The sequence below is a fragment of the Kroppenstedtia sanguinis genome, assembly GCF_050433445.1.
GTDB classification, from domain to species: Bacteria; Bacillota; Bacilli; order Thermoactinomycetales; family DSM-45169; genus Kroppenstedtia; species Kroppenstedtia sanguinis.
Genome location: NZ_JBNPXF010000003.1, coordinates 1 through 191847, shown reverse-complemented (window position 1 = coordinate 191847; position 191847 = coordinate 1). Strand labels below are relative to the sequence as shown.

The window sequence follows — 191847 nt, the reverse complement described above, 5'->3', positions numbered from 1 at the left end:
TCACGCAACCAAAGACTTTTGAGGAAGCCTACCAAGCCGTCGAGGAATACATCACCTTCTACAACCAAGAGCGTTTCCAGAAAAAATTGGGCGACTTTTCCCCTGTTGAGCATCGGGAAAAAGTCGCCGCATAACCGTTCTTTTTTCATTGTCTACTTGACGGGGTCAAGACCACTTTGGCATGCTTTATGAATCCGGAAGAATCTGTTCCAATCCCCTGACCATTCCCTCCAACCGCTGTAAAACTCGGTCGTAACTGGCGGGATCTATCTGTTCTGATAGCACCTCCAAGAGAGGGTCGTAATAGGATTGTACGTCTTCACCCATCTTCTGTTTCAATCGATCCACGGCTTCCCGCCACTCTTGCCCATAATACTCGATCCAGCGCAACTTCTCTTCCTCTAGATAGGCATCCACCGCTTTTTCCAACTCCGGTTTCATCCGTTCCCGCATCCGCGCTCTTCCGTTATTTTCAAGGAAATCCCGACTGTTTTTAAAAACGGTTGCTGCTTTTTTGAAGGAATCCACATCCAGCTCTGGAAAAGGCTCTCTCCACCTGGGGGAATCGACGGAGGGAAAGGTATTCGGTCCTGGCGGCAGACTTTCGTTCAGCTTCCGATAAGCGTCACCCATGGATCCCGCATGTTCTTCCAGCCTTCGCCCTATCCAACGATCCACCCGGAGTGAAGTGGCCCGCAATTCCTGCAACAATTCGTAGCGCAGGAATTCTATAATCTCCCGCATGCAACTGCGAATTCTTTCTTTGATCCGGCTCCCCTCACTCAACACGGAAGGGTGAAAAATCTCGACAAAGACATCCTGGTAGCGGAGAAAAAGACGCTGTCTCACATAGTACAGAAGCTCTTCAATCTCCCGCCCCAGCACATGTGCATCGGTACGGGGATCCAACTCAGACAGGATCTGAAGCACCTGTTGTCGCTCTTTGACATAGGCAACCCTTCGTTCTCTTTTCTCCTCATTCCCCTGCCGGGCATCCTCCGACAATCTTTTCAGGATCGCCTGGGCCCGTTTTAGATCCGATGTCATCCCGTGGAGAGAAACCGACATCAGATCCACATTCAGAAACTGTGCAAAGGCCTGTTCAAAGGCATCCATCCCAGAACCTGCTGGCGATGGTCCCCGCTCTCCCCCTTGTGTGGCCAATAGACTGGAAACCGCAAATAGGCGGGGATGACGAATCCCATATCCCAGCAATTGCTCCCGGAGATAAGCGATCACATCCTCCATCTCTTCCCTGGAGGCAGCCAGATCAGCAGCATTCATGACAAAGAACATTTTATCCATGGCAAAGGCATCTTTCACCCGTCCCAGTTGGATGAGGAACTCACGGTCCGCCCGGGAAAAAGCATGATTGTAATAAGTGACGAACAAAACCGCATCCGCCTCCTTGATATAGCGGAAGGCAGTCTCTGTATGACGGGCATGGATGGAGTCCGCCCCCGGCGTATCCACCAGGGTGATTCCCTGGCGGGTGAGAGGGCAGTCAAAATATAGTTCTGCCAACTCGACAAAACAGGAGCGGGATTCCATCGCCACGTACTGGCCAAAATCCTCCAGAGACATGCGACGGGTGTTCCCCAGATCCCCGGACACCTCCTCGTATCCCTGAGCCACGGCCCGCAGAAATGGCAGAACTGTCTTCTGCCCAGGATCCTCCGGTTCCGGCAGAGACCTCCACTCCCGGGTCGCCTTCACTGCCTCTGCCAAGGAGGAGACTTCCTTGCCGAACCGACTCCAAGCCTGTTTCAGTTCCTCCAACAAATCCGTCTCTCTCTTGAATCGGATCACGACTTCTCCATGGGCATGATCTGAATCCGGAGCCGTGATTCGATTGATGGCAGCCGTGGTTGGATGAGGAGAAACCGGGAGGACGTTCTCCCCCATCAAGGCATTGGCAAAGGAGGATTTTCCCGCACTGAAAGCTCCAAACAAGGCCACCGTGAAGCGCCGGTTCTCCACCCGCTTCCGCTTCTCCTCCAGTTCCCGTCGGATCGGAGCCAACGCCCGCACAGCGGATATCTCCGTCTCCGCTTCACAGATGTGGCGAAGCGCCTCTTCTGTATGATCTCGGGCAGAGAGAGTCGAACCCGAGTTTAGCGTCTCCAGTTCCACCGAAGCAGGGTTGTCAAAGTCGAGATTTTGGAGCAGGGGATCTGAGGAGAGGATCGGTTCCTCCTCGCGCAAGAGGGCATCTATCGCCACTTTGTCCACTTCTGGTTCCTGCTCACCTGCCAGGACTTGCTGCAACTGTCGGGAATGGAGTTGCTCTTCCTGCAAGATTTGACCGATCTCCACAGCGGACTCCCACAACCTCCGCAATCGGGTCTCTTCTGCCTCTACCTCGGCTAATTCCTCCTGAATCCGTTCCAATAGCAGCGTAGACATCGAATCAAAATATTCTTTTGCTTGCTGTCGTGCCTCCCGTTTGATCCGCTCGGCCAAGTCCCCAGTGTACTTGAGCAGATAATCCCCGGTGAGTCCAGCCCCTTCCCGGACCGTCTCCCTCAACCCATTCAGCTCCAAGGGGCTCTCCAACGCGTAGACAGCTTCCCCTCTTTCCTCCGTGTACACCCCCTTCGCCTTTAAATAACGGATCAAATACTGTTTGATATGAACGTCCAACTGGGTATCCACCGTCTGTTTCAGTTTGTCATAAAAGGTGCGAAAACGACGTTCTTTCTCCTTCGCCGTCTTTCCTCCCGAGAAAATCCAGCCCACCCGGAACCGGGTCAGTACAGTTTCCAAATAAAGTTGTGCCAGCTCCCGGTTTTCATAAGGCATCAGATACGCATTAGCAAGAATTTCTTCCAAACCTTTGAGAAACTCCGTCTCCATCCCGTCCCGCTCTCGAAGCAGCCGTTGCCTCTCTTCCCGATTCAGCTCCAGTTTACCCTCTAGCTCTTCCAAGGACGGGATTTCGCCTCCCCAGCGATCTATCTGCTCCTGAATGGTGGCTTGATTCCGCTCCTTCAGGTCCGACAGATGTTCCCTCATCAAGTGAGCTGCCTCTCGGTGGATGCTCTCCTCTGCCAGCCTCTCCCGCTCCCCGATCAGCTCCTGAAGTTTCTTCTTTAGAACAGGCAACTGGTTCAAGGGATGACTCGGTTGCTTTAGGGAAGTGTATAGGATTCCCTCCGGTTTCAAACCCCAGTTTGCAAAGGTCTCCTCCACCCGTTTCCGGTAGTAGTCAAAGGAGAGTTCCTCTTCCTGGTGCTTATCCACCTGATTGATCACCAGCCAGATCCGTTTCCCCCGTTCATTCAGTTCCTTGATGAATCGGAGGTTGACTTCTGATTGCACATGGTTGTAATCCATCACATAAAAGATTACATCCGCCAAGTGAAGGGCTGACTCCGTAACCGCCTGATGGGCATCGTCGGTGGAATCCACCCCCGGTGTGTCCAAGAGAGCAACTCCTTCAGGCAGCGGAGAATCCATCCGATAAATATCGAGTGCGATCACCTCGTCGCCTCGTTTGCACAACCGTTGCAAATCCTCATCGGTATCCTCGCCCTGGAGCAGACGCCGCTCTCCTGAGTGGAGGGTCAGAACCACACGGTTCTCCCCCGCCTGGACTTTCACCACGTTGGCACTAGTGGGAATCGGACTGGTGGGCAACAGATTTTTCCCGTACAATCCGTTGAGCAACGTCGATTTTCCAGCCGAAAAATGACCGCAAAAAGCAATCACAAACTCCCGATCCCGGCTTTTTCGGAGCAAATCCCGAATTTGCTCGGGGTACAGGGAGTCTTCTTTTTCTTTCATCAGGTGATACATCTCTGCCAGTTGATCCGTCATCCCGGATGTAGCGATAGTTTCAGACACCTTTTCCCGTTTCCCCTCTTTGTTCATGATGATGAATCAAGAATACTCTCATGTTAAACCAGAGGGAGCAGGAAAGTAAATCGGCTCCTTCTGCAAAAAAGCCCCGCACCTGTCGGTACGGGGATAAGTAAAGACCAGACCAAAGACTGAAAGGAAATCCGTTTCCTATATCATTATTCGTAGTATAGAAGAATTTTGAGTCCGTTTCGGAAAAAATCAGGGATTTTCTTCAGCGAATCGCAATTTTTTTATCCGAATCCTCCCGGTGTTCTTTGTAATAACGGATCAGGTTGGGCAAGTAAGAAGAGAGGTCGGGACAATGGATCCCTCCCTCAGCCAACACGGAAACCGCCTGGCTGCAATCATACTCAGACTGTTCAGACATATAGGAGATGGATTCCTTCTCCACATTAAAAAATTTTCGGACTAATGGAATAGACATCAACCCATCTGCCATCTTTCCGGGAATGGTGTAAGAGGGGGTCTTTCCACGCAGTTCTTCACAGATCATGCGGTACACCTCTCGGGCAGTATAGGGAGAAGGATCCGTCAGGTGGAAAGTCCGATGGGTAGCTTTTTCCGCATGAGCCAGGTAAACCGTCGCTTTCAAGATATAGTCCACGGGAACGATGTTGAATGGATTGTCCCCTTTTCCCACATAGGGAACGGGCAGATTCCTCATCCCATCCAGAAAACGCATCACAAAATACGGTCCGTCAAACTTGACCGTCTCCCCCGTTTGGGAATCACCTACCACTACCCCAGGGCGGATGATCGTATAGGGAACCTCCTGCAGAGCGGCCACCCGCTTTTCCGCTTCAAATTTCGTCGCCTCGTAGTGATTTTTAAAGCCCTGTCCACAGTCCAACTCATCCTCTTTGACGATTCCAGTTCGATCGCCGGAAACATACGCCGTGCTGAAATAGATATACCGTTTCAAGTGGTTCAGAGTGCCAACAAACCGGTTAACCTGCTCCGTCCCCGTCACATTGACTGTATAGGCCAAATCTTTGGGAACCGCCAGGTCATAAATCGCTGCCAAATGAAAGAAGTGAGTGATGCTCTCCCTCAGTATAGGCAATTCTTCCACCGACAACCCCAGATCTTCCTGGGTGATGTCCCCCACCAGGAGACGAACCCGCTCCTCCCTTTTCGTCAACTCCCGCGCCTTCTCCAACTGACTCGGATGAACGAGAAAGACAAAGGAAGCAGCAGGATCCCTCTCAGCCAGGGCACGGAACAGACGCCCGGCAATAAACCCTGGGTAGCCTGTCATCATATATTGACTGCTCATGAACCATTCCTCCTTTGCACGAGTTAAAAGATAGGCTCCCTTCTGGAAATCTTAATACTGTAAGCGCTTTAATGCAATATATTTTGATATTTCGGTATATTATGCAACCCTTTTTCCAACATTTGTAGATCATAATCGAATGTACGTTCGTGTATGATGATGCCAAGAGGTGATGGAAGAGTGAACCCTTTGCAACGTGGCAACAAACTATGGGAAGGACACCGGATGATCCTTCCTGAGCATGAACACCACTTGTGGCAAGAACGGCGCCGACAGGAAGAATATCGCCCTCCTGAGCTAGATCCCGATGCTTTGGAAGCGATCGGGCGCACTATTGAGCGTTCCTTCCTGGACCGGGAGCCGGTCCGGATCACCTATGCCAGCAAATACGGACCCCGGAGAACCGGCGGAACCGTGCTTAAAATCAATCCTATCGAAAGGTGGATTCTCCTCGGCAATGACGAAGAGCGCCAACTCATCCCCTTCCCCCTCATTCTGGATGCGGAAGAGGTTTGACCTTCATATGAAAAAGAAGCTGGAGGAGAACCGGCGTCGGCGGAGAAATAACAGGTGTTCACGACCTGACACTTTCAAACCTGTTAAAAAGCTCCAACATTCGGTGGCAGACTTTTCAGCGTGGAAAGGAGAACAAAAATGAAGGGACGGGGATGGTGGGACGGTACCATACCTAACCGACATGGAGTTGAAATAATGCTACTGAAAAACTACCTGAACACCCACTTTCCTTCACTACCTTTGCGACCACCTCTTTTCTATAACTGGAAGATCGGCATCCGATTTGAGTTGGGAGACCTCGAAGAAGAACTGAAGAATATATGAAACGTCAGGGCTGTTGATTAGCCATATTTTGGGTAGGGAGATCGTGTTCACCCACGCGACCGTTGCCATCCGGCAAGGAAGTGAAAACTGGCCGCTCCAAATCTTCCGATCGGGCAGGGGCAAAGCCTTACGGAAGTAACACAGGGAAGATGTTGCCCCTAAACGCCCTCCCTTCAGATTCTCCGCTGGGTAGGATGGCAAAGGTCGCTTTGGCAGCACACGACTCCCTTCCGCTACCCATTTTCTGGTTAATCAACAGCCCTGATGAAACGTGTATATCATCGGGCGATCACTCTCTTCAGGGAATTGCACCCAGAAGCGGACGATTTGATACTGGTCGCCAACGTCCGCCATGCCAATGAAAAAAATCTCTTGAACCGGAGAAAATTGAAAATATTTAATCACAGGGCTGTTGATGAACCATAAAGTGGATGATGGGAACGAAACGGCCCTTTCGCTCTCCCCATTGCCTCCATCATAAAATATCGCTTTGAGGGGACGGGGATGGTGGGACGGCTCCGATCTCTTGCAAAGAGCGCAAAGGCTCTTCACCATCCACCATCCCGACCTTATTTTCTGCCTAAAATATGGCTAATCAACACGCCTGATTTAATCACTATGTCAACCGAAAAGAGGTTCTGTATCGGTTAAAGCATCAGATCATTCTGCCGAAGTTTATGATATGGGGATCAAACCCTTGATCCATCACGATATTTTCTTTGTGAATACCTCCAAGAACACCATTTTCCACATCTATGACGACCGAGGCTGTGATATAATCGCCACTTCCACAGAATCCATTCGCCATTCGTTTGATCGCTACCATGGTTGGATCTTGGGCTATGATCTGGCGACAATTGAGAAGGTTTTCAAATAGATGCGATGGTGCGGAAGTCGGTCCCAAGAGCGAGCCCTGGAGAAAAATATGATTCAAAATCTATTGCGGGTAATCTAGATCACACTCCCGTTGAAAGGTTTTCAGAAAATAAATCATGAATTCATGCCTCTCTTCTGCCATGACCCTGGCTGTGGCTGTATTCATCCGCTCCTTCAACAAAAGGAGCTTTTCATAAAAGTGATTGATGGTGGTTGTTTGGCTTTGCTTGTACTCTTCAAAAGATCGATGCAGTTTGGGCAATATCCCGGGATTGTAAAGCTCCTGTTGTTTATACCCGCCGTAGGCAAAAGCACGTGCAATCCCCACGGCGCCGATGGCGTCCAAGCGGTCGGCATCTTACACAATCATTCCTTCTTTTGTATTCATGACGGTGGGAGTGCCAGCTCCCTTATAGGATAAATCCCGAATGATTTCACAGACGTGATCGATAACAGTTAAATCCACCTGAAGTCGCTCCAACCAACTCCGTGCCTTTTCCGAACCTGTTTGCTCGTTTCCACCGTAATACTTCCAATCGGCGATATCATGCAATAATGCGGCGAGCTGAATCACATCCATATCGCCCCCTTCCTTCCTGCCGATCCGGATGGAATTCATCCAAACACGCTCCACGTGAAACCAATCGTGGCTGCCATCCTGACCCATCAGTTCTCTTTTGACATAATGGATGGTCTTTTCAATCTCTTGATCCATGGATCCGACCTCACTCTCTTGATAGTTGCGCATCATTCCCCGTTCTGTTACTTTTAAAGCATCGATACATACCAACCCTGTCTTTTTTATATCAATACTATTCTCGAATTGATATGAATGGAAGCGGAGGTGAAACAGATGGAGCTCAGGCAGATTCAATACTTCATCGAGGTGGCCAAACGGGAACACGTCACCGAAGCGGCCAATGCCCTGCATGTGGCCCAATCGGCAGTGAGCCGGCAAATCGCCAATCTGGAAGCGGAATTGGGAGTTCAACTATTGCTTCGGGAAGGGAGAAACGTGCGGCTGACCCCGATCGGACGGATTTTCCAGGAGAATGCAGAAAAGGCCCTCTTGGCTATCGAAAAGGCTCAGGTGGAAATCAAGGAGTTTCTCGATCCAGAACGAGGAACGATCCGACTTGGTTTCCCCAGTAGCATGGCCTCCCATATCCTGCCTCGAGTCATCTCCGCCTTCCGGGCCAAATACCCTCATATCGGATTTCATCTGCGGCAGGGCTCCTCCCGCCAATTGATCCATGACCTCCTCCGTGGCGAAGTAGAGTTAGCCATGGTGGCGCCGGTCCCCACCGATGAGAAAGAGTTTGCAGGCGAGGTCTTTTTCTCAGAAAAACTGGTCGCCCTGCTCCCCATCGGCCACGAACTGTCCGATCAACCTCTCCTGCGTCTGGATCAACTGCGAAATCAGTCCTTCGTCCTGTTTCCCTCAGGATTTGTGTTGAACCGGCTGGTGGTGAATGCTTGTCAACAGATGGGCTTTACCCCCGATATCTCCTTTGAAGGGGAAGATATCGATGCCATCAAGGGACTGGTCGCCGCTGGACTCGGGGTCACCCTGTTGCCTGAGATCACCCTGCAGGAAAGCATCCCCCGTACCACCGTGAAGATCCCCATCAGCGAGCCGGAATTGACACGCACCGTGGGGATCATCATTCCCAAAAACCGTGAGCTTCCCCCTTCGGAAAAGTTATTTTACCAATTTTTACAAGATTTTTTCGCCAATCTGGACCGCTTTCGGAGCTAGTACCCCCTCAGCGATCATTGTGTGGGAACTCTCAGAAGGAAACAGGATGTGAGGCGGCTCCGATTTCTTGCAAAGAGCGCAAAGGCTCTCCGCCGCCTCATGATCCTGTTCCCCACCTCCTTGAAAAGCAAGATCAAGGTTGCTTAAAGCGGCACTAGGAATCTAGTGAAAATGCATGCCCAGAGCCGCCACCCGTTCTCGCCATAAGTGAAGGCAGGGTTTCTATGATAGGTTTCCTCCGTCCATGAAAAAGATGAGGTGCCCATCCTCTTCCTATGATTTAATAGAGCAGGAGAGATGATTCTCCCATGAACTAATCATTTTTCGGATCGGAGGGTAAAAAATGGCCTTTGTATTGCCTCAAGATTGGCAGCAAGTGTTGGCGGAAGAGTTGAAACAGCCCTATCTACTGGAATTGAAGTCGTTTTTGGAGAATGAGCGAAAACAACATTCGATCTATCCACCAGAGGAGGATCTGTTCTCCGCCTTGGCGTGGACACCCTATGATCAGGTGAAGGTACTGTTACTTGGACAGGACCCCTATCACAACGACGGCCAAGCCCACGGACTCTCCTTTTCCGTACGCCCTGGGGTATCACTGCCCCCTTCGCTAAAAAATATGTTCAAAGAGTTGCAAGAAGATCTAGGTCACCCTGCCCCCAACCATGGGCATCTGGTCCCCTGGGCTCGCCAGGGAGTCTTAATGCTGAACACCGTCTTGACCGTGCGGGCACATGAACCCAATTCCCATAAAAACAAAGGATGGGAAACCTTTACCGATGCTGTGATCCGCAAGGTGAATGAGAAATCCGAGCGAGTCGTCTTCGTGTTATGGGGAAATCACGCTAAAAAGAAGAAAAAATGGATCGATACCAGCCGACATGCCATCATCGAATCGGCCCATCCTTCCCCTTTGTCTGCCAAACGGGGATTCTTCGGCAGTCGCCCCTTCTCCGCCATCAACCGGTCCTTGGAGGAGGCGGGACTGGAAGCGATTGACTGGCGCATCCCGGATATTTAAACCAAGTGGGAAGCCCTGCCGATACTCGATTTGACAGATCTATCACTCCGATGTCATAATGATACAAATTGAACTGGATGATCTGTAAAACGCGATGACGGAGGCCAGTACGACCGGCTGATCGCCCAGAGAGCAGAACCCACTGGCTGAGAGGTTCTGTCGGAAAGCCGGTCTGAACCCACCTCTCGATGCGGGCGGCGACAAGCCGAAACGGTCCCCCTGACCGTTATTTCCGGGCAACGACTGTTTTGTTGCAGTCGCATGAGGTGGGCACAACTGTCAACCAAGGTGGTACCGCGGAAGAACACACTCCCTTTCGTCCTTGAACGGAAGGGAGTGTGTTCTTTTTATCAGGCGTGTTGATTATCCATATTTTGGGTAGGAAATCAGGTCGGGAGGGTGGGGCGGCTGCGATCTCTTGCAAAGAGCGCAAAGGCTCTTTACCGTCCCACCCCATCCCCGTCCCCTCAAGCAATAATTTACGATAGGGGCAATTGGAAGAGCGAAAGGATCAATTTTGTTTCCTCCACCCACTTTATGGTTAATCAACAGTCCTGTCTTTTTATAACAGGAGGCAAGAACGAACATGAACCATCCGACTGTCCTTGTCAAAATCGGTACTTCGTCCCTGACAGATGACTCTGGAAAACTGAATCCAGCGGCTTTACAGGCTCATGTGGAGGCTCTCACCCGGCTCAAACAGTCCGGCTTCCGGGTCGTCCTCGTCTCATCGGGAGCCATCGCTGCCGGCTTTCATGAGCTCGGTTTGGCTCACCGTCCCCACTCCTTGGCGGGGAAACAGGCAGCCGCTGCCACCGGGCAGGGACACTTGGTACAGCGTTACCGCGAAGCATTTTCCGCCCACGGGGAAATCTGCTCTCAGGTTCTCCTGACGCGAAACGACTTTGATCATCGCATCCGCTTTCTGAATGCACTCAACACCCTTCAATTCCTCTTGGAGCGGGGTATGATTCCTGTGATCAACGAAAACGATTCGGTTGCCGTGGACGAAATCCGCTGGGGAGACAATGATATCCTGGCTACGTTGGTGGCCGGTCTGTTGCAGGCCGACTGGCTGCTGTTCGTCACCAACACCGACGGACTCTACACCGCCAATCCTCTGGATCATCCAGAAGCAGAAAAAATCCGCCGACTCCATCCCCTGGACCGATCCCTACCCGCTCAGGTAGATCGCAGCAAATCCTCCCTGGGCAGCGGTGGTATGAGTTCCAAACTGATCGCCGCCCGCAAGGCGGCCCGCGCCGGCATCCAAGTCTATATTGGCACGGCAAGTGAAAACCCTGACTGGATGCTGGATGTCGTGAATGAACGGGGGAGCGGAACCTATATGGAGCCACAGCCCCGCCGAGCCAGTCGTAAGGAACAATGGATCGTCGCCCATTCCCGCCCTCGGGGATCTTTGCACGTGGATGAAGGCGCCGCCCAGGCCTTGATGGAAAAAAGGAAAAGTTTGTTGCCCTGCGGAATCCTAGCCGTAAACGGAAGCTTTGAATCAGGAGAGATCGTGGAGGTGATCGGTCCTCAAGGACATCCGCTGGGCCGGGGGATCACCCGTTTCTCCGCTCCATGTCTCCAGCGAGTCAAGGGATGGAGAACCTGGGAAATCTCCCGGCTGGTCCCGAACCACCCGGAAGAAGTGATTCACCGAAACGATTGGGTGCCCGCTTCATCAACCATCTCTTCCCAGGAGGTCTCCCCATGATGAACTCCATTCAAAAACAAGCGGCAACAGCCCGTTCCGCTTCGAAAAATCTGGCTATCGCATCCGCAGAACAGAAAAACGAATCCCTTTATGCCATCGCTCGCGCATTGCGCCATCGGAAGGCGCTGATCCTGGAACAAAACCAGGAAGATCTAAACGCAGGAGCGAAGGCCGGCCTCTCCAACGCCCTGATGGACCGGCTAAGATTGACAGAACCACGGCTGGAAGCGATGGCTGCAGGTTTAGAAATGTTGACCCGCCTGCCGGAACCCATTGGCGAAATCCTGGAAGTCACTGATGGGGAGAAGAATCTGCGCATCGAGAAAATCCGGGTCCCCTTGGGAGTGGTAGGGATGATCTATGAAGCCCGCCCCAATGTCACCGTGGATGCCTCAGGACTCACTCTGAAATCAGGAAATGCTGTCATCCTGCGTGGAAGTTCCTCCGCTCTCCGTTCCAACGCCGTCTTGGTGGACGTCATCCGCGAAGCCTTGGCGGACACCTCCCTGCCCCCAGAGGCGGTGCAATTGGTGACGGATCCCCGTCGGGAAACCGTCCGGGATCTGATCACCTGCAAAGAGGGGATCGATGTAGTCATCCCCCGCGGCGGTCCCAGTCTGATCCAGCGGGTAGTCCGGGAGGCCACGGTTCCGGTATTGGAGACAGGAGCGGGTAACTGTCATATCTATGTGGATCGGACAGCTGATCCCGAGATGGCTCGCAACATTGTGACCAACGCCAAAACCGACCGTCCCGGTGTCTGCAATACCACTGAGACCCTCCTCGTCCATCGCGAGTGGGCGGAGAAGCATTTAGCGAAACTGTGTGAAGGGCTGACTCTGCAACAAGTGGAAATCCGGGGATGCTCCCGGACTCAAGGAATTTTCCCGCAGGCGATTCCGGCCACATCGACGGATTGGGAGACAGAGTATTTAGGGCCGGTGTTGGCGGTAAAGGTGGTCGACTCCCTTGAAGAAGCCATGGAACACATCGATCGCTACGGCACCGGCCACTCTGAAGCCATCATCGCCGAAGACGATGTTTCCGCTCGCCGTTTTCTGCAGGGCATCGACGCCGCAGCGGTCTATCACAACGCCTCCACCCGCTTTACCGATGGATCCCAGTTCGGCATGGGGGCAGAGATCGGGATCAGCACCCAAAAGCTCCATGCCAGGGGTCCCATGGGCTTGCGGGAACTGACTTCCTACAAATACCGGATTCACGGTACCGGGCAAGTGCGTTAAACAATATTTAGGCAGGGGCGATAACGCCCCTGCCTAAATCATCATCCCAAGCTCAGGGCTGTTGATTAACCAATAAATGGGGGAAGAAAACTAAATCGACCTTTCGCTCTTCCCATTGTCCCATCGTGAAATATTGCTTGAGGGGACCTTATTTCCTGCCACCTAAAATATGGTTAATCAACACACCTGTCTCAAGCTCCATTTAACGTTCTGAGACAATGTGAACGTCCACCGTTTGTAAGTCTTTCATAATAACATTGATTAGAGAACCTTTCCATATTTCCTCCCAGCGCGTCTGGGCTGACTGACCCATAATGATTTGTGTGATCTGATTCTGACGGCACACATGAACTATCTCTGGAGCGATATGTCGAGAGCCGGCTTCCTTCAGCAAAAATTCCGCGTTAAACTGAGATGCGAGCATCTTCCATTCTACTATTTTCTTCTCGACCCTTTTTGCTTTGACGGTTCGCGAGAGAATATGGAGAATATAAAGCTTCGCCCCCAACCGATTGGCGATCCGCCAACCCCGCCGAATCAGCTTCTCGGCATTTGGTCGATACTGAATGCAGACTAGGATCCGCTCTTGAACTCCGGCAGGTTCTTCAATGCCCTCATCGGTTCGCTCCTTCGTCAGCTGTTCATCGATATCATCCGCCACTTCCCGCAGGGCCAGCTCCCGAAGTGCCACCAGATTCCCTTTTTTAAAAAAATGGTGGAGAGCCTGTTCAATTTTATCTCGCGTATAGATGTCGCCTTCCTGTAAGCGTTCCCGCAGAGTTTCGGGACTCACATCAATCAGCTTGATCTCGTCTGCTTTACTCAACACCGAATCAGGCACCCGTTCGTTGACTGCGACACCAGTGATTTTTTGTATGATGTCCCGGACGCTCTCCAGGTGCTGAATGTTCATAGCCGTCCAGACGTGGATGCCCGCCTTTATAATCTCATTTACATCTTGGTATCTTTTTCGGTTACGCGAACCGGGCACATTGGTATGTGCCAATTCATCGATCACCACCACTTCCGGGTTGCGAGCGATGATCCCCTCTACATCCAATTCCTCTAACTCATTTCCCTTGTATGGGATCTTTTTTTTCGGGAGCACTTCCAGATCGCCCAGTTGGTCTGCTGTTTTCTTTCGCCCGTGATATTCAATCAGACCGACAACGATATCCACTCCTTTTCGATGAAGCTCATTGGCTTCTTGGAGCATAGTGAATGTTTTTCCCACTCCCGGCGCAGCACCTACATACACTTTGAGACGTCCCTGCTTCATTTTTTCGATCTGGGCCAGAATCTCCTCTGGGCTGAGGCGACGATATTTTTGTCCGTTGGTCACCACCATGCAGGACCACTCCCTCTATTTCATCCTTCCGTTCACAGCCAAATTCAGCTTTAGCACGTTGACCCGAGGTTCGCCAAAAATGCCCCACTCCTTCCCCTCGGTGTTCAAATCGATTAGAGACGCTAACTCCTGTTTGGAAAGACCTGACGCCTTTGCAACCCTGGGGATCTGGAAACGGGCTGCTTCCGGGCTGATATGGGGATCCAAACCGGAGGCAGAGTTGGTTATCAGGTCGAGGGGAATATCCTCCTTCCTCGTTCCCGGATCCTCTTTCAATAGTTGATCCACAGTCTTCTGTGTCCGATCAATCATCGTCTTGTTTGAGGGGGCATAGTTATTGGAGCCAGAGTTGACCGCATCATATTCGATGGAAGAGATGCGGCCATGGAAGTACTCATCTCCTGTGAAATTTTGTCCAACCAACTTTGAACCGACGACCTTTCCGTTCTCATTCTTGATGATACTTCCCTCCGCCTGCTCAGGAAAAAGGAGTTGGGAAATTCCTGTCATCAACAGTGGATAACCTAATCCACACAGCAATATCAACAAGAGGGACAAGCGAACATATTTCATTTTCCTATCACCTTGATTCCTCAGCCGCTACGGGCTGATATTTGGGGTCAGACGTGTTGATCAGCCATACTTTAGGTAGGAATTCAGGTCGGGATGGTGGGACGGTGAAGAACCTTTGCGTTCTTTGCAAGAGATCGTAGCCGTCCCACCCTCCCCGTCCCCTCAAGCCATATTTCACGATGGGCAATGGGAGGAGCAAAAGATCGATTTAGTTGGTTAATCAACGGCCCTGATTTGGGCTATATCTTTGTTGCACTGGGAAACCCGGGTCCTCTCACAGGAAGACTTCCAGGATCATATCGATGATTTTGATTCCCACAAAGGGCACAATCACTCCCCCGAAACCGTAAATCAAGAGGTTGCGACGCAACAGTTGAACAGCAGGTAACGGTTTGTAGGCAACCCCTTTCATCGCCAAGGGGATCAATAACGGAATGATCACCGCATTGAAGATCAGGGCCGACAGGATGGCACTGGTCGGTGAATGCAAACCCATAAAATTGAGGGTTTCCATTTGCGGAATCGCCAGGGTGAAAATTGCCGGAATGATGGCGAAGTATTTGGCGATATCGTTGGCCATACTGAAAGTCGTTAGCGCCCCCCGCGTCATCAAGAGTTGCTTGCCGATTCCGACCACGTCGATAATCTTGGAGGGATCCGAATCAAGATCCACCATGTTAGCTGCTTCTTTAGCGGCAACAGTACCGCTGTTCATGGCCAAACCGACATCAGCTTGAGCGAGAGCTGGAGCGTCGTTAGTTCCATCTCCGGTCATGGCCACCAGCTTCCCCTGCTCCTGCTCCTCTCGAATCACACGGATCTTGTCCTCGGGAGTGCTCTCAGCGATAAAATCATCCACCCCCGCCTCCTTGGCGATCGTCGATGCGGTCAGCGGGTTATCCCCAGTGCACATGATCGTTCGAATCCCCATGTGACGCAATTGATTGAAGCGTTCCTTCATGCCAGGTTTCACCGTATCTTTCAGATAGATGAGACCGAGGATCTCCTTCCCGATGGCGACAGCCAGGGGAGTGCCTCCCATGCGGGCGATACGATCCGCTTGTTCATCCAGATCCGCGGGGGGCTGACCCCCTTTTTCTTTGACATACCGTTTCACAGCATCGACAGATCCTTTACGGTAGGATTCTCCTTTGATATTCATTCCGCTCATTCGTGTATCCGCGGTAAATGGAATAAATTCCGCCTCCCCATACCGAGAGGAATCGATCTGCAGTCCCTGCTCCGAAGCCAATTCTAAAACGGAACGTCCTTCTGGTGTTTCGTCCTGAATGGAAGCCATCACCGCAGCTTCCCGGACATCCTCTTCTTTACGAGAGCCTACCGGAATAAATTCTGCTGCCATCCGATTGCCGAAAGTAATCGTACCTGTTTTGTCCAGGATCATCGTGTGGATGTCACCAGCTGCCTCGACCGCCTTTCCTGACATCGCCAACACATTGAAGCGGGTCACCCGGTCCATTCCGGCGATCCCGATCGCGGAGAGCAACGCCCCGATCGTGGTCGGGATTAGACAGACTAACAGAGCAATCAAGGTGGCGATTTCCAATTGAACACCAACATAATTTGCAATGGGTACCAGGGTGACCACTACGATCAGAAAGATCGCCGTCAACGTTACCAACAGGGTGTTGAGTGCGATTTCATTGGGAGTTTTCTGCCTCCCGGCACCTTCTACCAAAGAGATCATCTGATCCAGGAACGACTCCCCAGGGTTTGCACTGATCCGGACCTTTACGGAGTCGCTAACCACTTTGGTCCCGCCGGTAACAGAGCTGAAATCGCCACCGGCCTCTTTGATCACCGGAGCCGATTCCCCAGTGATCGCTGATTCATCGATGGAGGCAAGTCCTTCAATGATCTCTCCATCACTTGGAACCAGATCACCGGCCTCGACGAGTACAATATCCCCCTTTTTCAGATCGGTGGAAGAAACAATGTGGATGTTCCCCTTATCATCCAATTTACGAGCCTTCGTATCCGTTTTGGTTTTTTTCAGACTCTCCGCCTGCGCTTTGCCACGTCCTTCCGCCAATGCTTCGGCAAAGTTGGCAAAAAGGATGGTGAAGAGAAGGATCGCGAATACAGCGAAATTGAAGCCGGTGTGTCCCTCCATACCAAATAATTCTGGCATGAACACCGTCAGCAAGGTTAGGATGGTCCCGATCTCCACTATAAACATCACCGGGTTATTCATCATCGTGATCGGATTTAATTTGATGAAACTACCGATCAGCGCTTGGCGCAGGATTTTCCCATTCAGCAACGAGGACTTGTTTTTGGGAGAGGACTCAACGCCTTGCGTCCTTATGGAATGATCTCGATCCATGGTCTCAACCCCCCCTTTTATCGAAGTGATAAAAATTCTGCAACCGGTCCCAGTACCAACACCGGCAAAAAGGTAAGCGCCCCTATAATCAGGATCGTACCTGCCAGTACCGTTCCGAAGGTCGCATTATCGGTGGGAAAAGTTCCGATAGACGCAGGCACCTTCTGTTTGGCTGCTAGTGAACCCGCTACCGCCAACAGAGCGACAATAGAGAGGTAGCGACCGAAGAGCATCACCACTCCGGTCATGATATTCCAATAGGGAGTTTGATCATTCAGCCCCTCAAAACCGGAACCGTTATTGACGGCGGAAGTGGTCAATTCGTATAAAACCTGAGAGATCCCGTGGAAGCCCCCATTGCTGATCGCCTCCGTCCCCCAAGGAGTGAGAAAAGAGACTGCTGTCGGCACCAAAATCAGGAGTGGGTGGGCCAATAGCACCAACACAATCCATTTCATCTCTCTCGGCTCGATTTTACGTCCGAGAAACTCCGGTGACCGACCCACCATCAGACCTCCCAGGAATACGGCCAAGATGGCATACAGCAAAATGTTGAGAAATCCGGCACCCACACCGCCAAACACCGTATTCAACATCATATTGGACAAGGTGACCAGGCCACCGAGGGGGGTTAGAGTGTCATGCATCGTATTGACAGAACCTGTTTCCGCTGCGGTGGTCACGGAAGCAAAGAAGGCTGAGAGCACCGGACCGAAGCGAACCTCCTTCCCTTCCATGCTACCCATGGGGTCGGAGAGTCCCAATCGGGTGAGTGCAGGGTTCCCCGCCGTCTCCACTGCGACAAGAACGCCAGTCAAAACGAGAAACAGCACCATCACGGTGGTAAAGAGAACCCAGCCCTGTTTCATATTCCCCACCATCTTGCCAAAAGTGAAAGGGAGTGCAGCCGGTAACGCCAACATACATAAGATTTCGATCAGGTTGGTGATTCCGTTCGGGTTTTCAAAGGGGTGGGAGGAGTTGACGCCAAAGAATCCGCCCCCATTGTTCCCAATATGTTTGATGGACTCCAGCGCTGCCACAGGACCCAGGGCGATGGTCTGCTTCGCACCTTCCAGGGTGGTAACAGACACGTTGGAATTCAGGGTATTGGGCACTCCCAAAACAACCAACAGGAGAGTAACTACAATGGCCAAGGGCAGCAGGATCCGAGTATGAGCCCGAACAAAGTCAACAAAGAAGTTTCCAATCGTCTTCCCCTTGCTCGCCAGTCCACGGATAAAAGCGATCACAGCAGCGAGAGCCGTCGCCGGGGCGGTGAACATCATCATCATAATGACCGCCATTTGCGAGAAATAACTGAGATCCGACTCCCCGCTGTAATGTTGCAGGTTGGTATTGGTCATGAAACTGGCGGCTGTGTTAAAACTTAGCGTAGGTTCCATTCCTTCAATTTCATTGGGATTGAAGGGTAACATCCCCTGCAAACGCAATAGCAAATAGGCGACACCCATCAGCACAGCATTAGTTAGTAAGAGATTGAGGGCGTACTTTTTCCACCCAGTCGCATCCGTCTCCTTCAGGCCCGCCAATCGGTATATCCAGCGCTCCACCGGGTTGAAAAACCGGTTCAACCGGGAGTCTTCGGCGGAGAATGCCCCAACCATGTAGACCCCCAAGGGTTTTACAAATAACATCAGAACGATTAGGGTAATTAGGATTTGCAACACTCCACTGCCCATGATTTTTATGTCCTCCTTCAAATTGACGATCAGAATTTCTCGGGATGAATCACTACGTATATCAGATAGATAAAAACAGCCCCTGCCACCATGAGCATGAATGTCACGATCGATCCTCCCCTTGTTCCATACGGTCACACCAGTGAGCAAAGCCGACTAACAGGACGAAAATTGCTACAGTTAAAAGGATCATCACCATATCCAGCATTGATTCTTCCTCCTTTCCATCTATATATTTCCACAAAAAAACCAGCACATCCCCTGTTACCAGTTTTCCCCACGTGAAGACCATTCACAGGAAGAAAACAAGCAGTGTTTGGGGGTGCTGGTCTAACGATTGCCTCGGCTAACCGCTGCAATGGTTCTACCCTCACAGATCTTTTCAATTTTTATGGAGTCGTATAAGTGACCCGAATTCTTTCCGACAAGGGGTCGATGTCAAAGCGGAGGAATTGAATAGGCATACCGACCACTGCACGGATGTCTGACTCCAGCCCATATCGAAAATGTTGGTACAGCTTTTGGCGGATCTCTTGAATTAACTTGCCTTTCTGATCAAAGAAAAACATATTTTTCTCTTCTTTGGTTAACACACCTTGCAAATCTATTTGAATCCTTCCTGCGGATAAATGACAGCGGATTTCCTGTGGCCCTCTCCCCACCATTTCCCTGTGGTACTTTGTGAAAAGAGCACACAATTGAGCTTCTGTCAGTCCTTTGGATGATTTTTGAATCACCTTCGTCGCCACCTTCGGGATCCTTGCTTGTAGGTCAACCATTATCTCAAATCAAAAGCCGCCGAAGTGGATTACTTCGACGGCTTTAAAGCCATACAAAATAAACCACCACCCCTCTTCTCAACGCTTACGAGGTTAGCTGACGGATTCGGGTGCTGGAAGAGTTCACCCTACCTGGAACGAATGATCCAGGATTCACCCCACAAGATCGGGTCCCCCGCTTTGGCCTCTGAGCCAAATTAAGCGATTGAATGGTGTCGCTTGAAGTTTAAGATTAATTTACTCCTCCTCTAAAATTTCGTCAAGTAATTTCTTCAAAATTATTTTTCTGTAATCTCACTCCCTTGCCGACAACAGGCAACCTCCTGGATGCCACTCGAAAAGAAGAGCCTGAGCGCTCCTCTTTTTGAACTTCCTTACTCCCCTATTTTTCCTCTTTCGGAGAGAGGACGACCTTGTATTTCCCGTCCTTTGTCACCGTTCCATAAAACAGAGTTTCCGTGGTATAGGGAGCGGCAAAGTTTCCCTTTTTATCCAGAGCGATTACACCCCCGGTGCCGCCCAAGGACATCAATTTTTCTTTCACCACTTTTCCTGCGGCTTGATGTACGGGAAGTTTCCCGTATTGAACCCCTGCAGAAATATCAGCGGCCGCCGTTCCCCGGATGAACACTTCTCCCGTTCCGGTGGCAGAAACGGCCACACTCTGATTATTGGCATAAGTCCCGGCCCCGATAATCGGGGAATCTCCCACCCGGCCGACGGCTTTGTTGGTCAACCCCCCGGTGGATGTGGCCGCAGCCAGATTTCCCTTCCGATCGAGGGCGACCGCCCCAACCGTGCCGTGTCCGGTGGCCCCCGCCTTTTTCTTTTTGGCAGCCAGCAAGGACTGCCATCGTTTCTCAGTGAAATAGTAATCCTGCGTCACCATTTGGAATCCATGTTCCACACCGAATTGATCCGCTGCATCTCCCGCCAACATCACGTGGGGAGATTTCTCCATGATGATCCGGGCCAGAGTGACCGGATTTTTCGCATGCCGGGAGCCGGCAACAGCACCGGCATTCAGATCTTTACCGTCCATGATCGAAGCATCCAGCTCATGAGCGGCATCCGTGTTAAAAACCGCTCCTTTGCCCGCATTGAACAAGGGGGAATCTTCCAGTATATGAACCCCGGCCTCCACTGCGCGAACACCGGAACCACCGGAATCGATCACTCTTTTTCCCGCTTTCAGAGCAGACAGCATCGTTTTCCGGTACTCTTCTTCCTGATCCGGAGGAACCGTACCACCACCGGCACCTCCATGAATCACAAAGACCACCTGGGACTTCCCTTTTCCATTGGAAGCGGCGGCGTCTTCCCATCCGCTCCCTGCCCCTGCCAGAACAAGAGAGAGAACCAGCCCCCCGACAATCATCCCGGCTCCTCGCCGCCCTTTCCAAATTTGATGCAATACAATCCCTCCCCGTTCTCGATACTCTATGTATTCGGCGAGGAATACAGGTCCACCTCCAACAACCCCCAATCTATGCACTTAATCTGGAGGCGAATTTCCCCCTGCCACGAAGGATTGAACATCTATCAATCTCATTATGACATTAATGCATTCTAAAAATAGCATTGCTTCGATCAATCGAAAACTGTAAAATGAATCTTAATCATAAAATCGCTTAGGGCTCGATAGTGAGTTAACACTCGGAAAAAAGGAGGGTGAGTCAGATGTCGGAAATCAATCTCATTTCAGATGACAAAGAAAATTTAAACCCATATGACATCGTGCAAACCCAAATTGATCACGCCGGAAAATTGTTGGGTGTATCTGAAGATATTTTAAATATCCTAAAAAAACCTAAGCGTGTTCTCTATGTTTCCTTTCCAGTCAAAATGGATGACGGTTCCACCCGCGTCTTTGAAGGCTACCGCGCCCAACATAACGATGCCATCGGTCCCACCAAAGGGGGAATTCGCTTCCATCCGGAGGTCTCGATGGATGAAGTGAAAGCTTTGTCCATGTGGATGAGTTTTAAGTGTTGCGTCGTCAATGTCCCCTATGGTGGCGGAAAAGGCGGAGTCGTCTGTGATCCTCGCGAGTTCAGTGAAGGCGAGATTCAGCGTATCAGCCGTGGATTCATGGAGGCAATCGCCGATATTGTAGGCCCTGAAAAAGATATTCCCGCTCCCGATGTTTATACCAATCCCCAAATCATGGGCTGGATGATGGATACCTTCAGTCGGATGAAAGGACAATTCAGCCCGGGAGTCATTACCGGAAAACCCCTGATTTTAGGGGGATCCAAGGGACGGACTGAAGCTACGGCCAGAGGCTGTGTCTTTGCTATCGAAGAGGCGATGAAGAGGCTGAATAAACCCATGAACGGGGCCACCGTCGCCATCCAGGGCTTCGGAAATGCAGGTCGGATCCTGGCTGATTTGTTGGCAGCGCAAGGGTGCAAAATTGTAGCCGTCAGTGATTCCACCTGTGCCATTTACCAACCTGAAGGGTTAAACCTCCAGCAAGTGGAGCACTTCAAAGATAAGGAAACTACCTCGATCCAGGACGACCCTGACTCCCTCGTCCTGAATCATCCGGAAGACTTGCTGGGACTGGACGTGGATATTTTGGTGCCGGCAGCACTGGAAAATGTGATCCACCGAAAAAATGCAGACTACATCAAAGCCAGCATTGTAGCAGAAGCAGCAAATGGCCCAACCACGCCTCAAGCCGACGAAATTCTGTTCAAAAAAGGAATTCTCGTCCTGCCTGATATTTTGGCCAACGCTGGTGGGGTGATTGTCTCCTACTTTGAATGGGTACAAAACCTGATGAATTACTACTGGTCGGAAGAAGAAGTGAACAGCAAACTTCAGGAACAGATGGTTCGATCCTACCATGAGGTGCACACTCTGGCCAAACAGCGGCAAATCGACCTTCGTACCGCAGCTTATATGATTTCCATCCAACGAATCACTGTAGCCATGGAAGCCAGGGGTTGGGTCTGATCCCTTTACTCTTCCTGCCTCTGAACCATTGGAAATGAGGTTTGGAGGGAATCGAATCCATATCATCAGAAAAACCGGGCAGGAGCACCTGCCCGGTTTTTCTTGTCCTTGCAACCTCCCCTCACCTTTCCAACAACCCATATTTCACCTTGAAGCGTTGTAGGATTCGGATCCAGGCCGTTGCGAACAACGCAAGAAATAAGAGATTGGACAGCGCATGAGCGAGATCAAAATAGAGACTGGCTGCATAGACCGAAGCAAAAGTGGACAGGCTCCAATTCTCCATCCCCGTCATCACCCACAGGTTCATGATCCAACCAAACAGAAAACCCCAGATGAAGCCGAAGAGAAGGCGGAGGGATTTCCAACGCATCACGGGAGTGCGGCGCAACACTCCCGCTGTCAAACCTACCAATCCCCAACTCAACATCTGCCACGGGGTCCAAGGGCCTTGTCCTAGAAAAATGTTGGAGACCAAGGCTGCTCCCGCACCGACGACAAATCCGCTCTCCGCGCCAAAAACCACAGCCGTGACAATAATCACAAAGGTGGTGGGCTGAACACTGGGCAACCCAGCAAAGGGCACCCGGCTGACGGCAGCGATCGCCGTCAGCAAAGCCAAAAGCACCAACTCCCGGCTATCCAAGGACCGCCACTCAAATCGGAGCATAAAGGGAATCATCACCAGTGCAGCAAACAACAGGCTGACCGGAAGGGGATGCTTTCGGATCGGTTCCATCCATGCCAGAAAACCGATCAACACCATCAGGACCATGCCGAAGGCCCAGGTTGATCTTGCCATAGACGAATCGCCTCCTCCACCGTCACCGCCTCCGGCAACCCGGTATCCCGAGTCATGCGGTAAACAGCTGTTGTATAAAAATCGTTTTGCCGGAAAAAGGATCCGACATCTCCAGAAGCGAGGAGCTCCCCGCCAAACAGCAACGAACAGCGGGTGGCTGTCACAGCGGCAAACTCTACATCATGGGTGGTTAAAACTACGGTTTTCCCTTGTTCTGCCCAGGATTTCATCATCCGAGAAAAAAGGCTTTTACAGGCGGGATCCACTCCTTTGGTCGGTTCATCCAGCAACAGGATGTCCAGATCGCGCAGGAGGAGACAGGCCAAGGCCACCTTCTGCATTTCCCCGCCGCTGAGATCGTGAGGATGCCGAGCAAGAAGAGCGGTTAAGGAAAAACGGGAGATCGCCTCCTCCCGCCGCTTCCGCCCTTCTTCTCCTCCGTGCCGGGAAGCAGCCAACAGTTCGGCTTCCACGGTTTCATGAAGAAAATAAGCCTCGGGATTTTGTGGGAGGTACCCGATGGGACGGCTATACCCTCGTAAGGAGCGCCGGTTCCTTTTCTTTCCCTGATATCGGATCGATCCAGTATTCGGATGTAACAGTCCAGCCATCACCTGTAACAACGTGGACTTACCTGAACCATTTCCGCCGAAGATCGCCACACACTCTCCGGAAAAAACATCGAAGGTGGTCTGTTTCAGCACCGCTTCCTCGGGCGTATACCCAAAATCCACCTGTCGCAGGGATAATCGAGGGGGGCTGATAGGCTCCCCATAGAGTCCATCGGGATGGGCGGAAGACAAGGGATGTATCTCTCCCCTCTTCCGTAGCCACTCCCTCCCTTCCCTCACCGTTAATGGCAGGGAATCCCCTTTAGCCCTCTCCGCCTGCAAAACCAGAGCCGGCACCGCAGGGATCAACTCCTGATAACCTGGCCCCGCCGCCTTCATCCAGCGGATCCCTTCCCGGGGAGATCCGTTGAAACAAAGCCTCCCCTGATTCATCACCAGTACCCGATCCGCCAGAGGATACGCCTCTTCCAAGCGATGTTCGGTGAAAATCACCGTCATGCCGGTCTCTTCGTTCAACCGTTTCACGGTGTGCAGAAAGCGAACGGCAGCGACTGGGTCCAAGTGACCTGTCGGTTCATCCAACAATAACAGCCGGGGGCGCAAGGCCAGAACCGAGGCCAAATTTAGCAACTGTTTTTGCCCACCGGATAAGGATTCCGTGCGCCGAGACAAGATTTTTTCCAAACCTAGATAAGCGCTGGTCTCTGCTACCCGTCGGCGCATCAGATCAGAGGAAAACCCCAGATTTTCCATACCGAAAACCAACTCTTGCAAGGCGTTTTCCATTACGATCTGATGTTCAGGATGTTGAAACACCATCCCGATCTCGCCGGCTGCCCGATGTGCCGGAAGATCCTGCAACGGGATCCCCCCGTATCGAATCTCGCCCGTCATTTGACCGGCGGGACGCAACTCCCTCTTGATCATTCGAAGCCAGGTGGTCTTTCCACCCCCTGACGGACCGCAGAGGAGGACAAACTCACCAGGTGGGATGGAAAGAGAGATATCTTGCAAGGCAGGAGAAGACGTCTCCGGATAGTTGAAACCGACCTGGACACAGTGCAGATCATTCACGAATGATTCCCCCTAGTTCCACCAAGACAGGAAAACCAAAAAAAGCGAGGTATCCTCCCAGAAGTGCCCATCCCCCATCCGTCAATTCCAGGGATTCCAGCACAGGATAGATGGTCAAAATCCCCAACCCCTGACTCCAACCATACAGACAAGCCCCCCCTGCGATGACCAGAAAGAGAAGAGCCACCCCGTCTTTGGAACGCCACCGGTAAGGGGAGTAGGAGGAGCGTCTCCCAATCCCGTAGCCGCGGGCCTTCATCGAGTCCGCCGTCTGCAATCCCTCTTCCAAAGACCAAGTGAGTAACACTTCCAACCGCTTCATCGATCGGCGCAATCGTTCCCGCAGAGATAGTTTCGGAATTTCATCCTCCCGGGACCGATGGACCCTCCCGATCTCATCCAGCCTCTCCCGCAACAAGGGAACAAACCGGAGTGCCAACACCGTCAGCAACGCCCACTGGGGTAACAGACGAGAAAAAAGATAGAGAAATTTATCCGAGGGGATCACCTGCTGATAAGAAGAAAAGACTGCTATGACGCAAAGAATGATCCCCGCCATCATCCCCCCATATAAGACTGCTTCCCATGTAATCCGATGAGAGCTCCCCTCCCATAGGATATGGGACCCTCGTTGGGAGATCAGGGGATTGACCACCAGAACCAGCCCGGCGGTCATCCCCATCACACCTTTCCACCGAAGCAATTCCTTCCCCCCGTCATACAGCAAATTCACAGCAAACAGGAGAATCCAGGCAGACAGGATAAATAAAGGGTGAAACATCAGCAACAATAGAAGCAGTACCCCGGCATAGTAAAGGAAGGTCACCACGGGGTGCAGATCGCGAAATCCCCGATTCATCTAAAAAGACGCTCCAATATCCCGTCCCAGATCCCGGGTATACCGCCACTCAATCCGATCGCCATGGCGAAGATCGTACACCCCCGCACTGTAGTTAGGAAACACCCCATTCACCTGGTACATCCATCCGCTCTCCGGGCCACCGTCAAACTCATAGAGATTGTTAATTCCCTCCACATACAGCGTCTTTCCCGAACCCCGGGCCTCCATCTGAATCCCCTGTTGGCGGGTCACCCGGAGCAAAACATCGTAAACCGTATCCCCTTTTCGAATTTCCACGCGGGTGGCCGGCAAAATCCGAGCTCCACGATCCCCAGTGATAGAGATGGTTGACGTCGACTGGGGGGCTCTCCCCTTTGCACCCTTAGCGCTACCAGAAGAGCCGGAGGAGGTTTTCTGTGTATCCCTGCCATCGTTGCTGGTAGAAGGATCCGCTTCCACCTTCCCGGAATCAGACTTGCTCTCTCCGCTAGAGATCGCTTCTTTTTTCTGTTTTTCTTTCTCGGCGGAGGCCTTCGATTCCGACCCTTCCGAAGATGATTCCTGCGACTCTTTCCTATCCGAATTCCCTTGTGCCAAATCAGCTTGGCTTTCCCTGGAGGAGTCATCCGCCAAATGAGCCTCCGAGGTTCGGGCAGTGCTATAAGCTTCCCAGCCTCCGGCACCACCTAGCAGAAGGCCGATGGCGATGAGCAGAAGGGAAAGTTTTTTCCTCACTGCCATTTCCTCCTTCGTTCATACAGGTAGAATCCAGCACCGACGAAGGCACACAGCACCCCGAGGAGGATCATGACATAGCCGCGATGAGAGGAGGAAACAGTTTCGGAAGCACCCGGATCTTCTGGCGCGGGGGCTGCAAGGGCCTGCAGAGTGGTGGACTCATCCTCTGGGCCTGCTTTTGCCGGATTCTCCTGCCTGGAGGAGGTTGGAGTGACGCCTGAGCGCTCCATAGAGGGGCCGGAGTCCAAGGCAGGACGCAGATCTATTTCCTCCGCTGGCCCTCCACCGATGGCGAGAAGCGGGCTAGTCGGAAGGGTCCGGGAGGGTTCCACCACCCCACTTCCAGTGCGCGACGGTGAGGGTTTTTCTTTTTTCTCCCCCTCGGGAGCCGGCTTCACATCCGGATTTTTTCCCTCTCCCGGCGAAGCGTTGATATCCCCCAGGTCATAAATCCGAGGTTTCCCTTCCAGAAAATTGCGATAAGAAGTCAGGGCGAGTAACGCTTGTTCACTGGCCATATCATTGGATTTTTCCTCCCCGACATGGGCAAATCCTCCATCCTTCTGTTGATAGGACAGCAGATTTTCCACCACATTTCCACCGGATTTGGTAAAAGCGTTGCTGTGGGGATCCATCCCATTGGAAGTGAGGGCGATGATCACCTGTGAAGCACTTTCGCTGTTTTCCACTCCCCAGGAACGAAATCCCCCGCTCTCTGTCTGCTGAGCAGACAACCACCCAAATCCTCTTTGCTTAGCCTGATCTACCGCTCCTCCATCATAGGGAGCCAACGCTGCCAGCGCCATGGCGGTGAGATCCACATCTCCTGAGGACCCGACCACCAAAGCCCAACTGCCGTCCCGGTTCTGGTTTTCTAACAGCCAGTTCAGTAGTCCTTCCCGGTTCCACTCTGCCCCATCGGGTACGAAATAACGTGCAGAGTCCAAGGCGATCAGAGCGAAGATCACACCGTTGCTTCCTTGAGTCAACATGCCCTTATGGTTACAGATTTTTTCGATCAAATTATACTTATCTATACTTCGGGGGTCCCCGCCGCCAGCACGAATCCCCAGCACCAACCGTTCCACATCGGTTACTTTGCGGAATTCTCCTTCATTCTCCACGATATGACGAATCGTATTTTCCAGGTAGTTCACCGGGACCTTTTCTACTGCCTGAAACAAGCCAAGAGCCTGCCAGTCGGAACCGGAGCCCTCAGCTGAAATCCAGCCGGCTACATCCGCCACCGCTTGGGTCAGATCTCGTTTTTTTACTGAAGCGGTCTTTGCGGAAGTGGTCGCCTGCACTTCTTTGCCGGAGTGCTCCTGGGTTCCCAGAGTGCGGCGGCTCTCTCCGAATGCCTTTTCCCTGGGGAGATTACTGGCTCCATCGGATCGGGGTTTGGATTTCACCGGTGCGTCGGGTTCAGTCCCCGACGGCGGAGCCTTCGGTGCCTCCCGGAGTCGGTTGTTCCCCTCCCCATCTGTACGGGAAAGAGGGAGCCCTACATCCTCGCCCCCGTCGGTGGTATAGACCCACTCCACTACATCCCCGTTCTTCACCGGATGACTGCCAGCACTGTGGGCAGGGAACTCTCCGTTCACCCGAAACATCCAGCCACTGAGTGGCCCGCGATCAAATTCGGCCAGATCGCCGATGGCACGAACATAGAGGCTACTTCCAGAACCCGTGTAGGTCATCTGTTCCGGACCCAGGGTTTTCAGTAAGACGCTGAAAGCCGTCTCATCCGCTTCGATCTCCACTGGCGTTGCAGGGTACATTTCCCGGTGGTCGTCTCCGGTAACCGACAGCTGAACCATGTCTGCCGCTTGTTCCCCAGTTTCCCCTGGGACTACAGGAAGAGTCTCGCCAAGAACCGCAACAGGAAAAGCCGTCAGGAAGAGAATCAAGGCGAAGACAGTAGATAACCACTTTTGGAAGAGGTACATCTCTTTCATCCTTCCTTTGATAATCAGGCACAAAAAAACACCCCGTTCCCTGCGGAGTGTCGTTGATGTGGAATCCCGCCACTAGCATGCCTGTACAGAGGCATATGTCGGCTCCAGTCAACACCTCCTATCCGCGTAGGAATCCTGTGTCGTCGGAACAGGCAGGTCTCCTGGCTCATGTTCATCACCTCCCGCGCCTTCCCGTCTTTCGACAGTGGCATATGGCAGGAGGCTCCCATTCACAGTGGCGGGACCGCGCCGGATTTGCACCGGTCTTCCCTTTTCAGCCGATCGGATCCTGACCGATCGACACCTGTACCTAACAAATATGCGATTGGTTTAAATTCACATCATTGTAGTACCCTTCTTAATTATATCATGATTCGCATAAACCCCAACCTAAAAAAGAGCCGATGATCGGCTCTTTTATCCATCTGATCCCTTTTTCTCAGGATCCACTTCCGTAGCGAATCTCCCGTAGTACTCTTCCAAGGTCCAATCCTTGCTCTGCAGTTCAGTGGCCAGCTTCTTCCCCACATAGCGCAAGTGCCAAGGTTCATAGGTAAATCCAGTGATCTCTTCCTTTCCCTTGGGATACCGGATAATAAAACCGTATTGATGGGCGTGTTTTGCCACCCAGCGCCCTTCCTTGGTTTGCGCAAAGGATTCTTCTAACTTAAAGTCCACATCACTGCATGTGATATCCATAGCCAACCCGGTCTGATGTTCACTGGTACCGGGACGGGCACTCACCTGTTTGGCTGCGCCTCCCTTCCGGTTTCCTTTAAAAGCAAACAGCTCTTTCTGTCGCTCGTAGGATCGGTACCCCGATTGGGCATATAACTTCAATCCCTGCTTCTCTGCTTCGGCAAAGAGTTGTTCCAATGCTTTCCCCGCTTCCCGGCGTAACTGTTTTTTAGGCAGATCTTCATGAAAGGGAAAGGGAACATCAGGAACCACCAAATCCGGTGGAGTGTAGCCATCGGGTAAAGGGTGAGTCTGGTTGACTAAGACGGTGGGACTGGTGGGGTGGGTATCCACCTTGATTTTCTCCGTTTCTTTGGGAGGAGACTTTTTCTCGGTTGCCGCCTTTTGACCTGATTCGATCGGTTCTTTCTCCTCCTTTTTCCCCTCTGCATGAGACGAATCTGCCCCTTGGTACATACCGGACAACCATAATGAGATCCCGGTGATGAGGGTGAAGATCAGCACAAGCCCAATGGGCAGCTGTTTTTTTCGCCGCTCTTGCCTCTGCCTTTCCTTACGGGATCGAAAAGATGACCCATGATAATCCAAAGCTCTGTTCCTCCGTGTATTCCCGGTCTGGGAATCTATCAGTTATGCCAACTATATTAAAAATCAAAGATCCTGTAAAGATTGGTAGAAAGGAAGACCGGAAGCCCACTCCCAATTCAACAGAGCACCATTTCATCATGGGGTTTATGAAAAAAGCAGGAAACTCCCTCCTTTCTCAGGGGATCCGAAAAATATCACCTATCTGATCTCATCTCTTAATCGCACCCGCCTCCGTCACCACCTCCACCACCTCCGTCACTGCAACCGTCGCTGCCAGATTGGCTATCACCTGACCAAAAACTAGGGCCCGACCCTGAATCGGTAAAACCGCTGCTTTGACTTCTTGAACTCTTTCCCCGGAAGATCCCCGGTAAGTTGACGATCAAAATTAAAAGGATAACGATTCCCACAATGATCCATTCCACGATGTTCACCCTCTCCAAAATGATTTTTCAATTTTATATTCGCTTAAAGCCACCCGATCCCTGCCCCTCTCCCTCTAAATTAACATTGTCAGAATGATGTGTTTAGCTATCATTACACTACCAGTGTAGCAAAAGTGCGCAGAGTGAGAGCATCACACATCCTGCGCATTCCCCATGGTCTGCTCCGAATCCGACCCTCTCCATTTCCTTGGGGGAGGATAGGGTCGCGTGGGTGACCACGATCACCCCGCCCGCAACACGGCTAGTCTACACTCCCTTGAATAAAGGCATGAAAAAAGCCGGTTGATCCTTCTCGGATCCAACCGGCTTTTATCCTCTGACACGAATTCACTTCACTCCCGCTGGAACTGACAAGCCCAGCTGTTCAGCGACTCTCTCTCCCCATTCCGGATCTGCCTTGTAGAAATGGCCGATTTGGCGAAGTTTGATCTCATCTCTTTGAACTGGTCTCATATGATCTGCGAAATTTTTCACCAAGCGTTCCCGCTCGTCTTTGCTCATTAAACGATAGAGATCCCCGGCTTGGGTGTAATGATCGTCGCTGTTATAAGCGACACTGTCCGCTTCGCCATTTAACTCAAAGGGAGTCATATTCTGATTGCGATCCTCGATAGGACCATTTAAGCTGTTGGGTTCATAATTGGGTTTACCGCCATCGTTTCCGTTCACCGTCATATAGCCGTCACGCTGCATGTTATGAATACCGGCTTTCGGGCGGTTGACAGGAATCTGTTGATGATTTACACCTAGACGGTAACGATGGGTATCTCCATAGCTGAAGATCCGACCTTGCAGCATCTTGTCCGGGGAGACTTCGATTCCGGGAACGAGATTGCCTGGTGTAAAAGCGGATTGTTCCACTTCGGCAAAGTGGTTTTCCGGATTGCGATTGAGGACCATTTTCCCCACTTCAATCCGCGGATAATCTTTTTTCGATACGGTCTTGGTCACATCAAACAGATCCCACTTGTAAGTTTTATAGTCTTCGTAAGGGATGATCTGAACATACAGCGTCCAGGAGGGATAATTTCCTTCTTCGATCGCATGGAAAAGGTCTGCCCGGTGATAATCCGGTTGTTCACCTGCCAGTTTTGCGGCCAAATCCACGTCGAGCCCTTTTACCCCTTGGTCACTGATGAAGTGATACTTCACCCAGAATGGCTCACCTTGATCATTAACCCATTTAAAAGTATGGCTGCCATATCCGTTCATATGACGGTATGTGGCGGGAATGCCGCGGTCTCCGTGCAGGTAAGTGATCTGGTGCAGTGATTCCGGTGACAAGGACCAGAAATCCCAAACCATATTCGGATCTTTCAAACCGGTCTGGGGATGACGTTTTTGGGTATGAATGAAATCGGGAAACTTGATCGCATCACGGATAAAAAAGATCGGGGTATTGTTACCCACCAGATCGTAGTTCCCTTCATCGGTGTAAAACTTCAAGGCAAAACCCCGTGGGTCACGTACCGTATCCGCTGAACCCAATTCGCCGGCAACCGTTGAAAAGCGGGCGAACATCTCCGTACGTTTCCCTTTTTCACTCAAAAAATCGGCTTTTGTATATTTAGAGATTTCATCATTAGTCACTTCAAAATATCCATAAGCCCCGGCACCCTTGGCGTGAACCACACGCTCCGGAATACGCTCTCTGTCGAAGTGGGCCAACTTTTCGAGCAAATGGAAATCTTGAATCAATACAGGACCTCGTTGCCCAGCAGTGATTGAATTTTGATTGTCCCCTACAGGAATACCGGCACCGGTAGTCAGGGTTTTTCGGTTATCCAATGATAATCCCCTCTCTTCCTTATTTTCTACATTTATTATAATACAGCCAATATGAAAATCAATACTAAATTATAATCGTTATAAACAACGTTTTTGTACACTTGCAACCCAGGTTGAGCTACTTCAACATCGGACGCAAATCAGAATCCATAAAAAAACTCGAGAGTGTGATTCCATCAAAAAGGGAAGAAGTGGAGTTCACTCCACCTCCTCCCCCATATAACCCTATTCATCCGCGGGGTGGATATGTGGCCCTTAGCAGGACATCACGATGTCGTCGTTGAAGGGAAGTAAGCATCCTGAGCGCTGTCCACTCCGCAGTCCATGCTCCCCAGCATTCCTCCACCTATCAGGAGAAAATGACCCGCTGCATCTCCTGTAATAAAGAAGGAATCGTGCAAAAAGGATCCTTGGAAGATGTGGAATGAGGCGGACAGCCCAAGCCATCGCAATCACAGAGGGCATAATCAACACCTGTGTCAGGATGATCAGCTCGCATTCATCCACTTTTAACATCCTTCACTCCCCAACATCGGAATAGGAGGGCAGTCCACCTGCTCCATCGCATGACTTTACCGCCCGCACCACCGCCTCTGCCAGCATCTCCGCAGACAGAGCGCCCACCAAGTCCACCCCTGTTTCCACCTGCCCGGTGGCCAAGGCGAAAACAGTGTCCCCGTCGTTCATCGTGTGTACGGGATAAATGGTTCGTGCCAAGCCATCATGGGCCATCTGAGCCACCTTGTTTGCCTGAGACTTGGTCAGCTTGGCATTGCTGGCCACTACCGCGATCGTAGTGTTGGTGCTTAACTCCCCGGCCTTCCCTCCTCCCATACACCCGATATAATCCAGGAACCCTCCCTGACCATCCCGGGTACCTGCCAGCGTCTCACCAGTGCGGGGGTCCCTCACCTCACCCACCGCATTGACGGCGACGAGCGCCCCCACCGCCAATCCGTTGTCCATGCGCCGGAATGCGGAACCCAGACCACTTTTCATAGCCCTTTCCATCCCGCAAAATTTCCCCACAGAAGCCCCACACCCAGCACCCACGTTTCCTTCCTTCACCGGACCGGGACCGGCCCGTCTGGCTGCTTCCGCTCCCATTGCACAGTCAGGTCTCACTTCAGCCGAGCCCAGGGCCAGATCGAAAAGAACAGCAGCGGGAACGATGGGAACCACCGCCACCCCCACATCCAGACCTTCCCCCATCTCCTCCAGAACCTGCATCACTCCAGTGGCAGACTCCAATCCGTAGGCGCTCCCTCCCGCCAAACAGACGGCATGTACCTGTTCCACCAGATTGAGCGGATGCAACAGGTCCGTCTCCCGGGTGCCAGGGGCAGATCCCCGGACATCCACACCTGCCACGGCACCTGAGGGAATCCGGATCACTGTACATCCGGTGAGTGCCTCAGGATCCTCCGCCTGACCCACCTGAATTCCCGGTACATCAGTAATCGATCCTTCCATTTTGCAACCTCCCTCTCTCCTCCGAAATGGATAGGAGAAATTGAATACACTAGACAGCTTCCATCTGCGGCTTAACCCCTTCTCTCCCAAAATCTGGTCATCACAACTTTGGTTGGGGCTTAGGAGTGTTGATTAGCCATATTTTAGGCAGGAACTAAGGTCGGGTTGGTGGGACTTTGATTCGCCTTTGCGCTCTTTGCAAGAGATCGTAGCCCTCCCACCATCCCTGTTCCCTCAAGCAATATTTTACGATAGGCACTTTATGGTTAATCAACAGCCCTAGTTGGGGCTATTGTTTGTTCAGCTTAAGTACATCTTGTCCTTTTCCACCGCCTCATACAGTGATTCGCATCATATCTTTTGGTTTTGGATCGCTTTTCAAGTATTCCATCGGAGAATTTTTTCTTAAAATGACTTCTTGTTATTCTCACCCTTCTTTCATCCATTCTCAAAATCCCCTTTATGCTATTCTGCTAATCTACAGGTGAATTAGCGGCAAATCACGAAACCATCCATACATATTCAACTGTCAGGAGGTTCCCATGAAAACTCGTTACCAGATGACCTTTATCGGTCTGGTCGCTCTGCTCTGTTTCTCCGTCGTCTTCCATGTCTCGGCTTCGACACTTGTCCATGAACAAAAATGGGAATCAAGTAAACCTCTCCCCTTAGGCTTTCCCCACCTAAATGAGACACGAAAGACCACTGTCTTGGCTCCCGGTATGACTCATACCCATATCCTTCGGGGAGAATCCTCTGAAAAAGATTATTTCACTGTAGACGTGGTTTTCCGATCTACGAAAGCGGAAGCTGAGAAAACCGCGCGCAGGTTGGAACTCGATGGCTATGAGCCCTCTGTGCAAAGGATTGATGAACGAGCACCGGATGACTTGAAGAAAGGTCCCCTGGGCTACCTCGTCCAGGTTGGACATTTTTCCGGTGCACAGGAGGCCGAATCCTTTAAATCCAAACTGGCGGCGAAGGGTTACTCCGGGCTGCGGGTAGTTTATACAGGGGATAACGGGAGTCCCACCACCGGTCCCTGGAACATTCATATGCTGAAGATCGATCCCAAACATTTTAAAGGAAGTATTCTTCCGGAACTAGGGACGGGAATCGTTCCTGGGAAGAAGCGTTTGACGGACATGTCGCTACGCACCCATGCCCTCGCAGGGATTAACGGCGGCTATTTTGTCACAGGAGAAAATGACGGCACCACCGGTGATCTGTCGGGAATCTCCGCAATCAAGGGACGCTTAATCAGCGAAGCGATTGACAAGCGAACCGCCTTGATCCTTCCCGCCTCCGGAAAAAAAGCCAAGGTGGCGGAGTTGAATACTAAGCTAACCCTCATTTCATCCGACGGTTCACAACGTGAGCTGGACGGCATCAACCGTAAGCCCGGTTTGATCCGGGGATGCGGCGGCGTTGGTGGGGATCAGCCGACGGAATTGCCCAAACACGATTTCACCTGTACCGATGAGAGCGAATTGATCCAATTCACCCCCGATTTCGGTAAGGTCACCGAACCAGGAACCGGATGGGAGGTCGTATTGGATAAAAAGGGACGGGTGGTGCATTCCTACAATTCACGGGGAAATTCTATTCCGGAAAAGGGATCTGTACTGTCCGCGACTGGGAACGCTGCGAACTGGTTGCGAACCCATGCCAAACCCAAAAGCCGATTGAAAGTGGAAACCAAGATATTTTCTGATAGGAAATACCTCTCTTTGCAACCGCAGACAGGGATTATTAACGGCGGTCCCCGGCTGCTTCAGAGGGGGAAAACCCACATTACTGCTTTCGCTGAAGGGTTTCATTGGGAGGAAAAACCCGAATTCTATTACCGATTCGGGATTCAACGCAATCCCCGGACGCTGGCGGGTACGACACCGGATGGAAAAATCCTGTTGGTTACCGTGGATGGAAGACAGCCGGGCTTCAGTGTTGGCCTTAGCTTTAAGGAAAGTGCCCGGCTCATGAAAGCCCTAGGAGCCTCTGATGCGGTCAACCTGGACGGTGGCGGTTCCACCACGATGACGATTCATCAGCAAATGGTGAACCACCCCTCCGACGCCACCGGGGAACGCCCCATTGGAGATGGGATTCTGATCTTTCCCAGACAATGAATAGACTTTTTTCATAGGACCCATCGGTAAACTCAAAGAAAAAGCCTGCATTAATGGCAGGCTCGGCCACCCACCGAAAAGTTCGGTGGGTGTATTATTTATAAGGGTGATTTTTTAGCTACAATGGGTGTTCTGGACTGTGCAGAAATATATCATCTTACTCAGAACTGCAGGCTCCCTCTTCGTTATTCTCTTCTTTGTTTCCGGCTCCGAAAAAAATTTTTTTACGCCTTCTTTGCCTCTGAATAATAAGCATGGGTCAAACCATACGTGTTGGACACCAGAGTAATCCGGTTGTTGGCAAATGTGTACCATGGATAGTTTTTACTTAGTTCTTGAACCTCTGTCTTCCCTACTTGTTTACCCTCTGTATAAATGACGATAGGAATCGAAACCGATTGTTCGGAATGAACCTTTAATATTTTCAATAGACTGCTGAGATCCTCATCCCTTGGTTTTTCCGAATCATTTCCATACTCATATACGATAATATCCACCTCTCCTTTTTCGAGAAGATCAGGAAGACGATGAGAAGATGGGGAGTCATAGATCACATTTTTCTGATTCAAGGGTGAGGACGAAATAATCTCTTTCAACTTTCCCCGATCTAAGACAAGAATTTTGGAACTGCGCAACCAGGACTCCCGATTCACAATATTCTCCAAATCCCTGATCCGGATCCTCATTTTTTCCGTTTCACGGTTCAATTCCTCTTCTACATGTTGATCCAACTGTTTTTTAACGGTATTGTTGATCTCTTCCGTTCGCTTTTTTATATCTCTGATTGATTTTACGTCAAAAAAAATCAGAGTAGCACCAATGACTGTGACCACAATTGGGAGCACCCATTGCAATAGATTATTAAACCGATCCCATTCTCCCTCGACAAACTCCCGATAGGACTTGGTTTCTTCTTTGAGGTAGTCATAACTGTCGTTTTTAGCACTCAACTGATTCATCTCTTTTTCCAGCTGTTCCACTTTCTCCGACAGGTCTGGATCCGCTTTTTCTGCCGCCGATACGTCAGTATGAAGGGTTAAAAAGGAAGTGAGGAAAAAGACGACGATCATTCCCCAAAAAGATGCTCTTTTACTCATTCTCTCTGTTTCCTCCTTAGGTAAATACATAGATCATTTTGCGTTATTACCACGGTCAGATCATTCTACGGAGAGCTGCCAGCCCACAATTCTCAGGTGAGATCCAACATCAAGCTGTGATGAAATTACAGGGGAAAGCAACCATGAAAGGGTGTTAACTTGTTCCCAAGGTCGGTCTTCCTGGCTCACTTAATCATGTCCATCACCGACGAAATCACCTGACCCACTGCTGAGGTAGCACCAAAGGCGGCTTGCCATTTTTGCAAGCGATCTAGCAGAAGATTGGAGAGCGATTTCCCCTCCTGACCTCCCTTGCGGATCATTTCTAAGATTTCATAGGTTGATTCCTTTTCTTCTTCTGGAATCCGATCTGTATCTGCCAATAACTGTCGGAGTTCCTGAATCAGACGGCCCAGTTCGTCTCCCTGTCCATTAGAAACGTAGATGGTAGACCCATGATTGGCAAAGTTGACTTGACTTCCAGAAGCATTATGAAAGACCACGTGTTCGGAGTGCTTCTCTTCTGTCATCAAATATCTCCCTTCGGTTTCTGTTCAATATTGTCAATCTGGATCCTCGATTGATTATCTGCGTAATTGATGATGCCATGATTGATGACAGTAGTTTTGGAAATTCCTTTGGCTGATTTGGCCATTCTTTTGTTCATCCTGCCAACCATGGCCTCAATCTGCTCTGCAGGAATCTCCGCTCTGCTCGGCGGCAATCGGTGCAGTCGCTGTTTCAACTTGCCAGAGGGTTTGTGGCTCATCCGCCCAAACACCTCCATATCCCCGAAGACCAAAAAAGATTCCTTCGCCCGGGATACTGCCACATTTAGCAAATAGCGGGTGTTATCGTAAAACAACGACTGATTGCGGTGATTTGGTCCTCCATAGGTGGCGGAGAAAAGGATAATATCCTTTTCCGCACCCTGCAACGAATGCACCGTATCCACAGTCAGGCCCTCGATCTGATACTCATTTTTCAAATATCTGCTGATCAAGTTGGCCTGTTTGCGGAAAGGGGTGACGACAGCGATGATATCCTCCAATCGTCGGGTTCCTCCCGTCCATTCATCCTTCATCTGATGAATCCACCAGGCGATGGTTGCCGCCTCTTGTTGGTTTTCCCAACTCCCTCCCACACGTTCAGCTGTACCTACCACATGCAGGTACCCCATCCGGGGAAGGTCCCTATATATTTCCTCACCGGGAGCGGGATTCTTGGTTCGCGGCACCAGGCGCCCCTGATAGCACAAATCGTTGCAGTATTGAATGATATCCTCCCGGCAACGGTAATGATCGGTCAGCCACATTCCCCCTAAATCGTCGGGTTTTCCAAACCGGCTCACCCGCTGGGCGATCTTCATCACACTGCCGTCCGAGACAGCCAGTCCGCTTTGGCTAAAATGGTCAAAGCTTGTCCCTTCAGATAAAAAACCGAACAGGTTCACGTTGGCTTCATCAACAGTAGAATTGACCCGCGGGATTGGCTGTAGCTGTTCCGTATCCCCCACCACCAGTGCTCGATCGGCCAAAGCAAAAACGGGTCCAGCCTGCTCAGGCGTGACTTGCCCTGCCTCATCGATAATAAGGAGATCGATGAAACCGTATAGATAATTCTCCGGGTCCCGAAAACTTCGAAAAAAATTTGGAGCAGAAGCCAAGGTGGACACGAGACACGGTGTCAATTTGGCATATCGACGCCACCCTGTTCCATCCTGTTCCTCAGAAGGGCTTTCTGTTCTCTCCTGGAGCCAACGAGATTCCCAATAATGGGTGGCCAATAGGAAAGCCTTGTATCTCAAATGGGTGTCCAGATAAGTGAACCAGTCCTCCTCCGGGGAACTTTTAGACCGATGCTTCTCCTTCCACTCGACCCATTTCTCTTCCAGCTTTTCCATCCGGTCCCGAAACTCTATTAATTTGTGAAGTCGTTGGTTGTGCTCGGTGTACTTCTTTTGTGCCTCGATCTCTCTTCGAGACAACTCCTCTCTTACAGCTATATCTTTATATGAAGAGAAGGACATCTCTACTCTCTTTTCTCGCATAAACGATTCATTAGCCACCGACTGCAGAAATCCGAGAAAGGGATGCAGAAAGGAACGGTTTTTCACATCCTTCAACCAATCGGAATAAAGGGATTCCAGGCGCTGATGCTCTTCACGGGACTGCCCTTCTGCCACGGTTGCCTTGGCAATGGCTTGCTCCAACCCCTCCCAGGATTGAAATTCCGTTTCCAAGCGCTTTTGCAATCGTTTCCGTTCATGAAATTGGATAATCCTGTCCTCCATCGTTTCGCAAACATCGGAGAGTTCGCGATGCAACCGTTGCTTCGCCTGGTTCAAATCCGTTACGGAGTCCCCAAAATATTGCCTACATCGATAAAGGAAATGATCCACCTGACTTTGCAGGTTTTCCTTTTCCAAATCAGCGACAAACCCGATCATTTCCTCCCGCCGACCCCCTCGTGTTCTTTGCCGGAGAACAGAAGGATATTTTTGCTGTTGTTTCTCGAACATGGTCTTGGAGGCACAAAACAAACCATAACTGTTCACCCCAGGAATCCAACGGGAAGCCAGTGGATACAGCTCTTTTGCCTTCGGATCCGTTGCCCCCGCTTTTTGAAAGCTATCCAGGATGTTTAATATCGCACGATTATTGCTGGAAGCAGCCAATATCACCGGAGGTTCCTTCCCATCCAAGGCCCGTCCAATCCACAGAGAGGAGACCACGCTTTGGATCAGGGTCGTCTTTCCCGTACCTGGCGGTCCGTTGACTCCCAATACCTCCCCTGCTTCCAAAGCAAAAAAATGGTGAAGGGTTTCCCGCTGGGAAGAAGTGAGGGGATATTGGTCCGTCATCTGCCCGTAATGTCGGGTTCCATAGTCACCGTGCTCTTCCAGCGTGTTCTGACTTCGTTTTTCCCTGGCTCCTGTGTAGGTTTGTAGTAGCCCAGGGTGCTGCTGTTTTCCCTTCAAAAGGTCATGGTAGCAGTTAGCGATGTGGTAATAGGCGGCACTGGCCGTCTTTCCAAACCAAACCACTGCATGAGGAGACCGATGGTACCCCTCTAGTTCAAATCGTGCCGGTGCTTTCCCGGTCACTTTTTTGAACAGATGCTCCGCATCTCGCCAAACCATTTCCCACGTTCCCTGTTCCGGATGGGGATGCTTGTTCCGATATTCTTCCCATGCCGCTAATTGACCCACCACAACTGGAGTGTAAGTCTGATCGAAAGGCTCTAGATACTTTCTCGGTACAAACGAAGGGTTGTCCTTATTTGGGTGCAAAGACCCGTCTTCCTCTAACCGAGCTGGGATCACTAAAGGAAACAAGCGGCGATCCCGATCCCCTTTCTTTCCTTTTTTCTCACGAAACAAAGGAAAAGGGCAAATCAACACATCTAGTGATCCCTTATGGTTCCAATCTGCTTTTTTCTCCACGGCCTCAAATGAAGAAGAAGACAACTGACCCCCCGCAATCTCCTCATATGGAAGATCCACGTAATTGGTGATCTGAGATTCCTGAAAATCCAACCGATCCCCGTCTTCCACGCTTCTTTGCCAGTAACGGAGCACTCTCTTCGTGTTGTCCAATTTCATCCCCTTCGCCAAAATATTTATTATAACCACGAATATTATTATACTATTTCATCCAAAAGATTTCCATATCTTCGAGAACCTAAATCCGGATTTTATCGTTCAGTTCACTTCCTTGAGCGGCAAATAATTTTGTCTTTGGTGCCTCCAATGCCATCGCTACTCAACCTACCTTAACAATTTAACACAGGGGGCTCGGTCTGATGCTCTCCGTATTCCCTTTCATTATGTTATCTTTAAAATACAAAAAACAGGGAGAGGTGATCCTGGATTGGCTGTGGATGCCAGCACCCAAGTGAAGATGCCCCAGAAAAGACAGTTGTGGAGCTTAAGTGGCTCCCATATGTTGAACGACATTATGACGGCAGGCATCGTACCTGCGCTGATGCCTCTGTATAAAGAGGCATTTGATCTGACCTATACCCAATCGGGGATGATCGTCCTGATCTCTTATCTCGTTTCTTCCGTGATGCAACCCTTATTCGGCCTGTGGACGGATCGGACGCCTAAACCCTGGTTGCTCCCGTTGGGAGTCTTCCTGACGGGGCTCGGTTTAGCCCTGTCCGGCTATGTCCCCTCTTATGAATGGCTACTGGTGGTGATCGCTTTGTCGGGACTCGGCTCCGGGCTGTTTCATCCCGAAGCCTCCCGAGGAGCTCATCTGGCCGCCGGTGGCGCTAAGGGAACTGCACAGGCCATTTTCCAGGTGGGAGGGAATGCCGGGCAGGCCCTGGGTCCCCTCATGCTCCCCCTGTTCGTCCTATCCACCGGATTGTCTGGATTGATCTGGTTTCTTCTGTTCGGCGTTGTAGGGGCCTGGCTGATGTGGCGAATCCTCCCCTGGTATCGGGAGCGCCTCAATGAAGAGCGACACACCCAGACAGCCGTCCAAGGTAAAAGCTATCTCCTGGGCCTGATCTTTTTGGTGCTGGTGGTTCTCCTTCGTTCCTGGACGCAGATCGGGATTGCGGGGTTCCTGCCCTTTTACTATCTGCAACACCAAATTCCCCTGGAGATCGGAGAGATTTACACTTTTCTCTTCCTGGCCGCAGGAGCTGTCGGTACATTTATCGGGGGAAGGTTGTCGGATCGGATCAGTCATAAATGGCTGTTGTTCGGTTCCATGTTCCTCACCGTCCCCTTTGCCTTATTAACCCCTCTAGTGAAGGGGCCTGCCGGAGCGGTAATGCTGATCATCTTCGGATTTTTTGTTCTCTCCTCCTTTGCGGTTACAGTCGTCTACGGTCAACGGCTGCTACCGGGAAAAGTGGGGCTGGTGTCCGGATTGATGATCGGGTTTGGAGTAGGAGCCGGGGGCATCGGGGCTACCTTTCTCGGGTGGGTCGCCGACCGCTACGGTGTTCCCTTCGTATTGGAATGGATCTTCCTCCTTCCCTTGCTAGGTAGCCTGCTCACTCTGTTCATCCCGGACACTCGTAAATTAGAGACGACTTGATCGAATATCCCAAGCTCATCACAAAAACGCCATCGGTCTGAATCCGCGGCGTTTTTGCGTTTCAAACGTTATAATCTAAAAACGGAGGGTGAACCTTTTTTCTATCAGCATCCTATTCGTACAGGATAAACCCATCGGTGATGCCCAGCTCCTGAATCTCTTTCAACCTATCCTCTGCATTGGAGCGTTGGCTGAAGGCCCCTGCCTGTACCCGGTAAAGCTTCTCTTGATCCAACTGGGTTTCAAGGGTCGTCGCCGGGATCCCTTTCTCTTCCAGGTATCTGATCCCGTCAGATCTGTGGAACTGCTTTCGCGTGGGAACGCCGGGAGAAAGCCCTGGCTTGTACCCGTGACCTTTGACGTTCGTACTCGCAATTGACGCATCCATCCCAGGGATGAGAGTCGCTCACTCACGCTTCCGCAATGATCTGATTTCTTGAGATCCGCTCTCCCCTGTCAAATGAGAGTTGAAGGGCTATTTGTTCCGCCCACTCTTTGAGTTCTTGTTCCAAGTCAACTATAATGCGTTTCTTCGCCACGACCGTTCACTCCACCCTTATCCACTTTCTGATGCGCAGTTCGAGCTCTCCCCTGATTACACTGGCCTCAGTGGTCATCACACCGTGAATTGTGGTGAAGATTGACGACTTTGAGGGAGAAATTGGCCTAAAAACAAAAAAATAGACGGGGTACTAAAATTATTTCAAGAAACTAGTTTACAACTTACCTCTAGTAAACTATACTGGAAAAAGGAACCTTATTTGGGTGTAATTTAATATTGACAACCGAATGGTTATTGTCGAGTTGGTGAAACGGTTGGGTTTATTCGGCGCGATGAGAATGTATGTTCCCTTGTCTTTGGAGCTAGGAGGTGAGGCGAGTTAGGTAGTTCCTTGGTTTTATTTATCGAAAGATGGTGAATCTAAAAGGTTTGATGACACTTTTACAGAATCCATCTCATTCAACTGGGAGATGGGCCACCCTCCCAAAGAGGATGCCTATGAATAAGAAAAATTGGCGACGATCTACGTCTGTTAGCTACGATCCCAATGACTCTCTATGCACCGGCGGTGAAAACGACTCCAGATATCACCCCGGGTGTCGGAGGTGGATTTCCCTGGAGAAATGACAACCCAGAAGAAGAAAGAAACACCGGTTCAACCGCCGAAAGAGAAGAATTATCCGGAAGGGAAGCCAGAGCAACCGTCCAATGATCAAATGTGAGGTCTGGATCATTAGAGTCTCACAGAAAAATACCCTGAATTACGAGAAAACTATGTAATTAATTTCATGAAAGAAGGGAATTCGTATGTCAAGACTATTTTCAAGAGTAGTAATTTTTGTTCTCTCCCTTGCTGTTGTCTTTGTTTCTACTGTTACCAATACAACGTATGCCGCAGAAGATCTTTCTAAAGCAGACATGAGCAAAGTGTTAGAACAACTAGAGAGTTTCGCTGCACAGAAAGCTGATATAGATCCTGAGGTGGAAAAAGAACTATTAAAAAAGGCTTCCAAAGACCTAAAATCATATTCGGCTCATCTTCCTAAACGTAATATTGATCTAAAAAAATCCTCAGTTTTACATTTAAAAAATAACGGTACGAGTATGTATACCGTTGCCTTCCCTTATAAAGATATCGGGCAGACAGTTAAAACTAGTGGAATCCAATTCTATTACAATAAAGATAAGCAAAAAGTGAAAACAGTAGAAATGGTTTTATCTGATGTAAACGATGAAATAGGAAATGCAAAGATATGGAGAAATGGAGAATTGGTCATAGATAAAAACGTAGATAAAACATCTGCTCCTGAAATTAACATAGAAGGACAATGCTCAGAAGACGAGGTATCCACTCAAGGATTCTTTGGTTGTATGAATAACTGCTTAGCTAGTTTAGGGCTTCCTAGTTGGGCTATAGGTGTTTTTGCAACTGTTTGTGGTGCTGCGTGTGCAACCCCGCCTACCTGTGCGATCTGTGTTGAGGCAGCCTTATTGGCATATGCAGTCGAACTAAACTATTGCATAGGTAAATGTTCATAAGTTGATGTGTTGTATCGAAAATACACTGTATATAAAACAAAAGACCTAGAAAATAATCAGGTCTTTTGTTTTATCCTCTCCTTCCCAAATGACTTGGCAGGACGATATTGTTTACACTACTAATATGAGGTACGATGAAATGAAAAGGCATTTTAAATTTGCAAGCACTTAAAAGAAGCTGAAAAAACTGACAACAACTAAAAGCGTCTTGTTTTTTTAATTTACATCGTAAAAATATTAAAAAAAGGAGAGGGTTGGATCTCAATGAAACGATATGCAACCGCAATTTTTGTATTTCTTTCCTCGTTAGTTATTGTGCCGATCTTCTTTGTTGAATATGCTCTAATTAAATGGGTGCTTGCATTTATATTGATGCTCTTAGCCGCTTATTTTACAAAATATCTCAAATAGGGTTCCTCATCAATCCGGAACTACGTAAAGTCGCACCAGCGGTTAGGTTGTACCGTCCATCGACGGTGTAATAATCAAGGCAGAAAAAGCCTTCGTTATTGCACAATTGGCGAAACCACTTGGCAACAGTGGAACGCCTGTAGCTGTCAACAAGGTTACACAAGCGTCTAGCTTCGCTTAAAATCATTCCTTCTAAAAAGGACCATACCCAGATGGATCCGACACAAAAGGTTAGACTCCGACAGCCTGTCGAGAAAGTCTCGACAGCCTGTCTTTTGGGAACAATCCCCTGATGAAAGACATCAAAACATGTTACGTTCAAATAAACATCAACAGAATGAATTTGAATTCGTGTCCATCGAAGATTTAGTACCCGAAGATCACTTAGACAAGTACATTGAATTCCTTATTCGTACAGGATAAACCCATCGGTGATGCCCAGCTCCTGAATCTCTTTCAACCTATCCTCTGCATTGGAGCGTTGGCTGAAGGCCCCTACCTGTACCCGGTAAAGCTTCTCTTGATCCAACTGGGTTTCAAGGATCGTCGCCGAGATTCCCTTCTCTTCCAGATGTTTTTTTCGCGCTTGGGCATTCTCCAACTCTTGAAAAGAACCAGCGATCACTTTGTACAGGGGTAACAATCGAACCGGGTTGCTGGGTGGACTCTCATGATGCGAAGAGTTGACTGCGGTCAGCAAATAGATCCAGACCTGTCCTGGAGTCGCCGTGGGATCTATTACCGTGGAGGAATTTCCCTGTTTCCTAAGCAAAAACCGGATGTTCCGAGGATCCTCTCGATCCTCCTTGTCCCCGTCACCCAAACGATAGAGCACCAGATAGACGGTGTCCGCGGAATCATCTCTCCATTGGATCTGCACCCCATCGGAGACGCGTTGGACCGACTGAATGCGGGGGGCTGGCGGGGCAGGTGAGTCCAAGCGGGGAAGGGTTGGAATCAGGGCCGGATAGCGAAAGAAATCCGTTGCCAGTCGATCCCGAATCCCCAGAGGATTTCGCGATAAGTCGGAAATCGCGAAGAAGACACTCCCCTTCACCTCCGAATAGGGCTGGTTTCTGTTCAATTGATCTGTCATCTCCTCCGGGTTGTCCCAAGCCTCATGATCTTGTCCGATTTTGTAGACGGCATGACCGATATAAAGGTGAAGGGGATGCCCCTGAACTTCCCCGCTCCACCAATCCACCAGCTTTTCATAGGCCGCCGGAGGATACCCGATATGCCAGTATACTTGAGGAACCACATAATCCAGCCAACCTTGCCGAATCCAGGTGCGGGTATCTACATAAAGATCATCGAAGCTCTGCAATCCGGAGGTATCCGATCCCGTCGGATCTGTGGAACGATTGCGCCAGATGCCAAAGGGGCTGATTCCAAATTTCAATTTCGGTTTCAATTGCCGGATTCTCTTCGAGAGACCACTGATGAACCGATTCACATTTTCCCTTCGCCAATCTCCCTTGTCGGCAAACTGGTCCTGTCTATAGCGTCGGCAAGTCTCGTCGTCGGGAAAAGGTTCACCCTCCACCGGGTAAGGATAAAAATAATCATCCATGTGAACTGCATCGATTTCATACCGGTTGACCACTTCAAGTATGCTCTCCGTCACATGCTCCCTCACCTCAGGGATACCCGGATCGTAATACAACTGTCCACCATAAGTGACCACCCAGTCTGGATGACGGCGTGCCGGATGATCAGGAACCAGGGACTCCAGCCGAGCCTCCGAGCTGACGCGAAAAGGATTAAACCAGGCGTGAAATTCCAGATTGCGCCGATGAGCCTCTTCCAGCATAAAAGCGAGTGGATCATATCCAGGGTCTTTTCCTTGAGTGCCGGTCAAATACCGGGACCAGGGATTGATCTTACTGGGGTAAAAAGTATCCGCCATGGGTCGGACTTGGAGAATAACCGCATTCAGATTCATCCCCTGGATGAAGTCCAAAAGGTGCCTCCATTCTTCCTGTTGCTGAGTGATTGAAAGAGTGGGGGAAGAGGGCCAGTCGCGGTTTCCGACAGTGGCCACCCAGACGGCACGGAATTGTCGCTTATAGACCGGGGCGTGTGTCAACATGCACCCTCTCCTTACTTATAAATGATAAAACGTCGGGGATCCCCAGGGCCTTCATTTGATTCAAGCGGGCTTACACATGGGAACGCCGGGAGAAACCCCAACTTGCACCCTGACCCTTGACGTTCGTACTCGCAATTGACGCGTCCATCCCAGGCCCGGATCGATCACCAGTTTTTTCGCCGTTTGGCATCATCCCTTCTATCAATCTATGAAAGTAGAGGTGATTCGGTTGGACTTTGTAGCCCAATTCAGAGGATGGATCTACCATCTATTCCGCCAAAAAAGAGGCTACGGAAAATTTCCGTAGCCTCTCAACAGATCATCATTTGCCCTTAAAAGACGGTTCCCGCTTGGTAAAGAAAGCGGTCACTCCTTCGATGGCATCCTCGGTCCCGATGACAGACAGCATATTCTCCCGTTCGATGGATAATCCTTGGGACAAGTCTGCTTCCGATCCTCTGACCACAGCGTCCAGGATGCCCTTCATTGCGATCGGCGGACCGGCGGCCAGCTCTTTGGCCCATTGGAAGGCCTCTTCCCGCACCTGTTCTTGTGGTGCCGTCCGGTTGATACATCCATACTCGAGAGCGATCTGGGCGGAGATCCGACGGCCACTCAGCATCAGTTCCAGAGCTCGCCGGCGGCCGATCAACCGGGGAAGTCGCTGGGTTCCACCATACCCGGGGATGATGCCCAACCTCACCTCCGGCAGCCCTAATTCCGCCGTGTCAGCGGCGATCGTCAGATGGCAAGCCATCTGCAATTCATTTCCCCCACCGAGAGCTTTCCCGTTGAGACAGGCGAGTACGGGTTTGGGGAAGGCTTCGATCCGGTTGAACAGATCATGCATCCGTTTCAAAATCTTTTCCGCAGTTTCCCGATCTCCACCCATTTCCCCGAACTCAGCGACATCCGCACCGGCGGAGAACATCCGATCCCCTGCTCCGGTGATGAGAAGACAACCCACCGCTTCATCCGATTCCACCTGATCCAGAATCCCTTCCAATTCAAACAGCGTCCCTTGGCTTAACGTATTCATCGGGGGACGATCAATCGTGATCACCGCCACCCGCTCCCGAATCTCCCATTTGCAGTTCGGAGTTTCCATCATGATTCCTCCCGTTCCACGATCACCGCCAGAGCCATGCCGAATCCGATACATAGGGTAACCAGCCCGTAACGACCTTCCCGTCGCTCCAGCTCGTTGACCAAGGAAGCTGTCAGCCGGGCGCCGCTAGCACCGAGAGGATGGCCGAGGGCGATAGCTCCGCCATTGGGATTCACCTTCTCCGGATCGGGACCGATCTCCCGTTGCCAAGCCGATACCACCGAGGCAAAAGCCTCATTCACTTCAAACACATCGATCTCATCCAGAGACAACCCGGCTCGTTGCAACACCTGATGAGTGACCGGAATGATCCCCGTCAACATGATTTCCGGATCCACCCCCGCCGTCGCCGTCGCCACGACTCTCGCCCGGGGAGCCAATCCGAGAGAAGCCGCCTTTTTCCGGGAAGTAAGGAGAACAGCGGCTGCCCCGTCGCTAATTTGACTGGAGTTGCCCGCTGTCACTTTGCCATCTGGCCGGAAGGAGGGCTTCAACTCTGCCAACAAGTCCAAATTGGTATTGGGTCTCGGAGTCTCATCTGCCTCGAGGCGGATCGTTTCTCCCTCCAGGTTTTTCCCTTCGATCGGGACGATCTCCCGGTCAAAGCGCCCTTCTCTTTGAGCCTGCACTGCCCGCTCATGGCTTTGCAGAGAGAAGCGATCCAGTTCCTCTCTGGAAAGATCCCATCGATCTGCGATCAATTCTGCAGAAAGACCCTGAGGAATGATCCTATGTTGATTCAATAACAGGTCGCTGAATTGGCCTCCATCACTTCCCATGGGAACCCGGTTCATACTTTCCACGCCGGCTGCAATGACACAATCGGACATCCCCGCCATGATCGCGTGGGCCCCCTGAGCCAGGGTCTCCAGGCTGGATGCACACATCCGGTTGACGCTGACACCGCACACTTCCACGGGAAAGCCAGCGATCAACCCAGCCATACGGCCAATGTTGAGACCTTGTTCCCCGATCTGGGTGACACAGCCCATCTTGATATCTTCCACTTCGGAAGGATCCAGATCGTTTCGGCTGACCAACTCCTTGAGGAGAGAGGCAGCCATTTCATCCGGCCGTGTACCAGCAAGAGAACCCTTCTTCCGTCCGAAAGGGGTTCGGATCGCATCGATAATGACCGCATCCTGATCCCGCACATTTTTCATCCTTTCCACCTCACTCATAGCCCCGATGTCAAAAGGTGAACAAGTCGATTCCCCCCGCTACCGGCAAGCCGACTCCAGTGATATAGGAGGCCTGATCCGAAACGAGAAATGCGATAGCATGGGCGATATCCTCTGGTTCTCCAGGTCGTTTAAAGGCTGTCCGGGCAATCATTCGTTCACTCATCTTTGGATTGCTCATGCGGAAGGCTTCCGTATTGATAATTCCAGGAACAATGGCATTGACAGTGATATCATGCCTGGCCCCTTCCAAGGCTAATGACTTGGTCAATCCCAGTACACCGGCCTTGGTCGTGGAATAACTCGCCTGTCCAAATCCCCCTAAGGTACCCACGACAGAGGCCATATTGATGATTCGGCCCCATTTTTGCTCTTTCATATAGGGCCAAACTGCCTTCGAACAATTGTAAGCCCCTGTCAGGTTGACACGGAGATCACGCTCCCAGAAATCATCATTCTGATCTTCCAGGCGAGCCGTGTGATCCAATGTGCCGGCGTTGTTGATCAAAATATCAATCCGACCGAATTGGTCCTTTACTTGGGTCATGACTGATTGGACCTCTTCTCGATCCGTCACATCCATTCGAAACGCGGCGGACTCTCGACCCATCTCTCGGATTTTCTCCGCCGTGGATTGAGTGTACACCGCTTGTGACTGGGCCATCACTTGGGCGATGGGCCCCCACTTTTCTGAGGTTTGCTCCAGATTTTCATCCTCTTCGATTAAAATATCGGTGACCACCACATCCGCACCGGCTGCAGCCAGCGTCAAGGCGTCGGTCCTGCCCAATCCCCTGGATGCCCCGGTTACCAATGCCACCTTTCCTTCCAGCGGCAGACTCATATTTTCTCCTCCCCCGTTCGTTGTACAGCCGGTGAACACTCGTCACCCGGTACTTTCCAGTCCCTAGAAGTGTTGCGAAAAAACCGTTCACAGGAAGGGTTGGATTTCACATGGAACATCTTTGGCTCGTCAAAACTTTGACGCCGAAATGTGAACCCCCATCCCGACCGTCATCAAACGCAAAGTAGCACAATGCTGCTAAATGCCCCTTCAGGCAACCTTGATCTTTTTTTTAGTGGGGTGGGACAGGATGGTGAGGCGGCTCCGATCTCTTGCAAAGAGCGCAAAGGCTCCACCCTTCTATGATTTTCCACATCCCGAGAAGGCACTAGATCCATTTCCTTATTGACCAAAGACTGCATGTATTCAGATTTCAACATCCCTAGGAAAGGAGGGACCCGGCGGAACACCGGGCCATCCCATTCAGATATGTTCCTTGACGTCGTATTGACGCAGAATATTTTCCATTTTCATGGCCAACCCGATATTTCCTTTCACTTTCAGCCTTCCAGACATAAAGGCTGCGGTCCCGTTTAATTTCCCCAGCAGCATCTCCTTGAAATCAGACAACGCCATTTGTAGCGTGCAATCCGCCTCAGAGGGGGCTCCTTCCTTTACCTTTGCTTGGTTGTCAGCAAGATGAAGTTGATAACTGCCCCCATCTTCTCCAGAGATGTCAAATTGATAAACGTTATTCATTCCTTCGATTGGCTTCGGATTTTCATTCAGGGCCGTTTCGATTTTTTCCCAAGCTTCCTCCAGAGTGTAATCATCTATACTTTTAGCCATTTGGCATTCTCCTCTCTCTTGGATAGAAATAAACTGACTCAAAAACGAGGGGGGTGGAAGATCTCTTTCGCTACACCACCTCCTTAAAAACATTGGGGTCAGAGTGCCAGGATCGTCCATCCCCTCGTCATACCCGCACTCCGTGGGGTTCATAGAGATGGCGTGCCGTAATCAGATGCTGAACTTGATTGGTCCCCTCAAAGATGTCAAAGATCTTGGCATCCCGATAGAACTTCTCCACGATTTGTCCATCCAAACCGGCAGGACCCAACAGTTCCAAACATCCGGCACATACTTCCAGGGCAATTTTGCCGGAGTGGGCTTTACACATGGCTGCTTCCTTGGCATTGGACTGACCGATATCGGCTTTCCATGCCGCCTCCCAGGTGAGCAGACGGGCGGCCTCGATCTCCAGTTGCCCACGGGCCAACTTCTCGGAAGCCAAATGATACAGACGTCCATGCTTCGGATACTCTTTCCGTACCAGATCCCATGTATATTCAAAGGCGGCCCGGGCGATTCCGATGGCCATCGCGGCCACGATGGGCCGGGTATTGTCAAAGGTTTTCATCGCCACCCGAAACCCCGACGGTCCGGAACCTCGATTTTCATAGTAGGATTCGCCTCCAAGAAGATTCTCCTCCGGTACGAAACAATCCTCCAACAACAACTCCGCCGTCTCCGAGGCACGGATGCCCATTTTTTCAGCTAGACGGGTACAACGAAAACCAGGTGTGCCCTTTTCAACGACGAAGGCACGATGGCCGGCGCGTCCCAAGCTTCGGTCGATCGTGGCAAATACAACCACCCAGGAAGCCCGACTCCCATTGGTGATAAAGATTTTTTGTCCGTTGAGAATATACCCGCCGTTTGTTTTTTGGGCAGTGGTTCGGATTCCAGAGACATCGGATCCCGCCTCCGGCTCAGTCAATGCATAGGCACCCCACCGAGGCGGCTCATCCTTCGAAAAGATGGATAAAAAACGTTCCTTCTGCTCCGGTGTACCGCTGGACTGCACCGGCGGCCCTCCCAATCCCGGACCGGGAAGGGTCAATGCGATAGCTGGATCTCCCCACCCGAGCTCCTCTGTCGCGATCACCGCCAACCGGTTGGCCTGACGCTCCGACTTTTCCTTTTTGCCATTGCCATTCTTCTGCGAACTCTTTTGCTCTTCACCGAAGGAGGATGTATTCAACTGGATTCCCAGCTGATTGATCTTTTGCAGCCAATCATCCGGCACTCTTCCCATCTGGTCCGCTTCCAAGGAGATCGGACGCATTTCATTTTCGGCGAACCAGTGCACCACATCCTTCACTTGCTGTTGATGCGACGATAATTTGAAAGAAATCATCAGGCGTCCCTCCTTTAAACCCCGGTGGGTACGTGATCCTCTAGCAACTGCTCACCACAGCGGGCCATCAATTCACCCTCCCGGCCATATAGACTGACTTGCGCCTGGGCATCACGCATCCATTTTTCGACGGGAAACTCCTGCACGTATCCATGTCCCCCCAACAACTGCACTGCTGAATCGGTTACGAAGCGGAGAGATTGATGAACCCGGGACAAAACCCCGCCTGCAGCTCGCCTTCCCTCTGGTTTCCCGTCATCGATCTGCTCCGCCGTCTGCCACAGAAGATTTCGGGAAGTCTGTGTCTCGATCGCCATATCCGCAAGAGTGAAGGAGACTCCCTGAAATTTGGCAATCTCTTGGCCGAAAGCTTTCCGTTGTGCCGTGTATTCAGCGGTATAGGAGACAGCCGCCTCCATCAGACCCACCTCCTTGGCCGCTTCCAGCACGTCAATCCGTGCCTGAGCTTGTGACAAGAGCTCTCGGGCTTCACTTCCCTTGGCAATCACTTGCTCCGGAGAGATCCTCTCCTCTGCAAACCGCACACGTGCACAACCTGCCGCCAGCAATCCCAAACGATAGTCCCCTTCCACCACATGCCAGCGACTGTCCGCCTGGCGATCCAACCACAACAACAGGGTCTCTCCTCCAGCATCATTCACTGCCACAAGCAAATTTTCAGCAAATGCAGCCAATCGGATGGGCTGGGAAGTTCCCTTTAAAACAACTCCCTGCCCGTTGGATTCCGCCTGGACTCCTGACATCCCCTCTCCATCTGCAGCTTGGAGGAAGGCAACCGTATGCCCCTCCCCCTCCACAGCCGCCGCTTTATAGGATTGCAAAGCCGGGTGATTCGGAATCAGACGGATCAGAGAAGCACCGTCCCCGGTACCAGGCAATCCTTGTATCACCCCCAGATCCCCCTGACCGAGTGCTCCCCAGATTTGAGTCTGCGAGAGCAAGGACATCTCCAAACCGCCCCAACTTTCCGGCAGTTCCAGGGTAGTAAAGCCCAACTCTCTCAGGGTCTTCACCAAGTCGGAGTGGACCCTCCGATTTTGTTCACACTCCCTGGCTATGGGGCGGATCCGCTCTCGAGCTAATTCCCTGGCCAGATCTGCAAAGGCCGACTCCTCCTTTGTAGGCTGAAATGAAATCAAATCAACCGCCCTCCCAACCGAAATGGATCCAGTCTGCAAGTTCAGACATCGACAAAAGTGATCCTGCACTTATAAACACACCCAGCGTCAAAAGAGTGACTGGCGAAATACTAGTACGTACTCGTATCATAACTGGTTCCCAGTCAAAAATCAAGAAATAATTCAAATAATTATATATCTTTTGTTAGGTCTGTGGTTAACCAGGAAATGGGTGGAGGAAACAAAATTGACCCTTTTGCTCTTCCCATTGCCCCCATCGTAAAATATGGCTTGAGGGGATGGTAAATGTTTCTCCAACAATTCAGAAATCCGGCTGTTATGGGGTCCTCCACTTACCAGCACAACTGCTCCTTCTTTCCCTGGAGAAGATCCTCTTGGCCGACATAGATAAATGCCGTGCTCCATTGAAGAGAGACAACGGCATTTCATTTCCCGGATCCGAGACATACACCTATTTGTGAACCCCTGAGCTTACAGACAGTCGGGATGGGGGTTCACGGCGTCAAAGTTCTGGCGATCAAAAATCCCCTCTATATGAAACCCCACACTCCCTGTATAGCGAGGGGCGCAAAGCAACCCTGGGCATGACTGGTGTCCTGTAAGTATGGCGACTTTTACACCACGCTTCTAGATTTCCGGATAAAGCAGTACCTTTCCATACCGTCCTTCGCGGTTGATCATTTTTTCAAAAACCTCCGGACCTTCTCTTAGACTCATTCGGTGGGAGATGAGCGGTTTCACATCAATCTGGCCGGTTTTCATGAACTGAAGAGTTGAAGTCCATTCTTTGCCTGGGAAGGGCGCAGAAATCGCATTCCAGGAGCCCAACACGGTCAGTTCATTTCTGACGATCTTTTCAAAGTAAAATCGTTCCACCTGGACATGCTCATAGGGGATGCCCATGAAGACCACTTGCCCGCCTTTTTTGACCAGGGCAAAAACTTGGGCAGAGGTGATCGGTGACCCCGCCGATTCGATGGCTACATCCACCCCTTTTCCATGGGTCAGATCCATGAGTTGCTCATAGGCCGAAGACTCCAGTGAATGGATTCCCACATCTGCCCCCACTTGGGTGGCGATATCCAACTTTTTCGGATCGATGTCTATCGCAACCACTTGGCTGGCACCCCACACTTTCGCCCATTGCACCGCCAACAATCCAATATTGCCGCAACCCATCACCGCCACCTCGGCTCCTGGCTGCATTGCGGTCCGATAAAATCCATGGGCCACTACCGCTGCCGGCTCGATACAAGCTGCTGTCTCCATGTCTATGGAAACGGGTAGAGGGATCACGTTTTCTCCAGGCAACCTCACAAACTCAGCAAAAGCACCTGGGTGTCTCGCCCCGATCACGGTCAATTCTGCACATTGAGAGAACTGCCCTTTTTTACAGCTCTCACACTTGCCACAATAAAATGTGGGGCAGGCCGCCACTTTATCACCGACTTGAACATGAGTTACCGCCGGACCGGTTTCGACTACTTCACCGGAAAACTCATGGCCCCAGATCATTCCTTTCACATAAGGACCCAGCTTCGCATATCGGGACAAGTCAGACCCACAAATCCCTGCCACTTTCACTTGAATCAGGACGTCATCCACCTGTTCGATTACGGGCAGAACGGCTTTTTCGTAACGTAAATCCTGTTTCCCATAAAATTTAAGTGCGTTCATCATGACTCTGCAGGCACCTCTTTCGGTCAAACCATTCCATCCCCATTGGATTCGGCTGGGTGTTCCGGTTGTGCACTCTTCTGCTTGTGTTTGGCAAAAAGCTTGTATATCGCCACTCCCACCACCAAACTATTTAACCAGACCTGGTTTTCAAAATAGAAGTCACCCAGCATTCTTCCGTAAGGACCCAGAGTGAAGTCGAGAAAATGTTCTACCATTCCCCCACCTCCCATCCGTCCACGTGTGTCTGATCCAACCATTGTCAAGGGTCAGGACGGGATTGTACATTGTGGCGTAGCCGAAATCTCACGCTGTGACACTCCACCCTCCTCTTCCATCTGTTAATCTACTGGAGTTAACAAGACCTTGATCGCTTCACCGTCTTTAATCGCCTGGTAGGCTTCAGCCCATTGGGTGATGTCAAATCGATGGGTCACAAGCGCCTTGGCATGGACGCGATGTTCATTCATCAAGGCGAGTGAAGGTTCCCAATCCCTTGGTTTTTGACTTCTGGATCCTTTCACTGTGATTTCTTTCTGAATCACCTTTTCCAAATCAAATGGGATTTCAGCGGTGGCGTAGATTCCAACCTGGATAAATTGTCCCTGTTTTCTCAGCAAGTCGAGCCCCATCTTCGCAGCGGGAACAGCGCCTGTGCATTCAAACACCACATCAGCGCCGTATCCTGCTGTCAACCCCTCAACAAGCTGTTTTAAATCTTCCTGTTGGGTATTGACGGCATGATCGATTTCCAATTCTTTGGCTTTATCCAACCGGACTTGATCATGGTTCAACCCGGTGATGATCACTTTCGCACCTGTATCTTTCGCCACTTGTGCTGTCAGCAATCCAATCGGTCCCGGGCCGAGAACCACCACCACATCCCCTTCATGGATGGAGGCCTGCCGCACCGCATGATGGCAACAAGCTAGAGGTTCCGTCAAGGCAGCCGCTTCATATCCCACATGATCAGGTAAGCGATGGACACTCTCTTTACGGGCGAGCAAATATAGGGTGAAGCCTCCATCTTGCTGTGTTCCCAATCCCTTTCGGGAACTGCATAAGTTATAATCCCCTGTCTGGCAGTATCTGCACTCACCACAAATATCAAAAGTCGTCTCGGAAGTGACGCGGTCCCCCGGTTTGAACTCGGTCACGTCTTCCCCGACTTCCACCACTTCACCTGAAAATTCGTGCCCCAGTGTCACCGGCGTTTTTACCTTGTAGTGGCCTTCATAGGTGTGAATATCAGAACCGCAGATCCCGGCATATTTCACAAGGATTTTTACCTGATCTCTGCCCACTTGCGGTTCCTCTACTTCCACAATCTCCAGGTTGCCAAATCCCGGCTCTTTTTTTACCAAAGCTTTCATGGCCATAATACCTCCTGGACTCTCCAAAAAGATTCCCTGGATTCAGGGTTTTCGATTAGTTAATCAAGGCAAACAGCTTGTATAGAACGTAGTTGATCAAGTTTCCACCCTGGTCAATGCTGGAGATGGTGTTTGCTCCTTCCGGCATATTAAACTTGGCATCTACAGCCATCTGCGTGTGAAATGCTGCAATATCCGTTGCCATGTACAGGGATAATGCGATCAGGACGGTACCGACAAGTACGGAGTGAACGATATTTCCCCGCGCAGCCCCAACAATAAAAGCCACTATAAATGGAATGGTGGCCAAGTCGCCGAATGGCAGTACGTTATTACCCGGCAGAAAAACCGCTATAGCCACCGTGATCGGTACCAGGATCAGCGCCGTTGAAATGACCGCCGGATGTCCAATCGCAACAGCCGCATCCAATCCAATATAGATGTTTTGCGCCCCAAATTTTTTCTGAAGCAGATTACGGGCTGACTCTGAAATAGGCATCAGGCCTTCCATCAAGAGTTTCACCATTCGAGGCATTAGCACCATCACCGCAGCCATCGCCATTCCGATCTCAATCGTTTCGCCCACGGAATAACCCGCCAACAAGCCCAGTGCCACACCGAGGGCCAACCCCATAAAAATCGGTTCACCGAAGATGCCAAATCTCTTTTGAATCGTTTCCGGATCTGCATTCCAGTTTTTTACGACCGGTATTTTTTGAACTAGCCTTACCAGCGGAATGCCGAGAGGAGCATAAGAAACCGTGCTTCCTGTCGCAACCGAGATTCCCGGAAGATCAAAATATTTTTCAAGCATGGGAGCCGTCCAATCCGCAATCTTCAAACAAATGATTTCGAATAGGAGTGCCGCGATCAACCCCTGAATGATACTTCCAGATAAAGCGTATACAATCGCACCCATAAAGGAAAAATGCCAAAAATTCCAGATGTCTACGTTCATGGTTTTGGTCGTTCTCGTGACAAGCATGATCACGTTTAGTGCCAAACCGAGGGGAAGTACAAATGCTGCAATGGGCGAAGCCCACGAAATAGAAGCGGCGGCGGGCCAACCTACATCAATTACACTCAATTCAACCCCGAATCGCTTCACCATCCCGTGAGCAGCCGGACCCAAGTTGTTTACGAGCAGATCGACAATCAAAAAGATCCCTACAAAAGCAACACCAATGGTCAACCCGGCACGAAAGGCCTTGCTGGGTTTTTGCCCAAACAACAGACCGAGTAAGAAAATGACCACCGGCAAGATCACAGTTGCTCCCAGATCGAGAAAAGCTTGCAGAGCATCGATCATCGTTTGCATAGGGGTTCCTCCTCAGCTGTTGAAACTTCCCGATCCCATACTTTCAGCAGATACGGAACCGGGAAGAACAGAAGTTATTTTTTCAGTTCTTCAAGGATTTGTTTCTTTACATCATCCAATCCGATTCCGGTCAGAAAAGCTCTACCATTGATGACGGGAAAAGGATATTCTTTTTGAACGATCGTAGTACTGATTAATAAATCGGCTGTATCCAGATATGAACCCACTTCTGTAATTTTGATTTGCACGAGATCGCACTGGATACCGTTCGCTCTGCAGATCTCTTCAATTGCGTTATTAACAACGGTGGAAGTGGCAATACCAGCTCCACATGCGACCAACACCTGTTTTTTCTTCATGTCAGTTCACCTCCTTTACAATCACAGCCAGTTGATCAACCAGTATCCTTTTGATATGGGATCGATCCTCCGACTCTGCAAGTGACCATAGGATTTCTGGATTCTGAAAAATCCCCATTAACTTCTGAAGCAGGGACAGCTGACTGTCCTGTTCAGCCATTGCAAGCATAAACACTAACTTGACTGGAGTTTGGGCCGTGGCTTCACCCATAATTCCAAAATCAACCGGTTCTTTTAATATTCCTAAACTGAGGGTCTGGTGTTTGACGTGTTCCGGATCCGTATGAGGGATCGCCACGGACACTCCGTGGGTGGGTAAACCCGTCGCAAACTTTCCTTCCCTGTCGACGACTGCCGTTACGAAACTCTCTTTCACCAGTCCTTTGGCCAGCAGGTTGGCAGCCATCAATTCCAGTACCTCATCTGGGCTTTGGGCCTGCAAGTCTTTCAAAATCAATGATTCATCGAAGTATAAATCCCTCACTTGCTTCCTCACCTCTATGTCTGTCTCTTCGTTGAAATCTTGGTTTCAACTTGATTCGGCATAATTTTTAATGATTTCATGGATGTCTGTTGCGGATCGCGCTTGGATCATAGCATTGCGATCTTCTGGATTTGCAGCCAATTCCATCAATTGCATCAAGGCCCGCAAATGCTGATTTTTAGCCATCGCCGCAATGATAATCACCAGATGAATGGAGTAATCCTTCGCGAATTCCACTCCTCGTTTCAGTCGGAGCAGACTCATCGAAACTTCTTTCACGCCTTCATCCGGTGAGGCGTGGGGGATCGCCATGTGAGGGCTGATCACAATGTAAGGATCCGTCTGGCAATGACGAATCATAGCTTCCACATAATTTTTGGTGATGCTTCCCTGCTGCAAGAGAGGTTCCGATGCGGTCTTAATTCCATCCTCCCACGAATGGACAGAATGCTTGAGGGTAATCGTATCCGGCGTAATCAATTCATATAAATTGGGATTCGACAAACCTACTTGTTGGCCATGGTTCCCTGATGCTTCATCCCGGCTGAGATATTCTCGTAACTCTTTGGCAAGAGAGGGCCGATCCTTCACTGTTACATGTTTTTCTACGATTTCGAGAATTTCTTCCAAATGTAAATGATGGGGCGTATATCCATAGAGCTGCAACATCACTTGTTTACGCAAGCGAATTCTTTCTTCTTTTTCCATCATCGCATGGGCGATGAACAGCTCTTTCTTTGTCTCCAGAAAAACTGGTGAGAAAACCACATCATAGTCCAATCCATAATGTTGAAATTCCCGCACGGATAATGAATCCAGAAACACAAACTCCGGGAACAAATCCTTTAACGTGCTCAGCATGAGTCTGGAGACGGAGACGCCCTTTGGGCATACCACCAGCGCTTTCACCTTTTTACGGAAACTGTCTCCCTGCTTGGTGAGCCAGCCACCGATCAACATCGTCAGGTAGATGGTTTCGCTTTCAGGAATTTCGCTGCCGATCAAATCGGCGAGAGGCTGGGTCGACTTTTGCACCAAATGATGCAGCTCTTTAAAATCCTTGTTAACGATTTCATGGAGGTCATTTACTTCCGTCAATTGATACTTGATCCGATAGTAAGCCGGCTTCATGTGAAGCAAAAGCTTATGGATCAAGCGCTCCTTATCTTGCAGAAAAATAAATGTGGTTCGTTCAAATAGGAGAAGCATCTCCTCCAACGCCTGAGCTAATTTTGGAATGTTCTCTTCTGTCGGATCCTCAGACGACCAAATGACGTTAGCTGTGAGAAGGTGCAACGTGATAAAAAACCTTTCTTCTTCTGGCACATCCTCGAAATGATAAAGAATCTCCTCCGTGGCCCAGTATTCTTTTGTATCGGAAATTTCATCGTAGTGTATATGAAAGGGGCTGATTCTCTTCCCCTGTTTCACCCTTCGCAAGATCAGTGCGAGAATATAGGGAATCGATATAATCTTTTCATCGGTAAACTTTAAATTCAATTTACCTTCGACCTTCTCTACACGGGTCTGAAGTTCATTCACTTCCTCTGCGGATAACTCAGCGAGCTGCTTTACTCTGCTTGGACCATGGTCCATTTCCAGGACCCTGTACATGGTCAAAATCATTAATTTTCGCAGATTAAATTCTTTTCCTTCCAGCAGATATCCGAACTTTCGCGAATAGCGGAGATTCAGCCCATAACGGGACGCAAAAATTTTTGCTTTTTTCAGATCGTCGAGTACTGTATTTTTGCTCACTTTCAATTCACTTGTAAAATGAGTCAGGGATAACTCTTCGATTCGGCTTAATAACATAAACAGAATCATATTCACTCTTTTGCTTTTCGATTGTTCCTTTATATCTTCATGACTCGGATCTTTGTCCAGTTCAAGTTTGGACAAGAGTTCTGGCTCCACCAAGAATCCACCCTGTTTCGTCCTCTCAATTTTCGGAAGGGACTGATCGTAGAGCCACTCATTGATTTTTTCAAAACTGTAACCCAGTTGCCTTCGACTCAATCGAAGCTTGGTTTCTAGTTCTTTGCTTCGGATATTCGGATTTGCCATTACTTCTCGCAGGAGATACTGACTTCGGCTATCCAGCTGCATCATATACCTCCTTTCGTACTATCATTGTATCACCCCATTTTTGGTGATGATTTCGTTTTCATCCCTTTTTTTGAACCGACGTTGTACAATGCTGTGATGAAGTCCATGCAATCGGCTCTGCCTGTACAGTAGCAGGGTAATCGCCCACACTCAAAAAAAGCACTTTGCAGATGCAAAGTGCTTTGGATCGTAACCCCTTTCTCCGGGAAATGAAATATCAAACCGCAGCGCCCTTTTTCTCTTGCAACCACCGATAGGCTTTTTCGGCGGTGAAAGATTCCATCCCCTCTCGAAACAGCAGATCTGCCATCGTAAAATGGTCAGATAGAGGCGAATCGATCAGATAAGGGATGGCTATGCAATACATGAAAGCTCTTTTGGCCGCCTCCACCCCGTATTGGGAATCTTCGATCACTAAACAGTGTTCCGGAGGGATCCCCAGCTGTTTGGCCGCTTCAAGAAATACATCGGGATGCGGTTTTCCTCTCTGGAGGGTCTCAGAGGATAACACCACGTCAAAAGAATCTTGCAAACCGGTAACGGATAAGATGCTGTCGAGAATCTCCGGTGAGGATCCAGAAGCGAGGGCCACAGGGTAATCCTCTTTCCGCAGGTACTGCAAAAATCGTTTCATTTCGGGGTAGACTGTGGTCTGTTGTTCCGCAATCTCGATGTAGTATCGGTTCTTCTTGTTTAATAACACCTCAACGGAATCCCTGATCTGATACGCCTCTATGAAATCTTCCAGCATGGTTCTTGAACTGCGCCCGATGTATTTTTTCTTCATTTCCAGGTTAAAATCATGGATTCCGTACTCTTCTAGCAACTTCTTTTCAGCCACAAAATAATTGGGTTCACTATCGATCAAGGTACCATCCAGATCAAAAATGACCGCTTGAATGTCAGGATCAGCTACGGGATCAATCCCTCTCCGGATCCGGATCCTGTTTTCCTCTGGATCTGCCACTTCCAGTTCCGAGGGATTCTGATCTGATGATTGGATGGTAAGCCCGCAGGTTTCCAAACGGTACTTTTCTTGATGGACGTCCGGAACTTCCAGAGTGACCCATGGCTGGGTGGAACCCTTCTTGTGCGCAGCATCTCCTTGCGTCAGTTCCAGTTGAAAGGATCCTTTTTCCAAGCGAACCGATCGACGATCGATGGAGGTGTATTTTCTACGAAAATGAAAATAGACTCTGTAGAAATGTTCCATCTGGTATAGATCTGCCACTTCCAAACTGCTAAATGCTACTGTCAATCTGAATCCCCCTTCACATTTGGAAAAACCGATTTATAGAAATTTCACCCTCTCACATATTTTTTCCAATTCAACCCGCCCATGATTTTAGTGTATTTAGATTTGGCTGTCAACTCATCGTAATGAAAAAACCCGGGCAAAATCCCCTTCACCCGAGCCTCCCGTATTTTCGCTGTTCAATGGCGTCAATTTCGTTATATCAACTTCTTTTGGGAGCCAGTTCCATAGCTCGGCGAATCGCCTCCAACATGCTTTTTTCATCCGCCTGGCCGGTTCCAGCCGTCCCACCATCCCGACTTTATTTCCTGCCTAAAATGCGGCTAATCAACACGCCTGGTTCAGGCTATAAACGAAGTAGTGCCCCCTCAGAGAACATTGTGTGGAAAATCACAGAAAGGTAAGGATGGTGGGGATTTGATTCGCCTTTGTACCCATAGGGCACAAGTCTCGCCAAGGTCACTCCGTTCCCGGTCTCGCTATGCGCTCTTTGTAAGAGATCGGAGTCGCCCCACCATCCTGCCTCCGCCTTGCTGAAAAACAAGATCAAAGTCGCCTGAAGAGGCAGTAGTTCACCCATCGGTGACATCGCGTAACCCGGGCAGGATGATCTCTGCCCGGGTTCCTATATTTACTGTTTAACGACGGCAATCCAATTGTCGATGCCCTTCTTTTTTAGATCTGCCGATACTTTGTCCGCTTCACTTTTTTGGGAATAGCTTCCTGCAACCACGCGGTACTTCCCCTTCTCATACTCCCAGAGCCAAGTGTCGATGCCCTTTTTTTGCAGGGAGCTTTGCTGATTCTCTGCAGTAGCCCTGTCAGAGTAGGAACCGGCGATAATCCGATAAAGTGTTCCCGTCGACGGAGGAGGTGCTTTTTTCTTCAAGCCAAAAGTTTTGGCGAGTCCCTGCGCATGAGCACGACCCAGCTTTTTCAAAAAAGAGGTATCTTTCAACTTGGCGGCATCACTTGCGGTATCGATAAATCCGTTCTCCGTCAGCACAGCTGGCATCTTGGATTCCCGGAGAACATGAAGGTTTGCCCACTTTTGGCCCCGGTCTTTCCAATTCGAGGCAGACAGCACAGCAGCATGGATATTTTTTTGTGCCGTCATGGTGGTGGAGGAGCCATTCTGGACATACCGATAGGACTCAAATCCCGTGCCCCCTCCGGCATTGATATGAATGGAGAGAAAAAAGGTGGCATTCCAGTTATTCGCTGCATTGGTCCGTTGGTTCAGTGAAACTGTGGCATCCTTCTCACGGCTCATTTTAACAGTGACACCCTCGTATTCTTCCACAAGGATTCGGCGAGTTTCCAAGGCGATCTTCAAAGTGACATCCTTCTCTTGCAAACCGTTTCCTCCCGCACCCGCATCGTTTCCACCATGTCCGGGATCAATAAAAATCTTGGTTGCCAAAAGATCACGCTCCTTTATATTAATCTATTTTTCTTTTTCCTCACTCGAAACGGCACATGGCACAAAACTTCCAAAAGGACAACTTGTGGTAGTAGGATAATACCAAATAATCAAAATATTCAACCCTGTAAAAATAGGGAATTCATTCTCCCTCAGAAGCGGTTTGTACTGAGAACGAGATCCCGCAAGGTAAGTAAAATCACGAAGAAACCCCTGTCAAAAGATGGACTGGGGTTTCTTTCAATCGGGCTGTTGATAAGCCATATTTTGTGTGGTAACCAGGGCCGGTTAAGTGGAACGGCGGAGATCCTTTGCACTCTTTGTAGGAAATCAAACTGTCCTGCTCCTCCGATCGCCTCCAGAAACCGACTTTGATCCTCAGGGTCAGATCTGGATGGCTCCTCTTCACTTGATCCTCTTTCATGAGGACCAAGCGTCTTTGTTGTCATTTCCACTTTTGTGGGGAGACCTTTTTCCTCGATATAATAATCTAACAAGTAACGTAGCTATCCCGCTGAAGATCCGTCCCTTTTTCCCTGGTTTCATCACACCCTCACAAGCATCTATCCTTTCCTTTTCTTCATTCAAAAACATATCATTACTTCTAAAAAGAATCCATTCCATGATAGAAATTATCAACTTCCCTCGCGATTCTTCTCTTTTCCTGATTTTAACATCTAGAAAAATCAACCTCCTTCGTGTGCAAAAAACCGATCACAAAGGAGGTTTTTTACTAGGTCAGACATCTGCCAAAATGGGCCGATCCAGCTGATACAGGTGACGATAACGCGGGACGGTCTCCAGCAGATGTTCATGGGAACCACGCATTTCAACTTGACCCTCCTCAATAAAGACCACTTCATCCATCTGTTCTACTCCTACTAGATGGTGTGTAATCCAAATAAGTGTTTTTCCTTGAAGGGTTTGAAAAACAGTTCGTAACAAATCTCTCTCCGTAGCCGGGTCCAGCCCCACCGTCGGTTCATCCAAGATAATCACCGGCGTATCCTGCAACAAGATGCGGGCCCATGCGATCCGCTGCCGTTCCCCGCCGGAGAAACGGTCCCCTGTTTCCAGCATCGGGGTACGATAACCCAAAGGCAAGGATTCGATCAATGGATCCAGTTTCACCTGCTTTGCTACGTTCCTGATTTCTTCATCGGTCGCTTCAGGTTTCCCCAAGCGGATGTTATTGGCCACTGTCGTATCAAACAGATACGGACGTTGATTCAACACCGCAATCAATTTTGGCATATCGTTGCCAAATTGATCCACACGGATCCCGTTGATCGTTACTTGACCCTGTTCCGGAACGATAGCACCCTGAATCAGCTTCAATAATGTAGATTTGCCGGCACCGCTACGCCCGATCACCGCCAACTTTTTTCCCCGGGAAATATCCAGGGACAGATCACTGATGCTTCTTTCAACGGAGGATTCATAGCGGTAACTTACATTTTCCAGACGAATATCGGCTTGACTCCGGGCCTTTTCCAGTACCGAATCCGAAACCTTGCGCTCCGTTGACCCCATCTTGGGATCCGTCCCCCCCATTCGGTGGATCCGCTCCAAAGACTCCTCATACTGAGGAATTCTTTCAACCGCTTCCGAGATGGGAAGAAACACATCCATTAATGGGAGAATAACTAGAACATAGGCTGCAATGAATGGGCCATCCAGCATCCCATCGGCAAATTGCCCGCCGGACCAGTAGGCAGTCAAAACAATGAGACCTCCGACAACAAGATGAGCCAAAAAGGTGCGCAAACTTACCCAGCGATGCAAACGGTTTTCCACAGCCGTTACTTTGGCCTCATCTGTTTCATAGGAATAAACAAATTCTTTGGAACGCCCACTGATGACCCAATCGCTCAAGCCAAGCACCGCATCCGTCAGTTTTTGATACAGCCTGTTTCGGCCACGCTTCATCTCTTTCCGTTTTCTGTATGTCACCCATAGCGACACCGCAGGAAGCACCAGGATAAGAATCAACAGGTAAAGTGCCATCCACAGTGCAAAAGAAAGATCCAGTCTCCCCAAGACTGCAACCCATACTACATAGACCACCGCCGCCGTCACCACAGGAAAAATGGTTCGCACATAAACATCCTGCAAATGCTCAACATCGTCAGCAAGGGTGCCGAGAACCTCACCGGTACGATAACGGGAGCGGATCAACAATGCCTGAGGTTCCAATATGCGATAGAGGCGAGTACGCATTCGGGATAGGATCCGCAAGACCAGATCATGTCCCACCAGCCGTTCCACATAGTGAACGGCAGCTCGTCCAATTCCGAAGGCCCGCACGAGGACAACCGGTACATACACCATCAAAATATTTTCCGGACGCAGCGAGGCTTTGGATATGAGGATACCCGATGTAAACGTGAGTGCACAGGCACACCCGGCAGTTAATAAACTTAAAAAAATCACCAGTACAAATCGCCAACGATGGGTCCAGAGATCATGGCCAATCCATTCTTTTCCCATCATCCGATCCCTTCCCTTTGTGCAGTTAACAGCCGATAGTACACGCCCTTACGGACAACAAGTTCCTGATGGGTTCCGATTTCGGCCACCTTTCCCTTGTCCAGGACAATAATCCGATCCATATGCGGCATCCAGTGCAGGCGGTGGGTGGCAAACAAGACGAGTCTGTTTTCAAACAGGCGGAGCATGGTTTCTTTCAACTCATACTCGGTTTCAATATCCAGATGAGCAGTCGGTTCATCCAGCAACAGAACTGGACGTGCACTTAGAAATGCGCGGGCCAGTGCTACGCGTTGTTCCTGGCCGCCGCTCAACTGACGGCCGCCATTACCGATCCGTTCATCCAACCCCTTTGGTAGACGCTCAACCCATCTGGATAAACCAGTAGCCGAAATGGCTCGTTCCACATCTTCGACAGTGGCATCCGGTTTGTAAAAACGAATGTTTTCCAACAGCGAGACATTAAATAGATACGGATGCTGCGGTATATAGGTTGTTTCTTTCCTCCATACGTCACCGGCGAGTGACGGCAATGCCATCCCGTCCAGCATGATTTCCCCGGAAGAAGGATTCCGAAATCCCGCCAACACGTCAATCAAGGTGGATTTGCCCGCACCACTTTCTCCAATGATTCCGATTTTACCTTGTCCCCGGATTTCTACAGATACATCCTCCAGGGAAGGGGGACCCTCTTTCTCATAATGGACGCCGATCGATACTAGTTTCAGTATGCTTTGATCCGTCCAGGCAAAGGAATCGGTCCATTCAGACAGCTCTGCTTCCCCTTCCTGCCGGTGAATGATGGACTGAATCGATGTCCCTGCTTCTTTGCCGTTTAACGTCGCATGAAAATCGGCTCCCAGCATCTGTACGGGCAAAAAATACTCCGGTGCCAGGATCAGAAGGGTCAGCGCCGGCAGAAGCAATAGATCCCCGTCGATAAGGAGCAACCCCAGATGGACAGCCACTGAAGCTACCGATAACATCGAGAAAAATTCAAGGGCAAAGGAAGACAAAAAAGCAACACGTAGCGTTCGCAGCGTCGCTGCGCGGTATTCATTACTTACTTCGGCGATCGTTTGACTGTGCTGGCGGCTACGACCGAGAAATTTCAGTGTCTCTAAGCCACGAAGAGAATCGACAAAATGGTTTGACAGTACCCGAAAGGACTGCAACTGTTTTTCTGTCTGTTTGCGTGCCGCCATGCCAATCAGAATGAGAAAACTGATCAGAATCGGCATCGTCACCATCAGAATCAATCCCGATACGGTATCCAACGTAAAGACATAAATCAGAATCAGCACCGGGAGGATAGCTATACCGATCATGCGCGGCAAAAACAACTCCAGATAAGTGCGGAACTGGGTGATTCCTTCCAACGCAAGCGTAACCAGATTTCCTGTCCCTTCCGCCTTCGCAAATCGCGGTCCAGATTGGAACAGCTGATCCATGAGCTGCTTTCTCATCTCCGTTCCCGTACGCTCGGCGTAACGATAAGCCAGCCTTTGCTGGAAAAACCCCGCTCCGTAACGAAAAAGGAAAGCCAGCAGGAACCCCCCCATCTTCACCAATTGTTCCTGCAATGGCTCTCCGGAAAACAAGGCTGTGATCATTTCCGCCAGCCACGTTGCTGCGAGGATGATCGATACTCCTTGAACCAGCGTAAGAAGTGTCAACTTCAGGAGCAAAGACTTTATCCCTGGAAACCCCAACAACTCGCGGTCCATCAGTATTCGAGAGGCTCCTTCTCCGTGAGACGTTTTCTGAAGATATAATAGTTCCAGATTTGATAGCCAAGTACAAAGGGCAACAGAGTAAAGGCAACGATCGTCATGACCTTCAGAGAGTAGGCTCCTGAAGAAGCCTGGTAAATGGTCATGTTATAACTAGGATCCAGGGAGCTGATCATTACATTCGGGAACAGAGATACAAACACAGATGCAACTGCCAATGTAATCAAGACACCCATCATTGTAAATGCCCAGCCATCTTTTTTCTTGTTCATAAATGCGCCGGCACATACATATACAGCAATGCCAAGCACCAGAATGACTGTCAGAATTCCGCCATGTGCTTTAAATGCGTCGGTCATGAAGAAGGTCATGGCTCCAAACAGAAGTAGCAATATTGAGAGGGGAAGGAGTAAGCGTTTTGCTAGGTTACGTGCACGATCCCGAAGATCACCCGCTGTTTTGAGCGTTGTGAACATGAGCCCGTGTATCAGACACAACATAGTTACCACAGCTCCGCCCACGACAGTATACAGGTTTACCATGTCAAACAGGCCGGCATTCAGCTCCATGTTTTTGTCAACGGGTAACCCTTTTACCAATCCGGAAAAGACCACACCGAACAAGAACGGCACCAACAGACTGCTAATAAAAATGACGTGATCCCAATTCTTTCTCCATTTTCTACTGTTTACTTTGCTTCTATACTCAAAGGAGACCCCGCGTCCGATCAGAAGAAGCAATACAACGACCAGTGGTACATAGTATCCACTGAACAATGTTGCATACCAGTGAGGAAAGGCGGCAAACATGGCTCCGCCGGCTGTCAACAGCCAGACTTCGTTCGCATCCCAGAAAGGACCGATCGTGTTAATCAATACACGACGTTCACCCTCATTTTTTGCGAGAAATTTCGTAGACATCCCTACACCGAAATCAAATCCCTCCAGGAAGAAGAACCCGACAAACAACACACCGACCAGAATAAACCACAACTCATTAAGAGACAACATGCTGTTCCCTCCGATCAAATGGATCATTTAGTGTAGCCTCCTGCAACACTTCTTGGGGACCCTTTTTGATAACACGGATGAACAGGTAAATCATGATAATCATCAACACCGTGTAAATAGCCAGATACGCAATGAGCGAGAACAGAATCTCCGGCCCGGTTACACTGGGCGATACCGCATCTGCTGTCGTCATCAACCCCTGAACCGTCCACGGTTGACGTCCGACTTCAGTCATAATCCATCCTGAAACATTAGCGATCTGAGGCAGGAAAGTACTCCAGAACATCCCATGCAGGAACCACGGTTTTGCTTGCTCCAATTTATTGCGAGCGGCCAGATAGGTTCCATAAGCAGCCAGTAGAATCATCAGGACTCCGGAAAAAACCATGAGTCGGAAGCTCCAGAATGTCGTCCGTACCGGAGGAACGTAATTCCCCGGGCCGTAAGCTTCTTCATATTGGGCTTGAATTTCCTTAATACCGGGTAGTGAACCAGAAAACTCGCCATAGGACATGTAGCTGAGTGCAAGCGGGATTTTAATTTCTGCAGAATTCTCCTGTTTTTCTGGATCTATGACAGCAAATAGGGTCCAAGGTGCCGGATCTCCACTGGTTTCCCACAGGGCTTCCGTTGCTGCCATTTTCATCGGTTGCGTTTTGACAAGGTATTGAGCTTGCCAGTGACCGACTACCGCCACCATAACCGAGCTAATCAAACCAATGATCACTGCAACCTTGAATGATTTTTTGAAGAAATCAACCTCTTGCTTCCTCAGTAATTTCCAGGCACTGATACCCGTGATCAGGAATCCGGCGGTTGCCAAAGCAGCAAAAATGGCGTGTGGGAATTCCACCAGAACCTGACCGTTGGTGATTAAGGCCAGAAAGTCATTCATTTCGGCACGCCCGTTATTGATGGCATAGCCGACGGGATGTTGCATGAAAGAGTTTGCCGCCAGAATCCAGAATGCGGAAAGGGCTGTTCCGATAGATACCAACCAAATAGCGGCCAAATGAACTTTCTTGGATAATTTGTTCCAACCAAAAATCCAAATACCAATAAACGTTGATTCCATAAAGAACGCCAGCAGTGCTTCGATTGCGAGGGGGGCTCCAAATACGTCCCCGACAAATCTGGAGTAATCAGACCAGTTCATTCCGAATTGGAATTCTTGAATGATCCCGGTCACCACACCAATGGCAAAGTTGATCAGAAACAATTTTCCCCAAAACTTTGCCATCCTTTTGTACTCTTCTTTTCCTTTGACAACATAAATGGTCTCCATCACCGCGATAATAAATGCCAGCCCAATCGACAAGGGAACAAAGAAGAAATGGTACACCGTCGTTGCTGCGAACTGGAGTCGAGCCAAAAGAAGCTCTTCCATACTGCTTCTCCACCTTTCCCCTCCAAAGTTTTAACAGCGTTGAACCAAGCAAAAAAACTTGTCGATCTATTATTATTATTCCACAGGGACCCACTGAAGAGTGTTCAATATATGGCATATTGATTGTGAAAAAACGAACAAAAAAAGAACATCTCCAATTCTTTGGGGTGAATCGGTATGTTCAAACTCTTTTCCCTTTAGCCTGTCGGTGATTAAAAAAGAAACGGAATCCAATTAAAATAATAGAATGTATTCAATCTCATAAATTGGGTTTTGCACCTTTTGCATCCATTGAATCGATGACTTCATATTCCTATAATTTTTCGTGTACCAACTGTCCTCTGCTGAGAGTCTCAGGAGTACAAGGGCTCGTCCTTCCTATGACAGCTGGATTCCTTCTGCAAGTCTTCCTCCAGACTAAGCCACAGAGAGCTTTCTAAGAAAATCCCAAGCTTTCTTCTCCATAATAATATCTGTTCATTGTCACATCATGAACACCGAGGAGGTTGTGCACCATGGGATTTTACGACCGATCGGATCGCACCCGCAAACGTGACTTCCATTTACTTACCGGGCTGGTTTCAGGCTTGGTGGGCGGGATTTTGGCATTGACACTGTTTACCCAAACCCCTCTCTTTTCCCCGAATCCATCCGTTGGATCCCGTGCTGTCGAGGAGAAAGCGGGGCCAGTACAAAAGGTGAGTGTCGATGTAGACAGCAACATCACCGAAGGCGTGAAAAAAGTTCAGCCCGCTGTGGTCGGGATTGTCAACCGCAAAAAAAATGAGGATCCTTTTGGTTTGCAATCTGAAGAACAAGGGACCGGCTCCGGGATCATCTTTGAAAAAAAGGAGGGAAAGGCACGAGTAGTTACTAACCATCACGTGGTTGCTGGATCAGATGAGGTGATCGTGGTGGTACATGACGGAAAAACCGAAAAAAAGGTAAAGGGTCAGGTACTAGGCAGTGATGAAATCACCGACTTGGCCGTCTTGGAAATCCCCGATAAACAGGTGACATCCGTTGCTCAGTTTGGAAACTCGGATACTCTTAAAGCGGGAGAACCCGCTGTCGCCATTGGGAACCCCCTGGGAATCGAGTTCTCCCAGTCCGTCACTGCCGGGGTGATCAGCTCACCCCACCGCAAGATCAATATCTCCGGACACTTGTCCATGGAGGTGATCCAAACCGATGCTGCAATCAATCCAGGAAACAGTGGTGGAGCGCTGATCAACACCGCCGGTCAAGTGATCGGGATCAACAGTATGAAGGTTTCAAAAGAAGGAGTGGAAGGTTTGGGATTTGCCATTCCGGCGAACGAGGCGCAACCGATTCTCGATCAGCTCATCCAATATGGGAAAGTGAAACGCCCCTTCATGGGGATCGCCCTGAAAGATTTGGATACGATTGCTGCCACAGACAGGCAAATCACTCTCCAGCTACCCGATTCCGTCACGGATGGGGTGGTCATCCTGGATGTCAGCCCCAGTAGTGCCGCCTCCAAAGCCGGTCTCCATCGCTTAGATGTGATTGTCGCTCTAGACGACAAAAAGATAAAAAACGGCTCCCAATTGCAATCCTATCTGCAAAAAGAAAAAAAGATCGGCGACCGCATGAAGGTGACTTATTACCGGAACGGTAAAAAACAGAATACTACAGTGACCCTGCAGGAAGGATAAAACGACTCCCCGCTGACAACAGCGGGGAGTTATGTGTCTGGCACATCAGTCGAAAAAATACTCAAGTTCCTGCTACAGCCACCAATTTAACTGTGAACGTGGTTCCTTCGGAATTACTTTTGGCCGAGATGCTGCCTCTATGCTTCTCCACAATCCATCGGGCAATGCTCAACCCCAGACCTGTTCCACCATCCCTGCGGCCTCTCGCCTGGTCTCCCCGATAAAACCGGTCAAAGATCCTTGGCAAGTCTTTCTCGGAAATACCTACTCCCGTATCCCTTACTTCAATGAACAGCTGAGACCCCTTTTTGCCACAGCTTAAATAAACAGCCCCGCCAGAAGGGGTAAACTTCACCGCATTATCCAACAAGATGACAAGCAACTGATGGATTCGTTCCCGGTCTCCGTTGCAAAAAAGACGGGATTGGATATGGATTTCAAAGGTGATGCCCTCTAATTCCGCCAATTCACTAAAATGATCCCCGACTTCACTCAATAATTCACTCACATCAAAAGCTTGTCGATCCAATTCCAATTGGTTGGAATCACTGCGTGCCAATGTTAAAAGATCATTCACCAATCGGCGAACCCGTCGGGTTTCACGGTAGATGGTAGAAATGTCATCGCTTTTTTCTTGCACGGTTTGATGGGGATGTTGCAAGAGTAATTCCGTTCTCGTTTGTATAACGGTCAGGGGGGTGCGCAACTCGTGTGAAGCATCGGCCACAAATTGTTGTTGGACTTCCCAGGCCTGCCGAATAGGTATGAGCGCCCGTTTACCAAGAAAATAACCCGCCAGCAGTGCAACCACCCCTGACAGCGCACAACCGATGATAATATTATTGCGCATATCCCGAAGGGTCATCATCTCCGCATCGATATTACGAATCGATTGAACCACCCAAGGCCCCTCGGAAGTCTGTACTGAAACCGCTAGATACCGGAAAGTAAACCCCTCTGCTTCAAGGGTATGTACTTCTCCGTCTGTCTTTTCAGGATGAAGATTTTCGATGATCGACGAGAAAGGAGCTTCGGTGTAAACCACACGGTTGTTTTCATCCCATATGATTTTACCGATGAGCGGGTCCAACGACGAAGGGGCGGAAATTCCAGTCCCCCGTAGCCGTTCCTCTTCCGCTTGGACACTGAGCAACAGGGAGTGGTCGATCTTGGCAAAGGATTGTTTCTCCATGTACCAGTATAAAAAAGCCCCCAGACAGCTGACGATCAGCATAAACACAGCCGCATATTGCAGCGTGAGGAGGATTTGTGTTTTACGGAACATTTATCTCCGATCCTCCAACATATAGCCCACACCGCGGATCGTATGAATCACTCCGTCCAAACCCTGCGCGGATAATTTTTTGCGAAGATAATGAATATACAGCTCCACGATCGAAAGGGAGGTCAGAGAATCAAATCCCCAAACCCGATCATATAGCTGCTCTTTCGTTAAGATCTGCTTCGCATTCTGCATGAGAAATTCCAGCAGGAGGAACTCTTTTTCCGTCAGTTGTAGCGGAAAACCATTCACTTCCCCTTCTTGTTCTTTCAGGTGTAATTGAATCGCCCCGTATCGCAAGATTCCATCTGTTTTTAACGCCCCCCTGCGACGCAGTAGAGCACGGACTCTAGCTAGCAATTCTTGTACATCGAAAGGCTTGACCAAATAATCGTCCGCCCCCCGATCCAATCCCCTCACTTTATCCTCTACACTGTCCTTGGCAGTCAACAGCAGCACCAGCACCTCGATCTCTTTTCTTCGAAGTGTGGTCAGGATGTCCAGGCCATGGATCTCCGGCAGCATGATATCGAGAACGATCAGATCATAAATATTCTGCTCAGCGAGAAACAAACCTTGATCACCTGCCGCCGCTGTCTCCACTTCAAATTCCTTCTCCAAAATCCGCTGCAGAGATTCCAATAACGGGAGATCATCTTCAATCAACAGGATCTTCATGGGCATCGGGCCGGAAATCCCTCATCGGAAAGGATGGCCCTCCCTCCTTTCCATTCATTAAACTATAGCCATTATACTCCTCCTTGCTTGGGATTTTCTTTGAAAAGCATTCCATCTCCCAGACAAAAATCGGAGCATCCCGCTCCAGGGTGCTCCTGCTATGTTTCAAACCTTATCTGGTTTTCTTGTAAACCTCTTTTCCCTTCCATAAGCAAGTGGACTGATGGGGCCCGTAACTGCGTTGGACGGCTCTCCCCTTTTTGGCGACAGCAACAGAACGCTTCTCTGGAGGACGATGGGTCAGCTCATGATGCAAGCCGGTCTGCCTAAGAACTTTTCGTAACCTGTGGATCCCTGTCATGATGATCCCCTTTCCTCTTATTCTACTCCCTGTTTATTATTCATGATGAAAGATCGTGCGATGAATCCGTCCCGACGAACAAGCCCTCTTCTAAAAACCACACCTGCTGAGGGAGTCGATCTGAAACATGACCTTCCATCCGCCCTTTCTGGCCCAGGCTGGACGAAACACCCGTCTCTGTGATATCTTGAGCATACGAACTGGAACAGCGGCGGAGCCATCCCTGCCACCTAAACTACATGATCCGCGATCATCACACGCGAGAAGTAATCCGCGACCTGAGAAGGGTGCGGGTTACTTCTTTTTGAATGATCTAGACCTCATGATTTTTTTGGAGAAAAGGAGGACGTCGGATGCATCAAACTGCAACGATGAGAGAGAAAATCTCTCAGTTTTTCGTGATCTTATGGCCTATTTTGGTTACACAAATCAGCTTATATTCCATGAACCTGTTTAACACGATGATGTCAGGTCAAGCCGGAACGAATGATCTGGCCGGCGTGGCCATCGGATCCAGTCTCTGGATGCCTATCTTCACCGGCATCAATGGGATTCTGATGTCTGTCACACCGATTGTTTCTCAGCTAATCGGCGGCGGCAAACATCACAAAATATCCGGTACCGTCACACAGGCCCTGTATTTATCGGTCCTGCTCGCCATCACCGTTGTACTTGCCGGGATCTTATTTCTGGAACCCCTGCTTTCATTGATGAATCTAAATCCCGCAGTACAACACATCGCCAAGCATTATTTGATCGGACTGTCCATCGGCATCATCCCCCTGTTCGCAGCCAATGTGCTTCGCTATTTTTTTGATTCCCAAGGACATACCCGGATCATGATGATGATTATGTTGTTCGCGGTTCCCTTCAACATTGGGCTGAGCTATCTGCTGATTTTCGGGAAGTTCGGTTTTCCCCAACTGGGGGGCATCGGTTCCGGATATGCTAGTGGGATCACTTACTGGCTGATCTTTACCATCGCCGTCGTAATCACCTTCAAGGTGGATGTGATGCGCAAATATGCCCTGTTCGTCCGTTGGTTTGCTCCCTCTGTGAAAGCCTGGAAGGATCAACTGGCCATCGGTATCCCCATGGGGCTCTCCGTCTTTTTTGAGTCAAGTATCTTTGCCGTGGTCACGCTAATGATGGGAATGATGTTCAATACCGTAATCGTTGCTGCCCACCAAGCCGCCATCAATTTTACATCTCTCCTGTTTATGATTCCCTTAAGTATTTCGATGGCTTTAACGATTGTGGTCGGTTTTGAAGTCGGGGCCAAAAGGTTTGCAGATGCAAAACAATACAGTCACTTTGGTGTGCTCTCGGCCATGGGTTTAATCGCTTGCGCCTCGGTTTTCCTTTATTTTTTCCGCGGATGGATCGCCGGCTTTTATACGGATCATCCGGAAGTGATCACTTGGGTGAAACAGTTCTTGATCTTCGCGATTTTTTACCAGCTTTCAGATGCTGCTCAAGCCTCACTTCAGGGGGTACTCCGCGGTTATAAAGATGTTACGGTTCCATTTATCACAGCGTTTATCTCCTATTGGGGAATCGGGATGCCAGTCGGTTACGGGCTGGCTGCCTTCACCCACTTGGGTCCCTTCGGCTTTTGGCTGGGCATCACCATCGGTCTGACCTGTGCTTTTCTCGGCTTCTGGATACGCCTGCTAATCATACAAAAAAGATTCGCACCCCATCTTCCCGAACAAAAAGACCCCTCCGTCGCCTAAAAGCGTTGTGAAAATCGTCATACCCACAGGACACAAGCGTGCCTAGAGTCGCTTCTCCCCCCATACTATACAGGAAGGGTTGGGGTTCACATGGAGTGATTTAAGATTGGTAGAACAACGAAAACGAAATATGAAACCCCATCCCGACCTTAGTTCCTGCCTAAAGTATGATCAACACGTCCAGACAATAGATAGTTCCCAGGGATGATACCGATGTGCTTGGCATAGATCCAAGGGAACTCACACTCGGTAGAATAGGTATAAAAGGAAATCGAGGGGAAACCGAGAAAAAAGAAGTGCATAGGGGAAATCAGGTTGGAGGTGTGCGTGGATGACATCTTTTCAGGAAATGCTCGTTCCCGACAAGTTGACGCCATGGATACTTCCCGCGGCGAATCGCAACGCAGGTGTAAAGGCATCTGAGATAGATGCTTCTGTTCAAGGGAAACCCCTCTCTATCACAACTGACGATGGTGCCATCCTGTCCGCCGTGTTGGAGGGAGGAGACGGGCCACTCGTCGTACTTTCCCATTGCTGGACTGGCAGCCGTTTCATTTGGGCCGCAGTGACAGAACGTCTCGTCGAAAGTGGATACCGCGTCCTGTCCTATGACCAGCGAGGTCACGGCGCTTCGACAGTCGGTGCCGAAGGGATGAGCATTCACCGGATCGGTGCGGATCTGGCTTTCGTTCTCCAGACACTCGATGCAAAGGGAGCCCTCGTAGCAGGCCATTCCCTAGGAGGCATGGCCATCCAGGCCATGGCGATCCATCATCCCGATTGTATTCACCAACATGTACGCGAGGTCTTCCTGGTAGCAACAGCTGCATACGGGGTAGGAATGAACCGACTCCGTAAACTGGTTACACCGGTGATTGGTAGCCCTTTGTTGGAGCGGGTGATGAGAGGACGACTCGGCCTGCTCTTCGTCCGCGGATCTCTGGGCTCCCAGGCACGACAGGCAGATATTGTAAACACACGGGACCACTTTATTTCCTGCCAGCCCCATGTTAGGAGCGGGATCCTGGATGCGATGCAACGGATGGACTTACGCCATCTGAAGACCATCGACGTTCCGGTCACGGTGGTCCATGGGACACGGGATCTGTTAACACCTCCCAGCCGAGGGCGTGAGCTGGCGAAACGCCTGAAAGCTGATTTGGTTTGGATCGAAGGAGCTGGCCATATGCTTCCCCTCGAAGCGCCTGATCGGATCGCCCAACAGATTGGGCGATCCAGCTGAAGGAGTGAAACCTCCACTCGCCCGCCCCTCACTTAAAAACCAGGACCCGCAACGGGTCCTGGTTTTTGATTGGATCATTTGGGTAAAGATTAAATCGTCCCATAGGCACATCTGTAGTCAGCTGCTTTTTCGCCTTTGTAGAAACCTGCATATATACGCCTGATGCAAGCAATGGAATAGCGGTCTTTTGGATCACTTCGGCTGCGTCGCAAGGTTCGTTGTAAAACTTACTACATCAATATTCATAATCTTACTACTAATCTATTCTCAAAGTGATATAATTGGAGTCGAACGAATAAAAAAATTGCGTGTTCACACCATTCACTTTTCAGCGAAAGGTTGGTTAAAAAAGGTGATCAAAAATATGACAGGGCTGATATTGACCTCTGTATTTCTGTTATTTTCGGTTGGGCTTCTCTTTTTTGTCAGTCCCAAAGAAACACAAGGTTCAAGCCCCGAAAATACCTATACTGCTTCCACATCTACATTCGAAAATCCAATCAATATAGCTGGCGCAGACCCCTATGCCATGGTTCATAGTGATGGTTACTATTATTTCACCCGAACTTTAGGTAATCGTCTCGATCTCTGGAAATCTAGAACACTGACAGGGATAGACCTGGGCGAGCGAAAAACAGTTTGGACCCCACCTGCAAACTTAAAAGATATCTGGGCGCCAGAAATCCATTTTGTTAACGGAAAGTGGTATATCTACTACACCGCAAACACAGGATGTGGAGATGACTGCCGTGGCATATACGTTCTTGAGAATTCGTCCGCCGATCCTTTAAAAGGAGAGTGGGTAGAGAAAGGAAAAATAAACACCCAATATTCTGGACTGGACGGAACCGTCTTTGAACATCAGGGCCAGTTGTATTTTTCGTATGCCGCATATGGAGACTGGTCCGGTGAGCACGGCAGTGCAGTTGCGATTGCGAAAATGTCTAATCCATGGACCCTAACAGGAGAAAATGTGATCTTAACCTATCCGGAATACGATTGGGAAAAGAAAGGAATGCATGTCAACGAAGGGTCTATTATTTTGAAGCGAAACGGGAAATTATATCTCGTTTATTCAGCAAGTGCCTGTTGGGAAGACGAATATGCAATGGGGATGCTAACGGCTGCAGATGACAGTAATTTGTTAGACCCGGATTCTTGGTCAAAATCAAAGGATCCCGTATTTAGTAAATCAGAGAAGAACGGGGTCTATGGCCCTGGGCACAATTCATTTGTCAAATCGAAAGACGGAACAGAAGATTGGATCGTATACCATGGAAACAGCGCCCCCGACCAAGGGTGTGGAGCCCGTCCAACCAGAGTACAAAAATTCACATGGAACGAGGACGATCATCCGAATTTTGGAGATCCAGAAATCGGCCCATTAAAGGTTCCATCGAGTGAATACACCATTGAAGCCGAACACGGGATCATGAAGCAAGTGAAATTAAATGAGAAAAAAGACGCCTCGAACGGAAAAACCGTAACCCTGAATCAGGAAGATAGCCAACTGCTCATCCAGGATGTCAATGTTCCAGCGGCCGGGACCTATACCATGACGGTCAAATATTCAAATGAAGACCCATCGGATGCGACAAACTCCGTATCCGTTAACGGAAATCCCGCCACTAGTCTGAAATATCCTTATACAGGCAAAGATTTTGGTACAGTGGAAATGAAAGTAGATCTTCGTAAAGGCTACGACAACACCATTGAATTTAAAAAAGAAAAAGGTTCTGTTGAAGTTGACTCCATTGAAATTAACGGCGAAGTCACCGTCTCGATTGAATCCGGCAAAGAATACAAATTGATAAATCCAAACGGCGGTAAAGCATTAGACGTAGAGGCGGAATCCAGCAACGTCAGAACATGGGACGATTCAAAGGGTGGGACTTCTCAGCGCTGGGAAATTGTCGACATCGGGGACGCTACGTATAAAATCATCCACTCCGAAAGTGATAAAGTATTATCTTTAAATGAGGAATCGGGCCATGTAAACATTCAGGATTGGACTCAGTCAACTTCACAGAAATGGAAAATAAGAAATACAGGCGATGGTTATTACAAACTGGTCAATGTGCTCAATGGAAAAGCGTTAGATGTCAGTGGAGCCAGTATAGACAGCGGAGCAAATGTGGGTGTTTGGGATGATATTCCTGGGGGGATTGCACAGATTTGGTTGCTCTATAAACTAGATCCTAAATGATGATAAGAGAAAGGCGACTTCGCAGCCATTGATCCAAGCAGAGATCAACTCTAGTGAGGTTTTCCTCTCCGCCGCCAGACTTGCTGCCAGCTTCTCCTGAACACCCTTGTCTGAAGCTAGCAGCTACCATACCTACCCCCCTCGGGATTTTCACAATCGCCCATGCCGGCGCACATCAAAAACCAGGACCCGCAACGGATCCTGGTTTTTGATTGGATCATTTGGATAACAAGTGAATCGTCGCATGAGCATCTGCAGTCAGCTGTCTTTTTGCCTGGGCTGAAATCTGGAGTTTCGGTATGCTGTATTTAATATCCCTTAGGAGTTTCTTCATCTGTTGGATGGCTCGACTGGAGTGTTCTTTCTTATATTGATTCTGTGCCTGATGCAAACGATAGAGTAGCTGCGCCTTTTTCTGCTTCCCTATCTCTCCTGATTTCCCATACCCTTGAATCGATTTTTCCATCGCTTCGAAGTGGGTCTGGGCGTCCGATCTACCGAGCAGTTCCATTTCAGCCAAGGATGTGGTAGCCTCCCCACCATTGGAGGTCACTTCCAGACGGTAGAAGGAGTATTTCCCTGGATGCTGGATGGTAAAGGCGCGGGTATACTGGCGCCATCTGAATTTTTCATCGCTTCTCCGATCCAAGGTGGTCCACTTCTTCCCATCCTTGGATCCTTTCAAAACCCAACTTTTTGGATCGGCTTCGCTGGTAGTCCCTGAAGTCAAGGTGTACATCTGAGCCTTCGGTTTCCCGTCCTTAAACTGGTATTGGATCCAGGGAGTTTTGCTTTCTATGGACCAGCGAGTGTCCGAGGTATTGTCAAACAATTGATCTGCACGACCCCCTTCACTATCTGTGGCCACACCCTTTCCTTTGGCGCTCAATCCATCCGTCAAATCCTTCATGGGTTGCGGTGCCAGCTTCGACCCATCTGTAGCCACTGGAGTGATTGATTCAGGCAGATCCTTTTCTTGACTTCCCCATTTAGAGGGTTTGGAACCCATCTCAAAATCCAAGACAGCTCCTTTGGCAAGGATCTCATGAGGTACTTGAGTCCGGGTGTACTTTTTGCTATTGATTTTCAAGCTTTGCACATAGCGATTGGATGAGCTGTTCTTAGGAGCGTTGACCACGATTTTCTTTCCATTTTCCAAATGGACAGTCGCTTTCTTGAAGAGAGGCGAACCGATCACATACTCGGGACTGCCCATCTGCAAAGGATAAAAGCCCAATGCACTGAAGATATACCAGGCAGACATTTCTCCGTTGTCTTCGTCTCCAGGATATCCCTGGCCGATCTCGCTACCGATGTAGAGCCGCTCCAACACTTCCCGCACTTTCTCCTGGGCTTTCCAAGGTTGCCCTGCATAATTGTACATGTAGGCAATGTGGTGGGCGGGTTGGTTACTGTGGCCGTACATGCCCATCCGCACATCTCTCGCTTCTCTCATTTCGTGAATCACGCCGCCATAGGCTCCTTTGTAAGCAGGCAATGCGGTTTCCGGAGTGCTGAAGAACTTATCCAGCTTTTTGGCCAGTTTTTCTCGGCCCCCATACAGATTCGCCAACCCTTGTCCATCTTGTGGAGCGTGGAAAGCCATATTCCAGGCGTTCGTCTCGGTATAATCCCCTCCCCACTCTGCAGGGTCGAATTGTTCCGGAGTCGTTCTCCAGGATCCGTCTGACTTCCTCCCCATAAAAAATTGCACATCTGGATGGAACAGGTGGATGTAATTCTGCGCCCGATTCAGATAGTACTGATAGTCCTCCTTATAGTGGGAGTGATAGGGATCCTTTTTGTCTCCCTTTTGATCCAAAGCGTGGGCCAGGTTCGCAATTCCAAAATCGTTGATGTATCCATCTAGCGACCAGGATAATCCTTCACCTGTCGAAGTGTTGGTATACCCGTCAAAGATCGAGGTGTTTAGCCCCTTCCTGCCTGTACCTGCATTGGGACTGACCACCGCAGCATTTTTGATCGCGGACTGGTAAAAGCTTTGGACATCAAAATTGGTGACCCCTTTTAGATAAGCATCTGCAAAAGCTATATCGGAGCTGGTCCCGACCATCAGATTGGCATAGCCGGGAGAGGACCACCTGGAGACCCAGCCCCCATCTCGGTAATGCTGGACAAACCCATCGATCATCTCCCCGGCCTTCTTCGGAGTCAGCAAGGAATAGGCTGGCCAGGCGGCCCGGTAGGTGTCCCAGAAACCATTGTTGACATAGGATTTTCCGGTCACTACCTTGGCACCGGTTTGAGTGGGGGTGTCATCTCTCTCTGCAGGAGAAAAGGGACTGGCATACTTGTATTTCGGTTGCTCCTTCGTACCTACATTTTCAAAACCGGAGTTTGGATAGAGGAACAATCGATACATATTGGAATACAGAGTGACGAGCTGGTCTTCAGTCGCCCCTTCCACTTCGATCTTCTTCAGTTTTTCATCCCACTGCTTCTGTGCTCTTTTCTTTATAGATGAAAAGGTGTCCTTCGGCCCAATCTCCTGCTCCAGGTTTTTCTTGGCTTGATCCACACTGATCAAAGAGGTTGCAATCTTCATGTTCACCACTTTGCTGCCCTCTTTGCCGGTGTTGAATCGGAAGTAACCGGCCACGCCATCCCGCTCTTCTCCTGTCAGCTTTCCTCCCGATGCCACCGGTTGATCAAATGTCGCATAAACAAACATCCGCGTCGCACCTGTGGACAAACCACTTTTGACATCTGAGTAACCTGAAAGTTCCCCCTTCTTCGGATCCAGAGTGAGACCGCCATCATTATTCACATTATCAAAAATTAGATGGGAGTTGCCTCCCTTAAACTTGAATCGAATCATCGCCGCATGATCTGTCGGGGCCATCTCCGTTTGAATCCCATTATCAAACTGTACACGGTAATAGTGAGCCTGCGCGACTTCATTAGAGTGTCGGAAGGGTAAGGCGCGATCCTTCCGATTGGCACTGGGCACCTTTCCTTTGTCATCTGAGGGCATCACTTGAAATGTTTGACGATCCCCCATCCAGGGACTCGTTTCATGGCTGAGGGAGAAAGCCTCGATTTGCGGAAGGTTATCCTCGTTGTTTCTTTCATGATAATGATAGAGCCAGCTGGTTGAACCGGAGTCAGTCACCGGCGTCCAGAAATTAAAACCATGGGGAACCGCCACAGCGGGAAAATTGTTTCCCCTGGAAAAGGTTCCATTGGACTGCGTGCCTCGTAAGGTGTTTACATATTCAGAAGGCTTAGAATAGGTCTTGGGGGTGGGGCTTCCTTCAATTTGGATATCGTCGATGCTTCCCTTGAAAACTCCCGGTCCCTTGGGATTATCATAGGCGACCAGGATCCGTTTAATCGTTTTGCCAGCTGCGACAGCACCAATCTGGGACTTTTTATAGTTCCACTGATTGGGATACAAGGTTTTCGATTTTCCCTGTTCCCTCGGATGTAATTGGATGCCGTGTTGATCTACTGCACCTAGATCGTGGAGATAGGTTCCGTCTGAAAAGGCAAGGTCGATCGTCATATAGGTACTGGCATCGTCCATTTGATCTCGGGTCGTAAATTCGGGGAAAATATAGTAGGAGAGTTCTGTCTTCGAAGTTACAGGAATCTTTACATCAAAAACCTTGTTGTAAGAATAAGCTCGTCCTTTGGCCTTGTGGGAACCGCCATAGGTAAGCGCTTTCGATCCGGTCCAACCCACTTTTGTCTTAGCCATATATGCACTAGAAGGACCGTTGCCAATCTCAGATTTCATATCCGTAGGAGGGGGTGGCGGAACATCGATTCCATTGGAAAGTTGGATTTCCGCCAGTTGGATCATGGGTTCACCGCCGTTTTTGGTGATGTCCAACCGGTAATACAAATACTTCTCTTGGTTCTCCAACTCATAGATTTTGGTCTGAAACCGGTCTTTGAACACTTCATCAGTTCTCTTATCTAGTGGGGTCCAGTTTTTTCCGTCCTGGGAGCCTGAAAAAGTCCAATCCCTTGGATCCCTGCCTTCAAAGTCATTGGCCGAGGTCAATGCAAACTTGACGACCGACTCCGCTTCGGACAGTTTCATCTGGATCGAGGCCGTTTTTTCCTTAATCAGCCATTTGGTGTTCAAATCCCGGTCGATCAATTTGTCTTTGGTTTCATTCGGTGGATTTTCACCGGACACGGTGATCTCTTTCAATTGATCCGTGATATCCCCCTGAATGCCGTCAAATGGGATATTGCCGTCCACACCGGAAGCCATTTTCTTACCTGATGCATCGGTTTCCACGGTGTTTTTCCAAGTCGGTGGTGGATCCCCTTTTTCAAATGAACTGAAAAAGTCAGACGGCTCCGCGTGCACTGCTTGCGGTGGGATCGCACCACTCCCCGCCAGCAAAGCGATACAGACCCCGATTGTAATCGGTTTCATCATTCGCCACTTTTTCATCGCCAGCATCACCCCTCTATGATTTATTTGATAGAAAAGCATTATATCATAATTTTCTAAATAAGGGGAAAGAAATTGGATGGCAAGATGGTGTTTCGTCAGCCAAACTCATCCTGTAAAGAAGTGAAAACGAACCGTCGGGCAGAGACAAAGCTGGAGGGGGGGAGCAACACAAGGGAATGAATTGTCCCCAGACAGGTGTGATCCATCCTTAGCTAGGACCGGGCCGGTCGGGGTAGGGATTCAGATTGTGTTCCCTTGTTCTTGTGAGTCAAAGACATTCCATGGCAACCCCACCCTCCCCCCGATGTTTCCACCATTCATTGGCTTCCCTGGGGTTAGAGACCGAACAGTCTCTTACAATATAGAGAAAGAATCGTTTACTGGATCTTAGTGAAATCGAGCCGGACTACTGGGGTCTCGTTTTCAATATCGTGGCGATATTGCCGTAACATCTGTGCTTCCTCGTCTTGCAAATGGTCCAAGTCCATAAACTGGTGGAATAGACCATACAGCAACACATGACGCAGGCGAAGGAAATCAGGGATCTGTTGAGCCCACCAAGGGTCCAGATCATTTTCCCGCCTGTAGCCGATCATAAAATGGGTGAAAAAGTGACGCACAAACTCCGCTTGGTCCTCATAAGGAACCGTTGGGTACCATTGCACATTGTAAAGGATGATCGCGATGTCGTTCATAAACCAGTTGTACCCGATATCATCGAAATCAAAAGCGGTGATCCGCCCTTCGTGCCAATGGAAGTTCCCTTGATGCAAATCCGTGTGCACTAGGCCATAGCAATCCTTGCTTTTCGGCAGTCGATGGATGCGTTCCATCAATTGATCCGCCTTTTTAAACACTTGCATTTGATCTGAGGGCACATATTTCCGCAGGTTTAATTGATCCTCTTCATACCATTCTTGGCGTTTATACGCCGGATGGCTCAATCGGTACCCCTGAGTCAGAGCATGCATCCTTCCGACATACTCGCCCCAGGTTTGAAAGAGAGTCTCGTTCCAATCCGCTGCCTCGACGATTCTACCTGGAGCTTTCTCATAGACCACTGCTAAAAAATCGCCAGAATCCGCTGGAATCGTTTCAATCCAATTCCCCTGGGCGGAAGGAACCGCCCGTGAAACTGGTAGCCCATGGTCGGCCAAGTAATTCAACCATTCCAATTCTCCCATGATATAGTCCGGGTGACGGCGAATCGTGTGGGTGATCCTTAAAATGTAGGAGCGGTGATCTTTTTCAAACTCGTAAACGTAATTTTCCGCGTCTTTCAAGAAATATATTTGATCTTGAGATACCCCGTACCTCGCAGCCGTGTCAGTCAAGATTCTTTCATTGAATTGATCTCGAATTTCCTGTTTCAATGAGATGTACTCCCTTCATCGTTGCTAAATCTACCCATGTACCATTTCACCTTCATTTCGCCACATGTCATCTTCAATATCGATCAGGCGTGTTGATTAGCCATATTTTGGGTGGGGAGATCGTGTTCACCCACGCGAGCGTTGCCATCCGGCAAGGAAGTGAAAACTGGCCGCTCCAAATCTTCCGATCGGGCAGGGGCAAAGCCTTACGGAAGCAACACAGGGAAGAGGTTGCCCCTAAACGCCCTCACTCCAGATTCTCCACTGGGTAGGATGGCTTCCTTCAGCTCCTTTGGATTGTAGTGCCCATGGTACAAAGGTCGCTTTGGCAGCACACGACTCCCTTCCGCTGCCCATTTTCTGGTTAATCAACAGCCCTGAATATCGATATATAGTTTGTCTAAGAAGCCTTGAAATGTTCGACTGATGTAGAGTGATTCGTTAATATCGTTTCCCCCGAATATATCTGAGAGGTCCACATCACGAGGTTTAAAAAAGACACCCGAAGGCTCCTGACGCCCTTGAGGATAGAAGAAGCAATACTTGCTTAAAATCGAATCAATAGCGAAGGGAATTATTATACCATGTGCTTTGTATTCCTCTCTACTTTCGAAAATCAAGTTCATTTCGTCTACAAGACTTTCGGGATCACAAAACCCCTCAACATCGTGCGATTCACCATTCACATCAATCCCAACGAAGGCACATTTAGGACCTTCATATCTCCTAATCCACTTTACATAATCCTCCGGTAGCTTCAACCCCAATTGATCCTCAACTTAAATAATCTCCCATTCAGAAAGAGGTTCATCTAGTTTCACCCATTCCATGATAAAACCTCCCTACTTTTTGACGCTGAACTACCTGATGACCGTCTGCAAGGTTTCCCAACGATACTAGACCAGCCTCAACTTGAGAACTGTTTCATAATCAACCTTTTTTTCCTGCAATCCTGTGGATCACTCCAATATGGTTGTAATCTACAAGTAAGGTTTCTATGGCAAAACGGGCTTTTCTTCTGACATATTCATTTTCATCATTGATATATTTTATCAAAAGGGCCTTTGCTTCCTCGTTTGCATCTTTAACTTCTCCCAGTCCATAAGCCAGTTGCCATCTGGCTTCATGATTTTCGTAATCAAGTCCATGTTGCCAGTCTAATCAACAGATCAGGGTGATCAATGACCAGTTCTCAGGGCTGTTGATTAACCAGAAAATAGGCGGTGGAAGGAATCGTGTGCTGCCAAAGCGACCTTTGTACCATGGGCACTACAATCCAAAGGAGCTGAAGGAAGCCATCCTACCAGCGGAGAAGTCTTACGGGAGGGCGTTTAGGGGCAACATCTTCCTTGCTTTCGTATGGTTTCGCCACTGCCCGATGGTCAGATTTGGAGCGGCCAGTTTTCACTTTCTTGCCGGATGGAAACGGTCGCGTGGGTGAACAGTCTCCCCCCCACCTAAAATATGAGCTAATCAACACACCTGATTTCATTTATTGAGAATAAAATGATACTCTTTCCATATAAAAAATCCAAACAGCGAAGAAAAAACAAAATAAGTATTATTAATATTGGGGTGGAAAGCGAAAAAAGTTATCTTTTGGATTCTGAGCATCCTTGTAACCTTTTGGATTTTGCCATATGCCTATTTTGAATTCATTATGGACGGTAGGGATCTCTTCCCACCCGGTTTTACCGTTGGTTTTTCTTCATGATCAATCTTCGCCAATCAAAGCCCGATCTGATCCGCCAACTGCTTTAGGTTAAACGTTTCTTATCTTCATCTTCTTTTCACCTCTTCATTCAATAGAATGACCACCTAACTGCTGTTTGCTCAAACTGAAGCAAATTTAATTACCAAAAGGATCGACGACGCTTCCTATTAGGCAACCCGGTCAGAGTTCTCCCCAACCGGACTTCTGATTTATAAGTAGTCTTGGCCTAGTCTATCCTACCACGACATGGTAATCTATTCATAGGCAAGAGAGAACGGATAAGCCTCACTGCCCGGGCCGAGTCATCGGTGGAAGGGGGTGAGGCGCATGGAATGGCTTCAAGCTCTCGCGGCACTTCTCGTCGTACTTGTGGCCGTTGCTCGCTTCTTCCTGGACTGGCATGATCGCCGCCGGAAGAAGTAGTGTTGACCCCTTGGTATTGGGTAAGTGAAAACCGGTTGTGAAGGTGGTGCTTCACAACCGGTCACAAGCCCACGGTGGGGCATCCCTGATTCCTTCTCTCTTGCCACTATTATATACATTTTTCTCGAAGATATGCAACGGGCACAAAAAAGCCGGGCAGGGATCACTCCCCACCCAGCTTTCTGACTATAAGGTACAGTAAGAGACGAACTGCATCTTGTCGTCGATCCCCAGTAGTGCAAAAACCCCCGGAGATCGACGACATTTGTTATATGGCGATTTTGGTTGATCTATCAAGGATTTCGGCAGTTATCAATGAAAAACCATAGGAAATTGGCTAATGAATTGGGTCTTGAAAAGCCCATAGGAATGCGGGTAAAATGGGTTTATAACGTACCTATAAGGAATTGAAACCTGAGTTTCCATTTCTGGGATTTCGGAATTGAAGAAGTTTATAACGTACCTATAAGGAATTGAAACAGGGCCAGCCGGGATGGGCTCCCGGCTCACAAACAAAGTTTATAACGTACCTATAAGGAATTGAAACTAGATCCCGGTTTCGGAGATGATTGTTGTTTTCCGACGGTTTATAACGTACCTATAAGGAATTGAAACTGGCCATTTTGCAACCAATTGGGGAAACAACAGCAGTGTTTATAACGTACCTATAAGGAATTGAAACCCTGTCCTCTTCTTGTCTCCGGCCAGACGTTTTGCGTTTATAACGTACCTATAAGGAATTGAAACAGATATGGATCTTAGACCCGGATGAGCAGTTGCAGGCGTTTATAACGTACCTATAAGGAATTGAAACAATTCCGCTTCGCTTTCCTCGTACTGTTTTTTCAACCGTTTATAACGTACCTATAAGGAATTGAAACTATCTCGGATCATCTCTTCTGGCATATCCTCAGTCGGAGTTTATAACGTACCTATAAGGAATTGAAACGGTTTTCCATGCTGAAGGCTTGGCGGATCGCCTCTGGTTTGTAACGTATCTATAAGGAAAACCAAACAAAAAAGCCGGGCAGGGATTTTCCCCACCCGGCTTTTTTCATTTCATCTCAATTGTCATGCCTGCTTTTACGTGCTGTTTTACTGCATTCACCGCGTTACCCGGTTCCACAAAGGCACCCACTTGCTTCCCGGCCACCTTCACCCGGATCAACTTGTCCGGTGCTGGTACAGGCTTCTTCTCCCCCTTCGCGGTGGCCATCAGGCGTTTCCAAGTTTCCGGCCCTCGGTAGCCATCCGCGTCGCTACCGGACCACCCCTGCGCCTGTGGAAGTCCTGGACATTCTTTTTATCGGCCTCGGAAAATGTCGGCCTCGGGCCGAACTTGTAATGCTATACTGTATCCATGGGTTACCAACCGCTTACACAATGCCGTTACAGCCAGGTGAGACTTCCCGATCTTGAAGGCAAGGAAGCACTTCCCTTCCCACTTCTCCGTCTCCTTGAACTCCTCTCCTGCATTTGCATTTACTTTTTTCATATCGGCCACCAACTGATTGATTGACATGCCAAGCTGGCCAAATAGGCATTAGGATCTGTATAGGTAGTTCCACCTTTGTTCTTGGAGACCCAATTGTGTGTTATCAAAGTTTTACCCATACCCTATTTCCGTCACCACAAATACCGGGCGAACAGCTTGACCTTATCCTTGCATTTGATCGACCTTAAAGACTCCGGGTCCCCCCTCACTCCCACCATTTCCGATCCAAGGTCCGGTACTGGATCGCTTCGGCGACGTGACTGGTGTCGATTCTTTCTTTTTCTTCCAGATCGGCAATGGTGCGGGCCAGTTTGAGGATACGGTCGTGGGCCCGGGCGGAGAGGCCCAGGCTGTCGAAGGATTGTTGGAGCAGATCTCGGGAGTCCGCATCCAAACTGCAGTGACTGCGGATAAAGGAGGGGGGCATGCCGGAATTGTGAAGAATTCCAGTTCCTTGGTATCGTTCCGCCTGGATCCCATGGGCACGAGCCACCCGTTCCCGAATAGTTACAGAGGATTCTCCTTTTTGAGTGGAAGAGAGCGTCTGATAATCCACCCGAGGCACTTCTACATGAATGTCGATCCGGTCCAGGAGCGGACCGGAGAGTTTGGAGCGATAACGGCGGACCTGCTGAGGGGTGCAGGTGCAAGCCCGATCCTCCTCATATCCAAAATAGCCACAGGGACAAGGATTCATGGAGCCCACCAGCATAAATTCCGCCGGAAAGGTGAGCACCGCCCGAGCTCGAGCCACAGTCACTTCCCGATCTTCCAAGGGTTGACGCAACACTTCCAAGGCGCTTTTAGAAAACTCGGGCATCTCATCCAAGAAGAGAACCCCCCGATGAGAAAGACTGACCTCCCCCGGCTTCGGCGTCGAACCTCCGCCGATCAGCCCTGCCTGGGAGATGGTGTGGTGAGGGGAGCGGAAGGGACGGCGTGTCACCAATCTTCCTCGTCGAGCCAGATGCCCGGCGATACTCATCACCTTGGTCACTTCCAGGGACTCCTCCGTCGTCATCTGTGGCAAAACCGATGGGAGACGGCGGGCAAGCATCGTTTTACCAGAGCCGGGAGGACCGATAAAGAGAAGATTGTGCATCCCGGCTGCAGCCACTTCCATCGCCCGCTTGACATGGGCTTGTCCCCGTACATCAGCAAAATCATCCAAAACAGTCTCCTCTTCGGTGCCGGTAGGGTACTCCGCTTCACTGGGTTCTGGTCGCCATTCTCCTCGTAGAAAAGCCACCGCCTCCTGCAAAGAAGAGACCGGAATCACCTCCATCCCCTCTACCAACCTAGCTTCTGTCGCATTGGAAGCCGGCAAGATCACCCGGTTAAACCCTCCAGCCACTCCAGCCATCACCATGGATAACACTCCGGGTAGGGGGCGTAGCAACCCGTCCAGAGCCAATTCGCCGATCAGCAGGGTCTTGTCCATCCCCTCCTGGGCCACTTGACCACTGGCCATCAGTACTCCCACAGCGATTGCCAGATCAAAGCTACTCCCCTCCTTCTTCAGATCAGCCGGAGCTAGATTGGTCGTGATCCGTTGCAGAGGAAACTGGCACTCACTGTTCTTGACCGCAGCACGTACCCGTTCCCGAGATTCCCGGACCGCTGAGTCCGGCAAGCCTACCAGATCAAATACGGGTAACCCGTTGCTGATATCCACCTCCACTTCTACAATATATCCGTCAATCCCCAACACCGAACTGCTGTATAGTTTGGCGTACATATTTCCTCCCACGTTTGTTCTTATTATTCAAGGCTAGGGCTGTCGCTTAGCCATGTTTTGGGTAGGGAGAACGTGTTCATCCACGCGACCGTTGCCATCCGGCAAGGAAGTGAAAACTGGCTGCTCCAAATCTGACCATCGGGCAGGGGCAAACCTTACGGAAGCAACACAGGGAAGATTGTTGTCCCTAAACGCCCTCTCGTAAGATTTCTCCGCTGGGCAGGATGGCAACCTTGCTATCGAGATTGTAGTGCCTGTGGTGCTTCCTTAGTCTAGAGCTTCAGCTCTTTTAAATTGTAGTGCCTGTGGTGCCACCTCTATTCCAGGACTCTTCAGCCCATCGAGATTGTAGTAAGGTCGCTTTGGCAGTACACGACTCCCTTCCACCACTCATTTTCTAGCTAATCATCGCGCCTGATTCAAGGCCGTTGATTAGCCTTATTTTGTGTGGTAACCAGGGTCGGGATGGTGGGGCGGCGGAGATCCTTTGCGCTCTTTGCAAAAGATCGTAGTCGTCCTGTCATCCCCGTCCCACATGAAATTTTCTCGTTTGGGGACAAGTGGGGCGGCGAAAGGTCTATCCACTTTCGCAACACATTTTCCGCAATCAACACACTTGATTTCCTATGATATCCTCCTCGCGACGTCGATCCCTCCCTGCTTTAGCAGGGAAACAGACCTACGATGAAGTTGACAAGAAAGCCCTTCCCGTCGGGTTCTTACCTTTCCTCCTTTTTCTCTATAAAACCTTTCGATATAATGGTGATGACTAGGCCAAAGGAGAGAGTTGGGATGTTCTCGAAATTCAAAGAGCTGTTCGACTTCACTCCGGAGCCGAACCACTCCGATGCAAAAGAAGATTTATATAAAGAACTGGAACAATTGAAAAAGGAGAATGAAAAACTGAGACAAAACAGCTATACTCGCAGTGGAAAGACCGAGAGTCCAACCTCTCACCGATACCATCTGGAGTTTTTCCTGTATGATCACAAAAACGACACAGAGACTCGCTACACCGAAGCAGATATCCACCGCTATCCCATGATGGGTTTTACCATCCACTACTTGGACGAAAATGGACGAAACAACCGACCGGAATGGATCCCTTATCTTTGCGACGGTTTGGTGGAAGCCTTTGAAGCGATGAAAGTGATTTCCCACACGGTGGATGAGCCCGACCTGTACAGCTTTTTTGTCGATCTGAAACGGTATCCCCAGGTGGAAGTGAAAAAAAGTATTTATCTGATATTTCATCAGCTGTGTCAATGGCAGAACGCCGGGAAAGACCAGATCTCGCTGCGAGTACACATCGGAGGAGATGAGTTGTACCAAGATCTTTTGAACGGCCACATGGAAAAGGTTTGACACGCTACAATCCGGTGGAAAATCACCGGATTTTTCGTCAGGAAAAAGTTCAAAAAGCCGCTTCCAAATGATCGATGCGTAAAGGATCGTCAGCAGGGGACAGGAGTACCGAGATCACATCGATCCGAAAGGAGGGCATCTGGGGTTGTCGCGCTTGTAGATAGGCCAGCGCCAACTTACGAACCTGTTGCTGTTTTTTGCGGTCGATGGACTGAAATCCGTAGCCAAATTGCCGTCCCCGAGTGGTCCGAACCTCTACAATCACTAACTCCCCCTCCTGTTCAGCGATCAGATCCAGTTCCCCAATCCGATTGCGCCAATTGGTTTCCAGGATGGTGTACCCTTGATTTTCAAGATAGCTGGCAGCTAAAGCTTCACCGATTTGTCCGGTTTCCCTGCGCCGGTCTTTGCTCACAGGATCTCCCCTCCCTTTGATAGATCTAGTTTCGACCTCATCGCACAAAATCCCTTCTATTTCCACAAATGGGCACAAAAAATCCCCGCCCTTCTCTTAGGCGAGGTTCCTTGTTGAATCATCCCGCTCCCGGACCGGGGCAAAACTTTTTCGGTGGATGGGACAGGCGCCCCAACGTTCCAGCGCAGCCAGATGATCCGGTGTTCCATAACCCATGTTTTTCCCAAATCCGTATTGGGGATATTTTTCTCCTGCCTCTGTCATCCATCGGTCCCGGACCGTTTTGGCAATCACCGAAGCCGCCGCGATGGAATGGCTAAGTGCATCCCCTTTGATGATGGAATGCTGAGGGAGCAGAAGTTCCGGAACCTCCACTGCATCCAGCAAGAGGCAATCCGCTACTGGGGACAGCTCCGCTACAGCCCGGCGCATCGCTTCATAGGTAGCCTGCAAGATATTGTATTCATCGATATATTGATGGTCTACCACCCCGATGCCCAAGGCTACAGCATCCCGTTCAATTCTTACTCGAAGAGACTCCCTCTCTTCAGCAGATAATTTTTTGGAATCGTTCAGCCCCGTTGCATCAAACTCCAAAGGTAGAATCACTGCCGCTGCCACTACCGGCCCCGCCAGCGGACCCCGGCCCGCCTCATCCACTCCGGCGATCGCCTGATAACCTTGACGACGACAGGCGCGTTCCAATTGCCACATTCGATCCACGCGTTCGACTTCCCTCTGGCGGGCTTCTCGTTTTTTTATGTATGAGGTGGCCAACTTGCGGACACCAACCCGGGAGTCTGTCTGAAGCGCTTCCAGGAAAGCATCGGACACCTCTTCATCCTGTTCCAAACGGATCTTGATCTCAGAGATTGTCCCCTTCACGCTCATCAGTTTCATCCCCCCAATCCATCGGGAATTCCAGGGAGATCCGGCCCAGCCGACCGGAACGGTAATCACGCAACACCACTTCCGCAGCCTTTTCCAAATCAATTTCCCCACCTTTTCGCATACATCCCCGTCGTTTCCCCACCTCTTCCAACAAAAGAGGTGCTTCCCGCTTTTCCTGGGGATTCAACTGATATCGATCCCGGAGGAGATCTGGATAACGCTCCGCTATGTAATTTAACAAATAGAGGCCGATTTCCTCCACAGAAAGAACCTCTTCTTTGATCGCCCCGCTTGCCGCCAGTCGCAAGCCTACTTGAGGGTCATCAAATTTGGGCCAGAGGATTCCCGGAGTATCTAGAAGTTCCATCCCGTTTCCCAACTTGATCCACTGTTGGGTACGGGTCACTCCCGGCCGGTCCCCGGTTTTTGCCGGACTCCGTCCAGAGAGACGATTGATCAGAGCCGATTTGCCTACATTGGGCACGCCAACTACCATGGCCCGGATTCGGTGATGCCGGATTCCTTTGCGGGATTGGGAAGCCAGCTTCTCCTTCACCAACTCCCGACTGATCGATCCGATCTGTTTGATCCCTGCTCCCGACAAGATATCCACCGGATGTGCCTGCACCTGGTCTGAACGGAAAAACCCGGCCCAAAGCCGGGTCGCCTCCCGGTCCGCCAGATCACTCTTGGTGAGTAGGATGAGACGAGGCTTTTTCCGGATCAGATCCCCGATCATCGGATTGCGGCTGGACAAAGGCAAGCGAGCATCCAATAATTCGAAGACCAGATCCACCTGATTCAGTTTTTCTTCCACTTCCCGACGGGCTTTAGCCATATGGCCCGGAAACCATTGAATTGTCATCTTGGAATCACCTTTTTACCAAATAAGAGAAAAATCGCTCATGGGCCAAAAAACGAGGTCTGCCCGTCCCACAATGGAATCGATGGGTACCGGCCCTAGCTCCGGGCTACGGCTGTCACTACTGTTCATCCGGTTGTCTCCCATTACGAATATATGTCCTTTGGGTACGGTTACGGGTCCAAAATCCGCCGTTCGGTTCCCCTCGTCTATGTACGACTCCTCAATACTCTTTCCGTTCACCCGAACCATATTATTTTGGGCGGAGACAGTCTGACCCGGAAGCGCAATCACCCTTTTGATGTAATCTTTGTTTTCCGTAGCATGGAAAACCACCACTTCACCCGGTTTGGGCTCCCGAAAGTGATAGATCACTTTGTTGACAATCAACAGATCACCGTCATGCAGGGTGGACAACATGGAGGGTCCGGAAACACTAAAAGGGGAAAAGACCAGATAGCGGATCACCAGGGCGAGGATGACTGCAATCGCCAATGCCTGCACCCATTCCCAGGTTTCATCGTTATCCCGCTTACTGTGACCATGTCTGGTGGAACGGGGGATGAACTCGCTCATGAGGCTCCTCCTGACTCGCAATCACACACATCAACAAGAATACGGAGATTTCAGATATGGAATGTGATAAAAGGGCTTGAGATCCCCAAGCCCTTCCAAATGATTAATGAATTTCCTTGATTCGGGCCGCTTTGCCGCGCAGTTTGCGCAGATAAAACAGCTTGGCGCGACGTACTTTACCGCGACGGGTCACCTCAATCTTCGCAATCCGCGGTGAGTGTAACGGGAAGGTGCGTTCAACGCCGATATTGTAAGAGATCTTCCGGACGGTGAACGTCTCGGAGATTCCTCCCCCACGCCGCTGGATCACTACGCCTTCAAAGACCTGAATCCGTTCCCGTTGACCTTCAACAACCTTCACGTGGACCCGAACCGTGTCACCAGCACGGAAGCGGGGGATATCTTTGCGCACTTGTTGTTCTCCGATTTCGCGTACGAGTTGATTCATGGGTTTCCCTCCTTCCCGTCAGCATTTTTTGTATATCATCCGGTACTTTTCTCGAGCACAAAAACCATTTTAGCATATGGTCCAACTGAAAACAATGAACACCCCGGGAAGTCAGCCTTTACCGGCTTCTTCCTGCAATTTCTTGAGGAATCGGCGATCTTCTTCGGATAATTCCGCTGTCTCCAGCAGTTCCGGACGCCGTTCCCAGGTGCGGATCAAGGACTGGCGCCGGCGCCACCGGGCAATCTCGAGGTGGTGCCCCGACAGTAGCACATCCGGGACCTTCCACCCTTGAAAATCAGCGGGGCGGGTATACTGGGGATACTCCAACAATCCCATGGAAAAAGAGTCGGTTTCCGCTGAGGATTCGTTACCCAAAACACCGGAGACCAAACGGATCACACTATCCATCAGTACCATCGCCGGCAACTCACCGCCGGTCAACACATAATCCCCGATAGAGATCTCCTCATCCACCAGATGTTGACGGACCCGTTCATCAAACCCTTCATAATGGCCGCACAGGAGGATCAGATGATCGTGACTGGCCAACTCCTCTGCCTTCGACTGGGTGAAGGGAATGCCTTGAGGGCTCATCATCAGCACCCGGGGCCGGGTCGGTTCATCCCGGATCAGTTCATCCACCGCACGGAATAAGGGCTCCGGTTTCAACACCATTCCGCCGCCGCCCCCATAGGGAGTATTGTCAACGGTTCGGTGTTTGTTAGTGCTGTAATCCCGGAAGTTCGTAACCGAAACCGAGACCCGCCCTTGCTCAATCCCGCGACCGATCACACTGGAAGAAAAGAAGCCCTCGAACATCTCTGGAAACAATGTCAAGACGTCGAAACGCAAAGCCGTGTCACCTCAATCACTCCAACCCTTCCATCCAACGGATGATCACCTGCCGGGCCGACGGATCCACTTTCCGGACTACATCTTCGATAAAAGGGATGAGGACTTCCCCGCCGCCGTCTTTCTGGATCACCCAAACATCGTTGGCCCCAGGCTGTAGAATCTCAGTGACGACCCCCACAGATTCGCCCTCTGTGGTCACCACTCGGGACCCGATGATTTCATGCAGGTAAAAAGCGTCCTCTTCCGGTTCCACCGCTTCCTCTCGGCTGACCCTTAGTAGTCCGCCCTTGAAAGGTTCCGCCTGATTGATGTTTGTCCACTCCTCGAACTGCACCAACCAGAAGTCCTTGTGCGGACGAGCGCGGACCACAGTGACCGGCTGCCCCTCCTCCAGACTCGGATGAATCAGGAAAAGTGGAGTGCCGGGGGCGAAGCGAAGCTCTGGGTAATCTGTCCGCGAATGAACCCGAACCTCCCCCCGGATGCCGTGGGTACCGGTGATCCGCCCCACTGTCAATTGATCCGGTTCCTGCATGAAGCGCCCTCCTTTCAAACTCTCCACAGGCGGGTCAGCGGATCTCTACCATAACCCGTTTCTGTTCCCGCACAGCGGCGGCGCCAACCACCGTGCGGATCGCCTTGGCGATTCGACCTTGTTTTCCGATCACCTTGCCCATATCTTCCGGGGCGACGGAAAGTTGTAGGACGAGGCGGTCTGGATCTTCTGCCTCCCGGACACGAACGGCATCTGGATGATCCACCAACGCCCGGGCGATCACCTCTACCAGTTCCTTCAATCTGACTCCCCCTCAGGCCGGATGGTTTCAGCTTGAGATTACTTTTGGTTTTTGGCTTCGTGCAACTTTTTCAGAATGCCTTCTTTCCGGAACAGGTTTTTCACCGTATCGGAAGGTTGGGCACCCGTGTTCAGCCATTTCATCGCCTTGTCCTCGTCAATCTTGACTTGAACCGGTTGGGTCAGCGGGTTGTAGTACCCGATTTCTTCGATGAAACGACCGTCGCGGGGAGCACGAGAGTCGGCCACCACCAGACGATAGAACGGGGATTTCTTGGCGCCCATTCGTTTCAAACGGATCTTTACTGCCATTGGATTTTCACCTCCTCTTCAGGGCATAAAGGGAAACTTAAGTTTCCCGCCTTTCTTTTTCTTTTTCTTTCCTTTGGACATGGAGGAAAAGTTCTTCATCATCTTCTTCATATCCATAAATTGCTTGATCAGGCGGTTGACATCCTGCACTGTAGTCCCACTGCCAAGGGCAATTCGCCTGCGCCGTCCTGCGTTGATGACCTCGGGATTCTGTTTTTCTTGTCGGGTCATGGACCGGATGATCGCCTCCACTTTGGTGAGTTGTTTTTCATCCACTTGGAGATTTTTCATGTTTTTCATCTGTCCCATCCCCGGCATCATCCCAAGCAATTCATCCAAGGGACCCATGCTACGCACCTGCTCCATCTGTTCGAGAAAGTCATCAAAGGTGAACTGCTGGGTGCGAAGTTTCCGCTCCAGGTCCTTCGCCTTCTCCTGATCGACGGAGGATTGGGCTTTTTCGATAAGAGTGAGGACATCCCCCATTCCCAGGATTCGGGAAGCCATCCGTTCCGGGTGGAAGGGTTCCAAAGCATCCACCTTTTCCCCCATCCCGACGAATTTCACCGGACAGTCCGTCACCGATTTGACAGACAAGGCGGCTCCTCCCCGGGTGTCTCCATCCAGCTTGGTCAGAACTACCCCGGTCAATCCCAGCTCCCGGTTGAAACTGTCCGCGACGTTGACGGCATCCTGACCGGTCATCGCATCCACCACCAGCAGAATTTCGTCTGGTTGCACCTTCTCCTTGATCGCTTTCAGTTCATCCATCATCGTCTCATCAATATGAAGGCGACCCGCGGTGTCGATCAGAACAGTATCATGTCCTGCTTCTTTGGCTTGGGCCACCCCATCGACAGCGATCCGGACCGGGTTTTCCTTGTCCCCCATGGTGAAGACCGGTAACTGTACCTGGTCTCCGAGGACCTCCAACTGCCGGATGGCCGCCGGTCGGTAGACGTCCCCTGCCACGAGGAGCGGATTCCGGTTCTGCTTTTTGAGATAGCGTCCCAATTTCCCGGTTGTGGTGGTCTTCCCCGCTCCCTGAAGCCCAACCATCAGAATCACTGACGGTTTGGAAGTGAGGTTCAGTTTTTCCTGGGTCCCGCCCATGAGGCTGGAAAGCTCCTCGTTGACAACCTTGATCACCTGCTGGCCGGGCGTCAGGCTTTTCAGCACTTCCTGTCCGACAGCGCGTTCCCGCACTTTAGACACAAAGTCTTTCACCACTTTATAGTTGACGTCGGCTTCGAGGAGGGCCAGGCGGACTTCCCGCATCGCGGCTTTCACATCCGCTTCGCTCACCTTTCCCTTGCCGCGCAGCTTGGCGAGGGCCGATTGCAGCCGTTCGGACAACCCTTCAAATGCCATGCGATAAAGCCTCCCCATTATGTGATCCCGGTCATCACCGGTCAATCTATGCCCAAAAGTTCCTCCAGCAGTTCTCCCACATCCTTCTGCTCCGGATGGTCAGCCAGCTTTTCCATAATGCTGTCGGCCAGCTTTCGTCTGCGGATGTGTTTGGTGAGGAGTCCCAACTCTTCCTCCAGGGTTTCCATTGCACTCCGGGAGCGCTTGACGGTCTCGTGAACCCCTTGACGGGAAATCCCGAGATGATCCGCGATCTCCCCAAAGGACCAGTCTTCATGGAAATACAACTCCATCACCTGCCGCTGTTTCTCCGTCAATAAAGGAGCATAGAAATCGTAAAGCAGGTTGACCCGGGTTGTCTCTTCCAACATGAGCCCACCTCGCATCCCGTCAAGCCAAACATCTTTACACCTTGGTTATCATATCAGTCGCGAAAACCCGTGTCAAGGTTTTCTTATTGGCAGTCTGCTTGGAGGGATCAGTCATCCGTTATGATTTGGGTTTAACCCCTTTATTTGGTTGGATGGTCCTTCGTCCACGCGAGATATTACCTAATGCCTCTTCAGAAGGCGTAGATCCAAAATAGGTGAATCCACACGCCTGATCTCAAATAAAGGAGTGACATGTCGTGAAGCGTACCCCCTGGTTTGCACTCGTTTCCATCCTGGTCATCGCATCCTTTTTGACTCTCCATTCCGCTGCGGCGCACGGGACAAAACCTTATCACTTTGGTTTCAAAAAGAGTAAAGACGGCCAGCTCGCTTCCATTGCACAGGAAGGGTTCATGGAAATCCTGCGAAAACAGGACGCGATCTTTCTCGGGGATCCAGCTCAAAAAGAGTTGTATCTCACCTTTGATAACGGATATGAAAACGGGTATACCACCCAGGTACTGGATGTTTTAAAAAAGAAAAAGGTGCCAGCTGCTTTTTTTGTGACAGGCCATTATGTTAAGGATCAGCCTGAATTGATCCAGCGAATGGTGAAAGAAGGACATGTGATCGGGAATCACTCCTGGAGTCATCCCGACATGTCTCAAATCCCTGTCCATAAGATGAAGGAGGAACTGTCCAAAGTCCAGAAGGAAGTCGCGCGTCAGACGGATCAAAAAGAAATGCATTTTGAACGTCCGCCCCGGGGAATTTTTAGCGAGCAGACCTTGGCCACCAGCAAAGAGCTGGGATATACCACTGTTTTTTGGTCGGTGGCTTATTCGGATTGGAATCCGAAGCAGCAAAAAGGTGGAAACTATGCTTACCAAAAGGTGATGTCTCAGCTTCATCCCGGTGCAGTGATTCTCCTTCACTCTGTCTCCAGAGATAATGCGGAAGCCTTAGAGAAAATCATTGAGGATGCAAGAAAACAGGGATACAAATTCAAGAGTTTGGAGCAGTTGAAGGTGAAACATTACCATTGACGTGAGCTGCAAAAATCTTCGCGGCACCGTCCCTTAGGTGAACGGTGCCGTTTAGTGTTCTCAGGAATACTAGGGGAAGGTATAATACTCAATCAATCCCACCACAGCCAAACCCGGCCGGTGGTCGCTACAAACTCGGTTAGAATCTCTACACTTCCTACCCCCTGGTCCACGATATCGGGGCACAGCTCATATATTTTTTCGCAATAGGCCGCCAGTTCCTGGGGCCAACTATCCAGCCTCCACTCCACAATATCGGAGGTGGCCTGGATAAGGGTAAAGGAAGCTTCCTCGTAAAAAGATTGTAGTCGCCGGATCAAATCTTCTGTGTTCATACCATAGTTGATTGCATCTGTCCGTGCCTGACGCAGGATGTCCCAGGGCTCCTCCCCTTCTGCCAGCACCAACTCCACTTCCCCCGGACTCTCCTCCCCCAGCCAGTATTCCGTTCCCAAAAAAGTAATCGTCCCCTGGGGCAACTGGGGACGCAGGAAAGCCCAAATTTCCTCCGCCCACTCCTTTGTGCCCACAACTGAAAATCCATGTGAATCTTTCACCCGACCGAAGTCATAGGTAAAAAAGGGCCTGATTTCCCCTCTGCCTTCCAGCAACTTCACCGTCTCAAGTAGCGCTGGACTGTGAACCACCGTTTCGGCCTCCTGTTTCTCCCCGCGATTTCCAATATTCACGATATAGGCACTCTCCTAACTTTCAAAAAGACAAGACTTCTATACCATTCACGTTATCATACCCTAGTGATTCAAAACAGAACAAATGTATCGTCCCAGGAAAGAGGCTTTCATCGAGGAAGACCGCGGGCGACCCGATGGTAAGCTCTTCCCTTTATGAGGAATGCGCCCTCTTTCTCTTCAACCACCACAGGAGCCCGATCCCCAGAACTAAGGTAATGGTACCGATCCAGCCGGTTCGGTGCATGAGGCCCATCCACTGCTTCCAATGATCTCCCAACAGAATACCCACTGTAATGTAGATCAGAACCCAAATCAATCCTCCGGTGAAGGCATACAAGCTAAAAACAGGGAATGGCCAGCGGCTGATCCCAGCGGAGTAGGCGGTCAGGTGGCGGACACCGGGGATGAAGTAGCCGAAACTGACGGCCCATTTTCCAAACCGTTGAAACCACTCTTCCACCTGTTTCAGATGTTTGGGAGTCAAATGAACGTAGGGGCCGTACCGCTCCAGAAAAGGTCGGCCCAACCGGCGGCCGATGGTGAAACTGAGACTCATCCCGGCGGCACTTCCCGTAAAAGCGACCACCACCGTGTGGAATAAATGAAAATGGTTTTTTGAGATCAGGAAGCCCGCAAAGGTCATCAGGAGTTCATCAGGAATCGGCAAGCCTACGATCCCCAGAACCAGTGCGGCAAACAATCCGATATAACCAAAATGAACCACCCAGTTGAGCAAAACTTCTGTCACGACCGGCACCTCCCTTCTGACGATCCTCTGTCATCCTGCCCCTATCCCTCCAATTTCTTTCCTCTTACCTTCAAGAGCAAACCCCGACCGATTCAGATTCGGCCGGGGTTGCTTCAGTTGGGATCGGTTGCGGTTTCCTGTTCGATGTCTTTCACAAACAGAGCATGGACAAACTGCTCCCCATTAAAAGGTTGCAGGTCATCCATTTGTTCTCCGAGCCCCACCCATTTGACAGGGACACTCAATTCCTGACGAATCGCCAAAGCGATCCCTCCTTTAGCGGTCCCGTCCATCTTGGTGAGAACGATGCCGGTGATCCGGGTGGCTTCATGAAAGATTTTTGCCTGTTGCATCGCATTTTGCCCCGTGGTGGAGTCCAGTACCAACAAGGTCTCATGAGGAGCTGCGGGCACTTCCCGGCCGATGACCCGGTGCACTTTTTTCAACTCCTCCATCAAGTTAACCTTGTTCTGTAACCGCCCGGCAGTGTCGCACAGCAAAATATCCGCCCCCCGGGCTTTGGCTGCCTGGATGCCGTCATAGACTACCGCCGCCGGGTCGGAGCCGGCTTGGTGGCGGATCACATCGACACCCACCCGCTCCCCCCAGATCTCCAGTTGCTCGATCGCCCCCGCCCGGAAGGTATCCCCTGCGGCCAGCACCACCTTTTTCCCCTGCTCCTTGTAATGATGGGCCAGCTTGCCGATGGTGGTTGTCTTGCCCACACCGTTGACACCGACAAAAAGGATGACTGTCAGATCGTCTGCCTGCAAATTCATGCCTTCATCCCCGTCTCCTCGCAAAATCCCGACGAGGATTTCCGACAACAGCGGCTTCAATTCTCCAGGATCTTTCAACTTCCGTTGCTTGACCTCAGTCCGGAGCTGGTCCACGATTTCCAAGGAGGTGTTGACGCCGACATCGGCGCCGATCAAGATCTCCTCCAATTCTTCGTAAAGCTCTTCATCAATCCGGTTGCGGCTGAACACCGAATCCATCGCTCCCACTAGGGAAGCGCTGGTCTTGCTCAATCCGTTTTTAAATTTTTGTGTCACCGAATCGGTGGTTTGGGAAACGCTCTTCTTCAACCGTTTAAAAAAACTCATGATCTTCTACCTCCTTATCCCTGAGCGGCCGCCGCCTCTTCTTTCCCTTCAAAATCCTCCAAGCGAACAGAGACGATCTTGGACACCCCTGCTTCCTCCATCGTCACCCCATACATCACGTCCGCCCCTTCCATCGTCCGTTTGCGGTGGGTAATGATGATAAACTGGGTCTTCTGGGAGAATTCCCGGAGATAGCGGGTGAAGCGGCTCAGATTGGCCTCATCCAGGGCGGCATCCACTTCATCCAGTACACAGAAGGGAACCGGCTTGTACCGCAACACAGCGAACAAGAGGGCGATCGCAGCCAGTGCTCGTTCGCCACCTGAGAGAAGCCCCAGGTTCTGCGGCTTCTTCCCCGGTGGCTGAGCGATGATTTCAATCCCCGTCTCCAGCAGATTGTCCGGTTCGGTCAACTGCAGATCTGCCCTTCCCCCACCGAACATTTTAGCAAACACATCGACAAATTCCTCACGGATCACCGTAAAGCTCTCTTGGAAACGATTGGACATCTCCAATTCGATGTTGCGGATCACATCCTGAAGGGAGCCTTTGGCCTCCAGCAAATCATCCCGTTGCGAACTGAGAAATTGCAGCCGCGTGGACAACCGATTGTGCTCTTCGATCGCCCCCAGGTTGACTTCGCCAAGGGAGGCAATTTTCCCGCGGAGGGAACGAACCGCCCGCTCCGCACGCTGTGGCTCATCCGGCTTCTCGTAGCGCTCCCTAGCCAGCTCAAAGCTGATTTCATACTCCTCGGCCAGCTTCTCCAGAAGGTGGTTCAATTCCACGTCCATCCGGTTGGCTTTCACTTCCTGCTGATGTAATCCGTCCTCTTGCTTTTTCAGGTCCTGGCGAAGTACGCGAAGCTCCTGTTCTTGTTCCCCGCGGTTGCTGTGATAACGGTCCCGTTCTTTTTTGCTCGCCGTCAGCGCCTCTTGGGCTGTCACTTTTCGCTCCCGCAACTCTTCCACACGCTCCGCCAAGAGCTTGCTCTCCTCCTGATGGTCCGATTCACCCGTCTCCAGCCCGGACAATTGTTCTCTCAGCTCCGTAAGCTGATGGGTCAGTCTCTCTTCTTCCTCTTCCAGCCGACGGCAGTCCGACTCCAGATATTCCCGTTCTTGGTTCAGCCGAGCCGCTTTAATTTTCCAATCCGTCACCTCACGGCTCGCCTCGTCCTTTTCCGACGCCTCCCGTTCCATCTGTTCCAGAGCTTGATGGATGCATCGCCTCAGCTCCGTCTCCTGCTCATCCATCGCGGCAATGCCTTCGGCTAGTTGAGACAGGCGCTCTTGGATTTGGCGATCTTCCTCTTCATTCCGAGCTTGCTCGAAGGAGGTCTTCTCCCGTTGGGATTCCAACGTACGCACTTCCACCGCCACTTCCCGTCGGGTCGCCTTCAGTTCCTGTTCCCGCTGGCGTAACTTTTCTCCTTCGGTTTGAACCGCATCCATCTGAGCTTCCAAGTCACTCATCTGGCGGCGGATCTTTTGGTGCGTCTCCTCGGCTTGTTTCAGCTCCACCTGAGTCCTTGCGATTTCTCCGTCTAATTCTTCCACTTGCCGAGAGCGACTCAAGAGGTTGGCCTTATTTTTTTGTCGGCTTCCCCCAGACATGGATCCGCCGGGGTTGACCACGTCTCCCTCCAACGTAACCACCCGGAATCGATAAGACATCCGGCGAGCAATCATATTGGCATCTTCCAGCGTCCGGGCCACGATCACTTGGCCCAACAGATTGCGGATGAGTATGCGGTAATCCGGGTCCGTCTCCACCAGTTCAGCGGCGATCCCGACCACACCTGGTAAACCTGTCAAGGTCTCCCGCTCCCGCGTCGGTAATAGGCGCTCCCGCATCACATCCAGTGGCAAAAAAGTAGCCCGTCCACCTCGCCGTTCCTTCAGGAAACGAATCCCGCCACGGCCGGTTTGTTCATCTTCTACGACCAAATGTTGCATGGCTCCGCCAAGGGCGGTCTCGATGGCCGCCTCATAATCCTTCGGCACACGAATCAGCTGGGCGACTGCCCCACGGACTCCTGCCAGCTCTCCCGCACCTCGATCCCGTGCTTTCAGGATCTCTTTCACTCCTTGGAAAAAGCCGGTGTGCTCTGCCTCCATCTCCTTGACCATCTCTCGTCGGGAGTGAAGGTTGTCCCGCTTCTGTTCCACTTCTCGCAGACGACGGGCAGCGGCGTCGATTTCCCCTGTCAGACTTCTCTTCTCTTCCGCCTGTTGCCGGTACTGTTCCCCACAGCGGTCTAGAGCTTCCCCGACCTCTTTCAATTCCTTGTCCAACGCATCGATCCGGGTTTGCAGATCCGCTTCTGTGCGCTTTTCCAACTCTTCCTGGACCGCCAGCTGCTCCTTCCGCTCTGCGGTCTTTCGTCCCTCTTCCTCCAGATGGTGCTGGTCCCTTTGCAGACGGGTCCGGTCATTGAGGAGTTCTTGCAGACTTTCCTTTAATCGATCCAGATCCGATTCCAGGCCGTCTCCTTCCCCGGAGAGACGGGATTCCGCCTCCTTCAGTCCAGATTCCGTTTCAGCCAATTGCTTCTGTTTCTCCTGTAACCGCTCTTTTTGTCGTTGCAAATCCGTCAGGAGCCGTTCCTGTTCCTCCTCTAACTCCCGGATCCGTACCCGACTCTGTTCTATCGATTCCGCCCGGTTGCGAGAACGCTCCTGCAACACCTCCCGCTGTCCCTCGGTCTTCTCCAACTCCTCACTGACAGACAGTAGATCCCCCTGGAGACTCTCCAGTTGTTCTTCCTTTTGTCCAATTTTCCACCGTAATTCTTCCAATACAGCTTCCCGCTTAGACACATCGGCAGCGAGTCGGGCCTGCTCCTCCCTCCGTTCCTGAAGGGAGTGGTTGGCTTCCTGCCAATTTTGGTGCAACATTTCAATTTTATGTACATACAATCCAATCTCCGTCCGAGTCAGTTCGGACTTCCACTCTTTATACTGTTTAGCTTTCTCCGCCTGCTCCTCCAAGGGAGCTACTTGCTCTTCCAGCTCACCCACCAGATCCTGAATGCGAGATAGATTCTGATCAGTGGACTCCAGTTTTTTTTCGGCTTCCCGCTTGCGGGACTTATATTTGACGATGCCTGCCGCTTCCTCAAAGATCGCCCGCCGGTCTTCCGACTTGTGAGAGAGGATCTCGTCGATCCGTCCTTGTCCGATCATGGAATAAGCTTCTTTCCCAATTCCGGTATCCATAAACAGTTCGGTAATATCTTTCAGACGGCAGGACTGTTTGTTGATATAGTATTCACTCTCCCCGGACCGATACACGCGCCGGGTCACCGTCACCTCGGAATAATCCAAGTGGAGTTTGTGGTCGGTATTGTCAAAGGTGATGGAAACTTCACAGTAGCCGACAGGTTTGCGGGAATCGCTGCCGGAGAAAATCACGTCTTGCATCGATGCTCCCCGGAGCGATTTGGCACTCTGCTCTCCCAACACCCACCGCATCCCGTCTGTCACATTGCTCTTCCCGCTCCCATTGGGACCCACCACGGCCGTCACACCAGGAGTGAATTCCAATTCGATCCGATTAGCAAAGGATTTAAATCCGATCATATCCAACCGTTTCAGGTGCAATGTACTCCCCTCCTCTCCTCTGTACAAACTCTTATTTTACTATAAAGGGGAGGCACTAGGGAAAGAATCCAATGCCGAGTCCCTGTTTCTCCAAAGATCAGCTGATCCTTTTTCCCAGGGGCACTTCCCGGTCAGCCTGGATCAGAACCACTTCCCCCTCCTCTGCCTCCACTCCCAACACGAGGACTTCAGACATGAAATCCGCCACCTGCCGTGGTGGAAAGTTAGTGACAGCCAATACTCGCATCCCCACCAGATCCTCCAAGGTATAGAGCTTGGTGATCTGGGCACTGCTCTTCTTCACCCCCAGTTCCTCCCCGAAATCGATCCACAGTTTATACGCTGGTTTGCGCGCTTTTGGAAATGCTTCCGCCCGCAGAATCTTGCCCGTGCGGATCTCCACCTTCAAAAAATCATCAAATGGAATCTGGCCCATCTCCATTCCTCCTGTTTCAAAAATAATGATGGGGCCTCAGGGCTGTTGATGAACCATAAAGAGGATGACGGGAACGAAACGACCCTTTCGCTCTTCCCATCCCCCATCGTAAAATATGGCTTGAGGGGACGGGGAGGGTGGGACGGCTACGATCTCTTGCAAAGAACACAAAGGCTCTTCACCGTTCCACCCTCCCGACCTGATTTCCTGCCTAAAATATGGATAATCAACACGCCTGATGGGGCCTATCTCTCCCGATCCGTGTGATCGTGGAAAGAAGGTTTCTCAAATCCAATCGGTCCCACAAATCGAATCACTCCTTTTATACCAAGGGGAGATTCGATAGAAGGCGGAGGGAATCCTGTCGATCTGGGCTTTCAAATATGAAAACCACCGGTTCTCGTCCTGGGAAACCGGTGGCTCGTCTATCTACTGTTTTTGTTGTTGAAACCGCTGAAGTCCCTCGGCAGCTGCCTGCTGTTCCGCTTCTTTTTTGGAACGTCCCGCTCCGGTTCCCAGCTTTTCTCCGGACAACCACACTTCAGCCACAAACTGACGGTCATGGGCCGGTCCCTGGACATCGACAATCTGATACATCAAAGAACCAAGATGCTCCTGTTGCACCGCTTCCTGTAGCCGGCTCTTGGCATCAGAGCCCTGAGCGAGCCATTGATCGTCAATACGGGGGAGAATCATTCGGTTCATAAAAGCAATCACCCCGTCCAAACCCTTTTCCAAATACAGTGCACCGATAAAAGCTTCAAAAACATCTGCCAGCAGGGCAGGACGATTGCGACCCCCGGTAAGCTCTTCTCCCTTACCCAACCGGATATGCTTACCGAAGTTCAGATCCTGGGCGAAAGAAGCCAAAGACGGCTCACAGACGATCCGAGCCCTCATCCGGGTCAAATCCCCTTCTTTCAGATGGGGGAACCGGTGGTAGAGGTGCTCTGAAACCGTCAGCTCCAGGACAGCGTCACCGAGGAACTCCAACCGTTCGTTATCCAGTTGATGGCGTTCCCCTTTCCGCTCATGGGCAAAAGAGGTGTGGGTGAATGCTTGTAAAAACAAATCTTTATTCTGGAGAGACAGGCCGATGGTCTGTCCAAGTTCGGCCAGATTCAACTCCGATCACCACCTGCTTATTCGGCCCCGTCATATTTCTTCAGAGCGAGGGTCGCATTGTGGCCACCAAAGCCAAGTGAGTTGGACAAGGCTACCCGAACCGATGCCTGTCGGGATTCATTGGGAACATAGTCCAAATCACACTCGGGGTCGGGGTATTCATAGTTAATCGTCGGGGGCAGGATTTGCTCCTTCAAAGTGAGAGCGGAGGCAATCGCTTCGACACCACCGGCCGCCCCCAACAGATGGCCGGTCATCGACTTAGTGGAACTAACCGCCATTTTATAGGCATGGTCACCAAAAACGGTCTTGATGGCCATGGTTTCAGTCTTGTCGTTTGCATCGGTGGAAGTCCCATGAGCATTAATATAACCGATCTCTTCCGGTTCCAATCCTGCATCCTTCAGTGCCCACTTCATCGCCCGGGCGGCGCCTTCTCCGTCCGGTGCCGGGGCTGTCAGATGATAGGCGTCGCCGCTCATCCCATAACCGGCCACTTCCGCGAAGATCTCCGCACCTCGGGAAAGGGCGTGATCCAGACTCTCCAGGACGACAATCCCGGCTCCTTCCCCCATGACAAAACCGTCGCGTTCCTTATCAAAAGGACGGCTCGCTTTTTCCGGTTCATCATTTCGGGTAGTCATCGCTTTGTTTGCACAAAAACCGGCAAAGGCCATCGGACTTATAGTCGCTTCTGCACCTCCGGCAATCATCACATCGGCATCTCCCCGCTGGATGATCTTGGCCGCGTCCCCAATGGAGTGGGTACCCGTAGCGCAGGCTGAAACTGCAGAACTATTAGGCCCCTTTGCCCCGACGGAGATAGAGACCTGACCTGCCGCCATGTTGGCGATCATCATAGGGATAAAAAAGGGACTGACCCGGCGTGGACCTTTTTCCATGAGCTTGCTGTGCTCCACTTCCCAAGTCTTCAGCCCGCCGATCCCCGAACCAATATAGGTTCCCACCCGATCCGGATCCTCTTTGGACATCTCGAGACCGGCGTGTTGCAACGCATTTAGTGAAGCTCCCACTGCCAGTTGGACGAAGCGATCCATCCGCCGGACTTCCTTGCGGCTCATATATTTCAGAGGATCAAAGTCTTTAACCTCTCCCGCAATTTGAGTGGGATAATCGCTTGCATCAAACTGAGTTACCGGCCCAATACCCGATTTCCCGTTGATCAGGTTATTCCAAAACGTCGGGATGTCGTTGCCGATCGGTGAGAGGACCCCCAAACCGGTGATCACTACTCGCTTCGACAATCTCGTCACCGCCTTTGAATTTTACGTGCCATGGGAAGATGATAAAGGGGAGAAAGTCCCGTCAACCAACGGGACTTCCGACTCCTTTAGGCACGGGATTCGATATAAGTAACGATATCTTTCACCGTGTTGATCTTTTCTGCTTCCTCATCGGAAATCTCCATAGAAAACTCATCTTCAAGTTCAAGAATCATGTCCATCACATCGAGGGAGTCAGCTCCCAGGTCATCCTTGATCGATGCTTCCAAGGTAACTTCGGAAGCATCCACCCCCAGACGATCCACGATGATGCGTTTGACTTGATCTAGCGTATCTGCCATTACCTTCACCTCCCCTCTCGTATTATACGAAATGACCTGCAAAAAAACTAGCAAAGGTTCACAGCCTCAAGAAGTGACCATGCCTCCGTTGACATGGAGGGTTTGACCTGTGATGTAACCTGCCAAATCAGAAGCGAGGAACTGGACCGCCCCCGCCACATCCTCCGGCTTGCCAAATCGGGCAAGAGGGATTTGACTGATCATTTCCCTACGGATCTCTTCATTCAGTTGGTCCGTCATATCCGTTTCAATAAATCCGGGGGCTACTGCATTGACGGTAATCCCACGACTGGCGAGCTCCTTGGCCGCGGATTTGGTGAGACCGATCACTCCGGCTTTGGCTGCCACATAGTTGGCCTGCCCCGGATTGCCCGAGACTCCGACAACGGAGCTGATATTGATGATCCGACCAGCCCGTTGCTTCAACATCGGTCGAGTGACTGCCTTGATACAGAGGAAGACTCCTTTCAGGTTGGTATCCACCACCCGGTCCCAATCCTCCTCTTTCATGCGCAGCATCAGATTATCCCGAGTAATACCGGCATTGTTTACCAGGATATCGATCCGACCCCAGGTTTTGAGAGCCTCTTTCACAGCGGAGTTGACCTGTCCGGCATCTGAAACATCCGCCTGGATGGTTACGACTTGCCTACCAGTTTCCCGGACCTTTTCCGCAGTTTCCTCCGCCGCATCTCGGTTCCCTGCATAAATGATCGCCACATCTGCCCCGGCTTTGGCCAGTGAGATACTGATCGACCGACCGATTCCCCGGGAACCCCCGGTCACCATTGCGACCTTGCCGCTTAACATGATGAACCCCCTTTTACTTCATTTTATCCAAAGTTTTCCTCATCGATTCTCCATCTTGAATGGAGAAAGCCGTAACCCCTCGCTGGATCTTTCGCACCAATCCGGTCAATACATTCCCTGGACCGATCTCTACAAAGGTATCCACGCCTTCCTCGATCAAGCGGCGGATGCTGTCCTCCCACAGAACGGGAGCGGCCACTTGTTGGACCAGCGCTTTGCGGATGTCGGCGACTTCCTGTTGCGGGCGAGCGGAAACGTTGGCCACCATCGGAATCCGGGCTTCCCGGATATCCAACTGGTCCAACACCTCACTCATCCGGTCCGCCGCTGGCTGCATCAGACTGGAGTGGAAGGGTCCGCTGACGGACAGAGGGAGCACGCGACGGGCTCCAGCTTCTTTCGCTCTCGCGCCAGCCGCTTCCACCGCTTCTTTACTGCCTGAGATCACCAGTTGTCCCGGACAGTTGTAATTTGCCGGCTCCACCTCTCCCTGCTCCCCACTCACTTCTCGACAAATCCGGTCCACACTCTCCCGGTCCAGACCGATCACCGCTGACATCGTCCCCTTGCCAGCAGGAACCGCCTCTTCCATCAACAGACCCCGCTTTCTCACGGTACGGACTGCATCTTGAAAGGATATAGCCTCGGCTGCCACCAGCGCAGAATACTCTCCCAGACTGTGACCGGCCACAAAATCCGCTGTCAAGCCTGCCCTCTCCACCATGCGATACAAAGCCACACTCGTGGTGAGAATGGCGGGTTGGGCATGGGCTGTCAGCCGAAGGTCTTCTTCCGGCCCCTCAAAACAGAGGCGGGAAAGGGAGTAACCCAGGGCATCATCAGCCTCTTCAAACACGCCCCGGACCTGTGAATCTACATCATAGTCCACTTTTCCCATCCCGACAGCCTGAGAGCCTTGTCCCGGAAACAAAAATGCTGTTTTGCCCAAGAATACCGTCCTCCTTCAGGTGTGGATCAGTTCGTCTCCATGGTCCACTTCATCACCGACGCTCCCCAGGTCATTCCCCCGCCGAAACCGACCAACACCAAGGTGTCGTCCTGTTTGATACGTCCATTTCGGACCGCCTCATCCAAAGCGACGGGAATGGAGGCGGAAGACATATTGCCATAGCGATCCAGGTTGATCACCACTTTCTCCCGGGATAACCCCAGACGTTGGACGGCGTTGTCGATAATGCGCGTGTTGGCCTGATGGGGAATCAATAAATCAATATCTTCCTTGGTCATTCCTGCTTTGCGCAGGGCTTCCTCCGCAGAGCTTCCTAGGACTCGAACGGCGAATTTAAAGACCTCCCGGCCCTTCATAGAAATAAAGTGGAGACGATCTTCCACCGATTTTTCAGTTGCCGGAATCCGGGAACCACCAGCCGGTTGCTTCAACAGATGCCCGCCGGAACCGTCTCCCCCCAATTCAAAAGAGAGAAATCCTTTCCCCTCAGCCACCGGCCCCAACACTGCAGCTCCCGCTCCATCCCCGAACAGGATACAAGTGTTTCGGTCCGCAAAATCAGTGATCTTGGAAAGGCAATCCACCCCAATCACCAAAGCATGCCGGTACATCCCGTTGGCAATAAATTGCGTAGCAACAGAGAGTCCATACAGAAATCCGGTGCAGGCAGCAGACAAGTCAAAAGTGGCCGCCTTGTCCGCTCCCAACCGATCCTGAACTAGACAAGCCGTAGCAGGGAAAGACATATCCGGGGTCACCGTGGCCACGATGATCAGATCCAGGTCCTTCGCCTCGATCCCTGCAGACTCCAATGCCCGCCGACCCGCTTCTACCGCCAAGTCCGAAGAAGCCTGGTCGTCAGCAGCAATCCTCCGCTCCCGGATCCCCGTTCGGCTGACGATCCACTCGTCATTGGTATCCACCATTTTCTCCAAGTCAGCATTCGTCAGCACTTTTTCGGGGAGATAAGCTCCTGTGCCAATGATCCCCACCGATCCCATGATACTCATCTCCTATCCAAGTCGTTGTAGTTCCTCGGATATCCCTTGGACCACATCCCGTTGAACAAAGCGGCGGGCCTGGCGAACCGCATTGTACACCGCAAGGGCATCAGAAGAACCGTGGGCCTTCACCACTGGCCCTCTCAAACCAAGGAGCGGCGCTCCCCCATGCTCTTTATAATCCATATCCTTGGCAAATCGTTTCAGGCTCGGTTTGAGGATCGCGGCGGCCAGTTTGGTGGCGGGACTTCGGGTCAGCTCCTCCTTCAGACGTCCAAAAATCGCTTTCGCCACGCCCTCCGAGTTTTTGAGAAGAACGTTGCCAGTGAATCCGTCACACACCAGCACATCGCAGTCACCTTCCATCACATTCCGCGCTTCCACATTGCCGACGAAATGGATCGGCAATTCCCGGATTCGCGCATAGGATTCAGTGATCAACGAGGTCCCTTTTCCTTCTTCGGTGCCAATATTGAGGAGGCCCACCCGTGGGTTTTCGAAGCCGAGCACTTTTTCAGCATAGATGCTACCCATCAAGGCATACTGTTCCAAGTGCTCAGGGCGTGCCTCCGGGTTCGCTCCCACATCTAATACCAGCATTCCCTTCCCATCGAGAGTGGGAAACATCGGAGCCAGAGCTGGACGCGCAATTCCATCGAGACGGCCGGTTACCATCGTGCCAGCGGCCATCAACGCCCCTGTATTCCCAGCACTGATGAATGCATCCGCTTCACCTTCCCGCACCATCCGACAACCGACCACAATCGTGGAACCTTTTTTTCGACGAATCGCCCGTACCGGCTCTTCCTCCGCTAGAATCCACTCTTCCACCGCTCTCAGAGTGAGATTGGCAGGACGTTTTCCTTTCAGCAAGGACTCAGATTTTTCCGCCGGTCCCAGAAGGATCAGTTCTGTATCCGACCACTCCTCAGCTGCATGTAGAGCTCCCTCTACCAAGGCAACTGGCGCATGATCTCCACCCATGATGTCCAATGCAATCCGCATTATTGATCCTCCTTTGAGCGGTAGACATCGAATACACCTTGAAAAACGTTCTCTTCCCCGACAAGTGTGCGAACATCCACCTGTGTGCGATGAGATGTCGCATCGACCACCTTTGCATATGCCACACATATTTCCCCTAGCCGAACCGGCCGCACAAAGCGGATCCCGGCAGTGGCGGTCAACACCAGTTCCGCGTCGACCACAGCCACCGCCAAGGAATTAGCCTGAGCAAACAGGTGGTGGCCCCTGGCGATCTGATGACGAGCAAAGACATGCTCCTCCCGGATTTCCAACTCTGAAATCCCGCTGTGATCCAATTTCAATTCCGTCACATGCCCGATCACTTCTTCTAGTCCGAGGGAGCGAACCTGATCAAAGTTTCTCTCTGCCATGTATTTAATTCGTTCTCGTAACTCGGGGATTCCCAACTCCATACGATCCAGTCGGATGGTTTGGATACTGACCTTGTACCGACGGGCCATTTCTTCGTCAGTCAAAAACGGCTCAGACTCCAGAGCCCCTTTCAACTTTTTCTGTCGCTCTCCTTTTGACAGGCGCACAGTGGAGGGGTCACCACCTTTTATCACCACGTGCTAGTACCAAGTACTAAATCAGTATAGCGGAACCCTCTCTCAATGGCAACCTCCGAAAATAAAAAGGACCCGCATAATGGGTCCCTTTGACAACCGTGATGAAGGTTAATCATTCACCACTTCATTCCCTTTGTAGTAACCGCACTCTTTGCAAACACGATGGGACAGTTTCATTTCACCGCACTGCGGGCATTTCACCATCCCCGGGACCGACAGTTTGATGTGGGTCCGACGTTTGAGCTTGCGGGTTTTGGAAGTTCTTCTTTTAGGTACTGCCATTCATTTCACCCCCTCTTAAAAATCGTCATGGGGATTATGGATCCCTGTTCAACAGTTCACCCAGTTTGGCTAACCGAGGATTCACCTGCCGGTTGTCGCACTGGCAGGAGGCTTGGTTCCAATCGGTTCCGCATGTGGGACACAACCCCTTACAGTCCTCCCGACATACCGGAGCGAAGGGGATGCTCAGCAACAAAGCCTCCCGGATAAAAGGAGTCAAATCGGTCGGCCGGTCGAGAGAGACGAGGAGGACCTCCTCCTCCCCGTTTGGTTCCACCCGGTTTTCATCATCTGTGAACACCCGATGCCAATGGGAGGATAAGGTCTGGTCAAATCCGGAAAGACACCGGGAACAACGTAAGGTCGCCTTTGCAGACTGATCCCCTTGCATATGAAACAGGCCTTGATCCTTCCAAGCCGTAATCCCCACCTTTACTGGCTCCAGTCGGATCAGATCGGAATTTTCCTTCTCGACCCCTCTCAGCCGGACTTCCTCTTCCCAGTGAAGAGGACCTGTGCTTTGATTCAACTCCCGGAATGTGAACAGCATTTACACGACTCCCTTTCAAACAGGGTAATTATATGTCACAAAACCGATTCAGTCAATGTCCGTCCTTCAGGAAGCATTTTTCCACTCTTGTTTTTTCAGAAACCCAAGCGCTTCACTTAAACTCTTCACCGGGATCACCTTCATGTTGGCACCGATCTTTTTTGCCGTCCGGATTGCTTTTTTTTCATTAGAATCTCCGGGGCGAATATCTGCAGGCACGAAAAAGATATCTGCCCCCTCCTCCTCCGCCGCCACGATCTTGTGCTGAATCCCTCCGATCTGGCCCACCTCTCCTTTCGCTGAGATGGTTCCGGTGCCAGCGACACGGTAGCCCTGGGTTAAGTCGCCGTTTTCCAACTGATTGATCACCTCCAGAGAGAACATCAAGCCGGCAGAAGGACCGCCGATCTCCTCTGCTTGAATCTTCACTTCAGGTTGGGTTTGAATCTTTCTTTCCGTCATCGGCTCGATTCCAATCCCAGGTCTACCTTCCCCACCCACTTTTCCCAGCGATCCTAACTTCACTTCGGGTGTGAGAGTTTTCCCCTTTCGAGTGAGTTCCAGTCGAACAGTCTCACCCACTTTTTTTTCACTCAGTTGTCCGATCAGATCTTCCGGACTTCTCACCGGCTTTCCATTCACCTGGTGAATCACATCCCCTTGCTTCAACACCTGTGCACCAGACATTTTTTCCAAAACCCGCAGAACCCGGACACCTAGCAACTGCTCCTTATAGGGATGCCCTGCTTCGCGAAAAGCGGCTAAAACGGCATTTTGTTGGGATTGTTTCATGATTTCCTTTTGTCTCCGCTCATACTCCACCGGATCCTCTCCCTCGACCAAAACCTGCTCTCTGGGCAACAACTCATATCGGGAATCCCATCTGGAGAGAATGGCCCCCAACAGATTGCCTTCCCGCATGGAAACGGTGGTCATGAAAAAGGCACCTTGTTCCTTGTTCTTGGAACCCTCCACCTGAATCATCGGCCGCACTTCCAGGGCAGAACCCGGCTGCATGATGTAGTAAGGTGTCGGCATCACAAACAACAACAAAAACAAGGTTGCCGTGACCACCCCGGTGATAATCCATGGCCGTCTGTACCAAGGTCTGGAATGTCCCATTCAATCCGCGCCTCCCCGCTCCACAATCAAACCTTTAATCCGATCGATCTGGAGGCGTGCTGCTTCTTCCCCCAGACGGATACACTCTTCGACATCGGTGAATGCCGTAGGACTGATATCTGTCAAATCTGGATGGATCAGCACATCTGCCTCTACCCATCTCTGATTTAGTATCTCCCGTTCCATCACGCTGAGAGTCTGTACGATTACATCAAAAATATTCTCAATACATACAGTAGTCGCCCGGGGCACCACATCCACCGCAAGGATCACCTCAGCACCCATCTCTTTTACCACGGAGACGGGCACTCGATCCATCACCCCGCCATCCACCAGGGTTCTCCCCTGCCATTGAACTGGCGCAAAAATACCGGGAATGGAGATGCTGGCCCGGACAGCCAGATCCACAGGGCCTGTTTGAAAAACCACCTGCTCCCCTCTATTCAGATCTGTGGCCACCACCCCCATGGGAATCGGAAGTTCCTCCAGGGAGCGTCCCCGTGTCAACAACCGGATCATCTCTCTCACTCTTTCCCCCCTCACAAACCCCCGTCGGGGGACGGTCAGATCCAGCCAGCGTTTTCTCGGCAAATGGACAGCCAATCCTTCAACCATCTCCCAATCCAACTCCGCCGCATAGAGGCAGCCCACTAAACTCCCCATACTGCTCCCGGCGATTACATCCACAGGAATCCCTTCTCTCTGTATCACCTTCAATACACCGATATGAGCCAACCCCCTTGCTCCTCCTGAACCGAGCGCCAGTCCCACTTTGGGTCTAGGCAAAACCATCTCCTCCTCTGCCGTGGATACACCCCATCTTTTCTCATCCTCCCGTCCTTTCATGAGACAGGCGGTCTAATTTTTTTCTCTCAGGCGTAGACATGTACCAAACTCAGTAGATGAACGGGAGGATTTGAATGGAGCCGATGAAGCAACCCTTCCAAAGCCACTTCCGCTCTCTCGCTCTAGGGGGGACCGCCCTGTTTCTCGTGGGCTCCCTCATCCTGTTTCCGGAGCAAGCTTTCAATTCTTCACTCAAGGGACTGAAAACCTGGTGGGATGTTGTTTTTCCCGCTTTACTCCCCTTTTTTATCGCTTCGGAGATTTTGATGGGATTCGGCGTCGTCCACTTTCTCGGGGTTTTGTTGGAGCCCTTGATGCGACCGATCTTCCGTGTCCCTGGGACAGCGGGCTTTGTCATGGCGATGGGACTCGCTTCGGGTTATCCCATCGGAGCCAAGCTGACCGCCCGTTTACGGGAACAAAAACTAATCACTCGATCCGAAGGGGAAAGATTGGTCTCCTTTACCAACACCGCTGATCCTTTGTTTATGTTTGGCGCTGTCGCCGTAGGCTTTTTCCATGATGTTTCCCTGGGGGTGATCATTGCAATCGCCCACTATACCTCCAGTTTGCTACTCGGATTTCTGATGCGCTTTCATGATCCTCAGGGACCTACCACCCCTGTACCAGTAAAGAGCGATGGCCATTTCTTGATTCGGGCCTATCGGGAAATGCATCAAGCCCGCATCAAAGACGGCCGCAGTCTGGGAGAGTTGATGGGGGATGCCATCACCTCATCGATCAACACTTTGATGATGGTCGGCGGATTTATCATGATGTTTTCCGTCGTGATCGAAGTACTGAGTCAAGTGGGGATCACCACATGGATATCTGCGGCAATCGGTCAGCTGTTTTCCCTCATCCGAATCCCCGCGGAACTGGCATCCCCGGTCATATCCGGCCTCTTTGAAATTACACTGGGTGCCCAAGTTGCCAGCCAGGTGCCCAACACCGTCCACATCGCCTATAAAATCACAATCGTCAGCGCCGTCACGGCATGGAGTGGCCTGTCTGTCCACGCCCAGGTGGCCAGCATCTTGAGCCGGACGGATATCCGTTACGCCCCTTACTGTGTCGCTCGCCTGATTCACGGTGTGCTCGCCGGTTGGATCACTCTGCTGCTCTGGAATCCGGTGGAACAGTATATTCGCTATTCCGACGCCACCGTCCCCGCTTTTCTCCGCCAACTTCCCGAGACTGGATGGCATGGACTGGCGGAACGGGTTTCCTTTCTGGGATGGAGAGCGATCCTGTTGCTTGGGATCTTGATTTTGATAGGAACGAGCATCCAATTTTTCAAAGGATTTCGGACGAAAAAAACCCACTGAAGAAGCGGGCAGATCAGTCAACACCCCACCCAAAAAAACCCGATGGTAGCATCGGGTTTTCAATAACCGTACTTTCCGGCAAGGGCGTTCTCCACTGCTTCCGGCACCAAACCTTTGATATTGCCCCCACCGGAAGCCACTTCTTTGACAATTCCCGAGCTGAGAAAAGAATACTGGTTGTTAGTCATCATAAACAACGTCTCCACTCGGGAATCCAACTTCCGCATCATGGATGCAAATTGCAGTTCATATTCAAAGTCGGTAACTGCTCTCAACCCCCGGATCACCACATGGGCCTCCCGTTGATGGACATAATCCACCAATAATCCATCAAAGCTGTCCACTTCCACATTCTCCATTTCCCCGGTCACTTCCTGGATCAGACGAATCCTTTCTTCCACAGAAAAAAGCGGTTTCTTTTGGGAGTTATGCAAAACGGCAACCACCACCCGATCGAACACCCTCGCTCCTCTCTGCACGATGTCCAGATGTCCATTGGTGATCGGGTCAAAGCTCCCCGGATAAACTGCCACCCGCATCCTTTGCACCTCCAGGATAATAAAGATGGATCTTTGTCTGACCGTACACCAGCTCCCGGCCTCGAGACAGATGGTGATATCGGGATTCAAGCCGGGAGTCGGCTCCTTGTTCTGCCACCAGGACCCCACAGGGTTCCAATAAATCGTGTTCTGATATATACGTCAGGAGTTCCGGCAAAAACGTTTCCCGGTAAGGTGGGTCCAGAAATATGTACCGGAAGGACAATTTTCGACGAACCAATATACGTAAAGCTGCTCTCGCATCTTTTCTGTAGACCTCAGCCCGATCTGAAAATCCCACTTTCTGTAGGTTCTGCCGAACAGTCTCCACACTGGCCGAAGCCTGGTCCACAAACACCGCCCGCTCGGCTCCCCGGCTGAGAGTCTCCAGCCCGAGAGAACCGCTGCCCGCAAACAGATCCAGCACCCCTCCGCCTTCAAAGTAAGGACCGATGATCTGAAACAGCGACTCCCGTACACGGTCTGTTGTCGGCCGTACCTTCATCCCCGGAACCGTTTTTAGCCTTCTTCCTTTGGCTTCGCCGGCAATGATTCGCATCACAACACCTACCGCTGTCAAGTTTTTGAACATTTTTTATCCTACCACAAAGGATGGAAACATGGAAATCCTGCCTTCCCAAAAAAACATCTGGATGTATGTATATTTTACCCAATATGGGCAATGATATGGATGACAGCGTCGGGAGATGCTGTCAAACCGCGGAGAAGACTTACGTTTCCCCATAAGCTCTTCCTCCGGTTTCTCCTCTCCCATTCAGGATCTGCGTACAAGCGGATCCCATGGACCTGTGGATGTCAATTTCGCAGGTCTTTTTTTGTGTTTAAAAATAAAACCTGCGGGTAAAAGATCCGCAGGCACATCATTCTTTAATCAGGGCTGTTGATGAACCATAAAGTGAATGTTGGAAGCGAAACGATCCTTTCGCTCCTCCCATTTCCCCATCGTAAAATATGGCTTGAGGGGACGGGGATGGCGGGACGGCTAGGATCTCTTGCAAAGAGCGCAAAGGCTCTTCACCGTCCCACCATCCCGACCTTAGTTCCTGCCTAAAATAGGGCGAATCAACACGCCTGTTCTTTAATATTTCCTTCTCCGACTGCGATTCCTACGGGGACGAATTCCGGAACTGTTCATATGTTCCGTTTCATCGAACAGAGAAGGGAGCTCTTCCCAATCGCGTCTGGAAGCTTTTCTCTTGGGTCTTTCCTCCCATCTTTCTCCCTCTTCCAGACGGCGGTCCGACGAATCTTCCCATTGGCGCGGACTCCGATCCATGGAAGGCACCTCTTCTTCCCTGCTGCGATCGCGAGGGGATCGACTCCAATAGGGGGAATCTTCCCGGTCCCGAGGCGAGCCACTCCAGGGTGGCGCTTCCCTTTCTCTGTCCCCGTCACGATCACGGGGCGCCTGATCCCAGGATGGAACTTCTCCTCCCCGATTCCGCTCCCGGGGAGGCGGAGCCCAGGGCGGCATTTCCCTGTCCTGCGGACGTCCCCAGTCCATCATAGGTGCGCCCCACCATTCATCCAGTCGGGGATCGCGCCGATCTCGCGGACTTCTCTCATCGGGCCGCTTGGGAGCCCCTTCTTCTCGACGAGGGGGAGGCCCAAAGGGCGCATCCCATCCGAGACCGTCGAATTCTCCACCGCGACCGCGGGGCGGGCCCGAGTTGGAAAATCCACGTGGTGGTTCCTGATCCCGGGGGGGCGGAGGAAGGAAAGGATGCTGGGGCGGCGTTGTTTGCGAAGGCAAGTGCTCCGCCAACTGTTCCATCTTGTTTTTTAACCAAGCCCAGCGTCTCGCTTCTTGTGCTTTGGAAATAGATGCCCGGCCCGGTTGTCTTTTCATGGATGGATCTCCTCCTTTCAGAGGGTGGTGATCTGGATACCGTACATTGATACGATATGTTTTCGCCCGTTGCCTGTCCCCGGCAAATGCCCATACCTCAATGCCTATTTCTCCCCTCCTCTAAACCATCCGCTTCAACATCCGGGCTTCTGTGGGAGATACCACCTGTTCATGCACCATCAGATCCAACATCCGATCTGTGTACTCCCTTTTTTTCGGGGATCTCTTCAGCTTCTCTACCTCCGCCGGTGTAAACAGGCGTTCACTGAGGGACGTCAAATACTGAACGAGCACCAATGCCCCCCGATTTTGCCGGATTCTCTTCGCTTCATCCACTGTCCGGACAATCCGTTCCACCGACAGAGCTCTTCGTCCGAGAATTCGATTCACCGTTCGGACCAAATCCGTATAAAACGCTTTGTTCCTATTCATCCACTACACCTCCCGTCTCTGGACCTCCCCATATAAATATGCAATCAGACAGAAAAAGGACATGTGGTGGAATGAGAAGAATCACCGCTGACAGGATGATATTCAAAAAACGACAAAAGAACTTAAATCCAACTCTTTTCTATGCATTTACAATATTTCACTTTTCTGGTATATTAGCCTTAGGCCAACTGCCCATTTTTTCAGGACATCCTTCTCCCTTTCAGGGACAAAAAATTCAAACAAAAATAGCTTGATCATTCCTTAAATAGATCTCCTTCAATAACCGGCCCGCAACAATCTTTCAGAGGAGGTTGGCTCATCTCGTCGGAGCTTGGTTTGAAAGGAGGGTATAACGTGGAGAGATGGATCCTGCTGTTGTCCGCTGTCGTTAGAATGTTCGAAACCCTTATGCAACTCTCTCAGCGTTACGGTGAAAGGTACAAACGAAAAAGCCGAAAAAAAAATCCCTACCTCTGACCGGCAGGGCCCGACTCATTCTGGCCCGGTGAACCCCACTCCACCGGACTTTGCAGTCACAACAACAATATATGTGTCGGGTGCATTTTTAAAACTTGTTTAGTCAAATTGGGTTCCTTCTTTTCCAACGCTTTCGATCACCTTGCGCAAAGTCCTCGGTACTCCGGCTGCTTCCCAGTCTGGAACTTCCAGGAGAGCCGCCGCATCTGCCCTGGCCACCTCCAACACACGAAAATCTCCGATCAGATCCGCCACTCGAAATTCCGGTGCTCCACTTTGTTTCACACCAAAAAAATCCCCCGGTCCCCTCAATTCCAGATCCCGCCTAGCGATTTCAAATCCATCTGCCGTATCGGTCATCACCCGCATCCGTTCCACACCCGTCTCAGACTTGGGATCCGCTACCAAAATGCAGGTTGCTTTTCCTCCGCCACGCCCCACCCGTCCACGAAGTTGATGGAGTTGGGCCAATCCAAAACGGTCTGCGTCATCAATCACCATCATTGTCGCATTGGGAACATTCACCCCCACCTCCACCACGGTGGTGGAGACGAGCACCTGGATTTGGTTGTCGGAAAAACTTTGCATCACTTCATCTTTCTCTGTCACTGACATGCGGCCATGTAACAGACCGACACGAATCGGCGCAAGGGCGACAGCAATCTCTTCAAAGACATCTTGGGCGTTTTGCAGATCCACCTTTTCGGATTCTTCGATGAGTGGACAAATCACATAGGCTTGCTGTCCTCGCTGGCAGGTCTTGCCGATCAAGTCGACTACGCGTCTCCAGACATCCCGCTTAACCCAAAAGGTTTCCACCGGTTGCCGACCTGCCGGCATTTCGTCGATGGTGGATATATCCATGTCCCCGTAGGCAGTGATCGCCAGCGTGCGGGGAATCGGGGTGGCCGTCATATGGAGGACATCCGGTGATTCCCCTTTTTCTCGTAAAACACTGCGCTGACGCACTCCGAAACGGTGCTGTTCATCGGTAATCACCAGCCCCAGGTTGTGATAATAAACATTTTCCTGGATCAGCGCATGAGTTCCTACTACCAGATCGACCAACCCCATCTGGATGCGGGATAGGACATCCCTTTTTTCCCGGGCAGTCATGTTTCCTGTCAACAATTCCAGTTGGACTCCCATCGGCGCCAGGATTTCCTTCAGGGACCGAAGATGCTGCTCCGCCAAAATCTCCGTCGGCACCATTAGCGCTCCCTGGTAACCGCTTAACCAATTGGCATACAGGACGATTGCCGCCACTACCGTTTTCCCTGAACCGACATCCCCTTGCAACAATCGGTTCATGCGGCTGTCGGTTTCCATATCCGCTAGGATTTCCTCCACCACCCGTCGCTGGGCCCTCGTTAGAGGGAAGGGAAGCTTTTCGATGAGAGCTTCTAATCTCTCCCGGTCCAAGCGGTGGGAAATCCCCTGGTCCCTTTGCTTTTGTTGTCTACGGTGCCAGAGAAGCCTTAGCTCATAGAGGAACAATTCTTCATACACCATTCGCCTGCGTGCTTGCTTCCCATCATCTCTTCCCTTAGGAAAATGAAGGATATACATGGCTTTGGCCCTGTCAAGAAGTCGATAGCGTCGCCGAATCTCTTCCGGCAAGATCTCCTCGATCTCCCGTCCAAAAGCGACAAAAGCCTGATAGATGGTCCGGCGCAACCAGGAAACCGGGATGGAGCCAGTCACAGAATAGACCGGTTCCATCCGATCGGCCCTGCCTTTGCTTTCGTCACCGATCCAAGAGCGGTCAGCAGTTAATTGCAATCGGTGGGCATCCCAGGTTCCAGAGACAATGATTTTGAGACCGGGCTTCAATTTTTTCTTTAGAAAGGGCTGATTAAACCAGACCACTCCCACATGGACCCCGTTCACTTCGATGCGGACAGTCAGCCTGGATTTTTTCTTGCCGTACCACCGGATACTGGGAGGCCCGTACACAACCCCCTCCAAAGTCGCTTTGTCCTCATGAACTGCTTTGCTGATATCGATGACTCGAAAATCGTCATACCGATATGGAAAATAGCTAAGCAGATCAGCCACGGTCCGAATCCCCAATTTTTCTAGATCTTCGGCCCGTTTTGGCCCCACACCTGGCACCTCTGTCACAGATCTCAGGTTCAAATCCATCTCACTCGGCTGGCTTCCCGAAGATCCGTTGCTCATGGGCACGACCCGTCGGGGTTGCCGCCAACCCTCCCAATGCAGTCTCTCTCAAGCTGGCAGGCATATCCCGTCCGATCCGGTACATGGCTCCGATCACCTCATCAGTGGGAATCACACTCTTCACACCGGCCATCGCCATATCCGCTGCCACCATAGCGATCGCTCCTCCCATAGCGTTTCGCTTCACACAAGGGGCTTCCACCAATCCCGCCACCGGGTCACAGACCAGGCCCAACATGTTTTTGAGAGCGATCGCCACTGCCTCTGCCGACTGGGAAGGAGAACCTCCCGCCATTTCCACCATCGCCGCCGCACTCATGGCTGTGGCAGAACCCACTTCCGCCTGACAGCCCCCTGCTGCTCCGGAAATAAAGGCATTATTTGCGATGCAGTATCCGATCGCACCACTGACGAAGAGTCCTCGCACCATTGTCTCCCGATCGGAGTTCAGCCGCTCCGCTGCAGTGAAAATACACCCAGGCAGGATTCCACAGGCACCAGCGGTCGGTGTCGCCACTACCGTCCCCATCGCGGCATTCACCTCGGAGACGGCCATGGACCGGGATACGACATCCAGGGCATCTGTCCCGGAGAGAAGGACCGGTGCTTCATTCATATAAGTCCGGATTTTCACAGCATCTCCCCCGGTGAGGCCGCTATGGGATTTCGTCTGTTCATTCAATCCCTTGTGGACAGCCTTTTCCATCACGTCCAGGTTTTTTCCCATCTGTTCAAACACAGCTTGCCTGCTTTTATTAAAGGTTTCCATTTCTTTTTGGATCATAATTTCGGAGATCGGCATCTGTTCCGATTCCGCCAGTTCCACCAATTCCGCCACTGAACGAAAGTTCATCTGCCTCCACCCCCCCAAATCTATCTATCATTGGAAAATCTACCGATCATGCTTAACTTTGAAATGGAACAAAATCGTTTTTTTCCCAGCCTCTCCCGCCATTTTAACACACCGAACCTCTCTACATGAACAACCGGCAAAAACAGCCGCCGTCTAAAAAACGGCGGCCTTTTGCCGGTCGATCCTTCCAAAGGTTTAAAGCACAGTTACTCCGGTGATATCCTCCAGGGATAAGATCTCCTGTTGAATCGGGTCCTCCACGTGCTGATCGGTTTCGATGATCATCAGCGCTTCCAAACCCTTCTCTTTTCGGGATACCTGCATATAACCGATGTTAATCTGGTGATTGGCCAGGACAGTCGCCACCTTGGCCACCGCACCATATCGGTCATGATGTGTCACCAGCAGCGCAGGGGCACTTCCAGAAAGGCTCAATTCAAAACCATTCAACTCCACGATTTCCATCTTGCCGCCGCCAATGGAGATTCCCGTCACTCCCAGATCCCCCTGATCATCCTCCAGATGAAGGTGGGCTGTATTGGGATGATCCGCCCCCTCTTCCGATTCAATGAAGGTGATCTCCACCCCTGACTCCCGGGCCATCTCCAAGGCCTGCACCATCCGTTCGTCATCGGTGTCAAAATCCAACAATCCCCCGACCAAGGCAACATCCGTCCCGTGTCCCCGATACGTCTTGGCAAAGGATCCGTACAAGGTGATGGTTACCCGTCGGGGCAACCGTCCGAACAGAGAACGGGCCGCCCTTCCGATCCGCGCCGCACCTGCGGTATGCGAACTGGAGGGCCCAATCATAATAGGACCGATAATATCAAAAACAGACCGAAATTTCATACGGGTTCCCTCCTCGCCCATACCCGGTCGCCTGCGGATTCGCCGGGTTCAGGATGTTTTGGGTAAGCAGACCACAGCGATCGTTCCCGGACCCACATGGGCCCCGATCACCGGACCGATCTCTGTGTACTCCACATGGTCCACTCGAAACGTCTCTTGGAGGCGTTCAGCCCACTGATCCGCTTCCTCCCGATTGTCTGTATACAATACGGAGACATCCTTTGCCCCCTCCGGCATGTTTTCCTGTAACATATCGAAGATACGGGAGATCGCCTTTCCCTTTCCCCGCACTTTGTCCACAGGAAAAACTTCTCCCTCGGGGTTGATGGACAGGATCGGCTTAATATTGAGCAATGAACCGACCACAGCGGATGCTTTCCCGATGCGTCCGCCTTTCTGCAGATACTCTAAGGTATCGACTAGGAAGAAAACCTGTTCCTCCTCGATGAGCCGGTTGGCGATCGCCACACACTCATCCAGGGATTTTCCTTCCTTGGCTGCCCGGGCCACCTCGACCACGATCATCCCGATGGCATAAGAGGCCTTTTTCGAATCGATCACCGTCACCTTGAGCTCATCTTCCACCATGGATTGGGCCAGCAAGGCAGACTGATAGGTTCCACTGAAAGCGGAAGAGAGATGGATGGACAGGATGTCCACATTCACATCCTTGGCCGCTTCCCGGTATGCTTCTACAAAGTCGATGGGAGAAGGCTGGGATGTGGTCGGCATCTCATCGCTTTCCTTAAGGCGGGCATAAAACTCAGACGGCGTGATGGTTACACCGTCCACATAGGATTCACCAGACAAATGCACTTTTAGCGGAACAACCGCGATCCCCAACTCCTCGATGAGATGCTTGGGAATATCCGCTGTGCTGTCCGTGATCACCTGCACTTTTGACATTCGGGCACCTCCACTGATCTTGTTATTCCACGGAGAATAAGAAATAGTAGAGGGGTTGTCCTCCGTAGTGAACCTCGCATTCCACGTCAGGATAATTTTGCGCGAGGAAATGGGTCAACTCTTGTATTTGGTTCGGGGTCACGTCTTCCCCGTAAAGAAGAGTGACCATATCCCCACCATGGGTGAGCATCCGGGTGAGGAGATCCCGAGAGGTTGCCAGCAGGTCTGCACCGACCGTTTCAATCCGGCCTTCCCAGATGCCGAGAAAATCCCCCTCTTGGATGTTTCCACCTTCATACTGGGAGTCCCGAACCGCGTAAGTAACTTCACCGGAAGAGACATCCCCGACGCTCTCCATCATACGTTTTTGGTTCAGATCCGCATTCGCTTCTTCATTGAAGGAAAGAAGAGCTGCCAAACCTTGGGGAATATTCCGGGTCGGCAGAACTGTCACCGGAACCTCCACTAGTTCCGTCACCTGTTCCGCAGTCATAATGATATTTTTGTTGTTAGGAAGTATGAAAACATGTTCTGCAGGAATCTCCCGAACAGCCTGAACCATCTCCTCCGTGCTGGGATTCATGGTTTGACCGCCCTGAATGACCACATCGACACCCAGGCTCCGAAAAATCTCCGAAATTCCGTCTCCGCTGGCCACCGCCACCAACCCATAACGTTTTTTCTCTGAAACGGAGGCCAGTTCCCCTGACTCTTGGTGTTCCGTATCGAGAATTGTGGCGTGTTGCTCCCGCATGTTGTCAATCTTGATCCGGGTCAACTCCCCATAACGCTGGGCATAAGTCAAGGTGTCTCCTGGTTGCTCGGCGTGGATGTGAACCTTGACCAGATCATCATCGGCGACGACCAGAAGGGAGTCGCCAAACCTGGCCATATCCCTGCGAAACTGCTCTTCTGAGAAAGGAGTTTCCAATAACTTGTCCGGTTTCAATTGAACAATAAATTCCGTGCAATACCCATGTTCAATATCCCCGGTTTCAAAATGGGATTGGGCACTCTGCCGGTGGGCAATCTCTCCGAGACGATTTAAATCGACAGATTCTCCGTCTGCATCGGTCATTGTGTAGGAGACTTCCTCACCGGTCAGTGCTGCCAGAAATCCTTCATAGATCCGAACAAGCCCCTGTCCCCCTGCATCGACCACGCCGGCCTGGGCCAGAACCGGGAGCTGTTCCGGGGTGCGTTGGAGAGCGCTTCGGGATTCCTTCAGAACCCTCTCCATCAACTCTGCCAAGTTTTCCGTTCGGTGAGCTGTTCGAACCGCCATCTCAGCGGCTTCCCGGGCCACGGTCAGTACCGTTCCCTCCACCGGCTTGATCACTGCCTTGTATGCCGTGTCCACACCACGCTTCAAGCCCTCGACAAACTCCCGGGAAGTTAAAATCTCCTGGTCAGCCACTCCTTTCGCAAAACCGCGAAACAATTGGGAGAGGATCACGCCAGAGTTTCCCCGGGCTCCCATGAGTAAGCCCTTGGAAAGCGCTTCCGCCAACTTCCCAACGTGGGCATTGGAAGCCGCTTCCCTTTCCAGCTCCTTTACACCGGAAGTTAGTGTCAGGTTCATATTGGTGCCGGTGTCTCCATCCGGGACCGGGAACACATTGAGCGCGTTCACTTGATCCACGCTCCCGTTGAGTCTCTTCGCTCCCGCCCGAACCATATCCAAAAACATCTGTGAATCAATCACTCGTACCAACAGTGGTCCCCCTTACTCTTCGCTCACCAACCGGACCCCTTGCACAAACACATTCACCCGGCTCACTTGGAGCCCCACCATCTGGTCCAGGGTGTATTTCACCTTGGATTGCACATTGTGGGCCACCTCGGAAATTTTGGTTCCGTATCCCACAATAATATGCATATCGATCTCCATCTGGCCCTGTTCCTCCCGGACCTCGACTCCCTTGCTAAGGTTTTCCTTGCCTAGGAGTTCCGCGATGCCGTCTTTCAATTGGCTACGGGAAGCCATTCCCACCAGACCATAACAATCCATGGCTGCAACGCCGGCGATGGTTGCGATCACATCATTGGATACTTCGATCTCTCCATAATGAGTGGATACATCCAAAGTCATGTCAAATTCCTCCCAAGCGGGTTCCATGCTCAGGCTTATTGTACAACAACCTCTGTCAGAAAAAAAGCAGACAAAACCATCTTACTCAAGGGGGAGGCTTCTTGCAAGGGAATAGTTCCTGTGCTAAAATGGTGAGGTATTTTGTTGCCCGGAGTAGTCCGCGGATTCCGGCATCCGGATCCGGGACCGGCGGGCCAGACCCGGCCCAACAGATTTTCAATTCGTTCTCCCAGACAGGACAGGAGGTGGGGAACATGGCACGTCGTTGCTATATCACCGGCAAAGAGGGGCGTACCGGTAACCAGGTCAGCCACTCACACCGGAAATCCCGTCGCAAATGGGGGGCCAACGTCCAAAAAGTTCGCATCTTGGTCGATGGCAAACCCAAACGCGTCTATGTGAGCACCAAAGCTCTCAAATCGGGTAAAGTGACCCGCGCCTAATTGGCGGTTTTTAACAAAGAAGCACCCTGCAGGGTGCTTCTTTGCTTTATTCACGGTTCAAAGTCACTAGTGGTACCTCTACTTACTTTCTTTAGTAGTAGATTCAGCCTTAAGGTACTTTTGGAACTTTTCAGGATAATCATCAGCGAACTCTGAATTCTTGTCTACTTTTAAATATCCTTGCTTTAATAGAGCTATAGCAATGTCCTCTTTATTATGATAAATAAATCCCGGAGTTGGCCCTCCTTTTTCTGGGGAATCCACGAATTTGGCGGTTACTTTGTAGTCATATTCATTTCCCAAAAAACTCATGATTTTTCGTGGTATTCGCATCTGCTCTTCTCTTTGTTTTATCTCTGGAAGCTCTACCATGATTAATTCCACTGATTTTATTAGATTTATTCCCCCCCCTTCCCATTGAAACACTGTAACACTTAATTTTTTGCTACCCACACTAAGACCATGATTAATACCTCCAACCTTCCCTGAAAAGCTCTCTTCTGACTGACATCCAGCAAAAATGAAACTGATCAATAAAAACAAAGCACCATACCGCACCATAGACTCCTCCTTTGTGTAAAAATACCGCTACCTATAGCATATCTTCCGTATTCCCATTTATAAAGATATTTTCAATATAACTCTGTTTTGGCAATAGGTTTACTTCACTGAATAGTTCGTGCTATAATTTACATGCATTTACAATAATGTGTTATTGTACATGCTAATTTTTTTTATGGAGGGATTTTTCTTGAGGAAATCGGTCAGTTTCTTGTTAGCGTGTTTCTTGGTACTCTCCCTTTTCTCTCCCGTAGCGGCCCAAAGTGGACAATCCCAAAGTGAGTTTGAGATTCAAAGCATCAACGGGGTCGTCAAAAACCATGAATTTAAGGACGTTGATTCCAGTGCGAATTTGCAAAACATACAATTATCCCAGACAGATGGATCGGCTCAAATTCAAGGGAAATTGACTTACAAAGGCCGTACTTACGATCTGTCTTTGACTGGGAATCTTTATCCTGCTACTGGCAAAGGAGCCTACGATAAAAAACTGGTTCTCGGCGAACTTAAAGGAACCAAGGATTTTAATGTACTACAATTGTGGGTCGAAAAACAGAACAAGGGGACTGTTCTCTTAAAAGAAAACCGTAGTTTGGAAGGCAAAACTATCTTGTCTTTAATTTTGGAGCATAAGAAAAGTGGAGAACGGGTCATTCTTCAAAAAGCCCTTCCTGATCAAGAGTTTACTCAGCTTTTCAGTGGTGCCCAACAGCAAGTCAAAAATCACCGAATGAAAGCCAATGAAGTCAGAGAAAAAATTGTCAACCTCATGTATATCAGCCGTAAATCCGATTTTTCAAAAATCGAAGACTCCATGGATTTCAAAATGACTGGAAAAGTGGATTCAAAAGGAAAACTCTCCGTAGAAAAACCCATTTCCATTCAAGCTGATGGTTGGACCGATATTAATGTCTCCCAAAAAGAGCTTCTTCGGTTGCTTAATGATTTAAAGGACTCTCGCCGTTATCCGAACGGTGTTCAGCTTTCCAACTATGATATCCCCGAAAGTCTATTCAAGGGATCTGGCTGGAAAAGATACCATTACATCAATTCAGAGCCGTATGGTGCCTATAATGCTAGAAGTGAAGACTATTTTTACTCCACTATTACCCAATTTTCCTACTTGAACCTCATAGCTCGCTTCAATGATGCACTTCAGGGATTCGAATCACAAACGGAAATCAATCATGGGTTGGCGCTGGAATATAACCATTTAACCGGTCAACTTCAGGTTGTATACTATGACACGGGTTTAATATTGGAGGATTTACAGATAGCCCATGGCGCATTGGAAGGAGATAATGTCTATATCAATCAACAAGTGAATGGGGTATTGTGGGAGGATCCAGACTTAGTAGCATTCGTTTGGGGATTGATTCCGTATGCAGATACAGGTTACGACATATGGGATAGCTTGAGTGGCCAGGAACTCCTAGCATTTGGTCAAGTCCATAGTTTTCAAGCGACCCCTGAAGATCAACGATTAGTTAATAACGGTAAAGTATATCGCACCATTTCAAGTGATTTTACGGGATATACGATGAGATATGAAAAACACTGGGGAGGTGTACGGGGGCAAATCTATGGTTACCCCAATATTGACTCAGTGACTTGGAGCTTTCAGTATACCGCTTCAATCAATTAATGATAAAAGACCCGCTTAAGCGGGTCTTCAAGCGTCGTTAAAATCTCGACAGCCTGCAAAGAAGCACCCTGCAGGGTGCTTCTTTGCTTTTCTTTTACGGATGTCCACTTTCCATTTTTGCATTCAGTCCGTACTTGCGGGCGATCCGCTTCACCTGCTCCCTGTAGGGGGCAGCGGCTTCTCCCCGGACCATCTCGATATAGCTGGTATAGCCCTTGATATATTCCCAGAAGTTCGGGTGATTATGGATGTTCTGCCCTTCTAGTCCATTTTGTTCCACCTGGTGCAGGAGAGCCCGAAAAGCGCGCAATTCGCCACGGTTGAGATTGGGTTTTGCATTGACGGTGATCCCGGTGACCGCCTGTCTTCGGGAGCTGCGAAGAACCCTAGTTTTCTCCTCATTCACCTCAAATCCTTCATACCGGACAATCCCCCGGGCCGTTCCTAGCAATGCCCCGATCTGCTTTACCCCGGAAGGCCAACAGGAAAAGGTGAGGTCATCAGCATAGCGAGTGTATGAAAAACCATGGGAATCTGCCAAACCTAACAACCGTTCATCCAATCGACGGCACAGGAGATTGGTGATCGCCGGACTGGTGGAGGCTCCCTGGGGCAAATGGCGATCCCCCAGGGATACATGGTAGATCTGGCCGTCAAATTCTACCTTCCGGCGGGGTGGCTCGGTGCACAACAAGGCCAACAGCGTGCTGACCGCAGGACTGTAGCCGAGGGACTGATACAATCCCTTGACCCGGGGGTAATGGACGCTGGGGAAAAAATCTTTCAGGTCCATTTTGATCACCGCTGCCTTCCCAACATGGTGGGCCGCGTTATCTACGATGCTTTTCCCCCGGACAAACCCATAGGCACAAGGGTGCACCTCTACCCGGTTCAGCAGGTGTGCCTGAATCCATTCCTGGGCCTGGCGCAGGTGTTTCTTGGGGGCGGAGAGAATTCGCTGGCCACCGCTTTTTTTGGGAATGGTGAAATGGTGATAGTGGGATATAGTCGCAGTGTCCCGGTGATAAGTCAACCATTTCAGACGTCCCAGGGGAATCTCCATCGCCTCGGCCAGCTCTTGGGGGGTATGAATCAGAGGCAACCCCAACTTCTTCAGTTTTTCCTCCTCACTCTCCAGGCGCTCCAGATCCCCGGAAAAACCTTCCCCTACATGGATCACATGCTGCTCCCGGTATTCCTTCCACTTGGCTTGGGCCTCAGCCCGCTGGCGAGCCCGCTCTTCCTTGCGTTGCGCACGCCGCCGTTTGCTTTCCTCGATCCGTTCCTGTCTCCGTTTTCGGATCATCGCCTCGAGGTCCCCCAGTTTCCGGGTCTTCTCCTCCAGGGATTCCAATTCCTTCTTCAGTTGAGCCAGCTCTTTTTCTTCCTGTGCCTGTTTCTCCAAATCTTCAGGAGGGAGGGGCTTCTCCGACCAGAAACCCATCCGGATCATTTCCCGCCGGATCACCTCGTCCCGTCCCTCCTGCATCACTCGTTCCAGCCACTCTTCACGGGAGAGGGGCTGCACTTCCCCATCATTTTTTTCCTGCAATGTTCACAACCCTTTCCCCCTGAGATCCGTTCATCGCCCGGCGGTAAAGAACCACCGTGGCCAGGATGTGCTCACAAGGCCCCTGCATCAATTTGTTCTGCTTGAAAAAGTAACAGTCACAGGCGGCCTGGACGATCCGACCTTCTCCATCCAGCTGAACTTCCGGTTGGTGGGTTCGGGATCGGACCGGCACCTCTCCCTTGAGTAGGCAATCCTCCCCTTCCCGATTTACGGAGAGGAGACGGGCCTTACCTTCCGTGATCAACTTCTCTGCCTCTTTTTCACGTGGATTGTTATATTTCAAATCATCGATGGGCAAGGGATCCCGAGTCAGCTCTCGCAATCGGAAACAACCCGTCTCCAGATCAAACATCACCCGCCCCGCATGGCACAGTTGACGGAGGGCAGACTGGGTGACGTCTTGCGAGAGTCCCGTGCGACGAGCCAACTCAGCGGAGGTGGCTGTTTTCCGTAGTTTCAGCTCGGCGAACACCCGGCTGCTGTCCATCGGAGAAACCGGGACGCCTCCCACCATCAGATCAAAATTTCCTGAGGCGGACCAATCATTTCTCGTCCAGCCGGAGAGCCCCAGTGTAAAACTGACCCCACCCAGGTCGGCGATGTAGAAACTGGGCATCCCTGTGCCGAGCAGATGAATCGTAATGCTGCGGGCGAGGGGTAACAACTTCTCCAACAGAAAGAGACGACGTCGGCCCCAAGTCCGGATCTCCCGGTCCACATCCCCTGTGTAGACGCTTTGGTTGAAGGTGAGCACTTCCCCCCAAGGATCGATCACCACTTGGACGGGTTGTCCCGGTCGCAGGCGATAGCGGAGGGAGCGGGGACCTTGTTTTTCCCGGTTTCGCCGCAGGAAGGTGCACAAATTGTAGATGTCGATGGGTTGGACCCGAAGGGAGACCGTCGGCAAGCTCATCGCCGACTGCACTTGAAGAAAACCGCGAATCCAGCTTTCCGGCACATCGATTTTCTGCTCCTTGTACACCTCCCGCCCCTCCGTGGCCACTTCAAAACCGCCGGGATCGATCTGAAACTCGGTAGGCCGATAGGTTCTCATCCGGAGCAATTCCCCGTGTAGGGAATCCGAGAAGTCGATATTGGTCGTCCCGTACTCAAACTCTGTCACATCCCGGAACATCTCTTCGTGAACGGCCAATCGTCCGTAGGAGGACTCATCCTGGGAAAAAGCTTCAAAGAAAACCTGGTCCGGAGCGACAGTGATCACCGGATCGAGGACAAACCACCCTGCCTTGTCATGGGTGTAGAGGTAATTGAAATACCGGCGCATCGCTCTATGGTAATCCCGGTTCCTCACATCGATCTTCTGTTCCAACTCCCAGACACGAGTGTGAACCTCCTGCATCCGGCTCACCCATTCCTGCTTGACCGACAATTGCTCCGCGATATCCTGAATATACTGCTCCCGCACCCAGGCCTGGTAGGCGCTGTGATCCTTCGGCTTGTACTTCAAATCGGAGACCACCACATCCCGCAAGGCGCTCATCGCATCCCGATACCGGACGGGATCGGCGATCCGTCCCCGGAAATAGGTGGGTTCCCGCCCCAGGTCCGGGGAAAAAGAGACCGTCGTCCCGCTATCACTATGACGGATCCGACTCGAGTTTGCGTATACCTGTTGAAATTGCATCGACTCTCCCCCTTCAGCTGTCTGACACCCGACCCAACGGAGTGTCCAGTCCCGGATGGCGCTCCGACAACCGGGTCAAGATCACCATCACCTTTTCAAAATCCCGCTTGCCGGCGTTTCGCAAGTAATCCTGTAACAGATGGACCGCCAACCGGGCTCGCTCCTCCTCAGCAGCACCTTCCCGCCATAACAATTCCAAGGCCAGATCCTTTGCTTTTCGGCTTCCGTTGACCTGAAACAGAACCCGTCGGAAGAAAAGTTCCATCCCTTTCAACCCCTTGGCCCCCCAATCCAGATGACCTGCTTGCTCCAGGGCGAAGAGTTGAACTTCGGGAAAGGGACTCTCTCCCAACCGCTGAACCAACTCCCGGCGATGGGGCCACATCCTGGGAAGGGTGGCCCACTGCAATCCTTGTTGCCGAACCTCGGGAAAGCTACTGTCCGCTAGACCGCAGACCAAATCTGGATCGACCGCCTCTTCCGGCACCTCCGTCTCCATCCGCCAAAACACCCACTCCCGGGTGTCCTCCCAATCGGTTTCCGCCAGATTCGCCCAATCCCCGGAGGCCAGCTCCGACAACCGGTGTTCCAGCAGACGGCGTCCCGTCTCCCTCGCCGCCGCCACCCGACTGTGAGCCAGGTCAAACAGAAGTTCCTTCGCCAGTGCATCCGGCGACGGTTCCAGCTGATTTAGCAACCGAACCCCCAATTCCTGCAATCCCGTGTCCGTGCTCTCCAACAGGGGAAGAATCCGTTCCATAGGCAAGGAGTTCAGTTTATCCCGGAAGAGATTCTCCAATACCTCCTCCCGGATCAGGTCCCGAATGGAATCCGGCGTCTCCGGTTGCGTCATCCGGGCCCAGAGACGCTGGAACAGCTCGTCTCCATGCTCCGACAGAAGTTGACTCCAGTGCCATGAATATTCCCAATGGGCAAAGCAGTCCCGCATAAACCGAAGGTGATTGTCATCTGGAATGGAGAGCAGATCCATCACAAAATCCGTATCCAGCTGAAAATACCAATAAGGATAGCGAACCAGCTTCTGTGCCGCTCCTCTCACCCTGGAGAGCTCATTGGACAAGAAAGGAAGCAGTTCCCGAACCGGGTATTTTACATCCAGATCACGACTGTTCCCTAACAGATCCAGAACCGATGCCGCCAATTCCCGGGACGCGGCTACATTTGACTCCAGCAGTTCCCCGGCGACTTCCAACAGTGGAAAGCCCTTTAAGATCTCCACCAGCGCCTCGACTTCAAGAAATAACTGGAAGCTATCCGGGGTCTCCATCAATTCCGACAGAAAGTCCCGGTCGATCTGCCAATGTTCCCGGTAAAGAACCAGCTGATTTTTGGCCACCACCCGGATGGTTTCATTTTCATGTTTTAAAAAGGGTAACAGATCCCGCTCCGTATAGGGATGACGTTGGTAATGAATGCGGTACAACACTTCCGACACCATCTCCCAGTGCATACGGGATTTCCCATTCAACAGCTGGGTAGCGATATCCAGGGTGGACAGGTGATGAAGAGGCGTCCCCAATACTTTGACCAACAGATCCGCCAACTCATGGGACACCTCCCCATCCAACCCCGGAACCTGGATCAGCTTATTCAGTACGATCCGGGTCAGCCTCAGGGATTGTTCCCAGGACCAACGGGAGACGTTCCATTCCACAAAGGAGAACGCTTTGTTTCGGACTTCTGGATCCAGAGTCACTAACATTTTCAACAAAAAGGAAAATTCCGGATGATCAGGATTCATTCGGGCGATAATCTCATCGGCGGCAAAGGCCCTTTTCACGGGCTCTTCTGCTTCCAGCAACTCCAAAAACACCTCGGAATTCAGTCCGGCGAAAAATTCCGGATTTCCTTTCTTTAGTGCCCGGATCGCAAACTGAATCACCGGTTTCGCTTTCCCGTGCACCAGGATGTGCCACAGCCGCTCCGGCACCCGGTCCCACAATTCGGGGAAGGCTTCTTCCCGCTCCTCCGGAAACCTCTCCAACTCCTCCCTCGGCCGGTCGGCCAGTCTCCATTTCCGGTTCTTATCACAGACAAACCGGGAACTGTTGCGATACAAAATCTGATTCAGCACATAAAAGTCCAGATAGCCCCCAATCTGATCATCCCGACTACTTCCCCAGAAGTGGTTCCTTGCATGATAGTGGATCAAAATCTCCGCTGCCATGCGAGTGTAGTCTGAGGCCCCTTCCCGTCCCAGGTTGCGCAAGACTCGCCAAACCCGCCGTCGAAGATAGAGATCCGTTCGGCTGGAGTAGGGACGGCCGTAGTACGAATAGGCTGAGAGGTCGAACTGGTGTGCCAGTCTTCCCCAGACTTCCGCATCCCGTCGTTGTTCCGCCAGTTTAAATACCGCCTTCAGGTAGCGGTATTGTTCCTGAGTGAACCAAGAGTACGGACTATTATTCATCCATTTGTGCAATGCCTGCCGAGCCAGGGGGCGACCATCTAGATATAAGGTCCAAAACCAAGCTGGATGGGAACGCAATTCATACCCACGCTCAAATTTGGTGAGAAAATAACGACTCCCTTGATCCAACAGTGACTGAAATTCTTTAGGCAGGGGCTCTACCGGTTCTTCTTTTCGCCACCATGCCTCAAACTTTTTTTCCTCCCCCATTTTCTCATCAGGGGCTTGTCCCTTTGGGGACTGTTCATCCATGCTCTTCCCTCCCTGGAATCATCATCCCGGTCCCGGTGACCGGGATAAAGAAAACCCGACCTTTCAAGGCCGGGTTCCCTCCCATCCGTGTTCACTAAAATTCCATCGAGTCGGTTTCGTCACTGAACAGTCGGGGGGACACTACCCCCTGACAAAAGAGGCTGCGGCCACGCCTTTTCAGGCAGCCGAGTCTGGGGGTAGTGTCCCCCCGACTGCCAAGTAAGGCGGAGCCGGGTGACGGATCTGGAACCGTCAACGCAAGCATGGCGGAACGCCATACAATCCTGCTGAACAAGGATGGACAAGCTAATGATTTCATGCTAATTATAAAGCAAACAAATATTCGATGTCAAACACTTTTTTTAAAGATTTCAATTCCTCCGCAACAGTAAAAAGAGGCCGCTTCGACGGCCGTTCCTTTTGTTCCTCGCGGTGGATACAGATGTGACACCAGACTACGTCGCCGCTTTCTTTTCGTGACCAGTCACCCGGACGCCCGGGCGATAAAATGGATCATCATTTCAACACTTTCGATACGAACCCCGGGCGGGGGCAGCAGGTCAGCTACCTATTTTTCCTTCTGGAAAACACCCAATAGGGCTTTGACCATCCCGCCGAGGAACTTGGGAAGTTTGATGGTGTAAAATTTCATCCCGATCCCTCCTTCACCCTGTTGCTCGCAAGGCGACGTATCACCCTGTCACTTATATATATTCTATAAAGGGGCCAAGGTGCCTAGAACAGAAAACCGACCGCGCCCAATCAATCGCGACTTTCCACCACCAACAGTTTCCCGCTCCGGATGCGGATTTTCCCTCGGCTGGCCACCAACTCGTTGCTGATTCCCCGGGGATATGGACGGTACAAGGTCGCTTCACACAAAGGGTAGCGAAACCCTTCCAAGGAGACACCTTCCACCTGATCCGTCAGAGCGAGCAAAGAGACATAAGGGAATAATCCTCTCTTTAACCACAGTTCTTTTCCCGCTCCAGGATGAAGGCGAATCCGGTTACTGACGTTTTCAATGGTTCCGCGAATGCCCGCCGCCTCGATTTTCTCCAACAGAAACAGGTTGGCCAGGGCGTGGTCAAAACGGGCCCCACCCAGAGCGCCCAAAACCAAAATCTCCTGTGCCCCTTCCGCGATGGCGGTCTCCACCGCATATTGGGTATCGGTCATATCCTTCTCCGCCGGCAGGCGCTTCACAGGGATGCCCGCCTCCTTCAACAAACGGGGAGCCTGGGACCCCAGGGTGTCAAAGTCCCCCACGGCCAAGTGAATAGGGAGATTTACCCGTCGAAGTGCTTGGACACCGCCATCGACGCCCACCACTCGGTCCTCTGGCCGAATCGCTCCCAAATTCTCATCCGCCAATTCTCCCCCCGCCACCACCACCCAACGACTGTTCATCCCGTCTGCACCCGTCGGGAAGCTTGGGCGGCTTGCAGAGAGGGGAGCCCGATCGAAAGTTCCACGATAAACCTTTCCCCAACCCTCCCTGCCATCACTGCGATTTTCATCTGGATTCACCCCTACACCTCATTGGACTCCTCGATTCCCGGTAACGGACTGGGTTCCCCTGTGAAGAGCGGAGATCGCTTCTCCCCTATCTTTCTGGCCGAAGACCGCCGAACCAGCCACCAGCACCGATGCCCCAGCGGCTACGGTCTCTGCAGCAGTTTCCGGATTGATTCCGCCATCCACTTCCAGCTCCACACCGGAGAGCCCGGCCTCCTCCAACATTTGCCGTACTCGCTGGATCTTATCCAGTACCCCAGGGATAAAGGCTTGCCCCCCGAAACCAGGGTTAACGGTCATCAACAGCACCAGATCCAGATCCGGCAAGATCGGTTGCAACACCTCCACCGGGGTGGCTGGATTGAGTACCACTCCCGCCTTGACACCCTGTTCCTTGATCAAGTGGATAGTGCGGTGCAGATGGGGACAGGCTTCCTGATGAACGGAGATCCAGTCGGCCCCCGCTCGGGCAAAGGAAGGAATATACTGGTCCGGCTCTTCAATCATCAGATGAACATCCAGAGGTAAGCGCGTCCAGGGGCGAATCGCCTCTACAATCAAGGGGCCGATCGTTAGGTTCGGCACGAAATGGCCGTCCATCACATCGACGTGAATCCAATCTGCTCCAGCCCGTTCTACATCGGCAATCTCCTCTCCCAAACGTGAAAAATCGGCGGACAGGATGGACGGTGCGATTTTTACCATGGTTCAATACCTCCGTTGCTCGTTGATTTCCTCCAGGAACTGTAGATAGTTCCGATAACGGCGCTCGTCAATCTCCTTCTCTTCCACCGCTTCCTTCACCCGACAGCCGGGTTCATTCTTATGGAGACAACCCCGAAAGCGGCAGTCGGGAGCCCTTGCAGTCAAATCTGGGAAACAAGCTCCCAGCTCCGTCGCCTCGATCCCTCCGAAGGAGAGCTGACTGAAACCAGGGGTATCCGCCACCTGTCCTCCGCCAGGAAGGTCGAGTATCTCCACATGGCGAGTGGTGTGGCGGCCGCGGCCCCGTTTTTTGCTCACTTCCCCGGTTTGCAAATCCGCCGCGGGCAACACCGCATTCAGGAGGGAGGATTTCCCCGCCCCCGAGGGGCCGGCAAAGACAGACAATTGATCCCGCAAGGCCTCTTTTACCGCTTCGATCCCCTCTCCGGTGCGGACGCTGGTGGGGAGCACCCTATATCCTGCCGGTGTGTATATAGACTGGATTCGCTCCACCTCTGCCTCATCTTCCAGCAGATCCCGCTTGGTGAGCAGAATCAGCACCGCCAGCCCTTCTCGCTCTGCATGGACCAGAAATCGATCCAGCAGTTCCGGCTGAAACTCAGGTTGCCCCAGGGAACCCACCACCACCGCCTGCTCCACATTGGCGACTGGAGGCCGCAACAGCTCCGTCGACCGCGGGTGGATCCGAGTCACCACCCCTTCCATGGGATCCGTCTCCTCATAGGTCACCCAGTCTCCCACCAAGGGAGATTCTTTCTTCTTTTTAAAGACTCCCCGGGCTCGACACTGTACATCTCCTTCAGGAGACCGCACATAATAAAATCCGCTGACAGCTCGCACAATTCGCCCCTCCGCCATAGCTTCCCTCCTTTTTAGGTCCTGAACACAAAGGAAACGAGGCAGTCGCCTCGTTCTCATTATGATCTAAATATTGGGTTGTCATCAACCAGAGATGATTGCAATCTTTTGCAAGTGTACCCTTCATTCACGGATAGATTTCTTTGGGCTCGGGAGGTGGGTTGTTTTGGCCCGCTGTCTGGATCCACACATGCAACGTGCCCCCCTTGGGGCAATATTGCCCGGCTTTGGGCCGGGACGTGATTCCTTGTCCCCTTGTATACCCCGATCCTCCATGAAAGGTTAGTTTTGGAGTATAGCCGTGTTCTTGTGCCCACTGTCCCTCAATTCGAGTTTGCCAGACCCCGCTGACATCCGGCACCTTAAACATCTCCGGGTTCTTGTTCAGGACCACTTCCGTCTCCTTGGGAACGGCTTTTTCCCCTGCGTCAGGAGACTGTTTATAGATTTTCCCCGTGTCGTACTCCGCTCCGAAATGAGTAGTGTCCCCGGTTTCCACTTTCACTCGAAACCCCAACTTCTTCAATTTGGCCTCCGCCTCATCGGCACCCATCCCGATCACCTTTGCCACTTCCACAGGAGTAGTTTCCTTTTTCTGTTCTCCTTGAACTTCCTCATTACCTTTGCCCATCCAGCCCATCACCTGGTCAAAGGCGAAAATAGCCAAGGCTCCGATGACGATCAAGGTGAACAATCCAAAGAGAATCTTCTGCCACCAGGGCATGTTGGCTTGTGCGTTCTCCAGCCAGACGACCGTCCGTTCCAGCACCGTTTTGTTCTTGTCCGCCGGGACATTACGGAGCCGTTCCAGGTTGGCCATCGTTTGATCGCCCACCTGGGTGGGTGTCGTCTGTGAGTCACCTTTCCCTTTTTCGGAGGAGGCGGCTCCGGCGGCGGCGTAGGGCTTGGCTGCAGCAGGTTCATGGCGATCCGTTCGAAGCCGCTGCTCCTCCATCCGATCATAACGGAAAACCGCATCCAGCTCCTGTTTCATCTCCAGGGCTGTCTCAAACCGTTGGTCTGGCTCCTTCTCCATCGCCTTGCGGATGATCCGGTGAATTTCCGGGGGCACATCGGGATTCAACTCTGCAGGATCTTCCGCTGAATCCTGTAGATGTTTCATGGCAATACTGATGGCGGAGTCCCCATCAAAGGGAAGACGTCCGGTTACCATCTCATACAGGACCACACCCAGTGAATAAATGTCCGATTTATGACCGATCAACCCGCCCCGGGCTTGCTCCGGAGAGAAGTAATGAACCGACCCCATCACGGAGCCCGCCTGGGTGATCGTGGAAGAAGTCGACGCCCGAGCGATCCCGAAATCGGTCACTTTAGCTCGGCCGTTATACCCCAGCAGGATATTGTGGGGTTTGACATCCCGGTGGACAATTTGGTTTTCATGGGCATGGGCCAAGGCATCACAGATCTGAGATGCAATGGACACAATCTCTTCCGGTGTCAGAGGGCTGTACTGTTGAATGTATTCTTTCAAAGTGGGCCCTTCCACCAGCTCCATGACAATATAGTGAGTATAGTTTTCCTGACCCACGTCATACACATTGACCACATTGGGATGGGACAGACTAGCAGCGGCCTGCGCTTCCCGGCTGAAGCGTTTCACAAATTCCGCATCGTTGCTGAGGGACTCGTTGAGCACTTTGATAGCCACATGGCGATTCAAGAGCACATCCCGCGCTTTGTACACCACCGCCATACCCCCACCGCCAATCCGGCTGATCACTTCATAGCGGCCGCCTAATTTTCTGCCTTCCACTGTCATCTCACCTCGCTCTCCATCTCTATCTCAGTCACTTTTATTTATACGGTTATCGTTTTTTAACAGAATCACGGAGATATTATCCTTTCCTCCAGCTTCCAAGGCACTCTCCACCAGGCGGTTCGCCTGCTCGCGGAGAGGAAGGGAAGAGGTGAGAATGGTTCCGATCACATCGACGGGCACCATATCACACAGCCCGTCGGAGCAGATCAAGAGCGTATCCCCTTGGTACCAGGGAGTGACGATCAGGTCCGTCTCCACCTCTTCATTGGTTCCTACGGAACGCATGATCACATTTCGCTGGGGATGGACTTTGGCCTCCTCCTCTGTGATCCCGCCGTGCTTTTTCAGCACGTTGACCAGAGAGTGATCCTCTGTCAGTTGATAGAGGCCATCTTCATGCAGGAGATAGGCACGGCTGTCCCCCACATGGGCCAGAGTCACTTCCTTCTTTCTCGGAACGGCTGCGATCACCGTCGTTCCCATTCCCTTGTAACTTTTGTTTCGGCTGGCCATTTCATAGATTTCGCGATTGGCTGCCGTCACTGCCTTCAACATCCATTCCCGCCGCTCTTCAGTCCCCATTCCGGGAGTGAGACCGCCCAGCTCCCGCTGGATCACCTGAACTGCCGTGCGGCTGGCCACCTCACCGGCCTGGTGCCCGCCCATGCCGTCAGCGAGAACGGCCACGGGAACCCCGTGGTCGGACTGAAAAAGGCCCACACTGTCTTCATTGTGCTCCCGCACCCGTCCTTCGTGGGTAAGCCATGCCTTTTCCATACCGGTGACTCCTTTCCCTGTTCAATTCCAATTCACACGATGCGACTAGGTCAGACCGTCTGTTGTTCCAACCCTAGATGTTGGGCCCGCAGTTGCCCGCAGGCCGCTTCGATGTCGCTGCCATGCTCCCGGCGTATAGTCGTGTTCAGGTCGTAGGATTGAAGAATATCCCGAAACTTGAAAATCCGGTTCCTGGGGGTCCGAGTGTAGTTCCGCTCGGGAACATAGTTCACTGGGATCAGATTGATCAGCGAACCACTCCCTTCCAGGAGTTTCCCCAGTTCATGAGCCTGTTCCGGAGCATCATTCTTCCCACCGATCAGAGCGTATTCGTAAGTGAGCCGACGTCCGGTTTTCTTTACATAGTAGCGGCAGGCTGCCAACAACTCTTCCAAGGGATAGCGATAACTGACCGGCATCAGCTTCTTTCTCAGCGCCTGATTCGGTGCATGGAGAGAGATCGCCAACCCCACTTGCAAACCTTCCTCGGCGAAGCGGTAAATCGAAGGCACGATTCCACTAGTGGAAACCGTGATCCGACGTTGACCGAGGTTCAAACCCTTTTCATCCTGAATCACCCGCATAAATTGCACGGAGGCATCGTAGTTCTCAAAAGGTTCACCAATGCCCATCATCACAACAGAATGAACACGCTCCCCCCATCGATCCAGGTAACGTTGGGCTTCAACCACTTGGGCCACCACTTCTCCAGCCTTTAAATCCCTTTTCAGCCCACCCAAAGTGGAGGCACAAAATGTACATCCGACTCGGCATCCCACCTGGGTGGTAACACAGACACTGTTGCCATAGTTATGCCGCATGATCACCGTTTCGATCGCATGGCCGTCAACCAGTTGAAACAAAAACTTGATCGTCCCGTCGGCAGACTCCTGAGCCGTGAGCGTTTCCAAAGGTTTCAATAGGAAATCCCGCTCCAACCGCTCTCGCAACCCACGGGAGAGATTGGTCATGTCGGCAAAGGAAGGAACCCGCTTCACATACAGCCAATCCATCACTTGGTCGGTCCGGAAGGCAGGTTCTCCCACCCCTTTCATCCATTTTTTCCAATCCGCATAGGACCAGTCATAGGCGTTTAGTTGCATTGGATAGAACTCCTGTTATAAAGTCAAATCATTCCTCAAAACTTTCCTCATTATATCAATACCAAGCCGGAAAGAAAAGAGATTGCGTTGTAAATCCCCCTTTTTGGGGTGGAGTAACCATTTTGGCTGATTTTGGCCCTTCACCCCCGATTATACCTGTTTATCCAACGGAAAAAAACTTTTGTCTTGTAAACCTTCTTTAAAAAAAGAAGGATGCCGCTCCGGACATCCCTTCTCCTCATAACCGGGGGTCCTCCTCATAAGCCAAGGGCAAACCCGTCATCTCCTGCGCCAGTGGATCCAGCGCCGTCAAATCCTCTCGGTTGACCTCCTTCAACGCTTTTTTTCCCAGGGCGATCGTGGCCAACTTCATCTCCTCCACAGAAGATTTAAACAGATTGGCCACACTTTCTGCTGCCTGGTCCACATCCAGTCGGTCAGTAAATTTGCCATCATACCAGATCAGTCCCGAGGGTGGCTCCCAAGGCAACACCTGGGTGATTTGCGTATGCACCGCTCCCATCACCACCGGAAGATCCAGTGCCACTGCATCAGCACCCAAAGCCAGCGCTTTCAGATAATCTCCAGGGGTGGAGAGCCCTCCAGAGACGATGAGGCTCACCCGATGTCGGGCAAAATGTTTCTCCAGGTAACGAACTGCCCGGACCAATCCACGAATCGTCGGCAAGCCGAAATCATCCTGCAGGATTGGAGCCGACTCCCGGACCCCGCTGCCCATCCCGTCGATGGTGATAAAATCCACTCCAGCATCCAGGGCCTGGGCCAAATCGTCTTCGATCCGGGAGGGAATTAGTTTGATTCCCACTGGAACTCCCTTGCCCACCTCCCGCAACCGGGTCACCAGCTCCGACCAATCTTCGGACTGACTGACTCCAGGCACCCGGGAATGGATTTTCAAAGCCTCCCCCGGTTGAAGTCCAAACAATTGTCGCATGTTTCCCGGTAGCTTCGGGATGGTAAAGGGAGTCCCCGATGTGGCCCCGCTTCCAGCCACAATCTCGATCATATCGCCCTGTTCCAACGTTTTCGGTGGTTGCGTCCAGTCCCCCCGTCCGTATTGAACTACCACCTTGTCCGCCTCTTTCCCCTCGGCTTCCGTCAGGGGTTCCTCCCCGGTATGGGTTGCCGTACCCACCGCCCGGGTTCCTTTGGCAAGCGCTTTCTTCATTGGCTTGCTCAAAGTCGGTCCCGGTCCCAGTCCACCCACTAACAATGGAATCTCCAGCTTCAAAGGGTGCGGAGCACGGGGACCGATCACCGTCCGGGTGTCGATTTTCACATGTTCTTTGGTGGGCATCACCGCCAGCTGCGCTGGCAAAAACATCACCCGATCCCATCCTTTTTCGGGATAGGGCGTTCCCAGCGAACGCTGAATCGCTTGATCCGTTTCCGATCGAAGCGCCATTTCCACGATATTTTGCGTGTGATATCGTCTCCCAGAGGAGAAGATCTCCATCAAATTCCTGGAATAGGTCTCCGTCAGGATCAAGCGAAGAACCGACCCAAAAATCCATTTGATGACGTTCCGGGCCAAAAGAACTGTCAGAATCGCCATGAGGATCACAGCTGGCAATGTTACCGCAAACCCCTGCCAAAAATGATTCAACTGGGCACCTCCTCTCGATCCCTTTCCCGGTATATTATGGCCCCCAGTCGATTGAATCATGACTTACCCATTCTATCTTTGGGAACCTTAAGGACATCACTCGAAAAAAGAGGTGTCAGCCATGGGGTGGATCCCATCCTTCAGCGGGGCTCTTGCTGCCCTCCTTCTCTTTATTGCAGGGATAGCCATCTGCGCCCGGCCACTGATCAAAAGGCTTTTTAGAAAGGCAGTAGCCGTGATTGAAACCGATCCTTTTCCCAATAATCTGTGGGAAATGGTCATCCTTACCCGTCATATCTCTCCCCAGACCCTGATCGAAAACAGTATGCGGGCTCAAGAGGGAGTCATGGTGAAACGTCCCCTGGGAAGTCCGAAAAAGATGCCCGATTTTCAAAAATTAACCTTTCTTCCCTGTCAGTTAGATCGATTACCCACCTCGGAAGGTCAGGCCATTGAGACCCGCACCGTGATCGGCCCTTGTGCCAAAAAACCCTTGGAATTGGAAATCCCGCTGATGGTCAGCGGCATGGCCTTCGGAATCGGCGTCAGCGAACAGCTAAAATTGGCATTAGCCAAAGGTGCCACCCAGGCGGGAACCGCCACCAATGGAGGAGAAGGCCCCTTCCTGCCGGAAGAACGAAAATACGCCGACAAACTGATCCTCCAATACAGCCGAGCGAAATGGGCCAAAGATCCCGAAATTCTGAAGCAGGCGGATATGATCGAAGTTCACATCGGACAGGGGGCCTCTGCTGGAACCCCCAGTCAAGTGCCCGCCTCTCATCTCAAGGGACGAGCGATGGAATTGATGGGACTGCAGCCGGATGACACAGCGGAAATCCTTAGCCGCATGCCGGGCATCCATCGTAAACAGGATTGGAAAAAACTCATCGACCGCTTGCGTCGATGTACAGGTGGGGTCCCCATCGGTATGAAATTGATCCCCGGGCGCGTCGAACAAGACCTGGAGATCGCTGTGGCCGCCGGCGTCGATTTTATCACTCTGGACGGAGCCCAGGCAGGAACCAAAGGAACTCCCCCCATTTTGCAGGATGAATTCGGTTTGCCTGCGATTATGGGGTTGGCCCGGGCTGCCGATTACCTCGAAAAAAAAGGGAAAAAGGATCAGATCAGCCTTATCATCTCCGGAGGGCTCAAAACTCCAGGAGATTACCTGAAAGCTTTGGCCATGGGAGCCGATGCAGTAGCTCTCGGATCGGCGGTCGTCTTCGCGGCCAGTCATGACCAAGGGAGTCAAAAAGCCCTTCCCTGGGAACCTCCCACTCAGTTTGTCTTGTACGATGGAGACCTGAAAGAAAAGTTGGATGTAGAGGAAGGAGCCAAATCTGTGGCTCTCTATCTCCGATCCTCCGTGGCGGAAATGAAATTGGCAGCAATCGCTCTGGGAAAGAACCGGTTGCAGGATGTAAATCGATCCGATCTCGCCGCCCGGGATCCGGTCTCCGCAGCCATGGCCCGGGTTCCCATGATCTAGTGCTCCTTAAGACAACTTTGATCTTGTTTTTCAGCAAGGCGGAGGCAGGATGGTGGGGCGGCCCCGATCTCTTGCAAAGAGCGCAAAGGCGAATCAAATCCCCACCATCCTTACCTTTCTGTGATTTTCCACACAATGTTCTCTGAGGGGGCACTAGAATAAAAAAGCGAAGGGCCTAGTCTAGGCCTTCGCTTTTTTGTATGCTTTTTACTTGAATTCCAATCCAGTGCGGCGGATTTGCACCTCATAGGTGGCCCGGATCGGAACGTTGGGAAAATCACGATTCCAATCCAATTTTTTCCACAGATCTGGATGGTGGGCCCGAATCATGTTTCCAAAATGAAAAGCATCCACCTTGAGTTCTTTCTGCATTTTTCGGATGGTTTTCCGGGTCGTCAGTTCGTATCTGTCGGCTACCCACCGATTCATTTTTTTGTAAATGCCCGGTTGACTCAAATCATATTTGGCACAGGTTTTTTCAATGATGTCCCCTTTCATTTTGATGTGAACATGGATCTCGGGGAGGCGTCCTTCCCGCTGTTTCACCTGGATCTTCCGACTCATTTCCTTGGCCCGGAACACGACTTTTAGATCACTTTTTTTTCCTCCGCAGGGAACGTTGACGGTCTCTCCCTTCTCTTTGTTCCGCAGACGCAACATCGGCTCGCTCTCTTCACGGGACAGGCGCCCCGCCATTTTCCCCTTATTAAAAACAGCCAACCCCTTCCATTCGATCAGCTGCGGACTGATTTCTATAAAATTCATCACTGGATGTTTGGCCGGACTGGACAAGTTGATCAGTGTCTTTCCAAAATCTTCGTCATTATACTTGCCTATCCGAACACCATTTTCCACCAACGTAACGATATATTCCATGGGGATCTGTTCCAGTTTGGGGTTGGCTTTCATGGCGTCTTTGGCCTTTCCCTTCACCACCAAAGGCCACTGGTGACGCCGGACTTCCGGGTGTCGCTTCAAACCGTCCACCACTCTGCCAATCCCCTCCTTGGCCACCTCCTCGCCAATTATAAGCAATCGGGTTTGTCCGTAAAACAGCCGTTGGTTCGTCTGATTTTGAATATCATCCAGTGTATCAGAGACAGTTTTTCCCGTACCCTTGAAGACATGAACCGCATTCTGACCGCTCTCGCCTCCGCCTCCGCCTCCGGAACCGACGATTTTAAGAGGGATGGGCACCTGAACTGAAATCTCATAGCCTGCGGGATGTTTATCAAAACCAAGGGCAATAACCGAGGTGCGCTCCTCAATCTCCCGAGCGTCCCAACATCCGCCCAACAGGCTGACCGACAACAGACAGAAAAGAAGGTTACGCAGAGGAGGATACATCAGATTTACTCCCCTTTCTTCCCCGGAACCAGGCGATTCCCAACAGAATCAGCGCCACTGAGAAGGAGGTAATAAATCCATACAACCCTCCCCGATCCGCCCACTTGAACAACTGCTGCAGATCGGAAGGCCAGAGGGCCAAACCATAGAGGATGGGAGCCGTCCCCCAGGCCAGCCATTTGTGGTGGCGCTCCTTCAGATTGAACAGGGTGACACCCAGGTCCACAAAGGCACCAAACACGGTCATCATCGTGGTGAACACCGCCACCACCCAAATCGACAGGATGAGAGATTCCAATCGGGACAAGAGCTGCCCCGGCACCTCCGCCTGCTTGACCAGGTCCATGGTGGGCCACATCAGCGTGGTCAGCTCATGAGGTCCAAATACCCCGATCGCTGTGGCCATCGTCACCCAATATCCGATAATCACGGTGAACACCGCCAGCAGATGGGGCTTCAGCGCCTGTTTCGGCTGCTGATAGTAACCCATGAAGATATATAAGACGCTGGCCCCGGCAAAAGGGAAGGAGGAGGTTAACACACTGTGGAGCAACTGCTTCCCATCCAGTTCAAACAGCGGCAGAAAATTTTCCAACTCCATCCCCTGAACCAGGGTTAGGAGGATGATGAGGCTTGGTAAAAAAAGAATCGGCAAACAAAATTCACAGAAACGGGCGATGACCTGTGGCCGTTGCGCTACTACAATAGTGGCGGAGATAATCAAGCTTCCAATGATCACATCCATCGGGGTCCTCGGCAAGATCGCACTGATCAGCACCTCGCCAAAGGTGCGGGCTACGATCGCCGTCGCCACCAGCCAAAAAATGCTTAAAGCCCCCAGGAAGGGAAGGCTCAACCAGGTTCCTAAGCGGGGATTTTTGTCCGTTCCCAACAGATCACGGGTGAGTTGAACAATATTTTTACCGGGAAAACGCTTCATCAACAGGGTGATCAGCCCCGCCTCCGCCAGTGGGGTCAATCCGCCGATCAATATCGTCCACACTCCGTTGGGTCCCGCCTCTTGAACAATGCCCCGTTGGAACTGGAGAACCCCCACCCCGATCAGCGTGGACATGACCAGTGCGTATCCTTGGTAGAGGGAAATCGATTGATTCAGTTGCTGTTGGTTTCGGTTCATGGCGAATTTCCTCCCTCTTCCCGTTGGTGATCCTCCGGACGAAAAAATGTGGGACGTCTGTCCATCCACCGCCAGGGAACCCGAATCAGGGTGTCTTTCAAGTCCTTCCAGCGCAAAGGCGCAATGGGAGCCATATAGGGGACGCCGAAGGAGCGAAGCTTCACCAGATGGGCCAACATTAGTAACAGCCCGACCACCACTCCGTACAAACCGAAAAGGGCACCCAGGATCATTAGGGGAAAGCGCAGCAATCGCAACGAGATCGCCGCATTGTAACTGGGGTTGGCATAGGAGCTGATGGTGGTCAACCCGACCACGATCACCATCAGTGGCGACACAACCCCCGCTGTCACCGCGGCGTCCCCGATCACCAGCGCGCCGACGATCCCGATGGTGGGACCGATGGGGCCGGGAAGGCGGATACTGGCTTCCCGCAATATCTCCACGCTCAACTCCATCGTCATCGCCTCCACAATCGAGGGAAAAGGAACCGTGGATCTCCCCGCCGCCAGCGCGATAGCCAAGCGGGGCGGGATCATCTCCGGATGGAAGGAGACGAAAGAGATATAGAGTGTGGGCAATAACAGAGCGATCAAAAAAGCAGCCGCCCGCAACAGACGAAGAAAGGTGGCGATCATAAAACGATCAAAATAATCCTCCGGGCTGATGTAGAACTGGGTGAACACCGCCGGTGCGATCAGAGCGTGGGGAGTGCCGTCGGTCAGGATGCACACTTTCCCCTCCAGGAGATGGCCCACCACGGAGTCGGGACGCTCCGTGTTTTGAATCTGGGGAAAGGGCGACCATGTGAAATCCTCGATCATCTCTTCGATATACCCGCTCTCCAGCACCGAGTCGATATCGATCTCCAACAGTCGCCGCTCCACTTCCCTGACCACCGCATCATCGGCGATTCCTTCGATATACAACAAGGCGACGCCGGTTTTGGTCCGCTTTCCGATCTTGTAATCTTTCAACCGAAGATCCGGATCCCGGAGACGCCGGCGAATCATGGCGGTATTGACACGCAGGGTTTCGGTCATGCCTTCCCGGGATCCCCGGACCACGGATTCCGCCCGGGGCTCTTCCACCCCCCGTTGCGGCCATCCTTTGACACCGATCACCAGCCCTTCGCTGTAACCGTCCACAAACAGGATGGCATCCCCGGACAGCAGGGAGCCGACCATCTCCTTGAGCTGGGAGACTTTTTTGACTTCCTCCGACTGAACCAGACTCTCATAGGCAATCTTCCACAGATCTTCCTTGGTCCGGATCTCTTCCCCTTTGATCATCAACGGGCGGAGAACCGATTGATCTATCGTTTTTTTATCCACCAGCCCATCGATGCACATCACCACCGCCCGTCGATCCGGGGTGTATTGGATGGTGAACCATCGCGTGATCAGATCGGTACTGTCCCCTAGGAGATTCTTGATAAATTCCGCGTTTTTCTTCACATCAGGGAAAATAGGAGCCTCATCTAATTTCTGATTCAGCTTCTCTTGGGACCGCTCCTCCAGTTGTTGTTGTTTTTTCAGGCTTTTCCGGCGTTGCCAACCTTTTCGCATGTGCATCACCACAACCGTTAAACTCCCCCGACATCCGAAAATTATACCTTTTATTCCATAGAAATCCATATGCCCAAACAAAAAAGACCCGACGGGGTCACCCCGGGTCTCGGTTGGCATCACTCTTTCGTTTTTCGGGACAGTTCCAGATGCAACAGAGGGGACAATACATTGGCAAAGGCGAGCAGAAACATTTTCTCATCTTCCGTGTAGGAACGCTCTTCATCCCCGGTCACACTGAGGACGCCCAGAACTTTATCCCCGATCGAGATCGGGACACAGATCAAAGAGTGGTAGGTGTTTTGCGCCTTGGGATGAATCTTAAAGCGGCTGCCCGGCGTATGGATTTCCCCGGAAAAGAAGGGCTCCCCGGTCTGGAAGGTGTAACCGGCGGCGGAATCGGCGATGGATAGCCGCAATTTTCGCATCCCGTCTGGACTGTGAGCCGCCGCTTCATGCACTTTCAAGGTGCCGTCCCCCGCATCGGTGAAAATGCAGACCTTGGGATTGTTCCCCTTATTCACCGACATCGCGGCCATAAGGGAGGACAATAAATAGTTGTATACATACTTTCGGTGCTCCCCGAAATCCTGGTTCGGCTGGGACAGGATCAGAGAGATTTCCCTCGCTAGGGTGCTGATCGATTGGATGACATAGGTTTTCTGTTTGCTATCTTCATCGAGGGAGCGAACCTTTTTCTCCAATTCCATCAATCGGGAGTTGGATTGCAGGTTCAAGCCAAAAACAGAAACCGAGTCTCCGTTTTTGGCTCTCCATAGAATGATCCCTCCCAGAAGAGTAGCAAACCCGAGCAAAGTATAGGCCAACCAAGGCTTGTCAATGATAATTTTCAAAACAAAGTCCATATCCATGGAAGGAATCACCGCTTTGTATATATTCCGGTTGACCCGTTCCACGCTTCTCCCTTTTTATCCCGTATCTTTTCCTGTTTTAGAAGTGTTGTGATTTACTGCCTTTGAAGGCGGTCGGGCTTGGGTTTCACATTTCGTGCCAAAGTTCTTACGAGCCAAAGTCACTCCATGTGAAACCCCACCCTCCCTCTCTTGTTCTCACAACGTGTCTCACATTCCTTCGGAAACTTGAATTACCAGACACGCCCAAGTCTCACTAGGTTTCGCTACGCTCCCGGTCGTACCGGGACGGCACACTCCCTGCCACCACCCGTCTTCCGGTTCATCGGCAACCCTGATCTCTTTTATTTCTCCTTGATCATCCGTGCGATAAAAAATCCGTCACTCCCAAAATGATGGGGCAGGATCTGCACCCATCCGTCCCCGATCAGCGCTTTTTCCCGCACGGGGGCGGGCAGCATGTCCACCAAGGTGGAGTCCCCTTGGAAATGGGGATGTTTCCTGAGAAAAGCGGTCACCTGTTCCCAGTTCTCTTGCGGTTCCAGGGTACAAGTACTGTAAACTAAGGTTCCACCAGGAGCCACCAACTGGGCCGCAGCTTCCAGCAACTGGGCCTGGAGCTGACGGAGGCTGTCCACCTCCTGCAGGTTCTTGGACCATTTGATATCCGGTTTCCGGCGAATCACTCCCCAACCGGAACAGGGAGCATCCAGTAACACCCGATCAAACTGAACTTCCTCTATCTCCGGTAACTCCCGCAAATCCGCCTGTCGTACTTCTACTATGGACAAACCCAATCGGTGCACCTGGTTTTTGATCAATTTCACCTTGTGAGGGTGGACATCGCAAGCCAGCAGAGTGCCTCGGTTTTCCATTCGTTCAGCCAGATGTCCTGTCTTCCCACCTGGGGCGGCACACCCATCGAGCACCCGCTCCCCAGGTTGGGGTGCGAGGAGCTCGCCCACCAGCATCGAGCTTTCATCCTGGACGGTAAACCACCCCTCCCGAAACAGACGGCCAGAGGCAGGATTGCCTCCTGTCAGAGTCAGCCCCTGTTTCGAGAGTGGGGAAACTTCGATTTGTAATCGGGGGTCCTCTTCCTGTAATAGGCGGGCCACCTTCTCACGATCTCCCTGCAGGGGGTTTACTCGGACAGACAGCCTCGGCGGGCAATTATTGGCTTTCAGCACGCTTTCGGCGGTCTTCAGTCCGTAGACCTCCACCAATCGGCGCACCAACCACTCCGGATGAGAAGTAACCCAAGCCAGATCGGTCACGTTTTCCGGTGAATCAGGCAACTCCCATTCCCCTTGGCGTCGCAGATAGGAACGCAACACCCCATTCACCAAGCCCGGAATTCCCCGATGGCCCCGTGCTTTAGCAATCTCCACGGTCTCATGGACAGCAGCTCGGGGCGGAACCCTGTCTAAAAACCGGAGTTGATAGATACCCAGCCGGAGCAGGTGACGCACCCAGGGGTCCAGGGAGTCCACCCCTTTTCTCACCAACTGATTTAATATCCCATCCAAAGTATTTTTCCGCTGTAACGTCCCATACACCAGTTCCGTGGCTAGCCCCCGGTCCCGTGGAGAAAGCGTGCTTCGATTCAACCGCTCATTCAAAAGCAGATTACTGTAGGCTCCCTTCTCCTCCACGGCGATCAGGACATCTAAGGCCACGTCTCTAGCAGCATCTGATCTCTTCATCACCCTAAAATTTCCCCCGGCTCCATCTGACGACCTCGGGAAAATTCCGCTGCCGTCATGCGGCGTTTGCCCGCTGGCTGAAGTTCCAGAATGCGAAGCGCTCCGCCCTCTCCCGTAGCAACCAACACACCCTCTTGCGTCTGGGACAACACCGTTCCTGGAGCTGCAGTTTCCCTTACGGAAGCCGGCTCCGCTCGCCAGATCTTCAGCGGTTCTCCCTTCCAGAGAGTGAAAGCTACGGGCCAGGGTCGCAAGCCCCGGATCTGATTCACCAGTTGCAAAGCACTGCGACTCCAATCGATTCGCTCATCCTCACGCCGAATATTAGGGGCATACGTGGCCTGACTGTCATCCTGGGATACCGGTTTCACTTTTCCCTCCACCAAGGCCGGAACCGTTTCTGCCAACAGCTCTGCCCCCACCTGAGCCAGTTTGTCATGGAGGGTGCCCACGTCATCCTCTGCTTGGATGGGGATAGAACGCCGGGTCAACATGTCACCAGCATCAAGGGCTTCCACCATATACATGATCGTCACCCCGGTTTCCTTCTCCCCCTGAATCAGAGCGTGATGGATCGGTGCTCCCCCCCGGTACTTGGGCAACAGGGAGGCGTGCACATTGATACAACCGTAACCAGGAGCCTCCAGGATCTCCCGAGGCAGAATCTGACCATAGGCCGCCGTTACGATCAAGTCCGGCTCCCACGCTAACAATTGGCGAACATTTTCCGGATTCCGCAAGCGCTCCGGTTGAAACACCGGCAGGCCCAGTTCGCTCGCCGCCACCTTCACCGGGGGCGGAGTAAGCTCTCGTTTTCTCCCTTGGGGGCGGTCCGGTTGGGTAACGACCCCTACCACCCGGGCCCCCTCTGCAACCAAGGTTTGCAAAGAGGGGACGGAAAAATCCGGTGTACCCATAAACACAATCCGTATGTCACTCGTCATGAATCAATCTTCCTCCTGTTTCGGCTCAAACACCCGATCTGCAATATCAGTGAAAAGGATCCCGTTCAAGTGGTCTACCTCATGTTGTAAAATCCGCGCCAGATACCCTTCAGCTTCCAGTTCAAAAAACTGTCCTTGCCGGTCCTGGGCTTTCAGTCTCACCTTTTCCGCCCGCCGCACCTCTCCCAACAGGCCTGGGATACTGAGGCAACCTTCCGGGGGATCCAGTTGTTCTCCTTCTTTGTCAAAAATCTCAGGATTGACCGCCTCAATCAAACCGTTACCATCATCGGCGACGATCACCCGTTTGGAAATGCCCACCTGAGGAGCAGCCAAACCCACACCGGGAGCATCAACCATCGTATCCGCCATATCATCCAACAATTTGTGCAGACGTTCGTTAAATTTCGTGACCCTTCTGGCTTTCTCCTTCAATATGGGATCCGGCACCAACACAATTTTACGAATGGCCATAGGCTCCAACCTCCTTGATTCTTACCGGTACCCGTCCAAGGGAAGGCTGACCCCTTCCCGATCGATACCGATGCGCAACTCCGGGTCTTTCCACCCGGCCTTCAATTGACGCATGGCTTCGACGAGATCGGTTGGTTCATCTGTATGATCTTCATATTTGATCATGATTTGGATCCGGTACCGATCCTTGATCCGAGGGATCGGAGCCGGCACCGGTCCCAATACCTCCCCTCCCTCCGGCAACCGAGACATGAGGAATTGTGCCGACCGGTGAGCCACCGTCATCAATGCCCCTCGATCCCGATGACTGAACAGCAGAGTGAACAGGCGACAAAAGGGAGGATAACGGTGTCGCTTTCGGTTCAGACACTCTTGTCGGTAGAAAGTCTCCCCTTCATGTCCCGCCGCCAACTGAATGCTGTAATGTTCTGGGGAGTAGGTCTGAACCACTACCCGGCCCGGCTTTTCGTGCCGGCCGGCCCGGCCCCCCACCTGGGTCAACAACTGAAAAGTGCGTTCCGCTGCCCGAAAATCCGGAAGGTGAAGCATCGTGTCGGCAGCGATCACCCCGACCAGTGTCACTTGAGGGAAGTCCAAACCTTTGGCAATCATCTGTGTACCGAGCAGTACATCGGCTTCCCCCGCACCAAAAGCGGACAGCAGGCGTTCGTGGGATCCTTTCCGGCTGGTGGTGTCTACATCCATTCGAATCACCCGAAGCCCTGGCATCCACCGGGCCAACTCTTCTTCCACCCGCTGGGTACCGGTTCCAAAATAGCGGATGTGGGAACTGTTGCAGGAAGGACACTCCTGTGGAACTCCGCTGGTATATCCGCAATAGTGGCAACGCAGAGTTTGATTGGTCCGATGATAAGTGAGGGAAATGTCGCAATGGGGGCATTGCACCGTCTCCCCGCACTCCCGGCACAGTACGAAAGTGGAAAAACCCCGCCGGTTGAGAAACAAAACCGCCTGCTCCCCTCGATCCACGCAAGTCTCCAGGGATTCTCGCAGCGGGCGGCTGAAGATCGAGCGGTTGCCTTCCTTCAATTCCTCTCGCATATCTACCACTTCTACCTGGGGAAAGGAACGGCCGTGAACCCGCTCCTTCAGAGTGACCCACTCAAACCGTCCGGTTCGCGCTCCAAAATAGCTTTCCACAGAAGGAGTGGCCGTGCCCATCACCAGTACGGCCCCGTGCTCCTGACAACGCCACCGGGCCACTTCCCGAGCATGGTAACGGGGCTGTTCTTCCTGTTTGTAAGAGCTCTCATGCTCCTCGTCGAGCACCACCAGCCCTAGACGTGGGAAAGGGGCGAAGATCGCTGAACGAGCCCCGATCGCCACCTTCACATCCCCGGAGCGGATCTTCCGCCATTCATCAAAGCGCTCCCCCTTGGAGAGTCCGCTGTGTAGGACGGCCACTTCATCGCCGAACCGCCCCTTGAAGCGTCTCACCATCTGGGGAGTGAGGGAGATTTCAGGCACCAGGACGATCGCCTGCCGTCCGCTGTTCAAAGTTTCCCTGATCGCCTGCAGATAGATCTCCGTTTTACCGCTTCCAGTCACCCCTTGAAGGAGAAGCGTACGATGCTCTTCGGCCTGAAGAGGACGAAGGATGGCTCGAAAAGCCTGATCTTGCTCCGGTGTCAGGGGAAGGGGTTGAGTCCGTTCAAAGGAACGATCCCCGAAGGGATTGCGGAGTTCCTCCTTCTCCTCCCGCCGCAACAGTCCCTTTTCCACCAATCGGTCCACCGCGGATCGGGGAGCCTTCAGATCAGCGAGTAGCACCTGCATGGGAGTCTCTTCGGGATGAGCCGCAAAATGATGCAATAGCTCCCGTTGCCGTACGGCTTGCGGGGGAAGTGACTCCGCTTGCTTACGCAACATGTCAGCAGGTTGGGCCGGCATCACCCAAGTTCTCTTCTTGCGGGTAATCCGATCTCCCACCCGCTCCTCCACTTCCAGCCACCCATCATTCACCAATCGGCGAATCAACAAGGGAGTCACCCCTTCCATGCCGATGGCTTCCTCCAGGGGTAGCTCTTCTCGCTCCCGCAACCGGCGGATCAGGTGAGCTTCTGCCTCTGGGAGCAACGCCTCCCCTGAAAAAGTGGAGCCCAGGCGCAGGAACCGCTGGTAATTTCCTTTCAGCACGGCGGGAACCATCGCCTGCAGGACGGTGATCAACGGACACAGATACACCTGGGCCATCCACCGGGCCAACTGGACCAATTCCGGGGTGAGAGGCGGAGTCAGATCCATCACCTCCAAAATCGACCGGAGACGATGAGTTTGCGCACCTTCGGGAAAATCAATCACATAGCCGATCCGTTTACGAGGTCCGAAGGGGACCTTGACCCGGCTACCGACCACGACTTCCGTCTCCAACTCAGAGGGAATGAGATAATCGAAGGGCTTGTCCGTACCGTCAGCCGCTACATCCACCATCACCGCTGCAATCTGTCGGTCATCCATGATGCAATCGTTCCCCGATCAGAGCCACCAACCGGTCCGCCACTTCCCTTTTGCTCATCTGCGGAAGGCTGACCACCTCTCCATCGGCATCAAACACCGTAACCCTATTGGTATCCCCGTCAAAGCCGGCACCCGGCAGCGAAACATCATTGGCCACCACCAGGTCCAAGTTCTTTCGGTGCAATTTGTCCATCGCATGTTGGGCCACCTGTTCTGTCTCCGCCGCAAATCCGACGAGAAAGCGACCTTCTTTCCGCTGGCCTGCCTCTGCCAAAATATCCCGGGTCCGCTTCAGTTCCAACTGCATCCGCTCTCCTGATTTTTTCATTTTCTGCGAAGCTACAGTCTCCGAGGTATAATCGGCCACCGCCGCCGCCTTGATGATCACATCACAGGCGGTCATCTCCTCCATCACTGCCCGCCACATCTCTTCGGCAGTCGTCACCTGGACCCGTCTCACTCCAGAAGGCGAGGACAATTCCGTCGGGCCGCTGACCAGCACCGTTTCCGCTCCCGCCCGGACACAGGCCTCAGCGATGGCATATCCCATCTTTCCTGAGGAACGGTTGGATAGATAACGGACAGGGTCCAGAGGCTCCCGGGTAGGCCCCGCTGTAACCAAGACCCGCTTGCCCTGAAGAAGGGATGTCGGCTCCCTCAGCATCTCTGCGATCACTTCCAAAATCCGCTCCGGTTCTTCCATCCGCCCTTGACCCACATAACCGCAAGCCAATGGACCGGAAGCTGGCTCCACGAAGTGATGGCCCAATTGCTTCAATTTACGAATATTTTCCTGAACCACCGGGTTTTGATACATATGGACATTCATCGCCGGGGCGATCAGAATGGGAGCCTGGGTGGCGAGCAGGGTGGTGCTGAGCATATCGTCCCCCAATCCATGGGCCATTTTGGCTAGGATGTTGGCGGTGGCAGGGACAATCACAAACAGATCCGCGTGGTCAGCCAGGTCGATGTGAGAAACCACCGAGGGATCCTGCTCTTCAAAAGTATCTACCGCCACCGGATTGCGGGACAAAGTCTGAAAAGTAAGCGGTGTGACAAACTTGGAGGCGGAGCGAGTCAGGATCACCCGCACATCTGCCCCCCGCTGAGCCAATTGACTCACCAGTCCGGCCGCCTTGAAAACGGCGATTCCGCCGGTCACACCCACCACGATACGTTTTCCTATCAAAGTTCTCCCTCCTCTCCGACAAAAAATAACAACCCGAACAGGTTGTTATTTTTTCTTCCCGTCGGCTTCCGACGATGATACCAAGTAATCTTCCGCAATCTCCTCCAAGGCTACACCCACATTCTTATGAGAGCGGGGCTCCAGTTTGGGGCTGGCACCCTCCAGGAGTTGACGGGCTCTTTTCGCCGCCAAGATGACCAGTGTGTATTTGCTGTCCGCTTTGGACATCAATTTATCAATGGACGGATAGAGCATATCAGATTCCCTCCAACCAATCAGGTTGTTCTTTGAAGATCCGGTCCCGCCGATGGTGTTCGGCCACCAGAATGGAACGGATGTGGTGACAGGCACGGGCCACTTCATCGTTGACCACTACATAATCATAGGAATGAATTTGGTTCAGTTCCTCCTGCGCCGCTTGCATCCGATCTACCATCACCTGTTCCGACTCCGTTCCGCGGCCTTTGATGCGGGCACGGAGTTCATCCATGGATGGCGGAAGCAGAAAAATAAAGACCGCTTCCGGAAAACATTCCTTTACTTGCTTGGCACCCTGCACCTCGATCTCCAGCAACACATCCTTTCCTTCATCGAGGCGCTCCTCCACAAACTTACGTGGGGTCCCATAGTAATTGTCTACATATCGTGCCCATTCCAGCATTTCACCCTGGTGGATCATCCGTCTGAATTCGTCGTGGGATTTAAAAAAATAACTGATTCCCTCCACTTCCCCCTCCCGGGGGGGACGGGTGGTGGCGGACACCGAGTATACCAGTTCCGGTGCCTGCTGTCTCAAGGCGGAACAAATAGTTCCTTTCCCGGCCCCCGACGGACCGGACAAGACGATCAACAATCCCTTGCCGTTGATTTGAATACCCATAACTCTCCCTTTCTAATCTTCCAGATCCTCTGCTGCATCCTTGCTGGCCAGCCGATGGGCCACCGTCTCTGGCTGGACGGCGGACAGTATCACATGGTCGCTGTCCGTGACGATGACAGCCCGGGTGCGGCGGCCGTATGTGGCGTCAATCAATGCCCCGCGATCCCGGGCCTCCTGGATAATCCGCTTGATCGGAGCCGAATCCGGACTGACGATCGAAATAATCCGGTTAGCGGACACAATATTTCCGAAACCAATATTTATCAGTTTGATACTCAACGTGGAGTACCCTCCTCGATCCAAAAAGATCTTGTTCTCCATCCGCAATCATTATAACCCGTTCACTCGATATTTTGCACTTGTTCTCTCATTTTTTCCAGTTCGCTCTTGGAATCGACCACTTTTTCTGCAATTTGCGCATCATTTGCCTTGGAACCGATGGTATTGATCTCGCGGTTCATCTCTTGCAGGAGGAACTCCAAACGTCTTCCGACGGGCTTTTCTTGTCGGAGAGTCTCCCTGAATTGTCCAATATGGCTGGAAAGACGGGTCACCTCCTCTTGGATGTCCGCTTTGTCTGCAAAGAGAGCTACTTCCGTCAGCAGACGGTCGGGGTCCGGATCGACCCCGCCCAACAGCTCCCGGATCCGTTCCTCCAGTCTTTCGCGGTAATCTAAGACCACTTGGGGGGCCCGACACCTAATTTCTTCCACCCTTTGTGCCAACACTTCGGTACGGTGCAGCAAATCTTCCGCCAATACCCTTCCTTCCCGCTTTCTCATCTCACCCAGGGATTGACATGCTTGTTCCACCGCCGTCAGCAAAGGAGATTGCCATGCTTCAGGATCTGGCTTCTGTTCTTCCGCCTTCAGCACTTCCGGATGATGGAGGAGGTCTGTGAGGGTGAGTTCTCCAGAGATCTCTAACCGCTCTCTTAATTCCTGGGAGGCATGCAGGAGCGAGTCTGTTGCTTCCCAATCTACGATCAGCTTCCTGGAGGCGGCCCTGGCCCCCTCCAGGGTGACGGTTACATCCACCCGTCCCCGTCGAACCCACCGACGCACCTGCTTCTTCACTTCTTCCTCCAAGGCTCCCCATCCAGATGGTAATTTCACCGTCAGCTCCAAAAATCGGTGGTTGACGGAACGAGCCTCCACCGTGAATCGAATCCCTGCGGCATCCGATTCCCCTCGACCATATCCGGTCATGCTGCGAATTTTGGTTTCACTCATCATGAACCCATTCTAATGGATTTGGGAAAAGGGCTCAAGTGAACCGATACCCATTTCTTTCAACGCCCATTGACAGATGATCCCACACCTTATATAGTTGGTTACACGGGTAATCAACCGATCCGGGGGTGAGGTTTTTGATGGATGACAGCCGTCCGATTTTTGTGCAAATTGCAGAACGGATCGAAAACGACATCATTGCGAGGGAACTGCCCGAAGAATCCCAGGTTCCTTCCAAGAATCAGTTTGCATCCTTTTACCAGATCAATCCGGCGACGGCGGCAAAAGGCGTCACTCTGTTGGTGGACCAAGGAATTCTATATAAAAAGCGGGGGATCGGCATGTTCGTGGCCACAGGTGCCCGGGCAAAATTGCTGGAGAAACGGAAACAACAGTTTTTTGAACAGTATGTCCTGACCACGGTTCGAGAGGCGGAAAAGCTGGGAATCACGATGGAACAATTGGCCGACATGATTCGGAGAGGAGCTGAAACCAAATGAACAAAGTGGTAGAAGTCAACGGACTGACCAAGGCCTATGGAAACGTCACAGCGGTGAATCAGGTCAGTTTTTCCTTGGAACCAGGGAAAATCTACGGCCTGCTCGGTCGCAACGGTGCTGGAAAAACAACGATCATGCATCTGCTCACGGCACAGTTGTTTGCCACCAACGGGGAGGTGAAAGTGTTCGGGGAGGATCCCTATGAGAATCATCGGGTACTCCGTCAACTCTGTTTCATCAAGGAGAGTCAGAAGTATCCGGATCTTTTTCGCATCACCGATTTGCTGGATCTGGCTTCGTCGTTCTTCCCCAATTGGGACCGGGAGTTTGCCCACTCCTTGGTGGAAGATTTCCGGCTGCCGCTGAAGCGGAGAATCAAAAAATTGTCCAGAGGGATGCGCTCCTCCCTGGGAATCGTCATCGGTCTCGCCAGCCGCGCACCGTTGACCATCTTCGATGAGCCTTATCTCGGTCTGGATGCCGTGGCCAGAAGTCTGTTTTATAAACGGTTGATCGAGGATTACACGGAGCATCCGCGCACCGTGATCTTGTCCACCCATCTGATCGACGAGGTAAGCCGGATCCTGGAGCACATCCTGGTGATCGAAAAAGGTAAACTGATCCTCAATGAGGAAGCCGACACCCTTCGCGGACAGGCGGTCACCTTGATGGGGCCGGTATCCAAGGTGGAAGCGATCACGACGGGGAAAACAGTGATTGACCGCACTCCCTTCGGAAGCTTGGTTGCCACCACCCTCATGGGAAGCCTGAGCGGGGAAGAGCGAAAGCGGGCGGAAACTCTCGGTTTGGAGCTCACCCCGGTATCTCTGCAGCAACTGATCGTTCACCTGACAAAAGAAAAATCCGAAGGAAAGGTGGCCGAATCCCGATGAACCCACTCCAAGGTGTCATAAGAATTTATGTGAAAGACAAATGGTCGTGGTTTCTCTTTCCATGGATGATCCTGCTCTTTAGTTTTGGCATCAATCTGTTTACAGCATTTCTCACCGGCGGTAAAGAAGACGTCTACACTGGTGGAATCGTTGCCATCTATATTTACATGCTGATAGCCGGGATCGTTACTTTGATGCAAACCTTTCCCTTCGTTCTCAGCTTCAGCATGCGAAGGACTGATTTTTTCCTGGGCACGACGACGGCAGTCATCTTAGTCAGTGCAGTCACGACCATCCTCCTGTACCTTCTCTCCCTCTTGGAAGAAATGACAGACGCCTGGGGACTCAAGTTGCATTTCTTCTACTTGCCGTACTTGAATGATGGAGCCCCATGGGAACAGATGTGGATCTATTTTGTCGCCTTGGTGCACATGTTTTTTCTTGGCTTTGTCATCACCAGCATTTACAAGCGGTATGATACCCGGATCCTGAACATTTTTTTTGGCGCCCTGTTTTTGCTCTTCAGTGCCAGCGGAATCCTCGCCACTTATTATGGATGGTGGGGTAATCTCTTCCACTGGGTGATCCACCATACAGCATTTGATCTATCTATGTGGGCCTTTGGGGCGACGGTCATCTATATGATCGTCTCTTATCTGCTACTGCGCAGAGCAACGGTTTAAAACTCCACATCTTGGGGGATTCCTCTGCAAACTTCGCTGTATTTTCACGAAAACATCCTATTTGCATCGATGTCCTGTGTTTCAATAGGGGAGTCTGCTAAATCAACGGAGGTGCTTCCACATTTGAACACGCCCCTGGGCCGCTTTCGTGTCGTCAGCCTGATCGAAGGACTCTCCTTCCTTGTTTTGCTGGGGATCGCCATGCCCTTGAAGTATTTCGCCGACATCACAACAGCGGTCACCCTTGTCGGTTGGATCCACGGTGTCCTGTTTGTCCTTTATATCGCCGCCGTCGCCCACGTCACCCTAACAGATGGCTGGTCACTCATACGAGTGGCAGGAGCCTTAATCGCCTCGCTCCTTCCCTTTGGACCCTTCGTCTTCGATGCCCGCTTGAGACGGGAGCGGAAATGGTGACCCTCATCCAACACAAGGCCCCGGAGACCATGCTCCGGGGCCTTGTGTTTTTATTCACCGGCAGAAACCGGCTGCGGTCGGGTTTGTTCCAGCGCTTGGCGCACCTGGGACTCCTGTTCCTCCCGTTCACTTTCACTCCAATGGAACCAATCGGCCATCCGTTCCACCACTTCTGCTACTGCCGCCTCCGCCCGCTGGCGATGGAAGTAGAGATCGCCGCTCCGTCGGATGAGAAAGTCGTCAGGGGTCACCGTCATCTCCTCTTCCACTGCATGTTGCAACTGGGCATCCAAGATATTTTCCGCCAATCCGTCAGCGCGCTCCCACACCTTTTCCATCTGGGTGCCGTAGAGATGGATCAGCTCATCAGCCCGTTCTTCGGACAGACCCCCTTCCTTTAATTTCTCCAACCACTCTTCCCGGAAATGGACAAATCCGTCTCCGCCTAGATCCCCGCCCCCCAGGATGGAGAGGCGGTCAGTGCGACAGGGGGTAAAGGAGAGACGGCCCGCCTGTTCCAGCCGCCGGTTCACCAGGTCCACCACCCGTTCCGCCATCTTGCGAAATCCGGTCAGTTTGCCCCCGGCGATGGTGATCAGCCCTGTAGGAGATTCAAAGATCTCATCCTTCCGCGAAAGCTCAGAGGGGCTTTTTCCCTCTTCATGGATCAAGGGGCGCAGGCCCGCCCAGCCGGATTCCACATCCTCTGGCGTCAGACCCACACTGGGGAAGATATGGTTGACCCCCTTCAACAAGTAATCCCGATCCTCTGGGGTCATCTGTGGAGAATCGATCGGCCCGTCATAATTGGTGTCCGTGGTTCCAATATAGGTGATCCTCCCTCGGGGAATAGCGAAGATCATTCGGCCGTCAGGCACATCGAAGTAGATGGGTTGCTTCAGGGGCAATCGTTCCTGAGGCACCACTAGATGAACGCCCTTAGTCAGGTGCAAGCGTTTGCCTTTTAAGGAACCGTCCTGTTTACGCAGTTGATCCACCCAGGGACCAGCAGCGTTTACCACCTCTCGGGCCTGGATCTGGTACATCTGACCACTGACACGATCCCGAACCTGGGCCCCCGTGATCCGGTCTCCGTCGTAGGTAAAGGATTCCGCTTCGGCGTAGTTGACGGTTTTCGCCCCGAGGGAAAAGGCGGTCTTCATCACTTCCAAGGTGAGACGGGCATCGTCGGTACGGTACTCCACATAGAGCCCCGATCCTTTCAGGCCTTGTTCTGTCAACAACGGCTCCCGCTTCAGAGTCGCCTCTCGGGAGAGCATCTGCCGCCGCTCTTCCTTTTTGACTCCTGCCAGCCGATCATACATCCAGAGACCAACGGAAGAGGCCAGTTGCCCATAAGTCCCCCCTTTATAAATAGGAAGCATCATCGGACGGGGCAGGACTAGATGGGGAGCCCGTTCATACAGGAGAGCCCGCTCCCGCCCCACTTCTTTCACCAATTGGATCTCCATCTGTTTCAAATAACGTAATCCACCGTGAATCAATTTGGTTGAACGGCTACTGGTTCCTCCTGCATAATCTCCCTTTTCCACGAGGCCGACGGAAAGACCGCGGGATCTTGCATCCCAAGCGATCCCGGCTCCGGTGATTCCGCCACCGATCACCAAGAGATCCAGGGGTTCTGATTCCATTTCCTCCAGTAGACGTTTTCGATGGTGAGCGGAAAATTGCATAGCTCTGATCCTCCTCAGAATGATGATTTCATCTGAATATCCAGGTTCCAAAGGTCCCCTCCGCTAACTGAGACGGCGTTGGCACCGTTTTGCAAGGCCTGGATCACATCCTCGGGCTGCCTTAGCAACCCCCCGGCCACGATGGGAAGTGCCCGTTTTCGACGGAGTTCCTCATAAACCCAGGCAGGGGCAATCCCCGGCATCACTTCCACTGCATCGGCTTTAGATTGCTTCAATAAATGTTTTCCCGTTTCCACCGACATCGTATCTGTAATAAAGAGGCGTTGGATGACGAACAATCCCTCTTCTTTGGCGTTACGGACCAGATGGGTCCGTGTGGAGACCACCCCATCCGGTTGGATTTCTCTCTGAATAAATTTGAGACTGGCCCGGTCGTTGCTAAAACCTTGTGTCAGATCCAGATGAAGATAGACCTGTTTACCCATGCCTCGCACCTGGTTCACCATGGCAGGCAACGTGTTAATATCGCCAAACAGAAAGAAGCAGATTTGCGGACTGGAATTCTCCAACCGCTTCAATTCCTCTTCATTCCGGACAGCAGCAATCACGGGATGCCGTCGAATCCCCTCTTGAAATCCCATCATCACCGACTCCCTCCCTGAAAAATGCAAAAAGAGTCCTCACCGATGGTAAATATTCACCCTGGCGAAGGACTCTCCTAGTCTCCGGTCCTAAATCTCAGATGTTTAATTGTATGATCTGTTCATTATTCAGTTTACCTCATTTGGGAGACGGTGAAAACCCTCAGATTCTCACTTGCGGTCGGGTCATCGTGCGACTGACGGCATCCTTCCACCCGTTATACAGCGAAGTCCGTTCTTCGCCAGACATTTGCGGGAGGAATTGAGCGTCCACGGCTCGGTTTTGCCGGATCATCTCCTTGTCTTCCCAATAGCCCACTGCCAGACCCGCCAGATAGGCCGCTCCCAGAGCAGTCGTCTCGTTGATGGTAGGTCGCGTCACCGTTACATTCAACAGATCGCTCTGAAATTGCATCAGAAAGTCGTTCAGGGCAGCGCCTCCATCCACATTAAGTTCTTGTAGATGAATTCCCGCATCCTTTTCCATGGCGTTCAATACATCCTTCGTCTGGTATGCCAAAGACTCCAACGCTGCACGGGCAAAATGATCCCGTCCGGTCCCCCGCGTCAGTCCGAAGACCGCACCCCGGGCATCCATATCCCAATAGGGTGCACCCAAGCCCACAAAGGCCGGAACCAAATACACACCTTCATTGGAGGCGAGTCTACGAGCGTGAACTTCAGAATGCGGTGCACTCTCCAAAATTTGCAGTCCGTCACGCAACCACTGAATCGCCGCTCCCGCTACGAATATGCTTCCTTCCAGGGCGTATTCCACTTTTCCGTCCACACCCCAGGCGATCGTGGTCAAGAGTCCGTGGGAAGATTCTACCGCTCTCTCTCCAGTGTTCATCAACATAAAGCAACCGGTGCCATAAGTGTTTTTGGCTGTGCCAGAAGTAAAGCAGGATTGGCCGAAAAGTGCCGACTGCTGATCTCCCGCCACTCCGGCAATGGGAACCTGCCGGCCGAAAAACTCACTTTCCACTGTGGTACCATAAACACTACTGGAGGGCTGAACTTTCGGAAGAAGTGAACGAGGCACATCCAGGATCTGTAACAGCTCATCATCCCAGTCCAGCTCGTGAATATTGTACATTAGGGTACGGGAAGCGTTGGTATAGTCTGTTACATGCACCTGGCCCCCGGTCAAGTTCCAGATCAGCCAGCTGTCGATAGTTCCAAAGAGGAGTTCCCCCCGTTTCGCTCGGGACCGGGCTCCCTCCACATGATCCAAAATCCACTTCACTTTAGTTCCGGAGAAATAGGCATCCACCACCAGCCCGGTTTTCTCACGGATGGTTTTCTCCAACCCTCGCTGTTTCAATTCTTCACAGATCTCCGCAGTCTGGCGGCTCTGCCAGACAATCGCTGGATAGATGGGCTTGCCACTATTTTTATCCCAGATGACAGCTGTTTCCCGCTGGTTGGTGATGCCAATCCCGGCCACTTGGTCCGGCCGAATCTCGCTCTCCTGAAACAAACCTTTCAACACCTGGCGGACGGAGTCCAAGATTTCCTCTGCATCATGCTCCACCCACCCCGGCTGAGGATACATCTGGGTAAATTCCTGCTGATAAATTCCCCGGATACTCCCCTTCCGATCGAAAATCATCGCCCGGGTACTAGTCGTTCCCTGATCGATGGCCAAAATAAATGTTTCCTTTTCCAAAGCGATTCCTCCTCTATCTGATTCCTCCGCTTTCTTTTCACCTTATACACAAATTCATTTTAAGCTGACGTGTTGGTTCACCATGGGTGAGGAGATTCTGTTCCGCAACCATGCACCCATCGTGCACAAACCTTGCCAGGGCCGCTTTAGGGTGTGTCTAATAAATCCATACTAAGGAGTCGGGCCTGTTGTGCGGACGTCTCTTCGCATTACCACTAAATGACCAAACCACGTTCTAGTCTCTTGGTGCAAAGATCGCTTGCATCTCACATCCCTGACCTTCAGGCACTGGTATCCTTCCCGGTTTCCCCCACTGGGAGCTCCTCTTTCTTTTGCAAGTAGCGGCGAACCATGAAATCGTAGACTAAAGCTCCCGCCAACCCTCCCAGGATCGGACCGAGAATGGGAACCCAAGCATATCCTCCCGCTGCAGGCAGAGCCACGGAATCCCAACCTGTCAGCCAGGCAAAAAGTCTCGGGCCAAAGTCCCGTGCCGGATTGAGGGCAAAGCCGGTCAGCGTGCCAAAGGATCCTCCGAGCACAGCCACAGTCAGACCGATGGCGAGGGGACCCAGGTTGTTCAAGGCGGGCAGGAGGGGATTTCGGTCATCCACGACGGCCAAGATCACAATCAACAAGATCGCAGTGATAGAGAATTCTACCAGAAAGGCGTCGAAGTTGGAAAGAAACGAAGCTGGAGCAGTGAAAAAAACACCGGCGCTTTCCAAACTTTCCGCTGATCCTCGAACCACCTGTTCCGTCTTCTCCCAGTGGGCGAAGATCCCTCTATACAGACCGTAGACCACTGCGGCTCCCGCGAAGGCCCCCGCCACTTGGGAGGCGATGTAAGGGATCACATTCTTCCAGGGAAACTCACGAAAAACAGCCATGGTTACTGTGACTGCCGGATTGAGTTGGGCACCGGAGACAGCTCCCGTCACATAGACAGCCAAGGTCACCGCCAGACCCCAGATGATCGAGAGCTCCCACTGCCCCATCTCCACCCCGTTGAGAGTCCGTCCAGCCACGGTGCCGCAACCGATAAAGATCAGGATAAAAGTACCGACAAATTCCGCAAAGCATTCTCCTCTGAGTTTTCTGTCCAAGGCATTTCCTCCTTTTTCATTCTTTATCGCCAGAGAGATCTGAAGAATCAAAAAAGGTCGCACCTCACCCTTTGACAAGCCTTACTACGGCTCGTAGATTGGCGTGGTACGACCTCTCCAATGTCTCCGGTCGCGTGACAGCGTTTTCAATCCTATTATAAAGGGATGAAGCCCCAGGAGCAACCCCTGCAAGAAATATGATGATCTTTTCAAGGGGCTAACTACCGTAATAGCTCTTCAAATGTCTTAGAAAAAATCGTACCACATCCCTCCACAAGCCTTTATACGCGCCTGGTTTGTGGGTGTGGTACGACCTCATTTACCCCATTATGGATTATCCTTTCAAGGAACCTGCCAGCAATCCTCGAATAAAGTAGCGACCCAGCAATACATAGATGAGCAGAGTAGGTAATGCCGCTAAGAGCGCTCCCGCCATCTGGATGTTCCACTGGACAATCTGGCTACCGGAGAGGTTTTGCAAGGCTACCATCACCGGATGCTGGGAAGCACTGGTCAGGGTGACGGCAAACAGAAACTCATTCCACACTTGGGTGAATTGCCAGATCCCCACCACCACAAAACCGGAAATCGACAAGGGCAAGATAATCCGCCGATAGATGCCAAAAACTCAAAATTCCGTATTATTTAATGCTATTCTGTTGTATAAGAAAGTACACAACCGTTATAACAAGAGTACAAATCCAAACCAAAAATCCGTATGCATTGATAAAATCAGACTTGTTCGCCGCCGAATCAATAAAGTTTTTTCCTAATACCGAGAAGTAAATAGCAGTTTCTAATTTCACCCAACTAATAGTTAGGTTTGCGTTTCGATAAAAATTTTCTGCATTCTCTTTTGTTAAACGACTAGGGTAATTAAACTTGTGAGGATACCTTCTGATGAAAGTGAATCCAATATAAATTAGAACATTGATTAAAATCAATAGTAATGTAAACCATTTACTTCCCCAACGATCGGCATGCTCTTGTAAATCATAATGAATCGGAATACGATCTGGTAAAGTCGGCCACATATAGGCTAAATAGAATAGAATACCAACGAATAAACATATACAAAGGATATCGTGAAACCATTCCAATTTCGTTTTTTTGATGTAGATCTTAGGAGCCTCAACCACGGAAATCCCCTTTCTTGATTAATTCTCTTCAAACCACAAAAGCCCGTGGTTTGAAGAGAATTAGTTATCCGAAAATTACTGGGCCAATCTATTGACAATATTATTGATAAGCATTTCTTGTTTCAGGGCTACATCCTCCTCAGACTTTGCCGAAGTCCAAAAAGTAGTCTTAGCAACAACAGCTGCGTAAACCGTGACAGCTCCAGCAGCCGTTGCTACAACTGCGTGGCTATACGCACCTGCAGCGGAGATCGCAACAACGAGATATGCAACTTGCGTCACGCACTGACCTGTTCCTGCTCCTTCAATTGTCACAGGTTTTTTCATTTCTTCTTCCTCAATTACCTTGGTTAGTAGCTTTCCGCCTTCTTTTAAAGCAGTATCCACTTTTAAATGATCCCCACTGTATACCGCTCTTTCAAACTCAAAGAAATATTTTGGTTCCTTATTTTTCATTTTATTCATAATATCATTGGCGACTGTTTTGACTTTATCGTCTTTTCGTACCTTTTCCAACAACTTTTCAGGCCAGATTTCCGGAAACAGTCTAGCAACCGGCCCTTGTCCGAATACAATACCACGGAAAATTGTTTCACCATCATACTTTTTCTCCACCGATGGCGAAGCAATTGTATGGCCACTCAAACCCATTCCCATCACCGCTAATGTGAATACGAGCAGACAAGCAACCAGCTTTTTTTCACAGTTTATCCTCCCTTTTTACTCTTTTCAGAGAAATGGATTTCCTTCTGGTGACCTGTTTTAAATATTTAGGAGGCAAGTCAATTAGCTCTATGTGTTGGAGCGGAAAAAACTGGCCTGCCCTCCCCCTTGAATATCACCCCCTTGATAACATATGGTCATGCTTCTACGACTCTTTGATTAATTAGCTTTAGGCTCCTGCTTTACTTTTTCGTACAGCAGAATCCTGTTGATAAACGCAAACTCCTTTTCGTGCGGCCACAGGTATAAGATTAAGGCACCGATCATAATAATGGAAAAACTAATCAATCCCAGCATGATCGCTATTACCTCATGAAACATGAGAGCACCGAAAAAAAAGTATTTCCGATATTTCTTAGGGGAAAAAAGCGCACCAAACAAAGCGGCCTGTAAAATGAGTGTCCCCCAGGTAGGGATTACAACCAAAGGCGAAGTTAGTATTGGATCACTCAATTTGTGTAACATAGACGGAAGCCCTAGCATCGGATCCTGCATGAAATAATAGACCGCTGTACCTTCAATCCATGTCCTTTCCCTTAATTTTTCAACTGTTGAGTCAAAATAGAGAATAGCTACTTGTAACCTTATAGCCATAAGCGAAACAAGTGCAATAATACGTGAATGGACTTCTTTATTGGATAACTTATTAGGCCTTTGCTTTTCCCAGTGCCACTTTCTCGAATCGGTCAAAGTGACAGGAATCAGCAAAAAAGTAAGCACAGCCGAAACTTGTTCGCCACCATCTAAAGTAATCGCAGATACATTCAAACTATAAGCAATCCACCAATGAATCACACCCGTAATCCTGGGTCTCCACCCTGAAGCAACAACAAATAGAATAACGACCGAAAACCAGCGAAGGAGATCTAAGTAGGCATAATCATTCGAAATCATACAGAAAACACTTATGCTTTCGCTACATATTGGATACTCTTCTATTCCGCTAGCTGGTCGGAAAAATGTCTGGGCATCGTTGATCGCCAAAGTTAACGCTGTAGACAATGCCATAAGGGATCTAGCTAAAGCATATACGTTTGTCCATGGATTATTATTCACTGCCCAATTCAAAATTTTTTTGTCTATCGATTCGAGCATAGGACTCTTACCCTCGCAATTTTTGATGGCATTAGAATCTTACTCTTACTCCATGCCCATGGTACTTGTTCTTGATATCCAAACCCAATATCACCACAAAGTGTGGGAGATGACAATGGATTTTCTATTTCTTGAACCACCTCTGATTCTTTCATGCAAATAATCATTTCTTTCTCACATTTCCGCCAAGAAGATTCGAGAATATTTTGGTTAATAGCTCCAGCCTCAATCCCTTGACTCCTACCATATCTTTTTAATCCAAATAAGTTCACAGACCGGTTATTCGGCCATTTGGGACCTACCTCTCCTTTTTCTATATTTATAACCGAAAATGCTGGCTCTTTTGGATTCTTGCTGTAAAATCCCCATCCCTGAGGAAAAGATCTTTTCACATTTAGACTCTCTTCCAGAGGTAAAGGTGAAATGACATTAGTAGGCATTGTGCTATGTATTGAAACAATGAAAAAGTATCCGAATGATAGGGCGGTAAGGAAAAAAACAATCAAATATTTGAATCTCCACGATTTTGTTTTATATCCCATAGACTTTCACCCTTCCATTACCATATCTGGCAACTTTGGTCTTCTTTTCACTCCTAATATCATTGTGTTTATTTTGATCCCGTCAGCTATTATATCTATGCTTACTATCACCTTTTTCTTTTTAATAAGAAAAAGCAAAAAGGTGGGACTAAACCTAAAATGTTCAAAATCTTTTAAGTCATAACACTGTAATGAAGCCTTACATCACGAATCGGAGTAGATTTTGATAGAAAACAAAACAATTAATTGAATATAATATATCCAAAGCAAAATATAACCACTAATACAAATTATAACAGAATAACCTTGTTACTTGTCAACCCATTTCGTTATATTAGATCCAATACCCGAAGATTGGAAGAAGTAAAAGAGTTAACCTCACCATCCACAAGCCTTTGTAAGCGCTTGTGGATGGTGAGGCCGATCTTTCCTTGTCTCGATTGTCTGACTGCGTTTTCATACGGAGAAAGTAGCCTAAACAAGCCCCCTGAATTCCATCCCCACATTCATCCCTTCAAGGAACCTGCCAGCAATCCCCGAATAAAGTAGCGACCCAGCAATACATAGATGAGCAGAGTAGGTAATGCCGCTAAGAGCGCTCCCGCCATCTGGATGTTCCACTGGACGATCTGGCTACCGGAGAGATTTTGCAAGGCTACCATCACCGGATGCTGGGAAGCACTGGTCAGGGTGACGGCAAACAGAAACTCATTCCACACTTGGGTGAATTGCCAGATCCCCACCACCACAAAACCGGAAATCGACAAGGGCAGGATAATTCGCCGATAGATGCCCAAAATTCCGTTTCCATCGATTTGGGCCGCTTCCAGGATCTCATTGGGAATCCCCGCATAAAAATTGCGGAAGATCAGGGTGGTGATCGGAATTCCATAGATCACATGGACGAAGATCAATCCCGGAATCGAATTATAGAGCTGAATCTCTTGCAGAAAACGGATCATCGGGATCAAGATACTCTGGTAGGGGATGAACATACCGAACAAGATCAGGGTGAACAGTAGATCCGCCCCTTTAAACCGCCACTTGGACAAGACATACCCATTGATGGAACCCAACAGGGCAGACAATATCGTGGCAGGAATTGCCAAGTAAAGACTGTTCAGCAGATGGGGGGACAGCTTCTCCCAAGCGGTAGCATAACTTTCCAGATTCAGAGTGGAGGGCAGCTCCCACATCCGATCCAGAGTCGCCTCTTCCGCTCCCTTGAAACTGGTCATCACCATCACATACACCGGAGTCAAAAAGAAAAGGGCTGCCAAGATGAGCAACAGGTAGGTGATGATTCGGCCCGGTTTGATTTTCATCAGTCTGCCTCCTTTCTCATAGAGGAGACCAGATACGGGATGATCAGGAAGGACACCATGACCAACATCAAGATCGCAATCGCCGCCCCTTGGGCATAGTGGTTCCCCTTGAAGGTGGTCTCAAACATGAAGACACCGGGAACATCTGTCACATAGTTGGCTCCCGGACCGGTCATCGCCATCACCAGGTCAAAGATTTTCAGAGAAATATGACCCTGAATGATTAACACACTGAGAGTAATTGGCCGTAGAAGTGGGAGGATCACTTTTTTGAACACTTGCCATTCTCCGGCACCATCCACCCGGGCCGCTTCCCGAACCTCATCGGGAATCGCCCGTAAACCGGAGAGATACATTGCCATCGTAAACCCGGACATTTGCCAGACTGCGGCAATCACCACCGCAATCAGAGCCAGGGGGATTCCGAACTGGATCTCTCCCCATTCCACTCCAGGAATGATCCGAGTGTCCACATACCAGACAGGAGGCTCGTCAAAGCCCAGCTTGTTCAAAAACAGGTTCACCCCAGTAGAGGGGTTGAAGATCCATTGCCACACCACCCCTGTCACAATGAAGGAAAGGGCCATCGGGAAAATAAAGATGTTGCGAAAGAGATTTTCCCCCTTCAGTTTTCGATCCAGCAGGACCGCAAGGCCCAACCCTGTCACCAAACAGGCTGAGATGAAGAAGAGGGTGAATACCAAGGTGTTTCTCAGATCAGATTGAAAGCGAAAATCCTGGAACAGTGACAGATAGTTATCTAGGCCCACCCAGTTCATACTGGGAAGCAGAGAATTCCAATCGGAAAAAGAAACATAACCCGTCCATCCGATAAACCCATAAACGAACACAGCGATCGCCAAGAGGGATGGAAGAAGCAAAAAGAAACCTATCCATTTATCACTGATCCTTGTTCGTGTCCGGACGGAAGGGGCCGGACGATCCTCTGTTTTTTGCTCGGGTCGGAGCGGCTCCACTCATCGATCCCTCCTTTAAAAGAAAGGCGGCGTACCGCCGCCTGGGACTGAAAAACTACTCAATGACTTTTTCTAGTTTCTTTTGCAACGTTTTTGCCAGCTGATCCACATTCTTCTGGGTAACAAAGGTATTGACCGCCTGATCCGCTTCCGTCAGAAATCCTTCCGGAGCAGCCGAGCCATGAGCCAAACTGGGAGTCAATTTTGCATCTTTAAACTCTTTGATCGCCTCTTGTCCGTATTCGTCATACTTGCTCTCATCGGTATCTACCCGAGCCGGAATGGATCCCTTTAAGGTATTAAATGCATCCTGTCCTTCTGCAGAAGCCAGCACCTGAAGCCAAGCTTCTGTCGCTTTCGGATTTTTGACCCCTTTAGGGAGCCCAAAGGTATCTGTAATAACCATGAAACTACCTTCAGATCCTGGAGTTTCGATCCAGCCGAAATCTTTACCCGGCTTCAATTTGAGATCTGTGGTGAAATATCCCTTGGCCCAGTCGCCCATCACATGCATCGCCGCTTCCCCTTTGGCTACCATCTGAGCAGCATCCTGCCAGTTTCGGGCCGCGTGATCCTTATTGGTATAGGACAGCATCTTCTTGTAGGTCTCCAGCGCCTTTTTCACCTGCGGATCTTCAAAGGAGAGCTTCCCTGTCCACAATTTTTCGTAACCCTCTGGACCCAGCTCCCCGAGCAAGACCGTCTCCAGCAAGTGAGTGGCTCCCCAAGCTTCTTTGTCACCGAGGGCGAGGGGGGTGATTCCTTTCTTTTTCAGCTTATCAGCCGCTTTGAAAAAATCATCAAAGGTTTTTGGCGGTTCAATCCCGTGTTCATCGAAGACTTTTTTGTTATACCAAAGCACATTCCCTCGGTGGATATTTACCGGCACCGAATAGATCTTTCCATCCTTGCTGACCATATCGATCAGCTCTTCCGGGAACTTATCCATCCAGCCTTGCTTCTTGTATAGATCGTTCAGCGGTTGCATTTTCCCCGCTGCCACCCAGCTATCGTTCAGTTCCGAACCACCGTGAACTTGGAAGGTGTCCGGCGGATCATCTCCCTGCATGCGGGTGGCCAAAGTCGCCTTGGCATTGGTGCCGGCCCCGCCAGCTACCGCCGCATTATTAACTTTGATATCGGGGTTTTTCTCTTCAAACAGCTTGATCAGGGCGTTCAGACCCGCCTCTTCACCAGCCCCTGTCCACCAGCTGAAAATTTCTACCTCTTTGTTTTTTTCCTTGGCATCTTGCCCATCGGATTGCCCACCACAGGCTGCTGTCATAAAAACCAGGCCTAAGCAAACCAACAGGATCATCCCACGGGATGATTTTCTCACGATGAATTCCTCCTCTTGGCGACGAAACCGTCGCCGGTTCTAAAACATCCCATTGAGAAACACACTTCTTGAAAAAGGTTTCTAGGAGTTTCTAGATGTTTCCCTTTTACCCCTCTTGGGGTTCAAACAGTTTTTGCAGAACCAAAGTGTAAGCCCCGATCGCCCCGGCTTGATCTCCCAGTTCGGAAACGACAATCGAGACTTCTTGGGCGGGAGTGGACAAAGCCCTTTCCTCCACTGTCCTTCGCAATGGATCCAGGACAAAGGCGCCGGTAGCCATCATTCCACCGCTCAAAATAATTTTACGGGGATTCAGAAGATTGATCAGATTGGCCAGTGCAATCCCCAACCAGCGACCGGTTTCCGCCAGCTCTTCGATGGCCAACCGATCCCCTTTCCTGGCCGCCGCAGTCAGATCCCGACCGGAGAGCTGCTCTCCAGCTCTTCCCCCCCAGGTCTGCAGCAAGGAGGGCTCCCCCGCCATCAGCCGCCTTCGAGCTCGTTCCAGGGTGGCGGGACCCGAGACGAAAGCCTCCAAACACCCCCGGTTTCCACATCCACACATCGGTCCGGCGGGATCGATCACCGTATGCCCCAACTCACCTGCGGTAAACGTCGAACCACACAACAGGCGACCTCCATACATCATCCCGGCCCCCACCCCGGTTCCCACATGAACACAGATGAAGGGATCTGCTCCCCGCCCCTGTCCAAACCAGCTCTCCCCCACTGCCCGGGCGCGGACATCATTTTCCACTTCCACGGGAACATCGAACTTCTCCTGCAAAATGGACCGGAGGGGAAGATCGGAGAAGGCCAGATTCGGCGCAAAACGAGAAACACCTTCCCGGGGATCCACCAAGCCGTGCATCCCCACACCAACCCCCAACAGGGGAATCCCTTGCTCCCGGATCTGGTCCACCACAGAGCCCACCGCATCTGTCAACAGATCCGTATAGGTTTTTACAGTTGGACGGGAGGGAACCGGCAGTAACTGTTCAGCCCCGATATTCCCCATGGGGTCCGCCGACAACACCCGAATGCTCTTCACCCCTGCATATACCCCGACCACGTTGAAAGCCTGGTGGTTCATGTTCAGCAGGATGGGTTTGCGCCCACCGGTGGATTCCCCCAATTCACACTCCACCACCCACCCGTCCTGCAACAGCTCACCTACAATATTGGTCACAGTAGGCGGGGTCAATCGGGTCACTTTGGCGATTTCCGCTCGGGAAATCGGACCTTGAAGACGAATCACATTCAGGATCGTCGATCGATTGATCGATTTCATCCAGCGGAAACTCCCGGTCTGGATCATCTGTGATATAACGGACAACTCCTTTCCAAGGGTGGATGTCCCACTCCCGGTACAGGACTCGGATCCAATCTATCACGACTGTCACCCTCCCGTTGGGCCCCACCTCCTTTTATACGGCAAAGGTTTACAAGAATCCTTCTCTCACTTGTAAAGGCTTTCAATTTGGTCCATCTTCATAGCCCCGAGGATGACGCTGCGCCCACTTCCAAGCGCTGGCAACGATTTCATCCAGCTCCGGATAGCGAGGATTCCAACCCAGTTCCGCCCGTGCCTTTTCCGCCGACGCCACCAGAACTGCAGGATCTCCCGGACGGCGTGGAGCGGTCTGAACTTGGAGTCGGCGACCGATGACCCCTTCGACTGCCTGGATCACTTCCCGTACAGAAAAACCTTTTCCATTTCCCAGATTGTATACGGCGCTGGAGCCACCCTTCCTGAGACGATCCAGTGCGAGGCCGTGGGCCTCTGCCAGATCCATCACATGAACATAGTCCCGAATGCAAGTACCATCGGGGGTGGGATAATCCACACCAAAGACTTGGATCGAATCTCTCTGCCCCAGGGCGACTTGTAATAGGATCGGGATCAAGTGCGTCTCCGGATCATGATCCTCCCCTACATCGACGGTCGGATGGGCTCCTGCCGCATTGAAATAGCGAAGAGAGGTGGATCGAATCCCATAAGCCTGATCACACCATGCCAGCATCCCTTCGATCACTCTTTTGGTCTCCCCATAGGGATTGGTGGGTTGAAGGGGGGCGGTCTCAGGAATCGGGATGGTCTCCGGTTCTCCATAAACAGCGGCAGTGGAAGAGAAGACCATCCGCTTCACCCCGTAGGCCACCATCGCCGATAGCAAGCTTCGGGTTCCCGATACATTGTTGTCATAATAGGAGAGGGGATCCTCACTGCTGGTTCCTACCAAGGAGAGTGCGGCAAAATGAACCACCGACTCGATAGGGCGCTCCTGAAAGATCTGGTGGATCAGCTTCTCATCTCTCAGATCCCCCTGATAAAAAGTGGTGGCTTTCACCGCCGCTGGATGACCTGTACCCAGGTGATCGAGGACCACTACTTCCTCTCCCCGTTCCAGCAGATGAATCACCGTATGACTCCCGATGTAACCGGCTCCCCCGGTCACTAACACCGCCATGCTTGTTCCCCCTTCCCAATTTCCCGGGCACCGTCGCCAATCCCTGACTCGTGGAACACCGCCTGGCGTCCGGTTTCAGCAAAATACTGCTCCTCCACCTGCTGTCGGAAGGATTCCACCGCCTCCCGATGAACCAAGTTGACCGTACAGCCGCCAAACCCTGCCCCGGTCATGCGAGCACCGATACATCCCGGCACCTGGATCGCCGCTTCAAACAGACTGTCCAACTCTGGGCCCGTCACTTCATAATCTTCTTTTAGAGAATGGTGGGACTCTTTCATCAACTCACCAAATCGGTGCAGATCTCCTGCAATCAGGGCCTGTTCCGACTGGAGAACGCGGGCATTTTCTGTAACCACATGGGTCAGCCGTTTTCTCAGTTGCGGGGATGTCACCGCCTCCTGGGCCTCCTGCCATGCCTCTTCCCCGACGCTCCCCAAATCTGTCGCTTCCGGAAGTCGCCGTCTCAGTTGCTGAAACCCTTCTTCACACTCCCGACGTCGTTCGTTGTAGCGAGATTCGGCGAGCTCCCGCACCTTGTTGGTGTGAATGATCAGCAACCGGTAATCCCTCAGTTGCAAGGGAACATGGCGATAATCCAATTGACGGCAATGGAGCAGGATGGCGTGACCCGCTTTGCCCATTCCGGAGGCAAAGGGATCCATGATCCCGCACTGAACCCCGATAAACCGGTTTTCCGACTGTTGGACCATCTGAATCAAATCCAACATCCTCCATGTGCGATCCTCCAGAGCAGCCAGCGCTACCCCCGTCGCCAATCCGATGGAAGCTGAAGAGGAGAGACCAGCTCCCGAGGGTAAATCCCCGTGATACAAAATATCCGCACCTGGCAGTTTGGCCCCGGCAGCGGCCAACTCCCGAATCATTCCCTGTGGGAAATTGGCCCACCCCTCTCCCCGACGCCTCCCCACTTCATCGGCCTTGAACTCCGCCTGCTCTGCAAACCGGGTGGATGCCAGTCGGAAGACCCCGTCTGTTCGTGGTCGAAGGACTGCCCAGGTCCCCCGGGTGAGTGCGGCGGGAAAGGCATACCCTCCCGTGTAATCCGTATGCTCCCCGATCAGGTTGACACGGCCTGGTGCGAAAAATAATCGGACCTCCCCTGGGCCATAGATGCTTGTGAAAGCTTCCAGCGCCGCTTCTCCACCACTCACCGCAATCCATCCCCTTCCTTTTCCAGAAACCGCTGATGCGCATCCCGGAGTTCCGTTGCCGTCTCTTCCACGGAACTGGGGTTGCAGGCCGCCCAGGCCCCCATCTCCGACGAAGCGTAATACTTGATCTTGTCCCGTTCCCTGAGCGGAGTGTAAAACTCAATATGGAAATGGTAATAACTCTCCACGTCTTCTCCGTTCACAGGACGTTGGTGCAACACCATCATATACGGAAAGGGACGGTTGAACAGGTTGTCCATCGCCCCGGTCATCTCCTTTAGAATCCCGGCGAGAGCCTGTTTCTGACTGTGGTTGAAATCAGTGAGTGCTGTCAGATGCTGCTTGCTGACGATGAACATTCCATAGGGATAATCTGTGAAAAAGGGCAGGTAAGCGAGGAAATGATCATTTTCCGCAATCACCCTCCCTTGAAACTTCATTTCCTCCCTGTTCATATCACAAATCAGGCAACGACCGGTCCGTTCATGATGTGCCTTGCAGCTGGATAGCTCCCTTTGAATCTTGAGGGGCATCTGGGAATAGGCGTAAATTTGTCCATGGGGATGGGGCATGGTCACCCCTACCTCTTCCCCCCGATTTTCAAATATCATCACATACTGGTGCCGGGGATCTTTTCCTAGTTCCGCAAACCGTTCGCTCCACAGATCCACCAACTTTTCAATATGGGGCACTGGCAACTCCGGCAGTGTCACTCGATGTTCCGGCGAATACAGAATCACTTCACACTTGCCATAGGCTTTTTCCGTCCGATAAAGTTCTGATCCCACTGGATCCGGAGCGGGTGGATCTGGCATCAACGCTGGAAAGTCATTGTCATATTTCAGCACGTCATAATGATCAGGCACCTTTCCCGAGCCCGGACAGAACGGACAGTCGGTTCGGGGCAAGTTTGGCCTAGCTTTTCGGTTGGAGGCCACCATGGTCCAATCATCCAACAACGGATTATAGCGTAACTCCACTCCGGGTTCCCTCCGATATTTAAATTATTTAATTATCTACTGATTATGTTATAGTCCAAATTACCAAAATGCAAGGAAATATTGAGAAATCAAAACTGATTCTCTCTCCCTACAGAAGGAAGGATTTGCCTCCCTTCCCTATGTTAAAATACTCTCTGGATGTAGACGCTCGTCCCCTCACTCCACAGGTAAAATGGCGCTTGGAGACAGACATGAACCCGCTCTCCCTATTCAAGAAAACGCAACCCCCGGAGTAAACCTGCAAGAAAGGAGGGACTCCGATGAAAAAAACCAAGGAAACCAAAACATCGACGAATCCAAAGAAAAAGAAAATGACGAAATCAACAGCTCACAAAAACAAAAAAGGGACCTCGCAGACAGCTCCAAAGAAAAAACAGACGAAGCAGACCAAGAAAAGCCCCCCGAAAAAACCGAAAAAACAGGTCATTCCAAAGAAAGAGGTCAAGCGGAAAAAGAAACAGGCCCAACTGGGCATTGAAATGCTCTATATCTTTTGCGGTTTCATTCTAGCCGGAGCGATCCTGTTCATTTCATCCTTGATCAGGGGATAACTGTTTAACAGACCGATGCTATCATTCTTTGTCTTTTCATCCATCTCACAGAAAGCGGCCCACCACGGCCGCTTCTTTCTGTTTAAAGGAAAACCCCGCCCCGGATCCAGTCGGGGCGGGCTAAAATAATCAGGAGTTCAGCCGTCTATTCAATTTTTCCCCTTCGCCTTCCAAGCCCGGTTTCCCCAGCAAGGCGAACATATTCTGTTTATAGGCTTCCACCCCCGGTTGATCAAAGGGGTTGACCCCCATCAGATAACCGCTGATCCCACAAGCTTTCTCAAAAAAGTAGACCATCTCTCCCAGGGTAAAGGGACTGATCTGCGGGAGCCGAAGAAGAAGATTGGGCACCCCGCCATCCGTATGGGCCAACATCGTAGCCTCAAGGGCCTTGTGATTCACTTCGTCCAAGGTGCGTCCCGCCAGATAATTGAGACCATCCAGGTTGTCAGGATCTGTTCCGATCGCCAGGGCCTCCGCCGACGGTTCCACTTGAATCACCGTTTCGAAAAGATTCCGGCGTCCTTCCTGGATATACTGTCCCATGGAATGCAGATCCGTGGTGAATTGGACCGATGCCGGGAAAATTCCTTTTCCATCCTTCCCTTCACTTTCACCGAAGAGTTGTTTCCACCACTCAGAAAAGTATTGCAGAGCCGGCTCATAGTGAACCAAAAGCTCCACCTGTTTGCCTTTCCGATACGATATATTGCGGAGGGCCGCATATTGGTAGGCGGCATTATCCATCAAATCAGGAACGCCATAGGCCACTCTCGCCTCTCGGGCACCCGCCATCACCTGATCGATGTCAATCCCCGCCGTAGCGATGGGTAACAAACCCACGGCGGTCAGCACAGAATAACGGCCCCCTACATCATCAGGAATGACAAATGTTTCATACCCTTCCGTCTCCGCCAGTTGCTTGAGAGCCCCTCGTTGGCGGTCGGTAGTGGCATAAATCCGTTTTCTCGCCCCTTCTCTCCCATACTGCTGCTCCATCCACTCCTTCAGGATCCGGAAGGCGATCGCCGGTTCTGTAGTCGTTCCCGATTTGGAAATGACATTGAGACTGACCCGCTTCCCCTGCAAATGCTCCAGCAGATGACGCAGTCCAGTGGAACTGAGATGGTTACCTGCAAAATGGATCTCCGGCCCCTGCCGTTCCCCTGAGGGCTGTGCATTATAATAGGTGTGTGTCAGCATCTCGATTGCAGCCCGAGCTCCCAGATAGGAGCCACCGATCCCGATTACCACCAGTGCGTCTGAGTCCGAACGGATTTTCTCCGCCGCCCTTTGAATCTGCTCAAACTCCTCCCGATCATAGGTCTCAGGCAGATCGAGCCACCCCAGATACTCCCGCCCCACTCCGGACCTTCCGTGCAACTGATCGTGGGCCATCTGCACCGCAGGCACCATCTGTTCCAATTCATGTGAACCGAAAAAAGCAAGCGCATTGGAATAGTCAAACTGGAGATGTTTCTCCATGGATGTCCCCTCCCGTAAATGATTGGTTCTAGGGTTCCCTATCAAACGTCAAGGTAATTTTACTGAAAGTGCCATCGAATTGGAAGGGAATCTACTCGCCACTGCCACAAAATCACATCATGCAGACCACCCAGATCTGCTGAAAAACGAAATTCCATCCACAACAAAAGACCGTTGACAACAGGTGTCAACGGTCGATGGACCCCACTGAGGATCCGGCTTTTCAATTCAGAGCTTCACCACGTTGGCGGCTTGGTCACCGCGGTTTCCCTGAACGATTTCGAAGCTCACTTTATCGCCTTCATCGAGGGTTTTAAAGCCCTCGCTTTGGATCGCAGAAAAGTGAACAAACACGTCATCTCTGCCTTCCACCTCGATAAAACCGAATCCTTTGTCTGCGTTAAACCATTTCACCGTACCTTCAATCATGGAAGTACCTCCAAAAAAATAATTGTTGACCATTTAACGGCAAAAATTCACATGTTATATAGGATTACAAACTGAGAGTTTATAATTCCTATATAACATGTGAATTATATACCTCAAATATTCAACTAAAAAGTATTGTACCATATACCATTCCAATACTCAACCGTCTAAACCGGTGTTTTTTTTAATATATATTCTTGACGAGGAACCTTTAGTCATGGTATCATTTCTGGTTTTGCTTGATTTCATCGCTCCGGTGTGCTATCCTTAAATAAGGAATTCTTGTACGGAGGTGGGCAGTTTGTTCCAGGTTGGTGACAAAATCGTTTACCCTCTCCATGGCGCTGGTGTGATTGAAGGCGTTGAGGAAAAAGAGATCCTCGGTAAAAAACAACGTTACTACATCATTCACATGTCCCTGGGAGACGTGCAAATCATGATCCCCACGGATCGGATCGACGAGATGGGATTACGCCATATCGTCGATCCGGACACAATGGAGAGTGTTTTTCTCCTGTTCAACGACGATCCCTCCTCTTCCACCGGCTCTTGGAATCAGCGGTTCCGTAAGAATATGGATAAGATGAAAACCGGTGATATCTACAAAACCACGGAGGTAATCCGGGATTTGGCCCAGATCAACAAAGAAAAATCCCTTGGCACCGGCGAGAAAAAACTGCTCGACAATGCCAAACAGATCCTGGTCAGCGAGCTCGTGCTGGTAAAGGAGATTGAAGAAGATCAGGCCACCCGACTATTGGATGAAGCCGCCCATTGTTAACGGAAAACCCGAATCATTCGGGTTTCCGTTTTTTTATTTGCTTTCAGGAAAGGATTAAGACCAACCCAACCCCCCGCCGATTTCGACGGGGGGTTGGGTTGGTATCCCGATAACAAGCTATACCGCACCAGATCATACTACACAAACAGAAAAGGCTGAATAAAATCAGAAGACGAAGGGTCAAATTATTATAGGAAACGGGCCGGAAGAAACGGGCCGGCGGATCGACGACGGCGGGCAAGAGTAGTTTCAATTCCTCATAGGTATGTTCTAAACAAAACTATCATCCGTCTCGAGACAGGGCGATAGAGACGAGTTTCAATTCCTTATAGGTATGTGACAGCAACCCTTCGAATTTCTTTTGCCTACATCCGTTTCAATTCCTTATAGGTATGTTCTAAACACAAGGGTAGGGGGGTCCGTACCCCCTTTGAGTCAGTTTCAATTCCTAATAGGTATGTTCTAAACGGATGCGCCGACCTGGCCGGTGGTGTGTAGAAAGTTGCAACCGATTTGTTTCAATTCCTAATAGGTATGTTCTAAACGTGATTGGCGCTTTTGTTATGGCTATATCGTATAGGTTTCAATTCCTAATAGGTATGTTCTAAACCAGGTGGATTAAATTGTGGTAGGCAACTATGAAACCGCGTTTCAAATCCTAATAGGTATGTTCTAAACAAGCGACGCAAAAGGAGACTTTCACGACACTTCGCGGGTTTCAATTCCTAATAGGTATGTTCTAAACGGAAGGCAAGACGCTGTATAAATGCGACCGGCTAGTGTTTCAATTCCTAATAGGTATGTTCTAAACCACTACTGGCTTGAGGACGAGATGTACGGTTATGAAAGGTTTCAATTCCTAATAGGTATGTTCTAAACGAGCCGGAGAGCTTCTGAAAAGGATTGGGGCACTTGTTTCAATTCCTAATAGGTATGTTCTAAACCATTTGACGACAAATTCTAGTTCCCGCTGCATTTTCCCGTTTCAATTCCTAATAGGTATGTTCTAAACCCATTTTACCCGCACTCCCATCAGCTTTTCAAGATCCTATCTGTCATCCGATTTTTGATGATTTTTCGTTGATGATCACCCAAATCCTTGATAGATCAACCCCAACCACTACATAACAAATGTCGTCGATCCCCCAGGATTTTTGCACTACTGGGGATCGACGACATTTTGGGGTGGATGATTCCGTTAGACTTCACCATTTCAGGATTAGATCATAAAGTCGATCAAAGACAGACTCGTTTGATTTCTCATAGGTACGTTATAAAACAAAAAGAATTAGAAGGTGATCCAGAAGCAGAAGCAAGTTTCAATTCCTCATAGGTACGTTATAAACTTGTTACAGATCCGTCCCACGGAGAAGCAGTACCTCCCGGTTTCAATTCCTTATAGGTACGTTGTAAACACGAGATCAACCTGCCGGAAGATGAAAAGGACAAAGGGTTCAATTCCTAATAGGTACTTTGTAAACGAGGGACAGGTGTACCCCAAGTTTGCTTCGTCCATTGTGTTTCAATTCCTTATAGGTACGTTGTAAACCGGGAGGACTCTGACGTCCAAAACCCGCGTAGTCAGTTTCAATTCCTTATAGGTACGTTGTAAACCTTAGCAGCAGTGGGCTTCGTCAGGACTCCTGAATGTTTCAATTCCTTATAGGTACGTTGTAAACCAAAAAAATAATCGGTTCGTAGGTTCGTTCAAAGCAAGTTTCAATTCCTTATAGGTACGTTGTAAACTGGAACAGTTCGCCGACGATCCGCAAAATGAAACAAGGTTTCAATTCCTTATAGGTACGTTGTAAACTTCGGCGAGTTTGATCACTCTTACCCCATACGCGATGTTTCAATTCCTTATAGGTACGTTGTAAACTGAAGCCCCCTTGAAAGTAGGCTGTGAATTTAGGAGGTTTCAATTCCTTATAGGTACGTTGTAAACTAGATTACTAACCGCAATATCCATCCTTGCATCTATTAGTTTCAATTCCTTATAGGTACGTTGTAAACGAAAAAGTCCTTTCTTCTTGCCATAGCCAATGATCCTGGTTTCAATTCCTTATAGGTACGTTGTAAACGTATGAGTTTTGGTTGAAAAAAAGTGGTAGCAAGTGGCGTTTCAATTCCTTATAGGTACGTTGTAAACCATCCCTTTTGCAATCGGGGAGCAGGTTGCAGGAGGGTTTCAATTCCTTATAGGTACGTTGTAAACGGCCGGATCAGTCCGACGGCGATAGGGTATCTGGAGAGTTTCAATTCCTTATAGGTACGTTGTAAACTATGTATTCGGCTTTGATATGTGTTTGGCTAGGCTATAGTTTCAATTCCTTATAGGTACGTTGTAAACGAGCTGGCGAAGAAAAGCAAAGCGAAATAAGGAGGAGAGTTTCAATTCCTTATAGGTACGTTGTAAACAAGGCAAAGTAACCCAAGAAACAGGGTTTATGCGTCTAAAGTTTCAATTCCTTATAGGTACGTTGTAAACGGGGTTTCCAACCATCAATAATTTGGCTCCTTCTGTTGTGTTTCAATTCCTTATAGGTACGTTGTAAACCCATTTTACCCGCATTCCCATCAGCTTTTCAAGCTCCGATCCATCATCCGATTTCCGATGGTTTTTCATCGATGTTCGCCCAAACTCTTGATAGATCAACACAAACTGTCATATAACAAATGTCGTCGATCCCCCAGGATTTTTGCACTACTGGGGATCGACGACATTTTGGGGTGGATGATTCCGTTAGACTTCACCATTTCAGGATTAGATCATAAAGTCGATCAAAGACAAACCCGTTTGATTTCTCATAGGTACGTTATAAACCATGCCGTTCTGCACCCGTCCAGCCCGCATCAGTTGTTTCAATTCCTTATAGGTAAGCTCTATACCCCATTTTAACCGCATACCCATCGACTTTTTCCTGTCCATCATCCGATTCCCGATGGTTTTTCATTGATATTTGCCCAAACCTTTGATAGAACAACCTAAACCGCCATATAACAAATGTCGTCGATCCCTGGGGGTTTTGCATGACTGGGGATCGTCGATATTTTGGGGTGGATGATTCCGACATCAGATCAGCAGGTTGAACGGGTGGGGGGCCTTGTCGATTTCGATGTAGTGGACGCCTTTGCGATTTGTATTGCTATCCGGAGTTAAAGGTATTAAAATAACTCTCGTTAAAAGAAAGGGGAGAATAAATACTCATAATTAACAACGATTATAGAGGAAGAAAAGCTGGTACCACCTAATAAAGAAATGAGCAATAAAATAGCAAAAAATATTTCCACAGGATCGAAGGAAAGGAAAAAGCAAATGAAAAAACTCATCGCTTCTAATCTGTTACTACTGTCTAGCCTTCTTTACGTTTTTTGGTCTCTATCCAAAAACCCACTCTATCTTTCGGAAATATCGATGGAAGGCAAAAATCCCATTAGTTTTAACTGGTTAAACATCCAAATAGACACAGGTATTATTGAAGCCAGTTCAAAATCGATCTACCATATTTCCCTAGTCCCTGTTTATTTGCTCGTAGTTACAGCTATTGTTTTAATTCTGCTCTCTCTAAAACAAATTAAGAATAAGTAGTACACTCTAGCACCCACCCAGGTGCTTTTTTGCTGCTACATATCTAGGTGAGAATTTACTCTGGTCAGATCAAAAAACGGAGGCAGGAATGAGGAAGTTAAACAATACAGATATGATCAGCCAGATGTCATATCGACTGAAGTATCTACAGTTGTATCAAAAGTGATCAGATAACTGCTGGATAAAACGCAAAATCTACGCATTCTACGCATTTATTTCGATTCGTTATAGATAAACTCTAAACGAGGAACAAAGAGAATATGCGGAGTTATTTCAATCCCTCATAGGTACGTTATAAACCCTCGATAGGGAAAAGTAGAAAGATTGCTGAGGTGAGTTTCAATTCCTTATAGGCACGTTATAAACAATCCTTTCGCGCCTTTTTCATCCCCTTACCCTATCAATTTCAATCCCTCATAGGTACGTTATAAACCATTGAACGTTTAATGCCTCGGTCCGTTCATTTTGGATTTCAATCCCTCATAGGTACGTTATAAACAGGGAAAACAGCTCATACACGGATCTAGATTGATAATTTCAATCCCTCATAGGTACGTTATAAACGGTTTTGGTTCCCTCTCGACAGCTGCCGCTTTTCTTATTTCAATCCCTCATAGGTACGTTATAAACTTTGGAAATCCCTTGTCTATGAACCTTACTTGGTAGCATTTCAATCCCTCATAGGTACGTTATAAACGAGGATGAAATTGAAGTCGGTGGGGAGACCTACCGACTATTTCAATCCCTCATAGGTACGTTATAAACCCATTTTACCCGCATTCTCATTGGCTTTTCAAGATCCAATCCAACATCCGATTTCTGATGGTTTTTCGGTGATAATCGCCGAAACCCTTGGTACTCCACCTCCATCACCACATAACAAATGTCGTCGTCCCCCAGGTTTTTTGCATGACTGGGGATCGACGACATTTTGGGGTGGGTGATTCCGGTATATTTTTCGCTATTTCAATATCAAATCGAGGACAAGCATTGATCCCTCGTAGGTACGCTCCAAACGCCACTGTGTACGACGATATACAGTAGATACAGAAACGAGTTCCAATTCTTCATAGATACGTTCTAAACCAACCTATTTTGGGTCAAGACGAGGAAATACGCGAATGTTTCAATTCCTCATAGGTACGTTATAAAAAAGGCGAAGGAGGCTATGGAAGCTTCGGAGGATCAGCGGTTTCAATTCCTTATAAGTCATCCTAAACTCAAGCAAGCGCACCCCGATTTATATCAGCAGTTTCGTTTCAATTCCTTATAGGTACATCCTAAACGACACTCCGGCGGCGCAACTGTACGCGTACCACAAGGGTTTCAATTCCTTATAGGTACATCCTAAACCCATCGTCATCGAGACTGATCAGGGAACCTTCACATAGTTTCAATTCCTCATAGGTAAGCTCTAAACATAGTGGCGTAGCGTCTACAACAAAAAGCGGTCAAAAGTTTCAATTCCTTATAGGTAAGCTCTAAGCTCCATGAAGGCGGATTTTCACTTGATTTCCTCCCTTCGTTTCAATTCCTCATAGGTAAGCTCTAAGCTCAATGTAATAATCACAAAATGCTTTCTGCTTCGGCGGTTTCAATTCCTCATAGGTAAGCTCTAAGCGATTAGAAAATGCTTTAAATAGACTTCAAAGAGACGAAGGTTTCAATTCCTCATAGGTAAGCTCTAAGCCCTGGCCTCTTTGGATCCCCTCTTTCTCTGCCACTCGGGTTTCAATTCCTCATAGGTAAGCTCTAAGCCTCAAATTCTCTTTTCCTGTCACTGATGAATCAATTTGTTTCAATTCCTCATAGGTAAGCTCTAAGCAATTATCCAACAGGCTGAGAACACCCTCTCCAACAAAGTTTCAATTCCTCATAGGTAAGCTCTAAGCCCAACCCCATCGCTGGGGGCGTGTCGATCAGAACGGTTTCAATTCCTCATAGGTAAGCTCTAAGCCCATTTTACCCGCATTCTCATTGGCTTTTCAAGATCCAATCCATTATCCGATTTCTGATGGTTTTTCGGTGATAATCGCCGAAACTCTTGGTACTCCACCTCCATCACCACATAACAAATGTCGTCGATCCCCGGAGGTTTTTGCGCTACTGGGGATCGACGACATTTTGGGGTGGGTGATTCCGATAGAATATCCGCCTTTAGAATCAAATCAACAAGTTGAATAGGTGGGGATCCTTGTTGATTTCGATGTAGTGGACGCCTTTGCGGTTCATGCGATCGATGAGAGGAGCGTAGTCCTCTTTTCGTTTGAGTTCGATTCCGACGAGGGCGGGGCCGTTTTCTTTGCTGTTTTTCTTCGTGTATTCAAAACGGGTGATGTCGTCATCTGGGCCGAGTACTTCATCGAGAAACTCCCGGAGAGCACCGGCTCGTTGGGGGAAATTGACGGAGAAGTAGTGCTTTAGTCCCTCGTGCATCAAGGAGCGTTCCTTGATCTCCTGCATCCGTTCAATGTCGTTGTTGCCCCCGCTCACGACGCACACCACCGTCTTGCCGCGGATCTGTTCCCGATACTCGTCGAGGGCGGCGATGGACAAGGCACCGGCGGGTTCGGCCACAATGGCGTTTTCGTTGTACAGATTCAGGATGGTTGTGCAAACCTTGCCCTCTGGGACCAAGGTGAACGCATCCACCCGTTCCCGGCAGATGGCATGGGTGAGTTCCCCCACTTGGCGCACTGCTGCACCATCTACAAACTTCTCTATTTCATCCAGTTCAATGACTCGACCTGCTTCCACTGACTTTTTCATGGAGGGGGCCCCCGCCGGTTCCACTCCGATCACCTGAGTGGCAGGGCTGAGGCTCTTCACATAGGAAGACACCCCTGCCGCAAGTCCGCCTCCTCCGATCCCGACGAACAGGTAGTCCATCGGCTTTTGGAGGTCGTTCAAGATCTCCAACCCCACCGTCCCCTGCCCGGCGATAGTGAGCGGGTTCTCAAAGGGATGGATAAACTCCGTCCCCGTCTCTTCCCGGTAACGCAGCGCTTGCTCCAGGGAGTCATCAAAGGTATCTCCGGTGAGTACCACTTCTACAAAGGTGCCGCCAAATCGCTTCACTTGGGAAACCTTTTGTTGGGGTGTGGTGCTGGGCATAAAGATCCGACCGGGAATTTGCAGGGTTTGGCAGGAAAATGCGACCCCCTGAGCATGATTGCCGGCACTGGCGCAGACGACTCCCCGCTCTAGCTTTTGCGGCTCGAGATGGCGGATCACATTGTAAGCACCACGGATTTTGAAGGAACGAACCACCTGCAGATCTTCCCGTTTCAGGTAAAGATCACAATCGTATTTGGCTGACAGCACCGAATCTCTCTGTAGAGGGGTATGGATAATCACATCCTTGAGGATGTGATTGGCGACGATGACCTCTTCCACAGACATCTGGGAAGCGGTTTCCTGACTTTTCACACTTGTTGATGTTAAAGATGACGGTTCCATGAGTACCCCCCTGATCTGATTTTCAGATCATTATACAACGGCCCCCCCTTCCCGATGCAATGCTTTTCCGCAAAAAAGTGCAAAAAGTGTGGACGTTGCTAACGATCCGGGTCGGGATGAGATCGGTTGGGATGAGTTTCAACCTTGTTCTGGCGAGCCCAAGTCACTGGATGCCAAGTGTTGATTAGCCATATCTTAGTCGGGAAGATCGTGTGCTACCAGCGACCCTACCATCCAACGAGGAAGTGAAGACAAGGCCCCTCCGAATCTTCCCATCGGGCAGGGGCAAAAGTCGGGGGTTCAAGCAACACAAGGATGAATGTAACCCCTAGGTGCCCCTCGTAAGACTTCTACACTGGGTAGGATGGCAACCTGGCTATCGAGATTGTAGTGCCTGTGGTGCTTCCTTAATCTAGAGCTTCAGCTCTTTTAAATTGTAGTGCCTGTGGCGCAACCTTGCCATCGAGATTGTAGTGCCCTGTAGCCATAAAGTCCCTTGGCAGCAAACGACTCCCTTCCACCGCCCATTTTCCAGTTCAGCAACAGCCCTAATTCCATGGGAAACCCGACCCTCCCTCCACTGTTTTCATCCCGTTCCCTCCCCTTCGCTGAGGGGATTCTAGGACCTTTCAACAGGAAAAATCTGATCCAATTGGTGCAATTGGGCTATAAAAACCTCCAGCGCTTTCATCTGGAATGGGGTGTCCTGGGTGATCCAGGTGAACTTCCGGGGGATCGGGGTTCCTGCCATTTTCAACAGACAGATAGTACCCAGCGACTCTTCCTTCCGCACTGCCCAGCTAGACAAAAAACTGATCCCCAACCCTGCTTCCACGGATTCTTTGATCAGTTGGGTGCTACCAAATTCCATCAGATGATCCGGTGTGAAACCCAGCTTTTTAAACATCTTCTCCGTGGCCTCCCGGGTGCCAGACCCCTGCTCCCGTACAATCCAGTTCTCCTTTTTCAAATCGGAGACAGTGACTGATTTTTGAGCGGCCAAGGGATGATCCTCAGCGACTATAATATACATCTGATCGTCGGCGAAGGATTCCGTATTCAACCGCTCATGATTGAAATCTCCCTCTACAATCCCCACATCCAGATGACGGGCGGCAACTGATTCGGCAATCTCTGTCGTATTTCCGATGGTGACTGTCGGTTGGATCAAGGGATACCGCTCATGGAGTCGGGCGATCACGTGGGGCAGAATATATTCGCCAAATGTATAGCTGGCCCCGATCGACAGATCCCCGCTCGCCACCTGCATCAGATCATCCACCAGTGACTGCATATGTGTATACAGGCCCAAAATCTCCCGCCCATGATGATAAACGATCTCTCCTGCTTGAGTCAGACAGACAAACTTGTTGTTTCGCTCGATCAGCTTGGCCCCTACCGTCCGTTCCAAGGCTTGTATATATTGGCTGACGGCGGGCTGGGTCATGTGCAACTCTTCTGCCGTCCGTGAGAAGTTTTTCTTTTCTGCCACTGTGACAAAAACACGCAAATGTGAATCCATCTCGCATCCCCTTCTCAACAGATCGTCACTTATAAGGTTTTACTTATGGCCTTGATATATATAATTTATTTCCCTTATCAATAAACATCCCTTACGCTGATCACAGAGAAAGGAGGAGTCACATGTCAGCACCCACCCTGGAAAAAGAGCCCTATCCAGTTCAGAAGCCCCAGCCCTCCGGAAGCATACACTGGAAGGGATGGATCGGCGGTATCATCTTCACCTTTGTCATTGCCATGTTGGGTTACGGTTTATCCTATTTGCCTGGATTTGATCGCATCGGTCCCCTGGCCTCTGCCATTATTATTGCGGTTGCTTACCGCCAATTTTCAGGTTACCCCGAGTCGATCCGCTCTGGAATCCAATTTTCTTCGCAAAAATTGTTGCGCCTGGCGATTGTCCTCTATGGCCTCAGGCTAAACATCGAAGTCGTGTCCCAAGATGGATGGCCTCTGTTGCTGCGAGGGGCGGGGACGATTCTGTTTGCTATCGGACTGACCATGTTGTTAGCCCGCTGGTTGAAGGCAAACACCACCATCTCCCTCCTTCTCGGAGTGGGCACAGGGATTTGTGGCGCTGCTGCGATCGCCGCTGTCTCTCCCATTTTGAAGAACAAGGAGGAAGATACAGCGATCAGCGTCGGCATTATCGCACTGGTCGGCACGGGTTTTGCGATCGGCTACACGCTGATCCAGCCTTTTCTTCCCCTGGACAGTATCCAGTACGGAATCTGGTCTGGAATCAGCCTACATGAGATCGCCCATGTGGCATTAGCCGCCTCCCCCGCGGGTCAGGATGCCCTGGCCATCGCATTGTTAGCCAAATTGGGACGCGTGTTTCTGCTGGTTCCCTTCTGTTTCATCCTCATGTACTGGATGAACCGAAAACATACCGGAGAGGCGAAGGCCCACATCCAGTTCCCCTGGTTCCTCATTGGATTTATCCTGATGAGTGGGGTCGGCACCTACCTCCACGGCACAGGGATTCCCCTATCAGAGAGCGTAATGGACTTTCTGTCTCACATGGCCACCTGGATCCTGACCATGGCTATGGTCGGTCTCGGTCTCAATGTTCAGCTTCGGCACTTGCGCAACAAAGCTCTCCGCCCGCTCCTCGTCATGGTGATCACATCAGTTCTGCTCTCTGTCGTCACTTTCTATGTCATTTGACAAATGTCAGGCGTACTTGATTCGCCATATTTTAGGTGGGAAGATCGTGTTCACCCACGCGACCGTTGCCATCCAGCAAGGAAGTGAAAACTGGCCGCTCCAAATCTGACCATCGGGCAGGGGCATAGCCTTACGGAAGCAACACAGGGAAGAGGTTGCCCCTATAAACACCCTCTCGTAAGACTTCTCCGCTAGGTAGGATGGCAACCTTAATCTAGAGCTTCAACTAATCTAGAGCTTCAACTAATCTAGAGCTTCAGCTCCTTTGGATTGTAGTGCCCATGGCGCATCCTTCATTTCAAATTGTAGTGCCTGTGGCGCATCCTTAACTTCAAATTGTAGTGCCTGTGGCGCATCCTTAACTTCAAATTGTAGTGCCTGTGGCGCATCCT

167 protein-coding genes, 1 pseudogene, 5 CRISPR repeat arrays and 2 riboswitches are annotated in these 191847 nt (G+C 50.9%); of the genes and pseudogenes, 31 read left to right on the top strand and 137 right to left on the bottom strand.

Features of this window, described 5'->3' with window-relative positions; translation table 11 throughout:
- Positions 1-134 (top strand): IS3 family transposase (locus tag JOD24_RS03440; protein ID WP_429246345.1); only part of this gene is annotated, 134 nt, incomplete at its 5' end.
- A gap of 52 nt (positions 135-186) precedes the next feature.
- Here JOD24_RS03440 and JOD24_RS03435 read toward each other — a convergent pair.
- Both JOD24_RS03435 and JOD24_RS03430 read right to left on the bottom strand, forming a co-directional pair.
- Entirely contained in the window at positions 187-3846 is a 3660-nt protein-coding gene (locus JOD24_RS03435; protein ID WP_429246338.1) for a dynamin family protein, read from the bottom strand.
- A 229-nt stretch (positions 3847-4075) separates the two neighbouring features.
- Entirely contained in the window at positions 4076-5140 is a 1065-nt protein-coding gene (locus tag JOD24_RS03430; RefSeq protein WP_380167503.1) for an SDR family oxidoreductase, read from the bottom strand.
- Positions 5141-5320: 180 nt separating this feature from the next.
- Between JOD24_RS03430 and JOD24_RS03425 the strand changes: the two genes are divergently transcribed.
- From JOD24_RS03425 to JOD24_RS03410, 4 genes are all read left to right on the top strand, one after another.
- Positions 5321-5656, top strand: a complete 336-nt coding sequence (locus JOD24_RS03425) for a YolD-like family protein (RefSeq protein WP_380167505.1) — start codon at positions 5321-5323, stop codon at positions 5654-5656.
- Positions 5657-5794: 138 nt separating this feature from the next.
- A complete protein-coding gene (locus JOD24_RS03420) occupies positions 5795-5980 on the top strand; it encodes a DUF3885 domain-containing protein (protein ID WP_429246337.1) in 186 nt (61 codons plus the stop codon).
- 264 nt (positions 5981-6244) lie between these two features.
- Positions 6245-6406 carry a DUF3885 domain-containing protein gene (locus JOD24_RS03415; RefSeq protein ID WP_429246336.1) on the top strand — a complete coding sequence of 54 codons (162 nt, stop codon included), beginning with the start codon at positions 6245-6247 and terminating at the stop codon, positions 6404-6406.
- Between the two features lie 256 nt (positions 6407-6662).
- The gene (locus JOD24_RS03410) at positions 6663-6857 is read left to right on the top strand and encodes a DUF3885 domain-containing protein (RefSeq protein ID WP_380167507.1); all 195 of its coding nucleotides are present in this window, start codon (positions 6663-6665) and stop codon (positions 6855-6857) included.
- A 60-nt stretch (positions 6858-6917) separates the two neighbouring features.
- Here the strand turns inward: JOD24_RS03410 and JOD24_RS03405 are convergent, their stop codons facing one another.
- The gene (locus tag JOD24_RS03405) at positions 6918-7202 is read right to left on the bottom strand and encodes an HD domain-containing protein (protein WP_429246335.1); all 285 of its coding nucleotides are present in this window, start codon (positions 7200-7202) and stop codon (positions 6918-6920) included.
- A 12-nt stretch (positions 7203-7214) separates the two neighbouring features.
- On the bottom strand, positions 7215-7571 hold the full coding sequence (locus tag JOD24_RS03400; protein ID WP_429246334.1) for an HD domain-containing protein: 357 nt from the start codon (positions 7569-7571) through the stop codon (positions 7215-7217).
- A gap of 138 nt (positions 7572-7709) precedes the next feature.
- On the opposite strand from JOD24_RS03400, the gene gltC reads away from it, so the two are divergent.
- From gltC to JOD24_RS03380, 4 genes are all read left to right on the top strand, one after another.
- Entirely contained in the window at positions 7710-8615 is a 906-nt protein-coding gene (gene gltC, locus JOD24_RS03395; RefSeq protein ID WP_380167511.1) for a glutamate biosynthesis transcriptional regulator GltC, read from the top strand.
- Between the two features lie 343 nt (positions 8616-8958).
- A complete protein-coding gene (locus JOD24_RS03390; RefSeq protein ID WP_380167513.1) occupies positions 8959-9636 on the top strand; it encodes a uracil-DNA glycosylase in 678 nt (225 codons plus the stop codon).
- A 586-nt stretch (positions 9637-10222) separates the two neighbouring features.
- Positions 10223-11359, top strand: a complete 1137-nt coding sequence (gene proB, locus JOD24_RS03385; RefSeq protein WP_380167515.1) for a glutamate 5-kinase — start codon at positions 10223-10225, stop codon at positions 11357-11359.
- The gene (locus JOD24_RS03380; RefSeq protein WP_380167531.1) at positions 11359-12603 is read left to right on the top strand and encodes a glutamate-5-semialdehyde dehydrogenase; all 1245 of its coding nucleotides are present in this window, start codon (positions 11359-11361) and stop codon (positions 12601-12603) included. The genes proB and JOD24_RS03380 overlap by 1 nt, the downstream gene beginning before the upstream one ends.
- Positions 12604-12805: 202 nt before the next feature.
- Here JOD24_RS03380 and kdpDN read toward each other — a convergent pair whose 3' ends face one another.
- The 7 genes from kdpDN to JOD24_RS03345 form a co-directional block, all read right to left on the bottom strand.
- Positions 12806-13951, bottom strand: a complete 1146-nt coding sequence (gene kdpDN, locus JOD24_RS03375; protein ID WP_429246333.1) for a KdpD-like non-kinase potassium sensor — start codon at positions 13949-13951, stop codon at positions 12806-12808.
- 15 nt (positions 13952-13966) lie between these two features.
- On the bottom strand, positions 13967-14524 hold the full coding sequence (kdpC, locus tag JOD24_RS03370; RefSeq protein WP_429246332.1) for a potassium-transporting ATPase subunit KdpC: 558 nt from the start codon (positions 14522-14524) through the stop codon (positions 13967-13969).
- A 274-nt stretch (positions 14525-14798) separates the two neighbouring features.
- Positions 14799-16871, bottom strand: coding sequence for a potassium-transporting ATPase subunit KdpB (kdpB, locus tag JOD24_RS03365; protein WP_429246331.1), 2073 nt, complete (start codon positions 16869-16871; stop codon positions 14799-14801).
- Positions 16872-16888: 17 nt separating this feature from the next.
- Positions 16889-18574, bottom strand: a complete 1686-nt coding sequence (gene kdpA / locus JOD24_RS03360) for a potassium-transporting ATPase subunit KdpA (protein ID WP_429246330.1) — start codon at positions 18572-18574, stop codon at positions 16889-16891.
- Positions 18575-18603: 29 nt separating this feature from the next.
- Entirely contained in the window at positions 18604-18666 is a 63-nt protein-coding gene (locus JOD24_RS03355; protein WP_429246344.1) for a potassium-transporting ATPase subunit F, read from the bottom strand.
- Between the two features lie 297 nt (positions 18667-18963).
- Positions 18964-19311: a Na-translocating system protein MpsC family protein gene (locus tag JOD24_RS03350; RefSeq protein WP_380167525.1), complete on the bottom strand. Its 348-nt coding sequence runs from the start codon at positions 19309-19311 to the stop codon at positions 18964-18966.
- 109 nt (positions 19312-19420) lie between these two features.
- Positions 19421-19567, bottom strand: a riboswitch (cyclic di-AMP (ydaO/yuaA leader).
- Between the two features lie 168 nt (positions 19568-19735).
- Positions 19736-20767: an isoaspartyl peptidase/L-asparaginase family protein gene (locus JOD24_RS03345; protein ID WP_429246329.1), complete on the bottom strand. Its 1032-nt coding sequence runs from the start codon at positions 20765-20767 to the stop codon at positions 19736-19738.
- 266 nt (positions 20768-21033) lie between these two features.
- On the opposite strand from JOD24_RS03345, the gene JOD24_RS03340 reads away from it, so the two are divergent.
- Entirely contained in the window at positions 21034-22314 is a 1281-nt protein-coding gene (locus JOD24_RS03340; RefSeq protein ID WP_429246328.1) for a Glu/Leu/Phe/Val family dehydrogenase, read from the top strand.
- A 121-nt stretch (positions 22315-22435) separates the two neighbouring features.
- On the opposite strand, the gene JOD24_RS03335 is transcribed toward JOD24_RS03340, so the two are convergent.
- The 8 genes from JOD24_RS03335 to JOD24_RS03300 all read right to left on the bottom strand — a co-directional run bounded on the left by JOD24_RS03335 (position 22436) and on the right by JOD24_RS03300 (position 33293).
- Positions 22436-23116 carry an ECF transporter S component gene (locus JOD24_RS03335; RefSeq protein ID WP_380166473.1) on the bottom strand — a complete coding sequence of 227 codons (681 nt, stop codon included), beginning with the start codon at positions 23114-23116 and terminating at the stop codon, positions 22436-22438.
- Positions 23080-24762 carry an ABC transporter ATP-binding protein gene (locus tag JOD24_RS03330; protein WP_429246327.1) on the bottom strand — a complete coding sequence of 561 codons (1683 nt, stop codon included), beginning with the start codon at positions 24760-24762 and terminating at the stop codon, positions 23080-23082. The genes JOD24_RS03335 and JOD24_RS03330 overlap by 37 nt, the downstream gene beginning before the upstream one ends.
- Entirely contained in the window at positions 24755-25621 is an 867-nt protein-coding gene (locus JOD24_RS03325) for an energy-coupling factor transporter transmembrane component T (RefSeq protein WP_429246326.1), read from the bottom strand. The genes JOD24_RS03330 and JOD24_RS03325 overlap by 8 nt, the downstream gene beginning before the upstream one ends.
- A complete protein-coding gene (locus JOD24_RS03320) occupies positions 25622-26338 on the bottom strand; it encodes a DUF4430 domain-containing protein (protein ID WP_380166479.1) in 717 nt (238 codons plus the stop codon).
- A complete protein-coding gene (locus JOD24_RS03315; protein WP_429246325.1) occupies positions 26335-28299 on the bottom strand; it encodes a DUF4430 domain-containing protein in 1965 nt (654 codons plus the stop codon). The genes JOD24_RS03320 and JOD24_RS03315 overlap by 4 nt, the downstream gene beginning before the upstream one ends.
- A 134-nt stretch (positions 28300-28433) precedes the next feature.
- Positions 28434-28622: riboswitch (cobalamin riboswitch) on the bottom strand.
- Between the two features lie 94 nt (positions 28623-28716).
- Positions 28717-29586, bottom strand: a complete 870-nt coding sequence (locus JOD24_RS03310; RefSeq protein ID WP_429246324.1) for a M15 family metallopeptidase — start codon at positions 29584-29586, stop codon at positions 28717-28719.
- Between the two features lie 773 nt (positions 29587-30359).
- Complete coding sequence (locus JOD24_RS03305) at positions 30360-31820, bottom strand: catalase (RefSeq protein ID WP_380166490.1); 1461 nt, start codon at positions 31818-31820, stop codon at positions 30360-30362.
- Positions 31821-32339: 519 nt separating this feature from the next.
- On the bottom strand, positions 32340-33293 hold the full coding sequence (locus JOD24_RS03300; protein ID WP_429246323.1) for a P1 family peptidase: 954 nt from the start codon (positions 33291-33293) through the stop codon (positions 32340-32342).
- 542 nt (positions 33294-33835) lie between these two features.
- Between JOD24_RS03300 and JOD24_RS03295 the strand changes: the two genes are divergently transcribed.
- A complete protein-coding gene (locus JOD24_RS03295) occupies positions 33836-35422 on the top strand; it encodes a phosphodiester glycosidase family protein (protein WP_429246322.1) in 1587 nt (528 codons plus the stop codon).
- Between the two features lie 224 nt (positions 35423-35646).
- Here JOD24_RS03295 and JOD24_RS03290 read toward each other — a convergent pair whose 3' ends face one another.
- The 3 genes from JOD24_RS03290 to JOD24_RS03280 form a co-directional block, all read right to left on the bottom strand.
- Positions 35647-36519, bottom strand: a complete 873-nt coding sequence (locus tag JOD24_RS03290) for a hypothetical protein (protein ID WP_429246321.1) — start codon at positions 36517-36519, stop codon at positions 35647-35649.
- 185 nt (positions 36520-36704) lie between these two features.
- On the bottom strand, positions 36705-37049 hold the full coding sequence (locus JOD24_RS03285; protein ID WP_380166498.1) for a hypothetical protein: 345 nt from the start codon (positions 37047-37049) through the stop codon (positions 36705-36707).
- A complete protein-coding gene (locus JOD24_RS03280) occupies positions 37049-40117 on the bottom strand; it encodes an AAA domain-containing protein (protein ID WP_429246320.1) in 3069 nt (1022 codons plus the stop codon). Before JOD24_RS03280 ends, JOD24_RS03285 begins: the two co-directional genes overlap by 1 nt.
- Positions 40118-40391: 274 nt before the next feature.
- On the opposite strand from JOD24_RS03280, the gene JOD24_RS03275 reads away from it, so the two are divergent.
- Positions 40392-41576 (top strand): MFS transporter, encoded by a 1185-nt coding sequence (locus JOD24_RS03275; protein WP_429246319.1) that lies wholly within the window; start codon positions 40392-40394, stop codon positions 41574-41576.
- A gap of 112 nt (positions 41577-41688) precedes the next feature.
- Here JOD24_RS03275 and JOD24_RS03270 read toward each other — a convergent pair whose 3' ends face one another.
- Both JOD24_RS03270 and JOD24_RS03265 read right to left on the bottom strand, forming a co-directional pair.
- Entirely contained in the window at positions 41689-41964 is a 276-nt protein-coding gene (locus tag JOD24_RS03270; protein WP_429246318.1) for an SPOR domain-containing protein, read from the bottom strand.
- A gap of 22 nt (positions 41965-41986) precedes the next feature.
- Positions 41987-42115, bottom strand: a complete 129-nt coding sequence (locus tag JOD24_RS03265) for a hypothetical protein (RefSeq protein ID WP_429246317.1) — start codon at positions 42113-42115, stop codon at positions 41987-41989.
- 770 nt (positions 42116-42885) lie between these two features.
- Between JOD24_RS03265 and JOD24_RS03260 the strand changes: the two genes are divergently transcribed.
- On the top strand, positions 42886-43617 hold the full coding sequence (locus tag JOD24_RS03260; RefSeq protein ID WP_429246316.1) for a hypothetical protein: 732 nt from the start codon (positions 42886-42888) through the stop codon (positions 43615-43617).
- An 817-nt stretch (positions 43618-44434) separates the two neighbouring features.
- Here the strand turns inward: JOD24_RS03260 and JOD24_RS03255 are convergent.
- The 20 genes from JOD24_RS03255 to JOD24_RS03160 form a co-directional block, all read right to left on the bottom strand.
- On the bottom strand, positions 44435-46120 hold the full coding sequence (locus tag JOD24_RS03255; RefSeq protein ID WP_429246315.1) for a family 10 glycosylhydrolase: 1686 nt from the start codon (positions 46118-46120) through the stop codon (positions 44435-44437).
- A 322-nt stretch (positions 46121-46442) separates the two neighbouring features.
- Entirely contained in the window at positions 46443-47228 is a 786-nt protein-coding gene (locus JOD24_RS03250; protein ID WP_380166512.1) for an enoyl-CoA hydratase-related protein, read from the bottom strand.
- The gene (locus tag JOD24_RS03245) at positions 47228-48391 is read right to left on the bottom strand and encodes a thiolase family protein (protein WP_429246314.1); all 1164 of its coding nucleotides are present in this window, start codon (positions 48389-48391) and stop codon (positions 47228-47230) included. The genes JOD24_RS03250 and JOD24_RS03245 overlap by 1 nt, the downstream gene beginning before the upstream one ends.
- Positions 48392-48419: 28 nt before the next feature.
- On the bottom strand, positions 48420-49253 hold the full coding sequence (locus tag JOD24_RS03240; RefSeq protein ID WP_380166516.1) for an SDR family NAD(P)-dependent oxidoreductase: 834 nt from the start codon (positions 49251-49253) through the stop codon (positions 48420-48422).
- 423 nt (positions 49254-49676) lie between these two features.
- Positions 49677-50042: an SCP2 sterol-binding domain-containing protein gene (locus JOD24_RS03235; RefSeq protein ID WP_429246313.1), complete on the bottom strand. Its 366-nt coding sequence runs from the start codon at positions 50040-50042 to the stop codon at positions 49677-49679.
- 127 nt (positions 50043-50169) lie between these two features.
- Positions 50170-51393, bottom strand: coding sequence for an acyl-CoA dehydrogenase family protein (locus JOD24_RS03230; RefSeq protein ID WP_380166520.1), 1224 nt, complete (start codon positions 51391-51393; stop codon positions 50170-50172).
- A 14-nt stretch (positions 51394-51407) separates the two neighbouring features.
- Positions 51408-52553: an acyl-CoA dehydrogenase family protein gene (locus JOD24_RS03225; RefSeq protein ID WP_429246312.1), complete on the bottom strand. Its 1146-nt coding sequence runs from the start codon at positions 52551-52553 to the stop codon at positions 51408-51410.
- Between the two features lie 627 nt (positions 52554-53180).
- Positions 53181-54230 (bottom strand): galactitol-1-phosphate 5-dehydrogenase, encoded by a 1050-nt coding sequence (locus tag JOD24_RS03220; protein WP_380166566.1) that lies wholly within the window; start codon positions 54228-54230, stop codon positions 53181-53183.
- Between the two features lie 26 nt (positions 54231-54256).
- Positions 54257-54448 (bottom strand): hypothetical protein, encoded by a 192-nt coding sequence (locus JOD24_RS03215; protein ID WP_380166524.1) that lies wholly within the window; start codon positions 54446-54448, stop codon positions 54257-54259.
- 123 nt (positions 54449-54571) lie between these two features.
- Entirely contained in the window at positions 54572-55603 is a 1032-nt protein-coding gene (locus JOD24_RS03210) for a zinc-binding dehydrogenase (protein ID WP_380166526.1), read from the bottom strand.
- Positions 55604-55658: 55 nt separating this feature from the next.
- Positions 55659-56921 (bottom strand): PTS galactitol transporter subunit IIC, encoded by a 1263-nt coding sequence (locus JOD24_RS03205; protein WP_429246311.1) that lies wholly within the window; start codon positions 56919-56921, stop codon positions 55659-55661.
- Between the two features lie 74 nt (positions 56922-56995).
- The gene (locus JOD24_RS03200; RefSeq protein WP_380166530.1) at positions 56996-57280 is read right to left on the bottom strand and encodes a PTS sugar transporter subunit IIB; all 285 of its coding nucleotides are present in this window, start codon (positions 57278-57280) and stop codon (positions 56996-56998) included.
- Between the two features lies 1 nt (position 57281).
- The gene (locus tag JOD24_RS03195) at positions 57282-57764 is read right to left on the bottom strand and encodes a PTS sugar transporter subunit IIA (protein ID WP_380166532.1); all 483 of its coding nucleotides are present in this window, start codon (positions 57762-57764) and stop codon (positions 57282-57284) included.
- A gap of 45 nt (positions 57765-57809) precedes the next feature.
- Positions 57810-59873 (bottom strand): BglG family transcription antiterminator, encoded by a 2064-nt coding sequence (locus tag JOD24_RS03190; protein WP_380166534.1) that lies wholly within the window; start codon positions 59871-59873, stop codon positions 57810-57812.
- Positions 59874-60090: 217 nt separating this feature from the next.
- Positions 60091-61131, bottom strand: coding sequence for an HAD-IA family hydrolase (locus tag JOD24_RS03185; protein ID WP_429246310.1), 1041 nt, complete (start codon positions 61129-61131; stop codon positions 60091-60093).
- A gap of 628 nt (positions 61132-61759) precedes the next feature.
- Positions 61760-62551, bottom strand: coding sequence for an N-acetylmuramoyl-L-alanine amidase (locus tag JOD24_RS03180; protein ID WP_429246309.1), 792 nt, complete (start codon positions 62549-62551; stop codon positions 61760-61762).
- 738 nt (positions 62552-63289) lie between these two features.
- Positions 63290-65044, bottom strand: a complete 1755-nt coding sequence (gene cydC / locus JOD24_RS03175; protein ID WP_380166540.1) for a thiol reductant ABC exporter subunit CydC — start codon at positions 65042-65044, stop codon at positions 63290-63292.
- Positions 65041-66768: a thiol reductant ABC exporter subunit CydD gene (gene cydD / locus JOD24_RS03170; RefSeq protein ID WP_380166542.1), complete on the bottom strand. Its 1728-nt coding sequence runs from the start codon at positions 66766-66768 to the stop codon at positions 65041-65043. Before cydD ends, cydC begins: the two co-directional genes overlap by 4 nt.
- Positions 66768-67784 (bottom strand): cytochrome d ubiquinol oxidase subunit II, encoded by a 1017-nt coding sequence (gene cydB / locus JOD24_RS03165; protein WP_380166568.1) that lies wholly within the window; start codon positions 67782-67784, stop codon positions 66768-66770. Before cydB ends, cydD begins: the two co-directional genes overlap by 1 nt.
- Entirely contained in the window at positions 67771-69171 is a 1401-nt protein-coding gene (locus JOD24_RS03160) for a cytochrome ubiquinol oxidase subunit I (RefSeq protein WP_380166544.1), read from the bottom strand. The genes cydB and JOD24_RS03160 overlap by 14 nt, the downstream gene beginning before the upstream one ends.
- 515 nt (positions 69172-69686) lie before the next feature.
- Between JOD24_RS03160 and JOD24_RS03155 the strand changes: the two genes are divergently transcribed.
- Positions 69687-70850: a S1C family serine protease gene (locus JOD24_RS03155; protein WP_429246308.1), complete on the top strand. Its 1164-nt coding sequence runs from the start codon at positions 69687-69689 to the stop codon at positions 70848-70850.
- A 61-nt stretch (positions 70851-70911) separates the two neighbouring features.
- On the opposite strand, the gene JOD24_RS03150 is transcribed toward JOD24_RS03155, so the two are convergent.
- The 3 genes from JOD24_RS03150 to JOD24_RS03140 all read right to left on the bottom strand — a co-directional run bounded on the left by JOD24_RS03150 (position 70912) and on the right by JOD24_RS03140 (position 73171).
- Positions 70912-72135 (bottom strand): sensor histidine kinase, encoded by a 1224-nt coding sequence (locus tag JOD24_RS03150; RefSeq protein WP_429246307.1) that lies wholly within the window; start codon positions 72133-72135, stop codon positions 70912-70914.
- Positions 72136-72810 (bottom strand): response regulator transcription factor, encoded by a 675-nt coding sequence (locus JOD24_RS03145; protein WP_380166570.1) that lies wholly within the window; start codon positions 72808-72810, stop codon positions 72136-72138.
- Between the two features lie 172 nt (positions 72811-72982).
- Entirely contained in the window at positions 72983-73171 is a 189-nt protein-coding gene (locus JOD24_RS03140) for a hypothetical protein (protein WP_380166550.1), read from the bottom strand.
- A gap of 353 nt (positions 73172-73524) precedes the next feature.
- Here JOD24_RS03140 and JOD24_RS03135 point away from each other — a divergent pair, with 353 nt between their 5' ends.
- From JOD24_RS03135 to JOD24_RS03125, 3 genes are all read left to right on the top strand, one after another.
- Positions 73525-74907, top strand: a complete 1383-nt coding sequence (locus JOD24_RS03135) for an MATE family efflux transporter (protein WP_429246306.1) — start codon at positions 73525-73527, stop codon at positions 74905-74907.
- A 331-nt stretch (positions 74908-75238) separates the two neighbouring features.
- Complete coding sequence (locus JOD24_RS03130) at positions 75239-76150, top strand: alpha/beta fold hydrolase (RefSeq protein ID WP_380166554.1); 912 nt, start codon at positions 75239-75241, stop codon at positions 76148-76150.
- Between the two features lie 364 nt (positions 76151-76514).
- Positions 76515-78356, top strand: a complete 1842-nt coding sequence (locus JOD24_RS03125) for a family 43 glycosylhydrolase (protein WP_429246305.1) — start codon at positions 76515-76517, stop codon at positions 78354-78356.
- A 217-nt stretch (positions 78357-78573) separates the two neighbouring features.
- Here JOD24_RS03125 and JOD24_RS03120 read toward each other — a convergent pair whose 3' ends face one another.
- The 6 genes from JOD24_RS03120 to JOD24_RS03095 form a co-directional block, all read right to left on the bottom strand.
- On the bottom strand, positions 78574-82788 hold the full coding sequence (locus JOD24_RS03120) for a GH92 family glycosyl hydrolase (RefSeq protein WP_429246304.1): 4215 nt from the start codon (positions 82786-82788) through the stop codon (positions 78574-78576).
- A 380-nt stretch (positions 82789-83168) separates the two neighbouring features.
- On the bottom strand, positions 83169-84164 hold the full coding sequence (locus tag JOD24_RS03115) for a phosphotransferase enzyme family protein (protein ID WP_380166560.1): 996 nt from the start codon (positions 84162-84164) through the stop codon (positions 83169-83171).
- Between the two features lie 368 nt (positions 84165-84532).
- Positions 84533-84931, bottom strand: a complete 399-nt coding sequence (locus JOD24_RS03110; protein WP_380166564.1) for a hypothetical protein — start codon at positions 84929-84931, stop codon at positions 84533-84535.
- A 1754-nt stretch (positions 84932-86685) separates the two neighbouring features.
- Positions 86686-87250: direct repeats of the CRISPR family, unit length 30 nt; unit sequence GTTTATAACGTACCTATAAGGAATTGAAAC.
- Between the two features lie 105 nt (positions 87251-87355).
- Entirely contained in the window at positions 87356-87517 is a 162-nt protein-coding gene (locus JOD24_RS03105; protein ID WP_380163792.1) for a hypothetical protein, read from the bottom strand.
- A gap of 87 nt (positions 87518-87604) precedes the next feature.
- Positions 87605-87796: a hypothetical protein gene (locus tag JOD24_RS03100; RefSeq protein WP_429246303.1), complete on the bottom strand. Its 192-nt coding sequence runs from the start codon at positions 87794-87796 to the stop codon at positions 87605-87607.
- Positions 87797-88001: 205 nt separating this feature from the next.
- Positions 88002-89534 (bottom strand): YifB family Mg chelatase-like AAA ATPase, encoded by a 1533-nt coding sequence (locus tag JOD24_RS03095; RefSeq protein ID WP_380163796.1) that lies wholly within the window; start codon positions 89532-89534, stop codon positions 88002-88004.
- A gap of 792 nt (positions 89535-90326) precedes the next feature.
- On the opposite strand from JOD24_RS03095, the gene JOD24_RS03090 reads away from it, so the two are divergent.
- The gene (locus JOD24_RS03090; RefSeq protein WP_429246302.1) at positions 90327-90899 is read left to right on the top strand and encodes a hypothetical protein; all 573 of its coding nucleotides are present in this window, start codon (positions 90327-90329) and stop codon (positions 90897-90899) included.
- A gap of 49 nt (positions 90900-90948) precedes the next feature.
- On the opposite strand, the gene JOD24_RS03085 is transcribed toward JOD24_RS03090, so the two are convergent.
- The 11 genes from JOD24_RS03085 to ylxM form a co-directional block, all read right to left on the bottom strand.
- Positions 90949-91314: a YraN family protein gene (locus tag JOD24_RS03085; protein ID WP_380163800.1), complete on the bottom strand. Its 366-nt coding sequence runs from the start codon at positions 91312-91314 to the stop codon at positions 90949-90951.
- A 96-nt stretch (positions 91315-91410) separates the two neighbouring features.
- Complete coding sequence (gene rnhB / locus JOD24_RS03080; RefSeq protein ID WP_380163802.1) at positions 91411-92205, bottom strand: ribonuclease HII; 795 nt, start codon at positions 92203-92205, stop codon at positions 91411-91413.
- Positions 92180-93070 (bottom strand): ribosome biogenesis GTPase YlqF, encoded by an 891-nt coding sequence (gene ylqF, locus JOD24_RS03075; protein WP_429246301.1) that lies wholly within the window; start codon positions 93068-93070, stop codon positions 92180-92182. Before ylqF ends, rnhB begins: the two co-directional genes overlap by 26 nt.
- Before the next feature lie 15 nt (positions 93071-93085).
- A complete protein-coding gene (gene lepB / locus JOD24_RS03070) occupies positions 93086-93643 on the bottom strand; it encodes a signal peptidase I (protein WP_380163806.1) in 558 nt (185 codons plus the stop codon).
- Positions 93644-93746: 103 nt separating this feature from the next.
- Entirely contained in the window at positions 93747-94091 is a 345-nt protein-coding gene (rplS, locus tag JOD24_RS03065; protein ID WP_380163808.1) for a 50S ribosomal protein L19, read from the bottom strand.
- Positions 94092-94202: 111 nt separating this feature from the next.
- Positions 94203-94946 carry a tRNA (guanosine(37)-N1)-methyltransferase TrmD gene (trmD, locus tag JOD24_RS03060; RefSeq protein ID WP_429246300.1) on the bottom strand — a complete coding sequence of 248 codons (744 nt, stop codon included), beginning with the start codon at positions 94944-94946 and terminating at the stop codon, positions 94203-94205.
- Between the two features lie 16 nt (positions 94947-94962).
- The gene (gene rimM / locus JOD24_RS03055; RefSeq protein ID WP_380163812.1) at positions 94963-95484 is read right to left on the bottom strand and encodes a ribosome maturation factor RimM; all 522 of its coding nucleotides are present in this window, start codon (positions 95482-95484) and stop codon (positions 94963-94965) included.
- 34 nt (positions 95485-95518) lie between these two features.
- The gene (locus JOD24_RS03050; RefSeq protein ID WP_380163814.1) at positions 95519-95746 is read right to left on the bottom strand and encodes a KH domain-containing protein; all 228 of its coding nucleotides are present in this window, start codon (positions 95744-95746) and stop codon (positions 95519-95521) included.
- 38 nt (positions 95747-95784) lie between these two features.
- Positions 95785-96057: a 30S ribosomal protein S16 gene (rpsP, locus tag JOD24_RS03045; RefSeq protein ID WP_380163816.1), complete on the bottom strand. Its 273-nt coding sequence runs from the start codon at positions 96055-96057 to the stop codon at positions 95785-95787.
- An 18-nt stretch (positions 96058-96075) separates the two neighbouring features.
- Complete coding sequence (gene ffh, locus JOD24_RS03040; RefSeq protein WP_429246299.1) at positions 96076-97428, bottom strand: signal recognition particle protein; 1353 nt, start codon at positions 97426-97428, stop codon at positions 96076-96078.
- Positions 97429-97469: 41 nt separating this feature from the next.
- Positions 97470-97799, bottom strand: coding sequence for a YlxM family DNA-binding protein (ylxM, locus tag JOD24_RS03035; protein WP_380163820.1), 330 nt, complete (start codon positions 97797-97799; stop codon positions 97470-97472).
- 290 nt (positions 97800-98089) lie between these two features.
- On the opposite strand from ylxM, the gene pdaA reads away from it, so the two are divergent.
- A complete protein-coding gene (gene pdaA / locus JOD24_RS03030) occupies positions 98090-98845 on the top strand; it encodes a delta-lactam-biosynthetic de-N-acetylase (RefSeq protein WP_380164219.1) in 756 nt (251 codons plus the stop codon).
- Positions 98846-98937: 92 nt separating this feature from the next.
- On the opposite strand, the gene JOD24_RS03025 is transcribed toward pdaA, so the two are convergent.
- The 17 genes from JOD24_RS03025 to JOD24_RS02945 all read right to left on the bottom strand — a co-directional run bounded on the left by JOD24_RS03025 (position 98938) and on the right by JOD24_RS02945 (position 115264).
- A complete protein-coding gene (locus JOD24_RS03025; RefSeq protein ID WP_429246298.1) occupies positions 98938-99534 on the bottom strand; it encodes a DUF4253 domain-containing protein in 597 nt (198 codons plus the stop codon).
- A gap of 154 nt (positions 99535-99688) precedes the next feature.
- Positions 99689-100285: a DedA family protein gene (locus tag JOD24_RS03020; protein ID WP_380163824.1), complete on the bottom strand. Its 597-nt coding sequence runs from the start codon at positions 100283-100285 to the stop codon at positions 99689-99691.
- A gap of 113 nt (positions 100286-100398) precedes the next feature.
- On the bottom strand, positions 100399-101391 hold the full coding sequence (gene ftsY / locus JOD24_RS03015; RefSeq protein WP_429246297.1) for a signal recognition particle-docking protein FtsY: 993 nt from the start codon (positions 101389-101391) through the stop codon (positions 100399-100401).
- A gap of 14 nt (positions 101392-101405) precedes the next feature.
- Positions 101406-104996 (bottom strand): chromosome segregation protein SMC, encoded by a 3591-nt coding sequence (smc, locus tag JOD24_RS03010; protein WP_380163828.1) that lies wholly within the window; start codon positions 104994-104996, stop codon positions 101406-101408.
- 97 nt (positions 104997-105093) lie between these two features.
- Positions 105094-105432 carry a tRNA-binding protein gene (locus JOD24_RS03005; RefSeq protein WP_380163830.1) on the bottom strand — a complete coding sequence of 113 codons (339 nt, stop codon included), beginning with the start codon at positions 105430-105432 and terminating at the stop codon, positions 105094-105096.
- 429 nt (positions 105433-105861) lie between these two features.
- Positions 105862-106557, bottom strand: a complete 696-nt coding sequence (rnc, locus tag JOD24_RS03000; protein WP_429246296.1) for a ribonuclease III — start codon at positions 106555-106557, stop codon at positions 105862-105864.
- Between the two features lie 17 nt (positions 106558-106574).
- Positions 106575-107822, bottom strand: a complete 1248-nt coding sequence (gene fabF, locus JOD24_RS02995; RefSeq protein ID WP_380163834.1) for a beta-ketoacyl-ACP synthase II — start codon at positions 107820-107822, stop codon at positions 106575-106577.
- An 86-nt stretch (positions 107823-107908) separates the two neighbouring features.
- Positions 107909-108142, bottom strand: a complete 234-nt coding sequence (locus JOD24_RS02990; RefSeq protein ID WP_380163836.1) for an acyl carrier protein — start codon at positions 108140-108142, stop codon at positions 107909-107911.
- A gap of 66 nt (positions 108143-108208) precedes the next feature.
- Positions 108209-108952 carry a 3-oxoacyl-[acyl-carrier-protein] reductase gene (gene fabG / locus JOD24_RS02985; protein ID WP_380163838.1) on the bottom strand — a complete coding sequence of 248 codons (744 nt, stop codon included), beginning with the start codon at positions 108950-108952 and terminating at the stop codon, positions 108209-108211.
- 13 nt (positions 108953-108965) lie between these two features.
- A complete protein-coding gene (gene fabD, locus JOD24_RS02980; protein WP_380163840.1) occupies positions 108966-109901 on the bottom strand; it encodes an ACP S-malonyltransferase in 936 nt (311 codons plus the stop codon).
- A gap of 26 nt (positions 109902-109927) precedes the next feature.
- Positions 109928-110932, bottom strand: a complete 1005-nt coding sequence (locus JOD24_RS02975) for a beta-ketoacyl-ACP synthase III (RefSeq protein ID WP_380163842.1) — start codon at positions 110930-110932, stop codon at positions 109928-109930.
- A 3-nt stretch (positions 110933-110935) separates the two neighbouring features.
- The gene (gene plsX, locus JOD24_RS02970) at positions 110936-111928 is read right to left on the bottom strand and encodes a phosphate acyltransferase PlsX (protein ID WP_380163844.1); all 993 of its coding nucleotides are present in this window, start codon (positions 111926-111928) and stop codon (positions 110936-110938) included.
- Positions 111928-112488, bottom strand: a complete 561-nt coding sequence (gene fapR, locus JOD24_RS02965) for a transcription factor FapR (protein WP_380163846.1) — start codon at positions 112486-112488, stop codon at positions 111928-111930. The genes plsX and fapR overlap by 1 nt, the downstream gene beginning before the upstream one ends.
- Before the next feature lie 138 nt (positions 112489-112626).
- Entirely contained in the window at positions 112627-112800 is a 174-nt protein-coding gene (rpmF, locus tag JOD24_RS02960) for a 50S ribosomal protein L32 (RefSeq protein ID WP_380163848.1), read from the bottom strand.
- Positions 112801-112834: 34 nt separating this feature from the next.
- Positions 112835-113350: a YceD family protein gene (locus JOD24_RS02955; RefSeq protein WP_380163850.1), complete on the bottom strand. Its 516-nt coding sequence runs from the start codon at positions 113348-113350 to the stop codon at positions 112835-112837.
- Between the two features lie 66 nt (positions 113351-113416).
- Positions 113417-114472, bottom strand: a complete 1056-nt coding sequence (locus tag JOD24_RS02950; protein WP_380163852.1) for a SepM family pheromone-processing serine protease — start codon at positions 114470-114472, stop codon at positions 113417-113419.
- Positions 114473-115264 carry a patatin-like phospholipase family protein gene (locus tag JOD24_RS02945; RefSeq protein WP_380163854.1) on the bottom strand — a complete coding sequence of 264 codons (792 nt, stop codon included), beginning with the start codon at positions 115262-115264 and terminating at the stop codon, positions 114473-114475.
- 128 nt (positions 115265-115392) lie between these two features.
- Between JOD24_RS02945 and ylbJ the strand changes: the two genes are divergently transcribed.
- Positions 115393-116646, top strand: a complete 1254-nt coding sequence (gene ylbJ / locus JOD24_RS02940; RefSeq protein ID WP_380163856.1) for a sporulation integral membrane protein YlbJ — start codon at positions 115393-115395, stop codon at positions 116644-116646.
- Between the two features lie 59 nt (positions 116647-116705).
- Here ylbJ and coaD read toward each other — a convergent pair whose 3' ends face one another.
- The 4 genes from coaD to JOD24_RS02920 all read right to left on the bottom strand — a co-directional run bounded on the left by coaD (position 116706) and on the right by JOD24_RS02920 (position 119487).
- Positions 116706-117185: a pantetheine-phosphate adenylyltransferase gene (gene coaD / locus JOD24_RS02935; protein WP_380163858.1), complete on the bottom strand. Its 480-nt coding sequence runs from the start codon at positions 117183-117185 to the stop codon at positions 116706-116708.
- Positions 117154-117777, bottom strand: a complete 624-nt coding sequence (rsmD, locus tag JOD24_RS02930; protein WP_380163860.1) for a 16S rRNA (guanine(966)-N(2))-methyltransferase RsmD — start codon at positions 117775-117777, stop codon at positions 117154-117156. The genes coaD and rsmD overlap by 32 nt, the downstream gene beginning before the upstream one ends.
- A gap of 507 nt (positions 117778-118284) precedes the next feature.
- Positions 118285-119055 carry a hypothetical protein gene (locus tag JOD24_RS02925; RefSeq protein WP_380163862.1) on the bottom strand — a complete coding sequence of 257 codons (771 nt, stop codon included), beginning with the start codon at positions 119053-119055 and terminating at the stop codon, positions 118285-118287.
- Between the two features lie 120 nt (positions 119056-119175).
- Positions 119176-119487 (bottom strand): hypothetical protein, encoded by a 312-nt coding sequence (locus tag JOD24_RS02920; RefSeq protein WP_380163864.1) that lies wholly within the window; start codon positions 119485-119487, stop codon positions 119176-119178.
- 354 nt (positions 119488-119841) lie between these two features.
- On the opposite strand from JOD24_RS02920, the gene JOD24_RS02915 reads away from it, so the two are divergent.
- Positions 119842-119964 carry a hypothetical protein gene (locus JOD24_RS02915; RefSeq protein WP_380163866.1) on the top strand — a complete coding sequence of 41 codons (123 nt, stop codon included), beginning with the start codon at positions 119842-119844 and terminating at the stop codon, positions 119962-119964.
- 99 nt (positions 119965-120063) lie between these two features.
- Here JOD24_RS02915 and recG read toward each other — a convergent pair whose 3' ends face one another.
- The 6 genes from recG to JOD24_RS02885 all read right to left on the bottom strand — a co-directional run bounded on the left by recG (position 120064) and on the right by JOD24_RS02885 (position 126848).
- Positions 120064-122109: an ATP-dependent DNA helicase RecG gene (recG, locus tag JOD24_RS02910; protein ID WP_429246343.1), complete on the bottom strand. Its 2046-nt coding sequence runs from the start codon at positions 122107-122109 to the stop codon at positions 120064-120066.
- A 1-nt stretch (position 122110) separates the two neighbouring features.
- The gene (sdaAA, locus tag JOD24_RS02905; protein ID WP_380163868.1) at positions 122111-122998 is read right to left on the bottom strand and encodes an L-serine ammonia-lyase, iron-sulfur-dependent, subunit alpha; all 888 of its coding nucleotides are present in this window, start codon (positions 122996-122998) and stop codon (positions 122111-122113) included.
- A 195-nt stretch (positions 122999-123193) separates the two neighbouring features.
- Positions 123194-123850, bottom strand: coding sequence for an L-serine ammonia-lyase, iron-sulfur-dependent subunit beta (sdaAB, locus tag JOD24_RS02900; protein WP_380163870.1), 657 nt, complete (start codon positions 123848-123850; stop codon positions 123194-123196).
- A gap of 48 nt (positions 123851-123898) precedes the next feature.
- On the bottom strand, positions 123899-124756 hold the full coding sequence (locus JOD24_RS02895; protein ID WP_380163872.1) for a DegV family protein: 858 nt from the start codon (positions 124754-124756) through the stop codon (positions 123899-123901).
- Positions 124757-124778: 22 nt separating this feature from the next.
- Positions 124779-126473 (bottom strand): DAK2 domain-containing protein, encoded by a 1695-nt coding sequence (locus tag JOD24_RS02890; protein WP_429246342.1) that lies wholly within the window; start codon positions 126471-126473, stop codon positions 124779-124781.
- Positions 126474-126482: 9 nt separating this feature from the next.
- A complete protein-coding gene (locus JOD24_RS02885; protein WP_380163874.1) occupies positions 126483-126848 on the bottom strand; it encodes an Asp23/Gls24 family envelope stress response protein in 366 nt (121 codons plus the stop codon).
- 254 nt (positions 126849-127102) lie between these two features.
- On the opposite strand from JOD24_RS02885, the gene rpmB reads away from it, so the two are divergent.
- Complete coding sequence (gene rpmB / locus JOD24_RS02880) at positions 127103-127291, top strand: 50S ribosomal protein L28 (RefSeq protein WP_188428964.1); 189 nt, start codon at positions 127103-127105, stop codon at positions 127289-127291.
- Between the two features lie 78 nt (positions 127292-127369).
- Here rpmB and JOD24_RS02875 read toward each other — a convergent pair whose 3' ends face one another.
- Positions 127370-127852, bottom strand: a complete 483-nt coding sequence (locus tag JOD24_RS02875; protein WP_429246295.1) for a hypothetical protein — start codon at positions 127850-127852, stop codon at positions 127370-127372.
- Between the two features lie 190 nt (positions 127853-128042).
- Here JOD24_RS02875 and JOD24_RS02870 point away from each other — a divergent pair, with 190 nt between their 5' ends.
- The gene (locus JOD24_RS02870; protein WP_380134912.1) at positions 128043-129497 is read left to right on the top strand and encodes a hypothetical protein; all 1455 of its coding nucleotides are present in this window, start codon (positions 128043-128045) and stop codon (positions 129495-129497) included.
- A 94-nt stretch (positions 129498-129591) separates the two neighbouring features.
- Here the strand turns inward: JOD24_RS02870 and JOD24_RS02865 are convergent, their stop codons facing one another.
- The 11 genes from JOD24_RS02865 to JOD24_RS02815 all read right to left on the bottom strand — a co-directional run bounded on the left by JOD24_RS02865 (position 129592) and on the right by JOD24_RS02815 (position 143790).
- Positions 129592-131049 carry a reverse transcriptase family protein gene (locus tag JOD24_RS02865; protein WP_380163880.1) on the bottom strand — a complete coding sequence of 486 codons (1458 nt, stop codon included), beginning with the start codon at positions 131047-131049 and terminating at the stop codon, positions 129592-129594.
- Positions 131033-132715 carry an SWIM zinc finger family protein gene (locus tag JOD24_RS02860; protein ID WP_380163882.1) on the bottom strand — a complete coding sequence of 561 codons (1683 nt, stop codon included), beginning with the start codon at positions 132713-132715 and terminating at the stop codon, positions 131033-131035. Before JOD24_RS02860 ends, JOD24_RS02865 begins: the two co-directional genes overlap by 17 nt.
- A gap of 13 nt (positions 132716-132728) precedes the next feature.
- A complete protein-coding gene (locus tag JOD24_RS02855) occupies positions 132729-135398 on the bottom strand; it encodes a hypothetical protein (protein ID WP_429246294.1) in 2670 nt (889 codons plus the stop codon).
- Between the two features lie 568 nt (positions 135399-135966).
- Positions 135967-136050: a stage V sporulation protein SpoVM gene (spoVM, locus tag JOD24_RS02850; protein ID WP_040387229.1), complete on the bottom strand. Its 84-nt coding sequence runs from the start codon at positions 136048-136050 to the stop codon at positions 135967-135969.
- 110 nt (positions 136051-136160) lie between these two features.
- The gene (locus tag JOD24_RS02845) at positions 136161-136808 is read right to left on the bottom strand and encodes a thiamine diphosphokinase (protein WP_380163886.1); all 648 of its coding nucleotides are present in this window, start codon (positions 136806-136808) and stop codon (positions 136161-136163) included.
- Positions 136809-136937: 129 nt separating this feature from the next.
- The gene (rpe, locus tag JOD24_RS02840) at positions 136938-137621 is read right to left on the bottom strand and encodes a ribulose-phosphate 3-epimerase (protein ID WP_380163888.1); all 684 of its coding nucleotides are present in this window, start codon (positions 137619-137621) and stop codon (positions 136938-136940) included.
- A 3-nt stretch (positions 137622-137624) separates the two neighbouring features.
- A complete protein-coding gene (rsgA, locus tag JOD24_RS02835) occupies positions 137625-138500 on the bottom strand; it encodes a ribosome small subunit-dependent GTPase A (protein WP_380163890.1) in 876 nt (291 codons plus the stop codon).
- Between the two features lie 127 nt (positions 138501-138627).
- Positions 138628-140277 (bottom strand): Stk1 family PASTA domain-containing Ser/Thr kinase, encoded by a 1650-nt coding sequence (pknB, locus tag JOD24_RS02830; RefSeq protein ID WP_429246341.1) that lies wholly within the window; start codon positions 140275-140277, stop codon positions 138628-138630.
- A gap of 30 nt (positions 140278-140307) precedes the next feature.
- Positions 140308-141060: a Stp1/IreP family PP2C-type Ser/Thr phosphatase gene (locus tag JOD24_RS02825; protein WP_380163894.1), complete on the bottom strand. Its 753-nt coding sequence runs from the start codon at positions 141058-141060 to the stop codon at positions 140308-140310.
- A 50-nt stretch (positions 141061-141110) separates the two neighbouring features.
- Positions 141111-142163, bottom strand: coding sequence for a dual-specificity RNA methyltransferase RlmN (gene rlmN / locus JOD24_RS02820; protein WP_429246293.1), 1053 nt, complete (start codon positions 142161-142163; stop codon positions 141111-141113).
- A 238-nt stretch (positions 142164-142401) separates the two neighbouring features.
- Complete coding sequence (locus JOD24_RS02815; protein ID WP_429246292.1) at positions 142402-143790, bottom strand: FMN-binding glutamate synthase family protein; 1389 nt, start codon at positions 143788-143790, stop codon at positions 142402-142404.
- A 121-nt stretch (positions 143791-143911) separates the two neighbouring features.
- Here JOD24_RS02815 and JOD24_RS02810 point away from each other — a divergent pair, with 121 nt between their 5' ends.
- A complete protein-coding gene (locus JOD24_RS02810; protein ID WP_380163900.1) occupies positions 143912-145285 on the top strand; it encodes an FMN-binding glutamate synthase family protein in 1374 nt (457 codons plus the stop codon).
- A 207-nt stretch (positions 145286-145492) separates the two neighbouring features.
- On the opposite strand, the gene JOD24_RS02805 is transcribed toward JOD24_RS02810, so the two are convergent.
- From JOD24_RS02805 to JOD24_RS02745, 13 genes are all read right to left on the bottom strand, one after another.
- Positions 145493-146632 (bottom strand): Ger(x)C family spore germination protein, encoded by a 1140-nt coding sequence (locus JOD24_RS02805; RefSeq protein WP_429246291.1) that lies wholly within the window; start codon positions 146630-146632, stop codon positions 145493-145495.
- Positions 146613-147770: a GerAB/ArcD/ProY family transporter gene (locus tag JOD24_RS02800; protein ID WP_429246290.1), complete on the bottom strand. Its 1158-nt coding sequence runs from the start codon at positions 147768-147770 to the stop codon at positions 146613-146615. Before JOD24_RS02800 ends, JOD24_RS02805 begins: the two co-directional genes overlap by 20 nt.
- Positions 147767-149344 (bottom strand): spore germination protein, encoded by a 1578-nt coding sequence (locus JOD24_RS02795; RefSeq protein WP_429246340.1) that lies wholly within the window; start codon positions 149342-149344, stop codon positions 147767-147769. Before JOD24_RS02795 ends, JOD24_RS02800 begins: the two co-directional genes overlap by 4 nt.
- A gap of 113 nt (positions 149345-149457) precedes the next feature.
- Positions 149458-150255 carry a GAF domain-containing protein gene (locus tag JOD24_RS02790; protein ID WP_429246289.1) on the bottom strand — a complete coding sequence of 266 codons (798 nt, stop codon included), beginning with the start codon at positions 150253-150255 and terminating at the stop codon, positions 149458-149460.
- A 299-nt stretch (positions 150256-150554) separates the two neighbouring features.
- Positions 150555-151916, bottom strand: coding sequence for a 16S rRNA (cytosine(967)-C(5))-methyltransferase RsmB (rsmB, locus tag JOD24_RS02785; RefSeq protein WP_429246339.1), 1362 nt, complete (start codon positions 151914-151916; stop codon positions 150555-150557).
- Positions 151916-152860: a methionyl-tRNA formyltransferase gene (fmt, locus tag JOD24_RS02780; RefSeq protein ID WP_429246288.1), complete on the bottom strand. Its 945-nt coding sequence runs from the start codon at positions 152858-152860 to the stop codon at positions 151916-151918. Before fmt ends, rsmB begins: the two co-directional genes overlap by 1 nt.
- A 3-nt stretch (positions 152861-152863) precedes the next feature.
- Positions 152864-153334 carry a peptide deformylase gene (gene def / locus JOD24_RS02775; protein ID WP_429246287.1) on the bottom strand — a complete coding sequence of 157 codons (471 nt, stop codon included), beginning with the start codon at positions 153332-153334 and terminating at the stop codon, positions 152864-152866.
- A 21-nt stretch (positions 153335-153355) separates the two neighbouring features.
- Positions 153356-155812, bottom strand: coding sequence for a primosomal protein N' (priA, locus tag JOD24_RS02770; protein WP_429246286.1), 2457 nt, complete (start codon positions 155810-155812; stop codon positions 153356-153358).
- Entirely contained in the window at positions 155805-157004 is a 1200-nt protein-coding gene (gene coaBC / locus JOD24_RS02765) for a bifunctional phosphopantothenoylcysteine decarboxylase/phosphopantothenate--cysteine ligase CoaBC (protein WP_429246285.1), read from the bottom strand. Before coaBC ends, priA begins: the two co-directional genes overlap by 8 nt.
- A gap of 45 nt (positions 157005-157049) precedes the next feature.
- A complete protein-coding gene (gene rpoZ, locus JOD24_RS02760; protein ID WP_380163918.1) occupies positions 157050-157259 on the bottom strand; it encodes a DNA-directed RNA polymerase subunit omega in 210 nt (69 codons plus the stop codon).
- 1 nt (position 157260) lies between these two features.
- Positions 157261-157884 carry a guanylate kinase gene (gene gmk / locus JOD24_RS02755; RefSeq protein ID WP_429246284.1) on the bottom strand — a complete coding sequence of 208 codons (624 nt, stop codon included), beginning with the start codon at positions 157882-157884 and terminating at the stop codon, positions 157261-157263.
- A 12-nt stretch (positions 157885-157896) separates the two neighbouring features.
- Positions 157897-158163: an extracellular matrix/biofilm regulator RemA gene (remA, locus tag JOD24_RS02750; RefSeq protein WP_380163922.1), complete on the bottom strand. Its 267-nt coding sequence runs from the start codon at positions 158161-158163 to the stop codon at positions 157897-157899.
- 62 nt (positions 158164-158225) lie between these two features.
- Positions 158226-159116 (bottom strand): YicC/YloC family endoribonuclease, encoded by an 891-nt coding sequence (locus JOD24_RS02745; RefSeq protein ID WP_429246283.1) that lies wholly within the window; start codon positions 159114-159116, stop codon positions 158226-158228.
- A gap of 140 nt (positions 159117-159256) precedes the next feature.
- On the opposite strand from JOD24_RS02745, the gene JOD24_RS02740 reads away from it, so the two are divergent.
- The 4 genes from JOD24_RS02740 (at position 159257) to JOD24_RS02725 (ending at position 161609) form a co-directional block, all read left to right on the top strand.
- A complete protein-coding gene (locus tag JOD24_RS02740; RefSeq protein ID WP_380164227.1) occupies positions 159257-159616 on the top strand; it encodes a GntR family transcriptional regulator in 360 nt (119 codons plus the stop codon).
- Complete coding sequence (locus JOD24_RS02735) at positions 159613-160509, top strand: ABC transporter ATP-binding protein (RefSeq protein WP_380163926.1); 897 nt, start codon at positions 159613-159615, stop codon at positions 160507-160509. The genes JOD24_RS02740 and JOD24_RS02735 overlap by 4 nt, the downstream gene beginning before the upstream one ends.
- A complete protein-coding gene (locus JOD24_RS02730) occupies positions 160506-161192 on the top strand; it encodes a hypothetical protein (protein WP_380163928.1) in 687 nt (228 codons plus the stop codon). The genes JOD24_RS02735 and JOD24_RS02730 overlap by 4 nt, the downstream gene beginning before the upstream one ends.
- A gap of 69 nt (positions 161193-161261) precedes the next feature.
- Entirely contained in the window at positions 161262-161609 is a 348-nt protein-coding gene (locus tag JOD24_RS02725) for a DUF3817 domain-containing protein (RefSeq protein WP_380163930.1), read from the top strand.
- Positions 161610-161659: 50 nt separating this feature from the next.
- On the opposite strand, the gene JOD24_RS02720 is transcribed toward JOD24_RS02725, so the two are convergent.
- The 16 genes and pseudogenes from JOD24_RS02720 to galT all read right to left on the bottom strand — a co-directional run bounded on the left by JOD24_RS02720 (position 161660) and on the right by galT (position 178449).
- Positions 161660-163303, bottom strand: a complete 1644-nt coding sequence (locus tag JOD24_RS02720; protein WP_429246282.1) for a glycerol-3-phosphate dehydrogenase/oxidase — start codon at positions 163301-163303, stop codon at positions 161660-161662.
- A gap of 14 nt (positions 163304-163317) precedes the next feature.
- Positions 163318-163908 (bottom strand): glycerol-3-phosphate responsive antiterminator, encoded by a 591-nt coding sequence (locus tag JOD24_RS02715; protein ID WP_380163934.1) that lies wholly within the window; start codon positions 163906-163908, stop codon positions 163318-163320.
- A gap of 160 nt (positions 163909-164068) precedes the next feature.
- On the bottom strand, positions 164069-165577 hold the full coding sequence (gene glpK / locus JOD24_RS02710) for a glycerol kinase GlpK (protein ID WP_380163936.1): 1509 nt from the start codon (positions 165575-165577) through the stop codon (positions 164069-164071).
- Positions 165578-165858: 281 nt separating this feature from the next.
- Positions 165859-166683 carry an MIP/aquaporin family protein gene (locus tag JOD24_RS02705; protein WP_429246281.1) on the bottom strand — a complete coding sequence of 275 codons (825 nt, stop codon included), beginning with the start codon at positions 166681-166683 and terminating at the stop codon, positions 165859-165861.
- 334 nt (positions 166684-167017) lie between these two features.
- Positions 167018-167305 (bottom strand): annotated as a pseudogene (locus JOD24_RS02700) (carbohydrate ABC transporter permease); the annotation flags it as partial.
- 19 nt (positions 167306-167324) lie between these two features.
- Entirely contained in the window at positions 167325-167822 is a 498-nt protein-coding gene (locus JOD24_RS02695) for a DUF1648 domain-containing protein (RefSeq protein ID WP_429246280.1), read from the bottom strand.
- Positions 167823-167897: 75 nt separating this feature from the next.
- Positions 167898-168473, bottom strand: coding sequence for a sporulation delaying protein family toxin (locus tag JOD24_RS02690; RefSeq protein ID WP_429246279.1), 576 nt, complete (start codon positions 168471-168473; stop codon positions 167898-167900).
- A gap of 231 nt (positions 168474-168704) precedes the next feature.
- The gene (locus tag JOD24_RS02685) at positions 168705-169640 is read right to left on the bottom strand and encodes a sporulation-delaying protein SdpB family protein (RefSeq protein ID WP_429246278.1); all 936 of its coding nucleotides are present in this window, start codon (positions 169638-169640) and stop codon (positions 168705-168707) included.
- On the bottom strand, positions 169625-170182 hold the full coding sequence (locus tag JOD24_RS02680; RefSeq protein ID WP_429246277.1) for an SdpA family antimicrobial peptide system protein: 558 nt from the start codon (positions 170180-170182) through the stop codon (positions 169625-169627). Before JOD24_RS02680 ends, JOD24_RS02685 begins: the two co-directional genes overlap by 16 nt.
- A gap of 506 nt (positions 170183-170688) precedes the next feature.
- Complete coding sequence (locus tag JOD24_RS02675) at positions 170689-171507, bottom strand: carbohydrate ABC transporter permease (protein ID WP_380163940.1); 819 nt, start codon at positions 171505-171507, stop codon at positions 170689-170691.
- Positions 171507-172484, bottom strand: a complete 978-nt coding sequence (locus tag JOD24_RS02670) for a carbohydrate ABC transporter permease (RefSeq protein ID WP_380163942.1) — start codon at positions 172482-172484, stop codon at positions 171507-171509. Before JOD24_RS02670 ends, JOD24_RS02675 begins: the two co-directional genes overlap by 1 nt.
- A 55-nt stretch (positions 172485-172539) precedes the next feature.
- Positions 172540-173769: an ABC transporter substrate-binding protein gene (locus JOD24_RS02665; RefSeq protein ID WP_380164229.1), complete on the bottom strand. Its 1230-nt coding sequence runs from the start codon at positions 173767-173769 to the stop codon at positions 172540-172542.
- A 160-nt stretch (positions 173770-173929) separates the two neighbouring features.
- Positions 173930-175114 (bottom strand): ROK family transcriptional regulator, encoded by a 1185-nt coding sequence (locus tag JOD24_RS02660; protein ID WP_429246276.1) that lies wholly within the window; start codon positions 175112-175114, stop codon positions 173930-173932.
- A gap of 184 nt (positions 175115-175298) precedes the next feature.
- A complete protein-coding gene (gene galE / locus JOD24_RS02655; protein ID WP_429246275.1) occupies positions 175299-176294 on the bottom strand; it encodes a UDP-glucose 4-epimerase GalE in 996 nt (331 codons plus the stop codon).
- Positions 176282-177469 carry a galactokinase gene (locus JOD24_RS02650; RefSeq protein ID WP_380163948.1) on the bottom strand — a complete coding sequence of 396 codons (1188 nt, stop codon included), beginning with the start codon at positions 177467-177469 and terminating at the stop codon, positions 176282-176284. The genes galE and JOD24_RS02650 overlap by 13 nt, the downstream gene beginning before the upstream one ends.
- Positions 177466-178449 (bottom strand): galactose-1-phosphate uridylyltransferase, encoded by a 984-nt coding sequence (gene galT, locus JOD24_RS02645; protein ID WP_380163950.1) that lies wholly within the window; start codon positions 178447-178449, stop codon positions 177466-177468. Before galT ends, JOD24_RS02650 begins: the two co-directional genes overlap by 4 nt.
- A 281-nt stretch (positions 178450-178730) precedes the next feature.
- On the opposite strand from galT, the gene JOD24_RS02640 reads away from it, so the two are divergent.
- Positions 178731-179021: a hypothetical protein gene (locus tag JOD24_RS02640; RefSeq protein WP_380163952.1), complete on the top strand. Its 291-nt coding sequence runs from the start codon at positions 178731-178733 to the stop codon at positions 179019-179021.
- A 129-nt stretch (positions 179022-179150) separates the two neighbouring features.
- Here JOD24_RS02640 and JOD24_RS02635 read toward each other — a convergent pair whose 3' ends face one another.
- Both JOD24_RS02635 and JOD24_RS02630 read right to left on the bottom strand, forming a co-directional pair.
- Positions 179151-180506 (bottom strand): glucose-6-phosphate isomerase, encoded by a 1356-nt coding sequence (locus JOD24_RS02635; protein ID WP_380163954.1) that lies wholly within the window; start codon positions 180504-180506, stop codon positions 179151-179153.
- A 228-nt stretch (positions 180507-180734) separates the two neighbouring features.
- Complete coding sequence (locus tag JOD24_RS02630; protein WP_380163956.1) at positions 180735-180935, bottom strand: cold-shock protein; 201 nt, start codon at positions 180933-180935, stop codon at positions 180735-180737.
- 292 nt (positions 180936-181227) lie between these two features.
- Between JOD24_RS02630 and JOD24_RS02625 the strand changes: the two genes are divergently transcribed.
- Positions 181228-181716 (top strand): CarD family transcriptional regulator, encoded by a 489-nt coding sequence (locus JOD24_RS02625; protein ID WP_380163958.1) that lies wholly within the window; start codon positions 181228-181230, stop codon positions 181714-181716.
- A gap of 373 nt (positions 181717-182089) precedes the next feature.
- A CRISPR array of direct repeats spans positions 182090-182728; the repeat unit is 30 nt.
- A 303-nt stretch (positions 182729-183031) separates the two neighbouring features.
- Positions 183032-184273: a CRISPR direct-repeat array (repeat unit 30 nt; unit sequence GTTTCAATTCCTTATAGGTACGTTGTAAAC).
- A 207-nt stretch (positions 184274-184480) separates the two neighbouring features.
- On the opposite strand, the gene JOD24_RS02620 is transcribed toward JOD24_RS02625, so the two are convergent.
- From JOD24_RS02620 to JOD24_RS02610, 3 genes are all read right to left on the bottom strand, one after another.
- The gene (locus JOD24_RS02620) at positions 184481-184627 is read right to left on the bottom strand and encodes a hypothetical protein (protein WP_380163960.1); all 147 of its coding nucleotides are present in this window, start codon (positions 184625-184627) and stop codon (positions 184481-184483) included.
- Positions 184628-185575: 948 nt separating this feature from the next.
- Positions 185576-186070: direct repeats of the CRISPR family, unit length 30 nt; unit sequence ATTTCAATCCCTCATAGGTACGTTATAAAC.
- A 758-nt stretch (positions 186071-186828) separates the two neighbouring features.
- A CRISPR array of direct repeats spans positions 186829-187262; the repeat unit is 30 nt.
- A 206-nt stretch (positions 187263-187468) separates the two neighbouring features.
- Positions 187469-188764, bottom strand: coding sequence for a threonine ammonia-lyase IlvA (gene ilvA, locus JOD24_RS02615; RefSeq protein WP_380163962.1), 1296 nt, complete (start codon positions 188762-188764; stop codon positions 187469-187471).
- Positions 188765-189383: 619 nt separating this feature from the next.
- Positions 189384-190286, bottom strand: coding sequence for a LysR family transcriptional regulator (locus JOD24_RS02610; protein ID WP_429246274.1), 903 nt, complete (start codon positions 190284-190286; stop codon positions 189384-189386).
- A 122-nt stretch (positions 190287-190408) separates the two neighbouring features.
- On the opposite strand from JOD24_RS02610, the gene JOD24_RS02605 reads away from it, so the two are divergent.
- Positions 190409-191455, top strand: a complete 1047-nt coding sequence (locus JOD24_RS02605; RefSeq protein WP_380163968.1) for a YeiH family protein — start codon at positions 190409-190411, stop codon at positions 191453-191455.
- Positions 191456-191847: the final 392 nt, after the last annotated feature.

Excerpts from the sequence above, each read along its gene's own strand:
- JOD24_RS03245 (WP_429246314.1), bottom strand. The coding sequence starts at position 48,391 with ATGAAAAATGTGCGGGATCAGGATGCGGTCATTATCGATGCGATCCGA.
- JOD24_RS03400 (WP_429246334.1), bottom strand. The coding sequence starts at position 7,571 with ATGGATCAAGAGATTGAAAAGACCATCCATTATGTCAAAAGAGAACTG.
- JOD24_RS02685 (WP_429246278.1), bottom strand. The coding sequence starts at position 169,640 with ATGCTCGAATCGATAGACAAAAAAATTTTGAATTGGGCAGTGAATAAT.
- JOD24_RS03125 (WP_429246305.1), top strand. The coding sequence starts at position 76,515 with ATGACAGGGCTGATATTGACCTCTGTATTTCTGTTATTTTCGGTTGGG.
- priA (WP_429246286.1), bottom strand. The coding sequence starts at position 155,812 with ATGGATGACCGACAGATTGCAGCGGTGATGGTGGATGTAGCGGCTGAC.
- rsgA (WP_380163890.1), bottom strand. The coding sequence starts at position 138,500 with ATGGCGGAGGGGCGAATTGTGCGAGCTGTCAGCGGATTTTATTATGTG.
- ffh (WP_429246299.1), bottom strand. The coding sequence starts at position 97,428 with ATGGCATTTGAAGGGTTGTCCGAACGGCTGCAATCGGCCCTCGCCAAG.
- JOD24_RS02735 (WP_380163926.1), top strand. The coding sequence starts at position 159,613 with ATGAACAAAGTGGTAGAAGTCAACGGACTGACCAAGGCCTATGGAAAC.
- JOD24_RS03215 (WP_380166524.1), bottom strand. The coding sequence starts at position 54,448 with ATGGTAGAACATTTTCTCGACTTCACTCTGGGTCCTTACGGAAGAATG.
- JOD24_RS03420 (WP_429246337.1), top strand. The coding sequence starts at position 5,795 with ATGAAGGGACGGGGATGGTGGGACGGTACCATACCTAACCGACATGGA.
- JOD24_RS02810 (WP_380163900.1), top strand. The coding sequence starts at position 143,912 with ATGGGGTGGATCCCATCCTTCAGCGGGGCTCTTGCTGCCCTCCTTCTC.
- JOD24_RS03205 (WP_429246311.1), bottom strand. The coding sequence starts at position 56,921 with ATGCAAACGATGATCGATGCTCTGCAAGCTTTTCTCGATCTGGGAGCA.
- JOD24_RS03325 (WP_429246326.1), bottom strand. The coding sequence starts at position 25,621 with ATGAATCGGGGATTTCGCGATCTGCACCCCGTGGTGACCTTCCTTTAC.
- JOD24_RS03190 (WP_380166534.1), bottom strand. The coding sequence starts at position 59,873 with ATGCAGCTGGATAGCCGAAGTCAGTATCTCCTGCGAGAAGTAATGGCA.
- ylqF (WP_429246301.1), bottom strand. The coding sequence starts at position 93,070 with ATGACAATTCAATGGTTTCCGGGCCATATGGCTAAAGCCCGTCGGGAA.
- JOD24_RS02720 (WP_429246282.1), bottom strand. The coding sequence starts at position 163,303 with ATGCAATTTTCCGCTCACCATCGAAAACGTCTACTGGAGGAAATGGAA.
- JOD24_RS02630 (WP_380163956.1), bottom strand. The coding sequence starts at position 180,935 with ATGATTGAAGGTACGGTGAAATGGTTTAACGCAGACAAAGGATTCGGT.
- JOD24_RS02855 (WP_429246294.1), bottom strand. The coding sequence starts at position 135,398 with ATGGATGAACAGTCCCCAAAGGGACAAGCCCCTGATGAGAAAATGGGG.
- sdaAA (WP_380163868.1), bottom strand. The coding sequence starts at position 122,998 with ATGAACTTTCGTTCAGTGGCGGAATTGGTGGAACTGGCGGAATCGGAA.
- JOD24_RS03220 (WP_380166566.1), bottom strand. The coding sequence starts at position 54,230 with ATGAACGCACTTAAATTTTATGGGAAACAGGATTTACGTTACGAAAAA.
- JOD24_RS02730 (WP_380163928.1), top strand. The coding sequence starts at position 160,506 with ATGAACCCACTCCAAGGTGTCATAAGAATTTATGTGAAAGACAAATGG.
- JOD24_RS03335 (WP_380166473.1), bottom strand. The coding sequence starts at position 23,116 with ATGGCAAGATCAACCTGGGCCTTCGGCATGGTCCTGATGGTGTTGATC.
- JOD24_RS02610 (WP_429246274.1), bottom strand. The coding sequence starts at position 190,286 with ATGGATTCACATTTGCGTGTTTTTGTCACAGTGGCAGAAAAGAAAAAC.
- recG (WP_429246343.1), bottom strand. The coding sequence starts at position 122,109 with ATGGATTTGAACCTGAGATCTGTGACAGAGGTGCCAGGTGTGGGGCCA.
- rnhB (WP_380163802.1), bottom strand. The coding sequence starts at position 92,205 with ATGAGCGTGAAGGGGACAATCTCTGAGATCAAGATCCGTTTGGAACAG.
- JOD24_RS02800 (WP_429246290.1), bottom strand. The coding sequence starts at position 147,770 with ATGAACCGAAACCAACAGCAACTGAATCAATCGATTTCCCTCTACCAA.
- JOD24_RS02955 (WP_380163850.1), bottom strand. The coding sequence starts at position 113,350 with ATGCTGTTCACATTCCGGGAGTTGAATCAAAGCACAGGTCCTCTTCAC.
- JOD24_RS03410 (WP_380167507.1), top strand. The coding sequence starts at position 6,663 with ATGGGGATCAAACCCTTGATCCATCACGATATTTTCTTTGTGAATACC.
- spoVM (WP_040387229.1), bottom strand. The coding sequence starts at position 136,050 with ATGAAATTTTACACCATCAAACTTCCCAAGTTCCTCGGCGGGATGGTC.
- JOD24_RS02660 (WP_429246276.1), bottom strand. The coding sequence starts at position 175,114 with ATGAAATCGATCAATCGATCGACGATCCTGAATGTGATTCGTCTTCAA.
- JOD24_RS03160 (WP_380166544.1), bottom strand. The coding sequence starts at position 69,171 with ATGGAAGAGCTTCTTTTGGCTCGACTCCAGTTCGCAGCAACGACGGTG.
- JOD24_RS02950 (WP_380163852.1), bottom strand. The coding sequence starts at position 114,472 with ATGGGACATTCCAGACCTTGGTACAGACGGCCATGGATTATCACCGGG.
- JOD24_RS03140 (WP_380166550.1), bottom strand. The coding sequence starts at position 73,171 with ATGACAGGGATCCACAGGTTACGAAAAGTTCTTAGGCAGACCGGCTTG.
- cydC (WP_380166540.1), bottom strand. The coding sequence starts at position 65,044 with ATGATGGGAAAAGAATGGATTGGCCATGATCTCTGGACCCATCGTTGG.
- kdpA (WP_429246330.1), bottom strand. The coding sequence starts at position 18,574 with ATGGGCAGTGGAGTGTTGCAAATCCTAATTACCCTAATCGTTCTGATG.
- ilvA (WP_380163962.1), bottom strand. The coding sequence starts at position 188,764 with ATGGAACCGTCATCTTTAACATCAACAAGTGTGAAAAGTCAGGAAACC.
- JOD24_RS02725 (WP_380163930.1), top strand. The coding sequence starts at position 161,262 with ATGTCCTGTGTTTCAATAGGGGAGTCTGCTAAATCAACGGAGGTGCTT.
- JOD24_RS02665 (WP_380164229.1), bottom strand. The coding sequence starts at position 173,769 with ATGACAGCAGCCTGTGGTGGGCAATCCGATGGGCAAGATGCCAAGGAA.
- JOD24_RS03430 (WP_380167503.1), bottom strand. The coding sequence starts at position 5,140 with ATGAGCAGTCAATATATGATGACAGGCTACCCAGGGTTTATTGCCGGG.
- coaD (WP_380163858.1), bottom strand. The coding sequence starts at position 117,185 with ATGCGGGTGGCAGTTTATCCGGGGAGCTTTGACCCGATCACCAATGGA.
- JOD24_RS02805 (WP_429246291.1), bottom strand. The coding sequence starts at position 146,632 with ATGTATCCTCCTCTGCGTAACCTTCTTTTCTGTCTGTTGTCGGTCAGC.
- JOD24_RS03005 (WP_380163830.1), bottom strand. The coding sequence starts at position 105,432 with ATGGGCCAGATTCCATTTGATGATTTTTTGAAGGTGGAGATCCGCACG.
- JOD24_RS03150 (WP_429246307.1), bottom strand. The coding sequence starts at position 72,135 with ATGTTCCGTAAAACACAAATCCTCCTCACGCTGCAATATGCGGCTGTG.
- JOD24_RS02690 (WP_429246279.1), bottom strand. The coding sequence starts at position 168,473 with ATGGGTTTGAGTGGCCATACAATTGCTTCGCCATCGGTGGAGAAAAAG.
- JOD24_RS02675 (WP_380163940.1), bottom strand. The coding sequence starts at position 171,507 with ATGAAAATCAAACCGGGCCGAATCATCACCTACCTGTTGCTCATCTTG.
- kdpDN (WP_429246333.1), bottom strand. The coding sequence starts at position 13,951 with ATGGTGGTGACCAACGGACAAAAATATCGTCGCCTCAGCCCAGAGGAG.
- JOD24_RS02925 (WP_380163862.1), bottom strand. The coding sequence starts at position 119,055 with ATGAAAAGACAACCGGGCCGGGCATCTATTTCCAAAGCACAAGAAGCG.
- JOD24_RS02640 (WP_380163952.1), top strand. The coding sequence starts at position 178,731 with ATGAAAAAAACCAAGGAAACCAAAACATCGACGAATCCAAAGAAAAAG.
- JOD24_RS02920 (WP_380163864.1), bottom strand. The coding sequence starts at position 119,487 with ATGAATAGGAACAAAGCGTTTTATACGGATTTGGTCCGAACGGTGAAT.
- lepB (WP_380163806.1), bottom strand. The coding sequence starts at position 93,643 with ATGAGCGAGTTCATCCCCCGTTCCACCAGACATGGTCACAGTAAGCGG.
- JOD24_RS03260 (WP_429246316.1), top strand. The coding sequence starts at position 42,886 with ATGTCAAGACTATTTTCAAGAGTAGTAATTTTTGTTCTCTCCCTTGCT.
- JOD24_RS03105 (WP_380163792.1), bottom strand. The coding sequence starts at position 87,517 with ATGGCCACCGCGAAGGGGGAGAAGAAGCCTGTACCAGCACCGGACAAG.
- JOD24_RS02885 (WP_380163874.1), bottom strand. The coding sequence starts at position 126,848 with ATGACTTTGGATGTATCCACTCATTATGGAGAGATCGAAGTATCCAAT.
- JOD24_RS03315 (WP_429246325.1), bottom strand. The coding sequence starts at position 28,299 with ATGAAAGAGATGTACCTCTTCCAAAAGTGGTTATCTACTGTCTTCGCC.
- rsmD (WP_380163860.1), bottom strand. The coding sequence starts at position 117,777 with ATGTTCAAAAACTTGACAGCGGTAGGTGTTGTGATGCGAATCATTGCC.
- rplS (WP_380163808.1), bottom strand. The coding sequence starts at position 94,091 with ATGAATCAACTCGTACGCGAAATCGGAGAACAACAAGTGCGCAAAGAT.
- JOD24_RS03270 (WP_429246318.1), bottom strand. The coding sequence starts at position 41,964 with ATGGATGCGTCAATTGCGAGTACGAACGTCAAAGGTCACGGGTACAAG.
- JOD24_RS02990 (WP_380163836.1), bottom strand. The coding sequence starts at position 108,142 with ATGGCAGATACGCTAGATCAAGTCAAACGCATCATCGTGGATCGTCTG.
- rpoZ (WP_380163918.1), bottom strand. The coding sequence starts at position 157,259 with ATGCTCTATCCGTCCATTGATAAATTGATGTCCAAAGCGGACAGCAAA.
- JOD24_RS03255 (WP_429246315.1), bottom strand. The coding sequence starts at position 46,120 with ATGTTGACACACGCCCCGGTCTATAAGCGACAATTCCGTGCCGTCTGG.
- rpe (WP_380163888.1), bottom strand. The coding sequence starts at position 137,621 with ATGGTAAAAATCGCACCGTCCATCCTGTCCGCCGATTTTTCACGTTTG.
- def (WP_429246287.1), bottom strand. The coding sequence starts at position 153,334 with ATGGCCATTCGTAAAATTGTGTTGGTGCCGGATCCCATATTGAAGGAG.
- JOD24_RS02845 (WP_380163886.1), bottom strand. The coding sequence starts at position 136,808 with ATGAACAGTCGTTGGGTGGTGGTGGCGGGGGGAGAATTGGCGGATGAG.
- JOD24_RS03200 (WP_380166530.1), bottom strand. The coding sequence starts at position 57,280 with ATGAAGAAAAAACAGGTGTTGGTCGCATGTGGAGCTGGTATTGCCACT.
- JOD24_RS03100 (WP_429246303.1), bottom strand. The coding sequence starts at position 87,796 with ATGAAAAAAGTAAATGCAAATGCAGGAGAGGAGTTCAAGGAGACGGAG.
- JOD24_RS03155 (WP_429246308.1), top strand. The coding sequence starts at position 69,687 with ATGGGATTTTACGACCGATCGGATCGCACCCGCAAACGTGACTTCCAT.
- JOD24_RS03135 (WP_429246306.1), top strand. The coding sequence starts at position 73,525 with ATGCATCAAACTGCAACGATGAGAGAGAAAATCTCTCAGTTTTTCGTG.
- JOD24_RS03295 (WP_429246322.1), top strand. The coding sequence starts at position 33,836 with ATGAAAACTCGTTACCAGATGACCTTTATCGGTCTGGTCGCTCTGCTC.
- JOD24_RS03250 (WP_380166512.1), bottom strand. The coding sequence starts at position 47,228 with ATGGAAACTCCGAACTGCAAATGGGAGATTCGGGAGCGGGTGGCGGTG.
- JOD24_RS02680 (WP_429246277.1), bottom strand. The coding sequence starts at position 170,182 with ATGGGATATAAAACAAAATCGTGGAGATTCAAATATTTGATTGTTTTT.
- JOD24_RS03120 (WP_429246304.1), bottom strand. The coding sequence starts at position 82,788 with ATGAAAAAGTGGCGAATGATGAAACCGATTACAATCGGGGTCTGTATC.
- cydD (WP_380166542.1), bottom strand. The coding sequence starts at position 66,768 with ATGGACCGCGAGTTGTTGGGGTTTCCAGGGATAAAGTCTTTGCTCCTG.
- cydB (WP_380166568.1), bottom strand. The coding sequence starts at position 67,784 with ATGTTGTCTCTTAATGAGTTGTGGTTTATTCTGGTCGGTGTGTTGTTT.
- kdpB (WP_429246331.1), bottom strand. The coding sequence starts at position 16,871 with ATGGATCGAGATCATTCCATAAGGACGCAAGGCGTTGAGTCCTCTCCC.
- JOD24_RS03285 (WP_380166498.1), bottom strand. The coding sequence starts at position 37,049 with ATGACAGAAGAGAAGCACTCCGAACACGTGGTCTTTCATAATGCTTCT.
- JOD24_RS03210 (WP_380166526.1), bottom strand. The coding sequence starts at position 55,603 with ATGAAAGCTTTGGTAAAAAAAGAGCCGGGATTTGGCAACCTGGAGATT.
- kdpC (WP_429246332.1), bottom strand. The coding sequence starts at position 14,524 with ATGAAATATGTTCGCTTGTCCCTCTTGTTGATATTGCTGTGTGGATTA.
- JOD24_RS02620 (WP_380163960.1), bottom strand. The coding sequence starts at position 184,627 with ATGGGTATGCGGTTAAAATGGGGTATAGAGCTTACCTATAAGGAATTG.
- JOD24_RS03130 (WP_380166554.1), top strand. The coding sequence starts at position 75,239 with ATGACATCTTTTCAGGAAATGCTCGTTCCCGACAAGTTGACGCCATGG.
- plsX (WP_380163844.1), bottom strand. The coding sequence starts at position 111,928 with ATGCGGATTGCATTGGACATCATGGGTGGAGATCATGCGCCAGTTGCC.
- gmk (WP_429246284.1), bottom strand. The coding sequence starts at position 157,884 with ATGGGTATTCAAATCAACGGCAAGGGATTGTTGATCGTCTTGTCCGGT.
- JOD24_RS03300 (WP_429246323.1), bottom strand. The coding sequence starts at position 33,293 with ATGGAAGGATCGATTACTGATGTACCGGGAATTCAGGTGGGTCAGGCG.
- JOD24_RS03240 (WP_380166516.1), bottom strand. The coding sequence starts at position 49,253 with ATGAGTCTGCCGCTGGAAGGAAAGGTGGCATTGGTAACCGGGGCATCC.
- JOD24_RS03415 (WP_429246336.1), top strand. The coding sequence starts at position 6,245 with ATGAAACGTGTATATCATCGGGCGATCACTCTCTTCAGGGAATTGCAC.
- rpsP (WP_380163816.1), bottom strand. The coding sequence starts at position 96,057 with ATGGCAGTAAAGATCCGTTTGAAACGAATGGGCGCCAAGAAATCCCCG.
- JOD24_RS02605 (WP_380163968.1), top strand. The coding sequence starts at position 190,409 with ATGTCAGCACCCACCCTGGAAAAAGAGCCCTATCCAGTTCAGAAGCCC.
- JOD24_RS03090 (WP_429246302.1), top strand. The coding sequence starts at position 90,327 with ATGTTCTCGAAATTCAAAGAGCTGTTCGACTTCACTCCGGAGCCGAAC.
- gltC (WP_380167511.1), top strand. The coding sequence starts at position 7,710 with ATGGAGCTCAGGCAGATTCAATACTTCATCGAGGTGGCCAAACGGGAA.
- ylbJ (WP_380163856.1), top strand. The coding sequence starts at position 115,393 with ATGGAGCCGATGAAGCAACCCTTCCAAAGCCACTTCCGCTCTCTCGCT.
- JOD24_RS02975 (WP_380163842.1), bottom strand. The coding sequence starts at position 110,932 with ATGAGTATCATGGGATCGGTGGGGATCATTGGCACAGGAGCTTATCTC.
- JOD24_RS02945 (WP_380163854.1), bottom strand. The coding sequence starts at position 115,264 with ATGGTTTTGCCTAGACCCAAAGTGGGACTGGCGCTCGGTTCAGGAGGA.
- JOD24_RS02860 (WP_380163882.1), bottom strand. The coding sequence starts at position 132,715 with ATGCAATTTCAACAGGTATACGCAAACTCGAGTCGGATCCGTCATAGT.
- JOD24_RS03095 (WP_380163796.1), bottom strand. The coding sequence starts at position 89,534 with ATGTACGCCAAACTATACAGCAGTTCGGTGTTGGGGATTGACGGATAT.
- sdaAB (WP_380163870.1), bottom strand. The coding sequence starts at position 123,850 with ATGAAATTTCGGTCTGTTTTTGATATTATCGGTCCTATTATGATTGGG.
- JOD24_RS03390 (WP_380167513.1), top strand. The coding sequence starts at position 8,959 with ATGGCCTTTGTATTGCCTCAAGATTGGCAGCAAGTGTTGGCGGAAGAG.
- JOD24_RS03235 (WP_429246313.1), bottom strand. The coding sequence starts at position 50,042 with ATGGCTAAAAGTATAGATGATTACACTCTGGAGGAAGCTTGGGAAAAA.
- proB (WP_380167515.1), top strand. The coding sequence starts at position 10,223 with ATGAACCATCCGACTGTCCTTGTCAAAATCGGTACTTCGTCCCTGACA.
- rimM (WP_380163812.1), bottom strand. The coding sequence starts at position 95,484 with ATGCAGGAACCGGATCAATTGACAGTGGGGCGGATCACCGGTACCCAC.
- JOD24_RS02745 (WP_429246283.1), bottom strand. The coding sequence starts at position 159,116 with ATGAGTGAAACCAAAATTCGCAGCATGACCGGATATGGTCGAGGGGAA.
- JOD24_RS02635 (WP_380163954.1), bottom strand. The coding sequence starts at position 180,506 with ATGGAGAAACATCTCCAGTTTGACTATTCCAATGCGCTTGCTTTTTTC.
- JOD24_RS02825 (WP_380163894.1), bottom strand. The coding sequence starts at position 141,060 with ATGGAAAAGGCATGGCTTACCCACGAAGGACGGGTGCGGGAGCACAAT.
- rsmB (WP_429246339.1), bottom strand. The coding sequence starts at position 151,916 with ATGAAGAGATCAGATGCTGCTAGAGACGTGGCCTTAGATGTCCTGATC.
- JOD24_RS02875 (WP_429246295.1), bottom strand. The coding sequence starts at position 127,852 with ATGGTGCGGTATGGTGCTTTGTTTTTATTGATCAGTTTCATTTTTGCT.
- fabG (WP_380163838.1), bottom strand. The coding sequence starts at position 108,952 with ATGTTAAGCGGCAAGGTCGCAATGGTGACCGGGGGTTCCCGGGGAATC.
- galE (WP_429246275.1), bottom strand. The coding sequence starts at position 176,294 with ATGGCGGTGTTAGTGACCGGGGGAGCCGGTTACATCGGGAGTCATACG.
- JOD24_RS03145 (WP_380166570.1), bottom strand. The coding sequence starts at position 72,810 with ATGAAGATCCTGTTGATTGAAGATGATCTCCCGTTATTGGAATCTCTG.
- JOD24_RS02895 (WP_380163872.1), bottom strand. The coding sequence starts at position 124,756 with ATGTCAAAAGTGCAGGTGATCACGGACAGCACAGCGGATATTCCCAAG.
- rlmN (WP_429246293.1), bottom strand. The coding sequence starts at position 142,163 with ATGCAACTAAACGCCTATGACTGGTCCTATGCGGATTGGAAAAAATGG.
- fmt (WP_429246288.1), bottom strand. The coding sequence starts at position 152,860 with ATGACGAGTGACATACGGATTGTGTTTATGGGTACACCGGATTTTTCC.
- JOD24_RS03290 (WP_429246321.1), bottom strand. The coding sequence starts at position 36,519 with ATGAGTAAAAGAGCATCTTTTTGGGGAATGATCGTCGTCTTTTTCCTC.
- JOD24_RS02740 (WP_380164227.1), top strand. The coding sequence starts at position 159,257 with ATGGATGACAGCCGTCCGATTTTTGTGCAAATTGCAGAACGGATCGAA.
- ftsY (WP_429246297.1), bottom strand. The coding sequence starts at position 101,391 with ATGAGTTTTTTTAAACGGTTGAAGAAGAGCGTTTCCCAAACCACCGAT.
- JOD24_RS02715 (WP_380163934.1), bottom strand. The coding sequence starts at position 163,908 with ATGATGGGATTTCAAGAGGGGATTCGACGGCATCCCGTGATTGCTGCT.
- rpmF (WP_380163848.1), bottom strand. The coding sequence starts at position 112,800 with ATGGCAGTACCTAAAAGAAGAACTTCCAAAACCCGCAAGCTCAAACGT.
- JOD24_RS02795 (WP_429246340.1), bottom strand. The coding sequence starts at position 149,344 with ATGCACATGCGAAAAGGTTGGCAACGCCGGAAAAGCCTGAAAAAACAA.
- ylxM (WP_380163820.1), bottom strand. The coding sequence starts at position 97,799 with ATGTTGGAAGAGACAACCCGGGTCAACCTGCTTTACGATTTCTATGCT.
- JOD24_RS03380 (WP_380167531.1), top strand. The coding sequence starts at position 11,359 with ATGAACTCCATTCAAAAACAAGCGGCAACAGCCCGTTCCGCTTCGAAA.
- JOD24_RS03230 (WP_380166520.1), bottom strand. The coding sequence starts at position 51,393 with ATGATTTCTTTCAAATTATCGTCGCATCAACAGCAAGTGAAGGATGTG.
- rpmB (WP_188428964.1), top strand. The coding sequence starts at position 127,103 with ATGGCACGTCGTTGCTATATCACCGGCAAAGAGGGGCGTACCGGTAAC.
- JOD24_RS03340 (WP_429246328.1), top strand. The coding sequence starts at position 21,034 with ATGTCGGAAATCAATCTCATTTCAGATGACAAAGAAAATTTAAACCCA.